Source organism: Pseudomyxococcus flavus, assembly GCF_050038885.1.
GTDB lineage: Bacteria > Myxococcota > Myxococcia > Myxococcales > Myxococcaceae > Myxococcus > Myxococcus flavus.
In genome coordinates, this window is record NZ_CP143624.1 from 6,554,440 (window position 1) to 6,785,125 (window position 230,686).

Consider the following 230,686-nt stretch of genomic DNA (forward strand, 5'->3'; position numbering starts at 1 on the left):
CCTGCATGAGGTCCTCGTTGAAGTCGGTGCCCACGCCGATGGCGCTCACGGTGATGCCGGAGGCGCGCAACTCCCGTGCCATCCGCGTCAGCTCTTCATCCGACGTGAGGCCCTCGGTGGGCTGGCCGTCACTCATGAGGATGAGGCGGTTGACGCTGAACGCCTGCTGCGCCGTGGAGAGCTCGTAGCGGCCGGTGGACAGGCCCGCGCCGATGTTGGTGCCGCCTTCGTCCCAGATGCCGTCCACGTACTGGAACATCCGCTCGCGGTTGCCGGGCGTGGCCGGCATGGACGGCAGGCTCTTCACGTCCGAGCCGTAGTGGACGATGGCCAGCCGGTCCTCGTCGCGGAGCAGGCCGATGAGGTGCCGTGCCGCCTGCTTCGCCTGGGCCAGCTTGTAGCCGCTCATCGAGCCTGACCGGTCGATGACGAGCGCCAGATTGACCGGGCTGCGCTTCGCGCCCGGCACCTCCGCGCCCGTGACATCGAAGGTGGCGAACAGCTCGGAGGTGCCCGTGGGGACGTAGGGATGGGACAGGCGGCTCGTCAGCGTCAGCGAGCCCCCGGCGGCGGGTACGACGGGCGGAGGCGGCTGGACGGGGGGCGGCCGAATGGGGTCCGCGATGGCGGGCGGCGCCGGCGGGGTGCCCACCTGGGGCAGCCCCAGCACCAGTGCGGTGAGCGCGAGACCGCCAGCCAGACTGAGGAAGAGGACCGTTCGGTTCATGAGACAGGGCTCCTTGCGGAAACGGCGCGGGCCCTGCCTTTACGAACGACTCGCGCGGAAAGGTCTACCTCTCCGCGCGAAAAGTGTCGGGTGGCCTAACGCGGGATGAGCGCGCCGGCGCAGAAGAAGGGCGAGTTGTTCTCGCCGAACGTCCGCCGGTAGAAGTCCTCGTCCGCGGAGCGGAGCGCCTCGAGCGTGTCCTGATCCAGCAGCAGCGAGCGGCACGACATCCGGCCGGGCAGGTCGGGGTTGACGTCGTCGGTGTCCGTCACGTCACACGACGACGCGCCCTCGACGCAGGGCTTGCTGCAGTAACCCATGGCCGGAGCGTCCTCGTCCACCGAGCCGTCTTCCTTCCGTGCGCGGGGGTAGTCCTGATCCCGCACGCAGATCAGGTCTTCGCAGTTCACGGATCCGAAGGAGATGAAGTCCTGCCGGTCCGCGATCTCTCTCTCGAGGATGTCCACGGCCTTATCGCTACCGGCCGCCAGCTCCTCGGGGGTGGCCTTGCGCACCAACCTGCAGGGCTTGCCAATCTCGCTGGCCACCTCACAGCCACCCAGCAGCAGCGCGGCGGACATCATGAGGGCGGTTCGCACGAACATCTTCATGGGACCTCTGACCTCTACAAAGGGGGGGATGGGGCACGGGACCTCGGGCCCGCGAGCCCGGGAAGGGTAGCACAGCCCCCTGGAACACCAACGTCCCCGTACGGCGGCACGTCGGGTGGAATTGTGAAGGAATACCGGAGGGATACGTTGTCGCGCGGCGTGTTCGGAGCGGTTGATGGTTGGGAATACGACCGATAGGATGTGCAAGCCGAGAGTCGCGCTGAACCCCCGGTGGCAGTTACGCCCCCCTCCCTCACGGAGCCTCCGGATTTGAACCGCCCCAAGTTGCTGCTCGCCCTGTGTCTGGTGCCCGCGCTGGCATCTGCCCAGAGCCAGGAAGGCATGGGACTCGACCTCACCGAGGAGTCCCAGGCCGAGTCATCTCAGGATGCAGAATCACCCGCGCCTCCTCCGGTAGAGGAGGCCAGTCCGGCCGCGGCGTCCCGCCCCGCGGACGAGCCATTGGAAGCGGAACCGTTGTTGCCGCTGACGGACATCACCCAGGAGGACCGGGTGAAGAGCGTCCAGCGGAAGGTGTACCTCAAGAAGGGCCGCTTCGAGCTGGCGCCCCTGGTGAGCATCTCGGTCAACGACCCCTTCTATTCGAAGGTGGGGTTGTCGGTCCGGGGCGCGTACTACCTGGCGGACACGCTGGCCATCTCCGCCCGGGCCTCGCTGATGCAGGTGGTGCCGTCGGATGACGTGCGCACCGCGAAGCGGACCTTCAACAGCCAGATCTACTACTCCGTGCCGCAGTGGTCCGCGATGGGCGACGTGGAGTGGAGCCCGCTCTACGGCAAGGTGGCGTTCCTCAACTCCATCCTCCACTTCGACGGCTACCTGCTCGCGGGTGCCGGCGTGGTGCGGACGGAGACCTCGGCGCTGCCGGGCCGGGGGCTCAACCCGGCCGCCGACCTGGGCCTGGGCATGCGCTTCGTCGCGCAGGACTACCTGGCCGTCAACGTGGCTCTCATCAACACCTCTTATGTGGATCAGCCCCTGGGTAGCAGCAAGGGCGCCATCCAGAACGTCATGACGCTCAACGCAGGCATCTCGCTGTTCCTGCCGTTCAAGTCGACGGGGAGGGACTCGGAATGAGGCACCTCTTCCGTGTGCTCCTCGCCCTGTGCCTCACCGCGCCAGCGCTGGGCTTCGCCCAGACCTCCGAAGAGGTGGAGGCCGGCGACGTCTCCGAGGTCGACAAGGACCGGCTCGGGCCCCTGCGCGAGCGCGTCCGGCCCGTCTCTGGCCACGTGTTCCTCAAGAAGGGCCGCTTCGAGTTCAGCCCGTCCGCCACGCTGTCGCTGCGCGACGCGTTCTACAGCAAGTACATCTTCGGCGGCACGCTGACGTACCACCCCATGGAGACGCTGGGCATCAGCCTGCGCGCGGGCTACGCCATCAACACGGTGGCCGGCGCGGCGCAGAAGTGCACGTTCTCCGACGGGGGCGACGGCTCCACGCGCGGCTGCGTGCCTCCCACGCTCGACGAGCTGGACGGAAACGCGCCCGGGCAGATCAAGCTGCTGGGCGGCGCGGACGTCCAGTGGGCGCCCATCTACGGCAAGCTGTCGCTGCTGGCCGAGACGTTCGTCCACTTCGACCTGTACGGCGTCGCGGGTGCCTCCGTGGTGCAGTACCGCGGCCCCAGCGAGACGCCGGATGGCGAGGCGAAGAACTACCTGACGCCGGGCGCCAACCTGGGCGTGGGCGCGCGCTTCTTCCTCAACCGGTGGATCACCCTGCGCACGGAGCTGCGTGACCTCATCTACGTGGAGAAGGGCACCGAGGTCTCCGGCAACTACCTGCGCAACCAGCTCCTGTTCGAGCTGGGTGTCTCCTTCTTCTTCGGGTCCGAGTCATGATGCGCTCCTTCCGGCTCATCCGCGTCGCCGTCATCGGGCTGTCGCTCGCGTGGACGGCCCCCACCTTCGCGCAGAACTTCGAGGGCCTGGACCTGTCCGGCCAGTCCAAGAAGAAGAAGCGCACCACCGCCAAGAAGAAGCGGCCCACCCGCAAGGCCCGCACCCAGAAGGCGAAGCCCGCGCCCGCGCCCGTCGTCGAGGAGGACGCCGCGGACGACACCGAGGCCGCTGCCGCCAGCGAGGCGCCCGCGTCGACGGTGCCCGTTGCGGCTCCGGCCACGCCTGCTCCCGAGACGCCGGCGCCCGCGCCCGCGCCCACCCCGGCCGCGCCTCCGGCGAGCACCGGCAGCATGGGCATGGGGCTGGACCTGACGCAGGAGGCCCCCAAGCCGGCCGCGCCCACCATGTCCTTCGACGCGGTGGACGTCTCCGGCAAGACGGCGGACCGCCAGCGCCTGGACGTGGCCGTCAGCCTCTTCAAGAACAACGAGTACGAGAAGGCCTCCATGGCGGCGCACGAGCTGCTGGGAGACCCGAAGCTGGCGGGCCTGCACACCGAGGCGCGCTACGTGCTGGCCAAGTCGCTCTACCGCATGGGCATGTACCACTCGTCCCTGGGGGAGTTCTCCAAGATCCTCTCCCTGGGGCCGTCCACCAAGTTCTTCAAGACGAGCCTGGAGTGGCTCTTCTTCATCAGCCGCAAGACGAAGAACGAGACGGTCATCCTCGACGAGATTGCCCGGCACGCGAACCAGGAGTTCCCCGAGAAGTACCGCAACGAGTTCCGCTACCTGCTGGCGCGCTACCACTTCGTGCGTGGCCGCGCGCTGGACCAGGTGGGGCAGCCGGAGGAGGCGGACAAGAGCTTCGCGGAAGTGAAGCGCCTGGCGCTCACCATCCCCCGCACGGATCCGTTCTTCCCCCGCGCCAAGTACCTGGAGGGCCTGGCCTTCTTCCGCAACGGCAGCCGTCAGAAGGACGCGGCGGCCAAGCGCGCCAACGGGGAGATGCTGGCGGCGGTGGAGGCGATGAAGGAGGTGGTCCGCCTCACCCGTCCGGTGGCGGGCAAGTCCCCCGAGCAGGCGAAGATGGACAAGTCGCTGCGTGAGCTGGCCTTCATGCAGCTGGCCCGCACGCACTACGGCATGCAGCAGAACCGCTTCGCGCTCTTCTATCTGAGCAAGGTGGAGCGCGGGAACACGCAGTGGCTGGAGTCGCTCTTCGAGTCCGCGTGGGCCAACTACCGCGTGGGCCAGTACGAGCAGGCGCTGGGCAACCTCATCACGCTGTCGTCGCCCTTCTTCCGCGAGGAGTACTTCCCCGAGGCGCTCATCCTGAAGGCGGTCATCTATTACGAGAACTGCCGCTACCGGGAGTCCAACATCATCCTCCAGGACTTCGAGCGCACCTACCTGCCGGTGCATGACCAGCTCGAGACGCTGGTGAAGCAGAACATGGACGCCGGCGAGTACTACAAGGTGCTGGCCGACGTGCAGAAGAAGAACAAGGAGGGCCTGGAGAAGAACGAGACGGACTTCATCCTGGAGCGCATCCTCCGCCTGGCCCTGACGGACCAGGACCTGCGCAAGACGAACGACTCCATCCTCGAGCTCGAGGGGGAGATGGACGCCTTCGGGAACAAGGCGGACACCTTCAAGTACTCGGAGCTGAGCAAGTCCCTGCTGGACGGGCTCAAGGTGCAGCGCACGGCGCTCATCTCCAAGGCCGGCATCATGGCCAAGGGCAAGCTGGAGACGGAGCTGGTGGCGCTCAAGCAGCTGCTGGCCAACGGCCTGCGCATCAAGTTCGAGACGACCACCAAGGAGAAGGAGTTCCTCGAGGAGCAGCTCAAGGCGGGCGGCCGCACGGCCATCGTCAAGAAGTACAAGTACTCCGTCGCCGTGCCGGACGACCATCTCTACTGGCCGTACGAAGGCGAGTACTGGCGTGACGAGCTGGGCACCTACCAGTACACGATGACCAAGGGCTGCATCGAACGCGACACCGCGAACCGGACCATCCAGTCCGCCGAGGCGATGTAACGCCCTCGGGTCCAGGTCTTCTCCCCATTCCAGCCGCCGGGGCGCTATCTTCGCGCCCCGGCGGTTTTCTTTTTCAGCAAAGGGGCCTCAGGTGGTGCGGCGGGCGGCGTCACTCCGTGTCGTCTTCGGAATCGTGGCGCTGGACCTCATCGGGTTCGGCATCCTGATTCCCCAGCTGGGCGTGTACGGCGTGCGGTTCGGCGCCTCGCCCTTCACGGTGGGGCTCCTCATCTCCATCTACTCGCTGATGCAGCTGGTGTCGGCCCCGGTGCTGGGGCGGCTCAGCGACCGGTACGGGCGCCGGCCGGTGCTGCTGATGAGCCAGGTGGGCTCGCTGCTGGCCTATCTACTGTTCGCCTTCGCGCAGTCGCTGCCGCTGCTCTTCCTGGCGCGTGTCATCGACGGCATCTCTGGTGGCAACATCTCCACCGCACAGGCGGTGGTGGCGGACATCACCTCGCCGAAGGACAGGGCGCGGGGCATGGGCGTGATTGGCGCGGCCTTCGGGCTGGGCTTCGTGCTGGGACCGGCGCTGGGCGGCTTCCTGGGCGCCTGGGGCGGCAACCTCGCCATCGGTCTGTTCGCGGCGGGCCTGGTGGCCCTCAACCTGACGAACACCTACTTCTTCCTGCCGGAGACGCGGGTGGAGGGGCGGCCCGGCGAGGGCCATGCGCGGACGCTCCAGGGCGCCTCGCTGGCCCTGAACCTGCCGGTGGTGGGCCGCTGCCTGGTGCTGATGCTGGTGTTCACCACCGCCTTCGCCCAGATGGAGGGCACCTTCTCCGTCTACCTGCTGACACGCTTCCTGTCGTCCGGCCCGGTGCCGCTCCAGGAAGGCGGCCTGTTCCTCCGGGCGGCGGTGACGGACCTGGACGTGCTGCGCGAGGCCAGCTTGCGCTCGGGCTGGCTCTTCGCGGCGGTGGGCGTCATGTCCGCGCTGGTGCAGGGCGGGCTGGTGCGCCGGCTGACGGGCGGGCCCGGGAGCAGGCCGGGGCGCGAGGCCATGGTGGCCACGGCGGGTTTCGGGCTGACGGCGGCGGGGCTGGGCCTGTTGCCGGTGGCGCCGGACTACGGGTGGCTGTTCCCGGTGATGGGACTCCTGGCGGTGGGGTCGGCCCTGGTGACGCCATGTCTGTCCGCTCTGGTATCCCTGCATGCTCCGCCGGAGCGGCTGGGGGCGGTGCTGGGGGCGTACCAGGCCTTCGGCTCACTGGGGCGGATTCTGGGGCCGGCGCTCGGCGGGTGGCTCTTCGCCCGGCTGGGGCCGGAGGCGCCGTACGGGACGGCGGCGGCAATGGTGGCGTTGTCAGGGCTGTTGGGGCTGTCCCTGGTGACGCAGGCGAGAATGGCAGGCGCGGGGGCCGAGCAAAGGTCCTAAGATGGAGGACATGGTGGGGACGCAGCCGCAGCCAGTGACGATTGCTTTCGATGTCATGGGGACGGACCACGGCCCGGCGGAGGTGGTCCGGGGAGCGGCGATGCTGTCGCTCGAGTCCCCCCACATCCACACGCTCCTGGTGGGGGACCGCGCCCTCATCGACGACGCGCTGGCGGAGACGAAGCACAACGGCGAGCGCATCTCCGTGCAGCACGCGGCGGACTTCATCGGCATGGACGAGAAGCCGGGCGAGGCGCTGGCTCGCAAGCCGAACGCCTCCGTGGCGGTGGCCGCGCGGCTGGTGGCGGAGGGCGAGGCGCAGGCCCTGGTGTCCGCCGGCAACACGGGCGCGGGCGTGCTGGCGTGCGCCCGGCACTTCCAGCTCATCCCCGGGGTGCGGCGGGCGGCGCTGGCCACGGTGTACCCGACGCGCTCGGTGCGCGGCGCCAAGGGGGACCCGTTCTCGCTCATCCTCGACGTGGGCGCCACGGTGGAGGCCACCGCGGACGACCTGGTGACGTTCGCGGTGATGGGCTCCGCCTACGCGCGCATCATCTCCCGGAACGAGCGCCCCAAGGTCGCGCTCCTGTCCAACGGCATCGAGCCGCAGAAGGGCCCGCCCCGCGTGGTGGAGGCCCACGCGCGGCTGTCGGAGATGAAGGACATCCACTTCATCGGCAACGTGGAGGGCATCGACATTCCGAAGGGCACCGCGGACGTCATCGTCACCGATGGCTTCGTGGGCAACGTCTGCCTGAAGATGCTGGAAGGCGTCCACGACACGGTGGTGGAGCTGGCCCAGTACGCCTACAAGGAGAGCCTCCGCTGGCGCGCCGGGCTGGCGATGCTGTCCAGCGGCATCCAGCGCATCAAGGACATCACGGATTGGAACCAGTACGGCGGGGCGCCCATCCTCGGGTTCGATAAAATCTTCATCAAGGCGCACGGGCGTTCGAAGTCACGGGCCATCGCCAACGCGGGCAAGGTCGCGGCGAAGGTGGTGTCGAACAACCTGGGCGCCGCCATCCGGGAAGGCCTGACGAAGTGAGCCTGCCGGACCGCATCGACCCGCGTCCGCCCCGGCGCATCTACCGCTGGGACCTGGACAAGACGTACCTCCAGACGGAGTTCGACTCGCTCCGTGACCTGGTGCGGACGGCGTTCCAGAAGGCACACCAGAAGGTGGCCGTGCCGGGCGCCAGCGCGCTCATCCGCGAGCTGTCGGAGAACGGGGACTCGCGGCTGTGCATCGTCTCCGGCAGTCCGAAGCAGATGCGGGCCGTGCTGGAGGAGAAGCTCAAGCTGGATGGCGTCCGGTGGGACGAGTTCGTCCTCAAGGACAACGTGGGCAACCTGCTGCGCGGCCGCTTCCGCGCCCTGCGCGGGCAGGTGGGCTACAAGCTGCCGGCCATCCTGGAGAGCCGGGTGCACGCGCCGGTGGAGGCGGAGGAGGTCCTCTTCGGTGACGACGCGGAGGCGGACGCGTTCATCTATTCGCTCTTCGCGGACCTGGTGGCCGGCCGCGTGGACGAGCGGGTGCTGTCGCAGGTGCTGGAGGCGGGTGGGGTGTACCCGGACGACGCGGAGCGCGTGCGCGAGGCGTGGAAGAAGATTCCAGTGGGAGACCCCGTGCGCCGCATCTTCATCCACCTGGACCGGCTGACGCCGCCGGCGCACTTCACGCCGTATGGCCCGCGCGTGGTGCCCATCTTCAACTACTTCCAGGCGGCGCTGGTGCTGCTGGCGGATGGCCACCTGACGGCGCATCAGGTGCTGAAGATCGCCGTGGAGATGGTCCAGACGGCGGGCCACAACATCATCACCCTGTCCAACTCGTTCCAGGACCTGTTGCGGCGCGGGCTTCCACTCCAGCAGGCGGCGGTGGCGCTGTCCCAGGCGCTGGAGGGGCCCAACAAGCTGCTCGCGGCGATGCGGCCCATGCCGGACATCCTGTCCGCCTTCAGCAAGCGCCTGGCCGCGCTGGGCACGCCGCCACCTCCGCCGCCGGTGCAGGCGGTGGACTACGTGTCCCTCATCCACCACGCACTGCCGCGAAACCACAAGGCCCGGTCCAAGCCGGGGTAGGGTGGGCCGGCCGCCTGCCCTGCGTGGGGCCCGGCACTCCCCGCACCGCCCGGTCCCAGAACGTTTCGCGCGGCTGCCGTGTTGATACAGGACAAAGTGCCCCGTCACGTCTTCCTGAAGGAATCCCCGCGAGCCGTCCCCCGCCTGGCGACCTCCGCTGCGCAAGCGCGTGGCGCAGCCCCCGGGGCGGAGCAGGACGGCGGGCAGGTCCACCCGCTGCCCGGCGACATCCGACAACAATGTCGTCACTCGCTACTCCCTACCCGGAGGATGCGGTATAGACGGCTGGCCTTCAAGCGCTCCGAGAGGGGCGTCACTGGCTGATGACACGAGATTCGACTGAGACGCCGCCTGCCGGCGGTCTGCTGCCACCTGCGCCCGAGAATGACGCGCGCGAGGTTGCCTCTCCCGAGGCGGCAGGGACTTCCGAGCGCGGCGAACAAGAGGTACCCATGAACTCCCAACTGGAGCTGTCGGCGCCCTCTGACGAGGACAGCGCCTCCAAGCCCCTGGCCGCCGACGTGCAGGCCCCCGAAGAAACCCCCACCACGACTGCAGCGCCCGCCCCCTCCGAGCCGCCGGCCCCCGCGCACGCGGACGCCGAGCTCGAGGACGACGAAGACGACGACGAGGCCGATGCCGCCGACGACGGCCTGGACGACACCGTCCTGGGCGCCGAGGAGGCGCTCGCCGCCGCCGAGGCCGAGGATGCCGCGGAGGCGCGCGAGGAGGAGCTCGAGGAGGCTCCCACCGTCCTCGAGCCCGAGCCGGAGCCCACGCTCGCGGAGCGCGCGCTGCATGCGCCTCACGTCCGGCCCACGGGCGAGCCGGCGGAGATCGACCCGGACGAGCTGGACCCGGACGCGCTCAAGGTGGTGCTGCGCCTGCATCAGCATGGCCATCAGGCGTACCTGGTGGGCGGCTGCGTGCGCGACCTGCTGCTGGGGCGCAAGCCGAAGGACTTCGATGTCGCGACCAGCGCGACGCCCAACGAGGTGCGCGGCATCTTCCGCAACTGCCGGCTCATCGGCCGGCGCTTCCGGCTGGCGCACGTCTACTTCAAGGGCGGGAAGATCATCGAGGTCTCCACCTTCCGCGCGAACCCGACGGAGCTGGAGTCCCATGCGGGTGGGGGGGAGGACGACGGGGACGGTGAGGACCTGCTCATCACCCACGACAACGTCTTCGGCACGGCGCAGGAGGACGCGCGTCGTCGCGACTTCACCATCAACGGCCTGTTCTACGACGTGAGCGAGGGACGGGTCATCGACTACGTCCGTGGTCGCCGCGACCTGGACGAGCGCTTCATCCGCACCATCGGCGACCCGGAAGTGCGCATGCGCGAGGACCCGGTGCGCATCCTCCGCGCCGTGCGCTTCGCGGCCAAGCTGGGCCTGGACATCGAGTCGCGCACGTACGCGGCCATGGAGGGCGCGGTGGAGGACCTGCCGCGCTGCGCCCCCGCGCGCCTGCTGGAGGAGACGTTCCGCCTCATCCGCGGTGGCGTGTCCGCTCCGGCGCTCAAGCTGCTGGACGCGCTGGACGCGCTGAAAATCCTGCTGCCGCCCGTCAACGCCTACCTGAAGCAGCACGGCAAGGAAGGGGAGAAGACCTTCTATGCCTTCGCCGAGGCGCTGGACCGGCGCGTGTCCGCGGGGGAGCCCCTGGACGACGCCATCCTCCTGGCGATGTTGCTCATCCCCATCAGCCGCTCGACGGGGCCGGAGGAATCCCAGGAGGGAGGCCGCCCGTCCGTGTCGCAGGTGGTGGAGGACCTGCTCGCGGGCTTCGTGCAGTCCGCGCGGCTGCCGCGCCGCATCGCGGAGCGCTGCCGCATGCTGCTGCTGGCCCAGCGCACGCTGACGGGCGAGCGCCGCCGTCGCAGCGCCGCGTTCAAGCGTCACCCGCTCTTCAACGAGGCCCTCACCGTGTTCGAGATGACGGTGGAGGCGACGGGCGAGAATCGCGAGCAGCTGGAGGCCTGGAAGGCCGGTGAGGTGCCGCAGCCTCGCGCCGCCGCCGCGGACGGTGAGGCGGGCGAGGCCGGTGGCCAGCGCAAGCGTCGCCGTCGCCGCCGCCGTCGTCGCCCCTCCGCGAACGGGGCTTCCGGCGAGAGCGCCGACGCCTCCGAGCCGAGCTCCGACGCGGGAGACGCCTGAGCCGCATCGCGACCCGGGGCCCCGGCGCGAGCGCGGGTGCCGCCCATCCGGAGGAGGGGGCACCCGTAGCGCCATGCCTCAGGGCTTCGGCCCGCTCTTGTCCACGGGGCGCTCGGAGCGGTGGTCGGCGCTGTCGCTGGCCTCGCTGCCCGCGATGTCCGCGGTGGTGATGGCCTTGCTGCCGAACCGCTCGGCAATCTTGTCCAGGGCCGCGTTCAGCTTCGCCGTGCGCGGCGCGGCGGCGGGGAACAGGCCCAGCTGCGGCGGCTCCTCGTCCAACTGCACGCTGACCCCCGTGAGCCGCAGCGGCTTGCCCTGGTGCGCCTTCTCCAGCAGCTCCAGCGCGGCGCGGTAGAGCGTCTGCCCGTCATCCGTGGCCTCTCGCAGGGTGGTGCGCCGGGTGATGAGCGTGAAGTCCGCGAACTTCAGCTTGAGCTGCACCACGCGCCCCTTCAGCGCCGCGCGCCGCAGCCGCCGGGCCACGCGCAGGGCCTGGGCATGCACGTGCGGCTTGAGCGCCTCCAGCCCCGAGAGGTCCTCCTCGAACGTGTCCTCGGCGCCCACGCTCTTGGCGGCGCGGTCCGGCACCACCTCGCGCGGGTCGATGCCCTGAGACAGCTCCCACAGGTGCCGCCCGCTGGTGCCCAGCCGGCTCTCCAGCCAGTCCAGGTCCCTGGCGGCAACGTCCCCAATCGTCTTCAGCCCGGCGAGCTTGAGCGCCTCCTCCGTCTTCGGCCCCACGCCCCACAGGCGCGATACCGGCAGGCCGGCGAGGAAGGCCACCGTCTCCTCCGCGCGCACCTCCCGCTGTCCGTTGGGCTTGGCGAGGTCCGAGGCAATCTTCGCCACGAACTTCACCGTGGCCACGCCCGCGGAGGAGGGCAGCTCCAGCTCCTCGGCAATCTCCTTGCGGATGCGCCGGGCGATGTCCGCGGGCGTCCCGAAGAGGCCCACCGACGCCGTCACGTCGAGGAAGGCCTCGTCCAGCGACAGCGGCTCGATGAGCGGCGTGTAGCGCTCGAAGATGCCGAACACCTGCTCGCTGGCCTCGGCATACGCGGAGAAGCGAGGCTTCACCACGATGGCATGGGGCGCGGCCTTGGTGGCCCGGGCCATGGGCATGGCGCTGCGCACGCCGAAGGGGCGGACCTCATACGAAGCGGCGACCACCACGCCCCGCTGGGCATGCCCGCCCACGATGAGCGGCTTGCCCCGCAGGGCCGGGTTGTCCCGCTGCTCCACGGACGCATAGAAGGCATCCATGTCCACGTGGATGATGGCTCGCATGTTGTGAGTCATTGTAATGGGGCCCCCTGACGCCCGGTGGAGACCGACATGAAGAGCCTGACGGAGTACCTCTGGTTCGAGACGCGGCAGCGGCGCGAGCTGGTCCGCCTCACCGACACGGTGGCCTCACTGGTCCGCAAGAGTGGCATCCAGGAGGGAATGGTCCTCGTCTCCGCCATGCACATCACCGCGGGCGTCTTCGTCAATGACGACGAGCCCGGTCTCCATGAGGACATTTGGGAGTGGCTCCAGCACCTGGCGCCCTTCGGCCCCGACTACCGGCACCACCGCACGGGCGAGGACAACGGCGACGCCCACCTCAAGTCCATGCTCGTCCACCACCAGGTCATCATCCCCGTCACGGCCGGCAAGCTCGACCTGGGGCCCTGGCAGCAGGTGTTCTACGCCGAGTTCGACGGCCAGCGCCGCAAGCGCGTCATCGTGAAGGTGATGGGCGAGTAGCACCGGCCTTCAGTCCCGGTGCTCGCCTCGCGGCAGTGGCAGCCCGCGGCGCTCCAGCTCCGCGCGCAGCTCCGGGGGGAGGGGACTGCTGACCGTCATCGGCCGCCGCGTCACCGGATGTGTCAGGCCCAGGGAGCGGGCGTGCAGGAAGAAGCGCCCCAGCTCGGGCGCCTCGCGACCGCCGTAGAGGCTGTCTCCGACGATGGGGGCCCCCACGCCCGCCAGGTGCGCGCGCACCTGGTGCAGGACGCCCGTGAGGATGCGCACCTCCACCACGCTGAACTCGCCCGAGCGCGACAGCACGGTGAACTTCGACACCGCCTCGCGGGCGTCCTCGGCGCCGTAGGGCGCGGGCTCCACCCGGTCCGGGTGCCGGGGGTGGTGCCGCAGCGGGACGTCGATGTCGCCCTCGTCCGCCAGCGGCCCCGTCACCAGGGCCAGGTAGCGCTTGTCCACGGCCCGCGTGCCGAAGGCCTCGCGCACCGCGTTCCATGCCGCGCGCGTCCTCGCGGCCACGAGCACCCCGGAGGTCTCCACGTCCAGCCGGTGGCACAGGCCGCCTTCGCGCGCGTCGACGGACGCCTGGGCGCATTCGGGGTAGCGGGCCACCAGCGCGTTGGCCACCGTGCCCGTCTCTCCGGACTGCAGCGGGTGCGAGGGCCGGCCCGCGGGCTTGTCCACGAACACGAGCGCGTCGTCCGCGTGCAGCACGGTGAGCGGGAAGTCCGCGTCGGGCACGGCCTCGCGCGATTCTTCCTCGACCTCGACGGCGACGTGCTGCCCGGCGGTGAGCGTCAGGCCCTTCTTCGCCGGGCGGCCGTTCACCTTCACCGCGCCCGCCTCGAAGAGGCGCTTGAGGCGCGCGCGGGACAGGCCCAGCGCGTCACCGATGAACAGGTCCACCCGCTGGCCCGCCTTGTCGGCGTCCACGGTGAGGGTGTGCAGCTTGGAGGGATTCACTCGGACAGGGCCTCGTAGACTTCCTCGGCCGTCTGGAACCGGTCGTCCGGCTCCTTGCGGATGAGGCGGTGGGCGACGCGCGCGAGCTGCGGGTCCCCATGAAGGTTCAGCGACAGCACGGGGAGCGGCTCGGTCTCCAGCACCTGCCGCCAGAGCTCGTGCGGCGTCTTCGCGTCGAAGGGGGGCCGCCCGCTGAGCAGCTCATAGAGGATGACCCCCAGGCTGTACAGGTCGGAGCGACCATCCAGGGGCTCCCCCAGAATCTGCTCGGGCGCCATGTAGCGGTAGGTGCCCACCAGCTTGCCGGCCTCGGTGATGGCCGCGTCGTCCGCGAGGAACTTGGCGAGCCCGAAGTCCATCAACCGCACCTGCCGGTCGTCGTCCACCATGATGTTGGACGGCTTCAGGTCGCGGTGTACCAGCCCGTGCCCGTGGATGTAGGCCAGCGCCTCGCAAATCTGGAGCATGGCGTCCTTGAGCCGCCCCAGGCGCTCGGGCCGGTTGAGGTCCTCCTCGCGGAGGAGGCGGCCAGGCTCCGCTGCGGGCTTCGACGCGGGCGGAGCGGGAGGCATCAGGTCGAAGCCGTCCATCGAGTCGTCCGAGCCCATGCCGGCGTTCAGGCCTCCGCCACCGACGAAGCTCTCCAGGTCCTCGCTGGGCGCCTCCTCCGCGAAGGCCTCCAGGCCGAAGGTGCCTTCGTGCGGGCTGTCATCCGAGTCGTCCATCGAGTCCGACAGGGGCTGCCTGGAGAGACCGAAGTCGTCGTCCGCGGTGCGCACCACGGACAGCGGGCTGCGCGGGGTATGTCCGCCCGGCGGAGAGATCCGGTCGTCGCTGCTCAGGTCGAGGTAGTGGCGAAGCGTGAGGCCCTCGATGAGCTCCATGGCCAGATAGGGCACGCCCTGATGGACCCCGGACTCGAACACCTTCACCACGTTGGGGTGCGACAGGTCCACCAGCGTGTCGAACTCACGCGCGAGCCTGCGCGCGGCACGCGCGTCCCGTGCGGGGCCGGCCGAAAGCAGCTTCAGCGCGACCTCGTCGGTGGTGCGGCGGTCCAGGGCCCGATACACGGTTCCTGCCCCGCCACTGCCAAGCGTCTCCAGAACGCGGTAGGGACCAATGAACTTCGGGGGCATGGGGTGGCGAAATCCTACGGACCACGTCATGTCAGGGTCAACGTTGGGAACGCCTGATTGCTCGGAGTCCGGCAGAAGCGGCGACGGGTGGTTTTACTTTTCCGACAAACCTGGGAGAACCCGAGTCAATGCGAATCGGGAAGTACCAGCTGGTGCGAAAGCTTGCGTCCGGCGGCATGGCCGAGGTCTTCCTGGCGAAGGCCGCGGGGCCGCATGGCTTCGAGAAGACGCTCGTGCTGAAGCGAATCCTTCCGCACCTCGCGGAGGACCCGGCGTTCGTGGACATGTTCCTGGGTGAGGCGCGGCTGGCGGCGCAGCTCGAGCACCCGAACATCGTGCAGATTTTCGACTTCGGTGAGGCCGAGGGCAGCTTCTTCCTGGCGATGGAGTTCATCGACGGGCCGAACCTGCGCAAGCTGGTGAAGCAGGCGGCGGCGGAGGCGCTGCCACCTGCCTTCTGCGCGAAGGTGGTGGCGTCCGCGGCCGAGGGCCTCGCGTATGCGCACGAGTTCCGCGACATGGAGACGGGCGAGCCCCTGGGACTGATTCACCGGGACGTGAGTCCGGACAACATCCTGGTGTCGCGGCAGGGCGCGGTGAAGGTGGTGGACTTCGGCATCGCGAAGGTGGCGGGGCAGGGGCACCGGACGCTGACGGGCGTGGTGAAGGGCAAGGTGGCGTACATGCCACCCGAGCAGCTCCAGGCGAAGGACCTGGACCGGCGGGTGGATGTCTACGCGCTCGGGGTGGTGCTGTACGAGCTGCTCTCGGGGAGGCGGCCGTTCGACGCGACGACGGACGTGAGCGTGATGCAGGCCATCCTGTTCGAGCCGTTCATCCCGGTGGCGCAGCGGCGGCCGGACGTGCCGGTGGCGCTGCAGCAGGTGCTCGACAATGCGCTGGCGAAGGACCGGGAGCAGCGCTACCCGGACTGCCGCGCGCTCCAGGACGACCTGGAGCGCTTCGTGCTGTCCACCGGGGAGCCGGTGGGCGCATATCAGATTGCGCAGCGCATCGCGCAGTGGGTGCCGGAGGTGGCGGCGCCCGCGATGACGCCGTCACAGGGGGCCGGTCGGAGCTCCGTGGCGCCGCCATCGAAGGCGGAGGTCCGGTCTCCGCCTCCGTCCATGGAGTCGCCCGTGGACTCGACGTCACCGACGACGCCGATGCCTCGGGCGCTGCCGGCGCCGGACGCTTCGGCTTCATTGGATTCGACGTCGCCGACGACGCCAATGCCCATGGTCGTCGCTGGCGTGGTGCGGGGGCTGGAAGCGCAGGGGCCGCATGAGCGTGACACCCTTCAGTCGTATCCGGTGGTCGTGAAGAGTCCCGCGCTCCGGCCGGGTGCGCAGCCGCGAGTGGCTCGCGGTGCGGCCCGGGAGCGCCTGCCTTCGCGGGCGAGCGAGCTGCGAGCGGCCGCCGGGCACCGGACTCCGCGCATGTCGGGGACGGAGCGCGACGAGGAGGCCGTGGCCATGGCGGTGGCCGCGGCGGTTGTTCAGGAGGAGACCGCGTCGGCTGCTGCCCCTGTGGGCGATGCGGACGACGCCGTGCACACCCGGAGCACGGAGTATCTCGCGACGCCAAAGGCCAAGACGCCCAGCAGTCTCGCGGCCGCGGTGGTTGGAGGGCTCGTCGTCCTGGCCGTCGGTGGCGGCGTTGCCTTGATGCGTGGCGGGGAGGGGGAGGCCACGCCGGTTCGCGTGGACCCTCCTCCGTTGGCGCTGGCTCCGTCGGAGCCTCGCAGCCAGCCCAAGGAGTCCAAGGTGGCTGCTGCGACCGTTGATTCGCCCGCAGACGGCAGTCCTAGTCCTGACGCGGTGCAGAGGCCCGCTCTCACGCAGTCGGTTCCCGTGACGAAAGCGCCCCCGGATGAGCGTCCTGCCGGGGACGTGCAGCCGGTGAGTCTGAACAATCCTCCTGCTGAGGAGGCGGACGTGGCTCCCGTGGCGGCGAAGGCGGCGCTGGCGAAGCCTCCCGCGGCCAAGGCCGCGACCCCGTCTCGCGTTCGGGCGAGCACCCCTGCCCGCCGGGCAACGACTGTTGCGAAGGGGAGCCTGGAGTTTCGTGTCCGTCCCTACGCCGTGGTGTCTCTCGACGGCAAGGTGCTGGGGCAGACCCCCTTCGCGGCCGTGGAGGTTCCCGAGGGACGCCACACCGTTCGGCTCGTCAACAAGGAACTGGGCAAGGACGTGACCCGGACCATCGACGTGAAGGCGGGGCAGTCCAACGTGTTCAAGTTGAACCTCGAGGTGGAGTGAGCCGCGAGGCCACCAAGGCCCTCTGATGCCGGGCCCTGGTGGTGATGCCGCCTATTGCGGCCAGTGGAGAAGCTGTCCGTTATCGCCCGCGACCCAGAGGTCCGCGGGACTGGTGCCCGCGATGTCGTAGAAGCGGTAGCTCGGGCTGTCAAAGATGATCTGCCACTGGTGTCCGTCGTATCGGTAGATGCGACCGCTCTCCGCGGTGATGTAGACGGCTTTGGCGCCAAAGGCGATGACTGAGGTGAGTGATTCGAGGTGCGTGTTGGGGAAGGAGACCATCCTGCTCCAAGCGCTTCCGTTCCATTGGATCACCGTGTTCGAACCGCTCGCCGCTTCGCCTACGGCAAAGGCGACCTTGTCGTTCGCCACCCAGACTCCCCGGAGACGTCCCAGTCCTGGAATGGAGTCTTGGATGCCCAGGGACTGCCACTGACTGCTGCTGGCGTTGAAGCGATAGAGGCGGGGCCGGGTACTTCCGGTTTCATAACCGCCGACCGCGAACAGCGTGGACCGGGATCGCCCGTGGACGTCGTACAGCGGTGCGACGTCCTCGGGGCCGAAGGTCAGCGCGCCTGAGCCGCTTCCGCCATTCCAGATGAACGTCAATCCTTGGTTGATCGAGCCCGAGTCCGATGTGACGCCATGAATCTCCAGAGTGCCTTCGTGGCGGAAGCCTATGAGCCCCTGCACCGACCGACCCATGTCGTGCGCCTGCGTGCAGGCATTCTCATTCCTGTCGAGGAATACGAGCCTGCCTCCGGATGAACCGATGTAGCCGCGGCCGTTGTTCTCCATGTCGGCCCAGACCGCATTCCAATTGGTGTTGCTTGCGCCGCAACCGAAGGCGCTGGTGTCGAATGTGGTCGTACCCGGGATGAGCACTGCATTGTTGCCGCCGCTGCCCACGGCCATCACATCGCCGGGCGTCTGGGTGAAGATGGAGCGCCACTGCTGTTCCGGCATTCCCACGGTTCGCGTCACGAATCTGGGGTTGCCCTGTGGGCACACCTCGATGCCGTCAATGCTCCCATCGCAGTTGTTGTCAAAGCCGTCGCACAGCTCCGTCGCTCCCGGGTAGATGAACGGGTTGCCGTCGTTGCAGTCGTCGCCCAGGTTCACGTACCCCGTTCCAGGTGGGCCGCAGGACGGAGTGGCCGGGCCGCTGCCCACGCCGTCGCCGTCCTCGTCCACGTACCAGTCGCTGGGGGACACCGTGACTTCGCACCTCGTGGTGATGCCCGACGGGTCGCAGACGTGGATGCCGGGGCACTTGGCGGCCACTTCGCAAGCGTCACCCAACTGGGGGAACGTCTCGTCGATGTTCCCGTCGCAGTTGTCATCCACGCCGTTGCAGAGCTCCTGTGCCCCGGGCCGGATGCTGGCGTTGGTGTCGTCGCAGTCGTCCGCGGGCCCCGGGACGTAGCCCGGCTCGATGCCCGTGCAGAAGGCGCGGGGAGTGGCGTTCATGTCGCCTCGGCCGTCCTGATCCCGGTCGGGGTAGGCAAATACGGCATCGGGTGCGTTGCAGATGACGTCACTGTCTGGTCCGCACGCGCGGACCCCCGGGCAGTTCTCGCCAACGGTGCAGCTCTGCCCCAGGCGAAGCTCCACCTCGTCCGAGATGCCGTCGCAGTTGTCATCGACGTCGTTGCAACGCTCTTCCGCGCCCGGGCGGACGGCGGCATTGGTGTCGTCGCAGTCCGTGCCACCGCTGAGCACGTCGACGTAGCCGTCGCCGTCCGTGTCCCGAGCCTGGAGCGACAACGTCACTGGGACTGGCGCGTCTGGCGTGAGCGTGACGAGGGACGCGCTGCTCACCACGAATGCGCCTTGTTCGCAGCGCTGCTCATACGCGCGAGCTTCCACCTGGACGGAGGCTCCCCAGCTCGTGGGCGGCAGCACCGCAATGGCCAGCGAGCCACCGGTGCGCGCTCCCTTGCCCTCGATGGGGGAGGAGAGCTCCCTCCCGCTGCCCTCGTCCCGGACGGTCACGAGCACACAGCCCGGGAGGAAGCCCGAGTACTCGACGGTTGCTTTGATGGCCCGGCAAGTCGCCTTGTCACCCAGCACCGCATCCGCCTCTCCTCCTGTGAGGTTCTCGATGTCGCACGGGTGCAGTTCGTCGAGGCTGGGCACCGTGCAAGCGGTGAACGCGAGCAGCAGACACGCGGACATGAGCCGATTCATGGCGTACCTCGCTCGCTCGCGTCCTCGTCACCCAGGAACCAGGTGATGACCGCGCCTGCCGCCGCCGTGGCGGCGATGCCGAACAGGATGTTCGCTCCGAGCGCCTGGCCTTGCGCCGAATCCAGATGGCGTGACTTCTCGGTGACGTAGATGGCGTCGCGCGCGCTCTGGATGCTGCTCCGGGAACGCAGCCCGAAGTAGCTCCCCAGCCCGCCGGCCAGGACCCCTGCTCCAAGCAGCGCCATGGGGAGCGGCCGGACGCGGAACCCGGCCTTTTCATCGACCCTCGACGCGTCCGGTAGGCCCGCAAGGTGAGCGGGCTCCGACGACGGGGTCGACGTCGGTGTGACGGTTGCGTGCTGCTCGGGAGTCAGAAGGGGCCGGTCCCCGGCACCGGAGCCCATGGACTGGTTCGCTTCGGGAGCAAGGATGGCCAGGGATTCACTCTGGACCTTGCTGCGCACCGATTCGAAGTCCCGCTCGACCTTGGGAGAGACCTTGACAGGGAGGCGGGCGTCGGGGCGCAATGACAAGGCGTTGTGAAAGGCCTTGAGGGACTGCGGCCGCTTGCCCAGGTCCGCGAGGATGATGCCTTCGTAGACCGACGCTTCCGCACGTTCGTCCCCTGTGCTGGCCAGTGCCTTGGCCTTGCCGATGGCGATCAGCGCCTGCTCGTACTCGAGCTCTTCGTAGAGCTGAGCGGCGGCGTTCAGCCTCGAGCGGAACGCGGAGCCGTGCTCACGGGCCGTTACCGTCCGTGCCGCCGGCTGCTGCCCGAGCGCCAGGCCTGGCAACAGGAGCGTGCAGCTCAACAACCACCCACGGATGGGTGATCCCTTGAGAAGTGGGTTTCCCATGACAGGCGAGAGTACCATGTGTGCTCGCCTGTCATGGGAACGTGCCAGGAATTGCCGCGGTGGGCTGAAAGCCTATCCTGGCGCCGCCTGGTGGCTCCGGGACGCGGCTTGCACTTGCGGGCAAGCCGCGTCCGTCAGGGCATCAAGGCGTGGTGGCACGCTTTCGGAGGTGCGCAATGCCTACGCTGGGAATCAGGCTCTCGCCGCGGCCCGCCTCGGCGATGTTGCCGCCCAACCAGATTCCGTCCGGAGTCAGCGCGATGGCGTCCGCGGTGAGGGCGTTGATGCCGCCGCCAATGGGCAGGAACCGCTCGCCGTTGAAGACATACGCATGGGTGGGGCCTCCATCGGCGGGCGCGATGGTCCCCACTGCAACGACGGTGTTGCCGACCGCCACGAGCTTCCGGAAGCTGTGGACTCCACCCTGTTCCTCGCCCAGGGGCGGAGGCATCCCGTTGGCGGGCGTCGCCAGCTCGACCCAGGCGGTGCCATTCCAATGTCCGAGCATGAGGCGGTCCGCGACGGGCACTCCCCCCGGACCCATTTCATGGTTGGTGCTCGCGTAGATGCCCGCCGGTCCATACGTGGCGGTGATGACCGAGGTGCTCAGGCCATCCCCCAGGGCCTCGAAGGCCGTGCCGTTCCAGTGGGCAATGCGGCGTGCCGGAAGCTCGCCCACGTGGGTGAACTCGCCCGCGACGACGAACGCGGGATGGTCGGGGTCCTCGTTCTCGGGTCGAATGGACAGCGCATACACGGGACCGTCGATGCCGTCCGCCACCAGGTCGAACTGCTCTCCCGTCCAGCGGACCACGCGTGAGTAAGCCTCCACGCTGGTGGACAGCCACGGGCGGCCGAGCGAGTCCAGGGTCATGTTGGAGACGAACCCGTGCGCGCTCAAATCGCCGAGCGACTCCCAGGCATCCCCGGTCCAGGTGAGCACATGCGATTGGAGGGCATCCCAGTCGACGCAGGCGACATAGACGTCGCCCTGGGCATTCACCGCCAGGTCCAGGCACTCCATGGCCGGCAGCTCGCCCAGGGGCTTCCAACCCGCGTCGCTGAACTGCAGCACCGTGTGGGGCACGCGCTGGCCTCCCGCATGGGAGATGGCGCCCATCGCGTGCACCGTGCACTGGGCTCCACCCACGGCCAACCGGGTCGCACCGCCGGTCAGCCCGAATCCGGGCTCGGCGCCCTCGGCCCGCCACTGGCCGGCCTCATACGAGACGAGGCTCTGGGACGCGGCGTCGTCCGTGCTGGGGCGGGTGCCCGCGACGTAGATGCGCTCGCCGTCGAGCAGGAAGCGCTGGACGGGGACTTCCCACAGCGGGAAGGCGGTGGGCCCCTCGTCGCCACAGAAGAACGGTGCGTACCAGACGGTCCGGTTAGGGGTCTCGGATTGGGGCCACTGCTCCCAGCCCGTGTCGGGGGACCATAGCGCGAGGGCGTTGGCCTGGAGAGCCAGCGGATTCCCGTAGCCCTGCCCGTTGACGTAGTTGAAGCAGCCGCCGACGTGGAGCTTGCCCGCGTTGAACACCAGGTCCGTCACGACGCCTGGGTAGAACCCGGTGCTGACGCCGCCGTTGAGCATCTCCCAGCGGACGCCATTCCAACGAGCGATGGAGCCCACGCCGTCCACGTTGAAGTCGTAGGCGAACGTGCCTCCCGCATAGAGCGTTCCGTCGTCGCCGAGCGTGAGCGCGAAGACGCCGTTGCCAGGCAGGGGGAGGTTGTACGCCGTCCACGCGCTTCCATTCCACCGGGCGACCTTGTTGCTGGAGATGCCACCCACCCGGGAGAAGGCGCCGCCCACCCAGACATTGTCACCGTCCACGAGCAGCTCGTAGACGGGCGCATCGGCAGGACCTCCGGGGGGGAGCTTCCACGCCTGACCATCCCAGATGGCGAGGCCAATGGCGCCGTTCTCCGCGAGCTGGAACTGGCCCGCGACCCAGAGCTCGCCCCGGACGTAGGCCATGGTGCGAACCAGGCCCGTGAAGCTGCCGATGACGCGAACGCCTTCGGGCGACAACTCCCAGACCTCGCCGCTGCGCTCGCCGAACGTGTCGTTGGTCGCCACGGCCAGCGTGCTGTCGTCCTTCGCCGCGACGGCGGAGAAGCCCGCTCCGCCAGGAATCTCCTGCGTCCAGGTCCTGGGCTCGGATTGCCATTTCCCATCGTGGCGCCGGATGAGCGGAGTCGTGGCCTGCGCGCCGAGCCAGCGGAAATACCCCGTGGCGATGATGTCGCCCGACGGCGTTTTCGCCACGTCATATATGTGCGGAACATGACCATCCATGCCGGAGACGCCCGCGATGGAGAAGCGAGGGTCCCACTCGCCGTTCTCGAGGATGTCCGTCACAGATGGCTCGCAGGAGGCCCCCGCGTCCGGCGTTCCTGAGTCCGGCACGCCGCCATCATCGGTGCCCGCATCGGGCTCATTGCCGCCTGCATCGGGCTCATTGCCGCCTGCGTCGGGCACGCCACTGTCTTCGGTGCCCGCATCCACTTCGGTGCCCGCGTCCGGTACTGGCTCCGGCGGGTCATCACTACAAGCGGTGAAGACGAGTCCTACGACGAGGAATGCTGCGATGCGACGGGTCCAGGTGTCTATCAGGGGTGTGCGCATAGGGGGCTCACCCGGCTGCAATCGATGGACCTCTTCCAACTCAGCGAGATGTCGAATGCTTGAGAAAGGTTACGGCTCAGGTCACGGCATCAAAGTCCTTGGATTTCTAAATGCTCTCAGGAATCTGAGGGACGTGGCGCGCGATGCGCTTCGGTTGACGCGGCTCATCACGCCTTGCGGATGCGTCCCTTCGATGAGGCGCGACCTCCATGCGTTTCAAGGATTCCTTCCGCCAGTTGAGTGAGGCGTGAGCGCAGGGCATCGGGCGCAAGCACCTCGAAGCCTCGTCCGATGTCGCAGAGCTGGCTGAGCGCAATCGACTCCCGCTCGAAGTCCACGACCACCGTCTTGCTGCCGTCAGGCGCCAGGGGCGCGGCATCCAGCCGCGCACCTTCCGCGGGGGGCCGGACCTTCCGCAAGGCCTCCAGTCCTTCAGATGTCAGCCGCAGCGTGACTTCGTACTGCGCGCGCTTCTCGGCGAAGCGCGCGCACCAGTCCTTCCAGAACGAGGGCAGGTCGAAGCGCTCGGGCCGGGTGAAGGTCTCCGGCCGCAGTCGAGCGCCGTCCACCCGGGAGCCCCGGTACACGCGGGGCGTCGCTTCGCCCGTGCTCGCGACGAGGTACCAGCGGTCCGCCTTGATGACGAGCGCGTACGGGTCCACCACCTTGCGGCTCACCTTGCCCTCGAAGTCCCGGTACGACAGGGACACGCGGCGGTCCTGCCAGACGGCGTCACGCAGTGTCGCCAGGTGGGGCACGGCCTCGCGCTCCGCGAACCATGACGACGCGTCCACGTGGAGCCGCTGCCGCGCGTACTCCAGCGCGGGTTGCTGGAGCGCGGGCAGCGCCGCCGCCAGCTTCATCAACCCCGAGCGCAGCGCAGAGGTCAGGCCCAGGTCGTCCAGGGCGCCCGGCGCCGTCACGGCCGCCAGGGCATGCAGTTCGGCGCGCGTGAAGCCCGTGAGCTGGGTGCGCCAACCTTCCAGGAGCGACACACCCCCCGCCGCGCCGCGCGTGGCGTACACCGGCACGCCCGCGCCGGAGAGTGCATCGAGGTCCCGGTGGATGGTGCGCTCGGAGACCTGGAGCTCGCGGGCGAGCTCGCCCGCGGTCATCTTCGGGCGCGTCTGCAACAGCAGCGTCAGGCTGACGAGTCGGTCGGCACGCATGGGTGGAGTCTAGGCGGGGAATCATGACAGCCGGTGGCAGGATTCCCTTCGTAGGGTGCGAACACGAACCCATGAAGGCCGCCTGGGCGCACCGCGCCCGCTGGCCTGGAGGTGTGTCAGCCATGAAGCCGCTGGAAGGGCGCATTGCCCTTGTCGCTGGAGCCACGCGTGGTGCCGGACGTGGCATCGCCACCATGCTCGGCGAAGCCGGGGCCACGGTGTACTGCACCGGCCGCAGCGTGCGCGGTCGTCCCGCGACTGGGGCGCGCCCGGAGACCCTCGAGGAGACGGCGGAGCTCGTCGACGCCAAGGGGGGCCGGGGCATCGCCGTGCGCGTGGACCACTCCGTGGAAGCAGAGGTCGAAGCGCTGTGCGCGCGCATCCAGGAGGAGCAGGGGCGGCTCGACATCCTGGTGAACGACATCTGGGGCGGAGACGCGCTCACCGAATTCGGGCCGGCGTTCTGGAAGCAGTCCGCCGCGAAGGGGCAGCAGATGTTCGAGCGCGCCGTCTTCACGCACCTGCTCACCAGCCGGCATGCCGTACCGCTCATGCTCGGCGCGGAGCGGGGGCTGCTCGTCGAAATCACGGACGGGGACTCGTTCGGCTATCGCGGCAACCTCTGGTACGACCTGGTGAAGATGTCCGTCATCCGGCTCGCGTTCGGCATGTCCCGGGAACTGCGCCGCACGAAGGTCACCGCGCTGGCGGTGACGCCCGGCTTCCTCCGCTCCGAGGAGATGCTGGAGAACTTCGGTGTCACGGAGGCCAACTGGCGGGACGGCGCGGCGAAGGACCCGAACTTCATCGCGTCGGAGAGTCCCTGCTACGTCGGCCGGGCGGTGGCGGCGCTCGCGGCCGACCCGAACGTGGGCACGAAGGCGGGCCGGGTGTTCAGCTCCTGGGCGCTGGCCCGGGAGTACGGCTTCACCGACGTGGATGGCTCCCAGCCCCACTGGGGCGAGCACTTCGCTCGCGCCTTCGGCAAGGCCTACGCGGTGGCTGACGACGCCGCCTACGCCCCCTGGCGCGATGGCCCCGTGGAGCTGGCGTGCCCGGACTGGCCGCTCGACTGAAGGCCGCCTGAACAGGAGCTTGTCTACCTTGGCCTACATGGATGGCCACTGGCAGCGTAGGGCGGTCCACCGCCAGTAGGCGACCGGCCAGGAGCCAACCGTGACGGTTGGGGCACGCGCCCGTGGACGGCGCGCGGCGGCATCGCTAGGGTGCGCGGCTTCATGGAACGCCCTTCAGTGATTTCCGCCCTCGAACAAGCCGTGAAGGCCCGGCCCCTGCCGCGCCACGTGGGCATCATCATGGATGGCAATGGGCGGTGGGCGGAATCCCGGGGGTTGCCCCGGCTGGAAGGGCACCGGGAGGCCACGTCGAGCGTGCGCGAGGTGACTCGCACCGCGCGCCGGCTGGGCATCCAGGCGCTGACGCTCTACGCGTTCTCGTCACAGAACTGGGCCCGGCCGGCGGAAGAGGTCGCCGGGCTGATGGACCTGCTCCGGGAGTACCTGGAGCGGGAGCGCTCCGAGATCCTCGACAACGGCATCCGGCTCAACGCCATTGGTGACGTGGACCGGCTGCCCCGCTACGTGCGCGAGCCGCTGGACCGGCTCCGGGCCGACTCCGCGCACAACACCGGCATGGTGCTGTCGCTGGCGCTGTCCTACGGCGGGCGGGAGGAAATCCTGCACGCGGCGCGGCGGCTGGCCGAGGCCGTGGAGCGCGGGGAGCTGGCGGCGGGGCGGGTGGAGGAGAGCGACTTCGAGCAGTTCCTCTGGACACAGGGACTGCCTCCACTGGACTTGATGGTTCGCACCAGCGGCGAGCTGCGCGTGTCCAACTTCCTGCTCTGGCAGATGGCGTACGCGGAGATGTGCTTCACCGACGCCTTGTGGCCGGACTTCCGTACTGACGAGTTCCTCCGCTGCGTGGCGCAGTATCAGCAGCGTGAGCGCCGGTTCGGGCTCACGTCGGCTCAGGTCCAGCGGGAGGAAGCCCCTCAGCAGGCCAAGGCGTGAACGACAAGAACCGAAACCTCGTCATCCGCGTGGTCTCCGCGGTGACACTGCTGCCGCTGGTCATCCTGCTGTTGTTCCTCGGTGGATATTGGAGCGCGGCCCTGCTCGGCGCCGCCGCCGCCGCCTGCGTCGGTGAGTACTATCTCATCGTCCAGAAGCGGCTGACGGTGGCCTCCTGGGTCGGGCTGGCGTTCGCCGCGGTACTGCCCTTCCTGCCGTTGCGGGACGCGGCGCGCACGGGCGAGACCGCCTTCTGGCTCACCATCGTCTTCGCGTTCTTCGCGTGGATCTACCACCTCTTCAAGGGGCCGCTCGCCGAGGCGCCCACCCGCACTGCGCACCTGGTCAATGGCTTCCTGTACGGCGCGGTGGGCCTCACGGCCATGTCCGCGCTGCGGTTGCTGCCCGACCACGGCATGGCCTGGGTCATCTGTGCGCTGGTCATCACCTGGGCCAACGACACCGCCGCCTACTTCTTCGGCCGCTTCCTGGGGAAGCACAAGCTCTACCCGGAGGTCAGCCCCAACAAGACGTGGGAGGGCTTCTTCGGCGGCATGCTGGGCTCGGTGGGCGGCATGTTCATTGCCCGGCAGTTCTTCTTCCCCGTGTTCACGGTGTGGGACTGCGTGCTGCTGGGCGTCGCGGGTGGCATCCTGGGGCCGGTGGGCGACCTGTGTGAGTCCATGCTCAAGCGGGCCTACGGGGTGAAGGACTCGGGGTTCCTCATCCCGGGCCACGGCGGCGTGCTGGACCGCATCGACGCGCTGCTGTTCAACGCCCCGCTGGTGTTCGTCTACGTGCAGTTCGTCCGGGGCCTGTTGCCCTAGAAAGCGCCCGTTCCGGCTGCCCGGCTGCTCGGCGGGCCCGGTTGCGCGTTGTCCGCCCAGGCGCCCACGATTAGTGTTGCGCCCATGCTCCAAAACATCGGGTTCTTCGTCATTCTGCTCGGCGTGCTCGTCACGGTGCACGAGCTCGGCCACTTCCTGGTGGCGAAGGCCTGTGGTGTGAAGGTCCTGAAGTTCTCCATCGGCTTCGGGCCGAAGCTGATCGGCTTCACCAAGGGCGAGACGGAGTACCAGATTGCCCTGCTCCCGCTGGGCGGCTACGTGAAGATGGCGGGGGACATGCCCCACGAGGAGCTCAGCCCGGAGGAGGCCAGCCGGGGCTTCCTGGCGCAGCCGCCGTGGAAGCGCGGCCTCATCGTCCTGGCGGGGCCGGCCTTCAACCTCATCTTCCCCATCCTCGTCTATTTCTTCGTCTTCCTGGGCCCGCACCAGGCCACCTCCACCTACGTGGGGTCGGTGAGCCCGGGGACTCCCGCGTATGCCGCGGGCATCCGCCCGGGGGACCGGGTGCTCTCCGTCGACGGTGAGCCGGTCCGCACGTTCACCGAGATGCGCGATGCCCTGGTGGGGCGCTTCGAGCGGCCCATCCCCATCGTCCTGGAGCGCAACGGCGAGAAGCTGACCCTGGACGTGACGCCCAAGAAGCAGGTGGACACGTCGCCCATCGACACGGTGGAGCGCGGCTCCATCGGCGTGGAGGCCGTGGCGAAGCCGGCCATCCTCGGCGTGCCCCCGGGCTCGGTGGCGGAGCAGGCCGGGCTTCGCACCTTCGACCGCATCCTGGCCATCAATGGCGTGAGCGTGGAGACGGAGGGGCGCTTCCAGAAGGAGATGGACAAGTACGCGGAGGGCGCGCCGCTGGAGCTGACCGTCCGCCGTATGGACCCGGTGGCGGCGGGCGCCGTGACGGGGCGGGTGCCCACGGTGCTGAAGGTCACCGTGCCGAAGCAGGCGGGGGTGGGGCTGGCGGCGGTGGGCGCGGAGACGTCGGACCTGTACCTGGCCACGGTGGCCCCGGGGAGCGCGGCCGAGAAGGGCGGCCTGCGGCCGGGAGACCGCGTCATCGCCCTGGATGGCAAGAAGCTGGAGTCGTTCGTCGAGCTGTCCATGGCGCTGAACGCCCTGCAGGAGCGGTCCTTCCAGCTGACGTGGCGGGGCGCGGACGGTGAGCGCACGGAGACGCTGGCGCAGGCGCCGCTGAAGACGGAGGACGAGATGGGCACGGCGACGTCGCCCATCGTCCTGGGCGTGCGCAACTGGGTGCTCTCCGCGGCGGACATGCCGGTGTTCGACGAGGTGACGGTGCACATGGGGCCGGGCGACGCGCTGAAGCAGGCCGCGCTCATCGTCCCGAAAATCGTCGGGCAGATGGTGCGCGTCATCGGCGGGCTGGCGGTGGGGTCGGTGCCGCTGAACACCGTGGGCGGCCCCATCATGATGTACCAGCTCGCGTCCAAGAGCGCCGAGCAGGGCCTGGACAGCTTCCTGCACCTGATGGCGCTCATCTCCATCAACCTGGGCGTGATGAACCTGCTGCCCATCCCCGTGCTGGACGGCTTCCACCTGCTCTCCGCCGCCTGGGAGGGAATTCGCCGCCGCCCCATCCCTGTTCGCGTCCGCGAGGTGGCCAACATGGTGGGGCTGGCGTTGCTCGTCCTGCTGATGCTGTTGGCCGTGACCAACGACATCACCCGCTAGAGGACGCATGCGAGGAACCGCCGTTGCCGGACTGCTCTCCCTGGCCCTCATCTCCGCCTGCGCCTCGCGCGCGGCGAAGCCCGACCCGGTGGAGCGCACTCCCGCCCCATCGAAGTCGAAGCCCCGCAGTGGCACGCCTGGCGTGACGAAGCGCGAGAAGATGCCGCGCTCGTACCTGGGCGAGGGGCTGGCCTCCTTCTACGGCCCTGGCCTGCACGGGCGGCCCACCGCCAGCGGCGAGCGCTTCGACCAGGAGGCGATGACGGCCGCGCACCGGAAGCTGCGCTTCGGCTCGTGCCTGCGCGTGGTGAACATGGAGAACGGCCGCGCGGTGAAGGTGCGGGTGAATGACCGGGGCCCCTTCATCGAGGGCCGCATCGTCGACCTGTCCCGCGGCGCCGCGCGGAAGCTGGACATGCTGGACAAGGGCGTGGTGCGTGTGCGGCTGTACCGCTGCAATGACCGCTTGTCGGAGATTCCGCAGGCAATGTGGGCCGCGCCGGTGTAGTGAGCCGTCCCATGTTTCTCGCGCTGGACACCTCGACGTTGACCCTGTCGCTGGCCCTGGTGGCGCGTGAGCCCGGAGGCGGGCTGCGCACCGTGGAGCACGTGGTGGTGGGGCCTCCGCGGAAGCAGAGCGAGGTGCTCCCGGGCATCGTCGGGGAGCTGCTCGCGCGGCATGGCGCCACGCTGCCCTCCCTGGAGGGGCTGGTGGTGGGGTTGGGGCCGGGCTCCTTCACAGGGCTGCGCATCGGCTTGGCCACGGTGAAGTCGCTGGCCTACGCGACGGGGCTGAAGGTGGCCGGGGCTTCGTCGCTGGCGGCGGTGGCGCTGGAGGGGCCCGAGGGAGTGCCGCTGTACTGCCTGGCCGTGGCGCGCAAGGACGACCTGTACCTGGGGGCGTACGTGCGCCAGGGCGGGACGGTGGAGGCGCTGGAGCCGGAGACGGCCATGTCGCCCGCGGAGGTGGCCGCGCGCATGGCGGCCGAGCCTCGAGCCGTGGCGCTGGGGCCGGCGCTGGTGGACTACCGCGCCGCCCTGGAGTCGCACGGCGTGGCGCCGGAGCGGCTTTTGACGGCGCCGAGCTTCCCGTCGGCGGTGGCGCTGGCCCAGCTGGCGCGCTTCCCGGAGCAGCAGTCGCTGGAGGCGCTCTTCGCGATGGAGCCGCACTACGTGCGGGCCTCCGAGCCGGAGCGCAACCCGAAGTTCCCGCCGCTGCCCGGCCCGGCGCCCACCGCACGGTTGAAGGAAGACTGAGGCGTCGCGTGGCGCTCGCGCTCCCGGGCCCCGGTGGCGTAAAGGACGCGCCATGAGAGACGACTTGACGATTGGCGTGGTGGGCGCGACGGGCGTGGTGGGCCGCGAGGTGCTCGCCGCGCTGTACGCGCAGGACGTGCCCGCCGAGCGCGTGCGCGCCTTCGGCTCCGAGCGCTCGAAGGGCATGGAGGTGGAGTACGGCGAGGACTCGCTCGAGGTGGAGCACGCGACGCCGGATGCCTTCCGCGGGGTGAAGCTGGTGCTCCTGGCCACGCCGGCCGAGGCCTCTCGCACGCTGGCGCAGGCCGCGCAGGCCGCGGGCGCGTGGGTGGTAGACGCCAGCGCCGCCTTCCGGGGGGACGGCAACGTCCCCCTGGTGCTGCCGGGGTTCAACGCGGACGTGCTGGGCGCGGGCTTCACCTTCAAGGGCCGCATCGTGTGTCTGCCGGGCGCCGTCACCACCGCCGCGGTGCACGTGGTGGAGCCGCTGCGGAAGGCCTTCGGGGTGGTGCGGGCGCAGGTGACGGCGCTGATGTCGGCGTCCAGCGCGGGCGTGCGCGGCGTGGCCGAGCTGGAGAAGCAGACCGCGGACCTGATGTCCGGCCGCGAGCCGGAGCCGCACGTCTTCCCGCACCGCGTGGGGTTCAACCTGGTGCCCCAGGTGGGGGGCTTCATGGTGAACTCGCCGTGGACGGAGGAGGAGGGGGGCTGGACGCTGGAGGCGGCCCGCCTCTTCTCATCCAAGGGGGATGTGCCCGTCATCGCCGGGACGGCGGTGCAGGTGCCGTCCTTCTACGGGCACGGCGTCACGCTCAACGTGCAGCTCAAGAAGCCGGGCCCGGTGGAGCAGGTGCGCGCGGCCCTCAAGACGTCCTCCGTCCTGAAGGTGCTGGATGTGCCCGGGGAGCGCGTGTACCCCATGCCGATGCTCGTCACCTCGGACCCGGCGGTGCATGTAGGCCGGGTGCGCGCTTTCCCACAGGCGCCGGAGTGGGTGACGCTGTTCGCCTCGGTGGACAACGCCAGCCGGGGCGCCGCCCTCAACCTGGTGGAGGCCGGTCTCCGACTGGCCGAGCGGCCCGCCTGACAAATTGGCAAAGCCCCCGGAGCCGTCCTGCCTGTTTGGCGCGGCGGGACGGCTCATGAGGAGGGCGCTCCTGTGGACAGGAAGTCGTTTCATGTGGCCTCCCGCTTGCTAGCCTGCGCGTACCCATGCGCCTCACACTCGTTGGCCTCTTGCTCTTCGCGTCGACTGCTCTGGGGCAGACCGTGACGTTTTCAGCCACGGGCAATGTCATCCAGAATGACGAAATCGTCGTCTCCGCGGCGAACTGCACATCGCAACGTACCGTGACCTTTCAAAGGGAGGGGAGGTACTGCGACACGCTCTACCTATGGCTCTCGAGCGACTCCAGTTGCACGAGGGAGCCTGCGGCTGCGGACGTGCTGCTTCAGGAGATCGCAGCGAATGATTCGGCGACGTCGGGGAGCCTGACCTTTACCGCGAGTCAGGCGCTCGTTCGTGCCGGCGCGACCTGTGAGTCCCAAACGACGACCAAGGAGTTCCGCCTCTGTGCGTCCACCAAGCGGTTGACGGGGACCATCGGCTTCGAGACCTGCGCTGATACGCTCAGCTCGATTGGGTCGCCCACCATCGACCTGGTCTATGACCCCGAGCCTCCAGCCGTACCTGAGGCTCCGACGGTAACGGGCTTGGACGGGGCGCTGGGAGCGACCGTCAAGGCCCCGAGTGATGCATCGCTCATGGTGGTGGAAGCGCTCGAGCTCACGGCGGATGCGGACGGCGGCGTGGTCCTGGGCGAGGTGGTGAGCTCGCGGGAGCAGACTTCGTCGAACACGGCGTTCCGTCTGGAGGGGCTCGAAAACGGCGTCGAATATGCCGTGCGGGCGCGTGCTATCGACGCGGCGGGAAATACGAGCGAGCCGTCGCCCATCACAAGGGGCACGCCCATCGCGAGCAATGGTTTCTACGGTGGATACCTCGATGCTGGCGGCGCGGAGACGGGCGGCTGCTCGGCTGCGGGTGGAAGTCTCACGGGATGCGCGATGCTGGTGTCCCTCGGAATCTGGCTGTCGTCGCGGAGGAAGCGTTCATGAGTCGGGCATCGGCCCTGGGAGTCGTGGCGTTGCTCGCCGCGCTGCCCGCCTGGGGGCAGGACACGGTCGTGATGGAGGAAGAGCAGGCCTCGCTGCGTTCGCCGCGCACCGGAGGCATCCAGTTCCGTTTGGGCGGGTACAAGCCCCTCATCGACGAGGAGCCCGGCCTCAATGGCACGCCTTACAAGGATTACTTCAACGACGAGTCGCTGCTGACGTTCGAGGTCGAACTCCAGCGCTACTTCTACCAGGGGGTTGGCACGGCGGGTGTGGGCTTCTCCGCTGGCTACGGCGAGAAGTACGGCTCGGCGCGTCTGGAGTCGGGCGCTGTCGCAGCTGAGCGCACGTCGCTACGCCTGGTGCCCCTGAGCTTCAACGCCTTCTACAAGTTCGACTACGCCGCCTTCGAGTGGGGCATCCCCCTGGTGCCCTACGGCAAGCTGGGGCTCATCTACACGCCGTGGTGGATTACCAAGGGCGCGGATACCGAGTCCGTGGACGGCAACCGGGGTAGGGGCGGCAAGTGGGGCTGGGGCGCCACAGCGGGTGTTGCCTTCCTCCTCGACGTGCTCGAGCCGCGCTTCGCCCGGGACTTCGACTCGGACCTCGGCGTGAACCACAGCTACATCTTCGCCGAGTACACCTATGCGGATGTGGACAACTTCGGCGGAGCGGGGCTGAACCTGTCCACCCGGCGCTGGAGTTTCGGACTGGCGCTGGACTACTAAGCGGCTCATGCCGCTCATTCCGCGCCGCCCGGGGGCCTTTCTCGCGCTCATCCTGATGACGGCCGCCGTGGGCCCCTGGGCCTCCGGCTGCCGCAGGATGGTGAAGCCGGACCTGGGGCAGGACCGGACGGTGGAGGCGGGCGTGCCGGTGGACTTCGGCTCGCAGCGAGAGGACGCCACCGCCGTCACCTGGGACCTGGGCGACGGCAGCGATGCCGAGACGGCTCCCTGGGTGTCGCACGCCTTCGCCCGCTCAGGCACGTACACCGTGCGAGCGCTGCATGAGGGCGAGGAGGTCGGCCGCGTCCAGTTGACGGTGGTGCCGCGGCCGGTGCTTCGCGCCGTGCCCGCCAGCGCGCGCACGGTGATGTGGCTGCCCCAGCTTCGCGGTCACGTCGACCGGTTGATGGACTTCTATGCGCGCCTCGTGGGGCCGGAGCGGGCCCGGGAGGCCGTGGAGTCCTCTCCGCTGTTGCCACTGCTGCTCAAGGACCTGGAGGGCGGGCCGGACGCCGTGGTGGACCCCGATGAGGGCTTCGGCTTCTTCCTGCTGCCGGAGTTCGACGGCGTCGTGACGCTGCTGGGCATCACCGAGCCGGAGTCCGCCATGCGCTCGGTGGCCCGTGAGCTGGAGCGCGCCGGACACGGCGTGATGCCCCGGGCCGATGGTTCGGCCATCGTGGAGCCCGCGGCGGGCGGGCCTCCCATGTTGCTCTTCGAGGACCGCGGCTACCTGTACCTCGCGGTGCCGGACCTCCAGGACGAGGAAGACGAGGGCGCAACCGTCCGGGCGCAGGTGCTGGCCATCCCCGACGCCGAGGTGGCGCGCCAGGCGGTGCGGGATTCGGTGGGAGCGGGCATCTCCGAGGACCCGTTGCTGACCGAGCTGCGCGCAAAGGTGGCGGACGGGAGCATGTACCTGTTCTCGGGGCAGCCGCCCGGAAGCGCGCGGGAGGGCGAGGATGCCGGTCCGCTCCGTGGCTTCAGCGCATCGCTGGCGGTGATGCCGGAGCGGGTGGAGCTGGATGGCTTCCTGTCCTCCTCGACCCCCCTGTTCCAGGGCGCGCGGGCGCCTGCCTCCGAGCTGCTGAAGGACGCGGTCCTGGGGCCTGTCGCCGCGGCGCAGCTCTCCGTTCCTCCCGAGGAGCTCGCGCGGCTGGCCTTCGGCGCGCCCGGCTCCGCGCGTCGCGAGCGCGTGGTGGCCTCCTGGCGGCGGGAGGGGCTGGACGTGGAGGCGCTGCTCAAGGCGCTGCGTGGTGACGTGGTGCTGCGCGTGTACTTCGACATCCCAGCCTTCTTCCGGAACTTCATCCGGAACAAGCGGCCCGACCTCAAGGGCTCCATCGTGGTGGAGGCGGGACTGTCGGCGTCGGAGCCGGTGCGAGCCCTGGTGCAGAAGCACCTGGAGGGCTCCTCGCTGCGCTACACGACCCAGCAGGATTCAGAGGAGACGCTCTTCCGGACGCGGATTCGCGAGCATGCCGTCGAGCTGCGAATCGCGCCTGAGCGCGCCACGCTGCTGGCCGGTGAGTCCCTGGAGGGCCGGCCCCGAGGTGACGTCGGCGCAGAGCTGCGCGAGCGTTTCGGCGGCGAGGCCTTCAGCTCCGGCCATGTGTCAGCCATGGTCGACCTGGGCCGGCTGCGCGCGGACCTGCGGGCGGCGGAGAAGATCCCCGGCGTGCCGAACGCGCTGCTCGGTGCGACGAAGGCGCTTTCTGGAGCGCTGCTCGACCAGATTACGCCGCTGGACTCGGGCTTCCTCGACTTCGTCCCCGTGGAGGGAGGCGGCCGGCTCAAGGGGCGGCTGTCGTTGCGCGCCGCGCAGGAGGCTTCGCGTTGAGCATGCAGGTAAACGTCCTCTACTTCGCCGCGGCACGCGAGCGCACCGGCCAACCGCGTGAGGTGGTGGAGGTGCCCGAGGGGTCGCACGTCCGCGACGTCCTGCGCGTGCTGACCGAGCGGCATCCAGCGCTGGTGCCGCTGCTTCCACATCTCCGGGTGGCGGTGGACCAGGAGTTCGTGGGGCCCGATGCGCCCGTGCGCGCGGGGGCGGAGGTGGCGCTGATTCCGCCCGTGGCGGGCGGATCGGCAGGGCGGTTCCTGGTGGTGGACAGGCCGCTGAAGCTGGATGAGGTGGTGGAGGCCGTCAGCGGTGAGGCCTATGGCGGGCTCGTGACGTTCAGTGGCTCCGTGCGCAACCAGACGAAGGGCCGGCGCGTGCTGCGGCTGGAGTACGAGGCCTACGCGCCCATGGCGGAGAAGAAGCTGGCGGAGATAGGCGCGGAGGCGGCCGCGAAGTGGCCCGGTGTGCGCCTGTCCATCATCCACCGCGTGGGCACGCTGGTGCCCGGTGAGCTGGCGGTCGTCATCGCCGCCGCGGCGCCCCACCGGAAGGAGGCGTTCGGCGGGTGTGAGTACGCCATCGAGCGGCTCAAGCAGGACGTCCCCATCTGGAAGAAGGAGTTCTTCGAGGATGGCGAGGTCTGGGTGGGCCTGGGGCCCTGACGGGCGGCCGCGCTCGGTCAGCGCACGCGGAGGAAGGCGGGGACCGTGACCTCGGCGCCGCCGTCGGGCTGGGCCTCGAGCTCGGCGTCGGTGAGGGGGCGCATCGGTGTGTCCAGGCCCATGGCCTTGCGGCGCTCGGCTTCCTTGTCGGCCGCCATCTTCATGGCGCGGACCTTGGATTCCTCCATGCGCTGGGGCGTGGGGCCCGCGACGAGGAACCCCACCGGCAGGCTGAGGAACAGCATGCTCACGATGGCAATCCAGCCGAAGTCCTTCCACTGAAGCCGGTTGACCTGCTCCTTCACGACGGAGCCCTGGATGCGCAGGGACAGCTGGCCCTCGGAGAGCCGCAGCGTCATGCCCTCCGCGAGGTCCACCGAGGTGCGGCCGTCCTGCTGACGCAGGTCCGTTGATGGCACCGCGGCGTAGGTATCGCCCTGGAGGGAGCGCTCGGCATGGGCCGCGGGGGGCAGGTGGATGCGCCAGCCCTGGGGGGTGCGCTCGGCGAGCAGGAACGGCTCTTCTGGCAGGGTGAAGCCATAGAGCGGAAGGGGGGCCGTCTCGTCCGGCGCGGCGTGGACGCTCGAGTGCTCCGGGCCATAGCTCCACGCCTCGGACAGGTTGTTGCCCCAGTACAGCTCACAGAAGAGTCCACCGCCCGACTTGGTGTTCATCGCGGCGGGAAGCATAGGGCCTTGCATGGCTCGCGGCTCCTTCATCGACCGGGAGACGTTGCCCCCACGACGGGAGACGCCCGGCTGTCTCCTCGACAGCCAGGGGGCGCCGTGGGTTCCGCCCGAGGTGGCGAAGGCCGAGGCCGCGCCGGAGGGGGCCCTCGCGACGCGGCTCGGACCGGCCATTTGCCGGTGGGGATGCCGCGGGTGTGGGCGGAAGCGCTACGGAGTGTGAGGCCCGTCGGGCTGTATCCGCGTCGAAGGGCGGCGCTGCTGGCCTCGCAGGAACTTCAGCGCGGTCAGCGTCACCAGGGCCATGAGCGCCGCATAGCCCACCAGCGGCCAGGCGGTGTCCCCGTCGAGCAGGACGACCGCCAGCGTGCCGAGGACGCCGACGATGAGGCTCTGGATGCAGAAGTAGAGCGCGACCGCCGTCCCCGCCACGTCGCCAAAGGCCTGGAGCGCACCATTGGCGGTGACGGAGACGGTGAACACGATTCCGGTCGCGATGACCCACATCGGCACGACGAACGTCCCGAATGAGGGGGGCGCGAGGACGTGCCCGGCCAGCAGCAACAGCGCCCCCAGCAGCAACAGCGCCATGCCCCGGGCGAGGCTGCCCTCCAGGCCCCAGGCCGCCACGAAGCGCTTCGCGAAGCGTGTCGTGACAATCATCGCGAGCGCCGCGGTGGCGAAGGCCAGGCTGAAGCGAAGCTCCGAGAAGCCCGCCTGCCCCATCAGGACCCGCGGTGCCGTGGAGAAGAACACGAAGAACGCGCCCATGGCCGCGCTGAAGCCCAGGGTGTACGTCCAGAACGCGGTGCTGCGCAGGATGGGCCGGAACGCGGCGCGACGGGCTGTCCCATGCTGCGGGCGGGTCTCCTGCCACTTCGGAAATGCCTGGAGGAGTGCCATCGTCCCCAGGACGCCGAGCGTGAGGAAGATGGCGCGCCAGCCGAAGTGCTTCGAGAGCAAGGCCCCCACGATGGGGCCCAGCGCGGGGACGAAGGCCAGCATCGAGCTGAACAGGCTGTAGATGACCGCGCTTTCGGGGCGCTCCGCATAGACATCACGGACCGTGGCGAAAGTGGCCACGAGCGCCGCGGAGGCCCCCACGGCTTGCAGGAGCCGCAGGGCGACGAACAGCAGGGCGTCGGTCGTTCCCGCGAGCAGGAAAGAGGTGGCTGCGAAAAGGGCCGCACCACACAGCAAGACCCGGCGCCGACCAATGCGGTCCGAGACGGGCCCGAACACCATCTGCCCGAGTCCGAGGACGGCCATGTACAGACTGAGTGTGAGTTGGACGATGCCCGGCGAGGTGTTGAGGATGCCGGGCATCGCTGGAACGACGGGGAGATAGATGTCCATGGCCAGCGAGGCCAGGAGGTCGAAGGGCGCCATCAGCAGCAGCGCTGCTGGCAGGGCGTGATTCCACGACAGGGTTTTTGAGTCAGGCACGATGGAGTCCGCACAAACGAGGAACATCTGGCGGCGCTCTGCCTCTCCACGGGAACCGCGATGGATTGGGACAGATGGCCGCAGCAACGGGGGACGTGTTGCCGCGGCTCACTCATCTGCGGATTCGGCGTCTCCCATCGTGCTGATTCCCTCGGGGGCGGGGGTTTGCAAACGTGACGCTGCTCGACAATTACCGGGTAACGCCAGGCGCCACGCGCGGTGAGCCGAGGCCGGGACGTGGACGCCGCGCCACGCCTGACGGGTGCCGGTCTGAAATCGTCGTCGCCGGGGCGCCCGGCCAGCAAGCGGTCGGGGTTGAGGCGGTGCGACGCTCCGCCGGCGGACGCAGGTGGTGGCGCCTCGGGGAGGGGCTCGACAGCCGGGCGCGCTGGCCGCGGATGGACTATTTCCCCGAGGGCGCCACGCCTCCTGTCGGAGGTGCACTGGGAGGTGGCGTTGCAGCCGTGCCCGAGCCCTGCGCTGTTCCTCCCGCGGGGACTGGCGCGGTGTCTGCCTTTCCCGGGGCACGTCCCGCGGAGGTGCTCGTGGCCGCTGCGCTGCTGGCCGCGGTTTCCCCGGCGGGAGCGCCACCCGGTGTCGCGGTGGCGCCGGGCGCCACGCCTGCCGGGCCGCGCGTGCCCGCCGCGGCATCTTGTTTCGTTGCCGCAGAATCGCCCGGCGTCGTTGTGCCTCCACGAGGCATCCCGGAGGGAGAGCTAGGTGCAGTTGCGGTGCTGGGCGTCGTGCCAGGTGCAGTTGCGGTGCTGGGTGTTGCGCCCGGTGCGCCCGGTGCGGTCGCGGTGCTGGGCGTCGTGCCCGTTGCGCCCGGTGCGGTCGCGGTGCTGGGCGTCGTGCCCGTTGCGCCCGGTGCAGATGCGGTGCTGGAGGGCGCTCCCGCTGCGGCGGTTCCGTTACGACCTGGCGCTGCCGCGGTGCTGGGCGCTGTCGACGAACTGGCAGGCTGCCCCCCCGCGGGACGTGGAATCACTGCCGGAGGCCCGCCTGGGGCCGTCCCCACGTTGGGACCCGTTCCTGGGGCCAGCACCGTACCAGGCCCCGCGTCTGGCAGGGTCGACGGTGAGGGAGCCACCGCCTGCGTGCCCGCCGCGGGCGATGCATCCATGCGCAGCCGCGCAGGCAGCGCGCGTCGAATCTCCGCGGTGGCCATCATGACGACGGCGATGGCGATGCCCAGGAACCCCACCGTCTGCGCCACCGTCTCCACGCGTGGGGGAATCCGCCGCCCGCTCGCCGCTTCGATTAGCAGCAGCAAAATCCGGCCACCATCCAACCCGGGCACGGGCAGCAGCGTCAGCAGCGCCAGCACCACCGACGCCGCGACGAGGGTCCGCAGCAGCGCATCCGTTCCGGAGGCCATCGCATCCGCGGACTCCTGGCGCACCAGTGCCCCCGGGCTCGCCGCGTCCGGGTCCTCCATGCCGCGCATCATCCGCGTCAGCAGCGCCACGCCCTCGGATGCCACGTTGACGGTGTGGGTGAAGGAATGGCTCAGCGCGTCCGCCGCACCGTGCGCCTTGTAGACGTACTGCTGGCTCACCCCGATGCGTCCCGTTCCCCGCTCGTCCGGCCGAGGCCGCACCACCACGGTGCGCGGCTCGCCGCCGCGCTCCACCGCCAGCTCCAGCGGGACGCCGGGCGCCGCGCCGACCTTCTCCACGAATTCCGACCAGTTCCGCAGCGGCTGGCCCGCTACCTGGACGATGCGGTCTCCCGGCAGCATCTGCGCCCGCGCGGCCTCCGAGCCGGGCTGCACCGTGCCCACCGTCAGCGGCACCACCACGTGCGTGCCCGACGTGTACAGCGCGAACAGGATTCCCAGCGCGACCGCGTAGTTGGCCAGCGGCCCCGCGAGGATGATGAGGATGCGCAGCAGGGGGCCTCGCGAGGCGTAGCCCGCGGCCTCCTCTGCATCCGCGCGGTGCGGGTTCATCCCCTGCAGGTGGGCCGTGGCGCCCAGCGGAACGGCCGCCACCACGTACTGGGTTCCCCACAGCCGGAAGGACACCAGCGGTGGGCCGAAGCCAAAGACGAAGCGGGGCACTCGCACACCGAGCATCCGCGCGGCGACGAGGTGCCCCAGCTCGTGGAGGGTCAGCAGCCCTCCCAGGGCGAGCAGGACGAGCGCGTAATGCATCCTTCCGCGCCGCTCCTACAACTTCCGCCGCTGGCCCGTCCGCTTGTACGTCACGTAGTCGGACAGGATGGTGTCGTGGTCGAAGCAGAGGTCCTTCGGCAGCGCGTCCAGCGGGAAGGCCCGGGCCTCGGCCGCGTCGTCGGCGCCCTTGGGCTCACCCTCGGCCGAGCCGATGTAGACGGTGGAGATGTTGTGCTGGCGCGGGTCCCGCTTGGGGTCCGAGTACGTGAAGAACTGCTCAGTCAGCTTCACGTGCAGTCCCGTCTCCTCTTCGACCTCGCGCACGGCGGCGACGTCCAGGGGCTCGCCCTCGTCCACGAAGCCACCGGGCAGGGCCCACCCCACGGGTGGATTCGCGCGCCGGATGAGGACGATGCGTTCACCAGGCAGCTCGATGATGCAGTCCACGGTGGGCTTGGGGTTGCGGTATTCGGGCATATCCCCCAGTCTACCCTCTGCCACCACGCGCACGCTTCCTAGAAGCGCGCCGTGGGGTATGGTGCGCGACGTGTCCACTTCGAGACGCCATCGCCTCGTCCTCCCTGGCCTGCTCCTGGCCTGCCTGGCGAGCTGCCTGCCCCGCGTGCAGGAGCCGGGTGACTACGTCTTCGAGCCTGTCGAGGTGCTCCGCGACGACTGCGGGCTGCTGGAGGCCAACCGCGACAAGTTCTACGGCACCCTTCAGATCAGCGGGCGCGTCGTCCGCCTGGACTTCGGCTTCCTGGACAGCCATCTCGTCGGCTACTTCCTGGAGGATGGTGACCACTTCACGCTCGACGGCAGCGTGGTCAGGGCCGCCGCCGAGGTGAACGGGCAGGAGTGCCTGCTGGACCAGATCAACATCCACGTGGACGGTACGACGCAGTGCGAAACGCAGTTCAACGGAGTGTTGCGGGTCCGCTACGACACGCGCCGCCCCGATGAGTGCGTCTGCGAGCTGTGGATGCGCTACGAGGCCGTCACGGAATCGAAGCGCTGCGACACGGAGGGTTGAGCCGCGCGCGCCGCGTTCCTAGAACAGGGTGGCAGTGTCCACGCTGGAGGAGCGCATGGCGGAGTCGAAGCACGAGATTCACTCGGTCCTGACGGAAGCACGCGTCTTTCCGCCGCCAGAGGCGTTCGCCCGGCGCGCGCACATCCGGAGCATGGAGCAGTACCAGCAGCTCTGGGACGAGGCCGCCAAGGACCCGGACAAGTACTGGGGCGACCGGGCCCGCGAGGAGCTGTACTGGAAGGAGCCCTTCCAGACGGTCCTCGACTGGAAGCCGCCGCACGCGAAGTGGTTCGTCGAGGGCAAGACGAACCTGGCCTACAACTGCCTGGACCGGCACCTGGCCAACCGCCGCGACAAGCCCGCCATCCTCTTCGAGGGGGAACCGGGGGACCGGCGCAGCGTCACGTTCGGCGAGCTGGCCACCGAGGTGAACAAGCTGGCCAACGCGCTCAAGTCGCTCGGCGTCCGGAAGGGGGACCGGGTGGGCATCTACCTGCCCATGGTGCCCGAGGCCGCGGTGGCCATGCTGGCGTGTGCCCGCATCGGCGCGGTGCACTCCGTCGTGTTCGGTGGCTTCTCCGCGGAGGCGCTCCACGAGCGCATGAACGACGCGGGCGCGAAGGTGCTGCTCACCGCGGACGGTGGGTGGCGCAAGGGCGCGGTGGTGCCGCTGCTGAAGAACGTGGAGGCCGCGCTCCCCCACATGCCCACCATGGAGAAGGTGGTGGTGCTGCGCCGCACGGGCGACTCGCTGTCGCTGTCCGACCCCAAGCTGGTGGCATGGGACGCGCTGGTGAGCAACCAGTCCGCCGAATGCGAACCGGAGTGGGTGGAGAGCGAGCACCCCCTGTTCATCCTCTACACATCGGGTTCCACCGGAAAGCCCAAGGGCGTGCTGCACACCACCGGCGGCTACGCGGTGAATACGTCGCTCACCACGCGCTGGGTGTTCGACCTGCGCGACGATGACATCTACTGGTGCACCGCCGACGTGGGCTGGGTGACGGGCCACACGTATGTCGTCTACGGCCCGCTGATGAACGGCATCACCACCGTCCTCTACGAGGGCGCGCCCACGCAGCCGGGCCCGGACCGCTTCTGGGACATCATCGAGCGGTACAAGGCCACCATCCTCTACACCGCGCCCACCGCCATCCGCGCCTTCATGCGCCTGGGCGAGGAGCCCGTGCGCAAGCACGACCTGTCCTCGCTGCGCCTGCTGGGCAGCGTGGGTGAGCCCATCAACCCCGAGGCGTGGATGTGGTACCGCGACGTCATCGGCGGTGGCCGCTGCCCCGTGGTGGACACGTGGTGGCAGACGGAGACGGGCTGCATCATGGTGTCGCCGCTCCCGGGGGCCACGCCCACCAAGCCGGGCTCGGCCACGCTGGCGCTGCCGGGCATCCACGCGGAGATTCTGGACCGCGAAGGCAACAAGGTGCCGCGAGGGCAGGGCGGCCTGCTCTTCGTCACGCGCCCCTGGCCCTCCATGCTCCGCACCGTGTACGGCGACCCGGACCGCTACGTGCGCACGTACTTCAACGAGCTGCCCGGCATGTACTTCACCGGTGACGGCGCTCGCACGGACGAGGATGGCTACATCTGGTTGATGGGCCGCGTGGACGACGTGGTCAACGTCGCCGGCCACCGGTTGGGCACCGCCGAGGTGGAGAGCGCGCTGGTGGCGCACGAGGCCGTCGCCGAGGCCGCCGTGGTGGGCCGCCCGGACGAGCTGAAGGGCACCGCGCTGGTGGCCTTCGTCACGCTGAAGCAGGGCAACACGCCCTCCGACGCGCTGAAGAAGACGCTGGCCGTCCACGTGGGCAAGGAGATTGGCGCCATCGCCCGCCCGGATGAAATCCGCTTCGCGGAGGCGCTGCCGAAGACGCGCTCGGGGAAGATCATGCGCCGGCTGCTGCGTGATGTGGCCGCGGGCAAGCAGTCCTCCGGGGACACCACCACCTTGGAGGACCTCAACGTCCTGGCCGCCCTGCGCCAGAACGACGACTGACGGACACTCACTCGCACTCCGGGGCAGGGGTCGTCAAAAACGACCTCTCCCCGGGCATGAAAGACCCGGATTGGTCGATTTCATCCCGCTGAAAATCAGGTTTGTCTGGGTGTCTCGCGCCTGTTTCACCCTACGCAGCGCATTCGGTTGAATCGGAACAAACGAATACAGCAGGGCCGTCAAGGTAGACGGGTTGACACTGGAAAGATGCAGAGGCATTAAATGCGCCGCTCGCCCCTCCCCCGAGTGCCGCGCCTCTCATTGACAGCGCGACCTTCCCCCCTGGACGTGCTTCATGGATTTTCGAGCTCAGCTGGACTCGCCGCTCTTCACCCACTTCATCTCCAACTACGCCCATCCCACCGGGGCGGACCTGCTGGGGCGGACGGAACCCTTCTTCGACTGGCAGGAGTCGCGTCGGCAGGCGGGGCTCTGGCCGTACTCGCGCAGCCTGGAGGCAGCCCCGAAGGCGGAGTGCGGTGTGCGCAGCGAGACGGGGGCGACGCGCCAGGGGCTGAACTTCGGCTCGCAGGACTACCTGTCGCTGTCCACGCACCCGGCGGTGGTGGAGGCGGCCCAGCGGGCCATCCAGGACTACGGCCTGCACAGCGCGGGCTCGGCCATGCTGGGGGGCAACACGACGCCGTCGCTGATGCTGGAGAAGGCGCTCGCGGAGCACCTGCAGATGCCGCACGTGGCGCTGTTCTCCACCGGCTGGGGGGCGGGGTTCGGCGTCATCGCCGGGCTGGTGCGGCCGGACGACCACGTGGTGCTCGACGCGCTCTCGCACGCGTGCCTCCAGCAGGGCGCCGCCGCCGCGACGACGAACGTGAGCCGCGTGCCGCACCTCAACAACCGCGCCATGAAGCGCAAGCTCCAGGAGATTCGCGCCCGGGACACGAAGAACGCGGTGCTCGTCGTCACCGAGGGTCTGTTCTCCATGGACTCGGACGTGCCGCGGCTGGAGGAGCTCCAGGCCATCTGCCACGAGCACGGCGCGACGCTGCTGGTGGACGTCGCCCATGACCTGGGCGCGCTGGGGCCCCGGGGCACGGGCAGCCTGGGCGTGCAGGAGATGCTGGGGAAGGTGGACCTAATGGTGGGCGCCTTCTCCAAGACGTTCGCGACCAATGGTGGCTTCGTGGCCACGCGCTCGCCGGCGGTGCGTCAGTTCATCCGCATCATGGGTGGGCCGCACATCTTCTCCAACGCGCTGCTGCCCATGCAGGCCGCGGTGGTGCTGGAGTCCCTGCGCATCGTCCGCTCCGAAGAGGGCGCGGCGCTGCGCGCGAAGGCGGAGGAGAACGTCCTCGCGCTGCGCGGCGCGTTCCAGGCTCGCGGCGTGAAGTGCCTGGGCGAGCCGTCCAACGTGGTGCCCGTCCAGGTGGGCGACGCGAAGGTGGCGCGGCTGGCCTCGAAGAAGGTGTTCGAGCGCGGCATCTTCGCCAACCTGGTGGAGTACCCGGCCGTTCGCGTGCGCGAGACGCGCTTCCGCATGCAGGTGATGGCGGCCCACACGCTGGAGCAGGTGCGCCAGGCCGCCGACGGCGTGTGCGACGCCATCGACGAGGCCCGGACGGAGCTGGAGGTGCGGCCGAGCGCCTCGCGCCCGGTGCGCCGCGACAGCCGCGCGCAGGTGGAGCTGTAGCCTCACCGCCGCCCGGGCGGCTCAGGTGTCGTCGAGGCTGGCGGCGCGCAGGTGCGTGACGTCGCCCCAGGTGACGAGCCGCCACGCGCCCTCGTGGTAGTCGAACTGGTTCCACCCGGCGTTGAGCACGGAGAAGGTGCGCGGCGCCGAGTGGGGAATCCCCAGGCTGTGGCGGAACAGGAGGCTGAGTACGCCTCCATGCGTCACCACCACCAGTCGCTCACCGCGGTGGCGCGCGCCCAGCTCCTCCAGGCACTCCACCGCGTGGCGCAGCCGCTGGGCCGTGCTCTCCCCGCCGGGGACGACGTAGTCCGGCGCGCCTCCCGAGTACGCCGCGAAGACGTCCGGGTGCCGCAGGCGCGCCTCGTCCCGGGTGAGGCCCTCGAGGATGCCCAGGCCCCGCTCGCGCAGGCGTGTGTCGGGCTGGACGGTATGGCCGGTACGCGCGGCGATGCGCCGGGCCGTCTCCAGGGCCCGGCCCAGGTCGCTGCAGTAGAGCGCGGAGAAGGACACCGGCGCCAGACGCGCGGCCAGGGCGTCCGCCTGGCGCAGCCCCACCGTGCTCAAGGTGCTGTCCTGGTGTCCCTGGAGGCGCCCCAGGGAGTTCCACTCCGTCTCTCCGTGGCGGAGCAGGATGAACTCGGTCGTCATGGTGCTCCAGCGTCGCCCCGGGGCGGCGCCTGAGTCCAGCACTCAGCGCGTCCGCTCCAGGTGGGTGATGCCTTCCTCCAACAGGGCCGCCACGCCGCGCTTCACCACGTGCACCACCTTGCGGCTGTAGGCGGGCCCCCCGTGTGTGTAGTGGCCGCTGACCTTGTGGTGCAGCTCCGTGGCGCCCCACACCAGCACCAGGTCCGCCCAGTCCAGGTCGCTCCGGGCGCGGTCCGCCGTGCGGCGCTCCGTGCCGTCCACCATGCGCAGGTCAATCTGGTGGCCGAGCTTCGCCTCCAGCTCCTCGCGCACCGCGGGCGAGCCGCCCACCACCACCACGCGGCGCACGCCGTAGCGCTGGCAGGTCTCCACGAAGGCCACCTCCGCGCGGCGGTTGGCCGAGCCACCACACCGCTCGCAGTGCAGCCGCGGCTCGATGCGAAGCGGCTCGCGGCCGCTGGCCTGGGCCACCTTGAGGCACGCGGTGTCCGCGCACACCGGGAAGAAGCGCTCGGTCAGCAGGCCCGCCGCCTTCAGCAGCTTGGGCTCGCTCATCCGCTGTTTCCCGGGCCGCGTGAGGCCCGCCTCCTCCAGCACCGCGCGGGCCCGGACGCGGGCGTCCGGCAGGGTGATGCCTCGCGCGGCCATCCACTCGTCGATGTCCCGGTCGGCGCTCATGACTTCACCGCCGGTCGGGAAGCGGCCACGGGGAAGAGCTCCGCCTGCGCGGCGGAGGGCGCCGTGGCGGTCGGCAGGCCCAGGGCCTCGCGCACCGGCGCGAAGCTGCGCCGGTGGATGGGCAGCACGCCCTTCTCACGCAGGGCCTGGAGATGCTGCGGCGTCGGGTAGCCCTTGTGCGCGGCGAGCCCGTAGCCCGGGTACTGGACATCCAGCTCCGCCATCCAGCGGTCTCGCGTCGTCTTCGCCAGGATGGAGGCCGCGGCGATGCTCAGGGAGAGCGCGTCACCCTTGATGATGCCCTGCTGGGGCACCGCGCACTCCGGCACCGTCCGCGCGTCCACCAGCAGGTGGTCCGGCTTCACCGCGAGCCCCTCCACCGCGCGGCGCATGGCCAGCAACCCCGCGTGGTAGATGTTGATGCGGTCGATCTCCTCGACCTCCGCGCGGCCCACGGCCCAGGCCACCGCCTCCTGCTTAATGGCCACGGCCAGCGCCTCGCGCTTCTCGACGTCGAGAATCTTCTTCGAATCGTCCAGACCCTTGAGCCGGAACCCCCTGGGCAGCACCGCCGCGGCCGCGACCACCGGGCCCGCGAGCGGGGCCATGCCGGCCTCGTCCACGCCGGCGATGTGCACGACGCCTTGCTCCCACAGCGCCGTCTCGTAGCGGAGCAGGCGGCGCAGGCGCTGGCCCTCCGCGCGGTTCTTCTCCTGGCGGGAGCGGATGCGCCGGGCCAACGCCCGGGCGCCACTCCGGCTGTCCGCGTCCAGCGCCTCCAGCAGGCCAGCGGGGACGGGGTTCGCCTGGGTGACGAAGCGCGCGGTCAGCTCGGACAGCGCGCACTGGAGCAACTGTTCCACGGATTCGGCGGACATGACGTGGGCCCGGACCTACCTGGAACGTGTGCCGACAGGCCCCCCTGAAGAGGAAACGCACTCGCAGCGGCAACACGTCCCCACCTTCCCATGCATGGAGGAGGCCGACGGGAAGGCCTCCCTGAAGGCAGGGTGGGCCAGACGCGGGGCGGGCTGACGAGCGTCACGCATGTCGACAGCCGTACTCCATGGGGCGGGTGGAGCACAACCTCCCTCGCGTCCATCCTGCGGAATCCGGAAAGCCCTGGCTGTCGCCACTTTGCGCGGTGCGGCCCTACGGATTGAGCCGGAGCTGCACGGTGGCCGGCTCGGGCCTGCAGTTGCAACTGTCACACAGCCACTCGACCTGCTGCGCCGGGGACACCTTGGCGCCCGCGGTGGCCACCACCCGCACCGGGCTGGGCGCGAGCGATTCGTTGATGGCGGTGGTGACGCCCCGTTCATCCGTGACGCCGGTGATGCTCACGTTGGATGTCACGTTGGTGCCGGTGACCGTCGCACCGCGAATGTGCGCGCCCTCCGCGGACACCACCTCGACCCTGAGCGACACCAGCTCTGCCTCGCAGTCGTCCACCGCGCGCTGTACGCGCGGAGCCTGGTCACATGCCGCGAGGAGACCCAAACCCATGAACCCTAGAAGCCAGCGAGCGCGAACCATGCCAGGAAGGGTGATGCTGGCGTTCAGGCGAGGCAACGTCTGTATCAGTCGGAAGTCGGAGCCACGCGCTCGCGTGCGAAGCGCGCCGCTGCCGTGTCTGGGTAACGGTGGAGCACGTAGCGGTAGACTTCTTCCGCGCGTGGGATGTCTTGCATCCGCTCGCCCAGCACGCGCGCCAGGAGGACCAGCGCGCGGGGCGCGATGGGGTCTTCCGGTGCCACGTCCGCCGCGGATTCCAACGCCTGTACCGCCAGTGGGAAATTTCCTTCCGTGGCCGCGGCCTGACCGACGAACAGATGATGCGCCGGAGGCACACGCACGTGCGGCTGCTGCCGCAAGGTGGCATAGAGCGACATCGCGAGCGGAACGTCGCGGGCATCCACGGCCGCCGCCAGCGCCGCCAGTGCGTCATTCGCCGCCTTCTGTGTGGGCGTCTCCACCTCGACGAAGGGCGCCGCTTCGCCCGCGTTGGGAAAGAGCGCGTCCTCCCGCAGGGGCGAAGCCTGATGCTTCGGCGGCGTGGCGCCGAGCACGGGCTCCAGGTACTCGCGGTCCAGGCCGTAGCCCAGCGCGTCCCCGCGGGTGTAGAGGACCAGCCCCAGGACGTGCGCGGTGGTGAAGGGGACGACCAGCGTGACGGCCTCCGCCAGCAGCCTCGAGACGAGGAGCACGTCCATCCAGAGCAGCGCGTCGGCCAGCCCATGCGCCAGCAGGTGCACGACGCCCAGCACCGCGAGCCCGCCGACGAGGACCGCATAGTCGCGACCCAGCTTGCGCACGAGCCGCATCGCGGCTCGCACGTTGACGAGGGTGCTGACGGGACTGCCCGCCGCGGTGAGCAGCAGCACCACGGGGAGCCAGGCGAGGGCGAGCAACACCAGTCCCCACAGCACCGGGTCCGTCACCGGGAACTCCGAGAAGGGGCCGAGCAGCGCGGAGTAGAACGGCTTGCCCTCGGAGGCTTCCAGCAGGAGGGGGCGCACCAGGGTGGCGTAGACGAGCGCGGGCAGCCACACCAGGGCGAACGTCACCATCCCCATGAGGCCAGGGACGATGCCGTCCTGGATGTAGTTGCTGTAGTCCGGCGTGCTCAGCTCCATCTCCCCTCGAGCCGACTCGCGCGCCAGCTTGTAGAAGGTGGCCCAGAAGACGCTCCAGTACATGAGCAGGGTGATGGGCTTGAGGAAGATGATGGTCATCTCCGTCAGCCACCCGAGCACCATCAGGGGGATGCTCACGGCCACCAGGACCTGCAGGCCCGAGGTGGAGAACACGTAGCGCCACGCCGACTTCATCCGCTGCGCCAGCGGCACGCGGCGGCGGTGCGTGAGCAGCGGCTCGGCGACGTCACCACACTGGCGGCAGGACACCAGCTCCACCGTCTGGGCCCGGCGCCCCACGACACAGTCGGGACACAGCGGTGCCTCGCAGGCCGTACAGCGCCACCCCGCGCGCGCCGAGCGGTGGTTCCGGCACGAAAGGAGAGGGGTATCCAGCGGGACGACGTTGTTCGGCTGCGGGCTCATGGCCCCGGCAGACTACGCCTGACCGGGGGCATCCTCCCAGGGGGCACCGAGCCACGCCTGGTATGCCGCCTTCTGGGCGTCGGTGGGCCGTTCCACGCGCGCCAGCCATGCGGCCTCGGCCGGCTTCGTGCCCAGCACCACGGGAATCTCCAGCAGCCGGTCCCGGCGGAACACCGTGAGGCGCACCGTCTCTCCGGGCCTGCGGTCCTCGCAGCGGCCGAGGAGGCTGTTCCCATCCACCCGCCAGCCATCCAGCGCGACGAGCTCGTCTTCTACATAGAGGCCCGCGTCCTGCGCCGGCGAGCCGTCCAGCACCCCGGAGATGGTGCCGCTGCCCCGGATGGTGAGGCCCAGCCACCCCCTGGGCCTGCCTTCGCCCGTCCTGCCTCTCGGCGGCGGTGTGCCCCCCTTGTCGCTGGCGGACTCGCGCGGCCGGAAGCACACCTCCAGGCCCACGTGCGAGAAGACGGAGTAGTCCAGGTCCTGCGTGCTGCGCAGGGCCCGGTCGAAGAAGGGCGAGAGGTCCACCCCCGCCACCTCGCTCGCCGTGGCCTCCACGCCGCCCTCGGGAACGCCGGAGCCGTCGCCGTAGCGCTGCCACAGCAGGCGCACCACGTCGTCCAGGCTCCGGGCGTCGCCCGTGGCGCGGCGGATTTCCAGGTCGAGCAACGCGGAGACCACCTCGCCCTTGAGGTAGTAGGAGATGGCGCTGTTGGCCGAGTTCTCGTCCGGGCGGTAGTGCTTCACCCACGTCACCAGCGAGGCGTCCGCCAGCGTCTGCACCCGGCGGCCGGGCGTGGCCTGGAGCAGGGTGAGCGTCTCGCCCAGGCGCGTGAGGTAGCGCGGCGCGGACATCAACCCGGCGCGCCGCACGAAGAGGTTGTCGTAGTACGCGGTGGTCCCCTCGAAGGCCCACAGCAGCGTGGTGTAGTTCTCCTGCGCGTAGTCGAAGGGCACCAGCGCGCGCGGCTTCACCCGCTTGATGAACCACAGGTGGAAGTACTCGTGCGCGACCAGGGTGAGCAGGTCCTCCCAGCCGCGGCTGCTGGAGAGCCCGGCGCGCGGGAAGAGCAGGGCGGTGCTCGCCTTGTGCTCCAGTCCCCCGCGGCCCCGGTCGGTCAGGTACAGGAGGATGAGGTAGCGCGGCATCGGCAGCACGCCGAACACGCGGGCCTGGCACTCGCAGATGCGCTGGAGCTCCGCGCACAGCCGCTCCGGGTCCGCCACGGTGTCGCCCCACACGACAATCTCGTGCGGCACACCCTCCACGCTGAAGGTGAGCGGCGTGTGCGGACCGACCTCGAAGGGGCTGTCCACCAGCTCGTCGTAGTCGCTCGCGACGAAGCTGTCCGCGCGCTGTCCCAGCGCGCAGAACGTCTTCCACCCCGGCGGCGCGTCCACGGTGACGTGGTGCTCGAGTCCGCGCGTGGCCTCCGTGTAGAGGAACGTGGCGGCGCCGTTGAAGTAGGCGTGCGAGCCGTCCAGGTGGTTGGTGCGCACCGTCAGCTCGTTGGCGTAGACGCGGTAGCGCAGCGTCGCCGCGAGCCCCTTGGCCTCCACCCGCCAGGTCCGCTTGTCCGTGCGCCGCACCGGCAGCGGCGTGCCATCCGGCGCGTGGGCCGTGACCTCCTGCACCTGCCGCGCGAACTCGCGCACCAGGTAGCTCCCTGGCGTCCACACGGGCAGTACGGCGTCGAGCACCTCGGGGCCTCCCGGAAAGGAGGCCTCCACCTCGAGGAGGTGCGAGTGCGGCCGGGGCATGGAGACGCGGTAGCGGACGGCTGGGTGCATGAGCGAAGTCTCTCTCCCCCCAGGCCCCAGGCTACTTCGCCCGGACGAGGACCGCGCCGAAGAAGCCGTCCGTACCGTGGGTGTGGGGCGCCAGGCGCAGGAAGGGGCCGGGGCCCACCTTCTCGCCCAGCTCGGGGCCCAGCAGCTCGGCCACCGGCTTCACGGTGAAGTCGGGGTGCCTGGCGAGGAAGTCCTCCACCACGCCTTCGTTCTCCTCCCGCAGCACGCTGCAGGTACCGTAGATGAGCCGGCCGCCCGGCTTCACCAGCCTGGCGAAGCGGGCCAGCAGGGCCTTCTGCCGGCCCACGTGCATCTCCAGGTCCTCCGGCGTGAGGCGGTAGCGCGCGTCGGGCTTGCGGCGGAAGGTGCCGGTGCCGCTGCACGGCGCGTCCACGAGCACCCGGTCCGCCTTGCCCTTGAGAGGTGTGAGCGCGGCGTCGGCCTCGGGGCCCTCGTGGGGGATGAGCTGGGTGCGCACGTTGTGCACGCCCGCGCGGCGCGCGCGCTTCTTCAGGTCCTCCATGCGCCGCTCATCCACGTCCAGCGCGTGCAGGTCGCCCCGGTTCTTCATCTGCGCGGCCAGCTGCAACGTCTTGCCACCCGCGCCCGCACAGGCGTCCACCACGCGCGTGGGCGGTGCGTCCACCAGCATGCCGAGCAACTGGCTGCCCTCGTCCTGGAGCTCCATCAGCCCTTCGCGGAAGCTCTCCAGGGAGAAGGCGTTGATGCGCGTCTCCAGCACCAGGCCGAGCGGGGACAGGGGCGTGGGCGTCACCTCCACGGACTCGGCCCGCAGCCGCTGCGCCAGCGCGTCCCGGTCTCCCTTGAGGAGGTTGGCGCGGGCGACCAGGGGGGCACGCTCGTTCATCGCCTCCGCGGCGCGCGCGGCGTCCCGGCCGAAGGTCGCGAGGAAGCGCTCGGCGAGGAAGTCCGGCAGCGACGCGGCGATGGGGAAGTGCGCTCGTGGGGGCATGGCCTCCAGGCCGGCGGCGGCTTCCGGCAGCGCGCCCAGGGCCGCGGCATCCGCGGGGGCCAGGGCGGACTGCCGGGCGACCAGGCCATGGGGCTCGCCGTAGAGGACGCGCGAGGCCGCCAGCCGGAGCACGTCCTGGCGCGAGGTCTCCAGGGTGTCGAAGCGCGGGTGCGCGCGGGACAGCAGGAAGTCCACGGTGCGCTGGCGGCGCAGCAGGCCGTACACGCGCTCGGCCACGGCGCGGCGCTCGTTGGAGTAGAGGTTGGCCTTGCGGCGCAACGTGAAGTCCAGGGCCCGGTCCGCCATGCGGCCCTCGTGCCGGACCGAGCCGTAGGCCTCAAGGCAGGCCTGGAGGACCAGGTCCTCGCGCAGGGGCCGCTCGGGGCGCTCGGAGGGGGCGGGTTTCTTCCCGGACGGGGCGCTGGACTTCTTCGGGGCCGACCGCGAGGGCGGGCGGGACTTGCGATGGGTGGCCATGACGGAATGCGGCTTTGCATTCCCCAGGCCGGGTTGACAAGCGCGGAAAGCAATTCCGACCTGGGGGCGGGGCGCGTGGGCGGGGCGCCTCTCGTGCCGCCCTGCCCGGACGGTGCCTATGGGCGACGCCGCCGACAGAGGAGACCCGAGGCCAGCAAGGCCAGCGCCGCCGGGAGGAGGGTGGCCGTGGGGCCCGCGGCGCAGCCGCCGCTCGCGCCCGGCGTGCCCGGGGTTGGTACGCCCACGTCGGGGGCACCCGGCTCTGGCGTACCCGAGTCCGGCGCGTCCTCCCCATCATCTGGGGACTCCGCCTGGGCCACCTGGACCAGGGCGGTGGCCGTCTGCTTCACCGTGCCCCGAGTGGCGGTGGCCGTCACCGTGTACTGGCCCGGGGTGGCGAAGACGTGCTCCACCTGTTCGCCCTCGGCGGCGCCTCCGTCGCCGAAGTCCCAGGTCACCGTCGCGTCCTGGAGGGTCGGGGTGGCGCGGAAGAAGGCCTGGTGCGGGGCCACGCCTCGCTCGCCCTCCACCACCAGCGTCATCTCACCGGCGGGCGGCTGCTCCTGCGGGGGCAGCTCCTTCTCCAGCGTGAAGCTGTCCACCGTGCTGCCATCCACGCCCAGCAGCTGGGCGGTGAGCGTGCCGTCGACGACCGTCACGTCCAGGAAACCGTAGGACTGGTTGTCGCGGATGACGCTCCAGTCCGGCTTGGAGCCGGGGAGATCCCGCAGCGTCGCGCCGCCACCGCCCACCACGAGGTACGGGATGCCGCGCTCGCCAGCGCCGGCGATGGCGTCGCCCTTCATGGGCTTGCTGCGCTCGTAGTTGTGGTCATGGCCCGTGAGCACCAGGTCCACGCCGTACTTCTCCATGATGGGGCCGAAGTGGCGCCGCATGGAGAGCTGTGAGCCGTGCTCGCCGCTGGACCAGGGCGGGTGGTGGAAGAAGACAATCTTCCATGGCTGCGTCGAGCCCGCGAGGTCCCGCTCCAGCCACGCCTTCTGCGCGTCGCGCGTGCAGCGATCCGCGGACGCCAGGCCCACGGCGCAGTTGGAGTCGAGCGCCACGAAGTGCACGTGTCCCCAGTCGAAGGAGTAGTACCGCTCCGAGCCCTCCGGGTTGTTGGTGGGGAGGTAGAGGTTGTCCAGGTAGGGCTGGCCCTGGTTCGTCACGTACTCGTGGTTGCCCAGCGCGGCGAAGAAGGGCACCTCGGCCAGCAGGGCTTCCATCGGCACGAAGAGGTTGTTCTGGATTTCGGCCTCGGTGCCGTCGGCGTAGGCGTTGTCGCCCAGCGCGATGAACAGCTCCGCCTTCCGCTGGACCATGGCCGCGGTCACCTTCCGCTGGGCCGAGCCACCCGTGCCGAAGTCTCCCACCGTGATGAAGTGCACGCTGCGCGTCCCCGGCACGGGCGCGGTGCGGAAGCGCTTGGGCGGCGTGCGCAGGCCACAGGCCAACACCTCGTACGTGTACTCGGTGCCGGGCTGCAGGCCGGTGAGCACCACCGCGTGCGCCTTCCCGCTGTCCTGGGAGACGGCGGCCTGGTCGGCCGCCCCCTCGCCGTAGCGCACCTCCGGCGTGCAGTTCGATGCGAGCCGGAACGCCACCGTCGCCGTGTCGGGACCGACCTTCTGCAGGTAGGGGTCCCGGTACAGCGTCCCTGCGCTCGCGGTGCTGGCCATCAGCGCCAGCGAGGCCGCCAGGGGTGCAAGGTAAAAGGGGGTCTTCCGGTGCATGCGGCCTCCTCCCGAACAAGCTCGGGATGGAGGCGCAACCGTTCAACCGCTGACCTTCATCCTGCCCCCCCTCCCGGGAGGAGGCGGCGGAGCGAGGCCCCGTGCCGCCGCCACCTCCCCGGGCGGGCCTACTTCTTGATGTCGTACGAGACCAGGTCCTCGGTGCGTTCCCCCTCTTCACGCACCTTCCCGATGCCGGGCACGAGCCAGTAGTAGCGCGTCTTGTCCTGCTTCACCTCGCCCTGGTTGTTGACCTTGTCGCGCTGAATCTTGACGGCGTTGGTGAAGGTGCCCGCGCGCGTCTGCACCGTCACGCCCGTCTCCAGCACCTTCCAGATGTACGTCGGGTCCTTCTGCTCCTGGGAGCCGTCGCCCATGCTGATGTACTCGAGCACGTCGCTCCGGTACGTCCAGGGCAGGGCATCCGGGACGCGGGCCACGGACTTCACCGTGGCGGGGTTCCAGGTGGTGGAGCGCAGCTGCTGGCCGTCCCGGTAGTCGTCCTCGCGCAGGCGCACGACGAGGCCATTGGTGAGCTCCACCTGCCACGAGTATTCCTCGTAGACGAAGCCGTTGAGCACGCGGTCCTGCCGGCTGTGCACCTGGATGGCGTTGATGCCGGGCTGACCGGGGACCTCGCCCGGCCCCACCACCGTCACGCGCTTCTGGAAGTTGCCCTGGACGGGGTCCTGGATGTCATAGACCCACGTCGAGCCCGTGGTCAGCGGCCACATCGACTGGGACGCGGCGGGCTCCTCGTCGTTGCCCTGCCCACCAGGGCCGCCCGGCTCGACCGGATCCCCTGGAAGGACGTCGCCACCCGGCGCGGGCCCTTGCGCGTCACCCCCGGGCAGACTGTTGCCGCCACACGCCACCAACCACCCCGCCGCGAATGCGGCCACCCAGCTGCGCCTCATACCCGCTCCTCCCGTGTGCTTCTCGGATTCATCGCCGTCCACCGCAAGCCGCGCAGGGCCGACCCCTCGGTGCGGCCCAGCGCCGCGACCAGGGAGCCCGGCTCCGGCTCCTCCACTTCCAGCTCCAGCCGCCGCCCGTCGAAGTCGAGCGCGCAGCTCTTCACCATGACGTTCCGCTCGCCCAGCGCGCGGCGCAGCATGGCCTCCGCGCCCACCAGGTCGTCCGACTGTGCCGACAGCAACAGCCGCTGCTTCGCCGTGGCCGGTGTCTCCTCGCGGTTGAACAGGTCCAGGACGAAGAGCAGGGCCATGACGAACAGCATCCCGACGGAGGCCAGCCCGAGGCTGCCGTGGCCGCAGGCCATGCCCAGGCCAATCATCAGGAAGAGGATGGCCGCGTCGCGCGGGTCCTTGAGCCCGGAGCGGAACCGCACGAAGCCGCCCAGGCCCACCAGGCCGAAGGCCTTCGCCAAGCTGTCGCCGATGACGGCGGTGATGACCGCCGCCGCCGCGCACAAGAGCACCTGTGCCTGAATCATGTCCGCCTTCGGCAGGGCCCGCTTCATGAGCAGGCGCCAGGGGCGCAGCGACAGCAGCGCGCCGATGAGGGCCGCCGCCAGCATCCGCGGAAGGATGGCGGCGATGGACAGCGTGCTGAGCTCCGCCTTCGCTCCCTCGAAGAGGGCTGAGAATGGGGCATCCATGATGGGGACCTAGGCCTCCACCCGGTTGGCGGCATCCGCGTCGAGCCGGCGCGTGCCCGCGGGCCGCGCCGAGAGCGCCCGCGCGGTGGCGACCGCGGCGTAGGCATTGCGCAGCAGCGGCAGCTTGTTCGGATGGGCGGCCAGCACGCGCTCGATGAGCGCCTGGGCGTGGGGCCCCAGCGGCAGGCCCACGAGGGAGGACACCGCCGTGGTGGGCCACCGGCCCAGGTGCTCCACGCGCAGCTTCCAGGCGCGCGGGGCGTTCATGCCGTCCACGGAGTCCAGCGCCTCCTTCGTCAGCGGCGCTCCGCGCTCGCGCAGGGCCCAGGCCTCCTCCGTGTCCAGGCCTGTCACCGAGCGGAGCACCAGCTTCAGCGCCTTGCCCGCCAGGGCCTCGCGCACGCCCCGGGCCACGGGCGTGTCCAGGCCCAGGGTGCTGCGCAGCACGGCGAGCCGGTCATGGGGGAGCAGCACCTCGCGCAGCGCGTCCGCCCGGCTTCCCGGGAGCCCGGTGAGGCTGCGGGCCACATCCGCGTAGAGCTTGCGCTGCATCCCGGCCTCGCGCACCACCCAGGACTCCTCGCAGTCCTGCCCGGCGAGTCCGGCGAGCACCTCGGCCAGCTTTCCGTCCCGCAGGGCGCGCTCGCGCAGGGCCCAGGCCTGGGGCGTGCCATCGTTCTTGAGGCTCGCGAGCACCTCGGCGGGCGCCTGCGCGTACAGGCGCTGACGCAGCATGGCCGCGCGCGTACAGGTGCGGCCGGTGAGGCTGAAGGCCACCTCCGCGGGCGCGAGCTCGGCCAGGACCTCGCGCAGGTCCATGGCGGGCTCGTCGTCCAGCCCATTCATGCCGCGCGCGACGAGGCCCGGGAAGCGCTCCGCGAAGGCCAGCCGCTGCTGGTGCGCGGGCAGGCCCGGGAGGCCGTTGAGCAGCCAGACCGCGAGCGCCGGCTCTCGCTGCTCCACCGCATCCAGGGCCTGGAAGAAGCGCTCCTCCACGTTCTGGACGGTGACGGGGCCCTCCGGACGGCGGCTGGTGGAGACGGGGACGATGCGCTGCACCTGCTGCTCGCGGCCCTCCAGGCGCGCCACCACCGCATCCACCAGGCGCTGCTCCAGCACGCGCAGGGGCACGTCGTTGTTCTCCAGGATGAGCCAGCGCTGCGGGTCCCTCCGCGCCATCTCCAGGAAGGACTCGCGCACCCGCACCGCGAGGCCCGCGCCCGCCAGGCCCTTGCGGCTGTCGCTGTCACTGACGCGCTTGCTCTGGAGCTTGCCCAGGCGCTTGCGCAGGCGCGCCAGGTCCGGGTCCACGTCCACCAGGATGACCAGGTCGGGCCAGAGGCCCTGCGAGGCCAGCTCACAGGCCGGACGCAGCTCGTCCAGGGGCAGCCCACGGCCCCCGCCGCTCAGTGCCAGCTGCGAGTACAGGTAGCGGTCGCTGATGCACACCTCGCCCCGGGACAGCGCGGGGGCAATCACCTCGTCCAGTTGCTGGGCATCCCGCGCCAGGTTGAGGAAGAACTCCGCGCGCGGCGACATCTCCAACAGCCGCGAGTCGCGCGTCAGCTCCCGCACGCGCCGCGCCGTGGGCGCCTGAAGCTCACCTCCCTCCCGGGCGTGCGCCACCCGGTAGCCCAGCCGCTTGAGCTTCGCGGCCAGCAGGTTGGAGAGCGTCGTCTTGCCGCTGCCGTCAATCCCTTCGAAGTCGATGAACACTGTGCCCTATCCCCCTACGACGCCGTCCGTGGCGAAGGCGTGCGCCTTCGACATGCCCTCTGCGAACTTGCTGTAGGCCGGCGCGCCCCCTGGATTGAGCGCCGCCAGCCACTCGGGCAGCTCGTGCCCGAGGTGCTTCACCTCCACCACCACCCGTGGCTCCCTCCAGAACGCGGGCTGCAGCCGCTCCACGGTCAGCGGAAGCTGTGACAGCGCCTGCTCCGGGGCAATCCGGTGGTAGCGGATGTCGCGATCCACCGTCACCCGCCACGCGTGCGACGACTGGTACACGTGCCGCGTGTACGTCACCGCCAGCACCGGGCCGAGGCTGCCTCCCGCGATGAGCGGCAGCAGGCTGGCGCCGCCGCGGAGCACCCGGCCCAGCTCCGAGCGAGGCACCCAGACGCGGCGCTTCTGCGTCAGGCCGCGCCGCTCGCGCTTCACCTCCAGCACCACCCGCGCCGCGCCGCTGGCGCCCAGGTCCGGCGAGTACTCCTTGGTCCGGACCTTGAGACAGTCGTCCGGCGTGCGCAGCGCCCGCGCCGCCAGCGGGCTTCCGGGCCGGTCGAAGTAGACGGAGACGATGCGCGTGGGGGGCGGCAGGTGCCCCTCCAGCTCCAGCGACAGGCGCGTGCTCAGCGCCACCGCCGTCTGTGCCTCCAGCACCAGCTTGAACTCCCTCCGGAGCTTGGTGACTTCACCTTCCGCGAACGACAGCATCGTTGGACTCTCCGTGCTCAGAAGCGTGCGCCGAATTCGATGGAGTGCTGCAGGCCGGGAACTTCATCTCCGGGGCGGAGCGCGCGCTCCGTCTGGAACTGCGCGCGGAAGCGGGTGCCGAGCAGCACGTTGAAGCCGCCCACCAGGGCGTGGCCATCACCGCGCACCGTGTCGCCGCGGAGCTGCAGCGCCTCGAAGCCCGCGACGGGCTGGATGGCCCACTCCTTCCCCACGTGGATGAGGTACTGCGCCAGCAGCATCTGCGCCGTGAAGGGGCCCAAGGGGAGCCGGCCGGAGATGGCCTCGCCCGTGAAGACGAAGCCCGCGAGCTTCAGCTCCGCGTCGGCCGCCACCGCGTGTTTGCGCGCCAGGTCCAGCGCCTCCGATACGTAGGTGCTCACGCCCACGGTGAGCGGCTTGAAGTTGAAGGGGCGCACGCTCACCCGCGCGGCGGCGTCCTCCTTGAGGCGCACGCCCGCTTCGTCGAGGGCACCCTGGAAGAAGCCCGCGGAGACCTTGAGGCCCCAGACCTGCTTCAGCCGGACTTCGCCCATGACGCCCATGCGGCGGCCGCCCATCTGGTGCGTCTCGGTGATGTACTCCTCCACCAGGCCGCGGTCCTGGAGGGGCAGGTCCCACGACGACTCCAGCGAGCGCTGCAGGAAGGGCGTCTTGAACTGGCCGCCGTAGAGCCGGAAGCGCTTCTTGTCGTCCGCCAGACGCACGAAGGCGTCCTTGAGCATCTGCGAGTCCGCCAGGTCCGCAGTCACCTCCGCCTCGAGGTTGGACAGCGACGTGCTCACGCCCACCCGCGCGTCGGCGATCGACAGCCGGCGCTGGAACTGGTTGCGCTGGTCCGCGCGCGCCTGGGCCGACACGCGTCCGATGACGCGGATGGCCTGCACCTCTTTCGCGGGCAGGTCGTCCAGCGCGTCGGGGTTCTCGCCCAGGGAGTCGTCCTGGGCCTGGCCGGGACGCTGCTTCTTCTTTCCCTTCTTCGCGTCCTGCTCGGCCTGGGTGGCGTCAGCGCCCCCAGGCAGCGGGCTCACCTGCGGTACCTGCACGCCCGGCGTCGTCCGCTCCGGCGGCGGCAACGCCTGGGCCACCGCGCCCTCGAGCGACGTGTCCGTGTCACCGTCCGGGGAGGCGGGTTGTTCCGTCGGGTCCTCCGGAAGGAGGGCCACCGGGGGCTCCACGCCGCCTGAGAAGGGGTCTTCCTCCGCCTGGGCGACCACCGCCTCCGACTGCGGGCCAGGGGGCGCGGCGACAGAAACCGCCGGCACGCCCATCAGCATCGCGACGAGAAGGCCCTTCCTCGCCCGTTCATCCACCCGCCACCCGCCCATGTCCACGCCTCCCCGACCGCAATCGGAGCGCGTCCACTGCAACACGGGTGCCCGTTCGATGAGTGGACGCGGAGGGTGGAGCGGGGTCCGGTTCCGGACGGATGGCGGGCCGGACGGCGCAGAAAACACGTGACCAGGCCGTCACATTGCCGTGACAGGGAAAGAAAGTTCCCACTGTTGCGGCAAGCGGGCCTGTACGAATGTCCGTCGGCTGGAAGGAGTTACTGCCTGGACGCAGGATCGGCCGGGGGGGCCGGAGCCTCGCCCGGTTCCGGCGCGGTGCCGGGGGCCGGAGGGTGGGGTGATGTCGTCGGAGCCAGCGGACCAGGACCGGACGACTTCACGCGCCGGAGCACGTTGCGCACGCCGAAGGCCAGCGCCGCGCCCGCGCCCACCAGCACCAGGCCCCAGCCGACGCCGCGCGGAATGGGCGTGCTCGACACCACGAAACGCGCGGTCAGCACCTTGAGGTGCGTCCGGCGGTAGCGGACCTCCAGGTCCCACGGCCCCGGGCCATCCGGAACCAGCTCGGTGTGCCAGTTGACCCCGTCCCGCGTCAGCGTCTTCGTCTGCTGCTCCGGCGAACCGGCCGGGTGGAAGGTGAGGGTGAGCGGGCCGTCGAACTCGGGGCCTTCGAAGTTACCTACATGCAACGACACGGAGATGGGCTCACCCTCGCGCGGCATGGCGGGGTGGATGGTCCCCTGGAGGCGCTCTTCCGCGTCGGACCAGCGGAGCTCCAGGACATTTCCGCGGCGCTCGACGCGAATCTGATCGTTGGCCGGGGCCGCAACCGTGGTAGTTGCAACCAAGAGGCAGGCAATAAGTCCCCACCCGGTTTTCGAAACGGGTCGCCTTTGCCTATGAAGTGGCTGTCCTCTAAGATGCGCTGCCCTGCTGCATTCCACCTGAGCCTGCTCCCCGCCGGCAATGTCCCGGGATGAACCCACAATCATTCGGGAAATATCAGCTTCTTAAGAAGCTCGCCACGGGCGGCATGGCCGAGGTCTGGCTGGCGCGCCAGACGGGCATCGAGGGGTTCCACAAGAACCTCGTGGTGAAGCGCATCCTGCCGCACCTCGCGGAAGACCGTGAGTTCGTGGAGATGTTCCGGAACGAGGCGCTGATCGCCGCGCGCTTCAACCACCCGAACATCGCCCAGGTCTACGAGTTCGGCGAGGCCAACGGCACCTACTACATCGCCATGGAGTTCATCCACGGCGAGGACCTGGGCCGGGTGATGCGCAAGGCCGCGAGCACCGGGCAGTGGGTGGCCCGGCCGCTGGCCATCCGCATCGTGGCCGCGGCGTGCGAGGGCCTGCACTACGCCCACAGCCGCACGGATGACGCGGGCCGGCCGCTGCGCGTGGTGCACCGCGACATCTCGCCGCAGAACATCCTCATCAGCTTCGACGGCTCGGTGAAGCTGGTGGACTTCGGCATCGCCAAGGCGGCGGACCAGGCGTCGCTCACGAAGTCGGGCGCCATCAAGGGCAAGTTCGCGTACATGGCGCCGGAGCAGGCCGCGGGCAAGCCCCTGGACGGGCGCGCGGACATCTTCGCCATCGGCCTGGTGCTCTACGAGCTGCTCACGGGCGTGCGTCCGCTGAAGCGCGACTCGGAGCTGGCCACGCTGCAGGCCGCCATGGAGTGCGCCATCGCCGCGCCCTCGCAGGTGGCGGACGTTCCGGAAGAGATGGACCCGGTGGTGATGCGGGCCATCGCGAAGAACGCGGACGACCGCTACCGCGACGCGCGCCAGTTCCAGATGGCGCTCGAGGAGATTCTCGTCGGGCAGCGCTGGGTGGCCGGCTCGGTGCAGATTTCCGAGCTGATGGAGACGCTCTTCGCCGAGCGCCTGGCGGAGGAGAAGGCCCAGGGGCAGGTCGTTCCCGTGGGCGAGGACTCGGCCAACTCCGGTACGCCCATGCCGCCCACGCCGCCGCCGCAGGAGCGGGGCCGCAGCCGCAGCCCGGCCGCGGACATGAGCTGGGAGGCCCCGCCGGGCGAGGCCCCGGTGCGTGAGCGCGCGCGGGGCTCGTCCTCGCGCACGTCGATGGCACCCCGGCGCACCTCGGCCGCCGCCCCCGCGGTGGAGCCGGACGAGCACGAGTGGGAGGCGCCGTCGGGCATCGAGGAGGCGCCGCCGCGCCGGAGCAGGACATCGGCGGAGCTGCGCCGGCCCTCCAACCCCAACTCCACCCAGATTGCCCGGACGAGCTCCCGCGCGGACCTGAGCCGTGCCGGCACGGGCGAGGCTCCCGCGCCGCGCCGCTCCGCCACGCGCGCCGCGCCCATCGTGGAAGACCCCGGGCCGCCGCCTCCGTCGCGTTCGCGCGCGAGCATGGCGGCGGTCGACGAGCGCACGCGGATGGAGGACGAGGACGACGACGAGCGGACCATGCTGCCGCCGCCGGAGCCTGCTCCGCCGCCACGCCGCCGCACCGGCATGCAGTCCGGCGTCCACGCCGCCGAGTCGCCGCCGCGCCGCCGCACGTCCAGCCGCGCGGAGATGCCGTCGGCGCCGCCGCGCTCCCGTACGTCCGGCGTCGCCCTGGCGCGCTCGCGCGAGGAGGCCGACGCGGTGGACCACGCGCTGGAGAAGTCCGAGCGCAGCGCCCGCGCCGGCGTGTCCAAGCGCAACGTCGCCACCGTGGGCTTCATCGTGGGGCTGGTGGCGGTGGGCCTGGTGTTCCACAAGCCCATCCTCGCGGTGCTCAACAGCCGCGCCTCCGACGGTCAGGCGGTGACGCTGTCGGTCAACACCAACGAGAAGGTCCGGGTGTCGGTGCGCCACACCGACCGCTGCGGCAGCCCGCAGCCGGTGACGGAGCTGGGCGAGACGCCCATCGTCAACGCGGCGGGCGCCCACCTCCAGGACACGCTCATCCTGGTGAACGAGCAGCAGGGCATCTACAAGGAGGAGAGCGACACGCTCGCCTTCGGTGAGCCCGGGCAGGCCAAGTCCTTCACCTACGAGTTCCGCCGGGGCCAGCTCCAGCTCACGCTGAAGCCGGACGGCATGCGCGGCATCTCCGTGAAGCGCAACGGCCAGGACATGGGCACCTACCTGGGCAACAGGGGCATGAAGATCGAGCTCATGGAGGGCCGCCACAAGCTGGAGCTCCAGGGCGGGCCGCTGAAGGAGCCCTTCATGTTCGAGGTCGACATCAAGCCCGGCATCATCAACAAGCAGACCGAGGACCTGTCCGCCTTCGTGGGCTAGGTGGCCCCGCGCCCCGTCAGTAGCGGGGCAGGCTGGGGTCCACCTGCCGGGCGTACAGGTCGATGCCGCCGCGCAGCGACACCGCGTCGAAGCCCAGCGACATGAGGAAGGCCGCGCCGTCCAGGCTGCGCACGCCGTGGTGGCAGTAGACGACGACGGGCCTGCCTCGCAGCGCCTCCAGCTCATCGGCGCGCTCCTCCAGCTCCGGCAGCGGTATCAGCAGCGAGTCCGGCAGCGCCACCCACGCATGTTCCGTGGGAAAGCGCACGTCGAGCAGGGCGGGGCGGGACTCCGCGGGGCCCGCGAGCAACGCGGCGAGCTGGGCGGGGGCAATCTCGGGGATGGGCATGTCGTGTCTCAAGCGGATGTGGGGGCGGCGCAGAAGCGCTCGTAGTCGATGAGCTCCACCTTCGCGCCCGGCGCGCACACCGGGCATTGCGCGTCCCGGCGCAGCTTCAGCTCCTGGAAGCGGGTGCCCAGCGCGTCGAAGGTGAGCAGCCGCCCCACCAGCGGCTCGCCCTGGCCGAGGATGAGCTTGAGGGCCTCGGTGGCCTGGAGCAGGCCGATGAGGCCGGGGAGGACGCCCAGGACGCCGGCCTCGGCGCACGACGGCGCCAGCTCCGGGGGCGGTGGCGCGGGGTACAGGCAGCGGTAGCAGGGGCCCTGGCCCGGGAGGAAGGTCGTCACCTGGCCCTCGAAGCGGAAGATGGAGCCGTGGACGTTGGGCCGGCCGAGCATGAGGCACGCGTCGTTGAGCAGGTAGCGCGTGGGGAAGTTGTCACCGCCGTCCAGGACGAGGTCGAAGCCCTCCAGAATCCGCAGGACGTTTCGCGAGTCGAGACGCTCCTCGAAACCCACCACCTTGACGTCCGGGTTGAGGGCCTCGATGGCCGCCCTCGCGCTGACCACCTTGGGCTGGCCCTGCCGCTCACGGGTATGGATGACCTGCCGCTGGAGGTTGCTCAGGTCCACCACGTCCGAGTCGACGATGCCCAGCGTGCCCACGCCCGCGGCGGCGAGGTACAGCGCCGCGGGTGAGCCCAGCCCGCCGGCGCCCAGCAGCAGCACGCGGGCCTGGAGCAGCTTCTCCTGGCCCGCCTCTCCGACCTCGGGGAGGCTGAGGTGGCGGCGATAGCGCTCCTTCTGCTCCGCGGTGAGGACGAAGGGCTTCTCCACCGGGAGGGCCGCGTCGCTCCAGCGGTTGTAACCCCCGGCCAGGGAGGCCACCCGCTCGTACCCCAGCTCCTTCAGCGTCCTGACAGCCAGGGCGGAGCGGGTGCCTCCAGCGCAGTAGACGACCACCTCCTCGTCCCGCCGGAGCAGGCTCTCGACGCGGAGCTCCAGGTAACCCCTGGGAATGTGGAGGGCACCGGGCAGGCGGCCGCCGGCGTATTCGTCCGACTCCCGGACGTCGAGCAGCTTCACGGGGGCCCGGGCGTCCAGCAGCCGCTTCACGTCCTCCACGGAGACCTCGCGAATCTCCTGTTTCACTCCGGCCAGCAGCGTCTGGAAGGTCCGAGCCATGTCGGATGCATATAACCCAGGGGCTGGGCCGATGGATTTTCCGGGCCCGGGCGTTATAAGGCCTCTAGAGGAGACATGGACATGGACAGCACCCCCACGACTTCCGCCACCCCCGCCGCCTCGCCGGCCCCCCAGTCCACCCCGGTGGCCGTGCGCCTGACGGACGCCGCCATCCAGCAGGTGAAGAGCGTCATCAAGGCCCAGGGCTTCGAGGGCTACTTCTTCTCCATCCGCGTGGTGCCCGCCGGCTGCAGCGGCCTGGGCTATGACCTGAACCTGGTCAAGGAGTCCAAGGCCGGTGACAGCGTCTGGGAGCAGGACGGCGTGAAGATCGCCACCGACCCGATGAGCAGCCAGTACCTCGCGGGAACGGAAATCGACTACGTCTCCGCCATCACCGGTTCGGGCTTCAAGTTCAACAACCCGAACGCGAAGTCCTCCTGCGGCTGCGGCACCTCGTTCACGACCTGAGCCAGGCCACGTGCCGTAGCTGACGGGCAACGAGGCCGGGACGGGGCGTACGCCTCGCCCGGCCTTCGTGCGTCCTGCCGGCCATGCCTGCGGCGTTCAGGCGCCGGCGATGGGCTTCATCACCTGCAGCCAGCTCTGGTTCTCCTTCTGGCGCGCGAGCCGCTGGGCCCTGCGGGCCTCGGCCTCCTGGAAGGCGGCGCGGTCCGCGTCCGTCGCCATGATGAGCGGCGGCACCTTCACGCGGTTGCCGTCCTTGTCGATGGCCACGAAGGTCAGCAGCGCGCTGGTGGTGAGGTGGCGCTCACCGGTGAGCGGGTTCTCCGCGTGCACCGTGACGCCCACTTCCATGGACGTGCGGAACGCGGCCAGCACCCGGCCGTGCAGCAGCGCCACCCAGCCCACCTTGATGGGGGCGTGGAAGTGCAGGTCGTCCATGGAGGCGGTGACCACGACCTGACGGCAGTGCCGCTGCGCGGCCACGGCGCCGCAGATGTCAATCCACTGCATCACCTTGCCACCGAACGCGGCATCCAGGTTGTTGGCGTCGGGAGGAAGGATGAGCTGGGTCATCACCACCTCCGTGTCCTTCGGGTTCTTCGGGGACAGGTCGTTCATCGCGCACCTTGGGTTGTCGGACAGGGCCGGCGGTGAAGCCGCGCCGTGTCATCCGGTCGATGCGCCATGCTCTAACGCGGCGCACCCGTCCGTGTCCCGTCGTACCGCACCCGAGAAGGGCACGGCCGCACCTCCGCGGCGCGTGCGAAGCCCTCAGGCCAGGAAGGTGGAGACGCGGTCGAGGAACTCCTCGCGCCCCCGGCCGCGCCGGATGTCCTGCTTGGACACATCCATGATGAGGCAGTCCACGCCGTACTTCTCCTGCAGCACCAGGGGGAAGCTGGCGTAGTAGCCGTTGAGGCCCCGCAGGAACTGGTGGCGGATGCCCTTTTCCTCCTCGCGGCCGCGGGTGCGGATGCGCTGGAGGAGCACCTCCACGCTGCCCACCTCGAAGCAGATGACCTTGTCAGGGCGGATGATGTGGCGCGACAGCCGCTGGAAGTACTCGTAGTAGAGGTCCAGCTCCGCGTTCGTCATGTGCCCCAGGCCGTGGAGGTACTTGGCGAAGATCTCCGGGTCCTCGTACAGCGTGCGGTCCTGCACGCAGCTGCGTCGGTACGAGTGGATGAGCTCGTGGTGCTCGACGCGCCGGATGAGGAACTCGAGCTGGAGCGTGAAGGACCAGCGCGTCATGTCCGCGTAGTAGTCCCGCAGGAAGCGGTTGTCGATGACGGGCTCGTCGAACAGCTCGTAGCCGAAGGCCTGGCTGATCATCTTCGCCGCCGTCGTCTTGCCCGCGCCGATGTTACCCGCGAGCGCCACGAAGCGGCGTGCCTTGGGCACCTTGACGCGCAACGTGTTGCGGGGACGCGGGGTTGCCGCGGGGACCTCTTCCGGAGCGGGAGCGGGCTTCGAGCGCGTGCGAGCGGGGGGGCGAGGCATGAAACCGGGGCTTATCCCGGCTTCGGGGAGGCGTCCATGATCTGCCTCAGGACGTCCGGCCGGTCGGTCATGATGCCGCCGACCCCCTCGGCCAGGAGCTGTCGCATCTCGCCGGGGTCGTCCACCGTCCAGACGTTGACCCACTTGCCCCGGGCCGCGCACTGCTGGAGGAAGTCCACGTCCACCAGCCGGATCTCCCCGAAGTACAGCGGCATGTCGAGCACCGTGTAGCGCGGCTCGTCTGGTGGCGTGTCCCCGCCGCGCAGGGCGATGACGAAGGCGGCCAGCGCGTCACGGGGATAGAAGTGGCAGGCGGAAGGAAGTCGCGCGGCCAGCCGCTCGGCGATGGTGTCCAGCTCACTGCCCATGCAGACCCGCTCCAGCGCACCTTCCTCCTGGAGCACCTGGGCGAAGGCCTCCTCGATGCCGGGCACGTCCGGCTTGAGCTCCACGTTGAGCCGCAGGTCGGGAAAGGCGCGCAGCAGCTCGCGCAAGGTGGGGATGCACAGGCCCTGGCCCCGGAAGGGGAAGGTCCGGCCCTCGTCGGCGGTGAAGTGGAAGCCCGCATCCAGTCGCTGGAGCTCGGCCAGCGTGAGCGCGGCCAGCGGCCCGGTGCCATCCGTGCATCGCTCCACGGTGGCGTCGTGGGCGACAACGAGCTCGCCGTCCCGCGTGAGGTGCACGTCCAGCTCCAGCATGTCCGTGCGGTAACGCTCCACCGCCTGCCGGAAGGCGGCCAGGGTGTTCTCCGGCGCCACGGCCGCGCCTCCACGGTGGGCGATGTGCAGCGTGGGCCGCAGGCCCTGGAGGAAGGGAAGGGAAGGAGAAGCCATGCCGCCAGTGTAGCGACTGGCGGCAGGGGGCGGGTCAGCGGTTGAAGCGGTAGACGAAGATTCGTGCCGGGGTCCCATCGCGACTGCCGTCCCACGCGACCCACGGTGTCCCGGCCTTATCCAACTGGAGTGACACCTGGGCCGCTCCGGTGGACTCAGGAATGTCACTGGGGGCGCCATCGAGTGTTACCCAGTCCTCGCCATTCCACTGCCGGACGTGGACACGCTTGCCAGTGCCGCTGCCTTCAACCCATGCGAGCACCGGGGTGCCGTCGTTGTGCAATGCGAGTGAAGGGCTTTCCGCGGGCGTCTCACCCGAGGTGGCGCTGATTCGTCCTCCGAGGGGCTTCCACTCGAGGTTTTCCCACCGGCGTACGTGGATGTCCGTGGCCGTCGTGCCCGAGCCAGCTGGATTCGATTCCTTCCAGGCGAGAACCGGGACGTTTGCTGACGAGAGCCGCAGGACAGGCTGAGTCGCGGACGTTCCACTCGGGTGATGTTTGATGGCGTTGCCCAGGGCTTTCCAGCCGGCAGCTGTACGTTGCTTGACGAAGATACGAGCGTCGTTGTTTGGGGTTCCTCCGGCATGCGTGGCTTCGGTCCAGGCAACGATCGGAAGTTGTGAGGCACCCAACACCATGGAGGGAGTGGAAATGACTCCGCACTGCTCGGGATCCCCGCGAGAGGGATTGTCGACATGGAGCCATTCCCCGTCGATTTGCGTTTCGATGGCGAGCTGGATGTCACCCTGGCAGCCAAATCCCCAGTACTCCGCGTTGCCTTGCGCAAGCCAGGGCGCTCCTGTCGCGCCGAGGGCAAATGAAGGTGCCTCGCGCTGCAGGTTCCAGCCAAGTGGCCAGGAGTTGTCCCAGTCCCTGGATGTCACCGCGATGCGCTCCCACGAACGCCCACGCCACTGATGGATATAGGTCTCCGCTAGGGTGACCTGCACTTCTTCTTCGTTGAGATGAACGTAGTAGTCGGAGAAGGCAATGGCGGGTTCGCCGTCGCTGCTGAATTGGATGTCAGCGGCGGTTCTCGCGGGGGTGAGGACGGGGCCCAGCCGCGCCCACGACTCGCCGGTCCAGTGCAGGACGCCCACGCCTTCGGCGACACGGAACGCGACGGCCGCAGTTTGCGGATGGTGTTGAGACAGCGCCAGCCGCGACAGCGTTGCTGCCCCTTCTTCCATCAAGAGCCCATCGCGTGGACCGACCGCAATCCATGCAGGAACATTCCAGGTCCATTGCGAGGAAGCTGTCGTGAGCAGGTTTCCCGCGAGGTCACGGACTTCGGAGAGCACGACTTCGACTTGCCGAGGAAGCGTGAGTGCAGCGTCAGCGTGAATCTCCAGCGTCGTTTGTGACTCGGAGAGGCTCACCGTTCTGGCGACGCTCGTGCCGTTGACGAGGAGCTCAACGTGGGCTCCAGCTATGCTCTCAGGGTCGATTGCTTCGGAGAACTCGACCCGGATGGGATGCGCCACCGTGACGTTTTCGGCCCCAGCCGCTGGCTCTCGGTGAGCAATCGATGGAGGCGTCCGGTCGACGGTGACGAGGAGCGGGGCGCTGGTCCAGTTCTCACCTGAGCGGCTGGTACGTGCGGTCAGGGTGTGTTGGCCCTCCATGTGGGCCGACGTGTCCCAGGAAAAATCGGACGGAGCCGTGACATTCGCGAGATGCGCGCCATCAAGCAAGAGCTCGACTTGGAAGGCTGCTTCACCGTCCGTCTCGATCCGAATCGTCACTGTGTCGCGAACGTGGGTCGCGCCACCCGCGAGTTGGAGCCTGATGGGAGGCGTCCCACTATCCGGGGGATGTTCGCCGGCGTCCGGTGGTTCGACGACATCCGGAACATCGATGCAGGCGGTCAGGACGCTGAAGCCCAGCAACGCAGAAAGGTACTTGGAGGAGGTCATGGAGTGAACAAGTGCAGGACGCGTTCCATGGTGGCATGCAGCACTCCGGACAGACCAGTTCGCGAGGGCACTTGGAACTGGATGCCTGCGGCTGCGGGGACGCGGTTGTTTCCACGGGCGGATGGGAATCCCATGGAACGGACGCAGGGGACGCCGTGCTCTCACTGTGAGCGCCGTCTCCTGGTCACAGTGTCCTGGATGGAGCCATTTCAGTCTGGATTTCGTGAAATAACGGTGGGCTGGAGGCGGTTGCGCTTACGATCCGCCTCGGCCTCGATTTCACCTGACCGACACCTTCGGCTATGTGGGTTCCTTGCCGCCCCCCTTGGGGCACCGGTATAAGGCCCCAACCCCTGGCCGACAGGCGTCGGTTTTCACGAACCGCAGCGCCGGAACGAATGGAGATTCTCGAAGATGCAACTGCGCAAGACGCTGGGCGCGGCGGCGCTGGTCACCGCGGCGACGATGGCTTCCATGGCGGGCTGTTCTGGCCGCGACGATGGTTCGGATCCTCAGCCGGACGCTGGCTGTGTTGGAACCTGTACCCCGGACTCCGGCACGGGTGATGCCGGAACGGGTGACGCGGGCACGGGTGATGCCGGCACGGGCGACGCGGGCGTCCAGACGGTGACCATCCGTGAGGCGCGGCTCCTGGAGGACCGCCCTCAGATCATTCTGGAGGGCGTGGTCGTCACCACGGTCGCCTACGTCAACACGAACCCCACGGGCGTTTCGGCGGACTTCTGGGTCGCTGATCCCAACAACCCGCAGGATGGCATCTTCGTCCAGAAGTACCGGACGGATCCGCCGAATACGTACGTCCCCGCTCGGGGTGACGTCCTCACCATCCAGGGCTACGTCCAGAACAATAGCCGCTTCAGGGATCGCGAGGGCTACCGCAAGGTCCTCAAGAACAACTTTGACTTCCGCGGCACTGGCGAAGCCACCCCCATGGTCATCACCAAGACGGGGACGATGACGCCGCCCAACGACATCGTGGTCAGCATCGACAACGGCTTCGGTAACTCGGATGGCGGCTCGGGCCGACCCAGCCAGGAGTACCTGGGCGCGCGCGTGCACATTCAGGGCCCGCTGACGCTCACCGACGCTAACCCGATGGCCATGAAGCGGCTGTCGGCGATCGAGGGCGACGACGTCCACTACGGCTTCGAGGTCTCCGGCGGCGTGCTCGTGAACAACAACAGCACCTTCGGCACGACCCAGGATGGTGGCACGCCTCGCTGCGACTACCGCGTCATGGTGAACGAGGGTGGCTCCGTTACCTTCCCCGACGGCATCCGCGGCGTGTGGGATACCTTCACGCACGCTCCCTGCATGGACGGCGGCACCAGTACCTTCAGCTGCTTCAACGACGCGGGCGTGATCCCCGGTGCGAACAACACCTGGACGACGGTGCTCTATCCCGAGGGCTGCCACGACCTGCCGGCGGAAGTCATCGAGGCACCGCCTGTCGCTCCCGGAGCTGATCTCGAGTAGCGACTGATGACGGGGGTTCGTCCCTCGTCAGTGGAATTGGCCGCCCCTCGCCCACCCGGGGAGGGGCGGCTTCTTTTTGGGCCCGGAAGGCGGGGTGGGTGTCCGGAACCCACCGAAGCGGGTCCCTGGCTCCCAGGAGCCGGTGATTGTGGGTAAGCTCCGGAAAAGTCCAGCCCATTCACCTTCAAACAGACGGCCTTTCTTCGTGAGCTCGCCCCAGACGGCCATCCCGTTCGGAAACTACCTGCTGATCAAGCGGCTCGCCGTGGGAGGCATGGCGGAGCTGTTCCTGTCGCAGCGGCCGCCGGACCCCGAGCTGGTCGTCCTCAAGCGCATCCTCCCGTACCTGTCGGAGGAGCCCGAGTTCGTCCAGATGTTCCTGGACGAGGCGCGCATCGCCGCGCAGCTCCACCACCCCAACATCGTGCAGGTGCACGAGCTGGGGAAGGAGGGCGACAACATCTTCATCGCCATGGAGTACGTGGAGGGCGTGGACCTGCGGCGCGTCATGGCCGAGGAGTCCAAGTTCGGCGCCACGGTGCCCTATGGCGTGGCCGCGCGCATCTGCGCGCAAGTGGCGGCCGGCCTGGACTACGCGCACCACAGCCGTGGCGTGGACGGGCGCCCCCTGGAGCTGATCCACCGCGACGTCAGCCCGCAGAACGTGATGATTGGCTATGACGGGCGCGTCAAGCTGGTCGACTTCGGCATCGCCAAGGCGGGCGCGTTCATGGAGCGCAGCAAGCCCGGCGTCATCAAGGGCAAGTTCCTCTACCTGGCGCCGGAGCAGGTGTCGCAGGAGCGGCTGGACCACCGCGCGGACATCTTCGCGCTGGGCACCATGCTGTACGAAATCACCACCGGCCGGCAGCCCTTCGCCAAGCCGACGACGGAGGGCATCCTCTACGCCATCCGCTATGAGGACCCATCGCCGCCGCACCTGCTGCGCGACGACTATCCGCAGGCGCTCTCGCGCATCGTCATGCGCTGCCTCACCAAGGACCGGGCCCAGCGCTACCAGCGCGCCTCCGAGGTGCACGACGCGCTGGAGGCCTTTCTCGCCTCCGGCGCCATCCGGCAGAGCCTGGACGTGTCGGAGTACATTTGCCGGCTGCTCGGCGCCGAGGAAGAGCGCACCATCCTCCACATCCCGGAGGCCAAGGGCCCCGGGCGGCGCGAGGCCACCGTGCCCTTGCCGGGGGCCCGGCTCTCCCAGGACGCGGAGCCGCCACATCGCCCGTCGGCGCTGGAGTCCACCGCGCCCACCCTGTCCTCCACCACGCCCGAGTCGGACCTGGCGCCGGTGCCGAGCGCCCAGCTCACGCCTGGCCTCACTGCCCGGCCCACGCCGCGCCGTGCGTCGCGCGACGCCGTCCCGCTGTCGTTCTCCGGTGATGAGCCCGAGCCCGCCACGCAGATGGCGCGTCCGCGCGAGCTGCCCGCCAGCCGGGTCGATGACGACGACGAGGACTCGGAGATGTCCACCGCCGTCAGCACCACGCCCGCGGGCTACCGGAACGCGGCGCTCGTGGCGGAGGACCTCGACATCGGCGACGGCGAGTCCACCGTGCCGCAGCGGGGCCGCGCGCGCGATGTGCCGCCGCGGCCGCCCACGGCGCCGCCCGTGCGTCGCTCGGGGGCACATGCGGAGCCGTCACCCTCGCGTGTGCCGCCACCCTCCGAGCCGCCACGCGCTCGGCGCACCGTCCCGCCGCCCGCGCCCGTGGCGTCGCGCCGGACGCCGCCTCCGGATGACGAGGCGTCGCAGTCCGTCTCCGTCACGCCGCCACCGCCCCGCAGGCCCTCGTCGCTGGACCTGGAGGTCTCGCAGTCCGTCTCCCTCACCCCCGCGACGGTGAACCACCGGCCGCCGCCCCGGAGTGCGTCTGCCATCCGTGGAGGCTTTCGGGAGGATGACGAGGAGTCCCTGCACACCGACCTGAGCCTGTCCTCGCTCGAGTACACGGACCCGCGTCCCACGCTCCGGGATGATCCGGACGACGACGAGTCCACCATGGGCTACCCCGGCAACGTGGAGGAGGAGGCCGCCGACACCCGGGCCTCGCTGCCTCCGCGCAGGCGCCGCCCGCTGGTGCTGCTCGCGGCGTGTGTCATGGGGTTGCTGGCGCTCGGCGCGGGGCTGCTGTGGTTCATGGGCCGCGCACAGGGCGCATCGGCGGCACCTGCCCGGGACTTGTCGATGGGGGCGTTGGACGCACCGGCCGGCACGTCACCGGCCACCTCGCGTCTGGCGTCTCAGGCTGGGCCCGGGCCGCGGCCCACGGCCACGCCGCCCGAGGCAGCACCCGAGCCCACGGCCGCGCCTGCATCCGTGGGGGGCGCGAGCGCCGCGGGGACCCAGGTGGTGCCCGGTGACGCTTCGGCCAGCGAGGACGCGACTGCTCCCAGTGCCTCGCCGGAAGCCGCGCAGGCCCTGGTGGAGGTCCGCTTCGACGCGCCCGCGCGGACAGTGCTGCGCCGAGAGGGCGGTGCGCGCCTGCCCATCAACACGCTCGTCTCGCTGCCCGCCGGCCCCATCCGGGTGAGCTACCAGTGCCCGGGACGTCGGCGGCCAAAGGGCACAAAGCCCTACCTCATAGAGCCGGCGGGCGAGGGACCGCTCGTCCTGCAGATTCCGTGCAAGAAGCGACGCTAGTGACATCGGGCATTTGCCCGGTATGCGGCATCCACCCCCAGGGGCGGACAAGTGGGCCCTGGTGGGCTTGAGTGGCCTTAAGTCGTTGGAATTCCTGGGTTTTCGTCATCCCGAGCGCGTTTACACATGTCAGACGGGTCCGTAGAATCCGGAGCCCTTATGGCGCGCCCGAAGAGTCAGAAAAACGTAATCAGGAAGCGGAGTTACACGGCCGGCCGGGTGGCCCGGCAGGTTCCCATCGTCCCCGAGCCCAACAGGCTCCTGAAGGTCTGGCGTCGCGTGCTCGAACGTCGGCTGCGCACGCGCCTGCGCGCGAAGGTGGCGTTGGAGATTCACGACAACACGCACACCATGCTGACGTTCCAACGTCAGCGGGCCATGTGGCGGCTGCGGCTGCACCACATGTTCCTGGTCGCTCCGGACGACGTGGTGCAGGCGCTCGCCAGCTTCGTGCGCAAGGGGGACCCGGACGCCAGCGTGCTCCTGGACAAGTTCATCGAGCGCAACCGCGTCTACATCCGGCGTCTGTCCCCGGCGCAGATGCGCAAGCGCATCCGCCTGGTGCCGGTGGGACAGCACCACGACCTGGAGCGCATCTACGACCGGCTGAACGAGCGCTACTTCGATGGCCGCATCGACGCGGCCATCACCTACGGCCCGGCGCCGCGGGTGAAGGGGCCTCGCAAGAGCATCAAGATGGGCTCCTACTCGGCGGACTCGAAGGTCATCCGCATCCATCCGGCGTTGGACCAGCCGGTGGTTCCCCGCTACTTCGTGGAGTGGATTGTCTTCCACGAGATGCTCCACCACGTGTACCGGACCCGGAAGGGCGAGGACGGGCGGCGCTGCATCCACCCGCCCGAGTTGATAGAGCACGAGAAGCAGTTCCATGACTACGCCCGGGCCCTGGCCTGGGAGCGGGAGAACCTGGACCTGCTGCTGCGAGCCCGCGTGACGCCGGCCTGAGTCAGGGGCCGTGCGTTCATCCCGCGGCCTCAAGGGATGATGAGGCCGCCGGGGCTGCGCCGCTCCTGGATGGGAGCTGGCGCGGCCTCCCCGGGGCCGGCCCCCACGCCGGGCCGTGCCTCGACCGCCGCCTGCGCTCCGGCGGCGGCCACCAGGGCCAGCACCTTCTCGAAGAGTCGCTCGGCGAAGCGGGAGAAGGGCTCCTGGGGGCCGTGGAAGAGCCGGCGAGCCTCCGCCCGGGCGATGTCCGCCTCCCGGGGCCTGGCGCTCCGCTCGAAGTAGTCCGCCATCCGCCACAGCCGCAGCGCGTAGCGCTGGCGCACCTCGGGGGTGAAGAACCCGCGGGCCACGTTGAGCACGGCCGCCTGCAGTTGCTCCTGGCGCTGCACGTCGCTCAGCGCCAGGGGGCTGTGCACCACCTCGTCCATCTTCTGCACCAGCAGCCGCATCTCGGGCTCCGGGGGCAGCCATGCCGCCAGCTCCACCGTGTCGTGGAGGGCATCTGCTTCCAGGGCGCGGCGCACATCCTCCAGCTCGGGACGCGGCAGCTCGGTGGGGGCCAGCTGTGGCTGCACGCCAAAGTGGCGCAGCACCACGTCCAGGCCCTCCGGAAAGGGCGTGTGCGTGCGCAGGTTGATGCCGGCGGCCTCCGCCAGCAGGCCGGTGGCCACTTCGTATGGGAGCTCGACGATGCCGCCGTGGGCCAGCCCTTCCTTCACCAGCTTCCGCCAGGTGGCGCGGCTCCTGTCGCCCACCTGGAGCGCCACCACGCCGTGTTCGTCGGACAGCTGCATCTGGACCACTTCCACGCCGGCGCCTCGTAGCGTGCGGGCCATGACGAGCGCCCGCTCGCCGGTGCCGGTGATGGCGCTGGCGAGCGCGTTGAGCACCTCGGGCGCGGCGGCGCCGCGGGGCTGCTCGGTGTCCTTGGGGCGCGACGGCTCGGCCACGGTAACGCCGCGCGAGCGCAGGCGGTAGAGCGCCTTCTTCGCGGCCTTGGCCAGGGGCTTCACGGCGGAGGTGGACAGCGCCTCGGGCAGGGCAGGGTGGCCCTCCGCCACGGCGGCTTCGAGCACGGCCTGGGCCAGCGGCTCGGGCAGGGGCTCCACGCGGGCGACGTCGGCCTGGGCCACCTCGCGCACGAGCGAGCGGGCGGACTCCACCGCGTCGGCGGGGAAGGCAGGCAGCGGCGTGCCGGCGCGCAGCGCATCCAGCAGGGAGCAAGGGTCCGAAGAGGAAGGGCTCATGCCGGACCATCTACTGCACAGCGCGCGTCGAGGGGCATGCCCGCCGGGGGCATTGCGCACAACAGGCCACAGTCCGGCGCGGGGCGCGGTTGTCAGCGTCGCCGGACCAGCGCGCTGCGTCCAGGCTCCGCCACCACGGCCAGCTCCGACTGGAGCCGCTCGCCGAACACGCGCGATGGCGGCGCTCCGCGCACGATGAAGTGGTCGTACCAGACGCCCTGGCGCGCATAGTCCATCTGTTGCGGTCGCCACTCGGACGGGAAGGTGGGCGGCTCCTCGCCGGTGTAGCGCAGCGGGGAGTGGGGCGTGGAGGCGAAGGTGAAGTTGGGCACGCCGCCGCGCGCCCGCGCCAGCACCGCCGCGCTGTGGATGAAGACAGGCTGTCGCACCACCCGCGAGCCAGGGTCGAACATCAACCCCATGACACGCGGCCTGGACGCAGTCGCGGCCACCAGCGGTCCCCACTCGGCCTGGGCTTCGCGGGAGAAGGCGCGGTAGCCACGCGCCATCACCACGGCCAGCACCAGGGCGCAGGCCAGGGCGCCGACGCGCAGGGGGCGTCGCCACGCGGGGAGCGTCACGGGGACGGTGGCCACCAGCAGCGCGGCGGCCAGATGCGCGTAGCGGGTGTTGAGGTAGTAGACGTAGCCGCGGATATCGAAGGGCAGCAGGAAGTAGAGCGCGAGCGCCAGCAGCCCCAGCCCCATCAGCCGCGAGCGCGCCACCATGCCCTGCGCGGCCGGGCGCTCCGGACGCAGCAGCCCCGCCAGCCAGCCGACGGCCGCCACCACGCCCACGGCGTACAAGGCCCAGCGGTCCGAGCCGTCCCGGAACGTGTTGGCGAGCACCTGCAGCAGCTCGGCGCGATTCTGCTCGAAGCTCTTCCAGGCCAGGTTCTGCGGCGAGAAGGTGGGGCCCCACGCCTTCCACGGCACGCCGGGCTGGATGTCCGCGGGCTCACCGAAGCGCAGCACCACCCAGCCGAGGAAGAGCGCCACGCCGGGAACGACGCCCAGCAGCGCCGGTACGCGGGGCCGCAGCCGGGCCACGAGCCCCTGGGCGGTGGCATCCTCGGGCACGCGCGTGGTGAGCAGCAGCCACGGCAGGCCGAAGGCGAGGAACCCGAAGGCCTGCACATGGAAGAGCAGCACCGCGACCAGGCACGCGGCCAGCCCCAGGGCCCAGGCGCGGCGGCGCGGCGCGTCCTCCAGCGTGCGCACGAACAAGCCACAGCACAGCAGGGTCAGCGGCAGCGCGGCGCAGTAGTTGATGAAGCCCCAGTTGAAGCTGTCCCCGTAGGCGAACGGGAGCGCCAGCAGGGCGGGCCAGGTGGGGCGGCCCAGGCTGCGCAGCAGGAAGCCCAGGCTCAGCGGCAGCCCCACCACGTAGGCGGAGAGGAAGACGCGGTTGGCCACCTCCAGCGGCAGCAGCCAGTTGAGCGCGCTGACGAGGTAGTAGTAGCCCAGGTAGGGCGTCAGGGCATGGCGCGCGGCGAAGAGCTGCGGATACAGCGTGGTGGGGTCATCCAGCCGGTGCAGCACGGAGATGAGGTACAGGTGCTGGGGCAGGTCCACCATGGGCAGGTGGCGCGACACCCACAGGGGAAGCGTCCCCAGGACGAGCGCGGCGGCATGGACGAGGCGTGAGGGTCGGAGCGTCACGGAGGCCGCGGACTGTACGCGGCGTCCCCCCGCCCCGCGAGCCACCCGTGCACCCAGGCCAGCCCCTGTTTCCCAGGTAGACAAAGGTGTGGCCGGCGGCCTTGGCAGTCGCGGGAGGCTGCGGTATAGGCGCCGGCTGACGAGAGGGGCGGCCCTGGGGCCTCCCCGAGGAGAGAGACATGACGCGCATCGGATTGTGGATGGCCGGAGGGCTGATGACGAGCGGCCTGCTGCTGGCCCCGGGCGCGGCGGAGGCCTGCGAGGCCCACCAGCGCGCCGCGGAGGCCAAGGCGGCGGAGGCGAAGAAGGCCGGCGGCGAGTCGCCCACCGGCGACCTGGAGCGTCCGCTGGACGTCCTCGACTCGCTGCTGACCGCCAAGTGCCAGTGCGGCAGCAAGGCGGACTGCACGTGCAAGAAGGGCTCGTGCGAGTGCAGCAAGTGCAAGAAGCCGAAGCGGCGGGTGATGGACGCGCTGCGCGGCCAGCCCGCGGAGCTGAAGCTCGACGAGGCGCGCTACGACGCGTCCGCGGGCGTGTTCATCTAGGCGTCTCGGCGGAGCCCTTCTCCGCCTTCACCACCAGCAGGGGCGGCAGGGCCACGCGCTCGAAGCGCACGAAGCCCGCCGCCGCGGCCTCCCGTCGCAGCTCGGCTTCGCCGCGCGGATGCAGGCCGACCCCGCGGTGGAGCAGCGCACGAGGCGCCTTCGGCGGCGCGTACGTGCTGGCCACCCAGCGGCCACCGGGCCGGAGCACGCGGTGCACCTCCAGCAGCAGCCGCGGCAGGTCCGCCACGAAGGGGAGGGCGTCGCTCATCAGCACCGCGCCCAGCGTGCCGTCCTGGAAGGGCAGATAGGGCGCCTCGGCGCGCAGGAAGTCCACGGCGACGCCCGCTTCACGCGCCTGGGCCACGCCTTCCTCCAGCATGGCGCGTGACAGGTCCATCGCGGCCACCAGCGGCAGGTCCGGCTCGCGCGCCAGCCGCCGCGCCAGCAGGCCGGTGCCACAGCCCACGTCCAGCACTGGCGCCGCCGGCTGGCCCAGGAGGCTGCGGTAGAGGAGGAATTCGCTGTCGCCGTCCAGCGGCTGGCGGGTGAGGGCCCGCTGGAGCACCGGCCGCATGTAGCGCTCGTAGGAGCGCGCCACCCAGCGCTGCTCCATGCCGCGCTGGAGCGGGCCGGAGGCGGCCGGGTCCACCACGAGGTCGGCGACGCCCTCGGCCACCGGGTGGCTGGCGCCACACTCCAGGCAGCGCAGGGGACCGAAGAAGTGCACCGGGGCGTCCGCCTCCGGCTGGAGGACACCGCGGCGGCACCGGGGACACCGCAGGAGGGGAACGAGCGCGCGCCGCATGGGGGCGGCAAGGCTACCGTCCCCCGCGCGGCGCGAGAACCGCTTTTCGACCGGGCCGCGTCAGGCCGAGGGCTGCGTGCGAGGCACGCGCTTGTCCTCGGCCACCAGCACCGGCCAGCCGCGCGCCATGGCCTCGCGGAAGAAGGCCGCCAGCTCCCGGCGGCTGTGATTCACCGCGCCCAGGAAGGGGTCGATGAGGGACTCCTCACCCAGGCTGCGCGTGGCGCTCAGCTCCACCGGCGTACCGCACCGCTCGCAGCGGATGGACACCTGGCGCACCAGCGCCACCGGCACCGCGTAGCGGGCGCCACAGTCGCCGCACTTCCACACCAGGGCGCGCTCGCCAGCCTCGCGGCGGGCCAGGTTCTCCAGCTCGTCCGCCAGGCGCAGCAGCGCCGGCAGGTCCTGCGGTGGCTGCGCGAAGACGGCGGAAGGACCGAAGCCCGTCTCGGGTGCGCCCAGGAGCGGGGGGCGGTCCCCCTGCAGCAGGGTGCGCAGCCGGTCGCGGGCGCGCATGTCTCGGAATTCGGCGCCAGTGAGGGCGCGCTCCACGGCCTCGTGGACCGGAGGCAGCTCCGGCTCGAGGCGCTCATCGTCCGGCAACGCCTGGGGGAAGTTGACCAGTCGGTGCCCGGGGACTGCGAGGAATCGGAAGGCCACGGTGGCTCCATCGCATTGTGCTTCGCGCGGTGCAAGACGCGAGTTGGCAATTGTCCGCTGCTGCCGCTTGTCCAGCGGCTACTGAGACCACTCCAGCATGCGCTGCAGCGGTGCGCGAGCACCCTCGCGCAGCGACTCAGGCATGGTCAGCTCGGGCGTGCGGTCCTTCATGCAGCGCCACAGCTTCTCCAGCGTGTTCAAGCGCATGTACGGGCACTCGTTGCACGCGCAGCCGTTGTCTGGCGGCGCGGGGATGAAGGTCTTTTCCGGCGCGGCCTTCTTCATCTGGTGGAGGATGCCCGCCTCCGTCACCACGATGAACTGCTGCTTCGGGCTACGCACCGCGTAATCGAGGATGGCCTTGGTGGAGCCGATGAAGTCCGCGTGGCGCAGGACGGCCTGCTCACACTCGGGGTGAGCCACCACCTCCGCCTCCGGATGCTCCACCTTGAGCTGAACCAGTTTCTTCTCGCTGAAGATTTCGTGGACGATGCAGCTGCCCGGCCACAGCACCATGTCGCGGCCCGTCTGCTTCATCACGAAGCGGCCCAGGTGCTGGTCCGGCGCGAAGAGAATCTGCCGGTCCTTCGGAACCTGGTTCACGATTTTCACCGCGTTGGATGACGTGCAGATGACGTCGCTCATGGCCTTCACCGCGGCGGAGCTGTTGACGTAGCTCACCACGAAGGCTCCGGGGTGCTTGTCCTTGAACGCCTTGAAGGCGCCCGGAGGGCACCGGTCCGACAGCGAGCAGCCCGCCTTCAGGTCCGGCAGCAGCACCTGCCGGGACGGATTGAGGATCTTCGCCGTCTCGGCCATGAAATGAACGCCACAGAAGACGATGACGTCTGCCTGGGTCCGTGCCGCCGCCTGGGCCAATGCCAGGCTGTCTCCCACGAAATCCGCGAGGTCCTGAACTTCGCTCTCCTGGTAATAGTGCGCCAGGATGACTGCGTTCATGGAACGCTTGAGCTCCTGGATTTCCTTCGCGTAGTCCACTTCGGCGCCCATGGCACCTCCTCGAGTCCCACATTTAACCGGGACTGGAAGTGCCGGCCAGGGTGCGGTTTGCCCCACTTCGCTCATGCCCGGGTGGTTGTGAATCAGGCGGGCGGCCCTTTTCCAACATCCGCCCTGTCCTCATGCTGGGGCACTCCCTTCCCCATGAGGTCCGGTAAGATGGCTCTCCGGGCCGGACGCCGCACATGCGGTTCGGCCATTGCATCCAGGGACTTCGGACCATGGGGGAATGTGAGGGGGCCGTCGCCATGAGGCGCGGTCGTGGAGGCTGGAGGTCACATTCCGACCCGTGAAGTGGTTCATCCGGGGCAGGCAGCAGGAGCTCCGGTGGAGGAGGACAGATGACCGTGACGACGCGCGCAGTGCTGGTCGTGCATCCGGAGGCGGAGCGTCGGGGTCGGCTTCGCGCCTTGCTGGACGGCTACGACGTGCTCGAGGCCTCCAACCGGCAGGAGGCGGTCGAATTCCTCACGAAATCCGCTCCCGCGCTGGTGTTGACGCACCCGGACGTCTTTCCCCGGTTGTTGAAGGACCTGGAGCGCTACACCCCGCGCTCCATCCGCGCGGTGCTCTGTCCCAAAGACAACGCCCAGGCCCACCACAGCCTGGTGGACGTGGCTGCTGCGGGGCACATGTTCTTCACCCTGGAGGACGACCCCTCACCGGCACTGCGGCGCGCCGTCCAGGAGCTGCTGGAGCTGCGCGAGTCCGAGCGCAGGGAACCCCAGGGCATCCTCGATGCATGCTTCACCGCGGAGGGGGCGTCCTTCCGCGCGCGGGTGCTCGACGTGGCCACGGGCGGCCTGGGCCTGCGGCTGGAGTCCAACGTGCGCATCGAGCGGCTCACGCCAGGCACGGAGCTGGAGGGCCTCCAGGTGCTGCGCGGTGAGGCGCTGGTGCTGCGCGCGGGCCATGCCACGGTGCGCATGGTGCGCCCCCTGCGCGCGACCGAGGGCCACGGCTTCCACCTGGGCGTTTCGCTGGAGCGGCCGGTGGAGCATGCGCGCACGTCCGCCGCGCCGCTGCTCAACGACGCGGTGCGCATCCGCGGCTTGCTGCGCCGGGCCGTGCGCGCGGGGGTGGGCTTCGGGCTGCGCACGCATGAGGGCAACCGGCTGGTGGACTTCACCCGCGCGGAGGTGCTGGCGGAGGAGTCGCGGCTGGTGCTGCGCGACCAGTCGCAGCCGGGGGCGCTCTTCCACCCGGGTGACGTGGTGCGGCTGTGCCTGGACTTCGGCGGCGTGTGCCACGTGGGGACCACGGCGGTGCTGGCCGCCGAGCCCCACCAGGTGGAGGTGGCGCTGCCGCGCACGCTCAGCCTGCACCACCGCCGCAACAGCCTGCGCTTCCGCTCCACCGCGGAGCGGCCGTTCGCGGTGTCCTTCAATTCCCCGCTGACGGGGGAGGCCATCGTCCGCCCGCTGCTGGACCTGCACACAGGCGGCTTCGCGTTCCCCTTCGACGCCGGCCGGGAGGCCTTTCCGCCGGGGCTGGTGCTGGACGATGTGACGCTCCAGCTGCCGGATGGCCGGCGCTCGCACTGCCGCGCGCAGGTGCAGGACACCGGGCAGCTCACGGTGACGGAGGAGAGCGCCAGCATGAGTCGTCCGCGCCGCTGCGGCCTGCGCATCCTCGCGCTGGAGCCCGAGGCGCGCACCGCCATCCTGGATGCCTTCATCAAGGCCCGTTGTCCCGACGCGCGCGATGCGTCCGAGCTCCCCTTCTCCGACGTCTGGGACCTGTTCCGCTCCGCCGACGTGCGCTTCCCGGACTATCCCTTCCACGACAACGGCACCCCCGAGCTGCTGGTGGACGCGCACCAGCGGCTGGGCAATGGCATCCATGGCCTGTCCAAGGCCATCGTCTACCAGCGCGATGGCCGGCTCTACGGCCACATCTCCGGTCTGCGCATCTATTCACGCACCTGGCTGTCGCAGCACCTGGTGGTGCGGCCCGGCTATCACCGCCATGAGTCCATCTCCCAGGAGTTGGTGGCGCTCGCGGCCGACTACGCGGAGAGCCTGGAGGACGTGGAGTACCTGCGCGCCCTGTGGCGCTGCCGCAACCGGTGGACCTCGCGCATCTACGGCGCCATCGCCAGCCGGCTGGAGCGGCCGGGGCTGAGCTGCCTGCACGGCTTCACGCCCTGCCGGCTTCCCGTGGACGCCGCGCTGCCGCCACCTCGCGCGGACCTGCGCGTTCGCCCCGCGGAGGCGTCCGACCTGCGCTGGCTGGAGCAGCACCTGCGCGAGACGCAGGACGTGGTGCGCCTGCGCAGCTCGGACCTGGTGGAAGGAGAGATGTCGCTGGGGACGCTGGGCGGGCGCTACGCGGACGCGGGGATGCGGCGCTCGCGCCGCATCGCACTGGTGGACGGCCAGGACGGCCCCAGGGGCTACGTCCTCATGGAGGACGCCACGCCCGGCCTGTTCTGGGCGGAGTGGTACAACGCCTTCTCGCTCGTCATTTTGGAGCAGGACGCGCAGGAGGCGGACGCCGTGCGTCAGGCCCTGGTGACGCATGCGGTGGCGGACTCGGCCCGGCGCGGCCGCTCCACCGCGGAGTGCCTGGCCGCGGACGCGGACCTGCCCGCCCTGGAGGCGCTGGGTTTCCACAGCCTGGGCAAGGTCATGGAGTTCACCGCCCACCGCCGGCTCGTGCGTGACTGGAACGCGTACCTGCTCGCCGTCTTCGAGCGGCTGGCTGCCCATGGCCGCGGCGGCGGTCGCGTGGACGACAAGGACATCGCGGCATGACGTACCTGATGGAGTCGGCCCAGGAAGTGGGCCGCCTGAAGGCCCAGGCGAGCGCCACCTCCTATGCGGACCGCCTGCGGCTCACCGGTTTGAGCGCCGGGCACACCGCCCTGGATGTGGGGTGCGGACCGGGCATCATCACCTCGGAGATGCTGGACGTCGTCGGTCCCGAGGGCCGTGTGGTGGGCATCGAGCCGCAGGCCGAGCACCTCGCGGCGGCCCGGGCGTTGCTCGGGGACCGGCCCAACGTGGAGCTGCTCCAGGGGGCGCTGCCGGACACGCGGCTGCCCTCCAATCGGTTCGACTACGTGTGGTGTCAGTACGTCTTCGAGTACCTGGGGGAGCAGGCCGCCGCGCTGGAGGAGCTGGTGCGGGTGGTGCGCCCGGGGGGGCGGGTGGTGGTGGCGGATATCGACGGCGTCGGCCTGTGGAACTGGCCCTTCCCGGAGGACCTCCAGGAGGAGAGCCAGAAGCTCCTGGCGGCCCTGCGGGCTGCACGCTTCGACCTGCACGCGGGCCGCAAGCTGTTCCACCTCTTCCGCAAGGCGGGACTGGAGGACGTGCGCGTGCACATCTCTCCCTTCTACGTGGCGGCGGGCGCCGTGGACGCGCGACTCCACGAGGACTGGGTCATCCGCTTCCGGACCCTGCGGCCACTTGCGGCGCCTTTTTTCGGCGGTGCCGAGCCCTACGATGCCTTCTGCCAACGCTTCATGGCGCTCCTGGATGACGCCGACACCCTCAAGTATGCGATGGTGTTGACGACCGAAGGAGTGAAGCGTTGACCGTCTCCGCAGAACCGGCGGCCGCGTCCTCAGCCCCCGACACCCCCGAGCTGAGCGTCCGGATGCTGCGCAGCATCATGCTCTATTACGAGCGGACCTATGGCCGGGAGCGGCTGGTCCGCTTGTGGCAGCGTGAGGCCTTGCCGCTGTCGCTCGACTACATGGAGACGCTCACCAACTTCGTCTCCGTGGGCTTCACCGAGCGCCTCTTCGACGTGCTCGACAAGGACTCGGGCGACCCGGACTTCATGACCAAGGCGGGGCGGAGCATCGCCAGCCCGGAGGCGGTGGGCTTCCTCTATTACATGATGAAGGCGCTGGCCACGCCGCGCAGCGTCTACGAGCGCGCGCTGGAGCTGGACCACACGTACAACCGAGTGGGTGGCTTCCACATCGACACGCTCACCGACTCGCGGGTGCAGGTGCGCTACGTCAGCCGCATCCGCGAGAAGGATCGCAACTTCTGCCGCGCGCGGCAGGGCAACCTGTCCGCGTTCCCCGCCATCTGGAACCTGCCCCTGGCGGAGGTGAAGGAGCTGCGCTGCCAGGTGGATGGGGCGGACTGCTGCGAGTACGACATCCGCTGGCAGAACCTGCCGCCGCTGGCGTGGCGCTACATCGTGGGCGGCATGGCGGGCATGGTGGCGGGCCTCGTGGCGGGCACCTGGAACCTGGCGCCGCCCATCTTCGCGGTCAGCTCGCTGGGCATGGTGGGCATCGCGGCCGGCGCGTGGCTGGACACGCGGGCGGCGCTGATGCGCAAGGACGCGCAGTTGTCGGAGCAGCACCAGGGCCTGCAGACGTCCCTGGAGGACCTGCAACGGCGCAACGAGGAGATCTTCCGCGCCAACAAGGCGCTCGAGGACCGGGTGGCGGAGCGGACGCTGGCGCTGTCCGAGGCCAACACCAAGCTGGAGGCCGCGCTCGTGCGGCAGCAGGAGCTGGACCGACTCAAGAGCGAGTTCTTCGACAACGTGAGCCACGAGCTGCGCACGCCGCTGACGCTCATCCTGCTGACGCTGGAGTCGCTGATGAAGCAGGCGGACCAGCTGCCGCCAGAGCTGCAGCCGCACGTCACCACGATGGAGCGCAGCGCGCAGCGCCTCTTGCGGCTCATCAACAACCTGCTGGACCTGGCCCAGCTGGAGTCCGGGAAGGCGCGTCTGCGCTACCAGCCGCTGGAGCTGCACAGCTTCCTCAGCACCGTGGTGCCGCCCTTCTACGCCATGGCGGAGCGGCAGGGCGTGACGCTGCGGCTGGAGGGCGCCGCGGTGACGCCGGTCCATGTGGACACCGAGCGCATGGACATCGTCTTCCAGAACCTGCTGTCCAACGCGCTGAAGTTCACCCAGAAGGGCGGGGTGACGGTGCGCGTGCGCGAGGACGACAACGACGTGCACGTCGAGGTGGAGGACACCGGCCTCGGCATCGCCCCACACGACATCCCCGTCATCTTCGACCGCTTCTCCCAGGCGGACACCAGCGGCACCCGCCGCTTCGGCGGCACGGGCATCGGGCTGGCGCTGGTGAAGGAGACGCTGGAGCTGCACGCAGGCGGCATCTCCGTGACGAGCGAGCTGGGCAAGGGCTCGACCTTCCGCGTGCGTCTGCCCAAGGGCACCGCCCACATCCGGGAGGACCTGCGCGAGCGCCGCCAGGTTGCCATGCCGGTGCGGCGCGAGCGGCGCATCTCCGGAGCGTACCCCTCGGTGGAGCGGGGCTCACCGGACGTGGCGGACTCGGTGAGCGCGCCGGCCAGGGACCACGCCGGGCCGGGGCAGGACGCGGCGCGCATCCTGGTGGTGGAGGACGACGCGGAGATCCGCGGCTTCATCGCCCGGCTGCTGTCCCAGCACTACCGCGTGCTGGAGGCCGTCAACGGCGACGACGGCCGGCAGCGCGCGCTGAGCGAGCGCCCGGACCTCATCGTGTCGGACGTGATGATGCCCGTCATGTCCGGCCTGCAGATGCTGACGGCGCTGCGCAATGAGCCGCAGACGGTGGACATCCCCGTCATCCTCCTCACCGCGCGCCAGGAGGTGACGGCCAAGGTGGAGGGCCTGGGCACCGGGGCCAACGACTACCTGGGCAAGCCCTTCAGCCCGCGCGAGCTGCTGGCGCGCATCGAGACGCAGCTGCGCCTGCGCGAGGCGGCGGTGCGCGCCGCGGAGAACGAGCGGCTGGCCGCCATCGGCCTGCTGACGTCCGGCTTCGCGCACGAGGTGCGCAACCCGCTCAACGGGCTGATGAACGCGCTGCTGCCGCTCAAGGACATGCTGGCGGGCGGCGTGTCCGACGCGGACCTGGGCAAGGCCATGCTGGAGGTGGTGGAGGAGTGCGGCCAGCGCATCCGCCACCTGGCCGAGTCCCTGCTGGCCTTCACGCGCACGAGCGAGAACCCCGTGGTGCTGTCGCTGGATGCCTCGCTGGACTCCACGCTCAGCGTGCTGGCCTGGAAAATCCCCCCGGACGTCAAGGTGGAGCGCGCCTATGATTGCGGCGAGCCCGTGCGCGGCAACCCCGGTGCCTTGAACCAGGTCTGGCTCAACCTCCTGGACAACGCCCTGCGCGCGGTGGGGCCGAAGGGCCGGGTCCGCATCGCCACCGCGAGCACGGCGGAGGAAGCCGTGGTCACCATCAGCGACGACGGGGTGGGCATCCGGCCGGAGGACATGGAGCGGCTCTTCCAGCCCTTCTTCTCCACCCGGGCGGCCGGCGAGGGCACGGGGCTGGGCCTGGCGCTCAGCCGCCGCATCGTCGTCCAGCACGGCGGGCACATCACGCTGTCCAGCACGCCGGGGAAGGGGACGCAGGTGGAGGTCCGCCTCCCGCTGCGTCAGGCCCCGGCCCTGCCCGCGGGCGCCGCGCCCGAGCACGCGTCCGAGCCACGCATCGGCCGGCTGGGCTGACGCGGGGCGTGAAGGCCCCGTCCGGGCGCGTGGCGGCCGGGCGGCGGAGACAGGGAATTCCCCACCGCCCCAGGTGTCCTCCTGGGCACGGCCCGCGTGTCTGCTACAGTCACGCCACTTTTTCGTCGCACCTCTCCATTCAAGGAAAGCACCGCATGCAAGGTACCGTAGCCGCGGGCGATGCCCGCAAGGGGCACCCGCGAGGGCTCTACCTCCTGTTCTTCACCGAGATGTGGGAGCGCATGTCGTACTACGGCATGCGTGGCCTGCTCGTGCTCTTCCTCACGAGCAAGGTCAACGGAGGCTTTGGCTGGTCCACCGCGGACGCGCTCAGTCTCTACGGCACCTATACGGGCCTGGTGTACCTGACGCCCATCATCGGCGGCTTCATCGCGGACCGCTACATGGGGCAGCGCCGGGCGGTGGTGCTCGGTGGCGTGCTGATGATGATAGGCCACCTCGTCCTGGCCTTGCCCAGCGTGGCCATGTTCTACACGGGCCTGGCGTTCCTCATCATCGGCAACGGCTTCTTCAAGCCGAACATCTCCACCATGGTGGGCGGGCTGTACGCCCCCGGTGACGGCCGCCGCGACAGCGCCTTCACCATCTTCTACATGGGCATCAACCTGGGCGCGGTGCTCGGCAACTTCATCTGCGGCACGCTGGGCGAGCGCGTGGGCTGGCACTGGGGCTTCGGCGCCGCTGGCGTGGGCATGTTCCTGGGGCTCGTCGCCTTCCTGGCGCTGCAGAACAAGCTGCTGGGGCAGGTGGGGCTGGTCCCGGAGAAGATGGTCGCCGCCGCCGAGGCGAAGCCGGGCACCGAGAAGAAGACGGGCTTCAGCCGCGACGAAATCGACCGCATCATCGTCATCTTCATCATCGCCATCTTCGTCGTCGCCTTCTGGACGGGCTTCGAGCAGGCCGGCGGGTTGATGAACCTCTACACGGACGCGAAGGTCGACCGCTCCATCCTGGGCTGGGAGGTGCCGACCACCTGGTTCCAGAACTTCAACTCCATCTTCATCGTCACGCTGGCGCCGGTGTTCGCCGGCCTGTGGAGCTGGCTGGCCGCGCGGGGCAAGGACCCGAGCATCCCCGTGAAGATGAGCCTGGGCCTGCTGTTCCTCTCCGCGGGCTTCCTCTTCATGCTGGGCGCCTCCAGCGAGAGCGCGGCGACGGGCAAGGCGGCCGCGTGGTGGGTGGTGATGGCCTACCTGCTCCACACCATGGGCGAGCTGTGCCTGTCGCCCGTCGGCCTGTCCATGGTGACCAAGGTGGCGCCAGCGCGCATCGTCTCCGCGATGATGGGCGTGTGGTTCCTGGCGAACGCGGCGGCCAACAAGCTGGCCGGCGTCCTCGGTGGCTACTCGGAGCAGATGGGCGAGTTCGGCGTGTTCCGCACCATCGCCATCGGCACGGGCGCCGCCGGCGTGGTGCTGCTGCTCGTCGCTCCGCTCCTCAAGCGGATGATGCACGGCACGGACGAGGTGAAGCCGGCCGCGCCGACCTCCGAGCAGCAGGGGGGCTCGGTGGCGGCGGCCTGAGCCGCGGCCCCGCGTCACAGGTTGACGTGCAGACGCCGGTGTCCCGAAGCGGGGCGCCGGCGTTTCTGTTTCCAGGGGCGTCCCGGAAACGCGAACGCCGGCGCGCCACTCAGGCGCACCGGCGTCGGGGCTCACTGCGAGGGGCGAGGGGCGTGTGCTACGCGGACTTCGCCGTGCCGGGCGTCACGCCAGCGGCGTTGCGCTCCTCGGTGGGGATGGGCGCGGACGTCTGGTAGTAGTCGCGGACCACGTAGCGGCGGGCCACCAGGGCCATGCCCACGGCGGCCAGCAGCGCGAAGCCGGCGTAGAAGAAGAACTGCCCGGAGCCGGTGAAGACGTTCAGCTTCGAGGTGATGGCCACGGCCACGTTGGCCAGGGTGTTCGTCACCAGCCACACGCTCTGGATGGTGCCCTTCATCTCCCGCGGGGCCTGCGTGTACGCGAACTCCAGGCCCGTGGTGGACATCAGGATTTCGCCCAGCGTCAGCACGATGTACGGGAGAATCTGCCAGGCGATGTTCAGCGTGGTGCCGCCCTCCATGGTCACCTGGAAGATGCCGGCGATGATGAACGACAGCGCGCCAATCACCAGGCCCAGCGGCATGCGCCGCAGCGGCGTCAGCTCCCAGCCGGCCCGCTGGAAGGCCGGGTAGACGACGGCCGTCAGGAAGGGGATGAGCAGCATCACCAGCAGCGGATTGACGAACTGCATCTGGCTGGCCTGGAAGGTGAACGGCCCCACCTGCGGGTCCATGGCCCGGGCCTGCACCACCCACGTGGACGCCTTCTGGTCGAAGAGCATCCAGAAGAAGGGCACGAAGGGCAGCAGCAGCCCGCTCACGCGGAACACCGCCTTCACGCCCTCCACGGACTCCTCGGGGTGCTCCTTCTTCGCGCCGTCCAGCCAGCTTCCACCCTGACCCCGGTTGCGCAGCGCGCTGGACACCACCCTGAAGAAGCTGTGCGGGTTGGCGCCCGTCGCGGGCACGCGGACGTACTTGTGCCGGCCCAGCCAGAAGATGAACGTCGCGATGAACATCAGCACCCCGGGGATGCCGAAGGCCACCGACGGCCCGAAGTGCTTGAGCAGGAGGGGGATGAACAGCGACGCGAAGAACGAGCCGAAGTTGATGGTCCAGTAGAAGATGGCGAAGACCTTCTTCACCAGGTGGCTGTTCGACTCGTTGAACTGGTCGCCCACCATGGCCGCCACGCAGGGCTTGATGCCGCCGCTGCCAATGGCGATGAGCGCCAGGCCCGTGAAGAAGCCCGTGGCGTTGTGCTCGAACACCGCCAGGCAGGCGTGGCCCAGGCAGTACACCAGGCTGAGCCCCAGGATGATGCGGTACTTCCCGAAGAAGCGGTCCGCCAGGTACCCGCCGATGAGCGGGAAGAAGTACACGCCCGCCATGAACGTGTGCATCAGGCTCTTCGCTTCGGCCTCACGCAGTGCGTCATCCGGCACCTGGGTGCGCAGGAGGTAGTCGATGAGGAACACCGTGAGGATGTTCCGCATCCCGTAGAAGCTGAAGCGCTCACACGCCTCGTTGCCGATGATGAAGGGGATTTGCGGCGGGAACTTGTTGTTCTGCGCGGCGGTTGCCTGGGCCATGCGACGGGGTGCTCCCTGGTGACGAAAGGTGGGGGCTCCTAGATTCCGAGAAGCCGCACCCTACCCAACGAGCGCGCCGGACTCCACCGCACGGCGCTTGCTCGCCCCGCGGGGCGATGTGCCCCGGTCCGCACCCGCGCCGGAAATGTCCCGCAAGACTGCCTGCGTCATTCCGGTGGGCGTGTGTGTTTATTGATACAACTCAAGTTCCATGGCTGGGTTTGACAGGAATTGGAATGTCCCTATCATTTCCCGTGATGTCTTTCCTCCAAGGTGGTGCGAGGGGATGGGGGTGAATGAAGGCACCCCCGTCCCCCCGCTCCATTTTCCTTGAAGGGATGGCGCGGTGCGTCGTCAGCCGCGCGCGCCCTGGAGCACGGGCGCCGGGCCATCCACCCGCACGCCCACGCGTGCCCTGCGCGCCTTGGTCAGCACGTGTCCCAGGTAGCGGCCGGTGTGGCTGCCCTCGACCTGGGCGACCTGCTCGGGCGTGCCAGCGGCCAGGATGCGGCCTCCGCCCGCGCCGCCCTCGGGCCCCAGGTCGATGATCCAGTCCGCGCTCTTGATGACGTCCAGGTTGTGCTCGATGACGAGCACGCTGTTGCCCGCCTCCACCAGCCGGTTGAGCACCGACAGCAGCTTGCGGATGTCCTCGAAGTGCAGGCCGGTGGTGGGCTCGTCGAGGATGTAGAGGGTGCGCCCGGTGGCCACGCGGGCCAGCTCGCGCGCCAGCTTGATGCGCTGGGCCTCGCCGCCGGACAGGGTGGGCGAGGGCTGGCCCAGGCGGATGTAGCCCAGTCCCACGTCATGCAGCGTCTGGAGCACGCGCATGATGTCGCGGTGCGCGCTGAAGTGCTCCATCGCCTCGCGCACGCTCATGTCGAGCACCTCGGCGACATTCTTCCCCTTGTAGCGCACGCGCAGGGTGGCCTCGTTGAAGCGCTTGCCGGCGCACACCTCGCAGGGGACGTAGACGTCCGCCAGGAAGTGCATCTCCACCAGCTTCACGCCGTCGCCCTCGCAGGCCTCGCAGCGGCCGCCCTTGATGTTGAAGCTGAAGCGGCCCGGGCCGTAGCCGAACGCGCGCGCCTCGGGCGTCATCGCGAACACCTCGCGGATGCTGTCGAAGAGCTTGGTGTACGTGGCCGGGTTGCTGCGCGGGGTGCGGCCAATGGGGCGCTGGTCGATGTCGATGACCTTGTCCAGGTGCTCCAGGCCCAGCACGGCCTTGTGCTTGCCGGGGGCTTCGCGGCTCTCGTAGAGGTGCCGCGCCAGGGCGGGGAAGAGGATTTCGTTGATGAGCGTGGACTTGCCCGCGCCGGACACGCCGGTGACGGCGGTGAAGATGCCCAGCGGAATCTCCGCGTCCACGTTCTTCAGGTTGTTCTCCTGGGCGCCCTGGATGACGAGCTTGCGCTTCGGGTCCGGCTTGCGGCGCTCGCGAGGCACCTCGATTTCCAGCCGGCCCGACAGGTAGGCGCCGGTGGAGCTGGCCTCGTTCGCCATCACCTGCGCCGGCGTGCCCTGCGCCACCACCTGGCCGCCCAGCTCGCCCGCGCCAGGACCGAAGTCCACCAGCCAGTCCGCTTCCTCCATCGTCTCCTCGTCGTGCTCCACGACGATGACGGAGTTGCCCAAGTCCCTCAGGCGCTTGAGCGTGGTCAGCAGCTTGCCGTTGTCGCGCTGGTGCAGGCCGATGGAGGGCTCGTCCAGGATGTAGATGACGCCGGTCAGCTCGCTGCCCATCTGCGACGCCAGGCGGATGCGCTGGCTCTCTCCGCCCGACAGCGTGGACGCGGTGCGGTCCAGCATCAGGTAGCCCAGGCCCACGTCCACGAGGAAGGAGAGCCGGCTGCGAATCTCCTTCAGCAGCTCGGTGGCGATCTTCCGCTCGTGCGCCGTCAGGGCCATGCCGGCCAGGAAGCCCAGCGAGTCGGAGATGGTCATCCGGCTCAGCTCGACGATGGTGCGCCCGTGCACCTTCACGGCGCGGCTCTCCGGCTTCAGGCGCTCGCCCTTGCAGGACGGGCAGGGCTTGTCGCTGAAGTACTTCTGCAGCTCGGTGCGGCGGGCCTCCGAGGTGGTCGTCTTGAAGTTGCGCATCATGCGCTCGACGAGCCCCTCCCACTCCATCTTGTACTTGCCGCCCTCGCCCCAGGCGACGGTGAAGGACTTGCCGCTGGCGCCGTACATCAGCGTGTCCTTCTCGCGCTTGGTCAGCTTGGCGTAGGGCACGTCCAGGTCAATCTTGAACGCCTTGGCCAGGCTCTCCACGAAGTCGGCCGTCCAGCCCTCGCCGCGGTTCATGCTGCCGGCCCACGGCTCAATCGCGCCGTCCCGGATGCTGCGCGACGGGTCGGGGACGATGAGGTCCGGGTCCATCTCCGGCTTGGTGCCCAGGCCGTTGCAGTCCGTGCACATGCCCAGCGGGTTGTTGAAGGAGAAGGACGCGGGCGTCAAATCGCCGAAGGACAGGCCGCACTTCGCGCAGGCGTTGAGCTCGCTCATCACCCGGTCCGAGCCGGGCGTGCCCTTCTCGTCGGTGAGGATGAGCGTGCCCTTGCCCTCGCGCAGCGCCGTCTCCACGGAGTCGGTGAGCCGCGTCTTCACGTCCGGCTTGAGCACCACGCGGTCGATGACGAGCGCGATGTCGTGCTTGGACTTCTTGTCCAGCTCGATGCGCTCCTCCAGGCTCTTGAGCACGCCGTCGATGCGCGCGCGGGAGAAGCCGCGCTTCTGGGCCTCGGCGAGCAGGTCCTTGTGCTCGCCCTTGCGGTTCGTCACCAGCGGCGCCAGCACCTGGAGCTTGGTGCCCGCGGGGGACTTGAGGATTTCGTCCACGATCTGCTGCGCGCTCTGCTTGCCCACCTTCACGCCACAGTTGGGGCAGTGCTGCACCCCGATGGAGGCATAGAGGACACGCAGGTAGTCATGGACCTCCGTGACGGTGCCCACCGTGGAGCGGGGGTTGTTGCTGGCCGCCTTCTGCTCGATGGAGATGGTGGGCGACAGGCCGCGGATGGTGTCGTACTTCGGCTTCTCCATCTGTCCCAGGAATTGCCGGGCGTAGGCAGAGAGGCTCTCCACGTAGCGGCGCTGGCCTTCCGCGTAGAGCGTGTCGAAGGCGAGCGAGCTCTTGCCCGAACCGGACACGCCGGTGAAGACGACGAGCTTCTTCTTGGGAATGTCCAGGGAGACGTTCTTGAGGTTGTGCTCCTTGGCGCCTCTGAGGGAAATGACGTCGGGCTCGGACATGGGCGGGCGATCTACCACTGAATATGCGTTCCGGTAGGGGGAAACACGTCGGAAACGAGGGAGATGCGGAAGAACGCCCTGGGTTGCGCCGCCCATCCCACATTGGCCGACCCTCCAGGCGGGCCGCCGTCCCGGGGACGTGACGCCGTGTTGACGAACAAGGGCCCTGTCGTCCTGGAAGACGCCTGCCTGCCCCTCCCGGACGGAGGTTTCGTCTGTGTGGGAAACGGAGTTCCTGAAGGAATTACGGGATGCGCCCCTGGAGGGGGCCTCGCCTTCCCCGCACGGGTGCGGCTCTTTCCCTGGAGGGTCAGACGGTTGCCGCGTTGGAGCGTGAACCGCCACGCTGTGGGCCGATCGGGCACCGAGGTTGCAAAGGGCCCCCCGCTGGAGCCGTGAGGCGGACCAGGGCGGGTGCCTGGCGTCTCCCGGTGTGGGCGGGAGGTTGCTATGCGACGGGCGTTCGGGGCGGTGGGGTTGGTGGCGGCGATGGTGCTGGCGGTGGCGTGTGAGCGGCCCGCCTCGCAGAAGGCCAAGAGCGCCTTCGTCGTCCGGCCGGAGGCCATTGATTTCGGCCCCGCGGCGCTCGGTCATACCAAGACGTTCAAGCTGCGAATCGCCAACGCCGGGCGCGCCTCGTACCGCGTGGAGGGCGCCATCTCCAGCGTGCCCAACGTGGACATCCCCCCCTTCGAGCCCTTCGTCCTGTCCGCTGGCGGCGAGCAGGAAATCGAAATCCACTTCGCTCCGCAGGTGGAGGGCGAGATTCAGGGCCAGGTGGAGATTCTCACGGACGCGGAGGTCAGCGGCCGGGTGCCGGTGTCCGGTCGCGGGGTGAAGGCCTTCATCGAGGTGCCCACGGACGCCCTCGACTTCGGCAACGTGGCCATGGGGCTGGTGGAGATGCGGGAGGTGACGGTGCGCAATCCCTCCGACGTGGACAGCCCGCTCCTGCTGTCGTTGCAGGGCGCGGACGCCGACCAGTTCACCGTCGGACAGGGGCTGCCCGCCACCCTGGCGCCGGGCGAGGCGCGGGTGGTGCCGGTGGCCTATGCCCCGCGGCGGTTGGGGGCGGCCGAGGCGGCGCTGCATGTGGTGGTGTGCGACGGCTGCGAGCCGGCCGTGGTGCCGCTGACGGGCACGGGCGTGGCATCCAACCTGGAGGTGACGCCGCTGCGCGTGGACTTCGGGCGCGTGGCGCTGGGGGCCACGGCGGAGCAGGTCATCACCGTGCGCAACCAGGGCACGCTGCCGCTGAGCTTCACGGGCTCGCAGCTCGTGGACAGCTCGGACGGCGTCTTCCGCATCACCGATGAGCCGGTGGTGGCCAACGGCCTGCTGGCGCCGGGCGCGGCCGTGGAGCTGCGGGTGGCCTTCACGCCCGCGGCCGTGGGCAAGGTGCGTGAGGGGCGGGTGGAGATTGGCGTGCGCGAGCAGGGCTCCAGCGCGCCGGGGCCCAAGGTGTCCCTGGCGGGGGAGGGCGGGGGCTCCTGCGTGGCGGTGCTGCCGCGCCGCGTGTCCTTCGGCGCGGTGCCGCAGGGCATGACGGCCACGCGGCAGGTCACCGTCTTCAACCGCTGCCGCGAGGACGTGAGCGTGAGCGACCTCGAGCTCGACACGCACCAGGGGGGCTACTTCACCCTGGCACAGGCGCCCGCCAGCGTGCAGGTGCCCGCGGGGCAGAACGTCCAGGTGGGCGTCACGTTCAGCCCGAGGCCGGGGAGCACGGACGCCAGTTCCGGGTTGCTCTCCGTCACGGTGCGTGACGCCAGCTCCCTCTCCACGGAGGCGGTGGAGCTGGAGGGGCGGACCGGCGTGTTCTCACCGTGTCAGTACGCGCTGCCCGAGACGCTCGACTTCGGCAAGGTGCCGGTGGGCGCGGAGGTGGCGCTCGGCGTGACGCTGCGGAACACGGGCACGGAGGCCTGCTACATGGCCTCGATGCAGGTTGCCCAGGGCTCGGACGGGGCGTTCTCCGCGAAGCCGGTGCAGAACGGCGTGCTGGAGCCCGGCGGGAAGGCGACGCTGCTGGTGCGCTTCAAGCCCCCTTCGGAAGGCAGCTTCGCGGGGCTGGCCGAGGCCTGGGTGAACAGCCCCACGCTGGGGCATCCGCTGGTGCAGCTCCACGGCGAAGGCGTGGTGGGGTGCTTCGCGCTTCAGCCCACCACGGTGGACTTCGGGCTCACCAAGCTGTCGTGTGGTCCCAGGACGCGCGAGCTGCTGGCCGTCAACTCGTGCGTCGGGCCCGTGCAGGTGGCCCAGATGGCGTTCGACGCGGACGCTGGTGAGTTCACGGTGGATGGCGGCAACGGGCCGTGGACGCTGGCGGGGCAGAGCTCGCGGCCGCTGACGGCGACGTATGCGCCGGTGGATGAGGGGACCGACACGGGGGCGCTGCGCTTCACCCTGGCGGATGGTGACGTCTACACGGTGGGGATGGTGGGCCTGGGCGTGACGAACGCGGAGCAGACGGACCGCTTCTTCCAGGAGTCGCAGGCGAAGGTGGACGTGCTCTTCGTGGTGGATAACTCCGGCTCGATGATGGAGGAGCAGCAGAGCCTGGGGCAGAACTTCGCGGCCTTCCTGAGCGCGGCGGAGCTCGCGTCGGTGGACTACCGCATCGGCGTCACCACGACGGGGTTGGACCCGTCTCCGGGCGGCTGGTCGGAGTGCCCGGGCGGCGCGCAGGGCGGGGAGAACGGGCGGCTGTTCCCGGTGGATGGCTCGCGGCCGCGCATCATCACGCCGCGGACGCCGGACGCCGCGAGCGTCTTCGCGAACAACACGCGCGTGGGGGTGTGCCACTGGAACGAGCAGGGCCTGGAGGCGGCCTACCGCGCGCTGGCGGACCCGCTGCTCTACAGCGAGGACGACTCCCGGACCGAGCAGCCCAACGACGGCAACGGTGGGTTCCTGCGCGAGGATGCGCGCCTGGCCATCATCTTCGTGTCGGACGAGGAGGACTTCAGCGCGCAGCCGGTGTCCTTCTACGAGACGTACCTGCTGGCGCTGAAGGGCAATGACCGCTCGAAGCTGAGCGTCAACGCCATCGTCGGGCCCGCCGAGCTGTCCACGTGCCCGACGTCGAGCAGCACGGGCAGCCGCTACATCCAGCTGGCGCAGACCACGGGCGGCGTGGTGGAGAGCATCTGCACGCCGAACTGGGCCAGCTCCCTGGAGAACCTCTCCGAGAGCACCTTTGGCGCCAACCGGAAGTTCCCCCTCTCCGAGACGCCGATGGACCCGGCGAGCATCGTCGTCCAGGTGGACGGCGTCCCGGTGACGTCGGGCTGGCAGTACGACGCGCGCGACAACGCCATCCTCTTCGACCGGTCCGCCGCGCCCACGGCGGGCTCGCTGGTGGAGGTGACGTACCCGCTGGGCTGCGGCTGAGCGCCCCGAGCGTGGAGGGCCCGGCGCTCTGGAGAGGACCGCCGGGCCCGGCGTCACCCTGGCCGGCGCTGTGGCGTGGCGCCGGCCACCGCGGGCGGTCTCAGGCGCGCGAGGCCGGCTTCATCATCGCGTTGACCTCCACGTAGCTGGCCGCGCCGTTGCACAGCGGCTCGGAGCGTCCGTCTGCGAGGAACGCGCTGACCAGGGCCGAGGCCTGGCTCCAGAGGGCCTTGGGAATGGAGGCCCCACTGGAGAGCCGGCGCACGCCGAGCCGCTGTAGCTCGCGGCCATCCGGGAGCCCCGGGTGCACCATGGCGTTGACGGGCAAGGTCGTTCCCTTCGCGATGGCTTGCAGGCCCGCGGTGTCCACCAGCGCGGGGACGAAGAGGCCGTCGGCACCCGCGGCGCGATACTGCTCTGCCCGGGCGAGCGTCTCCTGCTGCCGCTGCGCCTCGGGGACGAGTCCGCGGAGGTAGACGTCGGTGCGCACGTTGACGAAGAGGCGGACGCCGAGGCGCTGGCTGGCCTGCTTCACGTGGGCAAGCTTCTCGCACAGCGCGGCGGGCGAGCCCGTGCCGTCCTCGAGGTTGATGCCCACCGCGCCTGCCTCGATGAGCCGGGCCACGGTGGCGCCGACCTCGGCCGGGTCGTCCGAATAGCCACCCTCGATGTCGACGGTCAGCGGCACCTGGATGACGCGGGTGATGGCGCTGACCGTGGCGAGCAGTCGCTCGAGCGGCAGGGTGTCGTCATCCGGGTAGCCGTGGGCCCACGCGACGCCCGCGCTCGTGGTGGCGACGGCCTTCGCGCCCAGGCTCTCGAAGAGCCGTGCGCTGGCGGCGTCCCAGGCGTTGGCCAGGACGAGGAGCTCGGGCCCCTGGTGAAGTGCGTGGAAGGCCTCTGCACGGCGGGCGATGTCGGGATTCATCTGGAGTCGGTCTCCTGGGCGGGACTGCGAGTTGAAAGGGCTTGCGGGCGTCATTCCGCCCGGGGCGCTGCGTGCCGGCGCTCGTGGTCGAGCAGCCACTGCTTGCGCTCGAGCCCGCCACCGTAGCCCGTCAGCGACGCGTTCGCGCCCACCACGCGGTGGCAGGGCACCACGACGCCCACCGGATTGGCGCCGTTGGCCATGCCCACGGCGCGCACGGCCTTGGGACGTCCAATCTGCTCGGCCAGCTTGCCGTAGCTGGTGGTGGCGCCCGCGGGGATGTCGCGCAGCGCGCGCCAGACGGCGCGTTGGAAGGGCGTGCCCGCGGTGGCCACGGGAAGCGTGTCGATGATGCCGACCTGGCCCCGCAGGTACGCCTGCAACGCGGAGGTCCGACCGAACGGGTCGCTCGCGGGTGCCAGGGTGTAGCCCTGCTCGCCATAGTGAAGCCGCAGCAGGCGGAGCATCCTCGCTTCGTAGTCCTCCCAGTCGACGGCGCGGAGGGCGCCCTCCTCGTCACAGACGACCAGCACCTGTCCGATGGGCGTGGGCGCGCGGTCGATGAGCAGTCGCAGCGGCGGGGGCATGGTCATCACTCCGAGAGGTCTGGGGGCAGGGGGTGGGGTGAAGCGCGGTCGGCATCGGCGGCCCAGAGGTGTTGCGCGGCGTAGGCGCGCCACGGGCTCCAGCGCTCTGACTGGCGGAGCACTTCGTCTGGCGTCGGCCGCAGGCCCTGGGCATCCGTGAGCGCGCGCAGCAACGCGACGTCCGCGGAGGGAAAGGCATCCGGCTCTCGCACGGCGCGCAGCGCGATGTACTGCGCCGTCCAATCCCCGATGCCGGGGATGCGCTTGAAGCGAGCCACGGTGTCCTCCAGCGAGGCGCCCGGTTGGAACAGCCTCGGGTCCGCGGCGGCCGCGGCGGCCAGGCTCGTGAGCGTCCTGGCTCGCGCGGCGGGCATCCCGAGCCGGCGGAGGTCCTCGTGCGCGAGCCGCTCCGGGCGGGGAAAGGTCCGGGTGAGCCGGCTGTCTCCCGTGGCCTCGGGGCGTGCGGGCTCGCCGTACTCCGCGACCAGCCGGCTCCCGAGGTTCCGGGCCGCGGCCACCGTCACCTGCTGCCCCAGCACGGCCCGCACCGCGAGCTCGAAGCCGTCCCAACCGCCCGGAGCCCTCAGCCCTGGCCGCCGCGCGACGAGCGGCGCCAGGCGTGCGTCTCTCGACAGGTGAGCGCCAATGACCTCCGTGTCCGCGCCCACGTCGAAGACGCGGCGGACCTGCGCGACGACGGAGGGAAGGGCCTGGACGTCGGGGAGCCGGAGCGTCGCGAGCAGCCCGTCGCGCCCCGGCGCCGGGACGACCTCGACGACGCCCGCGCCCCGGGCATGGGCCACCGTGCGCCGATAGCGCCCGGCTTCGACCAGCTCCAGCCCGGACAGGGCTCGCGCTTCCAGGTGCGCCTGCATCGACGCCCAATCGTAGGGAGGCCGGTAGGGAATGAAGAGCGTGACGCCCGCGGCCGAGGGGCCCGCTGGGGACCGGCTCCGGCGCAGCGCGCTGGGCGGGCGCCCATGGAGCGTGCGGAAGACGGCGTTGAAGCGGCGGACGCTGCGGAACCCCGCGGCGAGCGCCACCTGGGCCATGGGCAGCGAGGTCTCACGGAGGAGCTGCCGGGCGAACAGCACGCGCCGCGTCTGGGCCACCGCGATGGGCGAGGCGCCCAGGTGCTGCTGGAACAGCCGCCGCAGCTGCCGGTCCCCCACGCCCAGCCTGTCCGCGAGCGTCGCCACGCCGGTGCCTTCGTCATCCAGCCCGCCGTCGGCGATGAGCGCCAGGGCGCGGGCGACGGTATTGGAGGTCCCCCGCCAGAAGGCGAGGTCCGGTGAGGTCTCCGGGCGGCACCGCAGGCAGGGTCGGTAGCCTGCCTCCTGCGCGCCGGCGGCACTCGGGTAGAAGGTGCAGTTCTCGAACCGAGGCGTGCGGGCCGGGCAGATGGGCCGACAGTAGATGCGCGTCGTGCGGACGGCGGTGAAGAACCGTCCGTCGAAGCGGGCATCCCGTGTCTGCACCGCGCGGTAGCACGCGGCGGGGTCCAGGCAGTTCATGGGCGTTGATTCCCATATATGGCGGGCCATGTCTGGCCGCTTTCGGACGTCAATGAGGGCCGTTGGACGGGGTGCGTCATCGGCGCGGGGCCGGGCACCGGCCGCCCGGGGAGGGGCCGGACTGTCAGCCATTGGCGACATGGGGTGAAGTCGACTCGACAGGTGAGGGGGGCGCGTGCAGCCTTTCAAGCAAGATGCCGGAACCCCTCCTTGTCGCGGCCGTGGGCGACATCCATGGCCGTTTCCACCGGGTTGAGACGTGGCTGGACGCACTGGAACAGGCGCGTGGCCGCCGGGTGGACCTGGTGCTGGCGGTGGGGGACGTGGAGGCCTTCCGCCGCGCGGATGACCACCGCCGCAAGGCCGCCAAGCGCGCCATGCCCGCGGAGTTCGCGGAGTACGCGGACGGCCTCCGCCAGGTGAAGCGGCCGCTGTACTTCATCGGCGGGAACAACGAGGACTTCGAGGCGCTGCACGACCTCCAGCAGGGGGGCGCGCTGGCGCCCAACGTGACCTATCTGGGGCGGGCGGGACTGCGCGAGCTGCAGGGGCTGCGCGTGGCCTACCTGTCCGGCATCCACGCGCCCCGCTTCATCGACCAGCCCCTGCGGCCGCCCAGCACGCCGGACATGGTGAAGCAGGCCGGCTACTTCCGCACGCCCGAGGTCGAGCAGGTGGCGGCGCTGCGCGACGTGGACCTGATGCTGGTCCATGAATGGCCGCGCGGCATCGTCCAGCGTGCGCGGGACGAGAACCCGTCGCCACCGCGGCCCCTGCCGTCGTACTGGATTGGCAACCCCGTGACGCGGCGGCTGGTGGACACCGTGCTGCCGAAGTGGATGCTGTGTGGCCACTCGCACAAGGGCTTCGCCGTCACGCTCGAGGGGCCGGAGCGGCCGCCCACGCGCATTGCCTGCCTGGACCAGGCGGCCCGGCCCCAGGAGTCCATCTTCTGGCTGGAGTACGAGGGGCGCGAGGCCCTGCGCGCGGGCTGGGGCGTGTCTGGCGCAGTGGCCTGGACGGCGGGCCAGCGGTGGGACATGGCCTCGCTGCCCGCGACGCTGGGGGAGGGCGACGGCGCGCCGGCCGAATTCGGACTCTGAGGGCCGGCGCCGCGAACGTCCTCGCTAGAAGGCCCCGGAGATGCCCACCATCTGGGTGCCGGCCATGGGCGTCACCCGGAGCTGCCCGGTCTGGGCGGTGGCTGGCGCCGAGTCGCTCTTCCGGCTGTGGAGCAGCATGGGCACGGCGAAGCCGACAGCCGAGCCGAGCAGCGCGCCCATGGCGACGTCCGTGAGGTAGTGCTTGTCGGCGCCCATGCGCAGCAGGCCCACCGAGGTGGCCACGGGCAGGCCCGCGGCCCAGATCCACGCCTGGTGCTTGTAGCCGCGCATCGCGGCGACGGTGCCCGCGGACACCACCAGCGAGAAGGCGAGGTTGGTGTGGCCGCTGTAGAAGGACAGGTTGTTGTCGCTGGGTTGCGCGGTGAGGCCCTTCTGGTCCTCGGGGAGCACATGGACGAAGGGCCGCTCACGGCCGGCGATGAACTTCACCGTCTGGTTCGCCAGCGAGGCGAGCACCGCGCTCTGGACGATGATGGAGGCGTCTTCGGCGAAGAAGCGGCTCGGAGCGCCCGAGCTGTTCCCCATGGCGTATTGCAAGCCCAGGACGCCCGCGGGCAGCGCGGCGAACCCGATGACGTTGCTCCATTGGTGCGCCCGTTTGCGCGACTCCGCCGTCGACCCGGCGAGGCCCCGGCCCCAACGGTCCAGCCGGTTGAGGCGGTCCGTTCCATCCGGGGCGCGGTCACACCAGCGGCATTGCGCCGGGGCCAGGTTGTCCTTCAGGAACGTCTCGCTGGAAATCCACAGCACACCCGCCGCGCCGGTGATGATGCCATCCCGCGTCCAATCGAAGCGGAGCTCATGCAGCCGCGGCTCGTCCGCGCCTTCCTGCGCGGCGGCGGGCAGGGCGGGAACGAAGGCCAGCAGGAGGGCAACGGCAACTGCTCGATAAGGTCGATGCACGGGCGGCAGCATAGGGGCCCCGTCCCGCTGTCTTCCAGCGGTGTTCTCACGCCGGGTGCGTAGAATGTCAGCGCCCCCATGCCACCCCGGGAGGCTTGCCCTGCCATGTACTTGACTGCCGCGTCAGAGCTGCCGCTTCGTGCCCTCTCCGCGTTGTTCGCACACGCCTTCGAGGGGTACTTCGTCACCATCCCCGACGCGCCCGCCCTGCTGGACGCGCGCATGCGCAGCGAGCACATCTCGCTGGAGGAAAGCCGCGTGGCCCGGGTGGACGGCGAGCCCGTGGGGCTGGTGCTGATGGCCCGGCGGGGACGGGTGAGCCGGGTGGCGGGAATGGGCGTGGTGCCGGCCTGGAGGAACCAGAAGCTGGGCGGCGCCATGCTGCGTCCGCTGCTGGAAGAGGCGCGGGCGCGCGGCGACGTCCGGATGGTGCTGGAGGTCATCGAGCAGAACGCTCCAGCGCTGGCGCTCTATGCGCGCCTGGGATTCGAGCGCGTCCGCCGGCTGGTGGGCTTCGCGGGGATGCCTGGGGCCGCGGACGCCGGTGACGCGGCGGGGCTGGAAGAGGTGGACCCGTGCGAGTGCGCGCGGCTGTTGCCCGAGGGACTGCCGTGGCAGCTCGCTCCCGCGACGGTGGAAGGGCTGGGGCTGCCGGCGCGTGCATTCCGGCTGGGGCCGGCGGTGGCGGTGGTGGCGGACGTTTCGGCCCCCACGCTGGTGCTTCGTTCCATTGGCGTGGAGGCCCGCGCGCGGAGTCAGGGGGCCGGACGCAGGCTGTTGCAAGCCCTGGCCGCGCGGTGGCCCGGGAAGCCGTTCGCGGTGAGCGCCGTGGTTCCGGAGGGCCGCGCCGGGCGGTTCTTCCTGGAGGCCGGCTTCACGCAGACCGCGCTCACGCAGCTCGAGCTCTCGCTGCCATTCGAGCCCGTCGCCGCGCGGCCTGGAGGCACGGCGTCCACCGCCGAGGTCCCGCGCTGAAGGACGCTGAATCCGGTGGTGCCCGCGCTGACGCCGTTCTCCAGGGACATGCCGGGATTGCGAGGAGGGCAGACGGGCGGCCATCGAAATGACCTGGGCGGCGGGCCCGGAATGGAGCATGAAAGTCACCCGCCCGGTCGTTCTAGAATCCACCCCGCATGCCCCTCCGCTCCGGCCGCACCCTCCACGTGTTTCCCGACGCTGGCCGGCGTCAGGCCGCGTTGCGCGCCATGGGCGATGCCGGCGGGTTGAGTGTGGGTGCGCACCTGCTGACCTGGGACGAGCTGTTGCAGAAGCTCGGTGGTGCCCGGGAGCTCAACCGGCGCCCCTGCCCGGCGGTGGCGGCGCGCGCCGTGGTGGCGTCTCTGGGCGTGTCCCTGGGGGCAACGCCCTTTGGAGACTACGTGCATGAGCCCGCGTTCGCCCGGGCCGCGCTCGACGTGGTGCTCGACCTCAAGGCCGGGCGCCTGTCCGCCCGTGAGCTCCAGGACGCGGTGGAGGTCCTCCCGCAGGAGCGGCGGTCCCGTGGGCGGGTGATTGCACGCCTGTACCACCTGTATGAGCAGCGCATGGCGGAGCTGGGGCTCGCGGACCGCGAGGACGTGCTCCGAGGCGCCAGGGAAGCCCTGGGCCGGGGCGCGTGGCCGGCGGGATGGGAGGGGCTGAGCACGCTCGTCCTGCATGGCGTCTATGACGTGCGGCCCTCCAGCCTGGAGCTGCTGCTGGCGCTGGCGGCGGCGTGTGAGTCGCGGCGGGTGACGTTGCGCGTGGAGACCCCCGTGGGGGGCTCGCCCGTGGCGGACGCGGCGCTGACGGCGCTCTTCCGCGCCTTCGAGAACCGGGGCGACGCCCTGACGCACGTGGACCTCTTCAAGGCGGACGTCACCTTCGAGGGCCGGCCCTTCATCGAGCTGGGGCGTCACCTCTTCTCGTCCCGGGCGCCGCGCGACGTGTTGAAGGAGGCGGTGCCGTCGCTGCGCGTGTGGAGCGCCGCCACGGCGCGAGACGAGGCTCGCCTGCTGGCCCGGGACGTGCGGCGCTTGCTGTCCCAGGGCGTGGCCCCTGGAGACATCGCGGTGGCCTACCGCGAGCTGGGGCCGGAGGCAGGGTGGCTCGCCGAGTCGCTGGGAGAGCTGGGCGTTCCGGTGCGCCTGCCCTGGGGCGAGCCGCTGGGCCTCGCCGGCCCCGTCCGGCTGGCCCTGGACCTGCCGCTGCTGGTGGAGGACGGCTTCCCGGCCGAGCGCGTGGCGGAGCTGATGGGCAGCCGCTATGCGCCCACGCTGTCGCGCGGCGGCCCGGATGCTCCCGCGAGCCTCTTCGCCCAGGCGGCCGTGCGCGATGACCGGCTGGGCGCGGTGCGCGGGCGGGGCGCCTACGACGTGCGGCTGGACGGCCTGGCGCGGCGGCTGCTCGCGCTCAACGGCACGCGCAACGCGCAGGACGCCACACGGGTCCATGCCGTGAAGCTGCTTCGTGAGCGCTGTCTGCTGCTGGTGGAGTCCTGCCGGCGGATTCCGGAGGAGGGGACCGCCGCCGAGCTGCTCGCGGCCTGGTGGCAGGTGGTGGAGCGCCTGGGGCTGATGGATTCCGAGGGCGCGCTGGAGCCGCGTGAGGACGGTGGGCTGGGCGCGCGGGCGGTGGATGCGCGGGCCCGGGACGATGCCGCGCGCGAGGCGCTCCGTCTGCGCGTGCAGGGCCTGACGCGGATGATGAAGGCGGTGGGCGGTGGACCGACGATGCGCCGACGCACGTTCGGCCGCTGGCTGCGCGACGCGATGTCGGACGCGCACCTGCCACCTCGCGGCCCTCGGGGCGCCGCCGTCGAGGTGCTGGACGTGGCCGAGCTGCCGGGGCGCTCCTTCCAGCACCTCTTCATCGCGGGGATGACGGAGGGCCGCTTCCCCGGTCGTGACGCGCCGTCACCGTTGCTGGCGGATGCGGAGCGCGCCGCCCTCAACAAGCACCTGGGCCGCGACATCTTCCGCCTCACGGGAGGCGAGTTCGACGAGCGCGCGGCCTGGCGTCTCACCGAGGACCGCCTGCTGTTCGCCAGCGCGCTGGCGGCGGCCGAGGCCAGCGTCAGCCTGTCCTTCGCGGTGGAGTCCGCGGGAGGGCAGGAGCAGGTGCCCTCCGCGTTCCTGGAGGAGGTGCGCCGGCTCACCGCGTTGACGTGGACGCCGCGCTCGCTGTCGCCCATCCCGCCGCTGGACGAGGTGCTCACCGAGTCCGAGCTGCGCCGCTGCGTGGCGCTGGAGGCCCTGTCCCAGCCGAAGCTGCGCGTCACCGAGCCCGACGCGGCGGCCTCCGTGCTCCGGCGTCGCTTCGAGCCGGAGGCCTGGTACGCGGGCGCGCGCGAGCTGTCGCAGGTGGAGGTGGAGCGCTTGTTCTTCTTCGGCGACCCCAACCGGCAGCCGGGGCCATACACGGGCTCGGTGGACGCGAATACCCTGCGAGAGTCCCTGCGGGAGACGTTCCGCTTCGACATCACCCGGCCGCTGTCCGCGTCCGCGCTGGCGCGCTTCGGCAACTGCGGCTTCCAGGGCTTCTTGTCCTACGGGCTGAAGGTGTCCGAGCCGGACGTGCCAGGGGAGGAGTTCGACGCGCGGGGCCGTGGAACCTTCTGGCACAAGGTGGTGGAGGAGGTGTTCGCGGCGCTGAAGGAGAAGCAGCTCCTGGGCAAGGCGCCGGAGGAGGTTCCGGACGAGGTGCTGGACGCCGCGCTGAAGAACGCCATCAAGGACTTCGAGCGCGTCCACCACGTGGGCCATCCGGAGCTGTGGAAGCTGGCGCACGAGCGGGCCCGGGCCATGGCCCGCCGCATCCTCGTGGACGAGCGACGGGGGCTGCCCTTCGACGCGATGACGCCGGAGAACTTCGAGTTCCGCTTCGGCCCCGCGGCCCGTGACGACAAGTGGAGCAACGTCGTCCTGCACGCGGGCGACGAGCCGGTGTACTTCGAGGGCACCATCGACCGGCTGGACGCGTCGGGCGCCGAGGTGGGCGTCATCGACTACAAGTCGGGCCGGCTGGACAAACGCTCGCTGAAGGAGCGGCTGCTGACGTCGGACTTCCAGCTCCCGCTGTACCTCTATGCGGCGCGTGAGAGCGGCCACAAGGACGCGCGTCAGGCGGCCTGGTTCTCGCTGCGCACCGGGGCCACCATCCACCTGTCCGAGGTCGTCTCGGGCGACGAGCTGGACGAGCTCCTGTCGAAGGACCCCGAGGTCCGCGCGAAGGTGGCGGAGAAGTCCGGCCTCAACCTGCCCAACGCGGTGGAGGCGCTGGTGGGCACGCTGCGCCAGGGCAAGTTCGCCGCGCGGCCCCAGGACTGCGGGACGTGTGGCTACCGCGCGGTGTGCCGGATTACCGAGCGCCGGATGACGGAGGAGGGTGGATGAGCGCCGAGCCGTCCCTGCTCGCGCTGGAGCGCAACCTCGCCCTGATGGCGGGTGCCGGCGCGGGCAAGACGTACAGCCTCGTCACGATGACGCTGCACCTGCTGGCCGGAGCTCGCGCGGTCGGAGAGGCGGTGCGGCCGTCGCGGCTGTGCATGCTGACGTTCACGGACAAGGCCGCCGCGGAGATGCGCTCGCGTGTGCGCCAGCGTCTGGATGCGCTGGCCCAGGGCGACACGCGGATGGACCAGGAGGTGGAGCTGCGGGCCTCCCTGGCGCGGCTGGACAAGCCCTTCCCGCTGCCGGACGCATGGCGAGAGCTCCGCGAGGAGCTGGGCGCGGCCACGGTGGGCACCTTCCACTCGCTCTGCGGTCAGCTCCTGCGCCGCGCGCCACCCGCGGTGGGCATCGACCCGAACTTCGAGGTGCTGGACTCGCTCGAGGCCACGGGGCTGGTGCAGGACGTCTGCGAGCGCGTGGTGCTGGACGCGCTGGAGGCCGGCGACGCGCAGGTGCGCGAGCTGTGTCAGGAGCTGGGCTTCTCCGGCTCGGGCTTCTCCGACGGGCTGGTGGCCGCGCTGGTGTCCGTCTACGGCAAGCTGCGCGAGGAAGGGCTGCGCGCGGCGACCGCCGCCGTGAGTGACGCCGCGGAGGCGCGCGCGGAGCTGGAGTCGTCGATTACGCGCTGCCTGGAGCTGTGCGCCGAGGCGCGGGGCCTGGACGCGAAGGGGGAGTGGAGCCGGCTGCTGGGCGGGCTGGAGCGCGCGCTCAACGGGATGACGGCGGAGAACTTCGGTCAGGGCGAGCGCTTTCCCTGGCTGCGCGCCTGCTTCAAGGCGGACGGGCGCAACTTCGCGCGGCTCAGCAAGGGGGCCGCCGGCCCCGTGCGGGACCTGTACTGGCGCGTCTTCGGCAAGAGCGACGGCTCCGTGCCCCGGCTTGACGATGCCTGGGCCGCGTGGCGCACCGCGCCCTTCGAGGTGACGTTCCGCGAGCTGCTGACGCGCGTGGAGGCGCGGCATGACACCGAGCTGTCGCGCCGCAACGTGCTCGACTTCACGTCGCTGCTGGTGAAGTCGCGCGACCTGCTCCGGGCCCATCCCGAGTTCCGCCGCCAGGTGCAGGAGCGCATCGGCGCGCTGCTGGTGGACGAGTTCCAGGACACCAACCGCCTCCAGCTGGAGCTGGTCCTGCTGCTGGCGGAGAAGCGCGAGGACGGGCCCCGCGAGCTGGCGCCGGACGCGGACCTGGTGACGGCGCTGCCGCTGGAGCCCGCCTTCCTCTGCGCCGTGGGTGACCGCAAGCAGTCCATCTACGAGTTCCGCGGCGCGGACGTGTCCGTCTTCTCGGTGCTGGCGAAGAAGCTGGAGGCCGAGGGCGGCGCGAGGGGCTTCCTCCAGCACAACCGCCGCTCCGTGCCCGGCCTGCTGTCGTTCTTCAACCGCACCTTCGCGGGCGTGCTCGTCGCCGCCGATGCCCGGGCCCCGCGCCCCTTCGAGGTCGTCTACGTCCCGGAGGAGGACGACCTGGCGGCGGTGCGGCCCTCGCTGGTGGACGGGCCGGTGGTGGAGCGCCTCCAGCTGGAAGAGGCGGACACGGCCGCGGACCTGCGCTGGCTGGACGCGGATGCCATTGCCCGGCGGCTGCGGTGCCTGCTGGCGCCGGGGGCACCGCCGACCGTTCCGCGCGAGGACGGTGAGGGCCTGCGCCCGGCGCGTGGCGGCGACGTGGCCATGCTCTTCCGGACCTTCACGCACCTGGAGGTGTACCGGCAGGCCCTCATCCGCCACGGCGTACCGCACCGGGTGCTGCGCGGCCGCGGCTTCTATGGCGCGCAGGAGGTGCTGGACCTGGCCTCGCTGCTGGCCTTGCTGGCGGACGCCGAGGACGCGCTCGCCTTCGCCGCGGTGCTGCGCTCGCCCCTGGTGGGTTTGTCGGATGCGTCCCTGTTCCTCCTGGCGGGGGATGCGCCCCTGTCGCTGGGCTCGCCCCGCCTGACGGAGCCACAGGTGCTGGCGTCGCTTCCCGAGCGCGAGCACCAGCGCCTGGAGCGCTTCCTCGCCGCGCTCCCCGGCCTGCGGCGCGAGCGGGACCGGCTGGGCGTGCGGGAGCTGCTGTTGTCCGCGCTGGACGTGACGGGCTACCGCGAGGCGCTGGCGGGCTCTCCCTATGCGGAGCAGGCCAGCGCCAACGTGGAGAAGCTGCTGGCGCTGGCGTCGAAGCGGGACGAGCGCGGCACCGGTGGCTGCGTGGCCTTCGCGCGTGAGCTGCGCATGCTGGCGGAGAACGACCCGACGGAGGCGCAGGCGGACCTGCTGGACGCGAACGACCCGCGCGCGGTGCAGCTCCTCACCATCCACCGGGCCAAGGGCCTGGAGTGGCCGGTGGTGGTGGTGCCCGCGCTGGGCGGGCGGCGGCGCTCCACCACGGGGCGCGCCCACTTCGAGCGCACCCACGGGATTTCGCTGCGGCCCTGGGTCCCGGACTCGCTGGATGGCTACACGTCCAGCCGCTTCGATGCGGTGCGCGCCGAGCTGAAGGCCCGCGAGGACGCGGAGTACCGCCGCCTGCTCTACGTCGCGCTCACGCGTGCCCGCGACAGACTGGTGCTGTCGGGGGGCGCGGAGCCGCGCGGCGGCAAGGACACATGGTGGCACCTCATCGACGGGCGGCTGGAGGTGGACGCCGAGCTGCGCGAGCTGGTGGAGGACCTGGACGTCGACTCGCTGCCGCCGCCCGCGGACCCGGTGCCGCCCGGCCCGGAGGAGCTGTTGCTGGCCGAAGCGCGCGTCGAGGCCGCGCTGCTGCGGGTGCGCGGCGCGCCTGCGCCCCAGGCCGAGTCGCCCGGCGCCGCGGTGGCCACCGCGGAGGCGCTTCAGGATTTCATCGCCTGCCCGCGCCGCTTCCACTATGTGCACCGGCTGGGGCTCCGCGGCGCGCCGTGGCCCTGGGAGGTGCCGCCCCGGGGCGCGCCGCTGCTGGTGGAGCCCGACGGATGGCTACCCGTGGAGCGACCCGATGACCTCGCGCAGCGCCTGCTTCGCGAGGTGGACCTGCGCCTCGCGGCGCCCGACGTGGACGCCTCGGAGCGCCGGGCCCACCTGGAAGGTCTGCTGCGCGACGCGGGGGCGCTCCCCGGCGACGAGGGCATGGACGCGGTGCTGCGGACCGTGGAGCGCTTCCTGGCGTCGGCGTTCGCGCGTCAACTGGCGCAAGCGCCGTCACACACGATTCACCGGAACGTGCCGTTCGTGCTCGCCCTGGAGGGCGAAGTCAGTGTCGAGGGCGCGGTGGACCTCCTGTGGGAGTCACCCCAGGGGGAGGCCGTGGTGGTGGCGTTCAAACACGGCGGACGCCATCCGCTGGGAGTGGCCGCTTACACGTACGAGCTGGCGGCCCTGGGGCTGGTGGCCCGGCGCATGGTGCGAGAAGGGGTGCCGGTGCGGGTGGGAGTCGTCTTCCTGCGCGAGTCCTCGCCGGAGCCCGAGTGGCTCTCGGGAAGTCGGGGACTTGAAGAGGCGTCGGGGCGGCTCGCGGGGGCGGCACGGGCGGTGGCACGCGGTGAGGCCCGGGGTGAATGGGATGGGAGGGAGAAGGCAGCCTGCCAGGCCCTGCATTGCGGCTTCTCGGAACACTGTCACCCGGCCCCCCGCGCGTGCTAAGCGGCGAGCACCATGCCGAACGTCGTCGTCATCGGAGCGCAGTGGGGAGATGAGGGGAAGGGCAAGGTCGTGGACCTGCTCACCGAGCATGCCCAGGTGGTCGTCCGCTTCCAGGGCGGCAACAACGCCGGGCATACCCTTGTCGTGGGCGGGCAGAAGACCGTCCTGCACCTGATTCCCTCGGGCATTCTCCACCCGGGGAAGACGTGTGTCATTGGCAACGGAGTGGTGGTGGACCCCGCCGTCCTCGTTGGGGAGATTGACGCGCTGAAGGCGCGCGGCTTCCTCAAGGACGACGCGCAGCTCCTCATCTCCGACAATGCCCACGTCATCTTCCCGTGGCACAAGCTGCTGGACAGCTTCCGCGAGAAGGCGCGCGGTGGCAGCGCCATTGGCACCACGGGCCGGGGCATTGGCCCCGCGTACGAGGACAAGGTCGCCCGGCGCGGCATCCGCGTGCGGGACCTGCTCAACGCGGAGCGGCTGCGCGCGCGCATCGAGGCGCGGCTGCCGCAGGCGCTGGACGAGCTCAAGGAGCTGTGCGCCCAGGCAGGGGCCCCGGTGCCCCAGCTGGAGGTGCCGCAGGTGCTGGCCGAGTTCTCCGCCCTGGGTGAGCGGCTCAAGCCCTTCGTCCACGACGCCTCGCTCTACCTGTCCGGCCAGGTGCGCCGCGGCGCGCGCATCCTCTTCGAGGGCGCGCAGGGCACGCTGCTGGACGTGGACCACGGCACCTATCCGTTCGTGACGTCTTCCAACTGCGTCGCGGGCAACGCGGCGGTGGGCTCGGGCCTGGGGCCCACGGCCATCGACAAGGTGATGGGCATCAGCAAGGCCTACACCACGCGCGTGGGCGGCGGCCCCTTCCCGACGGAGCTGAACGACGCCACCGGCGACCAGCTGCGCAAGGTGGGTGACGAGTTCGGTGCCACCACGGGCCGTCCCCGCCGCTGCGGCTGGCTGGACGGCGTGGTGCTGCGCTACGCCGCCCGCGTCAACGGCCTGTGGGGCATGGCGCTCACCAAGCTGGACGTGCTCAGCGGCCTCAAGACGCTGCAGATCTGCACCGCGTACGAGCTGGACGGCCAGAAGGTGACGGAGCTGCCCGGCGACTACGAGGACCTGGCCCGCGTCAAGCCCATCTACGAGACGCTCCAGGGCTGGGACGAGCAGATCGCCGGCGTGCGGACCTTCGACGAGCTGCCGGAGAACGCCAAGCGCTACGTGCGGCGGGTGGAGGAGGTCAGCGGCGTCCCCGTGGTGTGTGTGTCCGTGGGTGCGGACCGCGGCGAGACGGTGCTGCTCCAGAACCCGTTCCGGAGCTGAACGGGCACCCGCCCGTCGTGTGGGCGCTGACGAGGCCCGGGTTTTTCTGCTACGGCTCCTGGTTCGACACCCCCGGGAGCCGTCATGGTCGTCTTGCGCAGATTCGTCATCGCGCTGTCCGCGGCAATGCTGTTGGGTGCCGCGGAGCCTTCCGACGCGGCCCGGGCCGCCTTTCTCCGGGGGGAGGCGGCGCTGTCGCGTGGCCGCTGGGATGACGCGGCCGCGGCGTACCGCGAGGCCCTGGCCGAGACGCCCGGCTACCCCGCCGCCCTCAACGGCCTGGGCAGCGTGCTCTTCCGCAAGGGGCAGGTGGAGGAATCGCTCACGCACTTCCGAGCGGCCACCCAGGCCGACCCTGGCTTCAAGATGGCGTGGTTCAACCTGGGCTATGCCGCTCGCAAGGCGGGAGACGCGGCCACCGCGGCGCAGGCCTACGAGCACTACACCCAGCTCGAACCCGGCGACGCGGATGGGTACTACGGGCTGGGGGAGAGCTACCGGCAGCTCGGCCAGAATCCGAAGGCCATTGCCGCGTATCAGGCGTACATCGCCCGCGAGCATCGCAAGGGGGAGCAGGTCTGGGTCCTCAAGGCGACCGAGCACCTGAAGGCCCTGGGCGCCGAGCCCCTCCCGGCCTCCGCTGCCGCCGTGGCGGAGGCCTCGCCGGCCGTCGCAGCCGCCGCCATGTCGACCGAGTCCGCGGAGTCCCGGACAGCCAATCCGGCGCTGGCGGCCTCGCGCATCCGTGACGGCGACGCGCTGATGAAGGAGCGCCGCTACCGTGAGGCGGCCTTCGCCTTCCTGGATGCGTCCCACGCGGATGCCGGCCATGTCGAGGCGCTGTTCAAGCTGGGCAATGCCCTGGCGGTGCTGGGCTACTACGGCCAGGCGGTGGTCCAGTGGGAGCGGGCTTCCACGCTGACGCAGGATGCCGCCATCCGCCAGAGCGCCAGGGAGAACATCGACCGCGCCCGCGCGAAGCAGGTGCAGCAGGGCGCGTCCCCCCAGGCCGCGGGGCTGGCACCCGGCTCGGGACCCGTGGCGGACACGACCCGCGCCCAGGCCCGCCGTGCCTACGAGCAGGGCGTGCAGCGCATCGCCAGCAAGGACTTCAGCGGCGCGCTCTCGAGCCTGACCCAGGCCATCCAGCAAGAGCCCATGTTGGCGGTGGCCTACGTCGCGCGCGGCAGCGCGAACATCGGCCTTCGTCGTTACGCGGAGGCCGCGGCGGACTACCAGTACGCGCTGGAGCTGGAGCCTGGTTCGGCTTCTCCGCTTTACGGGCTGGCCGAATCTTTCCGCGCGATGGGCCGTGCGCTCGAGGCGCGCGAGCTCTACGAGCGCTACGCCGCCTCCTCCGCCGCGGACGTCCGTCCTCAACTCCAGGAGGAATCCCGACAGAAGGCGGCGCGCCTGCGTTGACCGGCAGGCAGGAAGCCTGGGGGCAGGTGGACCGTGTCAGCCCCAAGCATTAGCTTCCATGAATGACCGGGCACGACGCGGAATCGAACGGACGGCAGGTCTTCAGGCCCCGACGGGTCCTCGCGGCGGTGATGGCCGCAGCAGGACTGCTCTGGGTGGCCGTGCTGGTGTACCTCCTGCGCTTCTTCGATGAAGTCCCGCTCAAGACGTTCCTGTCGGCGGGCTTCTTCGTCCTCTTCTTCGCCGTGTCGCTCATGTACTACGGGCGCACGCTCATCGTGGTGGACGCCCGAGGGCTGACCTACCGCGGCATGGTGCGGACGCGGCGCTTCACCTTCGCGGACATCCGCAAGCTGGATGTGCTGCCGGGGCCCGTGACGGTCTACGCCATCCGGGGCAAAGCGGGGCTGGTCCACTTCACCAGCTTCTTCCGCCACCACCAGCAGCTTGCCCGGCTTCTCGTGGAACGCGCGGGACTGGGGCCGTTACCGGGCTGAGCCGCCGCTCGGGGGCGTCAGGGGCTTCCCGTCGCCAGCAGCCAGGTGATGGCGACGCCCGCGGAGGCCGCCAAGGTGCCCAGGCCAATCAACCACCATTCGCCTCGGCGCTTGGGGCTTTCGGGCGTCGTCTCCGGGGGCGCGTCTGACGACGGCTCGACGGAGCTGGGCGCGGGCGCCTCGGCGGAGGGCGGCTCCTCGGGGGCGGGTGGGGCAGGGGGGGCCGGTTCCTCCATCGCCGCCTGGAAGCGGAGCAGTGAGCGGCCCAGCTCGATGACGTCGCCGTCGGCCAGGGGCACTCGGGCTTCGACGCGCCGGCCGTTGAGGAAGACGCCGTTGGGACTGCCGAGGTCCTCCAGCGTGAAGCCATCCTCTCCGTGAAGGACGCGGGCATGCATCCTGGAGACGGCCCTGTCCCTCAGGCGCAGGGCCACCTCGCGCCCTCGGCCAATCTCCGTGGTGGGCTCCGCGAGGGCGTGGACGCGCCCCACGTCCAGCCCGGTGAGACAGGTGAGGGTGGCCGCCCGGGACAGCCCCGGTTCATTTGTTCCCGTGAGCAGGCCCTTGAGGAGGGCCACCGTGCCCACGCCGCGCTCGCCGACGGACTCCTGGAGCACCCGCAGCCCCATGTCCTCGGGCAGGCCGAGCGCCTCTCCGGGCAACACCAACCGTGGCACGCCTGGGGGGACGAGCACGCCGTTGACGGAGAAGGTGCGCGCGGCCTCCACCATCAGCCGCTGCGCTTCGATGCGAAGGCTGAGCAGCTTCGGCGGCAGGCCTTCCAGGTGGATGTCGTCCTCCGGGCCGCCTCCCAGCAGGTGGAGGCCCTCGGCGAGCTCGAAAGGGGTGGTGGTGCCCAGGTGCTCGAATTCGAAGCGCATGGACCGCGAAGGGAAGCAACGTCCTGACCGCTGCGAGGGCCCGGGGTTTCGCGGACTTGCCGCGCGGGAGCGTCCCGGGGCGGACGGGGCCGTCCTGGAGGCGGGACGTCGGTGCCCACCGGCTCAGGCCGCGCGCGAGGTTTCCGGGGACGGGGGCGTGCGGGTGTCTGGGCCCAGCCGCGCGCCCGGGAAGACGGCCACGGCAGAGCCATCCGCGACGAACGCGGAGCTGGGCTTGCCGCGCAGGAAGGGGACGAACCGCTCGCCGTACATCCCCGCCACGTCGACCTCGAGCTGGGAGCGCTCCACCTGCCACACGGACCAGCGGGGGTGTTCCACGCGGTACTCCGCGCAGCCGCCGTCGCGCTGTGCGGTGTAGCCCCAGTAGTGCTCGGTGATGAATTCTTCCTCGGAGCCGGGCTCGCTCGGGCGCGGTGCGCCGCGCGTCGTGGCGGACAGGTGCTGCCACCGCCCGTTCGCCTTCCACGCATACTCGAGCTGGCCAGCAGCGCCCGCCTCCGCCCCTTCCATGGCCACGACGTGCCGCATGGGGAGGGCGACATACGGCTCGTTGTAGAGCACGCGCGCCACGGTGGCGATGGCCAGACGGGGGACGATTTCCTTCACGAACACGACGCCGCGCCGCCAGCCGTCCTCGGCGAAGTGCCGCACGTAGAAGCGCAGGTTCACCTCGTCGAAGTTCCGGTGGAAAGGAACCGGCAGCCCCCGAACGCGGGTGTCGAGGAAGCGGAACCCCACCATGCTGGCGAAGGTCCGGCCCTGCCACGTGTCCAGCTCCGTGCCGCTCGGAACGAGGGGACGGAGCACGTCCGGGTCCACCTCGTAGTTGAGCATCAGGAGATACCGCCACGAGGCCGTGAGGAAGGGGCGCATGCCCTACGCGTAGTGCGCGGCGCTGCCCGATGTCCAACGTGGTGGCGGGCGCGCGTGGCGCTCGCTCACCCCTCGCAGTAGTTGGAGTGCTGCGCTCGGTGGGCCTACCAGGTCGCTCCGATGTTCAGGGTGCCCGCGTAGCTGCCTCCGCTGTTGAAGTTGCGGTCGCCAATGGTGACGTCACCGGGCGGGGCGTTCGCCGCGAACTCCTGGTCGATGAGGAAGTTGTACTGGACGCGCGCGTCGGCGGTGAAGCTGCCCATGTGCAGGCGCAGGCCGCCGCCCACGGGGACGCTGGCCACCGTGTCATCCGAGAACGCGAGCGTCGGGGCGCGCACGTTGTACCGGCTGAGGCCGACGCCGCCCAGGACGTAGGGCTGGAGGGGCGCGGCGCCCAGGCCCAGGGTGGCCACCGCGTGCGCGCCGTTACGCACCAGGTCGGGGCCGCTCGTGGAGCCCGTCAGCACGCGCTCGTCGAAGTTGTTGATGGCGCCCGAGTAGCCCAGCTCGATGCCCAGCACCTTCGAGGGCTTGATGGCCACCGTCACGCCGTAGCCGAGGCCGGGGTTGATGTCGGAGCCCAGTGCGCTCGTGTAGCCCTCGACACCGCCGCCGATGAGGAACGTCAGGCCCCGCATGTCGGCAGAGGACTCCAGCCGCTCCTGCGCCATGGCGCTCCCCGCTCCCAGCACACCCACCACCGCTCCCACCTTGAGTAGAGTCTTCATTCGCGCCTCCCTTTGGGCCTGAACCACTGTTTGAGGCGAGAAGATGGGAGTCACCGCTCGGCATGACAATTGCCGAGGCCGCGACGCGGCGCGCCCATCCAGCCCGCCTGCTCGCCCAGCGCGTGGTGGACCCATCCGGTGTGAAGCCCGCTAGGATGCGCGGCCCCGATGCGTCTTTCATCCTTCGTCATCGCTCCGCTGCTGGCCGTCACCTGCCTTGCCACCGCCTGCCGTGATGAGCAGGCCGGTCCGCGTCCGCGCGAGCCACGCATCCCCGCTCCCACGCAAATGCGCACGCTGGATGCCGCGCCCGCGGACCTCACCTTCCGCAGCGGCAAGACGTTCGCCGGCGGGGCGGTGGTGTACCTGGGCTCCAAGGTGTCGCCGGAGAAGGCCGCGCCCGGCGCGCAGGTGCGGCTGTCCCACTACTTCCAGGCGGTGCGCCCGCCCCCGCGGGGCTTCAGCTTCTTCGTCCACGTGGTGGACCCGGCCAGTGGCGGCATGCTGACCAACGCGGACCATGAGGTGCAGGGCGGCGCCGCGCCGCTGGCCTCATGGCCGGTGGGCAAGGTCATCGAGGACGTCCACACCGTGGCCATGCCCAACGTGCCCGCGCGTGTGGTGCTGGGCTTCTGGCGGGGCGATTCGAGGCTGCCCGTGGATGACGCGGACGCGCATGACGGCTCGCAGCGCATGCTGGGGCCACAGCTGGGTGGTGCCGCGCCGGAGCTGCCCGAGTACACCGTTCCACGGGTGAGCCAGGCGCCCACCATCGACGGGGTGCTCGATGACGCGGCGTGGAAGCAGGCCCGGCCGGTGGTGCTGCGCCGCAGCTTCGACGGGCGCCCGGCGCGCCTGCGCACCGAGGCGCGGCTCGTCCACGACGGCGAGTTCCTCTACGTGGCCTTCGACCTGGAGGACCCGGACGTGTGGGGCACGCTGCGCAAGCGCGATGACCCCATCTACGAGGAGGAGGTGGTGGAAATCTTCCTCGACGCCAACGCGGATGGGCGCACGTACAACGAGCTCCAGGTGTCTCCCCACAACGTCATCTTCGACGCATACTTCCCGGCGCGCCGGCAGGGCATGGACCGCTCGTGGGATTCGGGGATGACGTCCGCGGTGAAGGTGCGCGGCACGCTGGACGACGCGTCGGACCGCGACGAGGGCTGGTCGGTGGAGATGCGGATTCCCTTCGACCGGCTGGCGGAAGTCCCTCACCGCCCGCCCCGGCCGGGTGACCGCTGGCGCTTCAACCTCTACCGGCTGGAGCACCATGACCGCCGCACGGTGGAGGGACAATCCTTCTCGCCCCTCTTCATCGGCGACTTCCACGCGCTGCCGCGCTTCGGCTGGCTCGTGTTCGAGTGAGCGCGGCCGTGCTCACGCGTGAGGGGTGATGTCCCAATGGGATTCCGCCATCGAGCGCTCGGTGGGGTCTCCCAGGAAGCGGAGGAAGCCTCGGAGCTCCATCGTGTCGATGAGCTCCTCGGCCTCCAGCTCCGAGAACCCGCGCAGGTCCACGAGCAGGTTGCGCATGACGGACTTGCCTCGGAGGTACCCCACGGGTTCGCCCGGGCCGAGCGCGTTCTTCAGGTCGGCGGTGAGCTGCTGGAGGTCGATGTCCTCTGGAATCATCGGCCTGAAGGTGAGGATGGGGAGGTGGCGCGCGCAACCGGGGGCGCCTCGGCGACGGTGGGCTCGGCTGGCAGGAAGGGGATCAAGCGGACGTCCCGGCCATCACTCTCCACGGTGACGGCGCCGTGCCGGTCCGTGCGCCAGCACTCGCTCCCCAGGGCGCGATAGCGGGCTTCCACCTCCGTGTGGGGAAACCCGTACCGGTTGCGCCGCCCCACGCAGAAGACGACGTGCCGGGGGCGCGTGCGCGCGAGCAGGGCCTCCGTGGAGGAGGTGCGCGAGCCATGGTGCGGCGCCTTCATCACCGTCACCGGACCGAGCCGCTCGGCCAGGGCGTCCTCGCCATCCGCTTCCACGTCGCCGGTGAGGAGCACGGTGACGTCGCCATGGCGCACGAGCAGCACCACGCTCCGGTCGTTCGCGCCCTCCAGCAGCTCGCGCGCGTCTGGCTCCGGTGGGCCGAGGACTTCCACCACGGCCTCGCCCAGGCGCAAGGGCGGATGGCCTGCCTCGACCTCCTCCACGCGCGCGTCTCCAGCGGCTGCCACCACCTGCCGTGTCAGGGGGCCGTCTTCTTCACCCGCGGGCAGCCATAGCCGCTCGGTGGGGACCTGCTTCAGCGCGGATGCCAGCCCGAGCGCATGGTCCGGGTGGGGATGGGACAGCACGGCCAGGGCCAGCCGGGAGATGCCCGCGTGCTTCAGGTACGGCAGGACGAATCGCTCTCCGGGGTCCATGCCACCCGGGACGCCCCCGCCATCCACCAGAAGGTGCTCGCCCCGCGAGCTGACCACCACGGAATCGCCCTGGCCCACCGCGAGGAAGGTGACACGCAGACCGGGCTGCGGGGTGAGCACGGGCGCCAGCATCGCGGCGCCGACGGCGGCGGGAGCCAGCAGCCCGGCCAGCCGCCAGCGCCCCGTCCCCAGCGCCCACGCCAGGAGCCCAGCGGCGTAGAACACCGACAGGAGCCCCAGCGATGGCACCTCCACCGAAGCCAGGGGCACCGCGGCGAAGAAGCGCGTCAGCGCCAGCAGCAGCTCGGAGGCCCAGGCGCCGGCCCACAGCACGGGGGTGGCCAGGACGGGGGCCACGACGAAGAGGGCGGCACCGCCCGCCGCCAGGCCCGTGAGCAGCCCGCAGAGGGGCAGGGCGATGACGTTCGACACGAGCCCCGCGAGGCTCACCCGTCCAAAGGTCGCGGCGACGATGGGCAGCCCCGACAGCGTCGCCGCGGCGCTCGCGCACAGCGTCTGGGCCACCGTCTCCTTGACCTGGCCCCACCAGCGCCGCACGCGGCGGGGCTCGGACGGGTCGGGCTCCGCCAGGGGAAGTGCCTGCCTCAGGGGCGGAGAGAGCAGCACCAGCCCCAGCACGGCGAGGAATGACAGCCGCAGCGACAGGTCGACCACGCTGGAAGGCGCCCACGCCACCAGCACCACGGCCGCCGCCGCGAGCCCATTGAGCCCGTCCGCGCGACGCCACAGCGCCAGGCCGAGCAGCACCACGGTGGCCATGACCGCGGAGCGCACCGCGGGAGGCTGGTTGTCGGTGAAGACGACGTAGGCCCAGACGAAGGGAATGGACGCGGGGGCCGCCACCTGTCGCGCGTCCAGCATCCGCCAGCGCGAGCCCGTGCGCACCACCACGCGCCGCAGCACCGCGAGCGTCATCAGTGCCAGCGCGGCCACATGCAGGCCGCTGACGCTCAGGACGTGCGCCAGCCCCGCGCGGGAGAAGGCGTCTTCCCACGCGTCATCCAGCGCCGCGCGCTGTCCCGCGGCCAGGGTGAGGAAGAGCGCCGCGGCGTCCGTGGACGGCGCCACCGCATGCACCGCCTCCGCCAGCCGCGTGCGCGTGCCCTCCAGCGCCACGCGCCACGCCGGAGCAGGGGAGAGCACCAGCAGCCGCCGTGCGTCCAGGCCGCCGGTGAAGGCCACGCCTTGCCGACGGCGCGTCACCCCGAAGTCCTTCTCGCCGGGATTGGACGGGGGCGCATCCGGCATCAACTTCGTCTCCGCCCTGACGCGCTGCCCGGGAAGCAGCGGTGGCGGCTCACCCCGCAAGGACAGGTTCATCCGGAACCGCACGGGCTCCAGCGGCCCCGGAGGCACGCCGGCCCGCGCGACGGCCAGCCTCACCCGCGTCGTGCCGTCGAAGCGCTCCACGCGCTCGGTTTCACCTTCGACGATGACGGGCCCGCCTTGCGCCAGCACTGGCGGCACGTCGACCCGGGTTTCCCACGTGGCGAGCCCCGCGCCCACCGCCCAGAGCGACGCCAGCACGGCGAGATGCGCACCGGGCAGCCTGGCGAGCGCCAGCCCGAGTGCTCCAAGTAAAAGCCCACAAACGAGAAATGGACCGCCCGTTGCACTTGTTACCGGGGCGCAGAGTGCTCCGAGAGACAGGCTCAGGGCGGGAAAGAAGAGAGGACGCGCGCCCAGGTCGCGCCACGCATGACGTTCCACCTTCCCACCCCCACCCGCCGCCCGTCACGCTGGTGCACACATCTGCCGACACCGCGTGTAGAAACCGACAACGTAGTCGGGCGCGTCCTGGGTGGTCAAGGCGATATCGTTGCCCGCGGATGTGGTTTGTGGTAGTAGTGCCCGGCTGAAAGGCCGGGAGCGAGTCTTTCAAGGAGGCAGTGAGTGCAGACCAGCTTCAAGACTGGTGACAAGGCGGTTTACCCGGGCCAGGGCGTCGGTGAGGTGATGGGTATCGAACACACCGAGGTGGCCGGGCAGCGCCAGTCCTTCTACGTGCTGCGCATCCTGGAGAACGGAATGCGGATCATGATCCCGATCAACAAGGTCGGGTCGGTCGGTCTCCGGGAGATCATCAGCGAGGAGGACGTCAAGCAGGTCTACTCCATCCTCAAGGAGAAGGACATCTCCGTCGACTCCACGACGTGGAACCGTCGCTACCGGGAGTACATGGAGAAGATCAAGACGGGCTCGGTGTTCGAAATTGCCGAGGTGCTCCGCGACCTCTACCTCCTGAAGGGCGACAAGGACCTGTCCTTCGGCGAGCGGAAGATGCTGGACACCGCCCGCTCGCTGCTCATCAAGGAGCTGTCGCTGGCCAAGGACTGCTCCGAGGAAGAGATCGAGTCGGACCTGAAGAAGATCTTCAACCTGGCCTGAGCGGGCCGGGCTGCTGTCCGAGACTCGTCGCCCCGGGTTCCCATGCAGGGAGCTCGGGGCTTCGTCTTTCCACGCCACGTCATGTCCGCCCATGAGTGAGCCGCGTCCGAAGTCCCCCACGGAGGAGGAGCGGGACCGCCGTATCGCCGAGTTGGAGGCGCGGCTGTCGCGCCGCCGCGTGGGCGTGCGGCCGGTGGCCGCGCTCATGGCCATCGCCGTGGGCCTGACGCTGCTGGGGATGCAGTGGAGGGATTTGTCGTACTTCCTGTCCCCGGACGTGCCGTTGACGCTGGGCGCGGAAGGGGCGTACCGGTTCGAGGCGCTCGTCTCCAATCGCTATGCGCAGGTGCATGGCGTGCCCACGGTCCGAGGGGCCTATGAGCGCGCGGACGGAGGGCTCTATGTCCTGGTGGGGCTGCGCGACTCGCCCTTCGTCGTGCGGCGCTCTGCGCTCCCGGGCGAGCAGTGGACGGAGGGGCGTCCTCCGCCGCAGCCCGACCAGCGCCCCTTCGCGGTTCGCGGCCGGTTGCTGGCACAGGAGGACACGCCCCGCTACCGGGATGCGCTGGCCTTGCTGGAGCGCATGGGCGAGGTCCAGCCCCACGAGGGCCGGCTGTGGCTCCTCGTCGAGGGGGAACGCCCCGGCGCCGACCGGGGCCTGCTCCTGGTGTCGTTGGCGCTGGTCACCTTCGTGGTGCTCAACGCCATGCTGCTCGTCAGGGGGCTGAAGCGCCGTTGAGCCGGGCGAGGTGCTCGCGTGCCTCGCGGTTCCCGGTGTCGTGCTTGAGGGCCTGCTCGAACGCGGCGCGTGCTTCGGTGGGGCGACCCGCGGCGGCGTGCTCGACGCCGACCTGGAGGTGCAGGCGGGACAGCTGCTTGCGCAGCGGCGGGCCGTGCTTGCTCCAGCCGTGCGCCAGCGCGTCATCGACGGACAGCGCGAGCGTCAGCTGGGTGATGGCCTCGGGGATGTCGCGCTTCGCCAGGGCCTTGCGTGCTGCTGCTTCGGCGGTCGCGAACTGGACGAGTTGTTCGTGTAGCGCGCCGAGGTTCGCCGACTGGGCCAGGTTGCGCGCCGCCGCGACGTTCCCGGCTTCGTAGTGGCGCAGCACGTCGGCTTCCGCGTCGGACGCACCCACGTCGGCGTGGGCGCCGCCCGCCGAGGATGCGCGTGAGCTCGAGGCCGTGCGCGTCGGGTGGCCGGTCCTGGTACTGCTGGCCGCGATGTTTCGGGCTCCAGGCGCGGTGGCGTCCTGGTCATGCGCGGGGCGCTGGAGGATGGCCGTGTCGTCCCGGTTCATCGCCATGCGATCGCTGGCGGTGAGAGGCACGGGCCGGACCTGCTTCGTCGTCCCTCGCGCGACGTTCAAGGCGCTGATGCCAGTGGCTTTGGGTGTCAGTGCTTCCTGGGGGGCCCGACCTGAGGCGACGTCGCCTGCCCGATACGAACCATGCGCATCGTGGGTGGTGCCAGCGGGGGCGCCCGGCGATGCCCGCGCCATTGCGTCGGCGGTGGAGGCGGCAGCTCCCGTCCTGGAGCCTGTGGTCGACTCCGATGAGGCGGCCGCGGACGCTGCGCCAGTCTTCGCGCCCGAGTCCGGGGCCGATACTCCGACATCGACTCGCGCATCCGGGCCGTCCGTAGTCGCCGCGCCGTTCCGCGCCATTGCGCCCGTACCTGCCACGCCGCTCCCTGCCGTCGCGTCCAACCCCGCCGAGCCCACTCCTGCCTTCGCGACCATGGCCGCCGAGCCGTCACCACTCCTCTCGGCCGGGAGTGCCTCACCGATGGTGCCCGACGCCGAGCCGTCACCAGGTGCAGCCGGCGCAGAGGCGGACTGCTGCGACGCGGCCAGCGGTGGCGACACCGAATCCTCCGCGCCACCCGCCAGACGCATGGAGAGCAGAGCGATGAGTGCCGCCACCCCAGAACCCAGCGCCGCGGCGCCCAGGGCCACCCCCAGGGAGCTCAGGGCCTTGCGCGGGGGCGCCGCTTCGGGCGTCGCCACCTGGGGGATGCCATGAGCGGGCGTGCCATGGCCACGCAGGCGCAGCAGGGCGTTGCCGAGGGAAATCTCATCCCCCGGCAGCAGCTCGACTTCGGAGGCGATGCGGTGGCGGTTGAGGAAGGTGCCGTTCTGGCTGCTCAGGTCCTTGAGGAAGAAGCGCTCACCCCGGCGGGTCAGGTGCGCATGGCGCCGGCTGATGGACGGGTGCTGCAACCGCAGATCCGACGAGGACGAGCGCCCAATCACCAGCGCGCCCTGCTTCACGGGGACGAGCTGTCCGGCGCCGGGCCCTCGCTCGACGTACAGGAAGGCGGGCGCGTAGCCCGGGTCCGAGTATTCGTGCGCGGTGTCGAAGCGGGAGGCGAGCTCCCGGTCGCTGTTGGCGCGCACGCCCGGACCCTGACGCCGGTTCCTTCGCGAGCCGGCGGGATATTGGGGAACGCGCTGCGGCCGCGGGTCGTCTGCCTGGAGCGGGTCCACCTCGTCATCGTCGAAGGGGAGCTCCACGTCGGAATCCTGGGGCGCCTGCGTACCGGGCGGGCGGGGCGGCCGAGGAGGCCGCTTGGAGTTCGGTGGAGCCATGATGGCCATTCTCCCAGATTGGGGGCGGCGACGAACCCCTCGCGAATACTGGCCTGTCCGGGACCCGAGACTCTAGAGTGAGGGATACACCCACGCCTATGGACCCAAGAGGATTGCCGCACGTGACCCCGCCCGCCATCCGGCTCTTCAACACCATGACCATGCAGAAGGAGCTGCTGCAGCCCGCTGTCCCGGGCGAGGTGGGGGTCTACGTCTGTGGTCCTACCGTCTACAGCTACATTCATATCGGGAACGCGCGCACCTTCACCTCCTTCGACGTGGTAGTCCGCTACCTTCGTCACCGGGGGCTGAAGGTGCGTTACGTCCGCAACTTCACGGACGTGGACGACAAGATCATCAAGGCCGCCGCGGAGACAGGGGAGGCCCCCGTGGCGCTGGCGGCGCGGTTCGTGGAGATCTTCCGGGAGGATGCCCGGGCGCTGCACCTGCAGGAGCCGGACGTGTCGCCGCGCGTGAGCGACCACCTGCCGGAAATCATCGCCATCATCCAGAAGCTGGTGGACAAGGGGCACGCGTACGCGTCGCAGGGAGACGTGTACTTCTCGGTGAGCAGCGACCCGGACTACGCGAAGCTGTCCAAGCGCAACCTGGATGACTTGTGCGTGGGGGAGCGCGTGCAGCCGGGCGAGCAGAAGCGCGAGCCGCTCGACTTCGCGCTGTGGAAGGCCGCCAAGCCGGGCGAGCCCGCCTGGGACAGCCCCTGGGGACCGGGCCGGCCGGGCTGGCACATCGAGTGCTCCGCCATGAGCGCGAAGTACCTGGGTGAGACGTTCGACATCCACGGCGGCGCGCTGGACCTCATCTTTCCCCACCACGAGAACGAAATCGCGCAGAGCGAGTCGGCCAACGGGGTGACCTTCGCCCGGTACTGGATGCACTGCGGCTTCCTGGACCTGGAAGGCGCGAAGATGTCCAAGTCGCTGGGCAACGTGGTGCGCCTGCGCGACGCGCTGACCAAGGTGGACCCGGAGGCGCTGCGCTTCTTCTTCCTCTCCACGCACTACCGCCACCCGCTGTCGTTCTCCGACAAGGCCCTGTCGGACGCGGAGGCGCGCATGGAGTACTTCTACGAGACGCTCCGCAAGGTGGACGAGCGCGTGGCGGGCAAGGACTTCGGCAAGGGGCCGCTGCACGGCGAGCCACACCGCTTCTTCGCCGAGTTCGAGTCCGCCATGGACGACGACTTCAACACCGCGGGCGGCCTGGGCGCGTTGTCGGGGCTCTTCGGGATGATGAACGAGCTGACCGACAAGCCGCCGGTGAAGGACAAGGCGCTGATGGGCCGCACGCTCCAGGCGCTGCGCGAGGACGTGCGCCGCGTATCGGGCGTCCTGGGGCTCTTCGAGGACGCGCCGGCCGCGTGGCTGTTGCGCCGCCGGGAGCGTGCCGTGCGCGAGCGCGGCATCGACGTGGCGGACGTGGAGCGCCTGCTGAGCGAGCGCACCGCCGCGCGCGCCGCGAAGGACTTCGCCGCCGCGGACCGGGTGCGAAGCGAGCTGAAGCAGAAGGGCGTGGAAATCATGGACACGCCCGCCGGCACGACGTGGAAGGTGGCGCCCGCGCAGGGGTGAGGCAGGGCTTCGGGTGTCCCGGGCTTCGTGTTAGGGCTCGGGGCACCATGATGCGCTCGCTGCCCCTGCTCCTCGTCCTCTGCTCCGCTCCGTCGCTCGCGCAGCGCGTGCCGCTGACGACGCCCGCGGAGAAGTCCGCGTCTGGCGCCATCGTTCCGGACGTGCTGCGTGCCCACGTGCGTTTCCTCGCGCATGACCTGCTGGAGGGACGCGGGCCCGGCACGCGGGGGGACGCGCTCGCGCAGGCGTACATCGCCTCGCAGTTCGAGGCGCTCGGGCTGAAGCCCATGGGCACGGACGGCTCGTACCTGCAGCCCTTCGACCTGGTGGGCGTCACCAGTAGCCCGAAGCACCTGACGTTCCGCGCGCCCCAGGGCACGGTGGACCTGAAGTTCCAGGAGGACTTCATCGCCGTGTCCGGCGTGCAGTCGCCCGAGGCGAAGCTGGAGGACTCCGAGCTCGTCTTCGTGGGCTACGGTATCCAGGCGCCCGAGTACCAGTGGGACGACTTCAAGGGGATGGACGTGCGCGGCAAGACGCTGCTCATCCTCAACAGCGACCCGGAGGACGACCCGGCGCTCTTCGCGGGCCGGACGCGCCTCTGGTACGGCCGCTGGGATTACAAGTACGAGCAGGCGGCGAAGATGGGGGCGGCCGGCGCCATCATCCTCCACACCACGCCGAGCGCGGGCTATCCATGGCAGGTGGTGCAGACGTCGTGGACGGGCGAGCAGTTCGAGCTACCCGCCGCCGAGGGGCCTCGCCTCCAGGTGAAGGGGTGGACGACCGAGGCGGCGACGCGCCGGGTGCTGCAGCTCGCGGGCAAGGACCTGGACGCGCTCCGGGCCACCGCGCAGCGGCGCGACTTCCAGCCCGTGCCACTTGGCGTGACGGTGTCTTCGAGGCTCGTCAACTCGGTGCGCCGCAGCCCCACGGCCAACGTGCTGGCGCTGCTGCCCGGCAGTGACCCCAAGCTGTCCCAGGAGGTGGTGCTCTACACCGCGCACCATGACCACCTCGGCCGGAAGGAGGGCGGCGCGCCGGGCGAGGACACCATCTACAACGGCGCGCTCGACAACGCGTCCGGCGTGTCCGCCATGCTCGCCGTCGCGCGGGCGTTCCGGGCGCTGCCCCAGGCGCCGCGCCGCTCCATCCTCTTCGCCGCCGTGGCCGCGGAGGAGCAGGGACTGCTGGGCTCCCAGTACCTGGCCGAGCACCCGCCGGTGCCCCACGGCCGCGTGGCCGCGAACATCAACATCGATGGCGCCAACATCCACGGCCGCACGCGCGACATCACCGCCATCGGCCTGGGCAAGTCCAACCTGGATGCCACGCTCGTCGCCCTGGCGAAGGCTCAGGGCCGGGTGGTGAAGGCGGACCAGCTGTCCGACCGGGGCTTCTTCTACCGCTCGGACCAGTTCAGCTTCGCCAAGCGGGGGATTCCCGCCGCCTACTTCGGCAGTGGGATGGACTTCATCGGCCGGCCGGAGGGCTGGGGCAGGCAGCAGCGCGAGGTGTGGGAGTCGAAGCACTACCACCAGCCCTCGGACGAGCTTCGCCCGGACTGGGACTTTTCCGGCGCGGTGGAAGACGCGCGCCTGTTCTTCCTGCTGGGGGCCCACGTGGCCCGCAGCCCGCAGATGCCGCGCTGGAACAAGGGAGACGAGTTCGAGGCCGCCCGCCTGCAATCCCTGGAAGCGCTGAAGCGGCTGGACACTTCGCGGTAGTCAAGGCCACGAACATCCGGCCTTCCCATCCGCACGGTGTTAGATCTCGCGGGTATGCCGGACTTCCAACTCGTCAGCGACCACAAGCCCGAGGGCGACCAGCCGAGGGCCATTGACGAACTCACGCAGGGCGTCCTGCGGGGCGACCGCTATCAGACCCTCCTGGGTGTCACCGGGTCGGGCAAGACGTTCACCATGGCGAACGTCATCGCCAACGTGAAGCGGCCCACGCTGGTGATGGCCCACAACAAGACGCTGGCCGCGCAGCTCTACGGCGAGTTCAAGGCGCTCTTCCCGCACAACGCCGTCGAGTACTTCGTCTCGTACTACGACTACTACCAGCCCGAGGCCTACGTCCCGTCGACGGACACCTTCATCGAGAAGGACTCGTCCATCAACGACAACATCGAGCGGATGCGCCATTCGGCCACCCATTCGCTGCGCACGCGCGACGACGTCATCATCGTCGCCAGCGTCTCCTGTATCTACGGCCTCGGCGCGGCCCGCAGCTACGTGGACCTGGCGGTTCGCGCGGTGGTGGGCGAGGAGATGGGCCGCGACACGTTCATGCGCAAGCTGGTGGAGGCCCAGTACAAGCGCAACGATCTGGACTTCCACCGCGGCACCTTCCGCGCGCGCGGCGACACCGTCGAGGTGTTCCCCGCCTACGAGGAGGAGCGCGCCGTGCGCGTCAGCTTCTTCGGCGACGAGGTGGAGCGCGTCACCGAGTTCGACCCGCTGCGTGGCGTGACGCTGGGCGCGCTGGACAAGATCGTCATCTTCCCCGCCAGCCACTACGTGGCCGAGGAGGACGTGCGCCGCCGAGCCATCCAGACCATCCGCGACGAGCTGGCCGAGCAGCTCCAGATCTTCAAGCGCGAGGGCAAGCTGCTGGAGGCGCAGCGGCTGGAGCAGCGCGCCATGTTCGACCTCGAGATGATTGAACAGGTTGGCTACTGCAGCGGCATCGAGAACTACTCGCGGCACTTCTCGGGGCGCGCCGCCGGCGAGCCACCGCCGTGCCTCATCGACTACTTCCCGCGCAACCTGCTGGTGATGCTCGACGAGAGCCACCAGACGGTGCCGCAGATTGGCGCCATGTACCGCGGCGACCGCGCGCGCAAGGAGACGCTGGTCAGCTTCGGCTTCCGCCTGCCGAGCGCGCTGGACAACCGCCCGCTCAAGTTCGGTGAGTTCGAGGAGCTGGTGCCCCAGGCCATCTTCGTCTCCGCGACGCCGGCCGAGTACGAGCTGCAGAAGTCGCAGGGCGTGGTGGTGGAGCAGATCATCCGCCCCACGGGCCTGACGGACCCTGAGGTGGAGATTCGCCCCGTGGGCAACCAGGTGGATGACTTGCTGGAGGAGGTGCGCCAGCGCGTCGCCCGCAACGAGCGCGTCCTGGTGACGACGCTCACCAAGCGCATGGCCGAGGACCTCACGGAGTACTTCGCCGACGTGGGCGTGCGCGTGCGCTACCTGCACTCGGACATCGACGCGATCGAGCGCACCGCCATCATCCGCGACTTGCGCAAGGGCGAGTTCGACGTGCTGGTGGGCATCAACCTGCTGCGCGAGGGCCTGGACATCCCCGAGGTGTCGCTGGTGGCCATCCTCGACGCGGACAAGGAGGGCTTCCTGCGCAGCCACGTCTCCCTCATCCAGACGATTGGCCGAGCGGCCCGCAACGTGAACGGCCGCGTCATCATGTACGCGGACAACGTCACCGACTCCATGAAGAAGGCCCTGGACGAGACGACGCGCCGCCGCGACATCCAGCGCGCCTACAACAAGGAACACGGCATCACCCCGCGCTCGGTGAAGAGCCACATCACCGACCTGTCCGAGCACGTGGCCTACGACGCGGGCGACGTCGCCGCGCTGCCCATGGCGGCAGAAGGCGAGGACGACGTCCTCCAGCCGAAGGAAATCAAGCGGCTCATCGAGGAATTCACCAAGGACATGCTCGCCGCCGCGGACGAGATGCAGTTCGAGAAGGCCGCCGAGTACCGCGACCGCGTGCAGCTCCTGAAGGACATGGACATGGGGCTCAAGCCGGCGTCGCGCTCGCTGCTGAAGGCGCCGCCGAAGGCCGCGGAGGCGGAGCCCGCGAAGAAGGGCCGGGGCCGGGGTGGTGGCGGAGGCCGGACCTCCCGGGCCCGGGCCCGCCGGTAGCGGGGGAGGAGGGGGCCGTCATGGACGCGAAGCTTCAGGAGAAGCTGGACGCACTGCCCACCGAGCCCGGCGTGTACCTGATGAAGGACCGCCGCGGGCACGTCATCTACGTGGGCAAGGCCATCAACCTGCGCAACCGCGTGCGCTCGTACTTCACCCGCACGGGGGACACGCGCGTCTTCGTGTCGCTGCTGGACCAGCTCCTCGGCGACCTGGAGACGGTGCTCGTCAGCAACGAGAAGGAGGCGCTGCTCCTCGAGAACGAGCTCATCAAGAAGCACCGGCCGCGCTTCAACGTCCTGCTCAAGGACGACAAGCAGTTCATCTCGTTGCGTCTGGACCGGACGCAGCCGTACCCGCGCCTGGAGGTGGTGCGCAAGTACGAGCGGGACGGCGCGCGCTACTTCGGGCCGTACTCCAGCGCGGGCGCCATTCGCGAGACACTGCGGGTCGTCAACCGCTTCTTCCACCTGCGGACCTGCACCGACCACGTGCTGGCCAACCGCAAGCGGCCCTGTCTGCTGCACCAGATTGGCCGCTGCCCCGCGCCCTGCGTGTACCCGGTGCCCCAGGAGGACTACCGCCGCAGCGTGGACGAGGTGGTGCTGTTCCTGGAGGGCAAGGCCGGCGAGCTGGTGGAAGGCCTGCGCCTGCGCATGAAGCGCGCCGCGCAGGAGCTGAAGTTCGAGGAGGCCGCGCGGCTGAGAGACCAGCTGAGCGCCATCGAGCGCAGCCTGGAGCGCCAGAAGGTCGCCACCACCGACTTCAAGGACCAGGACGTCTTCGCCTTCCACCGCGAGGGCGACCGCATCCTGTTCTACGTCCTCTGGGTGCGGCAGGGCCGCCTCAACGGCGGACAGGCCTTTCCCTTCGGAAGCCAGGAGTTTCCCGACGAGGAGCTGCTCGCCTCGTTCGTGAACCTCTACTACGACCAGGGCAGCTTCGTGCCGGAGGAGGTGCTGCTGCCGCTGGAGCTCGAGGACGGCACCGGTGGCCTGGAGGCCCTGCTCACGGAGCGCAAGGGCGAACGCGTGCGGGTGATGGTGCCCAAGCGCGGCGAGAAGCACGACCTGGTGAAGATGGCGGCGAAGAACGCCGAGCAGGCCTTCGTGGAGCGCCGCCGCACGAAGGACGAGACGGACACCGTGCTGTCCCGGCTCCAGCAGCGGCTGGGGCTGCGCAACTTCCCGCGCCGCATGGAGTGCTTCGACATCTCGCACTTCCAGGGCTCGGCCATCGTTGCCTCGCAGGTGGCGGTGACGGACGGGGAGGCGGACAAGTCGCGCTACCGGAAGTACAAGATCAAGACACTGGAGAAGCAGGACGACTTCGCCAGCATGTACGAGGTCATCTCGCGGCGCCTCAAGCGGGGCCTGGAGGACAACGACCTGCCAGACCTGCTCGTCATCGACGGTGGCAAGGGGCAGCTCGCCAGCGCGCACGCGGCGATGAAGGACGCGGGCGTGGAGACGGTGGACGTGGTGGGTCTGGCCAAGAGCCGCGACCTGGAGGTGTTCGACCGTGACGCGGAGAGCGCGCGGAGCCCCGAGCGTGTCTTCGTGGTGGGGCGCAAGGACCCCATCGTCCTGACCCAGAACTCGGCGGAGATGTTCATGCTCACCCGAATGCGGGACGAGGCCCACCGCTTCGCCATCACCTTCCAGAAGCAGGTGCTGCGCAAGAGCCGGGTCCGCTCGGCGCTGGAGGACATTCCCGGCGTGGGTGAGACGCGGCGCAAGCAACTGTTGCGGCACTTCGGGTCTCTCAAGCGGGTGGGGGAGGCCTCCATCGAGGAGCTCGCCGAGGTGGTGGGACCGGCCATGGCGGAGCGCGTCCATGCGGGCCTTCACGGCCACCCGGAAGAGGATGCGGAGGACCCCGTACGCGAGGCCTCCCTGGACGATGCGAGCGAACCTGTGAACGAAAAAACGCAGGGAGGGCTGCCACCCGGGGCCGCGTGATTAATTTCCGCTGCAGACCTGCTGGGAGTGCGCTGGAAGCGCGACGTTCCTGGGGTTTTTCATTGCGACTGGGCTCGGCGCTGAACTATAGCGGTTGACGATTCCGAGCACGTTTTACAGAGGGCGAGGGACCGACATGAGGCTGTATCCGAAGGTGATCCCGATCATCTCGCGCGAGGCCATTCAGCAGCTCATGCAGGACGGGGACATCGAGGTGGAGCCGATGCGCGTGGCGGACGCCGAGATGGACCTGTCGGCCATCATGCGTGAGTACCTCGCGAACGAGGAGCGTGTGAACCAGGCGACGCGTGAGGCGCTGGAGCGTCGCGGCTATGACTACTCCAAGTTCAACCAGGTGAAGCGCGAGATGGCGGACGTCCGCGGCTTCAAGATGGGCGACGAGGGCATCGAATACGTCATCAACCAGATGATTGAGTTCCTGCTCATCAGCCGCAACGTCGAAGAGGTGTATTCGGCGGATAACGGGCTGCGTCAGAAGATCTTCGCCGTCATGAAGCGCCACCTGGACGTGGACGACGAAATCGACAAGGAGGCCCGCTCCCGCCTGAAGCACCTGCAGGAGGGCACCAGCGCCTTCGACATCGAGTACAACAAGACGGTCGAGCAGATTCGCCGGGCTCGCGGCCTCATCTAGTTCTCAGGGGTGGGGCATGCCGCTCCCCGCTCCGCTGCCTACCTTGTGAACCAAGGAGGCAGCGTCGATGGCGGGACCCATCACCACGTTCGTTCTGTCCGGTTTGCTGGCCGCGGCGCCAGGCGGGTTCACGTTCGAGGGCCGGGAGGCCAGCGCGAGAACCGAGCAGCCAGACGGCTTCTTCATCCAAGGTTCACTTCCCTTCACGGACCTGGCCGAGGACGGCACCGGGAGCGCGTCTCTCACGGTGGAGGACCGCGTGTCCCTGCCGGGCGCCACCTTCGGTGACAAGGGCCAACTGGAGGCGTCGTTCCGCCTGGGGGCCACCGAGTACCGGGTGGAGCTGACGCAGGCGGGCTTTCCACCCGCGCAGGCGCGTGGGCAAGGGACGGCGGGGCCATTGCCGCGGCCGCCACCGCACACCATTGGCGGCGGCGTGCTGCTGGACGTGCCGCTCTATGGCGATAGCGGCCTGGGGTGGACGGCGATGACGCGCACGCATGCCGCGGTGGCGGTGTGGGGCGTGGGCAGCGTCTGGCGCAACGGGCAGCTGCTGACGGACACGGCCTTCGTGCATGCGGCGGCGCTGGCCGCGGGCGCCTACGCGGATGACGACACGCACCGGCTCCTGCGTCAGGCCCGCTACGACGACACGGAGCTGGTGGTGCTGGTGTGGAACCTGCCGCCGCAGCTCGAGCCGCGGGGCTTCATCCAGTTCGTGTTCGAGGACGTGGCCATCGACCTGGATGGAACGGCGGTGCGCTCGCGGCCCTTCGTGGAGAACACGGGCGGGCCGCCGCTGAGCTGGAATGCGCTCACGCCCGTGCCGCCAGGGGCCACGGTGGGGGCGCCCATCACCGCGTCGCCGCCGCCCGCGCCATCGGCAACGGGTGGCAGTGGGACGGTGGGGGGGAGCGGCACGACGGGGCCCGTCGTGGGGGCTCCACTTCAGGACACCGGGGCCATCACGCGGGTGACCGTGCCCGCCACGTCCATGGCCACGGGGGACCTCGCGGCGACCCCCATCCCGAGCGCGGCGGTGCCTGGAGCACCCGTGACGCCCGTGACGCCGGACGTCGTCAGCGGCGACCTGTCCGCGCAGCTGCCGACGTCCAACGGTCCCGCCACATTCTCCGGCCAGCTCCCGACGGCGCCGCTGGATGGGACCGGCGCGCCAGTGGCGAGCACGACGGGAGCCGGCACCACGATGGGAGCGTTCACGACCCCGCCGACGGTGTCCACGTTCGGCACGTTCACGGTGCAGCCGCTGACGCCGGGGACCTTCGATGCCTTCGTCGGGACGGGACAGTCGAGCGCGGGCATCCTCGCCACGCCAACGCCGCTGAACTCGAGCCCGGGCACGCCGCCTCCCGGGCTGCTGAGCACGCCCACGCCCCTGAATGGGGCCTTGCCGCCGCCGCTGCTGGGCACGCCCGCGCCGCTCAACGCGGGGCCTGCGATCGCGTTGCCCACGACCCCGTCACCGGTGACGGGGCCGGCGACGACGGTGGCTCCGGCCACGCCCGCGCCGGCGGCCGCTCCGGCACCTGCCGCGGGCCCCTGAAGGACCCGGTCGAGGTGAGGCGCGTCAGGGCGTGAGGCGGGGGCGGTGAGGGCGTTGAGCCCCGTCGCGCCCCGTCGCGCTGCGCGCCTCGGCTGGCATGGTGCCGTGCGCCGAGGGCGTGAGGGGGGCGGCGGGGGCGTTGAGCCCCGTCGCGCTACGCGCCTCGGTCGGCATGGTGCCGTGGGCCGAGCGCGTGAGGGTTGGGCGAGGGCGTTGAGCCCTGTCGCGCTGCGCGCCTCGGCCGGCATGGTGCCGTGCGCCGAGGGCGTGAGGCGCCTCCGCGGGCCAGCGGTGCTTCGCCGTGTGGCGGGGAGGCGTCGCGACGTGGCGTCGGTGCCGCGCGGAGGCGTCTGGACGCGCTGCGGAGCGGTGCAGTGGGAGTGGAGCGGAACCGCGTACGGACCCGCGAGGCCCGTGCCTCAGCGCCCGCGAGCCGGCGCCTGGGCCAGGCGGCTCAGGGTCGCGGCCTGGGACAGGCGCTTGCGCAGCCGCACGACGGCATCATGCAGGGCATCCAGTTGCTGCAGGACGCGCAGGTCATCCCCTGTATCCACCAGGGTGGCTGGGGTCAGCGCCTCCGTGCGGAGCGTATCGAGCAGGTCCGTGAAGTGGGCCTCGACCTCGCCGAGCGCGCCCAGGCCCTCGCGGAGGTCATCCTCCAGCAGGTCCACGAGAACCTCCGCATCGGTGCGGGCGGGCAGCGAATGGGCGAGCCGCTCCATGGCCACCCGGACCGGGTCGGCGCGGCGCAGCGGCGTGGGGGCGGCGTAAGCGAGTGCCGGAGGGGCCATGCCCTGACGCTACAGGCACGTAGCGCTCCGTCAATTTTCCAGTCCGGACCGAAAGAAGGCCCGCGGCGCGGCGGCCACGGGCCTCGAGGACAGCGGGGCAGGGCGCCGCAGCGCCTCACCACTTCATCGTTTCCTCGCCTTCACTCTTTTGTGGCTTCTCGCCAGGGCGCGAGACGGCGGTGAGGGTGGCGCGCACGGCGCCCAGGTCGATGGTGCCCACGGCGGCCAGGGGCAGGCGGCGCGCGTCGTCGGAAATCCAAACGTGCACTTCGCGCTGCTGCTTGGGCCTGTCCAGGCGCACGGCGACGCCCTTCAGGTGCCAGGCGTTGAACTGGCCCAGCGGCGTCGTCACCTGCTCGCGCTTCACCACCGAGCCCTGCATGCGCCACATGCGGCGCACGCCGTACACGTCGAAGCACACCGGGAGGTCGTCCTTGAGCGGGAGCTGGCGCATCAAATAGATGGCGCCGGCCACGTCGAGGCCGTCCTTGTCGAAGGTGTAGTTGAACTGGCCCTTGGGGCGCTGGCCGAACTGGTAGTCCACCTTGACGGTGCGCTCCTTCTGGCCGAAGGCGACCTCCACCTTGCGGCGCTGCTCGTTCTCCATCGTGTCCTCGACGTAGCGCCTGGGGCGCAGCGTGCGCGGATGGAGGTACGCGGTGGCGCTGCCACGCACGCGCCGGACCTTGGAGAAGAAGGTGTTCGTCTGCGCCTCCACCTGGATGGGCAGGTGCCCGTCCTTGGGCTTGTGGACGCGCATCGTCATGGTGCCGGCCTGGGCGCCCATGGCGTCGAGGTCGAACTCGAGCACCTCGCCGGGCATGAACGCCAGGGGCGTGCGCAGCGCTGGCAGGGCCGAGGCGCAGGGGGCGACGGTGACGGGAGCCTCGGCCTTCTCCTGCTCGGCCTTCGCGGGCTCCGGCGCGTCCGCCTCCGTGTCCGGAAGCTGGGCCCAGGCGCTGGCAGTGGACAGAGACAACACGGCCGCGAGGAGGGTGCGCATGGGGCTCATCCTTTTCCTTCCAGGTGGACTACGGGGTGCTCTGCGGCGTCAGACGGCCCGGGCCCTTCGCATATTCGGATTCCGCCCAACGCTTGCGGAGCCGGGCGGTGACTTCCTCGCGGACCGCCTCCCATTCTCCCGCATCCGTGGTGATGTCCCAACCGGTGCGTGCCAGCCGCCGTGCGGCCGTCCGGGCGAACGCGGCGTCACCCAGTTCGGAGAGCAGCCGGAGGTACTCGTAGTCTTCGAGCCCATCCCGGATGTGCTTCAGCCGCAGCGTGAGCACCGGCTGGTGGCCGGAAGGACCCACCCGGTTCGGCGTGCCCGGGTAGAAGAGCGTGCCATCGCCGTTGCCACCGAACTCGAAGACGTCCTTCCAGGGGTCCTTCTTCGTGTTGTAGGCGAAGACGGTGTCGAAATAGAGCTCGCCATCCACGCTGGCCGAGAAGGCCAGCACGCCCATGGCGCGGTTGAGCGGGGCGGGGTGGTCCACCATGTACGAGGCCCATCCGCTGTAGGCGGCGTCCACCTTCTTGTCGGCCGGCGGGCCACCGTTGCAGCCGTGCGAATTGCAGCTCTGATACCACCACACCCGGGTGGTACCTGCCAGCCGCTTGCGCAGCGCTCCGGGCTCCATGACGGTGTGGCACGTCTGCGGCCCGGGGCGCGGGTAGAAGCAGTTGAGCGTGGGCGTCAGGATGTCCGCCGAGCCGTTCAGCGCGTCATCCAGCGGGCTGGTGACGAGCACCGGGATGCCACCCGCCGCGCGCACCCGCGCGGACTGCGCCTTCACCAGGGGCACGTCCTCGGGCTTGGGCTCGTCCTTGGCGTAGAAGAAGAGCTGCACCGGCCAGCCCTTCTGGCGGAAGTGCTCGGCGAAGGCGCGGTAGTACGCCGTCTTCTCCGCGTCCGTCCTGGCCTGTTTGCTGTCGCGCACGTCGGTGCTGGTGAAGCGCGCGCCCGAGGGCAGCAGGCTGCCGTCCAGGAAGGGGCCCAGCTCCGCGTCGTAGGCGCTCCAGTCCACCACCGCGCGGCCCTTCTCGAAGCGCACGGGGGGCGGCGTCATGCTCATGCCATGCGCGCTCACCCGGTGCTCCAGCAGCGCCCGTCCGTAGTCGCGCAGCAGCTTGCGCGCCTCGGGCGACTCCGGGTCCACGCCGTGGCCGCGGGCGATGCTGTACATCGACACCCCGAAGCTGTTGGGCAGCGAGGACGTGGCGGGCAGCGCGAAGGGCTGCACCTCCGCGGTGAAGGACACCGGGACGGGCCGGGCGCCCCCGGCCTTCACGTGGAGCTGGCCCCGGTACGTCCCCGGCTCCTGCTTCTCCGGGGCGCACACCTCCACGTAGAAGACGGTGGGCAGCTTCGGGTCGTGTCCCGGCGCGTCCACCGGCACCAGCGCGTCCGGCCAGGGGCCCGTGCGGCCCTGGCCGTTGGACGGCGTCTTCACGTCGATGAAGGCCTCTCGCCAGACGGAGGCGTTCAAGGCCGCGCCGGGCCCCTTCAGCGTCAGGGGTTCGACGCCGGGGCGCTCCACCCGGCCGGGAAGCGCCACCTGCACGGCCTCGCATTCACCTCGCGCGAGGCTGAGCCGCGCGTCCTTGCGGCCCTTCACGCTCTCCCCCGGCCGGACCTTGACCAGGGGCGACAGCACCTGCGGTTCCTGCGTGGCGGACATCGCCGCCGCCACCACCGCCCACGCCCATCCCGCTCCCATCCGCCCCCTTCACTCTCCGGCGGGTGCTACCCGCCATTCTCTGCGCGGGCCACCGTCATGCTCCGGCCCGGCTTGTAGTCGGTAATCTCCGCGACGATGGTGCCCAGCGCGAGGTCCGCCTCCACCCGCACCGGCACGTGGCTCGGGTCGGTGGTGAAGTAGACGAACATGTCTCGCTTCGAGGCCAGCTTGCCCTCGAACTCCGTCTTCACGCTGAGCTTGAACACTTCCTTCTTGCCCAGCTCCGTGCTCAGCACCTCTTGTCCTTCCACCTTCGCGCGGAGGGTGAACACCTTGCTCCCGGTGAACACGGGATAGGCATACTCCTCGCCCACCGCCAGGTCCCGGTTGCGCAGCGCGAACGTCGCGCCCGTCATGTCCAGCGTGCCCTCGGCCACCTCACGCGTGGACTCCCGCGCCGCCTCGCCTTCCTTCTGCTTCACGACGAAAGCGGAGCGGCCATCCGGCAGCATCTTGATGCGCTGGCGGCGGCGCGAGCCGTTTTCGTCGGCGTGCAGTTCACTGCCCACCACGCGCTGCTGCTCCGGTTGCCAGTAGGACACGAACTTGTCCTTGATGGGCCAGATGCCCAGCATGTCATTGGAGCGGGCCAACGCGACGATGGGCCAGACCTCCTCGCCCCACTGCTTCATGGTGGCGCCCACCGTCACCTGCGCGGTGCCGGCGGTGATGCCCAGGTACCGGACGCGGTACGAGCTCTGCTCACCGGGGCCGAACGCCGGGTTCACGGACTCCTGGGCCGCGGCCGTTGCCGACCACACCAGGCCCGCGAGCATCGCCGCGACCCCCCACTTGGACTGCGTTTGCATCGGGTGAGCTCCCTCGCTTGGAAGTTAGGTAGCCTGGTTGCGATTCGCCAGACCTGGTTCCGAACCATTCCCGCCACCGGCCATTTCCACTGACGCGGTCGTTGACCAGCCATTCAATCGAAGGCCGGCCACTCCACGGGGAGGCACACTTTCGCACGTCAACGGGTGGCGCGCCTCCTGGCGCCCCGAGCCTGAGCGCACGGCAGGCGGGAATGCCGCACGGTGGCATGTCCACTCGCTGACACCGCTGATAGCCTTTCCGAGGTGCGGCCCGCGGTGTCGGGCGCCATACCGCAGGAGGAGCCCATGTCTGGTGGTGGCGGTTCTTACGACTTCGACGATGACGAGAAGGAATCCACGCGAGGCAGCGGCAAGGCGCACAAGGACTTCGATTGTCCCTCATGCAACGCCAACAACCCCTTGGACGAGCCCCTGGGCCACGGGGACGAGGTGCGCTGCAACTACTGCGGCTCCGAGTTCAAGGTCACCGTGAACTCGGAGGGGCGGGTGAAGTTCAAGGAGCTGTGAGCCGCCATCCCCGGGCCTTCAGGTCCGCTCGCCGAAGATGGCGGTGCCCACGCGGACGACGGTGGCGCCTTCCTCGATGGCCCACTCGAAGTCGTGGGTGGTGCCCATGGACAGGCCCGACAGGCTGTGCGTCCGGGCCAGCTCGCGCAGCATCCGGAAGTCGCCCCGGGCGCGGGCCTCGTCGTCGGTGGGCGGCGGAAGCGCCATCAACCCGACGACCTGGAGGCCTGGCAGGGCGCGGGCCTCGTCCAGGAAGGCCCCGAGCGCGTCGGGGGCCAGCCCGCTCTTGGTGGCCTCCGCGCCCACGTTGACCTCGACGTAGACGGGCAGGGGCGGGGAACCCTCGCGGCGCTTCGACAGCTCGCGGGCGACCTCCAGCCGCTCCAACGCGTGGAAGGCCCCGGCAACCCGCGCCACGTACTTCACCTTGTTCGTCTGGAGCGCGCCAATCGCGTGCCAGCGCAGGCCGTCCAGGTCGGCGAGCTCCGCCGCCTTGTCCCGCAGCTCCTGCGCGTAGTTCTCCCCGAAGTCGCGCTGGCCGGCGGCATAGGCCTCGCGGATGAGGGCGGCGGGCTTCAGCTTGGACACCGCCACCAGCGTCACCGACTCCACCGGCCGGCCCGCGCGGGCACACGCCGCGGCCACGCGCTCCCGCACCGCCGCCAGTCGCTCCGCCACGCTCATGAAGTCCTCCAGGGCACGGGCACGCCGGCGCGCTCCAGCAGGGCCACCGTCTCCGCCAGCGGCAGACCCACGACGTTGGAGGTACTGCCCTCCACGCCCGCCACCAGGAAGCCGCCCTTGCCCTGGATGGCGTAGGCTCCCGCCTTGTCCAGCGGCTCGCCGGTGTGGGCATACCAGGCCATCTCCGCGGCGCTCAGCGCCCGGAAGGTGACGCGGGTGTGGACCACCAGCGCCGCCTCATGACGGCCGGCCAGGGCCACGCCGGTGTAGACGTCATGCGTGCGCCCGGACAGGCGCGCGAGCATGGCCTGGGCCTCCTCCGCGTCCCGGGGCTTGCCCATCAGCTCGGTGCCCAGGGCGACGGTGGTATCGGCGGCCAGCACCCAGGCGCCGGGGTGACGGGTGGCCACCACGCCGGCCTTCTCCCGGGCGAGCCGCTCGACGTAGGCCGGCGCCGCCTCGCCCGCGCGGGGCGTCTCGTCGATGTCCGCGGCCGAGACGGTGAAGCGGATATCCAGCTGGGACAGAAGTTCCCGGCGTCGCGGCGACGCGGAGGCGAGGACGAGCAACGTTTGATCTGCGTTCATGTGCATGTTACGGCTCGACCCGGCCTTACCAGACTTGTGCCCCGGAGTGGACTCTACGGATGAATCCCGCGGACCTCCTGTCGGCCATGAAGCGGACGGTGGAGCAGCTGGCCGCCTTCAATGAGATGGCCAAGGCCCTGACCTCGACGCTCGAGCTGCGCGAGGTGCTGGCGCTGGTGATGCAGAAGGTCAGCAGCCTGCTGCTGCCTCGCAACTGGTCGCTCATCCTCCAGGACGAGCGCACCGGAAAGCTCTACTTCGAAATCGCGGTGGGCGACGGCGCGGACGTGCTCAAGGGCCTCCAGCTCAACCCGGGCGAGGGCATCGCCGGGGCCGTCTTCACCTCCGGCGTGGCCCGCCTCGTCCATGACGTGGGCGGCGACCCCAGCTTCGCCCCGCGCTTCGACCAGGCCTCCGCCTTCCACACCCGCTCCATCCTCGCCGTGCCGCTGCTGGCCCGGGGCCGGGTGCTGGGCATCATCGAGCTGGTGAACGGGCCCATGGACCCGCCCTTCACCAACGAGGACCTCACCATCCTCACCGCCATCGCGGACTACGCGGCCATCGCCATCGAGAACGCGCGCAACTTCCGGCGGGTGCAGGAGCTGACGATTACGGACGAGCACACCGGCTGCTACAACGCCCGCCACCTGCGCGCCCTGTTGGACCAGGAAGTGAAGCGTTCGGAGCGTTTCCGGCATCCGCTGTCGCTCGTCTTCCTGGACCTGGACCACTTCAAGAGCGTCAACGACACCCACGGACACCTGGTGGGCAGCGCCACCCTGAAGGAAGTGGGGGACCTGCTGATGACCCTGGGCCGGCAGAACCTGGACGCCGTCTTCCGCTACGGCGGCGACGAGTTCGCCATGCTGCTGGTGGAGACGGACCAGGATGGCGCGGCCATCATCGGTCAGCGCGTCTGCGAGGCCTTCCGTGGCCGCGGCTTCCTCCACGACCAGGGCCTGGACGTGCGCCTCACCGCCAGCGTGGGCGTGGCCACCTACCCGGACCATGCGGCGTCCGCGCTGGACCTCATCCGCGCCGCGGACTTCGCCATGTACGCCGCCAAGGCCCGGGGGCGCGACGCGCTCTGCGTCGCCGAGCCCACCTCGCCCCAGGGCAGCGGCTCGCCCGACTTCCCCGAGCGGTAGCGCTCCCTTCACACGCGGGAGCCCGCAATGCGAGAGGGCCGGGGAGGGGAGTTCCCTCGGCCCGGCCCTCGCGGCGGCGTCACGGCTGGACGCCTGACATCACCCGGTGCCCACCACGGAGTCGATGGCTGCGGTGTTCGTCACCACCGAGCCCTGCTCGCGGAGCGCCTTGAGGAAGGAGTCCGTCAGCTCGATCTGCTTGGCCTGGCGGGCCTGGTTGCGCAGCTCCTCCTTGCGCTTCTCGAAGCCCTCCGCGTCCGGCTTCTGGCGCTCCACCACCTGCGCCACCACGAAGCCCTCACCCGCGGGGAACACGCCGTCCACGGCCTGCGGGGTGCTGACGGCGAAGGCCGCCTTCACCAGCTCGGGCGCGGGGCCCAGGTGCGGCACCGCCTCACCCTCGGCGGTGAAGCTGTCCGTCTCCACGGCCTCCGGGCGCGTCTCCGTCTCGAAGCGCAGCAGCGCGGGCTGCTCCTTCTCCGGCGGGAAGAGCGTCTTCAGGGACTGGCCGCCCTTGATGGAGGCCAGGGCCTTGTCCGCCTCGGCGCGGGCCTGCTGCTTGGCGCGCTCCTGCTTGTAGAGGGTGGTGGCAATCTCGTCCTGGACGTCCTCGAGCTTCTTGTCCTGGGCCGCCTGCTTCTCCTCCACCTTCACCAGGTGCACGCCGAACTTCGTCTCCACCGGCTGCGTTACCTCGCCCGCCTTCAGCGCGAAGGCCGCGTCCGCCAGCGCCGGCTCCCAGCTGCCGCGCTCCACCCAGCCCAGGTCGCCACCGCGCGACTTGCTGCCCGGGTCCTCGCTGCTGTCGCGCGCCACCTGGGCGAAGTCCTTGCCGCCTTCAATCTCCTTGCGCAGCGCCTGCGCCTTCTCCATGGCGGCCGTCTTCTGCTCGGCGGTGGCCTCCGGGGGCAGCTTCACCAGCACCTGACGCGCGCGGATGCGCTCCGGCTGCTGGTACACGAAGCGGTTGGCCTCGAAGTACTCCTTGATTTCCTTCTCGTGCGCCTTCTTCCACTCGGCCAGCTGCGCGGCGGTGGGGGCGGGGACCTTGTCGGCGTACATGGCCGGCAGGAAGCGCGCGAAGACGAGCTTGGCCTGGTTGCCTTCCTTCTCGAAGCGGGCGCGGACCTCGTCGTCGGACACGACGGCGTTCGAGCGCACCACGTCCAGCATCTTCTGGGCGGCCAGCTGGCGGCGCAGCTCCGCCTCGAAGTCCTGCGGCGACTTCCGGTAGAAGTCGCGCAGCACCTGCTGGTAGCGCTCGACGTCGAACTGGCCGTCCTTGTGGAAGTCGGTGTTCTGGAAGAGCAGCTTGCGCAGCTCGTCGTCGGACGGGGTGATGCCGTGGCGCTCGGCGGCCTGGGCCAGCAGCTCCGTGCTCACCAGCCGGTCGAGCACCTGCGTGTGCATGCCGAACTGGCGGGCGAGCGACTCCGGGACGGGGCTGCCCTGCGCGCGCAGGAAGTTCATCTGCTGGGCCCACGCCGCGGCGAAGTCACGCAGCGGGATTTCCTTGCCGTTCACCGTCGCCACCGAGCCGGGCGCCGTCGTGCCACCCGAGGCGCCGAAGCCGGTGCTGCCCGGGCCGAACTGGAGCGTGAACACCACCGCGATGCCGATGATGAACAGGAGCGAGGCAACCTTCCGGGGATTCAGACCGTCCATTGTCGTCACTTCAGGGGCAAACGCGCCGAGAAAACCCGTGCGGAAGGACTCGCGACGCGGTGTTGTTGGTAGCCCGGCCGGTGGGTGGTGGACCAGGGACCGCCCCCCATGCAGGCCTTGACTGCCTAGGATAACGCACCGGAAAATGCAAGCGATTTAGAGCCCTTAGCCCGCCCCTGCTCCCCTAAAACCCCCGGAATCCCCTGCCTGTGTGGTCGCTCCTCAAGCGGTACTACCGCCCCCTTTTCGTGGGCTTTCTGCTCCTTTTCCCGCTCGTGGCCTTCCTGCTCGGCGGCAGCAAGGGCCGGGGGACCTTCTTCGTCGACCGGGCGATCATCGCCGTGACGTCCCCCATCCAGCAGGGGCTCACCTCCGCCATCGAGGGCTCGATTTCCGCGGTCCAGAACTACCTGGACCTGCGCGGGGTGCGGCAGGAGAATGACGCGCTGCGTTTGGAGAACCTCCAGCTGCGAGCGGCCGTCCAGGCCCTGGGCGAGTCGCGAATGGAGAACGAGCGACTGCGCAAGCTGCTCGGCTACGCGGAGGCCGAGCCGGGGCCGGAAATCCCCGCGCGGGTGGTGGGCGTCAATCCGGTGGCGAAGCTGTTGTCGGTCCGCATCAGCAGTGGCGAGCAGCAGGGCGTCTTCCGGGGCATGTCCGTGGTGACGCCGGACGGAATCGTGGGGCAGGTCATCCGGGCCACGGGCGGCTATGCGGACGTGGCGCTGGTGACGGACCCCCAGAGCCGGGTGGCGGTGCGCGTGCAGCGCTCGCGCGCCCGGGGCACCGCGGCGGGCACGGGAGGCGGTCCCCTGAAGCTGGAGAACATGCTGCGCACCGAGGACGTCGAGGACGGAGACCTCATCATCACCGCGGGCACGGACGGCGTCTATCCGCCCGGCATGGTGGTGGGCCGCGTGACGAACCTGGAGAAGAAGGAGCACGGCATGTTCCGGGGCGCGGACATCGTGCCGGCGGTGGATACGAGCAAGCTGGAAGAGGTGCTGGTGGTGGGCAGCCCGTACAGCGCCATGGCGCCGGGCAGCACCGCGGAGGGCGCGTCGAAATGAAGTTCCTGGTGTCGGTCGCACTGGCGCTGGCGTTGCTCACGCTGGAGTCGGTCATCGTGAAGCAGGCGGGCCTGGAGCTCGGCCGGATTGACGTCACCGTGGTGCTGGTGGCGTTCCTGGCCCTGCGGGCCACGCTCGTGGAAGGGGCCTTCTCCGCCTTCTGCGTGGGGTATCTGCTCGACCTGATGAGCGGGCAGCCCACGTGGCTCTTCACCTTCCTGGCGGTGTTCATCTTCCTGGTGGGCCGGGTGGTGCCCACCTTCGTGGAGGTACGGGGCCCGCTGGCCTTCGCCCTGTTCGCCATGGCCGCGGACGTGGCGCATTCGCTGCTCGCCTCGTTCTTCACCTGGCTGACGGTGAAGGAGGACGGGCCAGGCTCGCTGCTGGCGGAGATGCCGCTGCAGGTGGCGCTCACGGGCCTGGCGGCGCTGGCGCTCTTCCCGCTGCTGCGCCGCTTCGAGGCGTCGCAGGAGCGACCCGCGGGGTTGCTGCGGTGACGCCTCCGACGCTGGGCAATACGACGCCGGGGCGCGAGCTCAAGCGTCGCTTCGTGTGGCTGGGCCTGGCCATGGTGCTGGGCCTGGGCCTGATTTCCATCCAGCTCTACCGGCTGCAAATCACCCGGGGCGAGGAGTACGCCGCCAAGAGCGTTGCCAACTTCGTCAAGGAGGTGCGGCTGCGCGCCGACCGCGGCGTCATCAAGGACGCGCGCGGCACCATCCTGGTGGACAGCCGCCCGTCCTTCGACGCCTTCATCACCCCCGCCTTCTGCACCGACTGCTTCGAGCAGGTCATCCCCCGGCTGGCGGAGCTGCTCCAGTGGGACGCCGACCAGCGCAAGAAGGTGGAGGACATCGTGCGCATGGGGCGGCGCCACGCGCCCTTCCAGCCCGTGCCGGTGCGGGTGGACCTGTCGCGCGACGAGTACGACCGCATCGCCGCGCGGCGCGACATCCTGGACGGCGTGGAGGTGGCGCCGGTGCCGCACCGGCACTACCGCACCAACACCGTGCTGTCCCACGTGCTGGGCTACATGAACGAAATCACCCAGGAGGAGCTGGAGCGCCTCAACGGCGACGGCGCCCGCTACGCGCTGGGGGACTACATCGGCCGGCGCGGCCTGGAGCGCTACTTCGAGAACCGCCTGCGCGGCACCGACGGCGTGCGCAAGGAAGTGGTGAACGCGCGCGGGCAGACCATCGAGGAGCTGAACGACAAGCTGGGGGACAACGCCGTGGTGCCGCCGCGTCCGGGCAGCAACCTGGTGCTGTCCATCGACATGCGGCTGCAGGAGGAGGCGGAGCGGGCCTTCCCGGGCGTGACGGGCGCGGTGGTGGCCATTGACGTCCATACCGGCTTCATCCGCGCGCTGGTGTCCCGGCCCGGCTTCGACCCCAACCTGCTCACCGGCCGCGTGACGCCCCAGCAGATGGCGCTGCTCTCCAGGGACCCGTTGGACCCGATGATCAACCGCGTGGCGGCCGAGCACTACAGCCCGGGCTCCACCTTCAAGGTCGTCACCGCGCTGGCCGCGTTCAAGTCGGGCGCCTTCCGTCCCGAGACGGTGGTGAACTGCCCCGGCGGCTACCGGCTGGGCGCGCGCACCTGGCGCTGCCACAAGGACGCCGGCCACGGGCACATGGACGGGCTCACGGCGATGAAGACGTCGTGCGACACCTGGTTCTACAAGGTGGCGGACACCATCGGCCTGGACCCCATCGGGGAGATGGGCAAGTCGCTGGGCCTGGGCAGCCCCACCGGCGTCAACGTGGTGGCGGAGGTGCCGGGCATCATGCCGACCAGCGCCTACCACGACAAGGCGTCACCCGGTGGCTACACCAAGGGCATGGCGCTCAACAGCTCCATCGGCCAGGGCGACAACAACGTCACGCCGCTCCAGCTCGCGCTGCTGTACGCGGCCATCGCCAACGGTGGCACGCTCTACAAGCCGCAGATGGTGAGCCGTCTGGAGGACCTGGATGGGAAGACCATCGAGTCCTTCCAGCCGGAGGTGGTGCGCAAGGTGGACCTGCCGGCCCCGCACCTGAAGGCGGTGGTGGACGGCCTGGTGATGGTGGCGCACGAGCCGGGCGGCACCGCCTACCGGGCGCGCATGAACCACATGCGCGACAAGGACATCCTCATCGCGGCGAAGACGGGCACCGCGCAGGTGGCCCGCCTGGGCGCCATCCGCCTCAAGACGCACCAGATGAGCTACTTCGAGCGCGACCACGCGTGGTTCGCGGGCTTCGCGCCCGCGGACAAGCCGGAGCTGGCCATCGTCGTGCTCAACGAGCACGGCGGCCACGGCGGCTCGGACGCGGCCCCCACCGCCATGGCGGTGTTCCAGAAGTACTTCGACTTGAAGAAGCTGGACGCCACGGCGCCGCCGCCGCGTCCCAACCAGCCCTATACGCCGTCTTCCGCGTCGCGCGCGCCTGGCCCTGAAGAGGCGGCGTTGACGCGGGGCGTGCGGCCACCGACCCGGTTGCCGGGCGACGAAGAGGACAGCGCACGTGCAACTGCGGATTGAGCGCCGGATGGTGCCCCACATTCCCTGGGGCCTCATCTTCTCCGTGCTGGCGGTGTGCGGCCTGGGCATCTGGAACCTGGCCTCGGCGTCGCGCCCCCCGCACTCGCCCGTGTGGGGCTCTCAGGCGCTGTACCTGGGCATCAGCATCGTCGCGGTGATGGTGGTGTGCCTGGTGGACTACCGCTGGATTCAGCGGATGGCGGTGCCCATCTACGTGGGCAACATCCTGCTGCTCATCGCGTTGCGCTTCTTCGGCCACACGGCCAAGGGCGCCGAGAGCTGGTTCGTCATCGGCCCGTTCCGCATGCAGCCGGCCGAGTTCATGAAGATTGGCGTCGTGCTGATGCTGGCCAAGGTCTACCATGACGACTTCCAGCCCAATGAGCCGTCCTACGGCCTGACGCGGCTGTGGAAGCCGGTGCTCGTCGTCTTCGTGCCCTTCGCCCTGGTGCTGGTGCAGCCGGACCTGGGCACCGCGCTGATGATTGGCCTGTCCTCGCTCACCATCATCCTGTTCGGGAAGGTGCGCTGGTACCTGGTGGCCACGCTGGTGGCGGGCGTGCTCGCCGCGGGCATCGTCATCTGGAACGACTACATCCGCGACGTGCCGGAGCCCCGGCCCACCATCGTCCGCCACTATCTGAAGAAGCACCAGAGCCAGCGCATCTCCGGCTGGCTGGACCCCGAGGCGGACCTGCGGGGCAGCGGCTACCACGCGGCGCAGTCGAAAATCGCGGTGGGCAGCGGCGGCGTCTCCGGCAAGGGCTGGCGCGAGGGCACCCAGACGGGCCTGCGCTTCCTGCCCGAGCAGCACACCGACTTCATCTTCTCGGTGTGGGCCGAGGAGCACGGCTTCGTCATGTGTATCCTCCTGCTGGTGCTCTATGGCGCCATCTTCATCTTCGGCCTGGGCGTGGGCTTCAACGCGCGAGACAGGTTTGGCGCCTTCGTCGCCGTGGGCGTGGTGGCCATGCTCTTCTGGCAGGTGTTCGAGAACATCGGCATGGTGATTGGCCTGCTGCCGGTGACGGGCATCACCTTGCCGCTCATGAGTTACGGCGGCTCCTCCCTGCTTTCGGTGATGCTCAGCATCGGCTTGCTGGTGAACATCAGCATGCGACGTCACATGTTCTGAGAATTCCCGGAATTTATCCTCACCAGGCGGGCGCAAGCGTTTCTCGGCGCGCGGCATGGGGTGGTGTATGAATCACCCCACCAACGCAGCTGGAGGGCGAGGCCCTCCCGGGCAGGTGAGGACGCATCATGCAGAGGAAGGGTGGCCAGAAGGCAGTGGGGACAACGCGCGTGGAGGCGCCGGTGCGCGCGCCCACGCGAGCGCCCGCGCAGGCGCCGGCGCTGGCGAAGGAGGCTCGCCCCGCGGCGGTGCCCGCGCGTCCTGGCGGCGGGGCGGCAGCGGCGGTGAGGGCCGAGCCGAGGCCCGCCTTCTCACCCTTGATAGAGATGAATCAGGGCGAGGCCGAGCACCGGCACTTTCCCCGGGCCCAGCTCGCCACGCGCTTCGAGGTCTGGGTGGATGACGACGCGGGCGGGCGGCGCTTCGCGGCGAGCCTCATGTCCGTCAACGTCAGCGTCAGCGGCGCCTTCTTGGAGAGCACCTTCTACCTGCCGCTGGGCACGGTGCTCGGGGTGCGCTTCGCGCTGGAGGAGGGCGCCACGCCGGTGCTGGCGCGCGCGGAAATCGTGCGGGAGGAGCGGGGTGACGGGCCGGGCGGGCGCAGCGGCTTCGGCGTGCGCTTCCTCGACTTCAGCGGACAGACGGAGGTGGCGCTGGCGCGGCTCTTCGTGGGGATGCGGCTGAGGGCCTTCGCGGAGGACTATCTCAAGTCCCAGCGGGCTCGCTCCCTGCCCAGTGAAGTGGAACGCGTGGTGGACGTGCTGGCGGCCTGGGAGCTGCTCAAGGCCACGTCTTCCGTCTCCGACCCATGGCAGGGATGACGTTTCACACCGGCCATCGCCCAGGGCCGTGGGCGGGTGTCCGGAGGGCCGTCAATCAAGCCGACTTGCTGTTCGAGATCTGCCGACGGCGCTCGGCCTGATAGTGCGCGGAGCACAGCCCCTTCGAGCGCTGCTCCCGCGTGCAGCCATCCATCGTGCAGCGCCGGTCCAGCGACACCAGGCTGGCGCCCGCCATGACCTTCGGCGGACGGCCCCTGCGGCGGCCCGCGGTGAGCGCCGCGGAGCTCGGTGCGGAGGCGCCCAGGCGGGGCATGCCGTCGTTGAGGGCGCGCAGCATGCCGCGGCCAATGGCGTCACCCAGGGCTTCGGCCCAGTTCACCATGGCCGGCGTCAGCGGGACGGCGGACAGTTCTTTGCGTGGACGTGCCATGAATACTCCAAGTGAAAACAGTCAACCAACACAGACACTGCTATGTGCCTATTTGGCGGTTGAAGTCATCGCTGTCAATACAACCTTGGAGGGTCTGTCTTGACTCGTAAACGATCTCAAAAAATTGATGACAAGACTGCAAATGGATACGTGTTTCCCGTATGTCCTCACGGCACTGTGACACTCGCAGCGGTCGATCCATCCGTCTCAGCGGGTGAACACGCGGAATATGAGAAGACGCTCAAATCACTCCAGGAGCGTGTCTTCGAGCTGCAGACGCAGAACTACCTGGCAGGGCGGAAGGCCGTCATTGTCTTCGAGGGATGGGATGCCGCTGGAAAGGGTGGCGCCATCCGCAGACTCACCACGCTGATGGACCCACGCGGTTACAAAGTGTGGCCCATCTCCGCGCCATCCGAGGAGGAGCGCCGCCATCACTATCTCTGGCGCTTCTGGCGCAAGACGCCAGGGGCTGGAGAGCTCTGTGTGTTCGACCGGAGCTGGTACGGGCGCGTGCTCGTGGAGCGGGTGGAGCGGCTCGCCACGCCCGCCGAGTGGCGGCGCGCGTACGATGAAATCAACGCTTTTGAACACATGCTCACCGCGGACGGTGTGCGGATGGTGAAGTTCTTCATCCACATCGACAAGAAGACGCAGCTCAAGCGCTTCCGCGAGCGCGAGCAGGACCCCGCCAAGCGCTACAAGCTGGGGCCCGACGACTGGCGCAACCGGTCGAAATGGAGGCAGTACGAGCAGGCCATCCAGGACATGCTGGACCGCACGCACCGTCCCGACGCGCCGTGGCACGTGGTGCCGGGCAATGACAAGCGCTACTCGCGCCTGGAGGTGCTGCGACGGTGCGTGGCGCTGCTGTCGTGAGACGGGCGCCGCGAAGGGGCGCGGGGAGCAGGGGCCCACCCGCGCGCTCGGCCCCGCGGCGCGGAAGACTACGTCAGGGCCTTCTTGACGGCGTCCTCGATGCGGGCCTTGGGCACCGCGCCGACGATCTGCTCCACGACCTTGCCGCCCTTGAAGAGGAGCAGGGTGGGGATGGAGCGGATGCCGTACTCCTGCGGCGTATCCTGGTTCTCGTCGATGTTGAGCTTGGTGAACTTCACCTGCCCCTTGTACTGCGAGGCCAGCGCCTCGATGGAGGGCGCGATGGCGCGGCACGGCGCGCACCACGTCGCCCAGAAGTCCACCAGCACGGGCTCCTGAGCGTCCAGGACCTGCTGCTTGAAGTCGCCATCTCCGATGTTCGTCACGTCCGCGCCTGCCATGGTGTCTCCTCGTGCCCGCTCCGGGCAGCTCCGTCGCGTCCTGTATTACGCGTCCGGGGGCCCTGCAAGGATCGGCCGGGCATCAGCCAATCTAGCGGCACAGATGCGGACTCGTGGCGGCTGTTTCAACCATTTCCCCCACCGCTTCCACCCCCGGGCGGATGGGTGGTGTAAGCTGAAGGGCGTGACGAAGCTCTTCCTGCCCCAGACCCAGCTCGAGGAGTGGGCACTGGCGGACAAAGCGGACCTGCGGGACGGCCGGCTGGTGGTGATGGCGGAAGGGGGCGTGGCCTTCCCCCTCACGCCGGCGGTGCATTTCGTCCAGCTCGTGTCGGGCGAGGACACCCAGGGGCTGGTGGCCCGGGTGAAGACCGAGGAGCAACTTGCCAGGCTGGGGGCCGAGCAGATGGCCGACTCGGTCCTGGTGGGGGACAACGCCTATGAGGTCGTTCCGGGGTATGTAGCAGAGGTGGCCGCCGGTGCGCCCCGGCCAGAGGGCGCGGAGAAGAAGCCGGATTCCGAAGCAGACCTTCTGGCCGCCTTCATCTTGAACAAGATGGGCTGATTCGCCTGTCTCCCGTGGTTATGAGCCTGCCCCTATGAGCCACACGCTCGTTTCGCTCGCCTGCCACGCGTATGGCATCGCCGCCGTGGCCTACCTCGCCTACCTGGTCCGCCAATCCGAGGCGCTGGCCACCGCCGGGCGCGTGCTGGTGGGCGGAGGGTTGGCGCTGCACGGCGTGGCGCTCTTCGAGCTGCTCGGTGCCCAGAACGGGCGGCCGGTGGGGCTGGCCCAGGGCTTCTCCGCGCTGGCCTTCCTGCTGCTGGCCATCTTCCTGTTCCTGGACGTTCGCTACCGCCGGCCCGTCATCGGCGCGTTCCTCACGCCCCTGGCCCTGGCCGCGCTGCTGCCCGGGCTGCTGTTGCAGGGCGGGCAGGCGCCGCTGCCCGCCGGGGTGCGTCAGCCGCTCCTGCCGCTGCACATCACCCTGGCGCTCATGGGCCTGGCCGCGTTCGCGGTGGCCGCGGGGGTGGGCGTCATGTACGTGCTCATGGAGCGGCAGGTGAAGGCGAAGCGCTTCGGGCTGCTCTTCTCCCGGCTGCCCTCGCTGGAGTTCCTGGACACGCTGAACCGGCGGCTGGTGGTGTGGGGCTTCCTGGCCCTGTCCATCACCCTCGCCACCGGGGCCTTCTTCGTGGGCTCCGCGCCGGGCCCCTGGTCCGTGGACGGGAAGACGCTGGCCACGCTGGTGGCCTGGGCCGTCTTCGCCGCGCTGTTGATGGCGCGCACCTTCGCGGGTTGGCAGGGGCGCCGCGTGGCCTTCCTCACCATGGCGGGCTTCTGCCTGGTCCTGGTGTCCTTCCTGTCCTCGTATGACCTGTCGTCGCCCACGGCGGCGGCCATGAGGATGCCGTGAGTATGGAGCTCATCTGCATCGGCCTGTCCCACCGGACGGCGCCTCTCGACGTCCGCGAGCGGCTGGCCCTGCCGGAGCCGCGGCAGGTCGCCGTGCTCCAGCGGCTGGCCCAGGCGCCCGTGGAGGCGCTGTGGGTCTCCACGTGCAACCGCGTGGAGGTGTACCTGGCGGCGCCGAGCGCCGAGATGGCCCGGCAGCGCGCGCTGGCGGAGCTGGAGTCCCTGGGCGGCACCGCGGCGCTGGAGCACCTCTACGAGCACCAGGGCGAGGCGGCGCTGGTCCACCTGTTCCGCGTGGCGTGCAGCCTGGACTCCATGGTGCTGGGCGAGGCCCAGATACTGGGCCAGGTGAAGGACGCCTTCGAGCGGGGCCAGGGCGCCGGCGCGGTGCGCGGGGAGCTGATGCGCGCCTGCGCGGCCGCGTTCAGCTGTGCCAAGCGCGTGCGCACGGAGACGGCCATTGGCCGCGCGGCCACGTCCATGGCGGCGGCGGCGGTGCAGCTGGCCAGCAAGGTGTTCGACGGGCTGTCGGGCAAGACGGTGCTGGTGGTGGGCGCGGGGGAGATGGGCGAGCTGGCGGCGCGGCACCTGAAGCAGGCGGGCGCCTCGAAGCTCTACGTCACCAACCGCACCCTGGCACGCGCGGAGGCGCTGGCGGCCGAGGTGGGCGGCCAGGCCCGGCCCTTCGAGGAGCTGCTCGGCCTGGTGGCGGCGGCGGACGTGGTGGTGTGCAGCACGGCGTCGCCCGTGCCCCTCTTCACCCGCGACAACGTGGGGGCGCTGGGCCGTGGGCGCCGCGGCCGGCCGCTGTTCATGGTGGACCTGGCGGTGCCCCGCGACATCGACCCCGCCGTGGGGACCCTGGACTGGGTGCATGCCTACGACGTGGATGACATCCAGAAGTTCGTCGCGGACAACGCCGCGGCGCGCGCGGAAGAGGCGCAGAAGGCGGGCGTGCTGGTGGCGCAGGAGGTGGCGCGCTTCGTCAAGGAGCGCGCGCTGCGCGAGGGGACGCCGGTGCTGGCGCGGCTGCGGCAGCGCGCGGAGGCCATTGCCCGCACCGAGGTCGAGCGCACGCTGAGCGCGCTGGGTGAAGGACTCAACGACAAGCAACGCAAGAGCATCGAGGCCATGGGCCGAGCCATCGTCAACAAGCTGCTGCATGAGCCCACCGCGCGGCTGCGCGCCGTGGGACCCGAGGGTGAGGGGAACCGGCTCGCCGGGGCCGCCGCCGAGCTGTTCGGCCTCCTGGAGGATGAGGTGGGGGCCGCCGCCGCGGCGCCGTCGGTCATGGCCGCGCCGGTCCACGCCGCCACGGGGGGCAAGTGATGTCGCGCGTGCGCATCGCCACCCGTCAGAGCCCGCTGGCGCTCTGGCAGGCGCGCCACGTGGGCGCGCTGCTGGCCTCGCATCACCCCGGGCTCGACGTGGCCCTGGTGGAGATGACCACCGAAGGAGACCGCTTCCTGTCCGCGCCGCTGTCCGCCGTGGGCGGCAAGGGCCTGTTCGTGAAGGAAATCGAGCAGGCGCTGCTCGACGGCCGGGCGGACATCGCCGTGCACAGCCTCAAGGACATGACGTCCGTGTTCCCGGAGGGCCTGGTGCTGGCGGCGGTGCCGGAGCGTGAGGACCCCCGTGACGTCTTCTGTGGCCTGGGCGGGGTGACGCTGGACACGCTTCCCCAGGGCGCTCGGGTGGGGACCTCGTCGCTGCGCCGCAGCTGCATCCTCCGCGAGCGGCGGCCGGACGTGGACATCGTCAGCATCCGCGGCAACGTGCAGACGCGGCTGGCGAGGACGCGCGAGCAGGGCCTGGCGGGCGCGCTGCTGGCCTTCGCGGGGCTCAAGCGCCTGGGGCTGGAGGACGTCATCACCCAGGTGCTGCCGCCCGAGGTGAGCCTGCCCGCGGTGGGGCAGGGGGTGCTGGCCATCCAGTGCCGCACGGATGACGCCCGCGTGCGCGAGCTGCTGGCGCCGCTGGAGCACGCCACCACGCGCATCGCCGTCACCGCCGAGCGCGCGCTCCTGGCGAAGCTGGAGGGCGGCTGCACCGTGCCGCTGGCGGGCCACGCCACCGTGGCCGGGGAGACGTTGCTCCTGCGCGGACTCGTGGGCCGTCCGGACGGCACACGGGTGGTGCGAGGCGAGGTGAGCGGCCCGGTGTCGCAGGCCCAGGCGCTGGGCGAGGCCCTGGCGGACGACCTGCTGTCGCGTGGCGCGGCGGACATCTTGCGTGATTTCGCCCGCCGCGCAGAGGCGCGAGAGTCCTAGACTGCCGTGCGCGTGGAACGGCGACTGGAAGGCAAGAGAGTCTTGGTGACGCGCCCGCGTGAGCGGGCCGAGGAGCTGTGCTTCCTGCTGGAGGACGAGGGCGCGGAAGTGCTCAGCGTGCCCCTGCTGGAGCTGCATCCGCCGGAGGACCGGCGTCCGCTGCTGTCCGCGGCTGAGCACATCCACCGTTACCGGTGGGTGGTGTTCGCCAGCCCGTCCGGCGTGGAGGCGTTGATGGAGGCCCTGCGCGAGGCCGGCACCCAGGACCGGATTCGGCATGTCAAGGTGGCCACCGTGGGGCCGCGCACGACGCGCGCCGCGGAGGGCTATGGCCTGGAGGTGGTCGCCGAGCCGGCCGAGGGCACGGGCGAGGCCCTCTTCAACCTCATCAAGGATGCGCTGCAGCCGGGGGACGAGGTCCTCCTGCCCGCCGCGGAGGAGGGGCGGCGCGAGCTGGAAGACGGGCTGCGTGAGCACGGTGTCCTGGTGTCGCGAGTGACCGCGTACCGTTCCACCCCCGCGTCGCTGCCGCCGGAGTCGCTGGCCATGCTGGATGCGGCTCCTCCGGACGTGGTGCTCTTCGCCTCTCCGCGCACCGCGGAGGCCTTCCTGGAGGAGGCCGGGCGCGAGCGCCTGTCCGCCGCGCGGGTGGTGGCCATTGGCCCGACGACCGCGTCCGCGCTGGAGCGGCTCGGCGTGCCCGCGGCCGCCGTCGCCGAGCGGCCCACGCCGGAGGCCCTGGTGGACGCCGCCGTGCTGGCGGTGACGAGCACCGTGCACTGACGGCGAGCCTGCGGCACGTCACCGGTGAGTGCCGGCGCGGGGGGCGGTGCTGTGCCTGCCCGTCAGGGCACGGGCGAGGGGGTCAGGCGCCGCTGTCGGGAGCGTGCTCCGCCGTGCGCCCGAGCGCGTCTGGTACGCTCCGGGGCCGCGCTCCGGCGGGCGGCCGGGGTGAAAGGAGACGAGCTTGGTACAGCCAGCAAGCGGCGTGGGTGGCACTGCCCCGAAGAGCCGGGACGACTTCACCACGTTGTTCGTGCTGGAGGCCCTCGTCGCCCAGGGGCTGCTGCAACGCCAGCAGGCGCAGGAGGTGCTCGCCAAGGAAGCCGCCGCGCGCGCCCGCGTCCTCAAGGCCCGGGGGGCCACCGGTGGCAAGGAAGCCGCGCGCTATGACGTGTCGCCGGTGGAAATCGTCGCGGTGTTCCAGGTGCCGCTGTCCAACGGCCGGGGCGTACTCGACGAGGACCGCATCACCGAGGCCGCCGCCCGCGCCGCGGGCATGCCCTACCGGAAGATTGACCCGCTGAAGCTCGACATGGCGCTGGCCACGCGCACCGTGTCCAGGCCCTACGCCCAGAAGCACGTGCTGCTCCCGCTGGAGCGCACGCCGCAGGGGCGGCTGCTGGTCGCGGTGGCCAACCCCTTCGACCGCGAGCTCTTCGAGAGCTTCCACCGCCTCACGGGCATGCCCGTGGAGCCCATCCTCAGCGCCAAGTCGGACATCCTCAAGTCCATCAGCGACATCTACGGCTTCAAGAAGACGCTGGCCCGCGCCGCCGACGACTTCAGCGCCGCGGCCGGCGCGCAGGTCGCCAACTTCGAGCAGCTCGTGTCGCTCAGCGGCACCCAGGAGCTGGAGGCCTCGGACCGGCCCGTGGTGCAGGCGGTGGACTACCTGCTGCGCTATGCCTTCGACAACCGCGCCTCGGACATCCACATCGAGCCCAAGCGCACCACCAGCGTGGTGCGCCTGCGCATCGACGGCGTGCTGCATCCGGTGCACACGCTGCCGGCGCCCGTGCATCCGCCCATCGTCTCGCGCGTGAAGATGCTGGCGCGCATCGACATCTCCGAGCGCCGCAAGCCGCAGGACGGCCGCATCAAGACGGAGCGGGACGGCCGCGAGGTCGAGCTTCGCGTGTCCACGCTGCCCACCGCGTTCGGCGAGAAGGTCGTCATCCGTATCTTCGACCCGGAGACGCTGGTGCAGGACATCGCCCAGCTCGGCTTCGAGCCGGACGAGAAGAGCGCCTTCGAGTCATGGATTGACCAGCCGCACGGCCTCATCCTCGTCACCGGCCCCACGGGCAGCGGCAAGACGACGACGCTGTACTCCGCCCTCAAGGCGCTGGCCGGCCCCGACGTCAACGTCACCACGATTGAGGACCCCATCGAAATGGTGTGGGACGCCTTCAACCAGGTGCAGGTGCAGCCCAAGGTGGGGCTCGACTTCGCGGGGGCGCTGCGCCACATCCTGCGCCAGGACCCGGACGTCATCATGGTGGGCGAGATTCGCGACCCGGAGACGGCGGAGAACGCGATTCAGTCCGCGCTCACCGGCCACCTCGTGCTGTCCACCCTGCACACCAACGACGCGCTCGGCGCGGTGGCGCGCATGCGGGACCTGGGCGTGCCGTCCTTCCTCCTCGCGCAGAGCCTGCTGGGCGTCATGGCCCAGCGCCTGCTGCGCCGGGTGTGCAGCCACTGCGCGCAGGAGACGACGCTGACGCCGGACGAGTTGCTGGCGCTCCAGGCGCCCCTGCCGCTGCTGCCCGGCGGCGTGCGCCTGCTCAAGGGCGCGGGCTGCGTGCGCTGCCGCGGCACGGGCTTCGTGGGGCGCACGGGCGTCTTCGAAATCGTCACCGCGGCGGGCGAGCTGAGAGACCTCATCGCCCGCGAGGCGCCCTATGCGCAGATGGTGGAGGCGGCCCGGCGCTCCGGCATGCGGACGCTGCGCGAGGCGGCCGTGCGCAAGCTGGCCCAGGGGCTCACCGCCTTCGACGAGGTGGTGCGGATGACGACCGTCTGACGCGCGACGGCCCGGCCTCCCACGAGGAGAGACCGGGCCGCGGTGCTTCCCGAAGGCCCCGGTGGGGCAGGGGCGGCGCCTAGAAGCGCGCCTGGAGCAGCGTGTTGAAGCCCAGCGCGTGCGGGCGCTCGAAGCTCGGCTGTGCCACGCCCGTCACGTCGTCCCGGAACGTGGTCCGGTTGGTGTCGTAGGTGTAGTAGACCTCGCCGACGGCGGCGACGGAGTCGGACAGGTCCCAGCGGAACGTGGCCTTCGCGGAGTAGATGGGCTCCGCCTTGCACACCGCGTTGCCGCGGCCGCACGTCTCCGGAAGGATGCTGAGCTGGTTCACGTCACGCACCACGACGGTGCGCGTGCCGATGAGGTTCTCCGGCGGTTGGTTGCCGCCGAGCACCGGCGTGGGGCTGCGGAACGAGGCCGGCTGCTGCACGCCGATGATGAAGCCCGGCGTGAGGTGCAGCTTCGGCAGGTGGTAGTCCGCGCCCACGGCGACGAACATCTCCGGCTTCAGCTCCGTGCCCTCGGGGAAGTCCTGGAACGGCGGGAAGCCCGGCACCTCGAACTGGATGAAGGACAGGCTGCGGTAGAGGGCCAGCAGGCTGACGCGGAGCAGGTCGTACTTGGCGCGCGCCTGGAGGGCCACGGCGGTGGCGCCCTGGGGCTTGGTGGCGCCGAACTCGTCGGGCTTCTCCAGCGTCTGCGACAGGTAGCTGCCCTCGAGCGACACGGTGTACGACAGGCCGCCCGGGTACTGCTCCGGCGCGAAGAAGCGCTGATAGATGTCCGGGTCGTTCTTGTAGAGCCGGAAGTCCACGCTGGTGCCGACGGGCACGCCCACGTGGTAGACGATTTGACCGGACACGCCCGCGGCGTTCACCGGCGCTTCCACGCCGAGCGTCGCCAGGCCGGGCACCAGGCCCTTCTGGAAGTAACCGCCGCCCGCCTCGACGCGCAGCGTCTCCAGGATGTCCCAGCCGGCGCCGGCCATGACGCCGTACTTCGTCTCTTCCTCGAGGATGAGCTCGTTCTGGATGAGCGCCGTCTTGCCGCCGACGTACGCGTACCAGTTGTTGCGCGTGATCTGCAGCTTGCCGCCGGGCACGCCGTTGGCGGCGGCGCGGGTGGTGAACACGCCGCTGCCGCCCCAGGAGATGCGGTACGCATAGCCCAGACGGAAGCGGTCGGCGGACACCGGGAAGCCGACGAGCGAGATGCCTTCCTTCTCACCCCAGCCGGGCGGCTGGTAGTTGAGGCGGATGTAGCTGGAGTTGTCGCGGATATCGACGCCGCCCGACGGCCGCTCGAGCACCAGCAGCGTCAGCGCCGCTTCGGTCGTCAGGCCCTCGAAGAATGCCGGTGCCCGCTTGTAGAGCACCACGTTCGAGAGGGACTCGAAGCCGGAGAACCGGGTGTTGAAGTTGTCGTAGAACTGGGTGTTCTGGTTGCCGGCGCCGAACCGCGCATTGGGGCTGTTCGGCGTCGTCTCACCGGAGCCCGCCAGCACGTTGTCGTCCGCGAAGACGAACGACAGACGGGTATCCACGAAGTCACTGGCCCAGGCGGGCGCACTCAGGGAAATCAGGCCGGTCAGGGCCAGCTTCTGAAACGTTTTCAATGTCCCTCTCCACGGAGTGGCCCGGGGGGGCCACTCCTCCCTGCTTCCCGTCACCGGGTCGCGAGAATCATCAAAAGACTACGGATTGACGCAAGGCCGGATGGGCCGCGGGCACTCCAGACCCGGGCCCGGGTAGCAGCAGATGTCGTCCTGGTCGCGAGGCAGCACGTTCCAGCGGGGCCGGGCGGCGCTCACCTGCCGCAGGTGACCCACGACGTCGAAGGTGGCCTCCTGCAGGAAGCGGCACTGCTCGGCCGCCTCGGCATCCGGGTCCTCCCTGTTGCAGTCGGGGTTGAGGTCCGGCACCGCGTCCTTCGTCACCAGGTTGATGCGGGTGCGCGCGTCCGCCGCCGCCTTGCAGGTGAGCGTGCCGTCCTCGCGGTTCTGCACGGAGGCGAACACCATGCTCTCGCCCGTGCCCATCGTGTGCTGCAGCGGGGTGTTGGCGGGCAGCGCCACCGGCGTGCCGCTGGCGCTGAAGCGCACGTTGGCCGGCTTGTCGCACGAGACGTTGATGGGGGTGCCCCTCGCGAAGCTCCCGGACTGCGCCCAGGTGACGACGGTCGGGTCCGCGTTCACCTCGGCGGTGAAGGTCTGGATGCGCGCTGGGACGGACTCATCGAGCCCGGCCGCGGCGGCGCCCGTGGGGTTCATCTCCACCACGAACTGTCCGAAGCCGTTGTACGTGTTGCGCTCCGTGCAGTGGACGCCGGCGAACTCGCCGATGCCCAGGGTGCAGTCGATGTTGCACTGGCGCTCGGCGATGTCCGGGTCGTTCGGGTTGTCCGTGCCGCAGCTGCCCCACGTCCCCGCGCGGGTGTTGGGGCAGAAGAAGGGCACGGTGCCGTTGCCGTTGGCGTCGCAGTTGTGGAAGACGCGCGGGAACTTCACGCGAGAGAGCTTCACCAGCGACGACTCCAGGCCCTCCATCTTGTAGTTGTCGTAGCTGTAACCACACAGTGGGTCGGTGATGTAGAGCGAGGCGCTGTAACCGCACAGGCGGCCGTTGATCTCAACCGGAGTCACCAGCTTCAGGTACTTGTCCCACTCCGTCTGTGGCAGCAGCCGGACGCGCTCGCGCACCGTCCACGCAGGGAAGGTGAGCTGCGTGGTGGCGGTGAACTCCTGCACGGAGCCGGAAACCGACCACACCAGGTCACCCGCGTCCAGCCCCTCGGGGAAGGAGTAGTTGTAGATGTAGAGCGAGTTGAAGCGACCGGGATAGTAGCCGTCCGGCTCTCTCGTCTGGATGTTGGCGCCCGGAATGCTGTCCTCGCGGACGCGACAGGCGGTCAGGTCAGTGACGAAGAAGCCGCTCGGGTCCGTGCCCGTCACCAGCAGCGTGACTGGCTGTTTGTCGTTCGGGTCGCCCTCGGGGCAATTCTGAAGCAGGGGGGGGCCAGCCTCCGGGTTACGTCCGAGGCGCATGTACGTCCCCGCGTAGGCGGTGAGTTGCTCGCCGTCTTGCGGAACCTGGACCGTGGCGATGGTCGGCTCCTCGAACTTCATGAGCCGCGACAGGCCGGTGGAGTGGGTGCGCGTCGCCGGCTCCTCGGGCAGCTCGCCGGGGACGATCTGTCCGTCGGCGTAGTCCACCTGCGGGGGCTCGTCCTGCACCCACACGTGGGCGTCACCATAGAGCTGGCCGGCGCGCACCGTGCCGGCGCCCCGGCCGTTGGTGAGCTGCGTCCACCGGTAGCGGTACTCGCCCACCAGGTTGCCCGGCACCGTACGGAAGGACACGGGCCCGTTGAAGGACTCCATGGGCTGGCCCTTCGCGTCCAGGGCGGTGATCTCCACGTCGAAGTCCACCGGCGTGCGGGGCAGGGCCAGCCGGCAGTTCTCCGTGCCGCGGATCTCCAGCGGCACCTGGTCCTGGCCACCGTGCGCGTCGGCGCACTCATTCACCACCGGCAGCGGCGTGCGGGTGCCGCCGGTGTAGATGCCCTGGAGGGTGACCTGGAAGGAGGCGACGCCGTTGGGCTCGGGCGTTTCTTCGGTGTAGCAGCCGGCCGCCGCCAGGGCCGACAGGAAGAGCAGGCGCTTCATTTACTTCACCCTCCGGCCGATACGAGAGTCCTCCACCGCGTCCGCGATGGACATGGCGGTGGGGTTCTCACAGAAAGTCCGCAGCTGGTTCGTCACCGTGCCGCAGATGGGGTTGTTGCCCGCCAGCACGTCGCGGCAGCTGCAGCGGCCGGTGTACGGGCCGTCCGGCACATTGCACTGGCTCTGGATGTCCTCGGCCGTCAGGCCCGGCACGCCGCAGCGCTCCGCCGCGTCCGCGGGAAGCGACAGCAGGTCGCTGCAGGTGCAGCTGCCCACCTCGCGCTCCAGCGCGGCCTTGAACTCGGAGGCGGCGCGGCAGTAGCCCACCACCTGCTCGTTCACCGTCCAGCGGCCGTTGATGAGGTTGCCGCAGTAGTGGCCCGTCTTGGACGTCTGCCGCCCCGCGAGGATGTCCTCGCAGGTGCAGAAGCCCTGCATGTAGCCGATGAGCGAGTCGCGCAGCGAGATGCCCGTCTCGATGCGGGTGGTGTTGCGCTTGAGCACGTTGAAGCCCGAGCCACCCTTGGCGATGTAGTCGTTGACGGCGATCTTGTAGGTGCCCGTCGGGTCCAGCGGCTTGCCGTTGATCTCGATGTCGGTACCCGGGTGCGCGTAGCAGCGGCCCACGTTCGCGTTCGTGCTCTGGTCCACCAGGCACTGCCACGGCGCGTGGCCCTGGCGGTCCTGGTTGGGGCAGTCGGTGCCGTTGAGCGCGGGGTTGCAGGCAATCTGCAGGTCGTTCACCTGCACCTGGGCGCAGTCCATGGTGAAGCGGGCGCCGGAAATCTGGGCCTGGCTGACGCAGCCACGCTCCGCGGAGCGCTCGGTGACGAAGTCGAACAGCTCCTGCATCTCCTTACCGGAGAGGTACATGATGTTGATGGTGTTCTCGAACGGGAACACGTTGAACATCGACTCCTGCGTCACCACGCCGGCATAGAGGTTGTCGCGGATGCCCAGCGAGTTGGTGAGCGCCATCTCCGCCTCGACGCGGCGGCGCTTGCGCATGGAGTCCGCCGCGATGTTGCCCAGCGGCGAGTCACCACCCGTGGAGTTGTTGCGGCGCTGCACGTCGCGCGGCGCGTAGGAGAAGATGGACGTCAGCTGCAGGTTGAAGTCCATGCCCAGGATGTACGGCTGGAGCAGATGGGTGGTCATCCGGTCCTCCTGGTTCTTGCACTCCTGGATGGCCTGGCGGACCCGCTCGTCACTGAGGAACTGGCCCTCTTCCCAGAACACGTTGGGGTCGTGGCGGAAGCGGCGCATCGCGTCGTCGCACCACAGGGCGTCCATGGGGAAGACGCGGTAGTCCTGGCTGATGATCTCTCCGCCCTCGCCGCTGCCGAGCACATCCGGCATCTTCACCACGAGCTCCAGCCGGCCCACGTACTTGGCGAAGGCGCCGGAGTGCGCGAGCACCACCTTGCGGCCCGCCGGGTCGGTGAGCAGCTGCGGCGGGTTGAGCACGACGTGCAGGTGGCCGCCCATGATGGCGTCCACGCCCACCACGCCGGGGATGCGCACGCGCACCACGGACTTGTCGTCACCCTCGGGGCCGAACCACTCCAGCACCTGCCAGGGCTCCTTCGAGCGCTCCACGAAGGGCTTGGCGCGCTCGTACTCGTAATAGGCCTCGTAGCCATGGATGACGTCCTGGTCCTCGTGGAGGCCCAGGTGGCTGACCAGGACGATGAGGTCCGACACGGGGCGCAGCAGCTCCACGTAGGCGCGCGCCACCTCGTTCTGCTCCAGCGGCGTCACCTGCAGGCTGTTGCCGCCCTCGACGATGGAGTTGAGCGACGAGAGGTTGGCCATGCCGATGATGGCCACCCGCAGGCCCTTCACGTTGCGGATGGTGTACGGCTCCACTTCCAGGGCCGTCTGGTGGTTGCCGTTCGACCGCCAGTCATCCCAGAAGTAGTTGGCGGCCAGCAGCGGGAACGTCGCGTGCTGCCGGGCCATCTCGGTGAAGTTGAGGAGGCCCGCGTCGAACTCGTGGTTGCCCACGACGGCCGCGTCCAGCCGGGCCTGCGAGAGGAACTTGAACTCCACCTCGCCGGTGTTGAGGTTGAAGATGGGCGCGCCCTGGAAGCAGTCGCCCGAGTCCACGTGCAGCACGCGCTCGCCCTGGGCGCGCTCGCGCTTGAGCAGCGCGCCCATGCGCGTGGCGCCACCGAAGGGGCCCGCCTCGGGGACGGTCCCCAGGTCCACGTCCGTCTTCAACGGCGCGAAGTCATAGGGGATGAGGCGCGAGTGGATGTCCGAGGTATGAAGGAGCGTCAGGCGCACCTCCTGCCCCTCGAGGTTGTAATCCTGGCCTTCCAACACCGGCATGCACGAAGCAGAGGCCAGGGCGCAGCTGAGGCCGAGCAGGAGGCGACGCATCAAGAGAATTCCGTGTTTCAGGGGGAGGACAGCGGTAAAGCGGGCGCAAGGTACGGGATCAAGCTTTGTCGAGCAAGCAACGCCACCATGTCGGGCCGGGTTCCTGCCAGTGGCGTTCCTACTCCCCAGGAGAGCAGGCGGACATGCGGCAGCGTCATTCCAGTGTGACTGACATCGAGATCATCGAGGATTTCTCGTCTACCGCGAGGTGCGACGAGGGCTTTCTCAGGGTTCGGAGGCTGCGGTGCCGCAACCGGCGCGCGGACGGTTCGTCCTCTCCCATGTACCGGGTGGATGTGGTGGACCGGCCCCGCCTGGACGCGGTGGCGGTGCTCGTCTACCGCCGCGGTGCGTCAGGCCTGGAGGTCCTGACGCGGATGAACCTCCGGCCCGCGGCGTATTTCCGGAAGGACAACCGCGGCGCGATGACCGTTCCGGACCCCGCGTCCGGCTACTTGCGTGTGGAAGAAATCGTCGCGGGGCTGCTGGAGCCGGAGGACAAGGGCGAGGACGGCCTGCGCCGTCGCGCGGCGGCGGAGGTCCACGAAGAGGCGGGCTACCCGGTGCGGCCCGAGGCCATCCAGCTGCTCGGAGGTTCGTTCTTCCTCGCGCCGGGCATCCTGTCGGAGAAGGTCTTTCCCGCGGCGGTGGACGTCACCGATGTGTCGCCCGAGGAGCCCGAAGGGGATGGCTCGCCGCTGGAGGAGGGCACGCAGCTGCAGTGGCGCCCCATCCTCGAGGTGTTGGAAGCGTGCCGGCGCGGTGACATCCCGGATGCGAAGACGGAGGTGGCCCTGACGCGGCTGCTCGCCCTTCAGCCCTGACGGGCGCGCACGGGTTTCGCACGGCCGCGTGCCGGGGTAGGGTGCGCGGCGTCCCGAAATCCACCGCAGAGGTTGCTGCATGTCGTCGCTGCCCCCCTGGCTGGCCCAGTTCCTGCCTATCCTCATCCTCCTGGGGGCCATTGGCCTCGTCCTCGCGCGCCTGCCGAAGGTGGAGCTGGGACACTCGGAGGCCTTCAAGCGCCGCCGGCTCTTCAACTGGTTCCCGCTGGGCATGACGTACGCGTTCCTCTACATGGGGCGCTACAACCTCAACGTGGCCACCAGCGCCATGGGGGACCGCACCTCCAACGCGGACTTCGGCACCATCTTCGCGTGGGGCACCGCGGTGTACGGCGTGGCCTTCCTCCTCAACGGCCCGCTGACGGACAAGCTCGGCGGCCGGAAGACCATCCTGATGTCCGCGGCCGGCTCGGCGCTGGCCAACCTGGCCATGGGCGGCGTGGTGTACGCGGTGCTGACGCGGAACTGGGCGCCGCCGGGCGGCCTGGTGGCGACGCTGTCGTTCCTCTACGCCGTCAACATGTACTTCCAGAGCTTCGGCGCGGTCTCCATCGTCAAGGTGAACGCGGCCTGGTTCCACGTGCGTGAGCGCGGCCTGCTGGGCGGCGTGTTCGGCATCCTCATTTCCCTGGGCATCTACTTCGCCTACGACTGGAGCCGGCTCATCGTGAATGCGGCGCCCACGTACTGGGCGTTCTTCGTGCCCGCGGCCATCCTCGTCGTGTTCCTGGTGGTGGACTTCTTCGTCATCCGCGACACGCCCAGCCAGGCGGGGCACGTGGACTTCGACACCGCGGACGCGTCGTCCGGGGAGACGGGGCCTCAGCTCGGCGTGGTGGACGTGCTGAAGAAGATGCTGACCAACCGGGCCATCATCATCATCCTCTGCATCGAGTTCTGCAGCGGCTTCATGCGCAACGCCATCATGCAGTGGTACCCCAAGTTCGCGAAGGCGACGGGCCTCGCGGAGACCTTCGTGGCGGCCAACTGGGGCATGCTGCTGTGCGTGGCCGGCATCACCGGCGGCATGTTCGCCGGCGTCATCAGCGACCGCGTCTTCGACTCGCGGCGCGGCCCCGTGTCCGCCGTGCTCTACGGCGGCATGTCGCTGGGCGCCGTCATCTCCGTGTTCGTGCTGGAGAACGCCTTCCTGGGCTGGACGGTCATCTTCATGTCGCTGTGTGTCATCGGCGTGCACGGCATGCTGTCCGGCACGGCGAGCATGGACTTCGGCGGGAAGAAGAACGCGGGCCTCGCGGTGGGCATCATCGACGGCGCCGTGTACGCGGGCACCGCGCTGCAGTCCGTCCTTTTGGGCTCCATCCTTCCGTCAGGGGACGAGGCGAAGCTCGCGGCCAACTGGAGCAACTGGCCCTACGCCATGCTGCCGCTGTCCTTCGTGGGCCTGCTGCTGGCCACCCAGGTGTGGAACGCCCGGCCGCAGCCGAAGTCCACGCCCGTTCCGGCCACCCTGCCGGTTCCTCCCGCGGCACCGGCCAACCGAACCGGCACTGAAGGGTGATGTCCGTGCGGCCCCAACGATGCGTGACGTTGGGGTCACTCCCGCGTGACAGGGATGTAACGTAGACTCCTGCCGTGTCCCAGTCACCCGCACCCCTGCAGAGCCGCTTCGAGGTCCATGACCGGAAGCAGTTCGAGATAAAGCTCGAGTACCAGCCCTCCGGGGCGGACGAGACACGCTACCTCGTGGAGGCGTACCTCTTCCTGCCCGGGAGCCTGAACATCGACGCGGAGACGTACCCGCGCGCGGACTTCTACGCGGACATCCACAACTACGTGCGCTTCAAAACGCCGGTGATGGCGGTGAGCGAGCTGCTCAGCTCGGAGACCTCACCGCTAGTGCGCCTGGAGGCGTGGCTGCGCACGGGGATGGGGGCGGAGAAGGACGTCGTCTACCAGGCCAAGCTGCTGTCGTGCGTGCTGCGCGGGGCGCTGCGCCGCTTCGCCACGGGCGTGGAGTCGCGCTGCGAGGGGCCGGGGGCCCTGCCCACCGACGCGTGTGCGGTGCTGGAGTCCGAGGTCCTGGCGATGCAGGACGGCGTGTCTCAGGTGCTGGAGCGCTTCCGCGCGTGGCTGCGCGCGGTGGGAGAGATGCGGCTGCAGGAGCGCTCGCGGGCCTCGCTGCGGCTGGTGGACGAGTACGTCAGCCTCCTGGTGGAGGGCGGCTTCCGGCGGGCGGTGGCGGACATGAAGTCGCTGCCGCGTGGCGAGCCCTGGCACGGACTGCGCAAGGGGCTGATGGAGGCGGTGCTGCGGGAGGAGGCGTACCGCAAGGAGCACCAGCTGCGCAGCGTGCTCAGCCCCACGGGCGACAACGAGGAGTACATCCTCCGGCTGGGCTTCCTGAAGAAGTTCTGCATGAACGTGCTGTTCCTGTCGTCGAAGCGGCGGCAGAAGCGGCAGGGCTGGGAGGAGATGCTCTTCGCGCTGGCCGCGGGCGTGGCGATGACGGTCGCCACCGCGGTGGCCTTCTGGGCGCAGGAGCGCTACGCGCAGGCCAGCCTCAACTTCTTCCTCATCCTCGTGGTGGGCTACATGGTGAAGGACCGCATCAAGGAGGGCCTGCGCCGCATGCTCAGCCGGGTGGCGGCCATGCACCTGGCGGACCGCACCACGAACCTGGTGGACCCCGTCACCGGGCGCGTCATCGGCGCGTGCGAGGAGCGCGTGGACTACGGGCCCTCGCTGAAGGTGCCGAACACGGTGTCCGCGCTGCGCCAGCAGGATGACTTCCTCACCGCCACCCAGGGCGAGCTGTCGGAGACGGTCATCCGCTACCAGAAGCAGATTGTCCTGGACGCCCGGCACCTGCCGCGCACGCAGCGGGGCCTGACGGGCGTGACGGACATCCTCCGCCTCAACGTGGAGCGCTTCCTGCGCGACATGGACGAGCCGGAGCTGGCGCTGGAGTACGTGGACCTGGCGGACCTGTCCGTGGGGCACATCCGCGGCACCAAGCGCTACCCGGTGGACATGGTGTTCCGCTTCTCCGTGGTGGAGGAGGAGAAGGAGCGCAGCCAGGAGTCCGTCCAGTTCGTGCGCCTGGTGCTGGACCGGAATGGCATCCAGCGCATGCAGCGCTTCCCGGAGCCGGGATCGGGCACGACGCCCAGCCGCCCCGGGTGGAAGACGGCGGCGTGAAGCTCCCGGCCCTGTCGCCGGGAGCCTCCGCTTGATTTCAATCTATCGCCCGATGACGTAGCCACAAGGCATGCCCGGCTTGCAATAGCCGGCAAATGCCCATAGCAATGAGCGCGGTCTGGAGTGAGGACACGACCACGAACGTGAGCTGGGGTGCGACCACCGCAGCGAGCGACGCTCGGTCATCGATGAGCCCCAGGGCCACGGTGGCCGAAAGGTATGCGGGGAGGTTCAACAGCGCCGTCCAATGGTTGATGGGGGCGGGAATTTCGTCCGTAAACATCCTCGCTCGCTCGAGCAGGGGGCCGCTGCCCGCGTCGTGCAGTTCACGGAATAGGATGACCAGATAGATCACAGTATTTGCTGAGGCGGCGGCAGCGCCGACCCATCGCGTGACGTGGGGCCTGGCGCCCCGCGCATTTCCCAATGGAGTGGGAGGCGGGGCGTGCTTCATGGTGAAGGCTCCGTGGGCAACTGCATCGTGTGGGTGCCGGAGCGTTCGCGAGAGGCTTCAAACGCGGCTCGAATCGAAGTCATTGAGGTCTCCCTATTGGCCGCACCACCATGTGCCCCCTCCGCGCTTCCGAGCGTGACGTTTGGAAACTTCTTGGAGAAGTCCTCCAGCGAGCCGTACCTACGGATGATTTGGTCGGCGAGCGACTCAGCCTTACGGTCTCCGAACATGTTGTTTCCACCGCCGATTGTGTACTGGTCGCCGACGAGGTTGACGATGATGAGATGCTCCGAGTTCTTCGCAGCGGCCTCAAGGTTGGCCATGATCCTGTCGACCCGCGCTCCGAACACGATGACGTTGTTCCACTTGACGTCGGATGCGCCCTGAGGCCCCGCCGCCGCCGTCGCTAGGATGGCCGCGTCTCCACCTAGGCTAAAACCCACAAGGTTCTTCTGGGACTGGTCCACATGGACATGGTTGGTGGCGAAGGCTTGCGCGGGCGCAGGATCCTTTCTGAACCAGCCACTTCCATGGACCTTATTGGGGACGACGGTCCGTACGTCTGGTAGGAGGGATTTAACGGTGCTTTCCAACAATGTCACGCCACTAGCATCTCCTGGACCGCCGCCGTGGAGCACCACTGTGTCGAGCCCCGACGGGTCAACGAGGTTCAGCGGCGCATTGCGGGCATAGCCGTAGAGATTGCATTCGACGGGTTTTTCACTGCAGTTTTCCAGACTTTCAAGGTAGAGTGGGTCTGGCGTCAGGAATCGATTGATTGTCGGGTCGTAGTCGCGCACACCCATGCGAATGACGCCTAGATCCGCGTCGTAGCCATGTTGAGTGTAGTCGAGCGCCGCGGCGATGTCGGGATGGGCACTTCGATTTCCGAACGGAGAGACCCACCGCGGTGTTCCATCGGTGTCAGCCAAGATGGTTCCCCGCAGGTCGGTTGCCACCATCTGGAACTGCCCGTTCTTGAGCAGGCCCACCAGTTGGCCACCGAAACGGAGTGGCTCCGTGAGTCCGGAAGCGTCCAGATAGACGCCGCCCTCAAGAAAGCCTGCCACTGGGATACCCGCGACGAGCTTGAGGATGCGCTGGCCCGTCTCATCGTAGAGGTAGTTCCACTGGCCCGGTGGGCGTGTCGCTGTGGCAATCTGTCCATTGGGGCCGTAGATGAGCGACAGGTCTCCCTTGGAGATAGTCCGCCCCAATGCGTCGAAGACATGGGGTGTTCCGCCAACCATGAGCGTATTGCCCTGGCGTGAGAAGGCCCGCGTCGCTTCTTGTTCCTCAATGAACGTGGGGAGCCCAGAGTCATCGAAGCCGTAGTTGTAGACGTGTTGTGAATCCTCGGCGCTGACGAGAAATCCCTGCGGCGAGTGGCCATATTGACGCAACAAGTGGGTATCGCCGAGTGAGAACGACTCGTGACTCATGAGGCCCCGTGAGTTCAGCCGCAATGAAGTGGAGGCGCTCCAATTGAGCCCAACCTGAGAGAGCGAAGTCACCTCTCGCGTCAATGGGTCATAACCCAACGACGCGCTCCCACCCGTAGAGAATTCAATCGTGGTTGGCAGCCCATTCTCATTGTAATCCAGGATGGCAAGCGGCTGCCCGTTCAGATACAGCTCCGAGAGCTGGCCATAGGTGTTCCAGTGCCAGGACTTGGTGTTGCTTGACTGGAGCGGTCCCTGTGGGCTCCACAGCTTCATGGTCTCGCTGCGCACGTCGCCCGTCGCTGCATAGGTGTATAACCATTCAACCGTGTGCCAGCCGTGGAACTGAAGAATTCGCCTGGAGACGAGCCCGTCTGAACGGTACTCCAGCCGCTTGGTATATCCCTCTCCCTGAATCGCTGAGACGAGTCCCAAGGTGGTGCGGAACGTCGGATGCTCAGGGCTCGTTCCGTCATGGTAATATCGGTACACGAGAGGAGCGCTGCCAGCGAAGTCCGCATGGGTTTCACTCTCGAGTCTACCTGCCGAATCGTGCGTGAATGTGACCTGCCGCTGCACGACGCCCGAGGGAGACGAGAATCGCTTGAGCAGGAGAAGACCAGAGAGTGGGTCGTAGGCGTATTCGATGTTCGCCACGCCCTCGCGAATCATCAACGAGACTCGGCCATGGTCGTCGAAGTGCGCTTGGTGCTTACTACCGTCCGGTAGTTCGACCTGGCGCATTCGCCCGAGGGCATCGTAGCGAAATGCATGGCGAACGCTGGCTTCGTCTTCACGTGCGACGAGGCGTTGTGATGCATCCAGGGTCACTTGCGTGCGGAGGGTTCCATTCTCCCATGCGGTGCGGTGGAGCAGTCCTGCATCCAACCGCAGGGACGTCGCGACCTGCTTCTCAACGCCCGCGTGAAGTGATTTTGTTGTGGCGACATCATGCCCGAAAGTGGACTTGCGTGAAAAGTCAACGAAATGCCCCCCGGAGAAAAGCCCTGCGTAGTTCAATGCAAGAATGTTCTCAGTGCTGGGCATCGTAGATCGCATAAACGTTCGCGTTTCAGCAACGGAAGTTCTTCGCTCCACGATGCCATCGAATACCCAGCCTTCGGGAATGCGTGTGGCCTCCGTGACCTGCTCGCCCGCCGCAGTGGCGAACAACACGCTGTCCTGCGCCGATCCATCCTGCTCGTCAATCAGGCTTGAGATGAAGATGGATGCTGGAGCCACCCCGGTGGCATACTGATAGCTGTAGGTCTGCTTGGGTTGGGCCTCTGAGCCAGCGAGGTTGTCCCACTCTTTCTCCAGGCGCTCCAACCCATCGTACCGGAAATAGCGTGTGTATTGCTGCGCACCGCGATCCTTCTCCAAGGACAGAATCGCATCGCTGAGGGGATGCCGTTGCGTCACGTGGGTCATCACGCCATCTGGAGTGGTGATTTCTCGCAAGATACGGGAGTCAGGCTCGTACTCGAAGTGCGTGGTGCCTCGGCCCGGTAGGGTAATTGCAGAAATCATGTAGTCGGCCGAGTAGGTGACGTGTTGCAGCGCCAGGGGCTGGCTTGGTGTGACGCTGTAGACATCCGTGGCGAGGCCGGCTGCGTTGCGCGCAATCTGGACTTCGTGACGGAAGTCGAACGTGGGATCCGTGTGGATGCCTGTGTGGCGGATGGTCTCCTCCAAGCAATGCAGCGCAGGGCCAAACCCAGGAACAGTTGCGCGTGACTTCTCGATGAGCAGTGTTCCGTGCTCATTCGTCTGCTTCACAGTGGAAGGACAGATCTCCATTGCGTAAGCTTGGTATTCCGTCTTCTCCACGGAAGCGAGGTGGCCAGCGGTGTCGGACGCCCAGCCACGCAGGTTTTCCTTGAGTTGCTTCCTGTTGACCCCGTGGAAAGGGGCATCTTCGTAATCCCATTGTTCGAATGCATAGACCCCAACCGTGAGCGGATCTCGCCGAACTTCCTTGGTCCTCAGTCCAGAATAGTCATCAGTATTGAGGAATTCGATGTCGTGCTCTTGTGTGCTGGTTGTTCGCGTTACCTTGTTGAATCCAACAAGGAATTTTCCTTGCGTATGAAGAGTGGGCTCCAGGTGATTGTACGTGAATCGAACCGTGTCATGACCGGAGGACTCTATCTCCATCGCGGAAAGCAGCGGCTGGCGCTGCCGTGCCCCAGGAGTAGCGTTACTCTGCGCATATTCGAAATGCAGCACTGTACCTTTGCCGTCATTGGCGGTGCGCATCAGTCCGGTACCAGGCGTGTCGAGAGAAATTCGATAGGCACGTGTGATGAACTGTTCCAGCCTCGTGTATGAGACCTCGACGTTGCCGCTGCCAGAGAAGTCCGCGATGACTGGGCGACTGAAGGACATGCCTACGCTTGCGAGGGCGGGCACGGAGACTTCTTGGAAGCGAGTCCCTGTATTGACTACCAGGATGGTCGCTGGACTGGAGATCCGGGTGAGGAGAATGTCCGTGAGCCCATCTCGGTTGATGTCAATGAAGTTGAGTTGAAAGTCGGAGAGATTCGTGAGGGACAGCCCTGAAAGCGTTCGGAGTTCGAATGGCTGGCCATTCTGCAGGAATGAGGCATTTCCCAATCCGAACCAGACCATGAGCCCGCCACTGTACCGGGATACGATGTCCGGGACTCCATCGCCATTGAAGTCGTGAAGCCATGAGGCATTAGGGGCGATGACGGGATGGAGCGCTCCCTGAATCGGAGCGCCGAAGGCGTAGGTACTCGCAGTACTGGTATTAGGGAGGACACGATACTCGCCGCTGCTGACGCGGACGATATCGGGCTGATGATCCCGGTTGATGTCCACCAATTTAACGTTGGCCCCGAGTTCCCAATCTCCAGGGATCGTCTGGACCGCCAAGGATTGGCCAAGACGGTTGCATACGGTGAGCGTCGTTTGCGTCCGCAATGAAGACGGTTGGAGACTTACGACCTGGTACTCGCCGTCAGCACGGAGTTGCGCAAGGTTGCGAGGCAGATTGAAGGATGACTGGGGGGCGCGGCAGGCCCATGCCGCGTCGGGCGGCCGAGGGGGGAGTGGCTCGTAAACGAATCCATCATCCCCTTGAACTAGCAGCGTGTTGCTTACGTGGTGCTCGATGTCAATTCGACCGTCCTCATTGATGTCGAGCAGGGTCCCCCGGTTGGGCTGGAGCGCGTCCGATGAAAAAGACGTGAACAGGGCATCGAGCTTGGGCACTCGTTCGAGAGACGCCATGGAAAGGCGTTCGGTAGCAAGTTGATACGTGTACGTTGATGGCGGGGCGGTTTGTCCTGACGCAAAACGCTGGACAACCGACTGAAGGTAGAACGATGGGCCAAGTTCATCTGCCTGCCAGGTGGGCTCGTGTCGCCATCGCTCCTCGAAGGAGCCTGTGACTGCATGCTTCGTTTGCGAAATGACGGCGGACACTCGTCGGTCGAGCGTCAACTCTAGACCTGAGCGAAAGTCCCGAAAGGGATGAGGCAGCAGTTCGTATTCTAGCAGGACGCGGTGCTGGAAGTCATCCCCGACGCCGCCATACGAGACCATTTTGAGGAACATTCGTCCCGAAGCGTTGGCCTCATAATCGAAGCGAGTTTTCCGCCCTGTTGCGGTGACGACTTCTTCAAGGAACCACGACCAAGTCCCGCGAGGGGTGACAATTCGGTGAGTTCCTCCGAATCTCCATCGACTCCCATCCGAGTGGTACGCGATGAGGGTGTCGCCGAGGTGCTCAAGGCGGATCATCGAATCTAGGCCGCTGGGATACCAGTAGCCGTCGTCTCCGGGCACGAACCGCCCCCAGGGACCGGCGAGCTCATCGGTGATGTAGTCGGGGCTGCCTTTCACGCGCCACCGCGTGAAGGAGAGCGCGTTTTGCCAACCTGCGCCCCACTCCGACAGTCCGTTATCCACGGCGTAGGTGGGGAAGAATGCCCCCATGGGGGCGCCGCGTTCAGTGGGGTATGAAAACGGTGCCTGGAGACTGAATGCTCCACGGCTGACATCGGCAGGACCAAACGTGACACTCGCAAGCTGGCCTGCGAGTGCTCCGCGTTGAGGCTCGCCGAGTTCTGGTGCTTGGACCTTTGCGTCCAGCGAAGAGGATGTTTGTGCAAACGCGCAGGGGGCAATCAAAAGCCCATGCAACACGAGCGCGGTTGAGAGCCGCACGTAATTCATGAAATGCCTCAAGTGTATATCGAAGGTTGTGGATTGAGAAAAGGGGACAGACAGTTGACAACTGCCCGCCCCCTCGAAGGACGCTTAGCGTCCCTTGGCTACTGCATGTCCGATTCGACGCTCAGCAGTCCCGCGCTCGTGAGCGTAGTTCCGGAGGGGCACGTCCGGAGCCACGTCATCGGCTGAGTAAGCTGCCGAGGCTCGACTTGAAATACGAGGACAAACTCGCTCACAGTATCAATGAGAGGGCCTTCGCCAGGTTGAATCGGTTCGAACAAGGCCGTCCCATCGACATCGAACTGGGTGAATGGGGAGAGGCCATTCCCTGCTCGATCAGGAAGGACTCGGGTGTCGAATTCGCTCAGTGCATCGAACGGCCCTCCATAGTTCACGGGAAGTCCTCCAAAATGCCACTCTGCGTTGTCTTGTTGATACGTCTCCAACCCCGCGAGTGTGGGAAACGCGAGTTGCGATCCGAACTGAGTAAGCGCCCGCGTTGCAAGCGCGCCGCTGAGTGCATTTCCGTCCGATCCATGGACGCGTGCGAACAGGCCCATGGCGCGGATGATCGGAGAGCTCTCGAAGCAGAGCAACTGCGCGTGTCCTCCGGAGGCCGAATAGAAATCCTCCGGTAGTACCGTGAAGGGGGCGATGCCAGTTGTCAGCAGATGGTTCCACATTTGCGCGGACCTGGAGTCACTGACCTTCCGATAAGGAGTGTCAGCTGGGGCGCCTGGACGTGGAAAGCTGAGTGCAACGAACTTTGGAGTCAGGTGGTTTGCGGCAGCCCTCGCCGAGGCGAACTTGTCTCGAATGTCGAATTCAACATCAAGGATGGATTCGGCGCGGTCCAGTGCCGGTGCCATCCAGTCCATGTCGACCAAGTGCATGAGGCGGGATCGTGCAGTTGAGTCATTTGCGATGGCTGTGATGACACTGGGGTAGCGAAGATGGATGATGGGGTAGAGGTACTGATTGAGGCCAGCTACGACTTCGCGTGTGGTGGAATCGAGTTGAGAGCCGTCCAGGTTGCGCAGGTTCCACAATGGAAGCATGCGAACCCACCGGGACTCTTCTTGGGCGGATGCCAGTTCGTCACGGAGTGCCCTGAGCTCCAAGGCCAAAATATCCTGCTCCCGCCTGACCGCGAGAATCTCCACCTGCCTCTGGAGAATAGAGAGGTCATGCTCTAGCCAGGCAGAGAACAAGCCATTGAAGGTGGTTGGAATCTTCGAAGGATCATTCACGTCGCAATTGCATTCCGCGGCAAGCCGGGCGAACGCTTGACTTCGCAGTGCTGACAGATCCTGGGGATGCAGCCTCCCTTGTCGCAGGTAATCCGGAAACTTGCTGCGAAGGTCTTCCCTCACGGCTGCCATGGCCCTGCCCAGTTGTTGGATACTGGCGGCGAGGGGTCGAGAGTGGCTGATGTTGACGGTGAGGCTGCCGGTTGCCGTGGGACCGCAACCTGTTTTGTCATTGACCACCAGGTAGAGGTCCGAGGCGCGATCGATTGCGATGGATGTGTGCGGCGCCTGGACAAGATGGATGTTCCGGATGTGGCTGCGCAATGCCTGTGTGGAATCCGGCGGACGTTCGACCTCCAAGAGCAACAGACTTCCGGCTGGAAGTTGTGGGAAGGGAGTGTTGGCTGCGCGGAGCCCGGTGGTGAATGCCGCGACACTGCGGCTTTCTGAGCCGTTCGCATTATTATCGATCTCGGTTGAGGAGCTGCGTTCACCCCAGTCCCACTTCAGGCACGCTTCGGTCTTGACATAGGCCCTGAAGGAGGCGCCCCATACATCGACAATGCTCGGGGAGCCATATGAGGCCTCCATACCTGCGCAGGTGGATGACGTCTGGTCAAACGTCCTGTAGGTGCCGTCTTCTTTCACGGACTGTTTGGAAATTGCCTGGAAATTGCTGTTTTGCAGGTTGACAAGGAACCCTTCGGGGCCCGTTAGAACTGGAACTGTCTGAGGTCCATTGGGACCTTGTTCGGTTCGGGTGACACGAATGGGTCTCGTCGTGTTCGGGTCTCCAGGCAACCTGTGGGTTCCTTGACTGATCGCACAGGTCGGTGACCACTGTCCGGTCACCGCGAGCGTAAGAAAATCACCGGCTTCTGTAGCCATCATCCAAGGTGTTGTTCCATTCGTCCTGGCAGCGATGTCAGCGATGGGAGTCTCAGGGTTGGGACTGCCTCCAGCGTAGACCGCATTGCCCGCGCTGAGCATGATGGGAGGGACGGTGTCTTGTTGGATGAGGAGATTCAAATCCGTGGTCGCGACCAATTCGTCGAAGGCTTCCATGAAGTCGCCCTGCCGCACGTTGGCTACCTCCACGTTGTTACGAAGGCCGGCAAGATCTTCCGACACAACCTTCATGTGCTCATGAAGTGCGGTGATTCGCCACATTCCGGACGTTTCAACCTGCTTGGTCTGCAGGTTTGCAAGCAGGTTCTGAATCAGTGCGGTCCGAGTCGAGGTGTACTCAGAGATCCGCTGGCTGAGGTTGTCCCGAACCCGGTCCAGTTCATCGTCAAACCATTCTTGCTCAAACGTACCGGTGTTCATTCCCCGGGAAAGCACGTTCCGATGGAGGGAGTCGAACAATCCATGCGCTTCATAGCTCGTGGTCCGGGCGTGGGCTTCCCTCAAGAGTTGAGACATTCCCAGGGCAATCTGCGGTATCTGCTCTTGATTCCAGGTTCGCAGGGGGGAGCCAGGAGGCAGTGGATTCTGGCCCAGGGCGTCTGACACCGCCGCATCCATGCGTGAGTGTTGATTCACGATGGCCTGAAAGACTGCTCTCCACTCGCTGCGGACCTTGGTCGCACTATTGAGCGCATTTTGTAGCGCTGCACCGTCATCGAGTACACTGAGAAGTTTCCAGAGCTGACTCACTTCTGTGTTCAGCTGGCCGCTGGCGCAGGTGAGATAGCGGCACGCAAGGTCGTGAGATGCACTTGCCACCCGGAGTCGATCCACCATCCCGTGAAACGCGTCGCTCATCACGGGGAGGAGGAGCGCCGATTGGACGTAGGACTCCGGGGCAAATGCGCTGAGAAGGATTTCACGGTCCACTTTCATGTAGGCTGCGGACAGATCGTCAAGGGCCTCGGGAGTGAGGGTCGTGCCGATTTGTTGCTCGCTGTCGTACGCGCCCTTCCAGAATGCACTCATCAGCACGCTCAGTTCTTCCCAGAACTGAGGCGGCGCACCCAGGTAGTTGTCGCTCGAATGGAGAACGTGGAGCGAGTGGTGGCGCCACCTCTCTATGGCAGCCAGGTTGTGGATCAATGTTTGTTGCCGTGATGCTCCGCTCGGGCCGTGAGGTGCCGCGAAGACCTTCTTCAGCAACGAGATGGAGACGTCTCGGTAGGGAACTGCGTACGGCTGAAGTCCGCATTGAGGGTCGAGCGGGGCGTTTTCGATGAAGTCGATGCATTCATCCAAGAACTGGCGAGTGACAGCTACTTGGACATGATCAAGTGCAAGTGGGTGGCAAACCGTTTCGAGGAATGAGCGGTCGTGATTGAACGTGGGGTCGCAAGTCGGGCTCACCTCGGGAACCATCAGGTCATTGCCACAGTTCGAGCGAAAACGAGCGTTGCGATAGATGCTAAGTGCATCGGCTAGATTTGCTTCAGTCAGCTCGTCACCCCGCATCTCGATGAGGCGCCGGAGTTGGGTGGCTGTGACGTTGCGCTCTGTGACGTCGGCCTTGCTATCCCTGATGAGTCGCGCGAGTCGCTGCCTAATGCAGGTGTATTTTGCATTTACATCCGAGGCGTTCTGCATCGGAAGGTTGTCGCAGGTAGTACAATGCGGAGCCAGATCAATGGCTGCTGCGGTATCGTGAGTCGTCTTGAGGGACTCCAGTGAAAGTCCTCGAGGAGAAGCTGTCCTGGCGCCGCCATTGGCAAGGCCGCATTCGCTTTCGGTTGGAGCCTCACCGTGGCTCTCATGTCGACAAATCTCGTAAATGGGGCTTGAGGTGTCGTCGCACTGGGTTGTATGTGAGATGGGACAGGGGGCTTCCGCTCTCTGGTAATAGAGTGGGACATTGAAAAGCGTGACGTAGCACTCCTGTGTGAAGCGCGCGACGTCGCCGTTTACACTAACGATGGTAATGGGGCCTTCGCTCCAGGTCGAAGTGACGGTATAATGCCATCCTCCCAGGAGTGAGTCTCTTAGCGTGCGGACGCTGGCACTGCAGCCTCCTTGATTGTCGTAGTCGTATTCGTCGAACTGCTGGCAGCCATGTCCTGGCAGGCACTCCATTACAGAGTAACGGGTTCCACTGATGACTGGGGTCTGGTTGATCGTTTCGAATCGTTCGATGCCGAATGCCGGGTCCCTACATGAGTGATAATGGGTGCATGTCTTTTGTTCGTATCCAATGAGGGGACACGCGCTTGAGTCGGTCGCGGCGTAACACGGCGAGACATAGGTCTGATACTCCCAGGAGCCCGCACAGATTTGCTGTTCATCCGGAATACTCGGGTTCTGATCCCACGAGACTTGGGCGGGAGTGCAAGTGCTAGTTGTCGCGAGTCCTAGTGGGGCGGCTGTTGTTTGTGTGGACAGTTCGACGTCGCCATCGGGAGGGGCATTCCCGCACGCCGTGAACCAAATTCCAGCAAGTGCCAAGATAATGGCGCCTGTTGTTGTGTTGTTTTTCATTGGTGTTTTGTGCTGTGGTTTCAGTGGGACGAGGTTGTGTGTAGGTGATGGATTAGGAGGTGCGAGTGGCGCGAGTGTCGGATTCGGAGGGTTGGCTGGGTGTGTTGGCGGGTTACATTGGATGGCTTTCTTTGAGGGGGTGGCGTGATGTTGTAGGAGGATCCTGGACATCACCTGATGCTGAAGGGCATCGCGTACAGGGCTGGCTGGATCATGTGAGCTACGGGAGGGCCGCGGAGCATTGTTCGTTGGATGGAGCCCCCTGGCGTCCGACTTGACTCGGCAGCCGGGGCGCCTTGTAGTGCATTCGTAGTGTAGCGTCGAGTAGAGACGGGAAGTTGGCCCCAGCCAGTCAATGTGAGTGTGTATTCTGCGGGGGAGCCTTGGCTAATGCGAAAGTCGTGCCTTGCTGGTCCGTGCGCGTCGCTTACATTAGATCGAGAGACCTGCAGCAATGACTTGAGTCTTCCGAACCCAGTTCCGGTGCGCACAGCCCTTTGGGCTTTGCCGGGCCAATTCGATACGGTGGGTCAGTGAGGACTGCGTACTCAAATTTCCAGCACTGCTGCGCGCTTGGGACGAGAGAAATGCGCTGTCAGCGGCTGATAGTTGAGGGGAGGGGAGGGTGGCTCATGTCTTCCCATTGCCCGTCTCAAAGAAGCTTCATTGGTCTCCAAGGGGAATCAGCGCATACAGGTTGATGGCATCTGGTTCTTTGCTGGAGCGCCGTCCCTTCAGCGGGATAGGGGTCCCGCGAATGAGACACTGAGTGGCTAAAAGGATAGACGGAAAACCGTGAAATGACGGGCCGAGCAAAAAGCTGATTGACGGCGTTGTTCATCCGTGCATGGCTGGTCCGTAAGATGGGCGGGCGGGCTGTGGCCGGCACTTCGATGTGCTTGACTCATTCCCGCTTTGATGAGCGAGGAATCCCCTAGGAGCCACTCAAGTGGGTAGAGGGCATGCGACCTTCTCTCCCTGAAGCTTGACCACACAGGTAATCTCCCCGCGCACATGGCTTACGACGACTTCAAGAAGCGCATCCGCGACGACTGGCGAGACACCCTGCGTTCCATCCTGGAGCGCGCCCGCTCCGTGGGCCCTTCCGCCGTCCTGGCGTTCGACCTGGACTCCACCCTGTTCGACAACCGGCCCCGGCAGGCCCGCATCCTCCGCGAGTTCGGTGCCGCCCGCTCGCTAGCGGTGCTGGCGGCCTGCGAGCCCCACCACTGGGTGACGGGCTGGGACATGAAGGAGGCCATGCGCGCCTGCGGCCTGGAGGACGCCCTGGTGGAGGCCTACTTCGCGGACGCCCGCCGCTTCTGGGCCGAGCGCTTCTTCACCAGCGACTACTGCATGGACGACATCGCCATCGACGGCGCGGCCCGCTTCACCCACGACGTGGTGGCCACCGGCGCGCGGCTCGTCTACGTGACGGGCCGCCACGAGGGCATGCGGGAGGGCTCCGTGTCCTGCATGCGCCGCCACGGCCTGGCGCTCCCGGATGACGAGCGGGTGCTGCTCCTGATGAAGCCCACGCTGGCCGAGGACGACGACGCCTTCAAGCGGGAGGCCCACGCGAAGCTGGGCCGGCTGGGGAGCGTGGTGGCCGCCTTCGACAACGAGCCCACGCACGCGAACGACTACCGACGGAAGTTCCCAGACGCCACCGTCATCCATCTGGCCACGGACCATTCGGGCCGGCCCGTGGAGCTGCTCGACGGCGTCATCTCCGTCCCGCACTTCGCGCTGGAGTCCTGACGCACCGCGCCTGAAAAAGGCCCGTTCGTGTCGGGGTTTGAAAGGCTTTGAAGTCCCACTGCCGCGCGCTATTGAGTCGCTCGGCGTCCGCCGCCCCGGGAGTCCCGTGGGCGGCCTGCATGGAGGCATTCCGCGGTGGCCAGCCCGTACTCGAAAGAACTGCTGTTGGACATGTACCGGAAGATGTACCTCATCCGCCGCTTCGAGGAGCGCGCGGGTCAGCAGTACACGCTGGGGAAGATCGCCGGCTTCTGCCACCTCTACATCGGCCAGGAGGCCGTGGCGGTGGGGCCGGCGGAGGCCCTCCGGCCGGATGACTACATGCTCAGTGCGTACCGCGACCACGGCCAGCCGCTGGCCCGTGGCAGCGACGCGGGCATGGTCATGGCCGAGCTGATGGGCCGGGGCACCGGCTACAGCAAGGGCAAGGGTGGCTCGATGCACATCTTCGATATCGAGCACCACTTCTATGGCGGCTACGGCATCGTCGGCGGCCAGATTCCCCTGGCGGCGGGCATGGCCTTCGCCAGCCGCTATCGCAACGAGGACCGCGTCACGGTCTGCTACTTCGGCGACGCGGCGGCCAACCAGGGCTCCTTCCACGAGACGCTCAACATGGCGTCCAAGTGGAAGCTCCCGGTCATCTACATCTGCGAGAACAACCGCTACGGCATGGGCACGGCCATCTCCCGCACGTCGGCGGTGCCGGAAATCTACAAGCGCGCCAGCGCCTATGACATGCGCGGCGAGCCGGTGGACGGCATGGACGTGCTGACCATGTACGAGGCCGTCAAGGACGCCGCCGAGTACTGCCGCGCCGGCAAGGGCCCCGTGCTGCTGGAGGCGAACACGTACCGCTTCCGCGGTCACTCCATGGCCGACCCTGCGACCTACCGCACCAAGCAGGAGGTGGAGGACGAGCGGAAGAACGACCCGATTCCGAAGCTGCGCGCCTACATCCTGAAGCAGGGCCTGGCCCAGGACGACGTGTTCGAGGCCATCGAGGACGAGGTCAAGGCGCTGGTGGACCAGGCGGTGAAGTTCGCCGACGAGTCGCCCGAGCCCAGCCTGGAAGAGCTGTGGCGCGACACCATCGTCGAGGAGGGCGAGGAGGACGTGCGCCCCCGCGAGCGCGTGCTGGGCATGAAGGTGAACTGGCCGAAGTACCCCAGTGGCCAGGAGCTGAAGGTGACGTGGGACCTGGAGCCGCGCGAGCAGGCCGAGGCCGCCGACAAGAAGGCGGGCCTCATCCGCTAGGCGCCGCGCTGACCTGTCGACCAACCCTTTTTTGATTTCGAGTCGGAGCCGACGATGCCCGAGTTGATGTACCGCGAGGCGCTGAACCAGGCACTCGCCGAGGAAATGGAGCGCGACGCCAACGTCTACCTCATTGGCGAGGAGGTGGGCCGCTACAACGGCGCCTTCAAGGTGTCGCAGGGACTGCTGGACCGGTTCGGGAGCGCGCGCATCATCGACGCGCCCATCTCCGAGCTGGGCTTCACCGGCCTGAGCGTGGGCGCCGCCATGGTGGGCTTGCGTCCGGTGGTGGAGATGATGACCTGGAACTTCGCGATTCTCGCGATGGACCAGATTGTCAACAACGCCGCCAAGCTGCGGCACATGTCCGGCGGCCAGCTGCGCTGCCCCATCGTGTTCCGTGGTCCGGGCGGCGCGGGTGGCCGTCTGTCCAGCCAGCACAGCCAGGCGCTGGAGGCCAACTACGCCCACTTCCCCGGCCTGAAGGTGATTGCGCCCGCCACGCCCGCGGACGCCAAGGGCATGCTCAAGGCGGCCATCCGGGACGACAACCCGGTGGTCATGTTCGAGGGCGAGCGGCTCTACGCCATCAAGGGTGAGGTGCCGGAAGGCGAGCACATCGTCCCGCTCGGCAAGGCGGACGTGAAGCGCGAGGGCACGGACGTCACCATCATCACCTGGAGCCGCATGTATTACTTCTGCATGCAGGCGGCCGAGGAGTTGGCGAAGGAGGGCATCAGCGCGGAGGTCCTGGACCTGCGCACGCTGCGGCCCCTGGACGAGGAGGCCATCCTGGCGAGCGTGGCGAAGACGAACCGCGTCGTCATCGTGGAGGAGGGCTGGGCGCTCGCTGGCGTGGGCGCCTCCGTGGTGGACCTCATCCAGTCGAAGGCGTTCGACGACCTGGACGCGCCGGTGGAGCGCGTCACGGGGCTCGACGTGAACATGTCCTACGCGGCGAACCTGGAGAACGCGACGCAGCCGGATGCACCCAAGATCATCGCCGCGGTGAAGAAGGTGCTGTACCGCGAGGGAGCCTGAACGCGTATGGCCATTCCCATCCAGATGCCGAGCCTGTCCCCGACGATGACGGAGGGGAAGATCGTCAAGTGGCTCAAGAAGCAGGGGGACAAGGTGTCCTCCGGCGAGGCCGTCGCCGAGGTGGAGACGGACAAGTCCAACCTCGAAATCGAGGCCTACGACGACGGCTACCTGCTGCAGGTGCTCGTCGGCGAGGGCGAGATGGCCAAGGTGGGCGCGCCCATCGCCTTCATTGGCGCCAAGGGTGAGAAGGTGGACGCCGGCGCTGCCGCCGCGCCCGCCGCCGCGAAGCCCTCCGAGGAGAAGCCCCAGCCGGCCCCCGCGCCGCAGGCCGCCGCCGTGCAGCCGCCGTCCGCACCGCCGCCGTCAGGCGGGGACAACCGCATCGCCATCCAGATGCCGAGCCTGTCCCCGACGATGACGGAGGGGAAGATCGTCAAGTGGCTCAAGAAGCAGGGGGACAAGGTGTCCTCCGGCGAGGCTGTCGCCGAGGTGGAGACGGACAAGTCCAACCTCGAAATCGAGGCCTACGACGACGGCACCCTGGCGGAGATCCTCGTCGGGGAGAACCAGATGGCCAAGGTGGGCGCGCCCATCGCGTACCTCACCGGCAAGGGCGCCAAGGCGGCGCCGGCGGCTCCCGCTCCGAAGCCCGCGGCGCCTGTCCCGGCGGCTCCGGCGGCTGCCCCGAAGCCGGCCGCCGCGCCTGCTCCCGAGCCCGTGGCGAAGCCGGCCCAGGCCGGAGGACGTCGCGTGCGCGCCAGTCCCGTGGCGAAGAAGATGGCTCGCGAGAAGGGCCTGGACCTCGCGCAGGTGAGTGGCTCCGGTCCCTCGGGCCGCGTGGTGAAGCGCGACATCGAGGAGGCGCTGACGCGCGGCCCGGTGGCGGCGCCCGCGGCGAAGAAGGCGCCGGCGGCTCCCCCCGCGCCGGGCGTGCGTCCCGAGCCGACCGTCGTGCCCCTGACGTCCATGCGCAAGGTCATCGCGCAGCGGATGACGGAGGTGAAGCCCGGCGTGCCTCACTTCTACCTCACCATCGAGGTGGACATGGAGGCGGCGTCGAAGGTGCGCGAAGAGGCGAAGGCGATGGACCTCAAGGTCTCCGTCAACGACCTCATCGTGAAGGCCGTGGCCATGGCGGTGCGCCGCTACCCGAAGATCAACGTCTCGCTGCAGGGCGACAAGGTCGTCCAGTTCCACAGCGTGGACGTGGGCATCGCGGTGGCGCTGGAAGAGGGCCTCATCACCCCCGTCCTCCGGGACGCGGACCAGAAGGGCCTGCAGGCCATCGCCACGGGCGTCCGTGAGCTGGCCGAGCGCGCCCGCAAGCGGGCCCTCAAGCCGGAGGAGTACACCGGCGGCTCCATCACCGTCAGCAACCTGGGCATGTACGGCATCGACCAGTTCGTGGCCGTCATCAACCCGCCGCAGGCCTCCATCCTCGCCGTGGGCGCGGTGACGGAGAAGGCCGTGGTGCGGGACGGTCAGCTGGCGGTCCGGAAGATGATGACGGCGACGCTGTCATGCGACCACCGCGTCATCGACGGAGCCATTGGCGCCGAGTTCCTGCGCGAACTGCGCGGGCTGCTCGAGCACCCCACGCGGCTGCTCTTCTAGAAGGGCCTGGTGCCCCGCTCCTAGAAGGGCCTGGTGCCCCGCTCCGCGCGTCCCTGTCCGGGGCCGCGCGGAGGCGGGGCAGGGGCCGCTACTTTCGCGTCGGCCCCTTGTGGCCGTGCGCCTCCTGCTCCAGCTTGCGTTGCGTTTCCGTCACGCTCGCCTGCCGCTCGCGCGGCGTTCCGGTCGGCAGCTCGTTCTCCTCGTCATCCGAGCGGCCGCGGATTCCAGGCCACGGCTCCGGTCGGGTGCCCTCCACATGCTCGATTCGCTCCGCGTAACCGTTATCTCCGGCCGCGTTGCGCTTCGTTTCCTCGGATTTGTCCTTGGTGTTCGCCATGTCGCGTCCTCCTGCGCGGGTGCTCTCTGGCACGCTTCGTGGCGGTAACGGTGGGACGTGTGCCGCGGCATGACCACCCGCGGGCAGGCGGCATGGCTCGTTTCCCTGCCTGCCCGGCGAGCTCGAAAAAAATGACGGCAGCCGTCCAGGTTCGCTGCTTAACTTCGTTCCAATGAACGACGACATGACACGCGAGCGGCTTGCCCAAGGTGTGTCGGAGTTGGAGTCGCGCGTAGGTCCACCGCTGCCGCTCGCCGAATCGCTGCACAAGGCGCTCGAAGGCGCGGTGTTCCCGCTCTCCGCGCGGCAGTTGACCTGGGTCGCCCGTGAGAACGAGGCCTCGGCCATGGTGCTCTCGCTGCTGGGGTCGCTCCCGAGGGCGAGCTTTGGCTCCGTGGACGCCGTGGCCCGTGCCCTCGAGGGTGACCTGGACGCGGCCGATGCGCCGCAGCCCGCTTCTGCGCGCTGAGAAAAAACAGGTGGGGTCACCGCCTACCGAGAGGCGCGACGCGTCAGGCGCTCGCCCTATGCTGGTGGTGCGCGGCGTACCCAGCAGATCGCCAAGGGGAGGAGGCGCTATCCTACGGCCCACCAGCCTGGCCCCCTGCATGGGACGCTGGCCAGGAGGAGCGTCATGAACCCGTCTGAACTCCCCGCGGTCCTCTACGTCGACGATGACGCGCTGAACCTCCGGGTCTTCGACGCGAACTTCGGGCAGCGCTTTCGAATCTTCCGCTGCTCCTCGCCCAGCGAGGCGCTGGCGTTGCTCGAGCAGCGCAAGGGCGAGATTGGCGTCATCCTCTCCGACCAGCGCATGCCCGGGATGACGGGCGTGGAGCTGCTGGAGCGGGCGCGCACGATTGCGCCGGACGCCAAGCGCATGCTCGTCACGGCCTACGCGGACATGCAGGCCGTCATCGACGCGGTCAACCGCGGCCAGGTGACGCGCTACTTCGTCAAGCCGTGGGACCGGACGGAGCTGCAGGCCGCGCTCGACGACGCGCTCAAGATTGCCCGCCTGGAGCTGCGCATCCGCGAGGTGGAAGGGCGCATGATGAAGTCCGAGCGCCTGGCCACCCTGGGGCAGGTGACGGCGGGCATCGCGCACGAGCTGATGGGCCCCGTGGGCTACCTGTCGCAGAACGTGGCGTCGCTGCAGCGCGACCTGGGCCACGTCATCCAGTATGTGTCGCGGCACCTCCAGGACGACCCGGACGCGGCCGTGGCGGAGACGGTGGAGGACCTGCCCGCGCTCATCAAGGACCTGGCGGACGGCGCCGAGCACCTGCGGCAGGTGGCGCTGGGGCTGCGCGCCCAGGCGCGCGGCGAGGACCTGGAGGCCACGGCGGACGTGGCGGAAGTCGTGTCCTTCGCGGTGAAGCTGGCGCGCGCCGAGGTGCGCGAGCGGGCGCGGCTGACGAGCAACGGCGAGCCCGTGCGCGTCACCTTCGGCCCCGTGAAGCTGTGCCAGGTGCTGCTCAACCTCATCGTCAACGCGGCCCAGGCCATGGGCAACACGGGCCGCGCCGGGCGCATCGAGGTCCGCTGGACGGCGCGGCCGGACGACGTGGTGCTCACCGTGGCGGACAACGGCTGCGGCATCCCCATGGAGCTGCAGGAGCGCGTCTTCCAGCCCATGTTCACCACCAAGCCCGTGGGCGTGGGCACCGGGCTGGGCCTGTCCATCTGCCGTGAGCTCGTCACGCAGTTCGGCGGCAACCTCCGCCTGTCCTCCACGCCGGGCGAGGGCACCGAAATCGAAATCACCCTCCGGCGAGCCCCGCTCCCCTGAGCCCGAAGGCATTGCTGAGCAGGCGCCAGACGCGGTGCAGCGTCTCGCCCTCGGTGGCGCGGATGTGCTCCACCAGCACGGCGCGCCGCAGCGGGCCTTCCGCTGCGTCCGGCGCATACTCCACCACCAGCGCGTAGCGCGGGCCCGGGCGCTCCACCATATGCACGGCCCTCACCGCGTCGAAGGGCACCAGCTCCGCGTGCGTGGCGCCGGGTGCCCACGTCAGCCGCTCCAGCCGGAGGGACTCGCTGCGGAAGTGGAGGACGAAGCGCCGCCGCCCCACGTGGGCCTCCAGCTTGAGGGCCAGTCCCACCAGGGCCGCCGCCAGCAGCCCCAGGGCGGCCGCGGGGCCGGCGCCCTCCCGCATTCCCACCAGCAGCGCCGCGCCCACCGCGCAACCCAGCCCCACCCCGACACACAGGCTGGGCAGGGCGCGCCGGTCCCATGGAGGCGGCAGGGACTCGCCCACCAGCCGGCCGCCGTCATAGCGCAGCCTCACGTCGCCCAGCCGCCCGGGCACCCGGTTGTCCTGCAACGCATCCTCGAAGCTCGCCACGCCTCCAGCATAGCGGTCCTCAAATGCGCGCTTCGTAACTGGAAGTGAGCTGTGCGAATCTGTGTAGCCATGGATCTCCCGTTCGAGACCGGTGAAGGTGAGGGAGGGGGAGAGAGGACGCTCGCCTCGACGGTGCTGGTCGTGGATGACGAGCCCGTCGTGCTGGACATCTGCGCCCGCCTCCTGGAGCGAGACGCCGACCTGATGGTGACGCTGGCCGCGAGCGCCGAGGAGGCGCTGCCGCTGCTGTCGGAGCAGCGCTTCGACGTCCTGGTGACGGACAAGAACCTGCCGGGCATGGGCGGGGTGGAGCTCATCGCCGAGGCGCGCCGCCTCCAGCCGTCCCTCGAGGCGGTGATGATTACGGGCTACGCCAGCTCCGAGTCCGTCGTCGCCGCCTTCGCTGCGGGCGCCAGTGACTACATCCTCAAGCCCTTCGATGACCTCCGGGTGCTCCGCGCCAAGGTGCGCGCGGCCCTGGAGCGACGGACCGCCGGCATCCGCGTCCGGGAGCAGGCCCGCGAGGTGGCGCGCGAGGCCGCGGCCCTCCTGGCCTCGGGCCAGGATGCGCCGGAGCCCGCCTACGAGACGCTGGAGGCCGAGCTTCGTGCCTACGAGGAAGCCGTTCGCCTGGGCCTGAACGGCCGGGTGGCGGTCGTGGGGGGCTCGGAAACCGTCGCTGTCCTGCGGGACGCTGGCTTCGACGCGGTTGAACTGCCGCCCTACGCGGCGGAGCTCGAGCACGCGGACGTCGTCATCGTCGAGACAGGGGACCCGCAGTGGCGAACCCTAGCCGAGCGGCTGCAACGCCGGCCTCCCGACGTGCTGCTGCTCGCCAGCCCTCAGGCGGACCTGGGGGACCTGCTGGAGGCGATTACGCTCCGCATGGACCTGGTGGGTTTCGGTACCAGCCAGGGGGCCGCCGCCCTGCCGGAGAAGGTGCGGATGCTGCTGCTGAGGCGGGGCGTGCAGCGCGCGCAGGACCGGCTCGCCGCGGCGCTCGCCACCTTCCGGCAGAGCATCGCCGCGCCATCCCCCTGAAGTCCGCCGCAGTCAGGTCATCCGCGGGCCTACGGGCCCGCCCGAAGCCCATGTGCCGCGGGCGGCTGCTGGGCTGGGCGGTCTGTGCTTGTCGCTCAAGCCCGCAAAAGCGAAACGCCCACCTTCTTTTCAGAAGGTGGGCGTCTCAGTGACCCTGCCGGGATTCGAACCCGAGTTTGAGCCGTGAGAGGGCTCCGTCCTAACCACTAGACGACAGGGCCGTTACTTGTTTCAACCGCTGCTAACCGCCGGCGATTTCTACCTTTTTTCGTCCGTCCTCGTCAACCGTTTTATTTCGACCACTTGGTTGATTCGGACCGACGAGTACTGCGGTGCTACAGGTACGACGAGCTGGGGAACTAGGATTCGAACCTAGATAAGCAGAGTCAGAGTCTGCTGTCCTGCCGTTAGACGATTCCCCAAGGACCTGCTCGACTGCGGCGCTTCTCTACCAACACCACTTCGGGACTGCAACAACTTCGGTGCGACGTTTACTTCTTCCTGCTCTTCGTCGTCTCCGACTTCTTCGCAGGCTTGGCCGCCTGCTGGGTGGGGACGATGTAGATGCGAACCTCGTCGTTCGCCTCGTAAATGTTCAGCCCCGCGAAGTTCTTCCCCGAGGGGTTGCTGATGTGAACCGCCTTCACGCCCGGCTGGTTCACGATCTGCCGGCGAGGGTAACCGCTCGTCGAGTAGACCGCGCGGTAGTAATCCAGCGTGCCATCGAAATCCCTGGGCGACCGGTAGCGATTCTCACCGACGCGCCTGGACCCATCTGGCAACTGCGCGCCATTGACGACCTCGGCGCTCGCTGGAGCCACCCAGAGCGCCACCAGCGCCGCTCCGAGCGGGCGCGCCTTATAGAAACCGCGTTTCAGGCTGTCAAGGGCACGCATCATGGGTCCGAAAGATAGGGGCCAGGGGCGCTGACGTCCACCGCAACCTGCGCCTGCCGGCTCAAGCGCGCGTCAGCGCCGCGTCAATGCGCCGCAAGGATTCGTCGCGGCCCACCAGGACGAGCGTCTCGCCGATGCCCGGGCTGGTGGTGTTGCCGGTGAGCGCCACGCGGATGGGCTGCGCCACCTTGCCCATGCCGACGCTGGAGGCCTCGCTCACCTGCTTCACCACGCCATCCAGCGCCTCCACCGTCCAGTCCGGCAGGGCGGCGAGCGTCTCGCGCACCTTGCGCAGCAGGTTGAGGGACTCGCCGGACAGGTGCTTGGCGGCGGCCTTCTCGTCCAGGGTGATGCCGGAGCGGAAGTAGACGTTGGCGGCGGTAGTGGCGATGTCCTCCAGGGTGTTGGAGCGCTCGCGCAGTGTGCGCACCAGCGTCTCCAGCCGCGGGTCGCCCTTGGCCTGGATGCCCTTCGCCTCAAGGAAGGGGAGCAGCCGCTCGACGACGGTCTCCACCGGCAGCTGCTTCATCCACTGCTGGTTGAGCCACAGCAGCTTCTCCGGGTTCCACACGCCGGAGGTGGTGCCCACGTCGCTGAAGTCGAACCACGCCTGCATCTGCTCGCGGCTGATGACCTCGTCGTTGCCGTGGCTCCAGCCCAGGCGGATGACGAAGTTGAGCAGCGCCTCCGGCATGATGCCGTTGCGCTTGTGCACCATGACGTCCGCTTCCGGGTGCTTGCGCTTGGACAGCTTCTCGCGGTCCGGCCCCAGGATGAGCGGCAGGTGGGCGAACTCGGGGGGCGTCCACCCCAGCGCCTGGTACAGCATGAGCTGCGGGAAGGTGGAGTTGACGTGCTCCTGGCCGCGCGCGACCAGGGTGATGTCCATCAGGTGGTCATCGATGACGCATCCGAAGTTGTAAACGGGGATGCCGTCCGCGCGCATCATGACCCAGTCGTCCAGGTCGCTGTACGTCTTGGTGATGGTGCCCAGGGCCTTGTCGGTGAAGGACACGGAGCCCTCGCCCGGGGGCATCTTGAAGCGGATGACGGCCTCGTCCGCGCTGCGGCCGGCGGGAGGCTCGGTCCGCTCACGGCAGGTGCCCGGGTACTTGAAGGCGCCGCCCGCCTTCTCCGCCACCTGCCGCTGCGCGTCGAGCTCCTCCTTCGTGCAGTAGCACCGGTAGGCCTTGCCCTCGGCGATGAGCTGGTCCGCGTGCTTGCGGTAGGTGTCCAGCCGCTGCATCTGGAAGTAGGGCGCGTAGGGACCCTCCTTGCCGGGGCCCTCGTCCCAGTCGATGCCCAGCCACGTCAGCCCGTCCAGGATGGCCTGCACCGACTCGGGGGTGGAGCGGCCCTGGTCCGTGTCCTCCATGCGCAGCACGAAGGTCCCGCCCTGGCGTCGCGCCTGGAGGAAGTTCATCAGCGCGGTACGGGCACCGCCAATGTGAAGGTAGCCAGTGGGCGAGGGAGCGAAGCGGACGCGAAGGGCAGGAGGCATACGGGCGCGCGGATTAGCAGGGCGTGAATGGAGGGTCAACGCGGAGGGGCATTCCTGGAGTAAGTTGGATGGCCAGGGAGAACTCGTATGTCGATTCGTCAGGTAGTTCGCACGTTGCTCCTGGCTGTCTTCCTGGTGGGCGTGCCCGCGGGCGCCACCACCCAGCTCCGCGTGGACCTGTCGGGGCTCGCGGTGGGGGCGGACGCCGTCGTCCACGGCGTGGTCCGGCGCGTGGAGAGCCGCTGGAGCGGTGATGGGATGCGCATCCTCACCGACGTCGAGATCCAGGTGACCGAGTCCCTCAAGGGCCAGCCAGGAGGCACGGTGCTCGTCACCCAGCCCGGCGGCCGCATGGGAGACATCGGCCAGGTGGTGCATGGCCTGGCCTCCTTCGCGCCGGGCGAGGAGGTGGTGGTGTTCCTCCAGAAGCGCGGCCCTCGTGCCTTCCGGGTGTCGGACATGGCGCAGGGCAAGTTCCAGGTGAAGCGCGAGGGCAAGACGGCGCTCGCGGTGCCGGAGCCCACCGAGTCACAGCTGCTGGACCCCGTCACCCGCAAGCCGACCGCATCCGCGCTCCAGCCGATGTCGCTGGAGGCGCTGAAGGCCGCCATCCGCGAGGCGCTCGGGGAGCAGGCACCGTGACACCCCTGGCTCCCATCCTCCTCGCGCTGTCGCTGGGGCAGACGGCTCCCTATGTCCGCAGCCGCGTCGACGCCGGCGACACGCGCACGCAGTGTCTCTACTGGACGTCCTCGCGAATCGTCTGGAACCAGAGCACCTACGGCAATCCGGACACGCAGGGAGACACCGAGTTCGACGCGATTCGCGCCTCGTTCCAGAGCTGGCAGGACATCTTCGCCGAGTGCGGCAACCTCACGCTGGAGGAGGGGCCGCGCGTCGATGAGCGCGAGGTGGGCTATCGGCGGCAGGGCGACAACACCAACCTGGTGCTCTTCCGCACCCGGGACTGCAACACGGTGGTGCCCGCCGAGGACGCGTGCTGGGACGATGACGACTGCGCCAACGCGTATGACTGCTGGGACGATGACGACAACACCATCGCCATCACCCTCACCACGTACGACGAGCGCTCGGGCATCATCTACGACTCGGACATCTCCTTCAATGCGGCGCGCTTCTCCTTCACCACCGCGAACGGGCCGACGTGCTTCCCGCCGGTGACGACGAACTGCGTGGCCACCGACGTGCAGAACACCGCCACGCACGAGGTGGGCCACCTCATCGGCCTGGACCACACCCGCGCTTCGGGCTCCACCATGTTCCCGAACGCTCCGCCGGGAGAGGTGTCCAAGCGCATCGTGGACACGGGCTCGCGCGACTTCGTCTGCGAGGCCTATCCGAAGGGCCAGGTCAGCCAGGCCTGTCTCCACCCGGTGACCTCTCTCGAGCTGGGGCCCAAGGCGGGCTGCTCCGCCGCGGGGCCGGGCGGAGCACTGTCACTGCTGGGCGTCTGGGCGCTGTGGCTGATGCGTCGGGCCCGCCGCCAGGAGGAGGGCCCGTGAGGAAGGCACTGGGGCTCGTGGCCGGGCTGCTCGCCCTCTCCGCCCAGGCGCAGGTGAGTGAGGAGCCTGCCTACCGCCGCACGGTGGTTCCTGGCTACCCGCTGTGCCTGCTGTGGCCGGTGCGCGACTACGTGTACCACCTGGACGCGGCGGGCAGCGCGCGCACGCCGGGAGACTCCGAGGTGGCCGCCATCGAGGCGTCCTTCGACTCCTGGCGGCGGCTCTCCGACGCGTGCAGCGACTTCCGGTTCATCCGGGGGGAGGACTGGCGCAAGCCCGTGGTCGTCGGCTACGACCAGACGCGACCCCAGGACAACTACAACATCGTCACCTTCCGGGAGACATCCTGTCGGGAGGTGGTCGCCGCCGACGACCCCTGCTGGGACGACGAGACGTGTGGCAACACCCACCGGTGCTGGGAGCACGGGGCTGGCACCATCGGCCTCACCACGTCCACGTTCTCGTATCGCGACGGGCGCGTGCTGGACTCGGACATCGAGCTGAACGCCTCCGTGTCGGCGGACGGCTTCGGGTTCCTCTTCACCACCGTGGACACGCCGGTGTGCGAGCGGGGGCCGGCGGTGGACTGCGTGTCCACGGACCTGCAGAACACGATGACACACGAGATAGGGCACGTGGTGGGGCTGGACCACGTCGCCATCCCAGGCGCCACCATGGAGGCCACCGCGCCACCGGGAGAGACGCAGAAGCGCGTCATCGACTCCGGCTCGGCCGCTGGCTTCTGCTCCATCTACCCGCGGCACCTTCCGCCCACGCAGTGCTACGTGCGCGAGGGGGCGGGCCTGGCGCTGAAGGCGGACGGACGTGGCACCGGCTGTGCGGCGGCGCCGGGGCCCGCGGCCTTGGGTCTGGGGTTGGCCGCGCTGGCCGTGGCTCGCCGCCGACGTCGGGCTGGCAACGGCGCCGTCCGTGCTGCGGCGCCTCGCGAGCGGGATTAGAGGTCTGGGCGTGGCCGTCGCATTCTTCGACCTGGACAAGACGCTCATCGCCGCCAACTCGGGCTCGCTGTGGATTCGCCGGGAGCTCGAGCTGGGGCACATCTCCCGCCTGCAGGCGTTGCGCGCCAGCCTGTGGATTGCGCGCTATCACCTGGGCTTCGTGTCCATGCAGGACGCCGTGGCCCGCGCCATTGCCCAGCTCGCGGGCACGCCCGCGCAGCCGCTGCAGGCGCGCACCGCCGTCTTCTACGAAGAGCAGGTGCGCCCCCTCTACCGGCCAGGGGCGTGGGCCGTCCTGGAGGCCCACCGCCGCGCGGGGGAGCGGCTCGTCCTGCTGACGTCCTCCACGGGTTACCTGTCGGAGCTGGTGGCGCGGGAGCTGCGCCTGGACGCGGTGCTGTGCAACCGCTTCGAGGTCGACGGCAATGGCCTGCACACCGGACGCCCGGAGGGCACCATCTGCTTCGGTGAGGGCAAGCGCCTCTGCGCCGAGGCGTACGTGCGCGAGGCCGGCGTGCCGCTGTCGGCGTGCGCCTTCTACACCGACTCCTACTCGGACCTGCCGGTGATGGAGGTGGTGGGGCGACCCGTGGCGGTCCACCCCGACCACCGGCTGCGGCGCCATGCTCGCAAGCGGGGATGGCCGGTGGTGGACTGGGGCGTACCGCCGGGGGGCGGCGCTCCGGCGATTCCGCCCGCGCCGCCCGTGGTGCCTTCCACGGGGCCCTGACGCGCACGGCGCGCGCCGGGGCAGGTGGGGCTCAGCGGCGCGGCGCCACCAGCCGCATGCTGAAGGTGTAGTCCACGTTCACCGGATGGCCCTTGTAGACGATGGGCTTGTAGGTGCGGGACTGGAGCGCGTCGAGCACCGCCCGCTCCATGTGGGCCACGGACTTGATGGTGCGGCACTTCTCCACGCGGCCCTGCTGGGTGATGGTGCAGCGGACAATCATCACCCCGCTCGACTTCGCGGCCATCGCCTCGCGCGTGTAGATGATGTCCTTGCCCTGGTCGACCATTTCCGGACGGGGCATGTCCTCGTTGTAGGGGAGCACGTCACCGCGCGCCGACGCGACCGCCGCGGTGGGCAGCACCGGGAGCGCAAGGCCCGTGGCCGCGCCCTTGGCCGGTGCCGGGGCCGTCGCGGCCGCGGCGCCGCCGACAGCGGCCGCGATGGGCAGCTCGGCGGCGGGCGAGGCGGTGGGGGCGAGCATCACCGGCGCGGACATGCCGCCCGGCGTGGCCACCGGCTCGGCCTCGTCGATGCCCTCGTCCGACGACACCGAGGCCACCTCGACGTGGCGGCTGCCGCCCGCGCCGCCGCGGCGCTTCTGCAGCTTCTGGGAGAGCACCACCTCACCGGTACCGCCCGTCACGACGGTCTCCATCTGGTAGCCCTCCAGCGCGAACGTCAGCTCCACCGTGACGGAGCCATCCTGTCCCGCGGGAATCTCCAGGGTGAAGGGCGTGACGCCCCGCTCCTTGCCCCGGTAGAAGACGCGGGCGCCGGTGGGCTGGCTCATCAGCTTGAAACGCACCTTGCCGGTGTTGGCGGGGGCGACCTCGGGCTCCGGCTGCGCGGCGGGCGCGGCGGCGACGGGCGCCGGGGCCTCCGTGGGCGCGGGGGCTGGAGGAGGCGCCTCCTTGTTCGTCAGGAAGAAGATGGCGCCGCCCGCGATGAGGCCCGCCACCACGAGGCCGCCCAGGCCCCCGGTCAGCAGCGTGCGCTGCCGGGCGCGCTTGACCTCCTGGGGCACCTCCACGCTGATGTCCACCGCGAGCGTGTCACCCGACTCGGTGTTGTTGCCCACGTTGGAGAAGAGGGCAGGGGACGGATAGGGGCCCGTCGTCGTCGCGCCGCCGGGACGCTTGAAGATGCCGCTGTTGCCACCGGCGGCCGCGCTCGCCTCGCGCAGGCCCTCCAGCATCTCGTCCATCGTCTGGTAGCGGCGCGCCGGGTCCTTCTCCAGGCAGCGGCGCACCACCGCCTCGATTTCCGGGGGGATGTGCAGGTCCGGCCGCACCTGCTGGAAGGTGGGCGGGGCTTCCTTGTAGTGGGCGAAGATGAGCTCGATGTGGTCCCGCGCGATGAACGGCGGACGCCCCATCAGCATCTGGAAGAGCACGATGCCCAGCGAGTACACGTCGCTGCGGGCGTCGGTGACGTTGCGCGCCTGCTCGGGCGCCATGTACTGCGGCGAGCCCAGGAAGGTGCCGTTCTGGGTGATTTCAGGAGAGGGCTGGCCCTCCTGCGGCGCCGCCACGGACTTCACCAGGCCGAAGTCCAGCACCTTCACCAGGTCCTGATCGTGCTCGTTGAGGAGCATGATGTTGGCTGGCTTCAGGTCGCGGTGGACGATGCCCAGGCTGTGCGCCTCGCGCAGCGAGCGGCAGATCTGCTGGGTGATGGAGATGGCGCGGGACCACGCCAATGGTCCCACCTGACCCAGCACCTGGGCCAGCGTCCGGCCGTCCAGGTACTCCATCGCGATGTAGAAGATGCCGTCGTCCGTCTGGCCGTAGTCGATGACGGTGACGGTGTTGGGATGGCGCAGCTTGGACGTGAGCGACGCCTCGCGCAGGAAGCGCTTCTGGAACCCCGGGTCCCGGCTGCTGGGGAAGTTGGGATTGAGAATCTTGAGCGCCACCACGCGCTCGAGAGGGGCTTGGAGGGCACGATAGACCTTCCCCATGCCGCCAATGCCCAGAGGTTCCAGGATGCTGAAGCGGCCGTTCAGGGTCCGGCCGATGAGAGGATCCGCGCCCGCGCCTGCGGGTGTCTCGGGATTCGGCGAGTCGCCCTTGATCATTGGTAGCCCCAGACTGCAAGCAACATCGGTTCTCCAGAAGTGTCGCCGTACTTCATCAAACCATATCTGCGGTCGGCTACGCACCAGGGGGCTGTCCGATCCAGCACGTCTGATTCCTTCCGTTGCCGCCATCATGCGTCGGACGTGAGAGAGTGGATGCCGGTTAGCCCGCATTGACGCTTCTTTGTCTGACGGACTAGCGTGCTCCAATCCCGCGCTTCAATGAGCGGCGGGAGTTCCCCTGATGGCAGACACACCAGACAATCCCACGGTCGCGCAGTCGCGCCGTCTCTCTGTCGAGGAGCGGCTGCGCCAGCTTGAGGCGGAGCAGGCCCGACTGCGCCAGGAGCTGACGTCGCTGGCGGGTGAGCTGCGACTGCCGGGCATGTACCTGACGGTGGACGCGGCGGGCACCAGCGCGCTGATGGACACGGAGTCCGTGCAGGAGGTGGTGAGGCTGGTGGAGCTGGAGCCCTTGCCCGGGGCGCCGGCCCATGTGGCGGGGACCTTCGTCTACCGGGGGAGCCCTGCGGTCGTGGTGGACCTGGCGGCGCTGCTGGGGGTGAAGCGGGAGGCCTCGCTGGATGCCCACCTGGTCGTCTGTGGCGGTGCCCGGACGGTGGCGCTGCTCGTGGACCGCGTGCGGGACCTGGTGGAGGCGCCCGTGCTGGTGGATGGGACGCCGGACGGGTCGGCGCCGCTGCCGTGGGACGCGAGCGGATTGATGGCGGGTCTGTGCCGGACGCCCGAAGGCGTGCGCCCCTTGCTGCGGACGTCCGCGGTGCTGGTGAGCCCGGAGGCGCCGTGAGCGAGGGCGTGCTCGATGACGCGACGCTGCTCCGGGTCGAGGAGGTCCTCCGCTCGGCCTGTGGCGTGACGCTGGCGCGCAGCCTCCGCCGCTCCCTGGAGACGGCGCTGGGCCGCGCCGCGCGCTCGCGGGACCTGGAGCCAGAGGCCTTCCTGCGCCGGCTGCTCCTGCGCGAGTCCGCGGCGGTGGAGTGCTTCATCGAGCACGCGGTCATTGGAGAGACGTACTTCTTCCGCCACCCGGAGCACCTGCGCACCGTGGCGCGGCTGGCGCAGTCCCATGCATCCCCGTGCTTCCAGGTGTGGAGCGCGGGCTGCGCGAGCGGGGAGGAGCCCTACAGCATCGCCATGGCGCTGCTGGCGGAGGGACTGCCCGAGGGCCGCTTCCGCGTGCTGGCGACGGACGTGTCGGGCCGGGCGCTCCAGCGCGCGAAGGACGGCGTGTATGGGGCGTGGTCCCTGCGCCGCATCGAGCCCGAGCAGGAGAAGCGCTTCCTGGTGGCGGACGGGGATTCCTACACCGTCGTTCCCCAGGTCCGGCGCGCGGTCGAGTTCCGCCGCCACAACCTGGCCGTGGACCCGGCGCCCTTCCTGGGCCTGGGCGCCATCTTCTGCCGGAACGTCCTCATCTACTTCCCGACGGAGCTGGCGCGCGAGGTGCTGCGGCGCTTCGTCGAGGCGCTCGCCCCGGGTGGGCTCCTCTTCGTCTCTCCCGCCGAGGTGCCGCTCACCAACGGCCTGGGCCTGGAGATGGTGGATGCCGAGGGCAGCGTGGCGCTGCGGATGCCGATGCCGGGCGAGGCGCGGGCGGAGGCGGTGGAGGCCGGGTTGTCTCGCGTGGGCAGGTCCGCTCGCGGACGGGTTGGGCGGGCGACGGCGGCGCCCTCGCTCACGTGGCCCACGGCCCCTGGCGCTACGTCGGAGCGGCTCGCGCAGGACGCCTCCTGGCGGTCTGCACCGGTGCCGCCCGGGGGCCCCGGGAAGGTCGAGCCCATCGGCCGCGCCGCGCCGGGCGGGCTCGCGCGGATGTCGACGGCCGCCGTGGACGCGGCTTCGTCTCCGAGCGAGCTGGCCTCCGCCCTTGGGGCGCACGGAGGCCGCTCGGCGCTCACGTCCGATACCGCGGTGGAGGCATGCGCGTCTTCGTCCGGGCAGGCACCGCCGCTGGAGCGCGCCATCGACGCGGCGCGGGCGGGGCGCTTCGAGGAGGCCGAGACGCTGGCACGTGAGGCCGCGAAGGCGCTGATCCCCGAGGCCTACCTCCTCCTCTCCATGGTGGCCGAGATGCGGGGGGACCTGAACGGCGCCGTGGAGGCGGTCCGCAAGGCGCTGTACCTGGAGCCGCAGCTCGCGCTGGGCCACGCCTCGCTGGTGGCGTTGTACGGCCGGATGGAGCGCCGCGAGGACGCGGAGCGGGCACGGCAGAACGCCCTGCGCGCGCTGGACGGACTGGATGATGAACACCCGCTGCGTGGGGTGGAGACGATGACGGCCGGGGGCCTCAGGCAGGCCCTGGCGCCAGTCGAGCAGGCTGGCTGGCACGGAGCGCGCTGAGTCGTGCGCGCTCCTCACGAGGTGGGAGGCAACGTGGACGTCAAAGGGACGCACCTGACACCGCCGGGCCGGGCGCCAGGGGGCAGGCTCAGCCTGCGGATGAAGATCCTCGCGCTCACGGGCGCGACGGGCGCACTGGTCGCCTTCATCCTCATCGTGACGACCTGGATTCAGATGGGCGAAGCGCTGCGCAACGACCTGTCCCGCCGCGCCGACTCGGTGAGCACCGAGCTGGTGAAGGCGGTGACGCCGTTGATGGCCGCGAAGCGCGAGCCGGAGCGGCTCCATGACGTGGTGCAGGGCGCGCTGAGCCTGAGCCCCGAGGTGGCCTACGTGCGCGTGCACGACGCGGACGGGGTGCTCCTGGGCGAGGCCGCCGCGGAGCGCTTCGTCGGTGAGGCGCACGCGCCCGCCTCCATCGAGGGGGAGGCCTCGGTGTCCCGCAGGCGCATGGCCAAGGGCGTGGGGCTGCTGGAAATCACCGCGCCGGTGCTGCTGCCGGGCACCCCGACGCACCTGGGCACCCTCCAGGTGGCGCTCCATGAAGAAGGCCTCAGCACGACGCTCCGCGAGGCGACGCGGTTCACCGCCATCATCAGCGTGCTCGTCCTGGTGGCCTGCCTGGTGGTCGCGTGGCTGGTGTCCGGCGTGCTCGTCGTTCCCCTGGAGCGCCTGGCGCGCGCGGCGGCGGGCATCGCCTCCGGGGACCTGCGTCAGCAGATCGAGCTCAATGGTTCGGATGAGATTGGTGACGTGGCGCGCAGCTTCGCCGCCATGACGGACGCGCTCTCGCATCTGCTGCAGGACCTGCGGGGCGCGGCGGCGGAGATGGAGCGCGAGGCGGCGGGCGTGCTGTCCACCTCCACGCAGCAGTCCGCCATGGCCCACCAGCAGGCGTCCGCCATCAACGAGACGAGCACCACGGTGGCGGAGATTGCCCAGACGTCCAAGCAGGCGACGTCCTACGCGGACTCGGTCATCGCCCAGACGCAGAAGTCGGAGGCCCTCAGCGCGGAGGGCCAGAAGGTGGTCAGCGAGAGCGTCGCCGGCATGGAGAAGCTGGGCGAGCAGGTGAAGGCCATCGCCCTGTCCATCACCGAGCTCAGCGAGCGCACGCTGCAGATTGGCGACATCATCAGCACGGTGAAGGACGTGGCCGAGCAGTCCAACCTGCTAGCGCTCAACGCCTCCATCGAAGCGGCGAAGGCCGGGGAGCACGGCCGCGGCTTCGCGGTGGTGGCCACGGAGATGCGCACCCTGGCGGAGCAATCCCGCATCGCCGCTGAGCAGGTGCGCGGGCTGCTCAACGAGGTGCAGAAGGGCACCCGGCAGGCCGTCAGCGCCACGGAGGAAGGCAGCCGCCGGGCGCAGGCGGCCATGGAGCTGGCGCGCGAGGCGGGCACCACCATCCTCGGACTGTCGGAGGTCATCCGGGAGTCGTCGGGGGCGGCACGGCAGATTGCCGGCAACACGCGTCAACAGACAATTGGCGTGGAGCAGATCTCCACGGCCATGGGCGAGTTGACCTCCGCCATGGGCGACGCCGTGGAGAGCACGCGGCGCATCGAGCAGGTGGCGGGCAACCTGTCCAATCTCTCGAAACGGTTCTCGGACCTGGTGGGTAGGTACCAGCTATGAACGCGAAGGTGCTGATTGTCGAAGACACGAAGACCATCACCAACCTCCTGCAGGTGTACCTGATGGGGTGGGGGCTGGAGTTCTTCGATGCGCCGAATGGCGTGCAAGGCTTGACCAAGGCGCGGGAGCTCAAGCCGGACCTCATCATCTCCGACGTGCAGATGCCGGAGATGGATGGCTTCGCGCTGTGCGCGGCGGTGCGGGCGGACCCGCAGCTGCACGACACGCCGTTCATGATGCTCACCTCGCTGAAGGACGACGCGAGCCGACAGAAGGGCAAGCTGGTGGGGGCCAGCGCGTTCCTCAACAAGCCGGTGTCCGTGGACGACCTTCGCTCGAAGGTGCGCGACATCCTGAAGCTGCCCGCGACCCGGTACTGAGCGCATGTCGACGGACGACGCCAAGATCGACTACGCGGGGCTGAAGCGGCAGCTCTCGGAGGCGCACTCGCTGCTGGATGGCCGGCAGGCGGTGAGCCCGGAGAAGCGGCGCGAGGTGCTGAGCGCGCGCGCCCGAGCCCTGGCCGAATCCCGTCATGAGGAGCGCCAGGAGGTGCTCTCCGTGCTGGCCTTCCAGGTGGGCGGCGAGCGCTACGCGGTGCGCATCGAGCACGTGGACCACGTGCTGGAGGCGCGCGGCATCGCCTCGCTGCCAGGCGCGCCCCGGCACGTGCTGGGCGCGCTGGTGAGCCGCTCGCGGGTCGTGCCGGTGCTGGACCTTCGCCAGTTGCTGGGCCTGGAGGGCGGCGGCATGTCCGACCTCAGCAAGGTGGTGGTGGTCGAGACGGGTGACAGTGAAGAGACCTTCGGCCTGGCGGCGGAGTCCGTGGAGGGGCGAAAGGAGCTGCCCAAGGTGGAGCTGTCGCAGCCACCGCCCGGCCCCTTCTTGTTCCTCACGCCGGACCGGCTGACGGTGCTGGACCTGGAGCAGCTCGGGGGCCCGTCCGCCACGCGGCCCGATGGGGAGTAGGCACGCACCATGGATCCTCAGCTCTTGCGCAGCATCTGGCCGGTGTTCTCCGCGGAGACGCGAGAGCAGATCCAGGCCATCGGCTCGAAGGTGTTGGGCTTGGAGGGACCGGCGCAGGGGCGTGAGCCGGACCTGCTCCCGTCGCTCAAGCGCCTGGTCCACAGCCTCAAGGGCTCCGCGGCCAGCCTGGGGCTCGACGACATCGAGCAGGTGGTGCACGCCATCGAGGACGGGCTGGCCACCTTCAATCCCGAGGAGCGGCTGCCACGCGACACGGTCGAGGCCATGCTGAGGGGCCTCTCCGCCATCGAAGGCGCCATGGCGCGAGGCGACGCCGGACAGACGCCCTCGGTGGACGGGCTGGCCTCGCTGCTCACGGCGCTCGGCCACGCGGCGCCAGAAGCCAGTCCCACCTCGGGGGCACCCTCTGGCGCCGCGGCGCAGGGGCTGGAGGTGCTGGACCAGCTGGAGGCGACGCTGAGCGCCCTGTGCTCGCCAGACGTCCCGGACCGGGCGGCGGTGGTGCGCACGGCGGTGGAGCGGGCCCGGGCGTTGAAGGCGTCCGCGGACGCTGCGGGTGTCCCGAAGGTGGCCACCCTGGCGGAGGCGGCGGCGCTGGGCTTCACGCGGATGGAGCCGGGAGGCGACTCCGCGGGCCTGGCCGCGTCGGACGTCGCCGGCACGTTGGTGGACCTCCGCGCGGCGCTGGAGGCGGCGGGCGGGGCCGGAGCGGTGGCGCGCGCCGTCCAGGCGCTGCGCTCGGCGCCTTCGCCCACGCAGGAGGAGGGCCCGTCCGCGCAGCCGGGGCCAGCGGGCGCTGCGGCCGCGCAGGAATCGCGCGGGGCCTCGGACCAGGTGGTGCGGGTGTCGTTGAAGACGCTGGAGTCCATCGCGCTCCAGGTCGAGCTGCTCCTGGCGGGCCGCGCGCAGCAGGCGCGACGTGGCGCGGCGCACCGGCAGTTGATGGACGGCATGCGCGAGGTGCTCATGCACCTGGAGCGCTCGGCGTCGCAGCTGGCCATGGCGGGCGGCGGCCCGGCGCTGGAGCCGCTGCGCGCGGGCGTGACGCAGATGCGCACGCTCCAGAAGCAGCTGCTGGAGCTGACGAAGGAGTCGCACCGGGACGGTGAGCAGCTCGCGCTGGTGGCGCAGGTGGCCCGTGACGACCTGCGGGACCTGCGCATGGTGCCGGCCTCCCAGGTGCTGGAGCCGCTGCGGCGCACCGTGCGCGAGACGTCCGCGCGCCTGAACAAGGACGTCACCCTGGAGCTGACCGGTGGCGAGGTGCGGCTGGACCGGCGCATCCTCGACGCGCTGAAGGACCCGCTGCTGCACCTGGTGCGCAACGCCATCGACCACGGCCTGGAGTCCACCGAGGAGCGGCGCGCCCTGGGCAAGCCGGAGGCGGGGCACCTGACGGTGCGCGTGGAGCCGCGGGGCTCGCGCATCGCGGTGGTGGTGGAGGACGACGGCTCCGGTCTGTCTCCGGATCGGGTGCGCGCCACGGCGGTGAAGCGGGGCCTGCTCACGGCCGAGGCGGCGGCGAAGCTGTCGGACGCGCAGGCGGCGCGGCTGGTGTTCCAGCCGGGCTTCTCCACCCGGGAGCAGGTGACGGCGACCTCGGGCCGGGGCGTCGGTCTGGACGTGGTGCAGGCGACGGCGCAGCGGCTACAGGGGTCGGTGGACGTGGCCTTCACGGCGGGGCGGGGAACGCGCTTCACCGTGGACCTGCCGCTGACGCTGGCCGCCGCGCTGGGCCTGCTGGTGCGGACGGGCACGACGGTGTCCGCGATTCCCTCCGACAGCGTCAACCGCATCCTGCGGTTGGAGCCGGCCGACGTGGGCACCGTGGCGGGGCGCGTGGTGGCGCGGCTGGACGGGGAGCAGCTCACGTTCCTGTCGCTGGCGGAGGCCATCGGCCTGCCCCGGCTGCCGCTGGCGCTGGACTCGGGCAAGGTGCAGCCGGCCGCGCTCCTGACGGTGGGCGAGGACAAGGTGCTGTTCGCCATCGACGAGGTGGTGGGGCAGCAGGAGATTGTCGTCCGCTCCCTGGGGCGTCACCTGCGGGCCGTGCGGCACCTGGCGGGCGCGGCGGTGCTGGACGATGGCCGCGTGGTGCCGGTGCTCAACGCGCCCGAGCTGGTGAGGGCGGCGCGGCCGGAGACGCGCTCTGCGGCGCCCGAGACGGCGCGGCCGCGCATTCTCGTCTGCGACGACGCGCTCACCACGCGCTTCGCCATGAAGTCGCTGCTGGAGATTGCCGGCTACCCGGTGGTGACGGCGGCGGATGGCGAGGAGGCGTGGGGCATCCTGGAGCGCACGGGCTGTCAGCTCGTGGTGAGCGATTGGCAGATGCCCCGGCTGGACGGCGTCGGCCTGGCCCGGCGCATCAAGTCCCACCCGCAGCTGCACCGCACGCCCATCATCCTGGTGACGTCGCTGGACAGCCCCGAGGACCGGGCCGCCGGCCTGGAAGCGGGCGCGGACGGCTACCTCGTCAAGCGAGAGGTGGAGCGGGGCCGGCTGCTGGAGCTGGTGCGCCAGCTGCTGCCTGCGTCCTGACGGCGAGGGGCAGACGTTGCGAGAAGGCGCGGGGCCGGCCGCTGGAGCTGGTGCGCGAGTTGCTGGCTGCCTCATGCCGGCGAGGCGCAGGCGTTGCGAGAAGGCGCGGGGCCGGCTGCTGGAGCTGGTGTGCGAGCTGCTGCCCGCGTCCTGACGGCGATGCGTCGGCGTCGCGAGGTGATGCGGAGCTGGTCACTGGAGCGGGTGTTCCAGCTGCTGCCTGCCTCCTGACGACGAGGCGTCGGCGTTGCGAGGTGGAGCGGGGCCGGCTGCTGGAGCTGGTGCGCCAGCTGCTGCCTGCCTCATGCCGACGAGGCGTCGGCATTGCGAGGTGGAGCGGGGCCGGCTGCTTGAACTGGCACGTCAGCTGCTGCCTGCCTCATGCCGGCGAGGCGCCGGCGTCGCGAGGTGGAGTGGGGCCGGCTGCTGGAACTGGCGCGCCAGCTGCTGCCTGCCTCATGCCGACGAGGGGCAGGCGTTGCGAGGTGGAGCGGGGCTGGTCACTGGCGCGGGTGTGCCAGCCGTTGCCCGCCACCCGCCCCGGAGGTTCAAGCGTCGCGAGGCACCACGGGCACCGTGTCGTCCACCGGCAGGTGCACCACGAGCCCGTTGCCTGTCTCCTCGGGCAACGAGAGTCCGCCGCGCAGCCGCTGCGCCAACAGCCGCAACGTGGCGACGGTCCTCTCCGGCATTGATCTGCCCCCCCGGAGCGCGACGCGCAGCTGCCACACGCCCGCGTCCCCGGCGGCTTCCACCCGCACGGCGGCGGGCACCCCCGAGCTGGCCACCGCGCGCGCCAGCGTGCGCACCAGCAGCTCCACGTCATCACGGGAGCCGGGCACCGCCACGGGCCGGTCCGGGAGCGTCAGCGCCGTGTCCACCGCGCGAGGGCCACGCGCGGCGGGGATGAAGGCCGTGCGCAGCAGCGGGCGCAGGTCGACCACCCCCTCGTCGCTCACCTTCGCGAGCCGCCGGTCGATGATGGCGCTCTGGTCCTCTGCCGAGCGCTTCAGCCGTTCCAGATACCGTTGAATCGGTGCCGCCAGTCCGCCCGCCGTCCCCTTCAGCATCATGTCCACGTATCCCTTGATGACCATCAATGGTGTCCTGAGGTCGTGTGCCGCCCGGGAGCGCCGCTGCTCCTGGCTCGCCACCCGCTGCTCCAATCGCCGCTGCGTCTTCAGGAGATGCACCTGCCGCGCCGCCGCGTGTCTCTCCCGGGCATGGGCCGCGAGGAGGACGGCACCGAATGCCGACAGCCGGGACAGCACCCGCGCCTCCTGTCCCGCGGGAGGCTCGGGCCAGACGACCAGCGTGGACCCACGACGCGCGGGTGCAACGAACCCGGCCGCCGCCACGCGGACGCGGCCGTCGTAGAGCGCCACCCCGGAGGCACCCGTCATCCGCAGCGTCTCCTGGGCCAGCGCTTCCAAACCCGCACGTGCTCCGCACCTCAGCGCGCGCTCGGCGATCCGCGCGAGCGCCTGCTCCACCCCTGCATCGAGCTCGTGCTCGATGCGCCACCCCGTCCAAGCACCTGCCAGCACGCTGGAAGGTATGGGCACGCCCTGAACGCGCCGCAACGCTGCCCAGGGTGGGAGACCGGGGCTCGCGAATCGGAAATCCTTTTCCCTCCAGGGCGTGTGATCCCCCCACTTTTTACCGTCAGGGGGAACGTCGCCTCCGCGCAACCCCGCTCAACTCCTGAGAATGAGGCACTGGCCGGGCACTTGCTAACGGCATCCGGCACGGGTGGCGGAAGGGGCGAATGGGGACTCTCGATTACTACGCGGCGATCGCTCGACTCGCACCAGGGGGCCTGGCGCGGAGCGCGGTGAAGCGTGTCCAGGGTGTCGCGCGGCAGGCGCTTTATCGTCGGCGTGAGCGTGCGGACGAGGTGCAGCTCCTCCAGGCCTACGGGGCCGCGGACAGCACGGAGCTGGTGGAGCTGGCGCTGGGCCAGCGCACCTCGCGCATCTGGTGTGAAGTCTCGCAGCGCGCGTCGGTGTTGGAGGCGCTCGCCGCGGTGCCGGGTGGGCTGGAGCGCGCCCGGGCCCGCGCGCAGGCGGCGCTCCGCCAGGAGTGGGACATCTTCGGAACCATGGTGGCCTTCGGCGAGGGCCGCCCGGTGGACTGGTCGCTCGACCCGGGAAGCGGTCACCGCTACCCGGTGGAGCCGGTGGAGCGCATGTCGCTCGCGGCGACGGGCAGGGATCCGAAGTACCCGTGGGTGATGGGCCGCCTCGACAGCGTGGTCGCGCTGGGCCAGGGCTCCTGGGTGGAGACGGCGCCGGACATGCGCACGCGCCTGTCGCGCGCCTTCGTGTCGCAGGTGCTGGACTTCCTGCAGGCGAACCCCGTGGGGCAGGGCGTGCACTGGACGTGCGCCATGGAGGTGGCGCTGCGCGCCGCGAACCTGGCGCAGGCGCTGGTGATGTTCTCGGATGCGCCCGAGGTGAACCGGCCGGAGTTCGTGGTGCCGGTGCTGAGCGCGCTCGCGGACCACACGGCGTGGGTGGAGGCGCACCTCGAGGACCGGGGCGCGGTGCCCAACAACCACCTGGTCTCCAACTACGTGGGGCTGCTGGTGGTGGGCCTGCTCTTCCCAGAGCTGCCAGGGGCGCCGCAGCACGTCTCACTGGCGGTGGGCGGCCTGCGAGAGCAGATGGAGAAGCAGGTCCACCTCGAGGGCACCTCCTTCGAGGGCTCCATTCCCTACCACCGCCTGTCAGTGGAGCTGTTCACCCTGGCGTACGTCGTCGCGCGCGGGGCGGGCGTGCCGCTGGGGCCCAAGTACGAGTCCCGGCTGCGCCGCATGTTCCACGCGGTGCGCGCGTGGTGCTCGGAGCGGGGATTGGCGCCGCAGATTGGCGACAACGACTCCGGCCGCGTCTTCCCGCTGCGAGATCGCGAGGACAACGCGCACGGCTACCTCGTGGGCCTGGGGGCGGCGCTCTTCGGTGACGCGGGGCTGGGCGGTGGCGAGCTCGTGGACGAGGCCGCGTGGCTGCTGGGCCGTGCCGGTCAGACGCGCTTCGCCGCGCTGGCGCCCGCCCCCGCGCCCGCGTCGGTGAGCTTTCCGGAAGGTGGCTTCCACGTCTTGCGCGGAGACGGCGTCGTTATCACTGTCAGCGCGGGCAAGCAGGGACAGGGCGGCGTCGGGGGACACAGCCACAACGACAAACTCTCTTTCGAGCTCCACCTCGACGGGCGCCCCGTCATCGTGGATCCGGGCACGGGCACCTATACGCGCGAGCCCGCGCTGCGGAACTGGTTCCGCGGCACGGCGGCGCACAACACGGTGCAGGTGGACGGCGCGGAGCAGGCGTCCCTGGACCCGGCGCGGTTGTTCGCGCTGCCGGAGGAGGCCCGGGCGCGGGTGGTGGCCTTCGTGCCCGGGAAGACGGTGGACAGGCTGCTGGTGCGGCATGACGGCTACCGCCGGCTGCCAGCGCCCGTGGGAATCGAGCGCACGTTCCGGCTGGACCGGGGCGAGCGCGCGCTGGCCGGACGTGACCGCTTCGTGGGCACGGGCCGGCATGACGTGGTGGGCAGGTTCCATCTGCCAGATGAACAGGCGCGTGTGGTGGCGCCAGACGTGCAGGTCCTGTCACGCGCGGGTCGTGTGATGGAAGAGCCGGTGACGTTCGAGCCGCTCGTGGTGGAGCTGGGCCCCGCCGGGGCTCCGCTCGCCTGGGTGGTGCTGGAGAAGGGCTGGGCGGCGCAGTTGGTGCCGTCCCGGTATTCGCCGGGATACGGGCGGGTGGTGCCGTCGCTGGCGGTGGAGTTCCGGGGGCAGGTGACGCCTCCGGCGTGGTTGAGGTGGGTGGTCGTTTTCCGCTGAGTGTCGGGTCGGGACGTGACCGCATTGCACGGCACGTCGCATCAGGAGAGGTGAGGACGATGAGGGTGATGGTGAGCAGCCCGCTGCTGGATCGCATCAAGAAGCGGGACGCGAAGGTGGGCGTGGTCGGGCTTGGTTACGTCGGTCTTCCGCTGGGCATGGCGTTCGCGGAGGCGGGCTTCCCTGTCATGGGGCTCGACATCGACAAGCGGAAGATCGACAAGATTGAGAAGGGTGAGAGCTACATCAAGCACATCCCCAGCGCGCCCCTGTCGGAGCTGAGCAAGTCGGGCAAGCTGAAGGCCACCACGGACTTCGCCAAGGCGAAGGACATGGACTGCGTCATCATCTGCGTGCCCACGCCGCTGACGGCGTCGCGTGAGCCGGACATGAGCTACATCATCCAGACGGGCGAGGCGCTCGCGCCGCACGTGCGTCCTGGACAGCTCTTCATCCTGGAGTCCACCACGTACCCGGGGACGACGGAGGAGGTGCTCAAGCCGCTGCTGGAGAAGAACGGCCTCAAGGCGGGCAAGGATTTCTACCTGGCCTTCAGCCCCGAGCGTGAGGACCCGGGCAACAAGAGCTTCAACACCAAGACGATTCCGAAGATTGTCGGCGGCTACTCGCCCGAGTGCTCCGAGGTGGCCGCGGCCCTCTACGGCAGCGCGCTGAAGGAAGTGGTGCCGGTGTCCTCCACGCGCGTGGCGGAGCTGGCCAAGCTGCTGGAGAACATCTTCCGCTGCGTCAACATCGCCATGGTCAACGAGATGAAGATGCTCTGCGACCGCATGAACGTGGACGTGTGGGAGGTCATCCAGGCGGCGAGCACCAAGCCGTTCGGCTTCATGCCCTTCTACCCGGGCCCGGGCCTCGGCGGGCACTGCATCCCCATCGACCCGTTCTACCTGACGTGGAAGGCGCGCGAGTACGAGTTCCACACCAAGTTCATCGAGCTGGCCGGCGAGGTGAACTGGCAGATGCCGTACTACGTGGTGCAGCGCACGATGGAGGCGCTCAACAAGAACAAGAAGACGCTCAACGGCGCGAAGGTCCTCTGCCTGGGCGCGGCGTACAAGAAGGACATCGACGACATGCGCGAGAGCCCGTCGCTGCGCGTCATGACGCTGCTGGCGGAGAAGGGCGCGGACCTGGCGTACCACGACCCGTACGTCCCCGAGCTGCACAAGGGCCACGGCTTCAACATGGAGATGAAGTCCGTTCCGCTGAAGCCGGAGACGCTGGGCCAGTACGACGCGGTCCTCATCCTCACGGACCACTCGGACATCGACTACGCCATGGTGGTGGACCGCGCCAAGGTCGTCATCGACACGCGCAACGCCACCAAGGGTGTGAGCAAGGGTCGTGAGAAAGTGACGAAGGCCTGACAGTCATCTGCCGCCCGCCCGGAAACCGACCCTCCGGGCGGGGGGCCCCTCGTTCACGGATTCCGCTCGGGCGGCATCCGTGAGCGCGGAGCTGCTCGTATCCCGGAGTGGATGGGCTAGTGTCGGGGCCGTGCAAGTCCTCCTTCGACCCGTGTTTCCCCTGCTGGCGGTCTCGGCGCTGCTGACGGCGGCGGCGCCCGCGCCGGACGCGCGCGTGCAGTTGCTCGACGCGATGGCCGCGGAGCTGTCCCGCAACCACCAGCAGTTGAAGATGCAGAACCATGAGCCGCCGTACTTCATGAGCTACCAGCTCAAGGACTACGAGCAGCACGCCATCTCCGCGCGCTACGGGGCGCTGTTCATGGACGACGGCTACCGAGAGCGGAAGCTGTACGTCGACGTGCGCGTGGGCGACTACGACTTCGACAGCTCGGTGGCGGAGGGGCTCGAGTTCAGCTTCTCCACCAAGGGCACCAGCTATGTGTCGCGCAAGGAAGGCCCGCTGGACGACTCGCCGCTGGCGCTGCGCACCGCGCTGTGGCTCATCACCGACGAGAAGTACAAGTCCGCGCTCTTCCAGTACCTGAAGAAGAAGGGCGAGGACGTCTACGCGGTGGAGGACCCGAAGCGGCCGCCGTCCTTCTCGCGCGAGACGCCGGTGAAGCACGTCGATCCGCCGATGAGCGCCCCCTTCGACCGGGCGCGCTGGGTGAAGGTGGCCCGCGACGTGTCCGCGCGCTTCAATGCGCACCCGGAGCTGTTCGACTCGGAGGTGCGCATCACCAAGGACAAGGTGACGCGGCTGTTCGTGTCCTCGGAAGGCAGCCGCATCATCACCGAGGAGTCGCTGTACGGTCTGCACGTCTCCGCCGTCACGCGAGCGCCGGACGGGCAGTTGCTGGACAACTCGCGCAACTTCTATGCGCCCACGGAAGCGGGCCTGCCGGACGCGGCGCGCCTGAACAAGGCGGCGGACGACGTCATCCAGGAGCTGCTGGCCCTGCGCGCGGCGCCCGCCATCGACCCGTACACGGGGCCCGCCATCCTCGCCCCGGAGGCGGCCGGCGTGCTCTTCCACGAGGCGGTGGGCCACCGGCTCGAGGGTGACCGGCAGGACGGTGACAACGAGGGCAAGACGTTCAAGGGGCAGGTGGGCAAGCAGGTCCTGCCGTCGTTCATCTCCATCCACGACGACCCCACGCGGCGCGTGCTCCACGGTGAGCCGCTCAACGGCTACTACCTCTTCGACGAGGAGGGCGTGCGTGGCCAGCGGGTGACGCTGGTGGAGAAGGGCGTGCTGCGCAACTACCTCCAGGGGCGCCGCCCGGTGGAGGGTTTCCTCCAGTCGAACGGCCATGGCCGCAGCCAGGGCAACCTGAAGCCGGTGGCGCGCATGGCGAACCTGCTGGTGGAGAGCACGAACGGCGTGAGCGACGCGGAGCTGAAGAAGCGGCTCATCGCCGAGGCCAAGCGCCAGGGCAAGCCCTACGGCCTCATCATCCGCGACATCACCGGTGGCAACACCAACACGTCCAGCTATGGCTACCAGGCCTTCAAGGGCGTGCCGCGCATGGTGTACCGGGTGGACGTGAAGACGGGGAAGGAGACGCTGGTGCGCGGCGTGGAAATCGTGGGCACGCCGCTGTCGGCCGTGAACCGCATCCTGGCCTCGGGCCAGAAGCCGGGCATCTTCAATGGCTTCTGCGGCGCGGAGAGCGGCAACGTGCCGGTGTCCACGGTGGCGCCTGCCATGCTGCTCCAGGAGCTGGAGCTCCAGCGCACCATGGAGGGCAAGGACCGGCCGCCCATCCTCACCAGCCCGGCGGCGCTGGAGGCTCCGTCGGCGAAGCCGTAGCCGCCTCCGGCGCATGAGGCGCGCGGCACGGGCTGGTGCCGCGCGCTCAGTGTCCCAGGTGCTCGTCCGTGGACGCGAGCACGCCCTGCAGGCGCTGGGGCTCGAAGGGCTTGGTGAGCAGCGGGTTCTTCACCTGCTGGAGGAAGTGCTGCAGCTCCGACGTGAAGACGCCGCTGGTGGTGAAGACGATGCGCTCGTGCAGCCCGGGCCATGACGTCCGCACCCGCTCGTAGAACTCCATGCCGGTCATCTCCGGCAACCCCAGGTCGCAGAGGATGGCGTCGAAGTCCGCCCGGGCACGCAGCCGCTCCAGGGCTTCACACCCGTGGGCGGCGGTGACCAGGTCATAGCCATGCACGAGATGCCGGAGCCGGTCCACCGTCCGAGGCTCGTTGTCCACCACCAGGATTCGGCGGGGGCGCGCCGCTGCGACAGTGGGCTTCGTGGCCATGGGCGGAGCAGGCGGCTCCGCGCGCCGCAGCCGCACCTCCACGGTGGTGCCCTTGCCGGGCTCGCTGCGCACGTGGATGGTTCCACCCAGCGCCTTGACGAATTCGCGGCAGATGGCCAGCCCCATGCCCATGCCCTCGCCCCGCGTGGTGAAGTAGGGCTCGAAGATGTGGGGGAGCAGGTCGGGGGCAATGCCCCGGCCGGTGTCGGAGATGGACAGCACCACGCCGTCCCCCTCTTCCCGGAGGGCGACCGTCAACGCGTTCTCGGAGACGCGGTTCTCGGGCATGGCCTGCGCCGCGTTGAGCACGAGGTTGAGCGCCACCTGGCTCAGCCGCGTCTCCGTGCCCAGCACGCGTGGCACGCTCGCGCCGTAGTCCTTCACCACGCGCGCCCGGTGGCGCAGATGGCTGGCGGCCATGCGCAGCGTCCGCTCCAGGACGGCCTGGAGGTCCACGGGCGTCTCGCCACCACCCGAGGCCCCTCGGGAGAAATCACGAATATCCGCGACGACGCGGCGGATGTGGCGCGCGCCTTCCAACGACTCGTCCAGCACCTGCCGGCACTCCTCCGCCAGGGACGCTGGAAGGGCGGGGTCGAGCAGCCGCTGCTGGAGGTACTCGAGGTTCCCCGTCGTGTACGCGAGCGGGTTGCTGAGCTCGTGCACAATCCCCGCGACGACGAGGCCGAGCGGCCCCTGTTGCAGCTCGCGCTCCAGCTCCTCTCGGAGCCGGGCATTGCGTTGCGCTCGCTCCAGGGAGAAATGCTCGAGGAGCGCGGCCAGCTCGTCATGCATCCGTCGAAGCGAGGCCGCCTCGTCCTGGAGTGCCTCGTGGACGTCCTCCTCGGAGCACAGCCGCTCCAGGTTCGCCGCGGCGGCCTTCAGCCGCTCCAGCAACGTCCGTGAATTCGACACCGCGCCGGGCCGATGCTGCCGGGTGTCTTCCTGCTCCATGGTGCCTGCTCCCTCGACGCAGGGCCCGACGACGCCCAAACTCCCAGATTCCCAATCAATGAGAAGTCTAGTGGTGAACACCTATCATGCATCGAGGGTGCAGTTTTTGAAAATGCACGGATGGGCCGTGGCGCTTCACTGGAGAGTAGGCGGAGGTGCGAGCCGAGCGGGGCGAGGCCGGGGGGGCCGTAGCTGCCGGGCGCCCTTGAAGCCTCGCAAGCGCACGTAGCGCTGGAAATCCTGCAGGAAGCTCTCGTGGGAGAGGCCCACGGCCTCGCGGAAGGCCGTGTCGAAGTCAGGGCCTCGGCTCATGGCGTGAAGCAGCGCTCGGACGGTGTCCTCTCCGTAGCGGCGCACCAGGAAGGTGAAGGCGTGGTGGGCGGCGCCGTAAACGATGCCGCTTTGGGACTGGTAGAGCGCGTCCGCCTTCGACAGCGGGTCCGCATGGGGGTGCTCGCGCCAGAAGTGCTCCAGGTCGTCGAGGCTGGAGACGCGGTAGCCCTGCTCGGCGGTGTAGGAGGCCATGCCCTCGCGGAACCAGAGGGGAATCCGCTTCCGGGTCCAGCCGAGCCGGTCCGACGCCACCTGGTACATGAGGCTGTGGGTGAGCTCGTGCAGCAGCAGCTCGTCCACCTGGGACTGGCTGGCGCCCCGGGACGTCCAGGTGCGGGGGCTCTGCACCTCGATCTGCTCGTACCGGGCCCAGGCGCGGAGGAAGTCATGGCCCGGGCGGTTGGCGGCGCGCTCCAGCGCGGCGTGGTTGGGGTGGACGACGATGGTGACGGTGTCGTCGAAGGTGCCCCAGCGCTGGAGTCGGGGCAGGGCGCGCTCGACGGCGAGCCGCACCTGGTCGGCCGCATGGGCATCGCGTGGCTGGAACTCGACGTCGATGCTGGGGCCCGCGGACATGCGCGTGGCGCCGGCGGCCGTGTCGAGCGGCACGCGGGTGCTGCGGGCGCAGCCGCTGAGCAGCGCCAGGACGAGCAGCACCGCCACCCATCCGGCGCGTCCGGGACGGCACCCTGGTGAAGGAAGGACCTGATTCACTCCGCACCCAACCAGCTCAGCACCGCGCGTCCGACGTCGGCCACGGTGGAGAAGGACTCCACCTCGGGAGCGGGCGGGCCGAAGTAGAGCACGGGGACGGGGTGGAGCGTGTGGCCGCGGGTGGACAGGTCCTCCACGTTGCCGTGGTCGCTGCACACCAGCACCCGGGCGTCGGGGGGACGGGAGGCCACCACCGCGCGGGTGAAGGCGTCGAATGCGTCGAGCGCGGCCAGCGCGGCCGTCCAATCCTGGGCGTGGCCGGCCTCATCGGCGAGGTAGTGCTCGAAGAAGGTGAAGTCCGCGCTGGAGGCCACGTGCCAGAAGACGGTGGCGGCCTCCTCGGGCGTGCGCGCGGGCGCCGGCAGGCCATAGGCGCGAGCAGACTCGCCGGTGATGTCGTGGGTGAGGCCGTCCCCGTCGCGGGCGTCGTCGAGCGTCCTCAGGGGGATGCCTCCCGCGGCGAAGGCCAGCTTGGAGGCGGAGGGCTTCAGCTTGCGGAGTGATTCCGGAGCCAGGACGAACTCCGGCGGCGAGCGGCTGGGGCGGCGCGGCACGCCCAGGGCATCCAGGTACGGTGCGGGGTAGGCGTTGGCGAAGGTCGAGGTCCTTCCCGCGGCGGACAGGCGCCGGACGATGGAGCGGTCCGCCATCAATCCTCGCAGCGGGGCGTTGGGATAGCCCAGCACGTGGCGTCCGAGGAGGACAGGCGCCGGGTCCCCGGTGAGGATGGCCGTCTGGTTGGAGGCGGACTGGGGCCGGCCAGGGACGCCAAAGGTGGTGTCCACCGGGAGGCAGCGGCCTCCATGGGGCAGGGGCGCCGCCGGGGCGTCCGCGAAGTGCGAGAGCAGGTGCTCCCGACGGGCAAGCGGATTCACCGCCGGGTCCTTCCGGCCCATACCCACGCCATCGATGAACAGGAGCGCGACGCGCACGGCTGGGGACTGTATCCTCGAATCCGACACGCATGGCCCTCCACGGCGACCTCTTCAGCTATCCACTTCCCGAGTTCCTTCAATGGTTGGACAGCTCCCGCAAGACGGGAACGCTCCAGCTTTCCTGGGAGGCGGGTGAGCGAAAGCTCTTCCTTCTCTCCGGCCAGGTGGGCGCCACCGCCGCCGAAGGGCTCCGCGGCCGCGTGGCGCGGCTCCTCACGCTGTCCAAGCTGGCGTCAGGCACGAAGGTGCTCGCGGCCTTCGACGAGCTGGCGCGCACGCCGGACGTGGACGCCGCGTTCGACACCCATGGCATCCAGGCGCGGTGGATTCGCGACCTGGGCCGTGAGGAGCTCTTCGCCGCGATGATGGACCTGACCATCGCTGGCCGCGGCACCTTCCACTGGACGGAGGACGCGGACCGCTCCGGCGAGGACTGGGTGCCGTCCGACATGAGCATCCGTGAGCTGCTCTTCGAGTCGCTGCGGTGGGTGGACGAGCAGCCCGACGTGGACAAGGCGCTGCCCATTGACGCCCTCAGCGTGCGCGCGCTGGCGCCGCCGAGCCCGAGCCAGCCGCTGATGCACCGGATCATCCTGGGGCTGTGCGCGTCGCCGCAGAACCTCGGGCGGCTGCGCCTGTCCATGGGCGTGTCCCGCTCGTCGGTGACGCGGCGGGTGCACGAGCTGCTGCGCGCGAAGCTGGTGGAGGTGGACGGGGCGCCGCAGGTAGAGGCGGACCCGGTGGCGGAGATGCTGGAGAAGGGCGCGGTGCTGATGCGCGAGGGCCAGTACGACGCCGCGGGCATCGTCTGCGCGTCGCTGCTGGCCAGCGACCCGGCGGACCGGCGCGTGCGCGAGTTCGCCCGGCTGGTGCAGCGCGAGCATGTGGCGGCCCTCTACGCGGACATGCCGCCGCTGGCGGTACCCCACATGGTGCATGACCCGCAGGGACAGGCGCTGCTGAAGCCCGAGGAGCGTCAGATTGCCGGGCTGGTGAATGGCACGTGGGACGTGTCCACGCTGGTGCTCGCCAGCCCCGCGCGGGAGCTGGAGACGCTGAAGACGTTGGCGAAGCTCCAGCGCATGGGGCTGTTGCAGCTCGGCTTCCCGCGCTGAGCGGGGCAGGGCGCCCGCGGCCCCGCGGGCGCCACGGAGCTACTCCGCGCTGCTGGGCAGGCCCACCGCGTTGAGGCGCACGAACACCTGCATCATCACGTAGAGGGAGAAGGCGGCGTCGTCCACGCGCAGGTGCTGCTGGGTGGCCAGGCCCTGGAGCCGGAGCAGGTCGGCGCCGTCCACGCGGAGGAGGAAGGCCTGCTGCCCCAGGGAGCCCTCACCCGCGAAGGCCAGCGCCCGCCGGATGGCGTCGGAGCACGCCGTGACGCAGGTGGAATAGTCGCCCGACATGAACGCGGCCTCCGCGGCGCGCGCGTGGTCGAACATGTCGCCGGGGGCCAGCGCGCTCGCGGCGCCCAGCAGCTTGGGCCCGGGCGGGGGCGTGGGGATGGGGGCGGGCTCCACTCGCGGCGGCGGCACTACGGCCACCGGGCTCACGCGAGGCACCGGGCTTCCGGCCTGGGGCGCCGTGCCGGGCGGCTGCCGGTGCTGGAGGTGCTGGGCGAGCTGGGCCTCCAGGCCCGCGGGCTGCGCACCGGCGGCGGGACGGGGCGGCGGGACGATGCGCTTGGCGCGCAGGTCCTTGATGACCAGCCGGGTGATGGCCTTGAGCGTGTCGAGCACCCCGCGGCCATTGGCGGCGGAGGTCTCCTGCTCGGGGACGCCGCGCGGGTTGAGCTCCTTGCGGAGCACCTCCACGGGCAGCACCCCATCCAGGTCCCGCTTGTTCCACTGCATCACCAGCGGGAAGCGGTCCAGCCGGATGCCGTGCTCGAAGAGGTTCTCCTCCAGGTTGGCCAGGGACTCGCGGTTGGCGTCCATGGCCTCTGGCTGCGAGTCCGCGACGAACACCACGCCGTCGGCGCCCTGGAGCACCAGCTTGCGGGTGGCGTTGTAGAAGACCTGGCCCGGCACGGTGTAGAGCGCGAGCCGCACCGAGCAGTCGCCCACGCGCTCCACCTTCACTGGAAGGAAGTCGAAGAAGAGCGTCCGGTCCCCCTCGGTCGCGATGGACATCATCTCGCCGCGGTGCGCGGGGCGGACCGTCTCGTAGATCTTCCTCAGCGAGGTCGTCTTCCCAGACAGGCCCGGCCCGTAGAAGACGATTTTCGCGGCCACTTCGCGGGCCATCAGATTGACGCTGCTCACGGTGTCAGCTTACCTAGTCCGACTTGACACCTCGCGCCAGTTGGCGACGAGACATTCACTCGGAGCCCGCGAGGCGCGGCGGTGATGGTGGGGCCACAGGCTCAAGGCAGGCTCGCCAGGATGCGCGCCCGCAAGGCATCCGCAACGGCTCACGCCGCTTCCTCAAGTGAGGGAAGCACGGCACGAACCGCACGGACGGCGGCCAGTAATTCATGCCACCGGCGAACCACCGCGCTGCCCGAGGGCAGGAATGCGGTGTCCACGCGGTGTTGAGTCCGCTCGGTAGGGGGGCCGTCGCGGTAGTGAGGCGCGCGTCGTGCCCTCCCTCGAGCGCAAGGACCTCACGCGGCCTTCGTCACCTTGCCCGCCTTGATGCAGCGGGTGCACGCGAGAACGCGCTGGGTGCTGCCCTGCACGCTGGCCCGGATCTTCTGGAGATTCGGCAGGGTCCGCTTCTTGGTCTTGTTGTTCGCGTGGCTGACGTTGTTACCCACCAGCGGACGCTTGCCACAGATGTCACACTTCCACGCCATGACTTCTAACTCCTTGAAAACTGGGGCGTTGGACGCCTGCCGTATAAAAGAGCGGCGGAACCTGCCAGATAACGGCCCGGAAATCCAGCCTTAGATCCAGGATCAGCCCTTGAGCGGATCCTTCTTCTTCAACATGTCCTGCACCAGGCGTGCGGCCCGGATGCCCGCGAGCAGCTCGCCCTCCAGGCCAAGCCCGGGGAGGACCTCCCGGCTGGCGAGCAGGACGTTCTTCGCTGGCGTGCGCTGGGGCAAACCCGTGACGCCCAGGAAGGCTTCCGACTCGAAGCTGAACAGGGGATGGGGCGCCAGCCGGCTGCCGCGCACGCCGCCAGCGTCCAGGTAGGGCGCCGAGCGCAGCAGGCGGTGCTCGGCGGTGAACGGCATCAGCACGTCCAGGTGCTCGTCGATGCGTGTGGCCACTGCCTGGAGGTGCTCCTCGCCCAGGTCGCGGGCCGAGGCGGGTATGAATGCACCCGCGCACACCACGCGCACGCCTTCCGTCGGCTTGGCCTCCTTGCCGCCGTGCGCCTGCGCCGCGCGCGCCGGGTGGACCTGGATCAGCAGCGGCCCCAGCTCCGCGTCGCCCGTGTCCAGCAGCGCCAGCTCGCCCAGGCCTCGGGGGAGCGCCGACTCCGGTACCACCCAGTTGACGGCGAAGAGCAGGGAGCGGGTGTTCGACTGGTCCAGGTGCTCCAGCAGGCCGCGGTGGTGCTTCTTGTCCGTCACCAGCCGCCGCAGCGCGCCCGCGTCCGTGGCGGCCACCAGGCAGGAGGCGCGGTACACGGTGTCCGAGCGCATCAGCTTCAGACCCGCGAACTTGCTGCCGTCGAAGGCCAGCTCCTCCACGATGAAGCCCGCGGGGTTGTCCCGGCCGAGCACGTCACCCCCCAGCTCCGCCACGCGGCGGGCGAGCAGCTCGCGCAGGCCCTCGTGACCGCCGGCGAAGAAGGACGGCGACGACAGCACCTGGGACATGGCCCGCGTCTGGGCCAGCGGCGACTCGGGGCGGTCCAGGTGGCTGACGAAGGGCTGCAGGCCTCGCACCAGGGACACGGACGCGGTGTCACCCGTGAGCCGGGGCGGAGTCTCCAGGCCCGGGTGCGCCTTGATGAGCTTCTTCAGGCCCCAGCCCTCGAAGAATCCGTCCGGAGGCAGGGCGGGGCCTGCCTTGAAGAAGGCATCACTGGCCTCGTGCTGCGCGGCCGCACCGGCCAGGGCGCTCAGGAGGGACTCGCCCTCGTCGCCCAGCTCCCGCGTCACCTCGGCCTTGCGGCGGGCGGCGTCGCCATGAAGGTCCAGCCGGCTGCGCGGCATGAGCAGCTGCAGCTCCGGGGCATGGGGCCGCAGCGCCCGCTGCACCGTGGTGGTGAGGCCCAGCTCCGTGAGGGCCTCCTCCACGGCGGGCATGGCCTTGAGGGGCGGCGCGACGAAGGGCGCGTAGGGGAGCACGTAGCCGCCGTGCTCGTAGCCAGGCCCCATCCCATCGTGCTCCACCAGCAGGACCCGGTGGCTGCGCTTCGCCAGGAGGGCTGCCGCGAGCGCACCGCCCAGCTGACTGCCGAGCACGATGACGTCGTAGACATGCCGGGACGGACCGGCGGGAAGCTTGAGCTTGGCAGAGGACGTCGCCATGAGGCGGGCAACACTACACAACGTGCCCGCCGCTGGCGCCCTTTTCACCACGGGGCGCCCGCCGGGGGCGGGTCAGCGCGCCGGACCGCCGAAGAGCCGCTGCTCCAGCTCCGGGGGCAGCGTGGTGAAGTCCGGGAGAACCCAGTGCGCACCGGCCTGGCGGAGGTCGGCCTCGGGCGCGCCGGTGGTCAAACCCACCACCGTCATGCCGGCCTCGCGTGCGGAGGTGACGCCCAGCACGGCGTCCTCGAAGGCGAGGCACGCGGTGGGCTCCACGCCCAGCGCCTTCGCCGCGGCCAGGAAGATGTCGGGGGCGGGCTTGCCGCGCGTCACCTGCTCCGCGCCGACGATGCTGGCGAAGAGGGGGCGGATTCCGAGCCCGTCCAGCACCAGCTCACGGTTGCCCTGGGGCGCGGCGGTGGCGATGGCCGCGGGGACGCGCGCGTCACGCAGGCGCTGGATGAAGGCCTCCGCGCCCCGGTGAAGCTGCAGGTGGGGCCGGTAGAGGTTGCGGTAGTGGCTCTCCTTCTCTTCGGCGATGCGGGTGAGCTCGTCCGGGGCCACCGGACGGCCGAGCAGCTCCGGGATGATCTCCTCGTTCTTCTTGCCGGCGTAGCGGCTCTGGAAGTCCTCGGCGGTCAGGGGCAGGCCGAGCTTCCGGGCGAACGAGACCCAGGCCTCGTTGTGGAAGCGCATGTTGTCGACGAGGGTGCCGTCCATGTCGAAGACGACGGCACGCAGAGGCGCGAGTGCGGAGGTCATGGCGTCCCCCATAGCGCGTCTGGCGGCAGGGTGGGCCAATTGAATCCACCCAAGGGGCCGCTCGCTTGATATCCCCGGAGGCATGACTGACGACCTCCTGCTCGAGACGCGTGGCGCGGTAGGCGTGGTGACCCTGAACCGGCCCAAGGCCCTGAACGCGCTGAACCTGGAGATGTGTCGCAAGCTCCATCCGGCGCTCGACGCCTGGGCGGTGGAGCCGGCCATCCAGGCGGTGGTCATTCGAGGCGCAGGCGGCCGGGCCTTCTGCGCGGGCGGCGACGTGCGCGCGGTGGCGCTGTCGGTGGGGGATGCCTCCCGCGACGAGAAGGAGCGCGTGTCTCGGGAGTTCTTCCGTGCCGAGTACGGGCTGAATCACCGCATCCACTATCTCGGGAAGCCGTACATCTCGCTGGTGGACGGCGTGTGCATGGGCGGAGGGCTCGGGCTGTCGATTCACGGGACGCACCGGGTCGTCACGGAGAAGCTGGTGCTGGCCATGCCGGAGACGGCGATCGGCCTGTTCCCGGACGTGGGCGGTGGCTGGTTCCTGCCGCGCTTCCCGGGCGAGTCCGGCACGTACCTGGGGCTCACCGGGGCCCGGTGCAACGCGGCGGACGCGATGTGGCTGGGCTACGGCACGCACCACGTGGAGTCCGCGGTGCTCGACGCGGTGCTGGACGCACTGGTGGCCGCGCCCTGGGGCAGCGCCGCGGCGAGCACGGTGGTGGACACGGTGCTCGCGGGCTTCCATGCGGACGCGGGGACGTCGCCGCTGAGCGTGCAGCACGCGGCCATCGACCGGTGCTTCGCCGCCGAGCGCGTGGACGATATCCAGCAGGCGCTGGAGCTGGAGGGGACGCCGTGGGCCCAGGAGACATGGGCCACGCTGCTGCGTATGTGCCCCGCCAGCCTCAAGGTGACGCTGCGCCAGCTCCGCATGGGGCGCACGCGCACGTATGACGAGATGGCCAACGTGGAGTACCGGCTCAGCCAGACGATGACGGTGCGGCCGGACTTCCGTGAGGGCATCCGCGCGGTGCTCGTGGACAAGGACAACAAGCCGCACTGGCAGCCCGCCACGCTGGCGGAGGTCACCGACGAGGCGGTGGAAGCGCTGTTCGCGCCGCTGCCCGACGATGCGTGGACGGTGCCTGCGCGCGGGTAGGCATGCCTATCAGAGTCGGGGCGCGTCACGCCGAGAACCATGGCGTCGCGGCGGACGCATCCCGCGCCTCACGACGGGCCGTTCATGCACCTTCGTCCTGACGTCGGCTGCATGGCGGAGGCGATGCGGGGCGCGGCTACAGGTCCTCGTCACTGAGGACGATGATGCCCTCGGCACGCAGCAGCGCCGCGGTGATGCCCTCTCCGTCGCGGAGCTGCCCCGACTCGTAGACGCGCTGGCTCCCGCATGAGGGGCTCTTCTCCTTCAGCAGCGCCACCGTCGCGCCGAAGCGCCGCGCCGCTTCAAGCGCGATGCGAGCGCCCCGCTGAAAGGCCTCCGTCCGGTCGACGCCTGCGGCTCGCTCCACCGCGGTGGCCCGGCCAGCCCAGACGTCCACGCCGGTTCCTCCACGAAGGTCCACGGGGGGGCGCGGCACGGGCAGGCCCGAGGCCACTTCAGGGCACACGGGCACGACGTCCTTGCCCGCCAGCGCCGCGAGGACGCGCTCGGAGCGCTGGGAGCGGCCGTCGTACCGGCACGCCTCGCCCAGCAGGCATGCGCTGACCAGCACCACCCGGGCGTCCTGGAGGGCCGCGACCCGTTCCTCGCGAGAGGGCAGGGCGGCTGCGGCTTGCGAGTCCGCCGGGTGGGCAGGACCGCCCGGAGTTGCTTCGGGACTCACCGGGGCTGTCCAGGGTTGCGCAGCGCCAGCTCGCCCACCGAGGGCCGTGCGTCCACGCGCGTCCGCATCGCGTCCAGCGTCACCTTGCCCGTCACCGCGAGCCGCACGGCCAGCGGATAGAGCCGATGCTCCTCCGCGAGAATGCGCGAGCTCAGCGCCTTCTCGTCGTCGTCCGGGAGCACGGGCACCGCCGCCTGCGCGATGATGGGCCCGGTGTCCGTGCCCGCGTCGACGAAGTGCACGGTACAGCCCGCCACCTTCACGCCGCGCTCCAGCGCCTGCCGCTGTGCATGGAGCCCCGGGAAGGAAGGCAGCAGCGACGGGTGGATGTTCAGCACCCGCCCCGCGTAGTGGCCCAGGAAGTCCGCGCTCAGCAGGCGCATGAACCCCGCGAGGCACACCCACTCCACGCTGGCGGCACGAAGTGCGTCCAGAATCGCCTGCTCGAAGTCCGCCTTGGACGCGTGCGCCTTGTGGTCCACCACCGTGGCCGTCACGCCCGCCTGGCGAGCCCGCTCCAGCGCGAAGGCCGTGGGCACATTGGACACCACGCAGGCGACCTCGGCGGGGAAGTCCTCCTGCGCGCAGGCGTCCAGCAGCGCCTGGAGGTTGCTGCCGCTGCCGGACACCAGCACGCCCAGGCGGGCCCGCTGGCCGCTCATGGCTCGATGACCGCCGTGGCCTCGCCCTGGCCCGCCTCCACGCGGCCGACCTCGAAGGCCTGCACGCCCCGGCCGCTCAGCACGCTCAGCGCCTGGGCGATGTCTTCCTTCGCCACGACGAGGATGAGCCCCAGGCCCATGTTGAACGTGCTGAACATCTCGTCACGGGCCACGCTGCCCAGCTTCGCGATGAGGTCGAAGATGGGCGGCTTGGGCCACGTCTTCTCGCTCAGCACCGCGCGCGTGCCGTCCGGCAGGCAGCGGGGCAGGTTGCCCGGGATGCCGCTGCCGGTGATGTGCGCCAGGCCCTTCACCTTCACCGCCTGGAGCAGGGCCAGCACGTCCTTCACGTAGATGCGCGTGGGCTCCAGCAGCGCGTCCGCGAGCGGCCGGTCCAGGCCCTCCGGCGTCGCGTCCAGGGCCAGCTTCCCGTCGTCCAGCAGCACCTTGCGCGCCAGCGAGTAGCCGTTGCTGTGCAGGCCGGAAGAGGGGAGCCCGATGAGCGCGTCGCCCGGCTTCACGCTCTTGCCGTCGATGATGGCCGAGCGCTCCACCACGCCGACGCAGAAGCCCGCCAGGTCGTACTCGCCTCGTGCGTAGAAGCCCGGCATCTCCGCTGTCTCGCCGCCCAGCAGCGCGCAGCCCGCCTGCTCGCAGCCCTGCGCGATGCCCTTCACCACCTCGGCGGCCGCGTCGACTTCCAGGCGCCCCGTGGCGAAGTAGTCGAGGAAGAAGAGCGGCTCGGCCCCGCAGGTGAGGATGTCATTCACCGACATGGCCACCAGGTCGATGCCCACCGTGCCATGGCGTCCGGCGGCGAAGGCCACCTTCAGCTTGGTGCCCACGCCGTCGGTGCCGGCCACCAGCACCGGCTCCTGGTACTTGCCCGGCGGCAGGGCGAACAGACCGCCGAATCCACCGACGCCCCCCATGACTTCGGGGCGCATCGTGCGCGCGGCATGGGGCTTGATGCGCTCGACGAACGCGTCGCCGGCCTCGATGTCCACTCCGGACTGCTTGTAGGTCGTTCCCACGGGCGGCCTTCTACCCGGCCCCCGCGCCGGTGTCTCGCGTGGCGTTGGGGCTGTCCCACCGCCGCGCACAGAAAAGGGAATTTGACCGGGCGAGTGTGGGCTGATTGACTCCCTGCAGGATGGGCGCCGAGGAAACCCTCTTTCAACGTTTCGGCAAGGAGTTCCCCCAGGGCACCGAGCTCTTCCGCGAGGGAGAACCCGGCAAGGAGATGTTCGTCATCCAGTCGGGACGGGTGGCCATCTCCAAGCGGGTCCGTGACGTGGAGAAGGTCCTCGCCGTGCTGGGCCCCGGAGAGTTCTTCGGGGAGATGGCCATCATCTCCAACAAGCCCCGCAACGCCAGCGCCACCGTCAACGAGGACGCGCGGCTGCTGGTCATCGACCCCAAGACGTTCGAGGGGATGATCCGCGGGAACGCCGAAATCGCCGTCCGGATGATCAAGAAGCTGGCCGAGCGCCTCTCCGAGGCGGACGCCCAGATCGAGAACCTGCTGCACAACGACCCGGCCAGCCGGGTGGTGCACCAGATTCTCCAGACGTGCCAGAGCCGCGGCCGCCCGGTGGACGACGGCGTGGAGATTGACTTCCCGGTGCGGGAGCTGCCCCGCGTGATTGGCGTGGGCGAGCCGGCGGTGCGCAGCGTGGTGAGTCGGCTGGAGCGCACGGGGCTGGTCGAGCGGGACGGGGACCGGATGACCGTGCCGGACACGGGCAAGCTGCACGACTTCCTCCAATACCTGGAGATGAAGTGGAAGTTCGGAGACCTCTAGCGTGAAGCTGCGAGTCCTCGGCTGCCACGGCGGCGAGCTACCCAACTGCAAGAGCACCTGCTTTCTCGTCGATGACGTGCTGGCGCTCGATGCGGGGGCGCTCACGGGGACGTTGTCGCTGGAGGAGCTGTGCCGCGTGGACCACGTCCTGGTGGGGCACAGCCACTTCGACCACGTGAAGGACCTGCCGCTGATGGCGGACCTGGTCATCGGGCGGCGCGAGACGCCCGTCACCATCTACGCCTCGCGCGAGTGTGCCCGGGCCCTGCGCGAGAACATGTTCAACAACGCGCTGTGGCCGGACTTCACCCGAATCCCGACCAAGCGTCAGCCCGTGCTGCAGATCAAGACGTTCCGCGCCGGGGGCACCTTCCAGGTGGGGCCCTACACCGTGCGCAGCGTGCCGGTGAGCCACCCCGTGGAGTCGTGCGGCTTCATCGTCTCCAACGGCAAGAGCGCCCTGGCGATGAGCGGCGACACCGGCCCCACCGACAAGCTGTGGAAGGCGCTCAACGAGACGAAGAACCTCAAGGCGCTGCTGCTCGAGACGTCCTTCCCCAACAAGCTCCAGTCCCTGGCCGACATCTCCGGCCACCTCACGCCGCACACGCTGAGCCTGGAACTCCAGAAGTTCGAGCGTAATGGCGCCTCGGTGCTGCTCTATCACCTCAAGCCCGCCTTCGTGACGCAGCTCAAGAAGGAGCTGGCCGAGCTGCCTGTCGAGGTGCTGGAGCTGGGCGATACCTTCGAGCTCTAGACGCGCCGCGCCACACGGAGGGGTTGACGACTGTCAGCCGCCGGATTAACCCCGCGCACCCCATGGCCTGGTTTTCGAAGAAGCCGCGCATCGCCGTCGACACCGAAACGCAAGCCGAGCCCCGCCCGTCCCGCATGGAGGGCCTGTGGGCGAAGTGCGAGTCGTGCGACGAGATCATCTACCGCCAGGAGCTCGAGAAGAACTGGATGGTGTGTCCGCACTGCGAGCACCACCACTACTGGGCGGCTCGCGCGCGGCTGTTGGCGCTGCTGGACCCCGACAGCTTCGAGGAGTTCGACAAGGAGCTGGAGCCGCAGGACCCGCTCGGGTTCAGTGACTCGAAGAAGTACAAGGACCGGCTGAAGTCCACCCGCAAGAACCTGGGTGAGCCGGATGCCTTCATCTCCGGCGTGGGCCGCATCCAGGGCCACCAGGTGTCGGTGGGCTGCTTCGTCTTCGAGTTCATGGGCGGCTCCATGGGCTCGGTGGTGGGCGAGAAGGTGGCCCGCGTGTTCGAGCGCGCGCACGAGCTGAAGTGCTCCGCCATCGTCTTCTCCGCGTCGGGCGGCGCGCGCATGCAGGAGGGCATCTTCTCCCTCATGCAGATGGCCAAGACGTCCGCGGCCATCGCCCGCTTCCGCACCGGCACGCGGCCGTACATCTCCGTGCTGCTCAACCCCACCACCGGCGGCGTCGCGGCGTCCTTCTCGTGGCTGGGCGACATCATCCTCGCCGAGCCCAAGGCCCTCATCGGCTTCGCCGGCCCCCGCGTCATCGAGCAGACCATCCGCCAGAAGCTGCCGGAGGGCTTCCAGCGCTCGGAGTTCCTGCTGGAGCACGGGATGATTGACGGCATCGTCCACCGCAAGGACCTGCGGGCGAAGCTGGGGCAGATCCTGGGGTTGCTCGGCTGAACGCGCCCCGGACACCGGAGGAGGCGCTCGCCTTCTTCTCCAGGCTCAACCCCTCGGGCATCAAGCTGGGGTTGGAGCGCGTCCAGGAGGCGCTGGCCGCGCTGGGACACCCGGAGCGCCAGTACCCGGCGCTCCACGTCGCGGGGACGAACGGGAAGGGCAGCACCTGCGCCATGACGGCGGCCGCGCTCCATGCCGCCGGCCACCGCGTGGGCCTCTACACGTCGCCCCACCTGGTGCGCGTCAACGAGCGCATCCGCGTGGACAGCGAGGACATCTCCGACGCGGACTTCGGCCTGCGCATCCTGGAGGTGCTGGAGCGCTACCCCAGCGCGGTGTCCTCGCCGATGACGTACTTCGAGTTCGGCACCGTGGTGGCCCTGTGGCACTTCGCCCGGGTGCGCGTGGACGTGGCCGTGCTGGAGACGGGACTGGGGGGCCGGCTGGATGCCACCACCGCCGCGAGCCCGGTGGTGACGGCCATCACCCCCGTGTCGTTCGACCACATGGAGTACCTGGGCAACACGCTGGCCGCCATCGCCGGGGAGAAGGCGGGCATCCTCAAGCCCGGCGTGCCCTGTATCGTGGCGCGGCAGGCCCCGGAGGCCCTCGACGCCATCGTTCGCAAGGCGGAGGCGGTGGGCGCGCCGCTGCGGCTGGAGGGGCGCGACTTCGCCGCCGAGCGTCAGCCAGATGGCAGCCTGTCATACCGCGGGGCCGCATGGAGCCTGGACGGCTTGTCCCTGGCGCTGCGGGGGCCGCACCAGCAGCAGAACGCGGCGGTGGCGCTCGCCTGCCTGGAGGCCTTGCAGGAGCGCCGCATGACGGTGCCGCCCGAGGCCGCGCGTGCAGGGCTGGCGTCGGCGTGCTGGCCGGGGCGCCTGGAGGAGGTGGGGCAGCGGCCCGTCGTCCTGCTCGACGGCGCCCACAACCCTGCGGGCGTGGAGGTGCTGCTCGCGTCGCTGAAGGACCTGTATCCGGGACGCCGCATCCACCTCGTCTTCGGCGTGGTGGGGGACAAGGACCGGGGGCCGATGATGCGAGCGCTCTTCCCAGAGTGCGCCTCGGTGCAGCTCACCCCGCTGGAGACGCCGCGCTCGCTGGCGCCCGAAGCCTATCTGGCCGAGGCTCGCACGCTGTGTCCGGACGTGACAGCCTGGCCGGACGTGGACGCCGCACTGGACGCTGCGCGCAAGCGGGCAGCCGCGGACGACCTCGTCCTGGGTACAGGTTCACTGTTCCTGGTCGGGATGTTGAAGGCTCGCTTGTATCGAAACCTTGGCGCGATGCAGCAGCCGCCGTAGATTCAAGACATGCGCCTGCCGGACTGGAGAGCCGCCGCGACACCGGGGCCACCCATCCCCTCCATCGACGAAGTCGATTTCCGGGCGCTTTACTCGAAGACGAAGTACGTCGTGGAGACGGCGGACGGCTGGTCGCTGGTCATCACCCGCTACCGTCCGGTGAAGCAGCCTTTTCCGCAACCGTTGTTTGGCGAAGCCCTGCTGCTGGTGCACGGTTTCTCACAAAACCGGCACACATGGACGAGCGGGCAGTTCGTCAAGAACCTGCTCTTCTTCGGGGTGGACATCCACATCCTGGAGCTGCGCGGGCACGGCAAGAGCTCCATCGCCTTCCAGAAGGAGCGCGCCGAGCGGTTCAAGCGCCCCCTGCCGCCCGACCTGGACTACGGCTGGGACATCGACAGCTACTTCCTCTACGACCTGCCAGCCGCTGTCTCAGGGGTGAAGCGCATCACCCGGCGCGAGCGCATCTTCTACTGCGGCCACTCGATGGGCGGGATGCTGGGCTACGGCTACGCCGGCATCCACAACGACTTCGAGGGCCTCATCACCATCGGCTCTCCGGCGGACCTGGGGCGGGGCTTCATGCTGCTGCGCCTGCTGGCACATGGCGCGCCCATGCTGGCGGGGATGATCGACCTGACGCTCGCCAGCCTCAACGTTGGCGGGAAGGTGGAGGGCGCGGGGCGCAAGCTGCTCGCGCAGGGCGTGGGCCTGCTGAACAAGGGCCTGGGCCGCAGGCTGACGCCGCGCGACCGGCGGACGCTGCGCTTCGACGCGGTGCCGGTGGACATCATCCTCAAGACGCTGGAGCGGCAGCTCGCGAAGGCGGAGGACTCACGGCTGTATCAACAACTCACCACGCGGCTGAACCGGCTCATCAACCCGGAACGCGTGAGCGCCGACGACATCCGCTGGCTGCTCCGTGAAGGCGGGGAGCGTGAGCCGCGCCGCGTGCTGGAGCAGTTCGCGCGGTGGATTCGCCGGGGCGAGATGGTCTGCTATCGCACCGGCTTCGACTTCAAGCGGGGCTTCGGGCGCATCGAGATTCCCATGGCCATCATCTTCGGGGACCTGGACCCCCTGGCCTCCCTGGAGTCGACGCGCAGCGTGTATCGCGCCGCGAAGAGCGAGTACCTGCTGTGGCGGCCGGTGAAGGGTAACAGCCACATCGAGCTGACGATGGGGCACGACATCCGGCAGATCTGCTACGACATCAAGAACCTTATCGAGTACGCGCGGACCCACCGCCACCGTTCGCCGAGCCTGCCGCGGCTCCGCTAGGCGCGTCTGGACGGAAAGTTGGAGGCACGGCGGTGCGTGATAGCCTCCATGCTCTTCTGTCAACGTGAAGGGGTGTGGTCGATGAAGGCCTTTGCCGTGTGGCTGCTTGGTGTGGTGCTCGTGCCCTTCGCGGCGCTCGCGCAGGCGCCGGCAGTGAACCTGAACACCATCACCGCGGTGCAGGTGAATGGTGGGACAGTGACCATCACCGGCACGCAGAAGCCCAACTTCACCACCTTCACCATGACGGACCCGCCGCGGCTCGTCATCGACATCTCCGAGGCCGTCTTCTCCGAGGTGCCCGAGGAGATTCAGGTGGGGAACGGCACGGTGACGGGCATCCGCACCGCCAGCTACGGCTCCGACGCATCCTCCATTGCCCGCGTGCTCATCGGCTATGCGCGCGAGGTGGAGGCGGACATCCAGGCCCAGGGCAATCAGCTCATCGTCCGCGTCGCGGGCGGTGGGGGGCAGGCCGTGGCGCAGGCTCCGGCCACGGAGCAGCCTCCGGCGGGGAACACCGCTGAGCAAGCCGCCGAGGCCGCCGCGGCGGACCGTGAGGCCCAGGAGAGGGCCGCCGCGGACGCCGCTGCCGCGGCTCGGGCCGAGCGGGAGGCCCAGGAGAAGGCCGCTGCCGAGGCGGCCGCCGCCGCGCAGCGGGACGCCGAGGCCGAGGCGAAGCGCCAGGAAGAGGCGCGCGCCGCTGCCCAGCGTCAGCAGGAGGAAGCGCAGGCTCGGGCCCAGGCGCAGGCCGAGGCGGAGCGCAAGCGTCAGGAAGAGGAGGCCGCGCGCGCGTCCGCGGAGGCCGCCGAGGAGAAGCGGCGCCAGGAGGAGGCCGCGCGCGCATCCAAGCAGGCCGCCGAGGACGAGCGCCGCGCCCAGGCTCAGGCCGCCGCCGAGGAGCAGCAGCGGAAGCGGGAAGCCGCACGGGCCGAGGCCGAGCAGCGTCAGGCCTCCGAGCGCGCCGCCGCGGAGGAGCGCCGTGCACGCCAGCAGGCTGCCGCCGAGGAGCGTCGCGCCCAGGCGCAGGCCGCCGCCGAGGAGCGCCGTGCCCAGGCACAGGCCGCCGCCGAGGAGCGTCGCCAGCGTCAGGCCGACGCCCGCGCCGCGCGTGAGAACCGCCAGCAGCAGGCTTCGGCGAGCGGAGAGGTGTCGTCCCGCCGCAAGACACTGACCCTGGTCGGGTTCCGGCAGCAGCCGGGCGCCTCGCGTGTCTTCGTCCAGACCAACGAGCCGGTCAGCTACTCCGTGGGCGAGCAGGGCCGCACCGTGGTGCTGGAGCTCGAGAACACCCGGGTGGACTCCAGCAACAACACGCTGCCGCTGGATACGTCCTTCTTCGCGTCCCCGGTGCTCCGGGTCGACCCGAGCACGTCCGGCCGCGACGTCCGCGTCACCATCGAGCTCCGGCAGTCCGCGCCGTTCCAGGCCCGCCAGGAAGGCAACGTCATTTCATTGGACTTCCAGCGCACAGGGCGGTGAAAAGGGGGGGCCGCTCGGCCCGGGCGCGGCATACCCTGCACCCCTGAATGAGCCTCCTCGTTCCGCTCGCCGCTGCGCTGCTGGTCACCACGTCCCAGGTGCCGCTCGCCACGCCGTTGGCGCTGCCCAACGGTGAGAAGGCGCAGCTCACCGCGGACATGGTCGTCTACGAGGCGGAGACGAAGGTCGTCACCGCGCGTGGCAACGCCGTGCTGCGCACGGACACCATGCAGCTGCGCGCCGACGAGGTGACGTACGACTCGGTGAACCCGTTCGTCACGGCCACCGGCAACGTCATGTTCGTGGGGCCCGGTGGCATGGCCGCCGTCGCCGAATCCGTGAAGATGGACGTGCGCACCTACGAGGCGAACCTCGAGGGCGGCCTCTTCATGCAGAAGGAGGGCGTCACCCAGGACGCCCTGTTCTCGGCGAAGACGCCCCAGGAGCTTCGGGCGATGGGCGAGACGCCCATCCTGCTCAGCGGCTCACGCATCCGTAGGACAGGGGAGAACACCTTCGCGGTGGAGAACCTGGCCTTCACGCCCTGCAACTGCAGCCCGAACGAGCCCGGCTGGCGCATGGAAGCCACGTCGGCCACCGTCGTCCTGGGCGAGCGCGCCACGATGACGTTGCCCGTCGTGTACGTGAAGTCCGTCCCCGTGTTCGCGCTGCCGTGGATCTACATGCCCCTGTCCCAGCGGCGCACGGGCTTGCTGCTCCCGAAGCCCACCGTTTCCGCGCTGAATGGCTTCACGCTGGAGCAGCCCCTCTTCATCACGCTGGGGCGCAGCTACGACCTGACGTTCACGCCGGGATACTTCAGTGGCGGGAGCGATGTGGTCGTGGATGGAGTTCGGAGAATGCGCGCCCAGGGCGTGAAGGGGCCTCGCTTGCTCACCGAGTTCCGCTACGCGCCCAGCGAGCGGACCCGGGGGCGGGCCACGCTGGGGTTCCTCTACGACCTCCGGCCCATTCGGGACCCGAGCACTGGTGAGTTCTATCGACGGATCGTCGACGGCGTCGAGACGAGCGAGTTCGTCGACGAGCGGCGGGGTCTCCGGGGCGAGGCTTCCTGGCAGCACACCCAGGACCTGGGAAACGGGTGGCATGACCGCGTGGACGCCGCGTTCGTCTCGGACGGCTTCTACACGCGCGACCTCACGGCGGACGTTATCGTCAATAACTTCCAGTACCTGCGCAGTACGGCCACGCTGTATCAGCGCCAGGATGACCTGTACGCGGGGCTCGATGTGGGGCTGCGCCAGGACATCCGGTGGGGGTACCGCTTCTTCCAGGACAACCGTGTCCCCGCGGCCGCCGACCCCGCGCGTCCGGACTTGAAGGGCCCCTCCACCTTCCAGAGGTTGCCAGCCCTCACGTTGGCTTTGCCCGAGCGTCCCGTGCTCGGCGGCCTCATGGGAGGCCTGACGGTGCAGTACCTCCGCCTGGCGCCGCTGCGCGGTGGGTATGGGGACGAGGGCATCGACGGCATCTTCCGGGCCGACGGGAACTACACGGAGTTTGGTTCTGCCAACGCCTTCCTGGACGCGACGCAGTCCGACGGCGTCTTCAACGCGAACGACCGTGAGGCCCGCAACCGCGTGGACTTCCTCCCGCGCCTGTCGACGTCGTTCGCGGTGGGCGACCTGATGCGCGTCTCGCCGTCGCTGGCGGTGCGCCAGGACGTGTGGCTGGGCGAGGTCTCGGGGCGGACGTGGCAGCGGGGCTATCCCATCGCGGGCGTGCTGCTGGAGAGCCAGCTCACGCGCACGTTCCAGGGACGCGACACCAGCTTCCGCCATGCCATCACCCCGTCGCTGGAGCTGCGCTACGTGCCGGGAGGGTGGGGCAGCCTTCCTACGGCCGGCGCTTCTGAAGATGGCGCGGCCCGCCCCTACGACGAGCTGGACGCGGCCGTGCCGTATCAGCTCGATGGGCGCACGCGCGGTTTCCTGCACGCGGTGCTCGCCGTGGATCAGACGCTGCGCATCAAGCGAGGCAACGCCATCCGCGAGCCCCTGCGCCTGCGAATCGGACAGGGCTTCGATCTCACCCGGCACGTTCCCGCGGTGGGAAAGGTGGACGACCCGGGCCCCGTGCTGCGCGACACCTTCGCTCGGCTCACCGCGACCGCGGGCATCTTCACCGCCGCGGGCACCGTCCGATACGACCCCAACATGGGCCGCATCGCAGGCCTGTCCGCCGAACTCAATGTCGATGACGGCAAGGGCCACGCCGTCTATGCGCGCTTCGATGATGTATTGACCGTGGGGCTGCCAGCGATCAACCTCGGCGCGGATCCGCGCTCCGTGGGGCCGGACGTCTTCCGCCGGACTGTGGATACCCTGGTAGGCGGACTATCCCGAGTCGAGCCCGGCTTCCCTGCGGCCGAACGGGCTCAAGCCCTCATCGCGGGTACGCGTTTGAAGCTCGGATTTGGGCTTGGAGTGCGGTACGAAGCCTTCGTGCTACCGCTTTACCGGGATCTAACAACCCGAGAACCTCGATTCGTTGCTGACCAGCAGACGTTCGGCCTCTCGTATGGGCCTGCATGTGACTGCTGGCGGGTCGAGGGAGTCATGACGCTGCGGCGGGACTTGGGGCTGGAATTCTCCGGCATCAACCTCATCGTGGCGGATTTCGGATCCTTTGGTTCCGGAGGCTAGGAATCACCAGCCGTGGGTGGTGGTTCCTCCAACCCCGAAACAGCCAGGAGAAGTACTTCGTGTCGGACCTCGGAAAACGAATTGGGCAGCGAATCCGCGAGCTTCGGACACAGCGGCCGGAGCGCTGGACGCAGGAGGAGCTCGCGGAGCGGGCGCAGATCAGCGTGTCGTTCCTCTCGATGATCGAGCGCGGTGAGCGCGTCCCCCACGTGGAGACGCTGGCGGCGCTGGCCAATGCCCTGGGCGTCAGCCTGGGCGAGCTCTTCACGGGAACGGAGCAGACCCTTGCTCAGACGGAGGACCTCCTGCGGCCCCTGTCTGACTTCGCGCGTGCCCGTGGCCTCACCGCCCGGGACGTGGACCGCCTGCTGGGCGTGGCGCGGGTGATGTTCAGCGGCACCGCCGCCTGACATCCCCCGGGGATTCCAGGCTCCGGACGCAAGAGGGCTTCAGTCGGCCTGTCCTGTCCTTGACTGGACGGTAGCTGGCCCGGGAAGATGGGGAAGATGCGCTGTGCGCTGCTCGCGTACAGCCCGCTTCCTTCATCGCCTTCAAGGAGTCTCCACTGATGCGTCCGGGTCTGGCCCCGTGGGTGGCCTTCGCGAGCTTGCTGTTCGTCGCATGCTCGCCGTCGGCTCCCGCCACACTTGAATTCGTGGACCAGTCACCGGCTCAGCCGCGACTGGGAGAAATCACCACGCTGCGCTTCCGCGCGGTGGACTCCCGAGGACAGCCGCAGGCCGGTACGAACGTGTCCTTCTCGCTGGAGTCCCCGGTGCCGGGCGTCGAGCTGTCGCCCACCGAGGGCGTCACCAACTCCGGCGACGGCATCGTGTCCGTGCAGATCGTGGCGCGCGGCGGCCGGGTGGCTTCCGCCGTCGTCATCGCCACCGCGGGCTCGGGTTCCGAGATGAAGCGGGCCGTCAGTCCCGTGGTCAGCTTCGCCGGCGCCAACTCGAGCTCCCGCCAGTTCACCTTCCAGTGCGGTTCGTTCTCCGGCAACGGCTCCGGTCTGCACCACGCCGTGGGCGCCTGGGACGAGACGCGCAACCTCATCGCGGGCGTGAAGCTCAAGTGCATCGCGCACGTGGGTGACCGCAACGGCGACGGCGTGGTCGGCGCCCAGGTGTCCTTCCTCACCGAGGCCGGCACCATCGGTCCCAGCGCGGTGTCCGTCACGGACGTGGTGGGCAACGCGGAGGTCCTCTACAAGACCTCGCTGCCGCTGCCGGAGGACGTGGATCCGGGCGTGTTCACCTGGACCCCGCTGAAGGATGAGACGCACACCGGCGAGTACCTTGCTCCGCTCTGGATGCACCCGTTCCTCTGGGACGAGAACCCGATCGCCAGCTACGGCAACGCCCCGCAGCCGCAGGTGGACCGTCCCGAGCCGCGCCGGCCGGACCCCATCCGTCCGAACGTCGTCAACAACCCGCGTGACAACCTGGTCTCGCTGATCGCCATCACCAGCGGCGAGGAGGCCTTCGACGACCTCAACAACAACGGCGTGTGGGACTCGGGCGAGCCCTTCGAGGACACGACGGAGCCCTTCGTCGACAACAACGACAACGGCACCTGGGACCCGGGCGAGCGCTACGTGGACACCAACGGGGATGGCCGCTGGACGGGCAAGAACGGCCGGTACGACGCCAGCACGCTCATCTGGGTGCAGGAGCGCATCCTCTGGACGGGCATGCCCCATGCGCTGGACCGGACCGAGACGCAGCGCCAGCTCGACCCCCCGCCCAACGCGCCGCCGCCGCTCATCGCTCACTTCAGCGGCATCGCCGTCTCCTTCATCGTCTCCGACCCCTGGTTCAACCGCATCGCGCAGAACAGCGATGATGACGGCTGCGTCGGTGGCGCCTCGGGCCCCGTCAAGGTGTCCCAGGCCAATGGCGGCATCGCGTTGACGTACCCGTCCTTCAACTTCGAGACGTACCTCATCAGCGACACGCACGAGCAGCCCGCCGACGGCGACCCGCCGCCGCCCTACTCGCCGCCCGTGGCGTGGAAGGTGACGCCGCTGTGCAAGTACACGGCGGCGCAGGAGGAGGGCCACGAGGTCGTCGTCACGGGCCCCACCATGACCGGCACGGTGGAGTAGTCAGCGCCGTTCCGCCGGGCGGGCCCACGAAGGCATTGACCCCAGGGCCCGCCCTCCGTAGGTTCTCCACTGGTTGACTGGCGAATCACCCGCCGGTGGAGGACGTCGTGGGTCAGCAGAACAAGCCGGCCGCGGACAACGGTTCTCGTGAGAACGAGCGCCGCCGCACCATCCTCCGGGCGGCCATCGACGTGTTCGCCCGCAAGGGCTACCACGGCTGCCGCATCGCGGACGTGGCCAAGGAGGCCGGCGTCGCGTACGGCCTCGTCTACCACTACTTCAAGAACAAGGACGAGCTGCTGGAGACCGTGTTCGACACGGGCTGGAGCGGCTTCGTCACGCGCGTGCGCGCGGTGGTGGAGGGCGAGGGCTCGCTGGCGGAGAAGGTGCGCGGCATCGTGGATGTGGCCTTCGAGGCCTACCGGGTGGATCCGCGCGCGGTGAAGGTCCTCATCCTGGAGATTGCGCGCAGCCCGGCCGGCTCGCGCATCAACCGGCAGACGGCCTTCGTGGACGCCATCCGGCTCAGCTCGGAGCTGTTCAACGTCGCCAAGGAGCGCGGGGAGCTGCGGCCGGAGCTGGATCCGCACCTGGCCTCCGCGCTGCTCTTCGGCAACATCGAGATGGGGCTCACCGCCTTCGTCGTGGGGCTCGCGGACGCGCGGGACAACGAGGC

The 230,686-nt window shown here is 69.5% G+C and carries 180 protein-coding genes and 2 tRNA genes (2 of these 182 running past the window's edge); 99 read left to right on the forward strand and 83 right to left on the reverse strand.

The annotated features are described in order from the left end of the window. Together VZL07_RS27600 and cglC are read right to left on the reverse strand one after the other, a co-directional pair. A protein-coding gene (locus tag VZL07_RS27600) for a vWA domain-containing protein (RefSeq protein ID WP_426750772.1) crosses the window boundary here: on the reverse strand, positions 1-727 show its 5' portion. 704 nt of this gene lie to the left of the window's left edge; 727 of the gene's 1,431 nt are visible here — the first part of the coding sequence; its start codon is at positions 725-727; its stop codon lies beyond the left edge, outside the window. A gap of 95 nt (positions 728-822) precedes the next feature. Beyond that, positions 823-1,332: an adventurous gliding motility lipoprotein CglC gene (cglC, locus tag VZL07_RS27605; protein WP_426757384.1), complete on the reverse strand. Its 510-nt coding sequence runs from the start codon at positions 1,330-1,332 to the stop codon at positions 823-825. A 276-nt stretch (positions 1,333-1,608) separates the two neighbouring features. Here cglC and VZL07_RS27610 point away from each other — a divergent pair, with 276 nt between their 5' ends. The 7 genes from VZL07_RS27610 to pcnB all read left to right on the forward strand — a co-directional run bounded on the left by VZL07_RS27610 (position 1,609) and on the right by pcnB (position 10,867). Next, the gene (locus VZL07_RS27610) at positions 1,609-2,436 is read left to right on the forward strand and encodes an outer membrane beta-barrel domain-containing protein (RefSeq protein ID WP_426750773.1); all 828 of its coding nucleotides are present in this window, start codon (positions 1,609-1,611) and stop codon (positions 2,434-2,436) included. Continuing rightward, positions 2,433-3,203, forward strand: coding sequence for an outer membrane beta-barrel domain-containing protein (locus VZL07_RS27615; protein WP_426750774.1), 771 nt, complete (start codon positions 2,433-2,435; stop codon positions 3,201-3,203). Before VZL07_RS27610 ends, VZL07_RS27615 begins: the two co-directional genes overlap by 4 nt. Continuing rightward, positions 3,200-5,245 carry an adventurous gliding motility protein GltC gene (gene gltC / locus VZL07_RS27620; protein ID WP_426750775.1) on the forward strand — a complete coding sequence of 682 codons (2,046 nt, stop codon included), beginning with the start codon at positions 3,200-3,202 and terminating at the stop codon, positions 5,243-5,245. The genes VZL07_RS27615 and gltC overlap by 4 nt, the downstream gene beginning before the upstream one ends. Before the next feature lie 91 nt (positions 5,246-5,336). Next, a complete protein-coding gene (locus tag VZL07_RS27625; protein WP_426750776.1) occupies positions 5,337-6,623 on the forward strand; it encodes an MFS transporter in 1,287 nt (428 codons plus the stop codon). Between the two features lie 10 nt (positions 6,624-6,633). Then, positions 6,634-7,671 carry a phosphate acyltransferase PlsX gene (gene plsX, locus VZL07_RS27630; protein WP_426750777.1) on the forward strand — a complete coding sequence of 346 codons (1,038 nt, stop codon included), beginning with the start codon at positions 6,634-6,636 and terminating at the stop codon, positions 7,669-7,671. Further along, positions 7,668-8,708, forward strand: coding sequence for a phosphatase domain-containing protein (locus tag VZL07_RS27635; protein WP_426750779.1), 1,041 nt, complete (start codon positions 7,668-7,670; stop codon positions 8,706-8,708). Before plsX ends, VZL07_RS27635 begins: the two co-directional genes overlap by 4 nt. 452 nt (positions 8,709-9,160) lie before the next feature. Continuing rightward, positions 9,161-10,867, forward strand: coding sequence for a polynucleotide adenylyltransferase PcnB (gene pcnB, locus VZL07_RS27640; protein ID WP_426750780.1), 1,707 nt, complete (start codon positions 9,161-9,163; stop codon positions 10,865-10,867). 78 nt (positions 10,868-10,945) lie between these two features. Here pcnB and VZL07_RS27645 read toward each other — a convergent pair whose 3' ends face one another. After that, entirely contained in the window at positions 10,946-12,154 is a 1,209-nt protein-coding gene (locus VZL07_RS27645) for a DNA polymerase IV (RefSeq protein WP_426750781.1), read from the reverse strand. Positions 12,155-12,202: 48 nt separating this feature from the next. Between VZL07_RS27645 and VZL07_RS27650 the strand changes: the two genes are divergently transcribed. Then, positions 12,203-12,616: a secondary thiamine-phosphate synthase enzyme YjbQ gene (locus VZL07_RS27650; protein ID WP_426750782.1), complete on the forward strand. Its 414-nt coding sequence runs from the start codon at positions 12,203-12,205 to the stop codon at positions 12,614-12,616. A gap of 9 nt (positions 12,617-12,625) precedes the next feature. On the opposite strand, the gene VZL07_RS27655 is transcribed toward VZL07_RS27650, so the two are convergent. After that, positions 12,626-13,576, reverse strand: coding sequence for an RluA family pseudouridine synthase (locus tag VZL07_RS27655; RefSeq protein ID WP_426750783.1), 951 nt, complete (start codon positions 13,574-13,576; stop codon positions 12,626-12,628). Beyond that, positions 13,573-14,715, reverse strand: a complete 1,143-nt coding sequence (locus VZL07_RS27660) for a serine/threonine-protein kinase (RefSeq protein ID WP_426750784.1) — start codon at positions 14,713-14,715, stop codon at positions 13,573-13,575. The genes VZL07_RS27655 and VZL07_RS27660 overlap by 4 nt, the downstream gene beginning before the upstream one ends. A 128-nt stretch (positions 14,716-14,843) precedes the next feature. Here VZL07_RS27660 and VZL07_RS27665 point away from each other — a divergent pair, with 128 nt between their 5' ends. Beyond that, on the forward strand, positions 14,844-16,976 hold the full coding sequence (locus VZL07_RS27665) for a protein kinase domain-containing protein (RefSeq protein WP_426750785.1): 2,133 nt from the start codon (positions 14,844-14,846) through the stop codon (positions 16,974-16,976). A 51-nt stretch (positions 16,977-17,027) separates the two neighbouring features. Here VZL07_RS27665 and VZL07_RS27670 read toward each other — a convergent pair whose 3' ends face one another. The 4 genes from VZL07_RS27670 to VZL07_RS27685 form a co-directional block, all read right to left on the reverse strand. Continuing rightward, positions 17,028-19,166 carry a MopE-related protein gene (locus tag VZL07_RS27670; RefSeq protein ID WP_426750786.1) on the reverse strand — a complete coding sequence of 713 codons (2,139 nt, stop codon included), beginning with the start codon at positions 19,164-19,166 and terminating at the stop codon, positions 17,028-17,030. Beyond that, positions 19,163-20,041 (reverse strand): tetratricopeptide repeat protein, encoded by an 879-nt coding sequence (locus VZL07_RS27675; RefSeq protein ID WP_426750788.1) that lies wholly within the window; start codon positions 20,039-20,041, stop codon positions 19,163-19,165. The genes VZL07_RS27670 and VZL07_RS27675 overlap by 4 nt, the downstream gene beginning before the upstream one ends. 124 nt (positions 20,042-20,165) lie before the next feature. Beyond that, a complete protein-coding gene (locus VZL07_RS27680) occupies positions 20,166-22,655 on the reverse strand; it encodes a hypothetical protein (RefSeq protein WP_426750789.1) in 2,490 nt (829 codons plus the stop codon). 167 nt (positions 22,656-22,822) lie between these two features. Further along, entirely contained in the window at positions 22,823-23,824 is a 1,002-nt protein-coding gene (locus VZL07_RS27685) for a helix-turn-helix transcriptional regulator (RefSeq protein ID WP_426750790.1), read from the reverse strand. A 122-nt stretch (positions 23,825-23,946) separates the two neighbouring features. Between VZL07_RS27685 and VZL07_RS27690 the strand changes: the two genes are divergently transcribed. The 11 genes from VZL07_RS27690 (at position 23,947) to moaD (ending at position 35,005) form a co-directional block, all read left to right on the forward strand. Continuing rightward, on the forward strand, positions 23,947-24,900 hold the full coding sequence (locus VZL07_RS27690; RefSeq protein ID WP_426750791.1) for an SDR family oxidoreductase: 954 nt from the start codon (positions 23,947-23,949) through the stop codon (positions 24,898-24,900). 162 nt (positions 24,901-25,062) lie between these two features. Then, entirely contained in the window at positions 25,063-25,854 is a 792-nt protein-coding gene (locus tag VZL07_RS27695) for an isoprenyl transferase (protein WP_426750792.1), read from the forward strand. Continuing rightward, positions 25,851-26,681 carry a phosphatidate cytidylyltransferase gene (locus VZL07_RS27700; protein WP_426750793.1) on the forward strand — a complete coding sequence of 277 codons (831 nt, stop codon included), beginning with the start codon at positions 25,851-25,853 and terminating at the stop codon, positions 26,679-26,681. Before VZL07_RS27695 ends, VZL07_RS27700 begins: the two co-directional genes overlap by 4 nt. A gap of 84 nt (positions 26,682-26,765) precedes the next feature. Then, positions 26,766-28,397 carry an RIP metalloprotease RseP gene (gene rseP, locus VZL07_RS27705; RefSeq protein WP_426750794.1) on the forward strand — a complete coding sequence of 544 codons (1,632 nt, stop codon included), beginning with the start codon at positions 26,766-26,768 and terminating at the stop codon, positions 28,395-28,397. A gap of 7 nt (positions 28,398-28,404) precedes the next feature. Next, positions 28,405-28,905: a septal ring lytic transglycosylase RlpA family protein gene (locus VZL07_RS27710; RefSeq protein ID WP_426750796.1), complete on the forward strand. Its 501-nt coding sequence runs from the start codon at positions 28,405-28,407 to the stop codon at positions 28,903-28,905. Positions 28,906-28,916: 11 nt separating this feature from the next. Further along, positions 28,917-29,654 (forward strand): tRNA (adenosine(37)-N6)-threonylcarbamoyltransferase complex dimerization subunit type 1 TsaB, encoded by a 738-nt coding sequence (tsaB, locus tag VZL07_RS27715; protein WP_426750798.1) that lies wholly within the window; start codon positions 28,917-28,919, stop codon positions 29,652-29,654. A 52-nt stretch (positions 29,655-29,706) separates the two neighbouring features. Beyond that, positions 29,707-30,741 (forward strand): aspartate-semialdehyde dehydrogenase, encoded by a 1,035-nt coding sequence (locus VZL07_RS27720; protein ID WP_426750800.1) that lies wholly within the window; start codon positions 29,707-29,709, stop codon positions 30,739-30,741. A gap of 125 nt (positions 30,742-30,866) precedes the next feature. Continuing rightward, positions 30,867-31,772 (forward strand): MXAN_2561 family MXYO-CTERM-anchored protein, encoded by a 906-nt coding sequence (locus tag VZL07_RS27725; RefSeq protein ID WP_426750801.1) that lies wholly within the window; start codon positions 30,867-30,869, stop codon positions 31,770-31,772. Then, on the forward strand, positions 31,769-32,500 hold the full coding sequence (locus VZL07_RS27730; protein ID WP_426750803.1) for an MXAN_2562 family outer membrane beta-barrel protein: 732 nt from the start codon (positions 31,769-31,771) through the stop codon (positions 32,498-32,500). Before VZL07_RS27725 ends, VZL07_RS27730 begins: the two co-directional genes overlap by 4 nt. 7 nt (positions 32,501-32,507) lie before the next feature. Then, positions 32,508-34,340 (forward strand): PKD domain-containing protein, encoded by a 1,833-nt coding sequence (locus VZL07_RS27735; protein ID WP_426750804.1) that lies wholly within the window; start codon positions 32,508-32,510, stop codon positions 34,338-34,340. Positions 34,341-34,342: 2 nt separating this feature from the next. After that, positions 34,343-35,005 carry a molybdopterin converting factor subunit 1 gene (moaD, locus tag VZL07_RS27740; protein WP_426757385.1) on the forward strand — a complete coding sequence of 221 codons (663 nt, stop codon included), beginning with the start codon at positions 34,343-34,345 and terminating at the stop codon, positions 35,003-35,005. Positions 35,006-35,022: 17 nt separating this feature from the next. Here the strand turns inward: moaD and VZL07_RS27745 are convergent, their stop codons facing one another. The 4 genes from VZL07_RS27745 to VZL07_RS27760 form a co-directional block, all read right to left on the reverse strand. Beyond that, on the reverse strand, positions 35,023-35,706 hold the full coding sequence (locus VZL07_RS27745) for a hypothetical protein (protein WP_426750805.1): 684 nt from the start codon (positions 35,704-35,706) through the stop codon (positions 35,023-35,025). Positions 35,707-35,901: 195 nt separating this feature from the next. After that, positions 35,902-37,119 (reverse strand): CmlA/FloR family chloramphenicol efflux MFS transporter, encoded by a 1,218-nt coding sequence (cml, locus tag VZL07_RS27750; RefSeq protein WP_426757386.1) that lies wholly within the window; start codon positions 37,117-37,119, stop codon positions 35,902-35,904. Positions 37,120-37,540: 421 nt separating this feature from the next. Beyond that, a complete protein-coding gene (locus VZL07_RS27755) occupies positions 37,541-39,292 on the reverse strand; it encodes a site-2 protease family protein (protein WP_426750806.1) in 1,752 nt (583 codons plus the stop codon). A 15-nt stretch (positions 39,293-39,307) separates the two neighbouring features. Beyond that, positions 39,308-39,730: an NUDIX domain-containing protein gene (locus VZL07_RS27760; protein WP_426757387.1), complete on the reverse strand. Its 423-nt coding sequence runs from the start codon at positions 39,728-39,730 to the stop codon at positions 39,308-39,310. Positions 39,731-39,791: 61 nt separating this feature from the next. Here VZL07_RS27760 and VZL07_RS27765 point away from each other — a divergent pair, with 61 nt between their 5' ends. From VZL07_RS27765 to VZL07_RS27775, 3 genes are all read left to right on the forward strand, one after another. Next, on the forward strand, positions 39,792-40,286 hold the full coding sequence (locus VZL07_RS27765; RefSeq protein WP_426757388.1) for a hypothetical protein: 495 nt from the start codon (positions 39,792-39,794) through the stop codon (positions 40,284-40,286). Between the two features lie 55 nt (positions 40,287-40,341). After that, entirely contained in the window at positions 40,342-42,297 is a 1,956-nt protein-coding gene (gene acs, locus VZL07_RS27770; protein ID WP_426750808.1) for an acetate--CoA ligase, read from the forward strand. 295 nt (positions 42,298-42,592) lie between these two features. Next, the gene (locus VZL07_RS27775; RefSeq protein ID WP_426750810.1) at positions 42,593-43,945 is read left to right on the forward strand and encodes an aminotransferase class I/II-fold pyridoxal phosphate-dependent enzyme; all 1,353 of its coding nucleotides are present in this window, start codon (positions 42,593-42,595) and stop codon (positions 43,943-43,945) included. Between the two features lie 21 nt (positions 43,946-43,966). Here the strand turns inward: VZL07_RS27775 and VZL07_RS27780 are convergent, their stop codons facing one another. The 14 genes from VZL07_RS27780 to VZL07_RS27845 form a co-directional block, all read right to left on the reverse strand. Further along, entirely contained in the window at positions 43,967-44,596 is a 630-nt protein-coding gene (locus VZL07_RS27780; protein WP_426750811.1) for a histidine phosphatase family protein, read from the reverse strand. Between the two features lie 42 nt (positions 44,597-44,638). Then, positions 44,639-45,274, reverse strand: a complete 636-nt coding sequence (locus VZL07_RS27785; protein WP_426750812.1) for a hypothetical protein — start codon at positions 45,272-45,274, stop codon at positions 44,639-44,641. Continuing rightward, a complete protein-coding gene (locus VZL07_RS27790; RefSeq protein ID WP_426750814.1) occupies positions 45,271-46,152 on the reverse strand; it encodes a ribonuclease HII in 882 nt (293 codons plus the stop codon). Before VZL07_RS27790 ends, VZL07_RS27785 begins: the two co-directional genes overlap by 4 nt. A gap of 274 nt (positions 46,153-46,426) precedes the next feature. After that, positions 46,427-46,780, reverse strand: a complete 354-nt coding sequence (locus tag VZL07_RS27795; protein WP_426750815.1) for a carboxypeptidase regulatory-like domain-containing protein — start codon at positions 46,778-46,780, stop codon at positions 46,427-46,429. A gap of 74 nt (positions 46,781-46,854) precedes the next feature. After that, a complete protein-coding gene (locus VZL07_RS27800; protein ID WP_426750816.1) occupies positions 46,855-48,336 on the reverse strand; it encodes a hypothetical protein in 1,482 nt (493 codons plus the stop codon). Positions 48,337-48,348: 12 nt separating this feature from the next. Next, the gene (locus VZL07_RS27805) at positions 48,349-50,127 is read right to left on the reverse strand and encodes a M61 family metallopeptidase (protein ID WP_426750817.1); all 1,779 of its coding nucleotides are present in this window, start codon (positions 50,125-50,127) and stop codon (positions 48,349-48,351) included. A gap of 31 nt (positions 50,128-50,158) precedes the next feature. Further along, positions 50,159-51,577, reverse strand: a complete 1,419-nt coding sequence (locus VZL07_RS27810; protein WP_426750818.1) for an RsmB/NOP family class I SAM-dependent RNA methyltransferase — start codon at positions 51,575-51,577, stop codon at positions 50,159-50,161. Between the two features lie 116 nt (positions 51,578-51,693). Continuing rightward, complete coding sequence (locus VZL07_RS27815; protein WP_426750819.1) at positions 51,694-53,313, reverse strand: metallophosphoesterase; 1,620 nt, start codon at positions 53,311-53,313, stop codon at positions 51,694-51,696. A gap of 128 nt (positions 53,314-53,441) precedes the next feature. Next, entirely contained in the window at positions 53,442-54,230 is a 789-nt protein-coding gene (locus VZL07_RS27820) for a hypothetical protein (RefSeq protein WP_426750820.1), read from the reverse strand. Next, positions 54,227-54,934: a DUF4956 domain-containing protein gene (locus VZL07_RS27825; RefSeq protein ID WP_426750821.1), complete on the reverse strand. Its 708-nt coding sequence runs from the start codon at positions 54,932-54,934 to the stop codon at positions 54,227-54,229. The genes VZL07_RS27820 and VZL07_RS27825 overlap by 4 nt, the downstream gene beginning before the upstream one ends. Before the next feature lie 9 nt (positions 54,935-54,943). After that, positions 54,944-56,650, reverse strand: a complete 1,707-nt coding sequence (gene tmk, locus VZL07_RS27830; protein ID WP_426750822.1) for a dTMP kinase — start codon at positions 56,648-56,650, stop codon at positions 54,944-54,946. A 6-nt stretch (positions 56,651-56,656) separates the two neighbouring features. Continuing rightward, positions 56,657-57,370: a VTC domain-containing protein gene (locus VZL07_RS27835; protein WP_426750823.1), complete on the reverse strand. Its 714-nt coding sequence runs from the start codon at positions 57,368-57,370 to the stop codon at positions 56,657-56,659. 17 nt (positions 57,371-57,387) lie between these two features. Next, complete coding sequence (locus VZL07_RS27840; RefSeq protein ID WP_426750824.1) at positions 57,388-58,716, reverse strand: hypothetical protein; 1,329 nt, start codon at positions 58,714-58,716, stop codon at positions 57,388-57,390. A 221-nt stretch (positions 58,717-58,937) separates the two neighbouring features. Continuing rightward, on the reverse strand, positions 58,938-59,528 hold the full coding sequence (locus tag VZL07_RS27845; RefSeq protein ID WP_426750825.1) for a hypothetical protein: 591 nt from the start codon (positions 59,526-59,528) through the stop codon (positions 58,938-58,940). A gap of 128 nt (positions 59,529-59,656) precedes the next feature. Here VZL07_RS27845 and VZL07_RS27850 point away from each other — a divergent pair, with 128 nt between their 5' ends. Further along, positions 59,657-61,942: a serine/threonine protein kinase gene (locus VZL07_RS27850; RefSeq protein ID WP_426750826.1), complete on the forward strand. Its 2,286-nt coding sequence runs from the start codon at positions 59,657-59,659 to the stop codon at positions 61,940-61,942. Between the two features lie 16 nt (positions 61,943-61,958). Here the strand turns inward: VZL07_RS27850 and VZL07_RS27855 are convergent, their stop codons facing one another. Together VZL07_RS27855 and moeB are read right to left on the reverse strand one after the other, a co-directional pair. Beyond that, the gene (locus VZL07_RS27855) at positions 61,959-62,291 is read right to left on the reverse strand and encodes a rhodanese-like domain-containing protein (protein WP_426750828.1); all 333 of its coding nucleotides are present in this window, start codon (positions 62,289-62,291) and stop codon (positions 61,959-61,961) included. Between the two features lie 8 nt (positions 62,292-62,299). Further along, positions 62,300-63,466, reverse strand: coding sequence for a molybdopterin-synthase adenylyltransferase MoeB (gene moeB, locus VZL07_RS27860; protein WP_426750829.1), 1,167 nt, complete (start codon positions 63,464-63,466; stop codon positions 62,300-62,302). An 81-nt stretch (positions 63,467-63,547) separates the two neighbouring features. On the opposite strand from moeB, the gene VZL07_RS27865 reads away from it, so the two are divergent. Further along, entirely contained in the window at positions 63,548-63,937 is a 390-nt protein-coding gene (locus VZL07_RS27865; protein ID WP_426750830.1) for a HesB/IscA family protein, read from the forward strand. Positions 63,938-64,033: 96 nt separating this feature from the next. Here the strand turns inward: VZL07_RS27865 and VZL07_RS27870 are convergent, their stop codons facing one another. From VZL07_RS27870 to VZL07_RS27885, 4 genes are all read right to left on the reverse strand, one after another. After that, positions 64,034-64,552: an acyl-CoA thioesterase gene (locus VZL07_RS27870; RefSeq protein ID WP_426750832.1), complete on the reverse strand. Its 519-nt coding sequence runs from the start codon at positions 64,550-64,552 to the stop codon at positions 64,034-64,036. 153 nt (positions 64,553-64,705) lie between these two features. After that, entirely contained in the window at positions 64,706-65,434 is a 729-nt protein-coding gene (locus VZL07_RS27875; RefSeq protein WP_426750833.1) for a deoxynucleoside kinase, read from the reverse strand. Positions 65,435-65,445: 11 nt separating this feature from the next. Then, positions 65,446-66,267 carry a glycerophosphodiester phosphodiesterase gene (locus VZL07_RS27880; RefSeq protein WP_426750834.1) on the reverse strand — a complete coding sequence of 274 codons (822 nt, stop codon included), beginning with the start codon at positions 66,265-66,267 and terminating at the stop codon, positions 65,446-65,448. Between the two features lie 34 nt (positions 66,268-66,301). Then, positions 66,302-68,185, reverse strand: a complete 1,884-nt coding sequence (locus VZL07_RS27885; RefSeq protein ID WP_426750835.1) for an Ig-like domain-containing protein — start codon at positions 68,183-68,185, stop codon at positions 66,302-66,304. A gap of 414 nt (positions 68,186-68,599) precedes the next feature. Between VZL07_RS27885 and VZL07_RS27890 the strand changes: the two genes are divergently transcribed. From VZL07_RS27890 to VZL07_RS27900, 3 genes are all read left to right on the forward strand, one after another. Further along, positions 68,600-69,682, forward strand: a complete 1,083-nt coding sequence (locus VZL07_RS27890) for a hypothetical protein (RefSeq protein ID WP_426750836.1) — start codon at positions 68,600-68,602, stop codon at positions 69,680-69,682. Positions 69,683-69,887: 205 nt separating this feature from the next. Further along, the gene (locus VZL07_RS27895) at positions 69,888-72,338 is read left to right on the forward strand and encodes a protein kinase domain-containing protein (protein WP_426750837.1); all 2,451 of its coding nucleotides are present in this window, start codon (positions 69,888-69,890) and stop codon (positions 72,336-72,338) included. A gap of 219 nt (positions 72,339-72,557) precedes the next feature. After that, positions 72,558-73,304 (forward strand): hypothetical protein, encoded by a 747-nt coding sequence (locus VZL07_RS27900; RefSeq protein ID WP_426750838.1) that lies wholly within the window; start codon positions 72,558-72,560, stop codon positions 73,302-73,304. Between the two features lie 29 nt (positions 73,305-73,333). On the opposite strand, the gene VZL07_RS27905 is transcribed toward VZL07_RS27900, so the two are convergent. Next, positions 73,334-74,551 (reverse strand): hypothetical protein, encoded by a 1,218-nt coding sequence (locus VZL07_RS27905; protein ID WP_426750839.1) that lies wholly within the window; start codon positions 74,549-74,551, stop codon positions 73,334-73,336. Between the two features lie 92 nt (positions 74,552-74,643). Then, a complete protein-coding gene (locus VZL07_RS27910) occupies positions 74,644-76,212 on the reverse strand; it encodes a hypothetical protein (protein ID WP_426750840.1) in 1,569 nt (522 codons plus the stop codon). A gap of 179 nt (positions 76,213-76,391) precedes the next feature. Here VZL07_RS27910 and VZL07_RS27915 point away from each other — a divergent pair, with 179 nt between their 5' ends. Continuing rightward, a complete protein-coding gene (locus tag VZL07_RS27915) occupies positions 76,392-76,757 on the forward strand; it encodes a metallothionein (protein WP_426750842.1) in 366 nt (121 codons plus the stop codon). On the opposite strand, the gene VZL07_RS27920 is transcribed toward VZL07_RS27915, so the two are convergent. The 3 genes from VZL07_RS27920 to nadA all read right to left on the reverse strand — a co-directional run bounded on the left by VZL07_RS27920 (position 76,750) and on the right by nadA (position 79,233). Next, positions 76,750-77,562 carry a methyltransferase domain-containing protein gene (locus tag VZL07_RS27920; RefSeq protein ID WP_426750843.1) on the reverse strand — a complete coding sequence of 271 codons (813 nt, stop codon included), beginning with the start codon at positions 77,560-77,562 and terminating at the stop codon, positions 76,750-76,752. The genes VZL07_RS27915 and VZL07_RS27920 overlap by 8 nt on opposite strands. 60 nt (positions 77,563-77,622) lie before the next feature. Continuing rightward, a complete protein-coding gene (locus VZL07_RS27925; protein WP_426750844.1) occupies positions 77,623-78,222 on the reverse strand; it encodes a hypothetical protein in 600 nt (199 codons plus the stop codon). A 78-nt stretch (positions 78,223-78,300) separates the two neighbouring features. Beyond that, positions 78,301-79,233, reverse strand: coding sequence for a quinolinate synthase NadA (gene nadA / locus VZL07_RS27930; protein WP_426750845.1), 933 nt, complete (start codon positions 79,231-79,233; stop codon positions 78,301-78,303). 350 nt (positions 79,234-79,583) lie between these two features. Here nadA and VZL07_RS27935 point away from each other — a divergent pair, with 350 nt between their 5' ends. The 4 genes from VZL07_RS27935 (at position 79,584) to VZL07_RS27950 (ending at position 87,236) form a co-directional block, all read left to right on the forward strand. Then, positions 79,584-81,998 carry a hypothetical protein gene (locus tag VZL07_RS27935; protein ID WP_426750847.1) on the forward strand — a complete coding sequence of 805 codons (2,415 nt, stop codon included), beginning with the start codon at positions 79,584-79,586 and terminating at the stop codon, positions 81,996-81,998. Beyond that, positions 81,995-82,783 carry a methyltransferase domain-containing protein gene (locus VZL07_RS27940; protein WP_426750848.1) on the forward strand — a complete coding sequence of 263 codons (789 nt, stop codon included), beginning with the start codon at positions 81,995-81,997 and terminating at the stop codon, positions 82,781-82,783. Before VZL07_RS27935 ends, VZL07_RS27940 begins: the two co-directional genes overlap by 4 nt. After that, on the forward strand, positions 82,780-85,692 hold the full coding sequence (locus tag VZL07_RS27945) for an ATP-binding protein (RefSeq protein ID WP_426750849.1): 2,913 nt from the start codon (positions 82,780-82,782) through the stop codon (positions 85,690-85,692). Before VZL07_RS27940 ends, VZL07_RS27945 begins: the two co-directional genes overlap by 4 nt. A gap of 155 nt (positions 85,693-85,847) precedes the next feature. Continuing rightward, entirely contained in the window at positions 85,848-87,236 is a 1,389-nt protein-coding gene (locus tag VZL07_RS27950) for a peptide MFS transporter (RefSeq protein WP_426750850.1), read from the forward strand. 157 nt (positions 87,237-87,393) lie between these two features. Here VZL07_RS27950 and VZL07_RS27955 read toward each other — a convergent pair whose 3' ends face one another. Both VZL07_RS27955 and uvrA read right to left on the reverse strand, forming a co-directional pair. After that, positions 87,394-88,848, reverse strand: a complete 1,455-nt coding sequence (locus tag VZL07_RS27955) for a POT family MFS transporter (RefSeq protein ID WP_426750851.1) — start codon at positions 88,846-88,848, stop codon at positions 87,394-87,396. Positions 88,849-89,202: 354 nt separating this feature from the next. Further along, on the reverse strand, positions 89,203-92,103 hold the full coding sequence (gene uvrA / locus VZL07_RS27960; protein ID WP_426750852.1) for an excinuclease ABC subunit UvrA: 2,901 nt from the start codon (positions 92,101-92,103) through the stop codon (positions 89,203-89,205). 450 nt (positions 92,104-92,553) lie between these two features. Here uvrA and VZL07_RS27965 point away from each other — a divergent pair, with 450 nt between their 5' ends. Then, positions 92,554-95,496: a choice-of-anchor D domain-containing protein gene (locus tag VZL07_RS27965; RefSeq protein WP_426750853.1), complete on the forward strand. Its 2,943-nt coding sequence runs from the start codon at positions 92,554-92,556 to the stop codon at positions 95,494-95,496. Positions 95,497-95,596: 100 nt separating this feature from the next. Here the strand turns inward: VZL07_RS27965 and VZL07_RS27970 are convergent, their stop codons facing one another. From VZL07_RS27970 to VZL07_RS27980, 3 genes are read right to left on the reverse strand one after another with little or no spacing between them, the layout of a single operon-like run. Next, entirely contained in the window at positions 95,597-96,424 is an 828-nt protein-coding gene (locus VZL07_RS27970) for an isocitrate lyase/PEP mutase family protein (protein WP_426750854.1), read from the reverse strand. 50 nt (positions 96,425-96,474) lie between these two features. Beyond that, positions 96,475-97,011 (reverse strand): methylated-DNA--[protein]-cysteine S-methyltransferase, encoded by a 537-nt coding sequence (gene ogt / locus VZL07_RS27975; RefSeq protein WP_426750855.1) that lies wholly within the window; start codon positions 97,009-97,011, stop codon positions 96,475-96,477. 5 nt (positions 97,012-97,016) lie between these two features. After that, complete coding sequence (locus tag VZL07_RS27980; RefSeq protein WP_426750856.1) at positions 97,017-98,525, reverse strand: AlkA N-terminal domain-containing protein; 1,509 nt, start codon at positions 98,523-98,525, stop codon at positions 97,017-97,019. A gap of 194 nt (positions 98,526-98,719) precedes the next feature. On the opposite strand from VZL07_RS27980, the gene VZL07_RS27985 reads away from it, so the two are divergent. Beyond that, complete coding sequence (locus VZL07_RS27985; protein WP_426750857.1) at positions 98,720-99,628, forward strand: metallophosphoesterase; 909 nt, start codon at positions 98,720-98,722, stop codon at positions 99,626-99,628. Positions 99,629-99,652: 24 nt separating this feature from the next. Here VZL07_RS27985 and VZL07_RS27990 read toward each other — a convergent pair whose 3' ends face one another. Continuing rightward, a complete protein-coding gene (locus tag VZL07_RS27990; protein WP_426750858.1) occupies positions 99,653-100,564 on the reverse strand; it encodes a phosphatase PAP2 family protein in 912 nt (303 codons plus the stop codon). A gap of 93 nt (positions 100,565-100,657) precedes the next feature. Between VZL07_RS27990 and VZL07_RS27995 the strand changes: the two genes are divergently transcribed. From VZL07_RS27995 to VZL07_RS28020, 6 genes are all read left to right on the forward strand, one after another. Further along, positions 100,658-101,527 carry an N-acetyltransferase family protein gene (locus tag VZL07_RS27995; RefSeq protein ID WP_426750859.1) on the forward strand — a complete coding sequence of 290 codons (870 nt, stop codon included), beginning with the start codon at positions 100,658-100,660 and terminating at the stop codon, positions 101,525-101,527. Between the two features lie 158 nt (positions 101,528-101,685). Continuing rightward, positions 101,686-104,925: a PD-(D/E)XK nuclease family protein gene (locus tag VZL07_RS28000; RefSeq protein WP_426750860.1), complete on the forward strand. Its 3,240-nt coding sequence runs from the start codon at positions 101,686-101,688 to the stop codon at positions 104,923-104,925. Beyond that, positions 104,922-108,584 carry a UvrD-helicase domain-containing protein gene (locus VZL07_RS28005; RefSeq protein ID WP_426750861.1) on the forward strand — a complete coding sequence of 1,221 codons (3,663 nt, stop codon included), beginning with the start codon at positions 104,922-104,924 and terminating at the stop codon, positions 108,582-108,584. Before VZL07_RS28000 ends, VZL07_RS28005 begins: the two co-directional genes overlap by 4 nt. A 12-nt stretch (positions 108,585-108,596) precedes the next feature. After that, the gene (locus tag VZL07_RS28010; protein ID WP_426750864.1) at positions 108,597-109,907 is read left to right on the forward strand and encodes an adenylosuccinate synthase; all 1,311 of its coding nucleotides are present in this window, start codon (positions 108,597-108,599) and stop codon (positions 109,905-109,907) included. 84 nt (positions 109,908-109,991) lie between these two features. Then, a complete protein-coding gene (locus tag VZL07_RS28015; RefSeq protein WP_426750866.1) occupies positions 109,992-111,329 on the forward strand; it encodes a tetratricopeptide repeat protein in 1,338 nt (445 codons plus the stop codon). A 62-nt stretch (positions 111,330-111,391) separates the two neighbouring features. Continuing rightward, a complete protein-coding gene (locus tag VZL07_RS28020) occupies positions 111,392-111,826 on the forward strand; it encodes a PH domain-containing protein (RefSeq protein WP_426750868.1) in 435 nt (144 codons plus the stop codon). 17 nt (positions 111,827-111,843) lie between these two features. Here the strand turns inward: VZL07_RS28020 and VZL07_RS28025 are convergent, their stop codons facing one another. The 3 genes from VZL07_RS28025 to VZL07_RS28035 all read right to left on the reverse strand — a co-directional run bounded on the left by VZL07_RS28025 (position 111,844) and on the right by VZL07_RS28035 (position 114,329). Next, positions 111,844-112,707 carry an FHA domain-containing protein gene (locus VZL07_RS28025; RefSeq protein WP_426750870.1) on the reverse strand — a complete coding sequence of 288 codons (864 nt, stop codon included), beginning with the start codon at positions 112,705-112,707 and terminating at the stop codon, positions 111,844-111,846. 123 nt (positions 112,708-112,830) lie between these two features. Beyond that, complete coding sequence (locus VZL07_RS28030) at positions 112,831-113,601, reverse strand: YqjF family protein (protein ID WP_426750872.1); 771 nt, start codon at positions 113,599-113,601, stop codon at positions 112,831-112,833. A gap of 104 nt (positions 113,602-113,705) precedes the next feature. Continuing rightward, the gene (locus VZL07_RS28035; RefSeq protein ID WP_426750874.1) at positions 113,706-114,329 is read right to left on the reverse strand and encodes a hypothetical protein; all 624 of its coding nucleotides are present in this window, start codon (positions 114,327-114,329) and stop codon (positions 113,706-113,708) included. 168 nt (positions 114,330-114,497) lie between these two features. Here VZL07_RS28035 and VZL07_RS28040 point away from each other — a divergent pair, with 168 nt between their 5' ends. Next, positions 114,498-115,700, forward strand: a complete 1,203-nt coding sequence (locus VZL07_RS28040; protein WP_426750875.1) for a carbohydrate-binding family 9-like protein — start codon at positions 114,498-114,500, stop codon at positions 115,698-115,700. 12 nt (positions 115,701-115,712) lie between these two features. On the opposite strand, the gene VZL07_RS28045 is transcribed toward VZL07_RS28040, so the two are convergent. Then, positions 115,713-115,967, reverse strand: coding sequence for a hypothetical protein (locus VZL07_RS28045; RefSeq protein ID WP_426750877.1), 255 nt, complete (start codon positions 115,965-115,967; stop codon positions 115,713-115,715). Beyond that, a complete protein-coding gene (locus tag VZL07_RS28050; RefSeq protein WP_426750878.1) occupies positions 115,964-118,435 on the reverse strand; it encodes a DNA internalization-related competence protein ComEC/Rec2 in 2,472 nt (823 codons plus the stop codon). Before VZL07_RS28050 ends, VZL07_RS28045 begins: the two co-directional genes overlap by 4 nt. Before the next feature lie 183 nt (positions 118,436-118,618). Here VZL07_RS28050 and VZL07_RS28055 point away from each other — a divergent pair, with 183 nt between their 5' ends. Both VZL07_RS28055 and VZL07_RS28060 read left to right on the forward strand, forming a co-directional pair. Next, the gene (locus tag VZL07_RS28055; RefSeq protein ID WP_013939202.1) at positions 118,619-119,113 is read left to right on the forward strand and encodes a CarD family transcriptional regulator; all 495 of its coding nucleotides are present in this window, start codon (positions 118,619-118,621) and stop codon (positions 119,111-119,113) included. A 91-nt stretch (positions 119,114-119,204) separates the two neighbouring features. Next, positions 119,205-119,852 (forward strand): hypothetical protein, encoded by a 648-nt coding sequence (locus tag VZL07_RS28060; protein ID WP_426750879.1) that lies wholly within the window; start codon positions 119,205-119,207, stop codon positions 119,850-119,852. On the opposite strand, the gene VZL07_RS28065 is transcribed toward VZL07_RS28060, so the two are convergent. Next, positions 119,830-121,701 carry an FHA domain-containing protein gene (locus VZL07_RS28065; protein WP_426750880.1) on the reverse strand — a complete coding sequence of 624 codons (1,872 nt, stop codon included), beginning with the start codon at positions 121,699-121,701 and terminating at the stop codon, positions 119,830-119,832. The two genes, VZL07_RS28060 and VZL07_RS28065, sit on opposite strands and share 23 nt — an antisense overlap. 98 nt (positions 121,702-121,799) lie before the next feature. On the opposite strand from VZL07_RS28065, the gene cysS reads away from it, so the two are divergent. The 6 genes from cysS to VZL07_RS28095 all read left to right on the forward strand — a co-directional run bounded on the left by cysS (position 121,800) and on the right by VZL07_RS28095 (position 131,372). Then, the gene (cysS, locus tag VZL07_RS28070) at positions 121,800-123,293 is read left to right on the forward strand and encodes a cysteine--tRNA ligase (protein ID WP_426750881.1); all 1,494 of its coding nucleotides are present in this window, start codon (positions 121,800-121,802) and stop codon (positions 123,291-123,293) included. A gap of 47 nt (positions 123,294-123,340) precedes the next feature. Further along, positions 123,341-125,020, forward strand: coding sequence for a M28 family metallopeptidase (locus VZL07_RS28075; protein WP_426750882.1), 1,680 nt, complete (start codon positions 123,341-123,343; stop codon positions 125,018-125,020). A 54-nt stretch (positions 125,021-125,074) separates the two neighbouring features. Further along, positions 125,075-127,192, forward strand: coding sequence for an excinuclease ABC subunit UvrB (gene uvrB, locus VZL07_RS28080; protein WP_426750883.1), 2,118 nt, complete (start codon positions 125,075-125,077; stop codon positions 127,190-127,192). 20 nt (positions 127,193-127,212) lie between these two features. Then, positions 127,213-129,153 carry an excinuclease ABC subunit UvrC gene (gene uvrC, locus VZL07_RS28085; protein WP_426750884.1) on the forward strand — a complete coding sequence of 647 codons (1,941 nt, stop codon included), beginning with the start codon at positions 127,213-127,215 and terminating at the stop codon, positions 129,151-129,153. Between the two features lie 136 nt (positions 129,154-129,289). Further along, positions 129,290-129,808, forward strand: a complete 519-nt coding sequence (locus VZL07_RS28090) for a DUF507 family protein (RefSeq protein ID WP_013939209.1) — start codon at positions 129,290-129,292, stop codon at positions 129,806-129,808. A gap of 67 nt (positions 129,809-129,875) precedes the next feature. Continuing rightward, on the forward strand, positions 129,876-131,372 hold the full coding sequence (locus tag VZL07_RS28095) for a hypothetical protein (RefSeq protein WP_426750885.1): 1,497 nt from the start codon (positions 129,876-129,878) through the stop codon (positions 131,370-131,372). A gap of 419 nt (positions 131,373-131,791) precedes the next feature. On the opposite strand, the gene VZL07_RS28100 is transcribed toward VZL07_RS28095, so the two are convergent. The 4 genes from VZL07_RS28100 to VZL07_RS28115 form a co-directional block, all read right to left on the reverse strand. After that, positions 131,792-132,163 carry a hypothetical protein gene (locus VZL07_RS28100; RefSeq protein ID WP_426750886.1) on the reverse strand — a complete coding sequence of 124 codons (372 nt, stop codon included), beginning with the start codon at positions 132,161-132,163 and terminating at the stop codon, positions 131,792-131,794. Between the two features lie 115 nt (positions 132,164-132,278). Continuing rightward, positions 132,279-133,175, reverse strand: a complete 897-nt coding sequence (locus VZL07_RS28105) for a DUF3108 domain-containing protein (protein ID WP_426750887.1) — start codon at positions 133,173-133,175, stop codon at positions 132,279-132,281. 19 nt (positions 133,176-133,194) lie between these two features. Then, on the reverse strand, positions 133,195-134,883 hold the full coding sequence (locus VZL07_RS28110) for a DUF4091 domain-containing protein (protein ID WP_426750888.1): 1,689 nt from the start codon (positions 134,881-134,883) through the stop codon (positions 133,195-133,197). Positions 134,884-134,909: 26 nt separating this feature from the next. Further along, the gene (locus VZL07_RS28115; protein ID WP_426750889.1) at positions 134,910-135,713 is read right to left on the reverse strand and encodes a DUF3108 domain-containing protein; all 804 of its coding nucleotides are present in this window, start codon (positions 135,711-135,713) and stop codon (positions 134,910-134,912) included. A 306-nt stretch (positions 135,714-136,019) separates the two neighbouring features. On the opposite strand from VZL07_RS28115, the gene VZL07_RS28120 reads away from it, so the two are divergent. After that, positions 136,020-136,241 carry a hypothetical protein gene (locus VZL07_RS28120; protein ID WP_426750890.1) on the forward strand — a complete coding sequence of 74 codons (222 nt, stop codon included), beginning with the start codon at positions 136,020-136,022 and terminating at the stop codon, positions 136,239-136,241. Between the two features lie 18 nt (positions 136,242-136,259). Here the strand turns inward: VZL07_RS28120 and VZL07_RS28125 are convergent, their stop codons facing one another. Further along, entirely contained in the window at positions 136,260-136,925 is a 666-nt protein-coding gene (locus VZL07_RS28125; RefSeq protein ID WP_426750891.1) for a YggS family pyridoxal phosphate-dependent enzyme, read from the reverse strand. Then, positions 136,922-137,518 carry a Maf family protein gene (locus VZL07_RS28130; protein WP_426750892.1) on the reverse strand — a complete coding sequence of 199 codons (597 nt, stop codon included), beginning with the start codon at positions 137,516-137,518 and terminating at the stop codon, positions 136,922-136,924. Before VZL07_RS28130 ends, VZL07_RS28125 begins: the two co-directional genes overlap by 4 nt. 53 nt (positions 137,519-137,571) lie before the next feature. On the opposite strand from VZL07_RS28130, the gene VZL07_RS28135 reads away from it, so the two are divergent. Next, positions 137,572-138,663 carry a diguanylate cyclase gene (locus VZL07_RS28135; RefSeq protein WP_426750893.1) on the forward strand — a complete coding sequence of 364 codons (1,092 nt, stop codon included), beginning with the start codon at positions 137,572-137,574 and terminating at the stop codon, positions 138,661-138,663. Positions 138,664-138,762: 99 nt separating this feature from the next. On the opposite strand, the gene VZL07_RS28140 is transcribed toward VZL07_RS28135, so the two are convergent. Beyond that, a complete protein-coding gene (locus tag VZL07_RS28140; protein ID WP_426750894.1) occupies positions 138,763-140,328 on the reverse strand; it encodes a peptidylprolyl isomerase in 1,566 nt (521 codons plus the stop codon). Between the two features lie 209 nt (positions 140,329-140,537). Here VZL07_RS28140 and mreC point away from each other — a divergent pair, with 209 nt between their 5' ends. The 5 genes from mreC to VZL07_RS28165 all read left to right on the forward strand — a co-directional run bounded on the left by mreC (position 140,538) and on the right by VZL07_RS28165 (position 145,887). Continuing rightward, positions 140,538-141,398 carry a rod shape-determining protein MreC gene (gene mreC, locus VZL07_RS28145; RefSeq protein ID WP_426750895.1) on the forward strand — a complete coding sequence of 287 codons (861 nt, stop codon included), beginning with the start codon at positions 140,538-140,540 and terminating at the stop codon, positions 141,396-141,398. After that, complete coding sequence (locus VZL07_RS28150) at positions 141,395-141,895, forward strand: hypothetical protein (RefSeq protein ID WP_426750896.1); 501 nt, start codon at positions 141,395-141,397, stop codon at positions 141,893-141,895. Before mreC ends, VZL07_RS28150 begins: the two co-directional genes overlap by 4 nt. Beyond that, on the forward strand, positions 141,892-143,931 hold the full coding sequence (mrdA, locus tag VZL07_RS28155) for a penicillin-binding protein 2 (protein WP_426750897.1): 2,040 nt from the start codon (positions 141,892-141,894) through the stop codon (positions 143,929-143,931). Before VZL07_RS28150 ends, mrdA begins: the two co-directional genes overlap by 4 nt. A 7-nt stretch (positions 143,932-143,938) precedes the next feature. Further along, positions 143,939-145,066 carry a rod shape-determining protein RodA gene (gene rodA, locus VZL07_RS28160; protein WP_426757389.1) on the forward strand — a complete coding sequence of 376 codons (1,128 nt, stop codon included), beginning with the start codon at positions 143,939-143,941 and terminating at the stop codon, positions 145,064-145,066. Between the two features lie 128 nt (positions 145,067-145,194). Next, positions 145,195-145,887 carry a PilZ domain-containing protein gene (locus VZL07_RS28165; RefSeq protein WP_426750899.1) on the forward strand — a complete coding sequence of 231 codons (693 nt, stop codon included), beginning with the start codon at positions 145,195-145,197 and terminating at the stop codon, positions 145,885-145,887. Between the two features lie 55 nt (positions 145,888-145,942). On the opposite strand, the gene VZL07_RS28170 is transcribed toward VZL07_RS28165, so the two are convergent. Next, positions 145,943-146,278 (reverse strand): hypothetical protein, encoded by a 336-nt coding sequence (locus VZL07_RS28170; RefSeq protein ID WP_426750900.1) that lies wholly within the window; start codon positions 146,276-146,278, stop codon positions 145,943-145,945. A 177-nt stretch (positions 146,279-146,455) separates the two neighbouring features. Between VZL07_RS28170 and VZL07_RS28175 the strand changes: the two genes are divergently transcribed. Beyond that, positions 146,456-147,157: a polyphosphate kinase 2 family protein gene (locus VZL07_RS28175; RefSeq protein ID WP_426750901.1), complete on the forward strand. Its 702-nt coding sequence runs from the start codon at positions 146,456-146,458 to the stop codon at positions 147,155-147,157. Between the two features lie 68 nt (positions 147,158-147,225). Here VZL07_RS28175 and trxA read toward each other — a convergent pair whose 3' ends face one another. Continuing rightward, positions 147,226-147,558 (reverse strand): thioredoxin, encoded by a 333-nt coding sequence (gene trxA / locus VZL07_RS28180; protein WP_426750902.1) that lies wholly within the window; start codon positions 147,556-147,558, stop codon positions 147,226-147,228. 103 nt (positions 147,559-147,661) lie between these two features. Between trxA and VZL07_RS28185 the strand changes: the two genes are divergently transcribed. The 6 genes from VZL07_RS28185 to VZL07_RS28210 all read left to right on the forward strand — a co-directional run bounded on the left by VZL07_RS28185 (position 147,662) and on the right by VZL07_RS28210 (position 154,054). Continuing rightward, complete coding sequence (locus VZL07_RS28185) at positions 147,662-148,123, forward strand: hypothetical protein (RefSeq protein ID WP_426750903.1); 462 nt, start codon at positions 147,662-147,664, stop codon at positions 148,121-148,123. Positions 148,124-148,157: 34 nt separating this feature from the next. After that, a complete protein-coding gene (locus VZL07_RS28190) occupies positions 148,158-148,976 on the forward strand; it encodes a cytochrome C assembly family protein (protein WP_426750904.1) in 819 nt (272 codons plus the stop codon). A gap of 2 nt (positions 148,977-148,978) precedes the next feature. Further along, a complete protein-coding gene (hemA, locus tag VZL07_RS28195; RefSeq protein WP_426757390.1) occupies positions 148,979-150,304 on the forward strand; it encodes a glutamyl-tRNA reductase in 1,326 nt (441 codons plus the stop codon). After that, entirely contained in the window at positions 150,301-151,245 is a 945-nt protein-coding gene (gene hemC, locus VZL07_RS28200) for a hydroxymethylbilane synthase (RefSeq protein WP_426750905.1), read from the forward strand. The genes hemA and hemC overlap by 4 nt, the downstream gene beginning before the upstream one ends. 42 nt (positions 151,246-151,287) lie before the next feature. After that, a complete protein-coding gene (locus VZL07_RS28205) occupies positions 151,288-152,028 on the forward strand; it encodes a uroporphyrinogen-III synthase (protein ID WP_426750906.1) in 741 nt (246 codons plus the stop codon). Between the two features lie 184 nt (positions 152,029-152,212). After that, complete coding sequence (locus VZL07_RS28210; protein WP_426750907.1) at positions 152,213-154,054, forward strand: GspE/PulE family protein; 1,842 nt, start codon at positions 152,213-152,215, stop codon at positions 154,052-154,054. A gap of 79 nt (positions 154,055-154,133) precedes the next feature. On the opposite strand, the gene VZL07_RS28215 is transcribed toward VZL07_RS28210, so the two are convergent. The 3 genes from VZL07_RS28215 to VZL07_RS28225 all read right to left on the reverse strand — a co-directional run bounded on the left by VZL07_RS28215 (position 154,134) and on the right by VZL07_RS28225 (position 160,103). After that, positions 154,134-155,669 (reverse strand): hypothetical protein, encoded by a 1,536-nt coding sequence (locus VZL07_RS28215; RefSeq protein WP_426750908.1) that lies wholly within the window; start codon positions 155,667-155,669, stop codon positions 154,134-154,136. 78 nt (positions 155,670-155,747) lie between these two features. Continuing rightward, on the reverse strand, positions 155,748-157,718 hold the full coding sequence (locus VZL07_RS28220; protein WP_426750909.1) for a hypothetical protein: 1,971 nt from the start codon (positions 157,716-157,718) through the stop codon (positions 155,748-155,750). Beyond that, on the reverse strand, positions 157,719-160,103 hold the full coding sequence (locus VZL07_RS28225) for a bifunctional metallophosphatase/5'-nucleotidase (protein ID WP_426750910.1): 2,385 nt from the start codon (positions 160,101-160,103) through the stop codon (positions 157,719-157,721). 143 nt (positions 160,104-160,246) lie between these two features. Between VZL07_RS28225 and VZL07_RS28230 the strand changes: the two genes are divergently transcribed. From VZL07_RS28230 to VZL07_RS28240, 3 genes are all read left to right on the forward strand, one after another. Continuing rightward, complete coding sequence (locus VZL07_RS28230; RefSeq protein ID WP_426750911.1) at positions 160,247-160,927, forward strand: NUDIX hydrolase; 681 nt, start codon at positions 160,247-160,249, stop codon at positions 160,925-160,927. A gap of 79 nt (positions 160,928-161,006) precedes the next feature. Continuing rightward, the gene (locus VZL07_RS28235) at positions 161,007-162,470 is read left to right on the forward strand and encodes an MFS transporter (RefSeq protein WP_426750912.1); all 1,464 of its coding nucleotides are present in this window, start codon (positions 161,007-161,009) and stop codon (positions 162,468-162,470) included. Between the two features lie 74 nt (positions 162,471-162,544). Continuing rightward, on the forward strand, positions 162,545-164,110 hold the full coding sequence (locus tag VZL07_RS28240) for a hypothetical protein (protein ID WP_426750913.1): 1,566 nt from the start codon (positions 162,545-162,547) through the stop codon (positions 164,108-164,110). A 37-nt stretch (positions 164,111-164,147) separates the two neighbouring features. On the opposite strand, the gene VZL07_RS28245 is transcribed toward VZL07_RS28240, so the two are convergent. The 3 genes from VZL07_RS28245 to VZL07_RS28255 form a co-directional block, all read right to left on the reverse strand. Then, entirely contained in the window at positions 164,148-164,564 is a 417-nt protein-coding gene (locus VZL07_RS28245; protein WP_426750915.1) for a hypothetical protein, read from the reverse strand. Continuing rightward, complete coding sequence (locus VZL07_RS28250; protein ID WP_426750917.1) at positions 164,561-170,209, reverse strand: RHS repeat-associated core domain-containing protein; 5,649 nt, start codon at positions 170,207-170,209, stop codon at positions 164,561-164,563. Before VZL07_RS28250 ends, VZL07_RS28245 begins: the two co-directional genes overlap by 4 nt. A 98-nt stretch (positions 170,210-170,307) precedes the next feature. Beyond that, positions 170,308-174,897, reverse strand: coding sequence for a seawater-induced protein 61-2 (locus tag VZL07_RS28255; protein ID WP_426750919.1), 4,590 nt, complete (start codon positions 174,895-174,897; stop codon positions 170,308-170,310). A 1,014-nt stretch (positions 174,898-175,911) separates the two neighbouring features. Here VZL07_RS28255 and VZL07_RS28260 point away from each other — a divergent pair. The 4 genes from VZL07_RS28260 (at position 175,912) to VZL07_RS28275 (ending at position 180,573) form a co-directional block, all read left to right on the forward strand. Further along, positions 175,912-176,658, forward strand: coding sequence for a hypothetical protein (locus VZL07_RS28260; protein ID WP_426750922.1), 747 nt, complete (start codon positions 175,912-175,914; stop codon positions 176,656-176,658). A gap of 135 nt (positions 176,659-176,793) precedes the next feature. Beyond that, positions 176,794-177,915: a pyruvate dehydrogenase (acetyl-transferring) E1 component subunit alpha gene (gene pdhA, locus VZL07_RS28265; RefSeq protein WP_426750925.1), complete on the forward strand. Its 1,122-nt coding sequence runs from the start codon at positions 176,794-176,796 to the stop codon at positions 177,913-177,915. 54 nt (positions 177,916-177,969) lie between these two features. Continuing rightward, positions 177,970-178,956, forward strand: a complete 987-nt coding sequence (locus VZL07_RS28270) for a pyruvate dehydrogenase complex E1 component subunit beta (protein ID WP_426750927.1) — start codon at positions 177,970-177,972, stop codon at positions 178,954-178,956. A gap of 6 nt (positions 178,957-178,962) precedes the next feature. Next, complete coding sequence (locus tag VZL07_RS28275; protein ID WP_426750929.1) at positions 178,963-180,573, forward strand: pyruvate dehydrogenase complex dihydrolipoamide acetyltransferase; 1,611 nt, start codon at positions 178,963-178,965, stop codon at positions 180,571-180,573. An 88-nt stretch (positions 180,574-180,661) separates the two neighbouring features. Here the strand turns inward: VZL07_RS28275 and VZL07_RS28280 are convergent, their stop codons facing one another. After that, the gene (locus VZL07_RS28280; protein ID WP_426750932.1) at positions 180,662-180,910 is read right to left on the reverse strand and encodes a hypothetical protein; all 249 of its coding nucleotides are present in this window, start codon (positions 180,908-180,910) and stop codon (positions 180,662-180,664) included. 184 nt (positions 180,911-181,094) lie between these two features. Between VZL07_RS28280 and VZL07_RS28285 the strand changes: the two genes are divergently transcribed. Continuing rightward, complete coding sequence (locus tag VZL07_RS28285) at positions 181,095-181,379, forward strand: DUF2795 domain-containing protein (RefSeq protein ID WP_426750934.1); 285 nt, start codon at positions 181,095-181,097, stop codon at positions 181,377-181,379. 165 nt (positions 181,380-181,544) lie between these two features. After that, the gene (locus tag VZL07_RS28290; RefSeq protein WP_426750936.1) at positions 181,545-182,702 is read left to right on the forward strand and encodes a sensor histidine kinase; all 1,158 of its coding nucleotides are present in this window, start codon (positions 181,545-181,547) and stop codon (positions 182,700-182,702) included. On the opposite strand, the gene VZL07_RS28295 is transcribed toward VZL07_RS28290, so the two are convergent. Beyond that, positions 182,674-183,258 carry a hypothetical protein gene (locus tag VZL07_RS28295; RefSeq protein WP_426750938.1) on the reverse strand — a complete coding sequence of 195 codons (585 nt, stop codon included), beginning with the start codon at positions 183,256-183,258 and terminating at the stop codon, positions 182,674-182,676. The genes VZL07_RS28290 and VZL07_RS28295 overlap by 29 nt on opposite strands. A gap of 69 nt (positions 183,259-183,327) precedes the next feature. On the opposite strand from VZL07_RS28295, the gene VZL07_RS28300 reads away from it, so the two are divergent. Next, positions 183,328-184,299 carry a response regulator gene (locus tag VZL07_RS28300; RefSeq protein WP_426750940.1) on the forward strand — a complete coding sequence of 324 codons (972 nt, stop codon included), beginning with the start codon at positions 183,328-183,330 and terminating at the stop codon, positions 184,297-184,299. A 149-nt stretch (positions 184,300-184,448) separates the two neighbouring features. Here VZL07_RS28300 and VZL07_RS28305 read toward each other — a convergent pair. The 4 genes from VZL07_RS28305 to gltX form a co-directional block, all read right to left on the reverse strand. Continuing rightward, positions 184,449-184,520: transfer RNA gene (locus tag VZL07_RS28305), tRNA-Glu, on the reverse strand. A gap of 130 nt (positions 184,521-184,650) precedes the next feature. Next, positions 184,651-184,721, reverse strand: a tRNA-Gln gene (locus VZL07_RS28310). Positions 184,722-184,790: 69 nt separating this feature from the next. Then, positions 184,791-185,198 carry a hypothetical protein gene (locus VZL07_RS28315; protein WP_426750943.1) on the reverse strand — a complete coding sequence of 136 codons (408 nt, stop codon included), beginning with the start codon at positions 185,196-185,198 and terminating at the stop codon, positions 184,791-184,793. A 58-nt stretch (positions 185,199-185,256) separates the two neighbouring features. Further along, positions 185,257-186,696: a glutamate--tRNA ligase gene (gene gltX / locus VZL07_RS28320; protein ID WP_426750945.1), complete on the reverse strand. Its 1,440-nt coding sequence runs from the start codon at positions 186,694-186,696 to the stop codon at positions 185,257-185,259. An 87-nt stretch (positions 186,697-186,783) separates the two neighbouring features. Here gltX and VZL07_RS28325 point away from each other — a divergent pair, with 87 nt between their 5' ends. From VZL07_RS28325 to VZL07_RS28340, 4 genes are read left to right on the forward strand one after another with little or no spacing between them, the layout of a single operon-like run. Continuing rightward, positions 186,784-187,338, forward strand: a complete 555-nt coding sequence (locus tag VZL07_RS28325; RefSeq protein ID WP_426750948.1) for a hypothetical protein — start codon at positions 186,784-186,786, stop codon at positions 187,336-187,338. After that, complete coding sequence (locus VZL07_RS28330) at positions 187,335-188,219, forward strand: myxosortase-dependent metalloprotease, MXAN_2677/MXAN_2678 family (RefSeq protein WP_426750950.1); 885 nt, start codon at positions 187,335-187,337, stop codon at positions 188,217-188,219. The genes VZL07_RS28325 and VZL07_RS28330 overlap by 4 nt, the downstream gene beginning before the upstream one ends. Beyond that, entirely contained in the window at positions 188,216-189,178 is a 963-nt protein-coding gene (locus tag VZL07_RS28335; protein WP_426750952.1) for a myxosortase-dependent metalloprotease, MXAN_2677/MXAN_2678 family, read from the forward strand. The genes VZL07_RS28330 and VZL07_RS28335 overlap by 4 nt, the downstream gene beginning before the upstream one ends. A 10-nt stretch (positions 189,179-189,188) precedes the next feature. Then, on the forward strand, positions 189,189-189,908 hold the full coding sequence (locus VZL07_RS28340) for an HAD family hydrolase (protein WP_426750954.1): 720 nt from the start codon (positions 189,189-189,191) through the stop codon (positions 189,906-189,908). A gap of 31 nt (positions 189,909-189,939) precedes the next feature. Here VZL07_RS28340 and VZL07_RS28345 read toward each other — a convergent pair whose 3' ends face one another. Then, positions 189,940-191,988, reverse strand: coding sequence for a TonB family protein (locus VZL07_RS28345; protein ID WP_426750956.1), 2,049 nt, complete (start codon positions 191,986-191,988; stop codon positions 189,940-189,942). Between the two features lie 244 nt (positions 191,989-192,232). Here VZL07_RS28345 and VZL07_RS28350 point away from each other — a divergent pair, with 244 nt between their 5' ends. The 6 genes from VZL07_RS28350 to VZL07_RS28375 are packed head-to-tail and all read left to right on the forward strand — an operon-like array spanning position 192,233 to position 199,518. Next, positions 192,233-192,796 carry a chemotaxis protein CheW gene (locus VZL07_RS28350; RefSeq protein ID WP_426750958.1) on the forward strand — a complete coding sequence of 188 codons (564 nt, stop codon included), beginning with the start codon at positions 192,233-192,235 and terminating at the stop codon, positions 192,794-192,796. After that, complete coding sequence (locus VZL07_RS28355) at positions 192,793-194,349, forward strand: CheR family methyltransferase (RefSeq protein ID WP_426750960.1); 1,557 nt, start codon at positions 192,793-192,795, stop codon at positions 194,347-194,349. Before VZL07_RS28350 ends, VZL07_RS28355 begins: the two co-directional genes overlap by 4 nt. 21 nt (positions 194,350-194,370) lie before the next feature. After that, on the forward strand, positions 194,371-195,987 hold the full coding sequence (locus VZL07_RS28360; RefSeq protein ID WP_426757391.1) for a methyl-accepting chemotaxis protein: 1,617 nt from the start codon (positions 194,371-194,373) through the stop codon (positions 195,985-195,987). After that, positions 195,984-196,367: a response regulator gene (locus VZL07_RS28365; RefSeq protein ID WP_426750962.1), complete on the forward strand. Its 384-nt coding sequence runs from the start codon at positions 195,984-195,986 to the stop codon at positions 196,365-196,367. Before VZL07_RS28360 ends, VZL07_RS28365 begins: the two co-directional genes overlap by 4 nt. 4 nt (positions 196,368-196,371) lie before the next feature. After that, positions 196,372-196,956 carry a chemotaxis protein CheW gene (locus tag VZL07_RS28370; RefSeq protein ID WP_426750964.1) on the forward strand — a complete coding sequence of 195 codons (585 nt, stop codon included), beginning with the start codon at positions 196,372-196,374 and terminating at the stop codon, positions 196,954-196,956. Positions 196,957-196,965: 9 nt separating this feature from the next. After that, the gene (locus VZL07_RS28375) at positions 196,966-199,518 is read left to right on the forward strand and encodes a hybrid sensor histidine kinase/response regulator (protein ID WP_426750966.1); all 2,553 of its coding nucleotides are present in this window, start codon (positions 196,966-196,968) and stop codon (positions 199,516-199,518) included. 548 nt (positions 199,519-200,066) lie between these two features. On the opposite strand, the gene VZL07_RS28380 is transcribed toward VZL07_RS28375, so the two are convergent. Next, entirely contained in the window at positions 200,067-201,083 is a 1,017-nt protein-coding gene (locus VZL07_RS28380; RefSeq protein ID WP_426750968.1) for a sensor histidine kinase, read from the reverse strand. Positions 201,084-201,286: 203 nt separating this feature from the next. Here VZL07_RS28380 and VZL07_RS28385 point away from each other — a divergent pair, with 203 nt between their 5' ends. The 3 genes from VZL07_RS28385 (at position 201,287) to VZL07_RS28395 (ending at position 206,605) form a co-directional block, all read left to right on the forward strand. Continuing rightward, complete coding sequence (locus VZL07_RS28385) at positions 201,287-203,362, forward strand: alginate lyase family protein (RefSeq protein WP_426750970.1); 2,076 nt, start codon at positions 201,287-201,289, stop codon at positions 203,360-203,362. A 68-nt stretch (positions 203,363-203,430) separates the two neighbouring features. Further along, entirely contained in the window at positions 203,431-204,750 is a 1,320-nt protein-coding gene (locus tag VZL07_RS28390) for a nucleotide sugar dehydrogenase (protein WP_426757392.1), read from the forward strand. 130 nt (positions 204,751-204,880) lie between these two features. Continuing rightward, positions 204,881-206,605, forward strand: coding sequence for a TldD/PmbA family protein (locus VZL07_RS28395; protein ID WP_426750972.1), 1,725 nt, complete (start codon positions 204,881-204,883; stop codon positions 206,603-206,605). A gap of 46 nt (positions 206,606-206,651) precedes the next feature. On the opposite strand, the gene VZL07_RS28400 is transcribed toward VZL07_RS28395, so the two are convergent. The 3 genes from VZL07_RS28400 to VZL07_RS28410 form a co-directional block, all read right to left on the reverse strand. Further along, positions 206,652-208,010: a hybrid sensor histidine kinase/response regulator gene (locus tag VZL07_RS28400; RefSeq protein WP_426750974.1), complete on the reverse strand. Its 1,359-nt coding sequence runs from the start codon at positions 208,008-208,010 to the stop codon at positions 206,652-206,654. Between the two features lie 135 nt (positions 208,011-208,145). Further along, the gene (locus VZL07_RS28405; RefSeq protein ID WP_426750976.1) at positions 208,146-209,000 is read right to left on the reverse strand and encodes a hypothetical protein; all 855 of its coding nucleotides are present in this window, start codon (positions 208,998-209,000) and stop codon (positions 208,146-208,148) included. A 53-nt stretch (positions 209,001-209,053) separates the two neighbouring features. Then, the gene (locus VZL07_RS28410; protein WP_426750978.1) at positions 209,054-209,989 is read right to left on the reverse strand and encodes a metalloenzyme; all 936 of its coding nucleotides are present in this window, start codon (positions 209,987-209,989) and stop codon (positions 209,054-209,056) included. A gap of 32 nt (positions 209,990-210,021) precedes the next feature. Between VZL07_RS28410 and VZL07_RS28415 the strand changes: the two genes are divergently transcribed. Next, positions 210,022-211,107 carry a DUF4388 domain-containing protein gene (locus tag VZL07_RS28415; protein WP_426750981.1) on the forward strand — a complete coding sequence of 362 codons (1,086 nt, stop codon included), beginning with the start codon at positions 210,022-210,024 and terminating at the stop codon, positions 211,105-211,107. Between the two features lie 39 nt (positions 211,108-211,146). On the opposite strand, the gene VZL07_RS28420 is transcribed toward VZL07_RS28415, so the two are convergent. The 4 genes from VZL07_RS28420 to VZL07_RS28435 form a co-directional block, all read right to left on the reverse strand. Further along, a complete protein-coding gene (locus VZL07_RS28420) occupies positions 211,147-212,256 on the reverse strand; it encodes a GTP-binding protein (protein WP_426750983.1) in 1,110 nt (369 codons plus the stop codon). Positions 212,257-212,597: 341 nt separating this feature from the next. Then, the gene (gene rpmB, locus VZL07_RS28425; protein ID WP_426750985.1) at positions 212,598-212,789 is read right to left on the reverse strand and encodes a 50S ribosomal protein L28; all 192 of its coding nucleotides are present in this window, start codon (positions 212,787-212,789) and stop codon (positions 212,598-212,600) included. A 102-nt stretch (positions 212,790-212,891) separates the two neighbouring features. Next, positions 212,892-214,421: an NAD(P)-binding protein gene (locus VZL07_RS28430; RefSeq protein ID WP_426750987.1), complete on the reverse strand. Its 1,530-nt coding sequence runs from the start codon at positions 214,419-214,421 to the stop codon at positions 212,892-212,894. A 72-nt stretch (positions 214,422-214,493) separates the two neighbouring features. Continuing rightward, complete coding sequence (locus VZL07_RS28435) at positions 214,494-215,183, reverse strand: HAD family hydrolase (RefSeq protein ID WP_426750989.1); 690 nt, start codon at positions 215,181-215,183, stop codon at positions 214,494-214,496. An 82-nt stretch (positions 215,184-215,265) separates the two neighbouring features. On the opposite strand from VZL07_RS28435, the gene VZL07_RS28440 reads away from it, so the two are divergent. After that, entirely contained in the window at positions 215,266-216,348 is a 1,083-nt protein-coding gene (locus tag VZL07_RS28440; RefSeq protein WP_426750991.1) for an enoyl-CoA hydratase/isomerase family protein, read from the forward strand. A gap of 136 nt (positions 216,349-216,484) precedes the next feature. Here VZL07_RS28440 and VZL07_RS28445 read toward each other — a convergent pair whose 3' ends face one another. Genes VZL07_RS28445 through purM form a run of 3 tightly spaced genes read right to left on the reverse strand, consistent with a single transcriptional unit; the run spans position 216,485 to position 218,726 of the window. After that, positions 216,485-217,030: a DUF523 domain-containing protein gene (locus tag VZL07_RS28445; RefSeq protein WP_426750993.1), complete on the reverse strand. Its 546-nt coding sequence runs from the start codon at positions 217,028-217,030 to the stop codon at positions 216,485-216,487. Next, on the reverse strand, positions 217,027-217,692 hold the full coding sequence (gene purN / locus VZL07_RS28450) for a phosphoribosylglycinamide formyltransferase (RefSeq protein ID WP_426750995.1): 666 nt from the start codon (positions 217,690-217,692) through the stop codon (positions 217,027-217,029). The genes VZL07_RS28445 and purN overlap by 4 nt, the downstream gene beginning before the upstream one ends. After that, on the reverse strand, positions 217,689-218,726 hold the full coding sequence (gene purM, locus VZL07_RS28455) for a phosphoribosylformylglycinamidine cyclo-ligase (protein ID WP_426750997.1): 1,038 nt from the start codon (positions 218,724-218,726) through the stop codon (positions 217,689-217,691). The genes purN and purM overlap by 4 nt, the downstream gene beginning before the upstream one ends. 119 nt (positions 218,727-218,845) lie before the next feature. On the opposite strand from purM, the gene VZL07_RS28460 reads away from it, so the two are divergent. From VZL07_RS28460 to VZL07_RS28505, 10 genes are all read left to right on the forward strand, one after another. Further along, positions 218,846-219,496, forward strand: a complete 651-nt coding sequence (locus VZL07_RS28460; RefSeq protein ID WP_426750999.1) for a Crp/Fnr family transcriptional regulator — start codon at positions 218,846-218,848, stop codon at positions 219,494-219,496. 1 nt (position 219,497) lies between these two features. Next, positions 219,498-220,253 carry an MBL fold metallo-hydrolase gene (locus VZL07_RS28465; protein ID WP_426751001.1) on the forward strand — a complete coding sequence of 252 codons (756 nt, stop codon included), beginning with the start codon at positions 219,498-219,500 and terminating at the stop codon, positions 220,251-220,253. Between the two features lie 62 nt (positions 220,254-220,315). Further along, the gene (gene accD / locus VZL07_RS28470; RefSeq protein WP_426751003.1) at positions 220,316-221,167 is read left to right on the forward strand and encodes an acetyl-CoA carboxylase, carboxyltransferase subunit beta; all 852 of its coding nucleotides are present in this window, start codon (positions 220,316-220,318) and stop codon (positions 221,165-221,167) included. A 71-nt stretch (positions 221,168-221,238) separates the two neighbouring features. Then, positions 221,239-222,471: a bifunctional folylpolyglutamate synthase/dihydrofolate synthase gene (locus VZL07_RS28475; RefSeq protein WP_426751005.1), complete on the forward strand. Its 1,233-nt coding sequence runs from the start codon at positions 221,239-221,241 to the stop codon at positions 222,469-222,471. A 9-nt stretch (positions 222,472-222,480) separates the two neighbouring features. Further along, positions 222,481-223,755 (forward strand): alpha/beta hydrolase, encoded by a 1,275-nt coding sequence (locus tag VZL07_RS28480; protein WP_426751006.1) that lies wholly within the window; start codon positions 222,481-222,483, stop codon positions 223,753-223,755. A gap of 81 nt (positions 223,756-223,836) precedes the next feature. Further along, positions 223,837-225,237 carry an AMIN domain-containing protein gene (locus tag VZL07_RS28485; RefSeq protein ID WP_426751008.1) on the forward strand — a complete coding sequence of 467 codons (1,401 nt, stop codon included), beginning with the start codon at positions 223,837-223,839 and terminating at the stop codon, positions 225,235-225,237. A gap of 47 nt (positions 225,238-225,284) precedes the next feature. Then, the gene (locus tag VZL07_RS28490; RefSeq protein ID WP_426751010.1) at positions 225,285-227,903 is read left to right on the forward strand and encodes an LPS-assembly protein LptD; all 2,619 of its coding nucleotides are present in this window, start codon (positions 225,285-225,287) and stop codon (positions 227,901-227,903) included. Between the two features lie 59 nt (positions 227,904-227,962). Further along, a complete protein-coding gene (locus tag VZL07_RS28495) occupies positions 227,963-228,313 on the forward strand; it encodes a helix-turn-helix domain-containing protein (RefSeq protein ID WP_002634858.1) in 351 nt (116 codons plus the stop codon). A gap of 158 nt (positions 228,314-228,471) precedes the next feature. Further along, complete coding sequence (locus VZL07_RS28500; RefSeq protein WP_426751012.1) at positions 228,472-230,010, forward strand: Ig-like domain-containing protein; 1,539 nt, start codon at positions 228,472-228,474, stop codon at positions 230,008-230,010. 107 nt (positions 230,011-230,117) lie between these two features. Continuing rightward, a protein-coding gene (locus VZL07_RS28505) for a TetR/AcrR family transcriptional regulator (RefSeq protein WP_426751013.1) crosses the window boundary here: on the forward strand, positions 230,118-230,686 show its 5' portion. Its footprint extends 133 nt past the window's final position; 569 of the gene's 702 nt are visible here — the first part of the coding sequence; its start codon is at positions 230,118-230,120; its stop codon lies off the right edge, out of view.

Excerpts from the sequence above, each read along its gene's own strand:
- cglC (WP_426757384.1), bottom strand. The coding sequence starts at position 1,332 with ATGTTCGTGCGAACCGCCCTCATGATGTCCGCCGCGCTGCTGCTGGGT.
- VZL07_RS27615 (WP_426750774.1), top strand. The coding sequence starts at position 2,433 with ATGAGGCACCTCTTCCGTGTGCTCCTCGCCCTGTGCCTCACCGCGCCA.
- gltC (WP_426750775.1), top strand. The coding sequence starts at position 3,200 with ATGATGCGCTCCTTCCGGCTCATCCGCGTCGCCGTCATCGGGCTGTCG.
- plsX (WP_426750777.1), top strand. The coding sequence starts at position 6,634 with ATGGTGGGGACGCAGCCGCAGCCAGTGACGATTGCTTTCGATGTCATG.
- pcnB (WP_426750780.1), top strand. The coding sequence starts at position 9,161 with ATGAACTCCCAACTGGAGCTGTCGGCGCCCTCTGACGAGGACAGCGCC.
- VZL07_RS27645 (WP_426750781.1), bottom strand. The coding sequence starts at position 12,154 with ATGCGAGCCATCATCCACGTGGACATGGATGCCTTCTATGCGTCCGTG.
- VZL07_RS27650 (WP_426750782.1), top strand. The coding sequence starts at position 12,203 with ATGAAGAGCCTGACGGAGTACCTCTGGTTCGAGACGCGGCAGCGGCGC.
- VZL07_RS27660 (WP_426750784.1), bottom strand. The coding sequence starts at position 14,715 with ATGCCCCCGAAGTTCATTGGTCCCTACCGCGTTCTGGAGACGCTTGGC.
- VZL07_RS27665 (WP_426750785.1), top strand. The coding sequence starts at position 14,844 with ATGCGAATCGGGAAGTACCAGCTGGTGCGAAAGCTTGCGTCCGGCGGC.
- VZL07_RS27670 (WP_426750786.1), bottom strand. The coding sequence starts at position 19,166 with ATGAATCGGCTCATGTCCGCGTGTCTGCTGCTCGCGTTCACCGCTTGC.
- VZL07_RS27675 (WP_426750788.1), bottom strand. The coding sequence starts at position 20,041 with ATGGTACTCTCGCCTGTCATGGGAAACCCACTTCTCAAGGGATCACCC.
- VZL07_RS27680 (WP_426750789.1), bottom strand. The coding sequence starts at position 22,655 with ATGCGCACACCCCTGATAGACACCTGGACCCGTCGCATCGCAGCATTC.
- VZL07_RS27685 (WP_426750790.1), bottom strand. The coding sequence starts at position 23,824 with ATGCGTGCCGACCGACTCGTCAGCCTGACGCTGCTGTTGCAGACGCGC.
- VZL07_RS27690 (WP_426750791.1), top strand. The coding sequence starts at position 23,947 with ATGAAGCCGCTGGAAGGGCGCATTGCCCTTGTCGCTGGAGCCACGCGT.
- VZL07_RS27695 (WP_426750792.1), top strand. The coding sequence starts at position 25,063 with ATGGAACGCCCTTCAGTGATTTCCGCCCTCGAACAAGCCGTGAAGGCC.
- rseP (WP_426750794.1), top strand. The coding sequence starts at position 26,766 with ATGCTCCAAAACATCGGGTTCTTCGTCATTCTGCTCGGCGTGCTCGTC.
- VZL07_RS27710 (WP_426750796.1), top strand. The coding sequence starts at position 28,405 with ATGCGAGGAACCGCCGTTGCCGGACTGCTCTCCCTGGCCCTCATCTCC.
- tsaB (WP_426750798.1), top strand. The coding sequence starts at position 28,917 with ATGTTTCTCGCGCTGGACACCTCGACGTTGACCCTGTCGCTGGCCCTG.
- VZL07_RS27720 (WP_426750800.1), top strand. The coding sequence starts at position 29,707 with ATGAGAGACGACTTGACGATTGGCGTGGTGGGCGCGACGGGCGTGGTG.
- VZL07_RS27725 (WP_426750801.1), top strand. The coding sequence starts at position 30,867 with ATGCGCCTCACACTCGTTGGCCTCTTGCTCTTCGCGTCGACTGCTCTG.
- VZL07_RS27730 (WP_426750803.1), top strand. The coding sequence starts at position 31,769 with ATGAGTCGGGCATCGGCCCTGGGAGTCGTGGCGTTGCTCGCCGCGCTG.
- VZL07_RS27735 (WP_426750804.1), top strand. The coding sequence starts at position 32,508 with ATGCCGCTCATTCCGCGCCGCCCGGGGGCCTTTCTCGCGCTCATCCTG.
- moaD (WP_426757385.1), top strand. The coding sequence starts at position 34,343 with ATGCAGGTAAACGTCCTCTACTTCGCCGCGGCACGCGAGCGCACCGGC.
- VZL07_RS27745 (WP_426750805.1), bottom strand. The coding sequence starts at position 35,706 with ATGCAAGGCCCTATGCTTCCCGCCGCGATGAACACCAAGTCGGGCGGT.
- VZL07_RS27755 (WP_426750806.1), bottom strand. The coding sequence starts at position 39,292 with ATGCATTACGCGCTCGTCCTGCTCGCCCTGGGAGGGCTGCTGACCCTC.
- VZL07_RS27760 (WP_426757387.1), bottom strand. The coding sequence starts at position 39,730 with ATGCCCGAATACCGCAACCCCAAGCCCACCGTGGACTGCATCATCGAG.
- acs (WP_426750808.1), top strand. The coding sequence starts at position 40,342 with ATGGCGGAGTCGAAGCACGAGATTCACTCGGTCCTGACGGAAGCACGC.
- VZL07_RS27775 (WP_426750810.1), top strand. The coding sequence starts at position 42,593 with ATGGATTTTCGAGCTCAGCTGGACTCGCCGCTCTTCACCCACTTCATC.
- VZL07_RS27780 (WP_426750811.1), bottom strand. The coding sequence starts at position 44,596 with ATGACGACCGAGTTCATCCTGCTCCGCCACGGAGAGACGGAGTGGAAC.
- VZL07_RS27785 (WP_426750812.1), bottom strand. The coding sequence starts at position 45,274 with ATGAGCGCCGACCGGGACATCGACGAGTGGATGGCCGCGCGAGGCATC.
- VZL07_RS27790 (WP_426750814.1), bottom strand. The coding sequence starts at position 46,152 with ATGTCCGCCGAATCCGTGGAACAGTTGCTCCAGTGCGCGCTGTCCGAG.
- VZL07_RS27795 (WP_426750815.1), bottom strand. The coding sequence starts at position 46,780 with ATGGGTTTGGGTCTCCTCGCGGCATGTGACCAGGCTCCGCGCGTACAG.
- VZL07_RS27800 (WP_426750816.1), bottom strand. The coding sequence starts at position 48,336 with ATGAGCCCGCAGCCGAACAACGTCGTCCCGCTGGATACCCCTCTCCTT.
- VZL07_RS27805 (WP_426750817.1), bottom strand. The coding sequence starts at position 50,127 with ATGCACCCAGCCGTCCGCTACCGCGTCTCCATGCCCCGGCCGCACTCG.
- VZL07_RS27810 (WP_426750818.1), bottom strand. The coding sequence starts at position 51,577 with ATGGCCACCCATCGCAAGTCCCGCCCGCCCTCGCGGTCGGCCCCGAAG.
- VZL07_RS27815 (WP_426750819.1), bottom strand. The coding sequence starts at position 53,313 with ATGCACCGGAAGACCCCCTTTTACCTTGCACCCCTGGCGGCCTCGCTG.
- VZL07_RS27820 (WP_426750820.1), bottom strand. The coding sequence starts at position 54,230 with ATGAGGCGCAGCTGGGTGGCCGCATTCGCGGCGGGGTGGTTGGTGGCG.
- VZL07_RS27825 (WP_426750821.1), bottom strand. The coding sequence starts at position 54,934 with ATGGATGCCCCATTCTCAGCCCTCTTCGAGGGAGCGAAGGCGGAGCTC.
- VZL07_RS27835 (WP_426750823.1), bottom strand. The coding sequence starts at position 57,370 with ATGCTGTCGTTCGCGGAAGGTGAAGTCACCAAGCTCCGGAGGGAGTTC.
- VZL07_RS27840 (WP_426750824.1), bottom strand. The coding sequence starts at position 58,716 with ATGGGCGGGTGGCGGGTGGATGAACGGGCGAGGAAGGGCCTTCTCGTC.
- VZL07_RS27850 (WP_426750826.1), top strand. The coding sequence starts at position 59,657 with ATGAACCCACAATCATTCGGGAAATATCAGCTTCTTAAGAAGCTCGCC.
- VZL07_RS27855 (WP_426750828.1), bottom strand. The coding sequence starts at position 62,291 with ATGCCCATCCCCGAGATTGCCCCCGCCCAGCTCGCCGCGTTGCTCGCG.
- moeB (WP_426750829.1), bottom strand. The coding sequence starts at position 63,466 with ATGGCTCGGACCTTCCAGACGCTGCTGGCCGGAGTGAAACAGGAGATT.
- VZL07_RS27865 (WP_426750830.1), top strand. The coding sequence starts at position 63,548 with ATGGACAGCACCCCCACGACTTCCGCCACCCCCGCCGCCTCGCCGGCC.
- VZL07_RS27870 (WP_426750832.1), bottom strand. The coding sequence starts at position 64,552 with ATGAACGACCTGTCCCCGAAGAACCCGAAGGACACGGAGGTGGTGATG.
- VZL07_RS27875 (WP_426750833.1), bottom strand. The coding sequence starts at position 65,434 with ATGCCTCGCCCCCCCGCTCGCACGCGCTCGAAGCCCGCTCCCGCTCCG.
- VZL07_RS27880 (WP_426750834.1), bottom strand. The coding sequence starts at position 66,267 with ATGGCTTCTCCTTCCCTTCCCTTCCTCCAGGGCCTGCGGCCCACGCTG.
- VZL07_RS27885 (WP_426750835.1), bottom strand. The coding sequence starts at position 68,185 with ATGACCTCCTCCAAGTACCTTTCTGCGTTGCTGGGCTTCAGCGTCCTG.
- VZL07_RS27890 (WP_426750836.1), top strand. The coding sequence starts at position 68,600 with ATGCAACTGCGCAAGACGCTGGGCGCGGCGGCGCTGGTCACCGCGGCG.
- VZL07_RS27905 (WP_426750839.1), bottom strand. The coding sequence starts at position 74,551 with ATGAGCCCTTCCTCTTCGGACCCTTGCTCCCTGCTGGATGCGCTGCGC.
- VZL07_RS27915 (WP_426750842.1), top strand. The coding sequence starts at position 76,392 with ATGACGCGCATCGGATTGTGGATGGCCGGAGGGCTGATGACGAGCGGC.
- VZL07_RS27920 (WP_426750843.1), bottom strand. The coding sequence starts at position 77,562 with ATGCGGCGCGCGCTCGTTCCCCTCCTGCGGTGTCCCCGGTGCCGCCGC.
- nadA (WP_426750845.1), bottom strand. The coding sequence starts at position 79,233 with ATGGGCGCCGAAGTGGACTACGCGAAGGAAATCCAGGAGCTCAAGCGT.
- VZL07_RS27935 (WP_426750847.1), top strand. The coding sequence starts at position 79,584 with ATGACCGTGACGACGCGCGCAGTGCTGGTCGTGCATCCGGAGGCGGAG.
- VZL07_RS27940 (WP_426750848.1), top strand. The coding sequence starts at position 81,995 with ATGACGTACCTGATGGAGTCGGCCCAGGAAGTGGGCCGCCTGAAGGCC.
- VZL07_RS27950 (WP_426750850.1), top strand. The coding sequence starts at position 85,848 with ATGCAAGGTACCGTAGCCGCGGGCGATGCCCGCAAGGGGCACCCGCGA.
- VZL07_RS27955 (WP_426750851.1), bottom strand. The coding sequence starts at position 88,848 with ATGGCCCAGGCAACCGCCGCGCAGAACAACAAGTTCCCGCCGCAAATC.
- uvrA (WP_426750852.1), bottom strand. The coding sequence starts at position 92,103 with ATGTCCGAGCCCGACGTCATTTCCCTCAGAGGCGCCAAGGAGCACAAC.
- VZL07_RS27965 (WP_426750853.1), top strand. The coding sequence starts at position 92,554 with ATGCGACGGGCGTTCGGGGCGGTGGGGTTGGTGGCGGCGATGGTGCTG.
- VZL07_RS27970 (WP_426750854.1), bottom strand. The coding sequence starts at position 96,424 with ATGAATCCCGACATCGCCCGCCGTGCAGAGGCCTTCCACGCACTTCAC.
- ogt (WP_426750855.1), bottom strand. The coding sequence starts at position 97,011 with ATGCCCCCGCCGCTGCGACTGCTCATCGACCGCGCGCCCACGCCCATC.
- VZL07_RS27980 (WP_426750856.1), bottom strand. The coding sequence starts at position 98,525 with ATGAACTGCCTGGACCCCGCCGCGTGCTACCGCGCGGTGCAGACACGG.
- VZL07_RS27985 (WP_426750857.1), top strand. The coding sequence starts at position 98,720 with ATGCCGGAACCCCTCCTTGTCGCGGCCGTGGGCGACATCCATGGCCGT.
- VZL07_RS27990 (WP_426750858.1), bottom strand. The coding sequence starts at position 100,564 with ATGCTGCCGCCCGTGCATCGACCTTATCGAGCAGTTGCCGTTGCCCTC.
- VZL07_RS27995 (WP_426750859.1), top strand. The coding sequence starts at position 100,658 with ATGTACTTGACTGCCGCGTCAGAGCTGCCGCTTCGTGCCCTCTCCGCG.
- VZL07_RS28000 (WP_426750860.1), top strand. The coding sequence starts at position 101,686 with ATGCCCCTCCGCTCCGGCCGCACCCTCCACGTGTTTCCCGACGCTGGC.
- VZL07_RS28005 (WP_426750861.1), top strand. The coding sequence starts at position 104,922 with ATGAGCGCCGAGCCGTCCCTGCTCGCGCTGGAGCGCAACCTCGCCCTG.
- VZL07_RS28010 (WP_426750864.1), top strand. The coding sequence starts at position 108,597 with ATGCCGAACGTCGTCGTCATCGGAGCGCAGTGGGGAGATGAGGGGAAG.
- VZL07_RS28015 (WP_426750866.1), top strand. The coding sequence starts at position 109,992 with ATGGTCGTCTTGCGCAGATTCGTCATCGCGCTGTCCGCGGCAATGCTG.
- VZL07_RS28020 (WP_426750868.1), top strand. The coding sequence starts at position 111,392 with ATGACCGGGCACGACGCGGAATCGAACGGACGGCAGGTCTTCAGGCCC.
- VZL07_RS28025 (WP_426750870.1), bottom strand. The coding sequence starts at position 112,707 with ATGCGCTTCGAATTCGAGCACCTGGGCACCACCACCCCTTTCGAGCTC.
- VZL07_RS28030 (WP_426750872.1), bottom strand. The coding sequence starts at position 113,601 with ATGCGCCCCTTCCTCACGGCCTCGTGGCGGTATCTCCTGATGCTCAAC.
- VZL07_RS28035 (WP_426750874.1), bottom strand. The coding sequence starts at position 114,329 with ATGAAGACTCTACTCAAGGTGGGAGCGGTGGTGGGTGTGCTGGGAGCG.
- VZL07_RS28040 (WP_426750875.1), top strand. The coding sequence starts at position 114,498 with ATGCGTCTTTCATCCTTCGTCATCGCTCCGCTGCTGGCCGTCACCTGC.
- VZL07_RS28045 (WP_426750877.1), bottom strand. The coding sequence starts at position 115,967 with ATGATTCCAGAGGACATCGACCTCCAGCAGCTCACCGCCGACCTGAAG.
- VZL07_RS28060 (WP_426750879.1), top strand. The coding sequence starts at position 119,205 with ATGAGTGAGCCGCGTCCGAAGTCCCCCACGGAGGAGGAGCGGGACCGC.
- VZL07_RS28065 (WP_426750880.1), bottom strand. The coding sequence starts at position 121,701 with ATGGCTCCACCGAACTCCAAGCGGCCTCCTCGGCCGCCCCGCCCGCCC.
- cysS (WP_426750881.1), top strand. The coding sequence starts at position 121,800 with ATGGACCCAAGAGGATTGCCGCACGTGACCCCGCCCGCCATCCGGCTC.
- VZL07_RS28075 (WP_426750882.1), top strand. The coding sequence starts at position 123,341 with ATGATGCGCTCGCTGCCCCTGCTCCTCGTCCTCTGCTCCGCTCCGTCG.
- uvrB (WP_426750883.1), top strand. The coding sequence starts at position 125,075 with ATGCCGGACTTCCAACTCGTCAGCGACCACAAGCCCGAGGGCGACCAG.
- uvrC (WP_426750884.1), top strand. The coding sequence starts at position 127,213 with ATGGACGCGAAGCTTCAGGAGAAGCTGGACGCACTGCCCACCGAGCCC.
- VZL07_RS28090 (WP_013939209.1), top strand. The coding sequence starts at position 129,290 with ATGAGGCTGTATCCGAAGGTGATCCCGATCATCTCGCGCGAGGCCATT.
- VZL07_RS28095 (WP_426750885.1), top strand. The coding sequence starts at position 129,876 with ATGGCGGGACCCATCACCACGTTCGTTCTGTCCGGTTTGCTGGCCGCG.
- VZL07_RS28100 (WP_426750886.1), bottom strand. The coding sequence starts at position 132,163 with ATGGCCCCTCCGGCACTCGCTTACGCCGCCCCCACGCCGCTGCGCCGC.
- VZL07_RS28105 (WP_426750887.1), bottom strand. The coding sequence starts at position 133,175 with ATGAGCCCCATGCGCACCCTCCTCGCGGCCGTGTTGTCTCTGTCCACT.
- VZL07_RS28110 (WP_426750888.1), bottom strand. The coding sequence starts at position 134,883 with ATGGGAGCGGGATGGGCGTGGGCGGTGGTGGCGGCGGCGATGTCCGCC.
- VZL07_RS28115 (WP_426750889.1), bottom strand. The coding sequence starts at position 135,713 with ATGCAAACGCAGTCCAAGTGGGGGGTCGCGGCGATGCTCGCGGGCCTG.
- VZL07_RS28120 (WP_426750890.1), top strand. The coding sequence starts at position 136,020 with ATGTCTGGTGGTGGCGGTTCTTACGACTTCGACGATGACGAGAAGGAA.
- VZL07_RS28125 (WP_426750891.1), bottom strand. The coding sequence starts at position 136,925 with ATGAGCGTGGCGGAGCGACTGGCGGCGGTGCGGGAGCGCGTGGCCGCG.
- VZL07_RS28130 (WP_426750892.1), bottom strand. The coding sequence starts at position 137,518 with ATGCACATGAACGCAGATCAAACGTTGCTCGTCCTCGCCTCCGCGTCG.
- VZL07_RS28135 (WP_426750893.1), top strand. The coding sequence starts at position 137,572 with ATGAATCCCGCGGACCTCCTGTCGGCCATGAAGCGGACGGTGGAGCAG.
- VZL07_RS28140 (WP_426750894.1), bottom strand. The coding sequence starts at position 140,328 with ATGGACGGTCTGAATCCCCGGAAGGTTGCCTCGCTCCTGTTCATCATC.
- VZL07_RS28150 (WP_426750896.1), top strand. The coding sequence starts at position 141,395 with ATGAAGTTCCTGGTGTCGGTCGCACTGGCGCTGGCGTTGCTCACGCTG.
- rodA (WP_426757389.1), top strand. The coding sequence starts at position 143,939 with ATGGTGCCCCACATTCCCTGGGGCCTCATCTTCTCCGTGCTGGCGGTG.
- VZL07_RS28165 (WP_426750899.1), top strand. The coding sequence starts at position 145,195 with ATGCAGAGGAAGGGTGGCCAGAAGGCAGTGGGGACAACGCGCGTGGAG.
- VZL07_RS28170 (WP_426750900.1), bottom strand. The coding sequence starts at position 146,278 with ATGGCACGTCCACGCAAAGAACTGTCCGCCGTCCCGCTGACGCCGGCC.
- trxA (WP_426750902.1), bottom strand. The coding sequence starts at position 147,558 with ATGGCAGGCGCGGACGTGACGAACATCGGAGATGGCGACTTCAAGCAG.
- VZL07_RS28185 (WP_426750903.1), top strand. The coding sequence starts at position 147,662 with ATGCGGACTCGTGGCGGCTGTTTCAACCATTTCCCCCACCGCTTCCAC.
- VZL07_RS28190 (WP_426750904.1), top strand. The coding sequence starts at position 148,158 with ATGAGCCACACGCTCGTTTCGCTCGCCTGCCACGCGTATGGCATCGCC.
- hemA (WP_426757390.1), top strand. The coding sequence starts at position 148,979 with ATGGAGCTCATCTGCATCGGCCTGTCCCACCGGACGGCGCCTCTCGAC.
- VZL07_RS28220 (WP_426750909.1), bottom strand. The coding sequence starts at position 157,718 with ATGAAGCGCCTGCTCTTCCTGTCGGCCCTGGCGGCGGCCGGCTGCTAC.
- VZL07_RS28225 (WP_426750910.1), bottom strand. The coding sequence starts at position 160,103 with ATGCGTCGCCTCCTGCTCGGCCTCAGCTGCGCCCTGGCCTCTGCTTCG.
- VZL07_RS28230 (WP_426750911.1), top strand. The coding sequence starts at position 160,247 with ATGCGGCAGCGTCATTCCAGTGTGACTGACATCGAGATCATCGAGGAT.
- VZL07_RS28235 (WP_426750912.1), top strand. The coding sequence starts at position 161,007 with ATGTCGTCGCTGCCCCCCTGGCTGGCCCAGTTCCTGCCTATCCTCATC.
- VZL07_RS28245 (WP_426750915.1), bottom strand. The coding sequence starts at position 164,564 with ATGAAGCACGCCCCGCCTCCCACTCCATTGGGAAATGCGCGGGGCGCC.
- VZL07_RS28250 (WP_426750917.1), bottom strand. The coding sequence starts at position 170,209 with ATGAATTACGTGCGGCTCTCAACCGCGCTCGTGTTGCATGGGCTTTTG.
- VZL07_RS28255 (WP_426750919.1), bottom strand. The coding sequence starts at position 174,897 with ATGAAAAACAACACAACAACAGGCGCCATTATCTTGGCACTTGCTGGA.
- VZL07_RS28260 (WP_426750922.1), top strand. The coding sequence starts at position 175,912 with ATGGCTTACGACGACTTCAAGAAGCGCATCCGCGACGACTGGCGAGAC.
- VZL07_RS28270 (WP_426750927.1), top strand. The coding sequence starts at position 177,970 with ATGCCCGAGTTGATGTACCGCGAGGCGCTGAACCAGGCACTCGCCGAG.
- VZL07_RS28275 (WP_426750929.1), top strand. The coding sequence starts at position 178,963 with ATGGCCATTCCCATCCAGATGCCGAGCCTGTCCCCGACGATGACGGAG.
- VZL07_RS28280 (WP_426750932.1), bottom strand. The coding sequence starts at position 180,910 with ATGGCGAACACCAAGGACAAATCCGAGGAAACGAAGCGCAACGCGGCC.
- VZL07_RS28285 (WP_426750934.1), top strand. The coding sequence starts at position 181,095 with ATGACACGCGAGCGGCTTGCCCAAGGTGTGTCGGAGTTGGAGTCGCGC.
- VZL07_RS28290 (WP_426750936.1), top strand. The coding sequence starts at position 181,545 with ATGAACCCGTCTGAACTCCCCGCGGTCCTCTACGTCGACGATGACGCG.
- VZL07_RS28300 (WP_426750940.1), top strand. The coding sequence starts at position 183,328 with ATGGATCTCCCGTTCGAGACCGGTGAAGGTGAGGGAGGGGGAGAGAGG.
- VZL07_RS28315 (WP_426750943.1), bottom strand. The coding sequence starts at position 185,198 with ATGATGCGTGCCCTTGACAGCCTGAAACGCGGTTTCTATAAGGCGCGC.
- gltX (WP_426750945.1), bottom strand. The coding sequence starts at position 186,696 with ATGCCTCCTGCCCTTCGCGTCCGCTTCGCTCCCTCGCCCACTGGCTAC.
- VZL07_RS28325 (WP_426750948.1), top strand. The coding sequence starts at position 186,784 with ATGTCGATTCGTCAGGTAGTTCGCACGTTGCTCCTGGCTGTCTTCCTG.
- VZL07_RS28345 (WP_426750956.1), bottom strand. The coding sequence starts at position 191,988 with ATGATCAAGGGCGACTCGCCGAATCCCGAGACACCCGCAGGCGCGGGC.
- VZL07_RS28350 (WP_426750958.1), top strand. The coding sequence starts at position 192,233 with ATGGCAGACACACCAGACAATCCCACGGTCGCGCAGTCGCGCCGTCTC.
- VZL07_RS28365 (WP_426750962.1), top strand. The coding sequence starts at position 195,984 with ATGAACGCGAAGGTGCTGATTGTCGAAGACACGAAGACCATCACCAAC.
- VZL07_RS28370 (WP_426750964.1), top strand. The coding sequence starts at position 196,372 with ATGTCGACGGACGACGCCAAGATCGACTACGCGGGGCTGAAGCGGCAG.
- VZL07_RS28375 (WP_426750966.1), top strand. The coding sequence starts at position 196,966 with ATGGATCCTCAGCTCTTGCGCAGCATCTGGCCGGTGTTCTCCGCGGAG.
- VZL07_RS28385 (WP_426750970.1), top strand. The coding sequence starts at position 201,287 with ATGGGGACTCTCGATTACTACGCGGCGATCGCTCGACTCGCACCAGGG.
- VZL07_RS28390 (WP_426757392.1), top strand. The coding sequence starts at position 203,431 with ATGGTGAGCAGCCCGCTGCTGGATCGCATCAAGAAGCGGGACGCGAAG.
- VZL07_RS28400 (WP_426750974.1), bottom strand. The coding sequence starts at position 208,010 with ATGGAGCAGGAAGACACCCGGCAGCATCGGCCCGGCGCGGTGTCGAAT.
- VZL07_RS28415 (WP_426750981.1), top strand. The coding sequence starts at position 210,022 with ATGGCCCTCCACGGCGACCTCTTCAGCTATCCACTTCCCGAGTTCCTT.
- rpmB (WP_426750985.1), bottom strand. The coding sequence starts at position 212,789 with ATGGCGTGGAAGTGTGACATCTGTGGCAAGCGTCCGCTGGTGGGTAAC.
- VZL07_RS28430 (WP_426750987.1), bottom strand. The coding sequence starts at position 214,421 with ATGGCGACGTCCTCTGCCAAGCTCAAGCTTCCCGCCGGTCCGTCCCGG.
- VZL07_RS28435 (WP_426750989.1), bottom strand. The coding sequence starts at position 215,183 with ATGACCTCCGCACTCGCGCCTCTGCGTGCCGTCGTCTTCGACATGGAC.
- VZL07_RS28440 (WP_426750991.1), top strand. The coding sequence starts at position 215,266 with ATGACTGACGACCTCCTGCTCGAGACGCGTGGCGCGGTAGGCGTGGTG.
- purN (WP_426750995.1), bottom strand. The coding sequence starts at position 217,692 with ATGAGCGGCCAGCGGGCCCGCCTGGGCGTGCTGGTGTCCGGCAGCGGC.
- VZL07_RS28460 (WP_426750999.1), top strand. The coding sequence starts at position 218,846 with ATGGGCGCCGAGGAAACCCTCTTTCAACGTTTCGGCAAGGAGTTCCCC.
- accD (WP_426751003.1), top strand. The coding sequence starts at position 220,316 with ATGGCCTGGTTTTCGAAGAAGCCGCGCATCGCCGTCGACACCGAAACG.
- VZL07_RS28480 (WP_426751006.1), top strand. The coding sequence starts at position 222,481 with ATGCGCCTGCCGGACTGGAGAGCCGCCGCGACACCGGGGCCACCCATC.
- VZL07_RS28485 (WP_426751008.1), top strand. The coding sequence starts at position 223,837 with ATGAAGGCCTTTGCCGTGTGGCTGCTTGGTGTGGTGCTCGTGCCCTTC.
- VZL07_RS28490 (WP_426751010.1), top strand. The coding sequence starts at position 225,285 with ATGAGCCTCCTCGTTCCGCTCGCCGCTGCGCTGCTGGTCACCACGTCC.
- VZL07_RS28500 (WP_426751012.1), top strand. The coding sequence starts at position 228,472 with ATGCGTCCGGGTCTGGCCCCGTGGGTGGCCTTCGCGAGCTTGCTGTTC.